Raw genomic sequence first — 169,020 nt, 5'->3', positions numbered from 1 at the left:
CAAGACAGGGGCGGGGAAGGCCACGCCGCCTCATGGACCAGAATATTTCGTGCTGCGTCCACCACGTCATCAATCATATAGCCAATTCCCGATTTATTAACCAACCGGACTGTTCATCGTTATCGCCGCCAATCACAGCGGAGCATGCATTGCAACTAAGCCGCATGAGGAACTTGTTAGGACTGCGAGTTGAAACTTTGCCAAGCTTGACAGTTATGCTATTTCTGGACTGGGGGATGTGGATTCGCATTGCCTATGGAGGTGGCTCTTGTACCCAGAGGCATCAGGCGTCGGCACAGAGAGTGAGGGGCCTTCCTCGAGCGATGGTCCTCGTGCCGGCGAAGGGCTTCTCGCCGACCTTTTGGCGAACACGACCGAACTTTTGTCGTTCTATGACCGCGACTTCCAACTGACGCACCACGCGGCTGTGCTCAAAGGCATGTATGGAGGCGCCGTGGCGCCCGGCGCTGCCATCTGGGAGATCTACCCGAGCTTCCTCGATTCGAGGTTTCGCGACGAATTTCTTCGGGTGTTCCAGGGCGGCACCCCGGCAAACATCGACCTGCCGGGATCACCGGGCAAAGCGCCCCGATCCGTTTTCGTCTTCGGCACTGCGAATGGCGTGGGAATCATCGAATCAAGGGGGCGCGGCGGGCGGAGCGCCGCGGAGGAGCAAGAGCATGTAACTCTGCTCCACCAGGCGACGCACGACGTGCTGACCGGGCTGCAGAACCGCCGGCGATTCGGCGACCGGCTGCAACTTGCACTGGCGGCCGCCGGCGGAGCAAAACCCAAGGCTGCCCTGCTGCAAATCGACCTCGACGATTTCAAAGCGGTCAACGACACGCTCGGCCATGGAGCGGGCGACACGCTTCTCCAGCTCGCGGCGGGTCGTATCCGCGACGCGCTGCAGGACGGCGAATCCGCGTACCGGTATGCCGGCGATGAATTCGCCGTCATCCAACTGGGAAAGGACCAGCCCGCGGAAGCCGAGCGCCTTGCGGGATCGCTGGTCGACGCGTTCAAGGAGCCGTTCGTCATCAACGGCATTTCCGTCTTCGTCGGCTCGAGTATCGGAATTGCTTTCGGGCCGGAGCACGGGACCGATGGCGAGCAGCTGATGAAAGCCGCCGACATTGCTCTTTACGCAGCCAAGACGGATGGCCGCGGCTGCGCTCGAACGTTCAACCGTTCGATGCTGCTCTTGCTCGAGCAGCGCGAGAATCTGAGGCGCAGGCTTCGAACCGCGCTGGAACGGGACGAACTTTATCTGGAGTATCAGCCGCTCATTCGGTCTCCCGCGTCGGTGACCGGTTTCGAAGCGCTGCTCCGGTGGCGGCACCCGGAGATCGGGATCATTCCACCCAGCGTGTTCATACCGATCGCCGAGGCCGACGGCCTGATGGACGAGATCGGACGATGGGTGCTCGAGGAAGCCTGTCGCCAGGCGTTGACGTGGCCCTCCTCGCTGACAGTCGCAGTGAACCTGTCGCCGGCCCAGTTCCTTAGCGGTTCGCTGACGGATACAGTCGCTCAGATCATCGATGCGGTTGGAATCCGAGCAGACCGGCTTGAACTCGAGATAACCGAGACGGTCCTCCTCGAGAAGACGATCGACAATATCGACACGTTAAATACCCTGAACGTCTTGGGAATACGAATATCGCTCGACGATTTTGGAACATACTATTCTTCGTTGAGCTACCTAAAGAACTTTCCTTTCGACACATTGAAGATAGATCAGTACTTCATTGCCGACCTGGATACCGATCTCAAAAGCCAAACAATCGTGCGATCGATCATAAATCTGGCGCACGGCCTGGGAATAAGCGTCACAGCCGAGGGAGTCGAGACGTCGGCACAGGCCCGGTGGCTGATCAAGGAGAATTGCGATAGCCTGCAAGGTAATTTCCTGGGACGGCCGCTCGGAGCCGAGGCAACCGGCAATTTCATCAGACGGTCCCCGTTGAGGGTGGTACGAACGATGGAGGAAGCAAATCGGGCGGTTTAGCGCCTTGCACCCTTTGTTAACCTTGAAGTGGAGATTTGTGGAAGCGATCGAGGCGGATACCGCGCAATTCATCGAGTCGGTGCAAGAGTGACTTAATCACGGCGCGCGGCGAAATTTTCGCCGCGGGGCTCAGTACTGATGGAACAAGGGGAGGATGCCGATGGAACCTGTTCATCATGAGCTGGCTGGCGAGCCGACTTTTGCGCCCATGATCCAGATCGAGATGGAAATCAAAACGTTCGTCTCCGCATGGAGACACTGCGATTATGTCTCGACATACATGGCCCGGATGATCAGTCAAAACAGGTCCGACTCGGTCCGGCATTCAAATCTCTTTTCCTCTGCCTTCAACGAATTGCTGGAAGTCGCGTTTCGTAGCCGCCATGGCGACGGCGAGCTGGCATGTAGGGTGTCCCGCCATGGCGCGACGGACAGGATCGAGTTGACATTCCCCTGTGTCCCGGAGGAGCGCCAATTCTACGAAGAAGCCATGTCGCAAGCCACGGGAACCGAGGCCAGGGAGCGCTACCTCAATTCCGTGTCCGGGGATCTTGCGCCCAGTCGGGAGATCGTGCTCCTGGAACTGGCTGTCGACTACAATGCGATACTCAGGGTCGAGGAAGCCGACGGGAATGCTATCAGGCTCGTCGTGGATCTTCCGCTCGAGGGCCTGCGACATTGAGCCCTTACGACCTTCTCCCACGCTTCAAGGCGCAATACGACGCCAACAACCAGGAGTTCTCCATATCGGGAGTGGTCCGGCCTCAGGCGATCGATGAGCTTGGGCCCAGCATAGCATTGCTTCGTGGCGCGATCGACCGCGTGCGCGGCGTTCTCTACGTCAATGTCAGACGTCTCACGCAGATGAATAACGCTGCATTTCATGCCTTTTCAAGGATCATCATTGACGCTTGCCGCGCTCGACCCGATCTCAAATTCGTGGTCATCACGTCAAGCGTCGTCGGATGGACCTCGCGAAAATTCGGTCGCTTGAGCGGAATCGAACCGAACATAACGATCGAGGAATATGACAGCGAATTCTATCCGGGACAGGGCTTCCTCGAGGAGGGCGGATTCGTACCTATCCTGCGCTCACAGACAAAGATGACCTGGCGCCACGAGCGCGCAATCTTGCCCCGACACGGCATGAGGCAGGGGATCGTCATGGCCGACATCTGTTGCGGGATCGGTGATTTCGCCGTGCTCGTGCAGAAGGAATTCCAGCCAGCGCGGATCGTCGCCCTCGACCACTCCAAATCGAGCCTGGATTATGCTCGACAGGTGATGCGGGAGTTCGATATCCGGGGCATCGAATATACCTATGGCGATGCGTCCGAGATGCTGCTCGACGAAGCGCAGTTCGACCTGGTGACCTGCCGGCATTCCCTTCAGATCTTCAATCGGCCTGAACTCATCCTCAAGGAGCTCTACCGCGTATGCAAGCCGGGCGGTCGGGTCTACATCACCAACGAGAAGAATTCGCATTGCCTCGGCGAGCCGCGCGCCGAAAGCATTCGCTGGACCTACAACGAGGTGGCGAAGCTGTTCGGGCATTTCGAGATGGACGTCGAGCTTGGGCCCAAGAGCCGGCGCTATCTCATGGAAGCCGGATTCGAAGACATCCGTGTCGAGACCTTCATGGTCACTAACCTGGACGGCGATCCGCAGGATTTCGCTGATATCATTGCGGCCTGGGCGGATGTCTATGCGGGCGAGATGGCGACCAGACGCGGCGACGGACCAGAGTTCGTCGCACGGTTCCGGCAGGGCTTCCAGGACCACATTTTCGCAGCGCTCCACCCCAAGGGTTACGCGGGTTGGCCGATCTGGGTCGCATCGGGGCGACGGCCGCAATGAAAGCCGACAATGAGCCCGCCCCGCGCTTCGGCCTGCGCTCCTTTCGGGCAAAATTCGTATTGGTCGTTGGCGGCGCCGTATTGTTCGACCTCCTGCTGAGCGGTGGCCTGGCGCTTTGGAACGTTCAGAAGCTGTCGCGCGATGCCACATCGGAAGTCGGTGAGGGCCTGACGACCGCAAACCAGGAATACATTCGATCCTATGCCGAATCGACGGCGTTGAGCGTCGACCTGCTGCTCGATCGGGTTCATGGGGACGTCAAGGCGCTGGCCGGCGTGCTGCAGGCCCAGATCGACGATCCGACGAGGCAGCAACAGGTTGGAGCGACGCTGTCGCATGAGGCGCCCGGCTCCGTGAAGGTCGTCTACGACGCGCGGGGCGATTGGGCGCAGAATCTGCCGGGCGCGCCTTCGGTGGTAAGCGTTTGGGGCTACCTGCTGGGTGCCGACCACACTCCGCTGCCGGGCGTTCAGAAGGAAATAGACGACAGCACCGTGATCGATCTCGTCGCGCCAACTCTCATGGCCAGCGGGTCGTCCAAACTGCAGATGTACTATATTGGTCCAAAAGAACGGCCGATCTTCAGGACAGTGCCGTATACGAACCAGGCACAGACCTTCGACCGGCTCTATCCAGGCCACAACAAGTCGGAATTCTGGGAGTTCTTTTTTCCGGGGATCTATGGGTCATGGCAGCAGTGGGCCAGGGATCCGGCGTCGCGTCCGGTCCCTGACGACATTACCCAGACTGCGCCTTACACCGATGCAATCACGGGAAAGCTGATCGTCAGCTTTTTCCAGCCGCTGTGGACGCGCGAGCGCTCCGGTATCGCCGGTACGGCGGGAGCAGACATCACTCTCGACCAGCTCGCGGAAGTCGTCGAAAGGGTGAAGATCGCCGAAACCGGGTTCGGCTTCCTCACGATGTCGACTGGCAACGTGGTGGCGATCAATCCGTCGGGCCAGGCGATCATCGGCCTGACTTCATCGAACGACGCGGGCACGCAGGGCGTCACCGGCCTGGAGAGGTCCTTGCGGGGAAGTGTGCAGCCGGCAATCGCGTCACTGCCTCTCGACCAGAACAATGACGGCGTCATTCAGCATATCATGCTCGACAACAAGGGCGAGCGCGTACCCTACATCGTCGTCCTCAAGAGATTGAAGCCGACCAATCTGTGGAGTTCGGGACCGATCAAGTCCGAAACGATGTCGGTCGGGATCGTCGTCCCCGAACGGGAGATCTATGCGTCCTTGTTCGCGGCGCAGGAGAGTATTTCGCGCGCAACCAATCGTATCCTGCTCTTTCAGATCGGTGCGATCATCGTTTCGCTTCTGATTGTTTTCGCGGCTGTGCTCGGAATTTCGAAGCGGATCACCGCCGGCCTCAGGGCGCTTGCCGGTGCCGCCCAGCGGCTCCAGACCAAGGACTATTCAGTCCGCGTGAGCATTCCGACGCGTGACGAAGTTGGAGCGGCGGGGATCGCTTTCAACCGGATGGCTGAGCAGATCAGCTTTCACACCGAAAACCTCGAGCAACTCGTCGACGAACGCACCAGGGAGCTCGGGGACGCCAATCAGGAGATTTCCGCACTCAACGAAAAGCTACGGGACGAGAACGTCCGCCTCGGCGCCGAGCTCGCGGTTGCCAGGCAGATCCAGATGATGGTCCTGCCGAAACCATTCGAACTCGAAGCGATTCCGGGACTGGAGATCGCAGCCTACATGCGGCCGGCCGACGAGGTCGGCGGTGACTACTACGACGTCCTGCAGAATGGGTCACGGGTCAAGATCGGCATCGGCGACGTGACCGGTCATGGTCTCGAAAGCGGCGTTTTGATGCTGATGGTCCAATCCGTTGCACGCGCGCTGCAGGAGACCAACGAGCGGAATCCGCACCAGTTCCTGGACCGGCTGAACAGAGCGATCTACAAGAACATCGAGCGGACGAAGACCGATAAGCATCTCTCGCTGGCCTTCCTCGACTTCGAGGATGAGCGCGTAACGCTATCCGGTCAGCATGAGGACGTGCTCATCGTGCGCGCTGACGGGGAAGTCGAACGCATCGATACGCTTGATCTGGGTCTGCCGGTTGGCCTTGAGAATGACATCTCGAAGTTCATCGACACGCGTGACATCCCGTTCGAGAGTGGCGACGTGATCGTGCTGCACACCGATGGTGTGACCGAGGCGGAGGATCAGGACAAAAGGCTGTTCGGGTTCGAGCGCCTCTGCCAGAGCGCACGAAAACGTCAGGGCGGGAGCGCCGAGGAAATCAAAACCGGGATCGTCGAGGATCTGATGGCCCATATCGGAATCCAGAAGATCCACGACGACATCACCCTCGTGATCATAAGGCACACCTAGGCAATGACAACGCTGTTCGGGACCCCTGACATTGCAATCGGGATGATGGAAAGCGTCAGTCGCGTGCGGCTGTTCGACGGACCTCTCGACTTGAGCTGGCGTCATTGTGCCACGACGTCGGACTTCATCGCCGATCTTTTCGCTTTGCGCTTTCAGGCGTCCCGCAATGACTACAGAGAAGTGCGGCACTCCATCGGATATCTGGTCAACGAGCTCATCGAAAATGCCGTCAAGTTCCGCGCGCCGGGTGAGATCGTGATCGAGACGTCGATGGATTCGGAGTGCTTCAAGATCAAGGTGTCGAATGACGTCGACGGTGAAAACGCGTCCGGGTTCCAAAGCCTCCTGGCGGACATCACGGTTGGCGACCCCAGGGACCTGCTGATACAGCGAATTGAAGCGAATGCCGCGAACCCCGACGTGTCAGGCTCCGGACTCGGATTGCTGACGTTGATGAGCGACTATGGCGCACGCCTGGCCTGGATATTCAGCCCGACCGACGAAAGCGATCGGATTTGCCTGGAGACATACGCCTCCATTCCGATCTCGCAAACGCACAACTAGAAGAAACGAACCAGGCCATGGAAATCAAGACAGACGACTACCGCGTGTGGATTGAAGGAAGCGATATTTTTTTCGACGGCGCCATGCGGCTCGCGAGTTCCGAGGCCGGTGCGCCCATCACGGCTTTGGCGACCAGCGTCCTTGCCTCGAATCCCGCTTCCATTACGCTCAATCTGAAGGACCTTCACTTTCTCAACTCTTCCGGCATCAACCTGCTGGCGAAATTCACCATCGAGGTGCGCAAACATCCCGATGTTCGGCTCGTCGTGCGTGGAACGCCCGACATACCCTGGCAATCGAAATCATTGCCGAACCTGAAGAAGCTGCATCCCGCCCTGGTGCTTTTGATGGACTAAGGTCGCCCGAAATCAGCCTACGACGCACCGAGTGAGATATGTACTCCATGACAAGTATTTGGATGCGAAGGTAACGACAATTCGGCCTGGTGCGCAGATGCTGGCAATTGCCCGGCGGGGGCTCGGCACAGGCGGCAGGCGTCCATGTTGGGGGGATGTCGGGCTGCCTGTGCCGATTAGCCGCCGCTGCGCGATCAAAGGTGGCGTCATTGAGTAAGCGTGCCAAGGTGACCGGCGGCCGGCTGGAGTTCATTCCGCCGCAGATCCCGACTCGTGTCGAGGAGCCGCCCCGAGACGAGGGATGGGTTCACGAGGTCAATCTCGATGGCTACCGCACGCAGATCATCATCGATAAAGGCAGCGTGCGCCTTTACAGCAAGAACGGCCGTGACTGGACCACCAAATATTGGCCCATCGCGCTGGCTGTCGAGCTGCCATGCCGGGCCGCCATTATCGACGGCGATGTCATTGTGCCAGACGAGCAGAGCGCTCACGATTACCCTTCGCTGGAAGCCGCGATCTGGAACGAACCGAACCGGCTCGCGTTCGTCGCGTTCGACATCCTCCATCTGGACGGTCGCAATCTAGTCTCCTTGCCCCTGCTGCAGCGCAAGCAGGCGCTATGGCAACTGGTTGAGCACGGCCTCGGCAAGATCCAGTACAGCGAGCATTTCGAGAGCAGTGCGCCAGCGATCTTTCGCGCCATCGAGAATGTGGGGCTCAAGAGCATCATCTCGAAGCGCGCCGACAGCAGCTACACGAGCGGACCATCGAACACATGGTTGAAGGCCAAATACTTCGAGGAAGCCGATTTCTGAGCATCGACGACGCTTCTGGCGCAACCGCGGCCTCAGCGCCGGCACCAGCAATGTCCTCGAGCAGGAGGTCGTGCGCGAGAAGCAAGCAGTTCAAACCTACGCCGCTTTCTGCTTGAATACTTTCGACATCCCGCTGGAGCACCACCCCATCTCAAACGATCCTTTCGCCCCCTTGCGGCAACGCTTCCTTGCCCGATGCGCCGATCAGCTCGGGCAGCTGAAGGTCATCGCATGTGAGGGCGGTCCTTTGCCCCGCGGGGCGGGCGGTCCGCTGGTCAGGATAGCGCACTCGCTGGCGGGTGCGGCGGGGACATTCGGCTTTCCGGATATCGGCGCGCGGGCGTCGGCGCTGGAAACGCTGCTAATCGAACAGCCGGATGAAGGAGCCGCCGCCCAAGCCGCGCTCGATGCGCTCATCGCGGAGATTGAGCAAACGCTGAAATGAAGCGGGCGTTATTTCTTCGCACCGGACAGGCCAGTCCTGGTCATTTCGCCCCAGCTCTGGTCGGCCCGCAAATATTGCCACCAGCCCTTCACGCGCCAGAAATTGTTGAGCTGGCGGTAGCCGAAATTCTCGATCACCGCCACCGCCGTCAGCACCGCCAGGTCCCTGGCGCGCGGAAAACGCTGCAGCTCGGCCTCTTCGAGGACCAGTGAGCACACGCTGACGCAGACGCCATAGGTGAAGATGAGCGAGGTGAAGGCCAGCAGATACTCGGTCGACAGGATGCCGAGCAGCCAGAATGCCGGGATCAGGATGTAGCCCAGCACCTCCGCTAGCGGCCCTAGCACATCGACAATCAATATGTGGCCGAAGCCCAGGAATCCGACGCGGCCATAGCGCGGGTTGAAGAGCATGGCGCGGTGGCGGAAGAAGCACTCGAGCGCGCCGCGCTGCCAGCGCGTGCGCTGCCGTGCGAGCACGCTCAGTGTTTCCGGCGCCTCGGTCCAGCACACCGGCTCCGGAATGAACTGGATGCGGTATTTGCGCCTCGCATCTCTCATGTGGCGGTGCAGCTTGATGACGAGGTCGAGGTCCTCGCCCATCGAGCCCATGGTGAAGCCGCCCACCGCCACCACCTCCGTGCGGCGGAACATGCCGAAGGCGCCGGACACCAGCATCAGCGTGTTGATGTGGCTCCAGGCCAGCCGGGCCATGAGAAAGGCCCTTAGATATTCGACGACCTGGAGCAACGGCAGAAAGCGGTTGGGCAGGTGGATCTCGCGCACCCTGCCGGCTTCGATCCTCGATCCGTTGGCGATGCGGATCGTACCGCCGACGGCGATGGTGCGCTCGGGGTCGTCGATGAAGGGCTGGGCGGCGCGCATCAGCGCGTCGGGCTCGAGGATGGAATCGCCGTCGATCACGCAGAAAAGCGGCGCGCGGCAGACATTGATGCCGGCATTCTGGGCATCGGCCTTGCCGCCGTTTTCCTTGTCGACCACAAACAGCCGCTCGGTCATTGGCGAGGAATAGAGGCCGCGGATCGGCTTGTGCGCCAGCGCCTCCTCATAAGGCCGATGGAATTTCACCAGCTTGAAGGCCCCGATCAGGCGCTGCAGCGTCTGGTCCTTTGAGCCGTCGTTGATGACGATCACCTCGAAATTTGGATACTCGAGCGCCAGCATCGAATGGACGCTCTCGACCACGTTCAATTCCTCATTATAGGCGGGTACGAGGAGCGCGATCGGCGGCGCGACATCGCCATAGCGGTGCCACAGCAGCGCCGAGCGCGCGACCGGCGGGCGCTTGGAAAGCGCGTAGGCGGCAATAATGAGTTGCAACAGATAGATCGTCGTCTGCGCCAGCCCCGCCCCGATGATGAACCAGGACAGGATGGAAGCGGCCAGAACGATCTCGTGGCTCCAGTCGGACATCATGCGGCCGGCCCCTCGGCAAGGATGAGCGAGGCGGTGCGCTGGCTGCGCGAGACCTCGCTCGCAGCGATGTCGCGCAGCAGCCGTTCTCCCGGCTGGCCAAACGAGCGCAGGGCGTTGGCGGCGGCATAGCGCACGGTCCACGCCTCATCGTCCATCAGCGCGGAGAGCGGCGCGGCGAGCCCGGCGAGCCCGAGGCGCCCGGCGGCATCGGCGGCGGCGGCGCGCACGTCCCAGTCGCCGTTGGCCATCGCGCTTGCCAGGATGGCAGGCGCCTCGGCGTGCCCGGTGAGGCCCAGCGCGCGCAGCGCCGCGGCGGCGACCTCGGGCGATTGATCACCGGTGGCGCGGGCGAAGAAATCGGCGAAATGGAACCCGGCGGCACGAGCCAGCGCGTCGATCGCGGCCGCCCGGATGAAGGGCACCGCGTCGGTGCGCGCGGCATGATCCCTGAGCTCCTCGAAGCGCGCCGGCGGAAAGCGCCTGAACAACTCGATCAGGCGCCGCGAGCGCTGTCCCACCACGCCGACCTTGCCCAGTGCGATATCGAGCGGCGGCAGGCTGCCGAGATCGCAGAGCGCGATGGCGGCGGCGATCCTCACCTCGCGCGAACGGTCACGGTCGAGCGCCGAAAGCAGGCTCGCCACCGCGTTTTCCGAACGCAGCGCCGCAAGCATCTCGGCCGCGTGGATGCGCTCGGCGCCGTTGCCTTTTTCCAGCTGGCTGCCGACAAGCGCCGGCAGGCCGCATTCGTTGAAGGCGGCAAGGACGTCGTCATACTCCTCGCCGCGAAGCAGCGAAATGAACTCGAAGCCGGCATTGATCGCCACGCCCGCCGGCACCGCGAGCACCACCACCTTCAAGGCCTCGCGGTCCCGGTTTTCGGTGAAGGCGATCAGTGCTGTGTGAAGCTGGCGCCGCTGATCGATCTGCACCCTGCCTCGGCGTTCCTGCAGCACCCGCCGGACGATCAGGAACAGCATGATCACCAGGGAAACGGCGCTGAGCAAAATGGAAAGATCCCAGACGTACCACATGATCAGAACCGCGCGGTCAGGCCGAGCCCGAATATGCTTCGGTCGAATGTCGGGCGTTGCTCATGTGCGATACTGGCGCGGACCGTCAGCGGATCGTTGACGTCCCAGGAGATGCCGCCGAAGACGGTGCGCGTCGGCACCAGCGTGCCGTCGGAGATTTCGGGGGCGTCCGCATAGCCGCCGAACAGGTTGAAGCGCTGCGTCACCGCAAGGTCGACCCTAAGCACATAGCCGTCCGCGCGCGTGCCGATATCGTCGGCCGCATGCACCCAGCGGGCGGAAAGCCCCAGGCGGCCGTCGAAGATATAGCCCTGCACCCAGGGCGAGACGCTGGTGACGTTTGTGTTGGTGAAATTGTCGTAGCGGGTGTCGATGTTGAGCGACAAAGGGCCGAACGCCTTCGCCGCCGCCATGACCTGCAAGGACGCGCCGGCGCCGATCGCATAGCGCGCCAGGAAATCGGCATCCGGCGTCGCCGCGGCGAGCGCATAGGCGGAGAAGGCAGGCGAGAAGGCCTCGTCGATGCGGCCCTCGATCTGAACGTCGGTACGGCCGAAGCGGGTTGCCACGCGGGTGCGGCCTGAAATTGTCGTGCGCGGCGACAGCCGATAAGCAAGGCCAGCCGAGCTGTCGGTCCAGTCGCTCAGCCCGTTGGTGAGATCGCTCACCTCGGTGCCAAGGTCGAGCCGCCATCTGCGCGGGGGCGGCACGGCCAGTCGTTGCTCGATGTCGGAAGAGCCGGGCTCGATGGCGAGCGCCTCTCTGTAGGCCTGGCGCGCTGCATCGTCGTCGCCTAGGGCGCGGCGCACATCGCCGATCCCCACCAGCGCCTCGGCATTGCGCGAATCGATCGCAAGCGCGCGCTGGAACGACTGTCCGGCCCGCGTGTAGTCGGCCTCGAGCAGGGCGACCTTGGCATCGAGGTCGAGCGCCTCCACATTGTCCGGCGACGAGGCCAACACGTCATCGACCAGCGCGCGGGCGCCCGGCACGTCGCCCTGCCAAATCGCCAGGCGGATCTTGCCGATCCGCGCGTCGAGAAGGCCGGGTTTTATGGCCAGCGCCCGGTCGAAGAAATGCCCGGCTTCGTCGAACCGCTGGCTGGAGCCCAGGATAAGGCCAAGGGCAACCAAGATGTCGGTGTTCTTCGGCGCCAGCCCAAGCGCGCGGCGATAGACCTTCTCCGCTTCGGGCAGCTTTCCCGCTGTTCGCAACCGTCGACCTTGCTCCATCAGGCCGGCGACGGGATCGGGCCGTGGTTTCGCCCTCGGCGCCGCCGCCGACGCCTTCCTCGCCTCACCGCCGGCGGCCTGCATGGCCTTGCGGATGTTCTCCACAAGCGCGGCGGCGTCGGTGTTGCCGGGCTGGGCGCGCGCCACCGATTCGGCGAGCGGCAGCGCGGCATCCAGATTGCCGGAACGGAACTCGATCTCGGCCAGGCCAAAGCTTGCATCTTGATAGGCCGGAGCAAGGGAAAGCGCCTTGGAAAAGGCGTCGTGCGCCGCCGCCAGATCGTTGCGGCCGAGTTCGGCGAAACCGAGCTGAACCAGGGCGTCGGCATTGTCGGGTTTGAGCGCGAGTGCGCGCCGAAGCAGATCCACCGCCTCGTCGAAATGCCGGGCCTGCCTGGCTTTCACGGCGGACGCGTAGAGCTCATCGACCGTCTGCGCAAGCACCGCACCAGGAGTGGCCGCGATTGCCAGGATCAGGCATGCGGCAAGCGCTGCGCGCCGGCTGCGCCTCATCAGCGTTTCCCAGTCTTGCGCGCGATCAGACGCGCCAGCCGGGCCAGCAGTTCCTCGGGGATGAATGGCTTTACCAGATAGTCGTCGGCTCCCTTCTCGAGGGCCGAGACGATGTCCCTTTCGGCCTTGCGGGCGGTCAGCATCACCACCGGCGTGTCCGACAGGACCGGGTCGCCCTTGAGGCGAGCCAACACCTCCAGGCCGTCGGCCTTGGGCATCATCGCATCGAGCACGATGATATCGGGTCCGTCCTGTTCCGCCTTCGCCAGTGCCTCGGCACCGTCCACTGCCGTGATGACCTCGTATCCCTTCGCCCTCAGCCTGAATTCCATCAGTTCAAGCAACAGGGGATCATCATCGCAGATCAGAACTCTTGCCTTCGCTCCATTCACCTGTCCGGCTCCGGTTCACGCCTCGTTGCCCCCCGGAGTGATCAACCCATGAACCGACATCCGCCAATGTGGTCCATGCCAACGCCGGTGCGGGTCTCCCGCGCCGGCCGATGCCGCGCAATCATAAATAAAACCGATTCGCGACTGCCGTATTTCGATACAATCAGTAGATGAATATTGGGGTGTGGTACAGGTGCCGTAAACGGCAAACGGAGGTTGCTGACAGGCTTGTTGCCGCTGCCTTCGACCCGGAGGCTATGCCTGCCCGGGTCGCTCCGGAAGCAGCTTCCTGACTTCGCCGGCGAGCGCCAGCGGATCGAAAGGCTTGGCAATGACCCCGACCGCTCCCATGGCGAGATAGCGCTCGACCTGATGCGTCTGGGTGCGCGCGGTGATAAAGGCCACGGGTATCGACGCCGTCAGCGGTGAAGCAGCCAGGCGCTTCAGCGTCTCCGGCCCGTCCATGTCCGGCATCATCACGTCGAGCAAGATGAGGTCGGGATGCCATGCGGCGGCATCGGTCAGCGCCGCGGCGCCCGAAGAGCAGGACCGCACCTCGAATTCCGGCTCGAGCTCCAGCGACATCTGAGCGATTTCGCGGATATCGTGGTCGTCATCCACATAGAGGATTCTTGCCGGCATGATCGTCACTCCTTGGCGCGGGCGGCGGGTCTGGTGCCATCGCGCGATGAGGCCAACATGGTTCTGACAAGCTTTGCCACATCGATCTCCGACGCCCTGGTCTTGGTCATCATCGCCTGCACCCGATCGCCGAGTTTCTGGTCCGGTTCCGCCGCCGAGAACACGATCACTCCGGTCTCCAGCGGCAGATCGGCGAGCAGGTCCAGTCCCGATCCGTCTGGAAGTGCTATGTCCAGGATGACCAGGTCGAAGCGACGCTTCGCAACCGCCCGCCGTGCCTCCTGCAGCGTTTTCGCCGAGATGATCGAGACGTCCGAGCCCAGTCCCGCCGACATCACGGCTAGCACACCCTCGTCGTCCTCGACATGGAGGATCTTCGGCCTCTGTTCATTCCTGCCGGCGACGATCTTGGCAAGAGCGGCGTGAAGCCGCCCCGAATCCACCGGCTTCTCCAGCCAGTCGACGATGCCGACGGCGGTGCCGTTCAGCGAGCGCCTGGCCTCATCGGCGACGGCGGAGATGACGATGACCGCAATGTCGGAATTCACCGGTGACGCCCTGATGTCATGGAAGAGCTTGATGCCCGATTCTTCCGCCAGCTTGATGTCGAGTGTCAGTGCCACATAATCGCGAGACTGCAGAAGCGCCTTCGCGGTGGCGATGTCCGGGGCGACGTCGCTGGAAAAGCCTTCCGCGTCCAGGAGTGCCGCAATCACCGCCGCGACGTCGGTCTCGTCTTCGCAGATCAGAACCCGTAGGCGGCCATCGGGCTCCCGTGGCGGGCGCGGTGGCGGATACGGCCTCGGTTGGAGCCTGCGGGCTTCGGCAAGGTCGACATGGAACGAGGTTCCTTTCTCTTCCTCGGTTTCGAAGGAAACGGCGCCGCCCAGCTTTTCCACGATGGTCTTGACGATGCTGAGGCCGAGGCCGGTGCCGCCTTTCTTGCGGGTGCTGGACGCGTCAGCCTGTTCGAACTTGCCGAATATACGGCTGCGAAACGCCTCGGGGATACCCGCCCCCTGATCGATCACCGAGATGCGCAACATGTCGCGATCACGACGCTGTAGCTTCACCATCACGGTGCCGTCGGCGTGCGAGAACTTGATCGCGTTCGACAGAAGGTTGGCCATCACCTGGTGCAGGCGGTCCGGATCGATGTTGGCTTCGGCGCGCGGGGCATCGTCGACCAGGACGATGCGTATCCGGCTCTCGGCCATGTAGTTGGAACTGGCGGCAATGGCCTGCTCCATGATCGGGCGCACAGGCATCTGCTTGATCTTGAAGGCGATGACGCCTGACTCGATCTTCTCCATATCGAGGATGTCGTTGATGAGAAGAACCAGTCTCTCGCTATTGGTGTGAGCGATATTGACGAGGTTGGCGGCCTTCGGCGGCAATTCGCCCGCCACGCCCGCCGCGATCAGGCCCAGCGAGCCTCGGATGGATGTCAATGGGGTGCGCAGCTCATGACTGACCGTCGAAATGAAATCGTTCTTGAGCTGAGCGTTTCGCTTCTGCTCGGTGATCTCGCGATTGTAGGTGATGACACCGGTGATCTTGCCGACCTCGTCGCGGAACGGCGCCTTGAGCGTGTAAAGCCAGCCCTGTCTGCCATCCGGAAACACCGCCGGCTGTTCGATGCGCAATGTCTGCCCGGCCTTCAGTGCGCCCATCTCGTCCTGCCTGAAGCGCTCGGCCACGTCCTTCGAATAGAAATCGAAATCGGTCTTGCCGATGAGCTCCTCGACTGAAGCGGCCCCCAGCATTTCGGCGGTGGCGGGATTGGCGGCGATGAAGCGGCCGTCCACATCCTTTATGTTCAGGCAGTCCGGCAGTTCACGAACCATGGCCCGATAGATCACGTTGGACATGGAGAGATCGCGCCGCCGCTGTTGCCGGTCGAGCAGGATGCCGATCACCATGGTACTAAGGAAGCGGAACAGGAGGGACGGGAACGTGCTTTGCTGGATCAGGCCTGTGACGACTTGCGGGGGTATGACCAGGAGCGTGATCAGCCCGGCGAGTGCAACTGACACGCCGAAGCCGAATATGTCGAGCATCGTGCGCGACCGGGCCGCGACAATGTGGTGCCATGCCAGGCCGACGACGGCGGTGATCAGGATACCCATGACGCCGACATTGGCCCCCTGCCCGCCAAGATAGAGGCGATAGGCAATGGAGCCGATCGTGGCAACGAACATTGCCGGCCATCCGCCGAAGAACGCCGCGGCGCCGATAAAGGCGGCGCGCAGATCGACCACGAAGCCAGAGACAGACAAGGCGGTCGCCATTGAAAAGACCGCCCCCACGCACATGACCGCGCCCAGAAGCAGCGACTGTATTCGCGGCGAGAGACGCCCGGTGAAATCGGCCACGAGGTCCCAGGCGACGACCAGGACGGAGACCAGAGCAAGATTGGCGAGGAGTGATTGCCAGATCTCGGTCATGACTTTCCGGCTCCTTTTTTCCGATGAATATCGGCTAATCCTATCCGATATCTAAAGAAGCTGCGCATCAGTCCGCAGGGCCGGCACGCCGAGCAGAGGCGACATGGCAGCCACATGGCAGGCGTCTTCGTACCGGGCGCTTATCGGGCATCAAGTTGAAGCTTGATCTTCGGCGCCGCGTACTGACTATGGCCCCGACGTGCCCGGCCGCGCCGCCGTGAGGGTTGATACGTCCAAGCCTGCCTACCGGCTCACGGACTACTACAGCTGGCACCTTTTTTCTGGAAGCCCCTGCTCCGCTCAATGCCGAGAGGGGCTCCTCTGGCCTGCCGCCGGTTTCGTGGACACCGAGATAAGGTGTTTAACGGAACTGGAGGGTGGGAATGCAAAGAAGGAAGTTCGGCCGCAAGTTCAAGCTTGAGGCGGTGAGATTGATCAAGGACCGGGGCGTTGCAGTGGCGCAGGCCGCCCGCGACCTCGATGTCCACGAGAATGTGCTGCGCAAATGGGTGCGCGAGCTGTCGACGGATCCGCAGCACGGCTTTCCTGCGGCCGGCATCGCAGGTTCGTCCGGCGGTTCAGGGTATGGATCGCGTCGTGCGGCTGGTGACCCGCAAGCCGATGCTTGGCGAACCTTTTGGCGAACCTACCCGTAAGCCATTGATAAATAACGATAATGGTGGGCCCGGAGGACATGGTAAGGACGTTGATTCTATTGCGTTTTTCGTGGGCCAAAATTAGAAAGTTTCCCGCATCGTTCCGTATTGTCTTGCGATTGATCCCGACATCAGATTTCGACACGCTAGCGCGAAACACTATCGGCTTGTGGCGACGTCATTCCTATCAAGCCATGCCATCGGCCTACCCCGCCGCCAAAGCCGTCACTTCTCGCCGGAACGGCAGCGCGTCGCCGATATCGAGTTCGTCCATCTCACGAGCGAAACGATGGCCGGCGTAGGTCGCCCAGGCAATCGGACCTGGCGCCTCGGCATCGCCTATGACCTTGATCGAGCGAATGCCATTGTCGGCCCATTCGTCGCGCCGCGCTTTCAGGTCGCGCCAGACCTGGTCGTCCTGTTGGCGCGACGTCACCAGCACGACGGCGTCGGCGGCAATGTCGCGTTCGGCATGGGTGTAGGCGCAGGCGGTGGCGACGCCTCCCGGCACGACGCGTGTCACGATCCGGTTTAGCACGATCTCGACGCCGAGCTCGGCCAGCCGGCGATGGATGGCGCCTTGCTCCAGCGTGTTGCGGGTCCAGTCGGACACATAGGCGGACGGCGTCACCAGCGTCACCTTCGCGCCCCGGCGCGCCATCAGCTCGGCCAGAACGCCACCCATGTAGTAGTGGTCGTCGTCGAACAGCACGACAGTGCCGGTCGGTACATTTCCGCCCATCAGGTCGTCCGGGGTATAGAGCGGCATGGCCGGGTCCACCGGCATCGGCATGACATGCGCACGCGCCACGCCGTCACGGCGCCATGTCGAGCCGGTGGCAATGGCGATGTTCTGAAACCCGAAGGCCAGGATATCCTCGGCGGACAACCGGCTTTCGAAATAGACGTCGACATTGGACATCTGGCTGAGCTGATACTGGCGATAGTCGCGTACGCGACCCCAGGCGGAGAGGCCAGGCAAGCGGCACTCGCGCGACACGCGGCCGCCGAGCTCGGTGCCTGCCTCGGCGATCGCCACCTGGTAGCCGCGCAGGCCGAGTGCGCGGGCGGCCTCAAGCCCGGCGGGACCGGCGCCGACGATCAGCACGCTGTCGCTGTCGCCCTTGGCCTGCATCCGCTCCGGATGCCAACCCTTGCGCCACTCCTCCATGAAGGTCGGGTTCTGCGTGCAGCGCGAGATCGACATGGTCATGTCGCCGGTGATGCAGATGTTGCAGCCGATGCATTCGCGAATGTCCTCGATCCGTCCCTCCTCCATCTTCTTCGGTAGGAAGGGATCGGCGATCGATGGACGGGCGCAGCCGATGAAATCGAGCGTGCCGGACTTGATCATCCTGACCATCACGTCCGGCGAGGTGAAGCGACCGACGCCGACGACCGGCCTCGACGTCAGCGTCTTGATGCCGGACACCAGGCTCTCCTGTGCCGCCTCCTCCTTGAACCGCGACGGCCCCGAACAATCCTCCCAGGCGCCATGCGCCAGGTCCCAGAGGTCGGGCAGCTCGGCATGCATCTCGATCATGTCGCGCACTTCGGAATTGGCGAAGCCAAATTCGCCGATCATCTCGTCCAGCGACAGCCGCAGCGTCAGGCCGCAAGTGTCGCCGATGGCGTCGCGGCCTTCTTCGATCAGCTCGCGCATCAGCCGTGAGCGGTTTTCCAACGGGCCGCCATATTCGTCGCTGCGCTGGTTGGTGGCGGTGGACAGGAAGTGCTGGATAATGCCGAAGCCATGCGCACCATAGAGACAGACTAGGTCGAAACCCGCCAGCTTCGCGCGTTTGAAGGCATTGCGGTGCCAGCGCCTGAGGTCACGTATATCCTGCTTGTCCATGGCGCGTGCCTGGACTGGATCGTTGGTGAAGGTGCGGATCGGCAAGGCCGACGGTCCGCGCGGCACTTCCTTGGTGTAGAGGTTCGGGCCGTTGATACCGGAATAGGCGAGCTGGATGCCGGCCAGCGCGCCATGCTGGTGCATGGCCTTGGCCATCTTCGCCAGCGCTGGGATGTCGGCGTCGTCCCAAAGCCTGAGCTCGATGAAGGGCGTGATCTCCGAGGTGTGGTGCATCTCGGTCTGCTCGGTGAAGATGACGCCCCAGCCGCCTTCCGACTTGATGCGCCGCATCTCGGCCGCGGCGGACGGATCACGATAGCCGCCACCATTGCAGTGCGGCACCTGGTAGAAGCGGTTCTTGGCGGTCACCGGACCGATCTTCACAGGCTCGAACAGAATGTCGTAGCGTGGATCACGCATGGTGCTTCCTTCCTGCCAGCGTCGCGTCGCGGCATGCGCGGTGATGGTTTCAAACCTGGCGCAAGCCGGTCTGCCCGGTGGGTAGACGCCGTGAACCTACTCATAAGTTGCGGCGCGTGCCGGAAAACTACAGATTTCTTCTGTGCCGATTAGGACGCGCCTAATCCGCCCCCCGCCGCCTGGATTAGCATCCGGAGAATCCCGGCTGAGCCAAATGCGACTTCAAGGCCGCGCCCACGCGATGCTAGATAGCGCACACGGCCAACGAGACGTGAGACGCATGGACAGCATCCAAATCCTTGAAAAGCTGATCGCATTCCCGACGGTGAGCCGGGACTCGAACCTCGACCTCATCGGCTACGTGACAGACCTGCTGGCGACGCGGGGCATTGCATGCCAGATCATCCGCAGCGCGGACGGCCACAAGGCCAACCTGTTCGCCACCATCGGGCCGGCCGACGCGCCCGGCGTCATGCTGTCCGGCCACACCGATGTCGTCCCGATCGACGGACAGGACTGGACGCTGCCGCCTTTCGAGATGAGCGCGCGGGATGGCAAGCTTTACGGCCGTGGCGCGGCCGACATGAAGGGTTTTGTCGCCTGCGCGCTTGCCGCCTGTCTCAAGGCCTCGAAAATGGGCCTGCAAACGCCCTTGCATCTGGCGCTTTCCTACGACGAGGAGATCGGCTGCATCGGCGTGCACAGCCTGATCGACATGCTGCGTTCGGCGCCGCATCGGCCATTGCTGTGCATCGTCGGCGAGCCGACCAACATGCAGGTCGCGACCGCCCACAAGGGCAAGCTTGCGGCGCGCGCCATCTGCAGGGGACGCGAAGGCCATTCGGCGCTCGCTCCCCTGGCGCTCAACGCCATTCATCTCGGCTGCGACTTCGTCTCCGCACTGCGCCGGGAACAGGACCGGCTGGCCAGCGATGGCGCGCGCGACGGTGACTATGACATTCCCTACACGACCGTCCACGTCGGCAAGATGCATGCCGGCGTTGCGCTCAACATCGTGCCGAACCTGTGCCAGCTCGACTTCGAGATCCGCAATGTCGCGGCCGACAACCCCGACCAAATCCTCGATGGGTTGCGCGCAGAGGCAGCGCGCATTGCCGCAGCCGCTTCAGCGATCGCGCCGGAGGCGGCCATCGACATCGATATCACCAACACCTATCCGGGTCTGGACACGCCGGCGAATTCGCAGGCTGTGGCTTTCGTCAAGTCATTGACCGGGGCCAACGACACCATCAAGGTTGCCTTCGGCACCGAAGGCGGATTGTTCAGCCGCGACCTCGGCACGCCGACCATCGTGTGCGGGCCGGGCTCGATGGCGCAAGGGCACAGACCGGACGAATTCGTCAGCGTCGAACAGATGCGCCGCTGCGACGACATGCTCGACAATTTGCTGCGGCGGCTTGCCGGACAACAGTTGAAAGTCGCCTGACAAAGGCCGCTGCTATTCCACGACCCGTCCGCTGCCGAACACGCCCTGTTCGACAACGAAGCGGCGGCAATGATCGATGAATGCCTGCACCGTCTGGGTGCGGTGCTCGGCGTTGGGCAACGCGACCCCCATGGTCAGAGGCCGCAAATCCCCTTCCAGGGGCACGAAGACCAGCGGCTTGCCGTCCGGCGCCAGGGTGTTGAGCGGCCGCATGTTGGCGATGCCGTAGCCGAAGCCATTGGCAACCATCGACCGCATCACCGCGATGTCGCCGGTGCGCTCGGCAATGTTCGGCCGGATGCCCCGCATTTGGAAGGCCGAGAGAAAATATTCGCGGCTGTATGGCAGGTCGAGCAGCACCATGGGCTCGTCGGCCAGTTCTTCCGTCGTGATCGAAGCTTTGCCGGCGAAGCGGTGCCCCTGCGGCAGCATGACATAGGCCGGCACCAGCATAAGCGGTTCGAACGTCGTGTCCTGCGACAGTTCGAGATCATAGGTCAGCGCCGCATCGATTTCACCTCGCTGCAACATTTCGAGCAACTGACCCTGGTTGCGTTCGAACTGCCGGAACCGCACCTCGGGATAGGCGCGCTCGAACTTCGCGCGCAGCGTCGGCATGACGATCTGCGCGAAGGTCAGCAGGCATCCGACTGCCAGCGGCCCACGCACCTTCTCGGCGATGTCGCCGGCGATATCGTGCAGAGCGTCGGCGTCGGCCAGCAACCTGGCGGCCTCCTTGAGGAAAACACGCCCGCCGGCCGTGAGCGACAGGCCATGCGAATGCTTGCGGACAAAAAGCTGGACGCCGAATTCGGCCTCGAGCTGCGCGATGGACGCCGAAATCGAAGGCGGCGAAACATTGACCTGCTCGGCCGCCTTGGTAATGGAGCCGGCTTCGCCGACGGCGACGAAATATTCCAATTGTCTCAGGGTGAAGCGTAGCGGCATGGGCTTCTATGTTGCCGGTTTGGGCGCTGCGATCAAGCGCCCGCTCCGCCTCAGTACTTGATCCATGTCGTTTTCAGCGCGGTGTACTTGTCCAGCGCGTGCAGCGACAGGTCGCGGCCAAAGCCCGATTGCTTGATGCCGCCGAACGGCGTCATCGGGCTCAGCGCATCGACCGTGTTGACGGAAACGGTGCCGGCGCGGAGCCGGCCGGCAACGCGGTGCGCGCGCGAAAGACTGTCGGTCCATAGTGACGCGGCCAGCCCGTACGGGCTGTCATTGGCAATGCGGATGGCCTCCTCCTCATCGTCGAAGGCAATGACCGACAGCACCGGTCCGAATATCTCATCCCTGGCAATCGGGTCGTCATGGGCAACATCATCGAAGATGGTGGGCTGTATAAAGCTGCCGCGACCGTTGACCGTGACCCGATCTCCGCCGGCAACCAGGCGCGCGGTCTTCTTGCCGGCCTCGACGAAGCGCATGACGTTGGCGGCGTGGCGGGCATCGACCATGGCGCCCATTTTCGAGGCAGGGTCGAGCGGATCGCCAGGCTGGGCGGCCGCCGCGCGCTTGGCCAGTTTCTCCACGAAGGCATCCTTGATGCCGCGTTGCACGAGCAGGCGCGAATTGGCCGAACAGACCTCGCCCTGGTTGAAGAAGATGCTGAAGGCCGCCATGTCGGCCGCCGCATCGAGGTCGCCGCAGTCGGCGAAGACAAGGTTCGGGCTCTTGCCGCCTGTTTCGAGCCAGACCTGCTTCATGTTCGACTGACCCGAATATTGCAGGAACATCTTGCCGACCGAGGTCGATCCGGTGAAGGCAAGGCAATCCACGTCCATGTGACGGCCAAGCGCCTGCCCGGCCGTCTCGCCAAGGCCGGGCACAACGTTGAGCACACCGGCGGGCAGCCCCGCCTCCATGGCGAGTTCCGCCAGCCTGAGCGCCGAGAAAGGCGACTGCTCCGCGGGCTTCAGCACCACCGAATTGCCCGCCGCCAGCGCGGGCGCGCACTTCCATGTGGCCATGTCGAGCGGGAAATTCCACGGCACCACGGCACCGACCACGCCGAGCGGCTCGCGCCGCACCAGCACCAGATCACTGCCGCCGGTCGGCGCCACTTCGTCATAGATCTTGTCGATGGCCTCGCCATACCACTGGAAGATAGCCGCGGAACCCGGGACATCGACAGTCGCGGCATCCGTGACGAGCTTGCCCATGTCAAGCGATTCCAGCAGGGCAAGCTCCTGCAGGTTTTCGCGCAGCAGCCGCGCCAGCCTAAGCAGCACCTCCTTACGGTGCGCCGGGCTCGCGCGTGACCAGGCACCAGCCTCGAAACTGCGGCGCGCCGCGGCAACGGCGAGATCGATATCTTCCTCGCCGCAGGACGCCACCTCGGCGAGCGTTTCGCCAGTGGCCGGATTGATGCTGGCGAAGGTGCGGCCCGAACGCGCGGCAACCGTCTTACCGTCGATGAACGCCCTGTCGCGAAACCGGATCGCGGATGCCTTGCCGATCCAGTCCTTGTGACTGAATTCGCTCATGTGGATGCCTCCCCCTGCGTGATGGCTACTCGTCGCCCGGCACGCCGTAGCTCGGCGCGTCGGACGGATTGATCGCGCGGGTCACATAGGCATCGAGCTGGGGCTTGTAGCGGTCCCACAAGGCCGCCAGTTCCTCGATCGGGCAGCCGTCGGTCCAGTCGCAGCGCAGGTCCGCGACGGGCCATGCGACCTCGCGCACCAGCTTCATTCCAGCCGAATGCACCGGACCCGCCTCGCCCCCTGCCTTCAGCGCGGCGCGCATGGTCGCGATCAGGCGGTCGCCGAGGTGCCCTTCCGAGGCCAGGAAAGCGTCGACCATGGCTTGCGGCACGCCATCATGGGCCAGCATGTTGCCGCCGCAGGCGACATTGTCCGCACGCGCTTCCGCCCAGATGCCAAGCGCCCTGGGTCCTGAATGAATGGCGGTGGTGCCGGCGGCATCGACAGCCAGCACCTGCCGGTAGTTGCTATAAGCGCCGGTGCGCTTCAGGATGGCGACCGCCTCGGCGGCAGAGGCGCCCCGCGCCAGCAGTTCGAGCCCTCTTGCGCCGAGCGTCGGATCGGTGACGTTCTGGCTGGCGACCGCGCCGACGCCCGCTTGCGCATAGGCGCAGCGCGCCGCCACCGCCGGTGAGGAAGACGACACCGCGACGCCGAACATGCCGGTGCGGCTGCACCGCGCGACAATGGAAAAGGTCATGAGATCAATCCGGGATGACGGCGGTGCCGTCGATCTCGACCAGCCAGTCCGGCCGCGCCAGGGCCGAGACGACGAGACCGGTCGAAACGGGATGCACGCCTTTGATATACTCGCCCATGGTGCGGTAGACCGCCTCGCGATGGCGCACGTCGGTGATGTAGACCACCACCTTGACCAGATGCTCCATGGTGCCGCCGCACTCTTCGATGAGCTGCCTGATGTTCTGCATCACCTTATGCGTCTGCTCGGCCGGATCGTGGCTGCCGATATTCTTGGCGGTGTCGAGATCCTGCGGGCACTGGCCGCGCAGATAGACCGTCCGGCCGCCCCGCGTGACGACCGCCTGGCACAGATCATTGTCGAGCTTCTGCTCGGGATAGGTGTCCTTGGTGTTGAACTTGCGGATTCTCGTATGCGCCATCCAGGTCTCCATTAGATCGGGCTCGTGGCTGTTGTCAGCGTCGGTCAGGCGTCCACCGTCTCGCGCTGCGCCGCAGCGTGATAGGCCAGATATTTGCGCTGCGTCGAAATTCGGTCGGCGACATGCTTGGCATCATGCCAGACGCCCCAGATGAAACTCGACCCTCTTCGCGACTGCCAAGGCAGGCCGAGAAAATAGATCCCAGGCTCGACCGAGACGCCGCGTTGGTGCCTTGGCCGGCCCCTCTCGTCAAAAGCATCGACCTTCAACCAGCTGTAGTCGACGGCAAAGCCTGTCGCCCAGATGATCGCCGCTATCCCGGCGCCCGCCAGATCGAGGTCACGAAGCGGGTTGGTCAAGCAGTCCGGATCCGGGTCGATCCGACGGGCCGCGGGCTCCTGCGGAAGGTCGAGGCCGTTGCGCGCGACATAGGCATCGGCCTCGTCCAGCAGCGACATCAGGTTGGCGTCACCGCGGGCAATGTTCTTCGCCAGATCGGGCGCGAAGGTCAGTATGCCGTCCTGATATGCTTTTGTCATGCCGACCAGGGTAAGCCCCTGCGCCGCCAGCCGACGGAAATCAATCGTTTCGCCGCCACGCGCGCCGCTCACCGCAATCGTGACATGCTCCGTGCCAGGCCCCGGGGTTTCGAGGTCCCATTTGCCGAGAACGCCAAGCCACCAGCAGAAATCACGCCCGCGATAGGCACGCGGCGGGCGGTCGTGCGGGCCGACCGAGAGGTAGACGCGCCGCCCCGAGCGCTGCAGCTCATCGGCGATCTGCACACCTGACGATCCTGCCCCGACCACCAGCACCGCGCCCTTTGGCAACTGCCCGGGATTGCGGTACGCGCTGGAATGAATCTGCAGAATGCCGGCATCGCCGGGGACAAGGGCGGGGATGACGGGGACCTGGAAAGGTCCGGTCGCCGCGACGATGCTGCTGGCTTCGATCACCCCGGCCGACGTCTCGACGCGAAACCCGGGTCGACCGACATTTCTTTGCGCGAGCTTGACCTCGACGCCGCAGCGGATCGGCGCATTGATCTGCCTTGCATAGGCGGCGAAATAGTCCGCAACCTCCTCCTTGGAGGGAAAGCCGTCAGGACCCGTCACGGGAAATTCCATGCCTGGGAAACGGTCATGCCAGGCCGGGCCATTGGCGACGAGCGAGTCCCATCGCTGCGAACGCCAGCGCTCGGCGATCCGGCCACGCTCAAGGACAAGATGCGGCACGCCGCATTTGCTCAGATGCTCCGACATAGCCACTCCCGCCTGGCCACCGCCGACGACAAGCGTGTCTACTTTTTCCACCGACATTTCTGCGTCCTTTCCCCCCAAGAGTTTCTGGTGCGAGGAGGTCAGATCGCTGGTGTACTGGAGGGACTGATTAGCGAAAATTACGATTTCACGTGGCAGTGGTTAGCTTGTCCCTAAATGCCGGGACACGGGCCGACGCGCGGCTACGACAGCATCGCCCTGGCCGCTTTTTCGCCGATCATCATGGACGGCGCATTGGTGTTGCCGCCGATCAGCGTCGGCATGATCGAGGCGTCCGCCACACGCAGATTGTCGAAGCCGCGCACCTTGAGACTGACGGGATCGACCACCGCCATGGTGTCGTTGCCCATCTTGGCCGTGCCGACCGGGTGATAGACGGTCAAGGCTTCGGCACGCAGATAGGCGAGGATCTCGTCGTCGGTGACGACATCGGGTCCGGGCAGGATTTCCGGTCCGCGGATGTCGGCGAAAACCGGCGAAGCAAGGATGGAACGCGCGACCTTTATACCTTCGACAAGGGTCAGGGCATCCTGCCCGTCGCTGAAGAAGCGGTGATCGATCAGCACGTTGCGGCGGGTGCCGTCACGCTCGAGCGTGATTTCACCGATGCTTCCGGGCCGCAGCACGCAGGTGTGCACGGCATAGCCGTGGCCATATTCGACAAGCCGGCCGCGATGGCTGCGATAGCCGGGGACAAAGTGGAATTGGACATCGGGAATATCGCCGGCATATTTCGTCTTGGCGAAGCCGCCGGCCTCGACGTAATTGGTCGTCAGCATGCCTTTGCGGCGGACGAAATACTGAAAAGGCGCCGCCAGCATCGCTGGCAGATTGGCGAGCGACAGGCCGAGCGTCCTGGCGCTGTTCGATCGCATCGTGATCATTCCGTCGACATGGTCGCGCAGGTTCTTGCCGACGCCCGGCACGTTCATGACCGGTTCCACCCCCGCCGCCTTCAGCTCGTCGGCTGGGCCGATGCCGGAAGCAAGCAGGATGCGCGGCGATCCGATCGCGCCTGCGCTGAGCACGATTTCGGCGCGGCACGTCAGCCTTTGGGCTGATCCGTCCCTGATCACATTGACGCCGGTGGCGCGTCCGCTTTCGATCGCCAGGTCAAGCACCTCGACGCCTGACAGGACCTGGAGGTTCGGGCGGCCGAGAACCGGCCGGACGAAGGCAGTGTAGGCTGAGAAGCGCTCCCCCCTGTTCTGGGTCACATTGTAGATGCCGAGACCGAGTTGGCCATCGGCGTTGAAGTCGCGGTTTTCGGGCAGGCCCACGCCCCGACCCGCCTCTACCCACAGCCTGGATACGGCGTTGGGGTCACGCGGATTGTCGACCAGCAGTTCGCCCTCGAAGCCATGATAGGCCGGGTTTTGCGACAGGAGATTGCGCTCGAGCTGCTTGAACACCGGCAGCACGTCGGCATAGGACCACCCCGCGCAGCCGAGTGCCGCCCACTCATCATAGTCCTGCGCGGCGCCTCTGATATAGACCATCGAATTGATCGAACTCGACCCGCCAAGAAGCTTGCCCCGGTTGACCGGTATGCGGCGGTTGTTGAGCAGCGGCTGCGGCACGCCCTTGTAGCCATAGTCGAAGTTCGGATTGCCGTAGAGCGAGAGAATGCCGGCCGGTACCCGCACCCTTGTGCGGTCGTCGCTACCGCCGGCTTCGATCAGGCAGACGCGGTTGGCGGGGCTAGCGCTCAGCCTGTTGGCCAGGACACAACCGGCCGAGCCCGCGCCGATGACGATGTAGTCGAATTCCGCGGTCGCGATGCTCATGCCATGCCTGCTAGTGCTCTTCGTCTTCGTCGTTTTTCAAGAGCTCGAGGATTTCCCGCTTCATGGCGATGAAGCTCGGCTCCATGACCAGATCCATGCTGCGTGGGCGCCGGAGGCCGACGCGGATTTCCTTCTTGATCTGGCCGGGCCGGCCCGACATGACGAGCACCCGGTCCGCCAGCAGGATCGCCTCGTCAATGTCATGCGTGACGAACAGAACCGTCTTCTTGGAATGGTCCCAGATCCTCAGCAAAAGCTTCTGCATTGAGTGGCGTGTCTGGCTGTCGAGCGCTCCGAAGGGTTCGTCCATCAGCAGCACCTGCGGATCGTTGGCGAGCGCACGTGCAATCGCCACGCGCTGCTTCATGCCGCCCGACAGCTGCGAGGGATAATGGTTGGCGAATTTTGCCAGGCCGACCTCATGGAGAAAATGTTCGACGATGGCCCTGCGCTCGGCCGCCGACATGCCCTTGCGCTTGGGACCGTATTCGACGTTCTGCGCCACCGTCAGCCAGGGGAACAGCGTGTAGGCCTGAAACACCATGCCGCGATCCGGACCTGGCTCGGTAACCGGCTTGCCGCCGACCGAGATCATGCCGCCGGTGCGCTCCTCGAGGCCAGCGATGAGATAGAGCAGGCTCGATTTGCCGCAGCCGGACGGACCGACGATCACGCAGAACTCATTGGGCACGACATGGAAGGAGATGCCGTCCAGCGCCAGCACCGCGTTGTCGCCCTTGCCGTAGCGCAGGACCACATTGTCGATGGCGATGTCGGAACTCTTCGGTTTCGTCGCGAGTGTCAGGGCGTCCATGTCGGCAAACTCCTCAATTGGCCCAGGGAGCGACGAGGCGGCGAATGCCCCGGAACAACTGGTCGGTGCAAAGACCAAGGATGCCGATCATGGCGATGGCCATGAAGATGACGTCGACCTGGAAGCCGCGCATCGCCTTGAGCGAGATGTATCCAAGCCCGCTGCGGGCGGCGACGAGTTCGGCAACGACGAGATAGGTCCAGGCCCAGCCCATGGTGACGCGCAGCACGTCGAGCACGTTCGGAAGCGTGGCCGGAAAGACGATGTGGAAGACCGTGTCGCCGCGTTTCGTGCCGAGCGTATAGGCAGCGTTGACGAGGTCGCGCTGAACGCCGCGGGCGCTGTCGGCGATCATCACCAGCTGCTGGAAGAAGATGCCGAAGATGATCACGGCCACGCGCTGCTCGATGCCGATGCCGATCCACAAGATGAAAAGCGGCACGAAGGACGTCACCGGCAGATAGCGGATAAAGTTGACGAGCGGGTCGAGCGCCGCCTGGACGATGCGGTAGGTGCCCATCGTCAAACCGAGCGGCACCGCCACGACGCTCGAAATGACGAAGCCGATCAGCACCACCTGGACGCTGGCGAGCACGTGCTCCCACAACGACCCGTCAAGCGCCATGCTGATGGTGGTGAACAGTACGGATTCCGGGCGCGGCAGGAACATTTCCTTGACCGCTCCGGAATAGGTCAAGGCAAACCAGCCGCCGATGACCGCGCCCCAGACCAGGACGCTGAGCGTGATGGAGAGAGGGCGCGACACGGCCTGAAAAGGCGTGGTGATGGCTTTCCAGGCGGATCGACCGGGCTGATTTTTTTCCACGCTCGTGGTCACGATATGGCTGATGGGAGACGTTGCATTCGGTGCCAGTGTCACAGGGAAACCTTTTGGGCTGGATGGACCGCAGGCGAGAGGCTCGGCCCGCGGTCCAGCGAGCTCACTTTACCAGGATAGGTTACTTCGCAGGGCCAGATCACTTCGCAAGGAAAGACGTATCGACGAGGTCGTCGTATTTGATGTCCATCTTGAGCTTGCCGAAGCCGCCCCAGATATCACCGCCGAGCTTGATCAGCTTGCCGGCTTCACCACCCTCGCCGCCGGCGAAGAATTGGGCATTGCGCTCCTTGCCATAGAAGTTCACGCCCGCGGCGGAGGAGGCGAAGTCCTTCGGCTCCTTCAGCCAGCCGCCGACGCCCTTGGCCATCACCTCGTAAGCCTTCTCGGGATTTTCCTTGATGAACTCGTTGGCCTTGTAGAGCCCCTTCACCAGCGCCTCGACATCGCCGGGGTTCTTCGTGATGTAATCGCAGTTCAGCGCCACCACATCGACGATCAGGCCGGGTGTCTTTGAGGAGTCGATCAGCACCTGTCCCTTGTTTTCCTTCTTGGCCAGCGTCAGATGCGGTTCCCAGGTGACGGCAACGGGAATGCGGTCGGCCATGAAGGCGGCGGCGGCATCATCCGCGGTCATGTTGGTGATCTTCACATCGGCCTGGCTGAGACCGGCCTGCTTGAGCAGGATGTTGAACCAGAACTGAGAGACCGAGCCTTCGTTCAGCCCGACTTCCATGCCTTTGAGATCAGCGACGCTCTTGACGTTGCTGGGCGCCAGGACGCCGTCGCCGCCATGGCTGTCGTCCAGGGCATAGACCGATTTGAAGCAGACGTCCTTGGAACGGTACTTCATGATTTCGTCGATGGTCGAGGCGCTGCCGTCGAGCTCGCCGGCGGCGACGGCCGCCATGTACATCGATGCTTCCTCGATGACTTCGAGCGAGACATCGAGGCCGCCTTCCTTGAAGTAGCCCATGTCGCGCGCAAGGAAGAGCGGGCCGTATCCGACCCAGGTCGTCATGCCCAGCTTCAAGCTGCCGGCTTCGGCGTGGAGGCTCACCGAAAGCGCGCTGAGGGCAATGCCGGCCGCAAGCGCGGCACGGCGAAACTTCGAGATTATTGTCGTCATTATGTTCCCCTGTCTTTTTCTGAGGGCAGGCGCTGTCCGCACCAAAACAACCCGCTTCGGACGCATCGCCGAAGGCTGCCACCTGACGTTCTTTTTGTTCTCTTTCAGCCGGCGGATGGAGCAAAGCACGCTGTGTGCGATGCACAAATAATGATTTTCGATAATTCTGCTTAGGCTGGGCCTAACCAAGCCGGCACTGCTGCGTCTGCGCCACCCACAGACTTTGGCGTGAGACGGGCTGACGATCCCGATGACCTCATCGTCGCTTTCAGAGAGGTCAACGACGGTCGCCTCCTGGAATTGGCGAAGCTAGCTATTGACCTGGCCTCTAGACCGCGACCTGCCCTCGCGCATTCAATGGCGACATCAATACCAACGCCTTCTTCCGTGTGCTCGCTGATGAAGGCCGGCACGCTTGTGGGATCGAGGCAGATCGCATCCAGCATTAGCTATTTTGCCAGACCGCGGCGATGGGCATTTTGGCTCGCTCACGAAGATCACCGCGGCACCAGCCGCGGACGGCTAGCAATGTCAGTGCGCCAATGGGGTCGAGGCCGGAAATCAGCACCGTATACCTGACGTCACACAAGAGTCAAAAACTTACCCAATAATGTGGGAAGAAGCCGTCGAGATCAGAAGACAAGGTTAAGCCTGACCGATGTCTTCAGAGTTTTGCTCATATCTTTCAAAGCCGCATCCAATTTATAACATCGGTTCGAACTAAGCTTGAAGATGCCTTGAATTTCGCACCATCGGATGCATTCATCAGAAACTACTAGATTCTGCGGAGATTCAGGAAGTCAGGTGGGAGTAGAGGCGCTTCGCGTTGCTTTGAACTGTGAGCGCTTCCCCCGCTACCGACGCGAAGCGGGGGAGTATCCGTCTCATGCCTGATCCGTCCAGGTCTTACGCCTTGGCGGCGTTCCGGGCCGCCTCGAATACATCGCTTGCGGACGTCGTACCCGCTACGTGCTCCGTACCCTGGACCCCGAGGGCCATCCATCCCGCGTTGACGGCCTCAAACATCGCTTCGGCCGGTCCTGTCTGGCCCTTCGGAATGCCGAACTGCTCGAATGCTGCTGGCCACTCGGCCCGTGGGACAGCAAAGGCTTTGACGTCGAGCTTCATGACTTCACCCATTTGCGCGGCGACCTCATCCGCGCTCACCATCGAACCGAGTTCGATGACCCGATGCCCCGACCACACCGGCCCGCTCAGAAGCCTTGCAACCTCAGCGCCGATGTCGTTGGTCGCGACCATGGTCGATTTCCGATTTGTCGGGTTGTAGTAGACGGGCAGCGAGCCGCCCTGGGCGACGTGCAAGCCGTAGAGGAAGTTTTCGTAAAACCCGCCGGCTCGTACATATGCGATCGGCAGTTTCAGGTCGCGAAAGCCCTGCTCCAGAAGCGACAGGGCCGTGATCATCCCCAGCCCGCTGGTCCTGTTCGCACCCATCGACGAGAGTGCGACCATCCGCGGCGGCGGTGCCTTGGTGAGCGCCTCGACATAATTCGCGATGACGCCCCTCGCTTCCCTGAAATCCGGCGAGGGGGCCCAGACGGCCGGCAGCATGATAAACGCGCCGTCGGCGCCCTCGAGCGCTCGCTCGATGGCGGTCGCATCGTTCCAGTCGCCGTCAACCAGTTCGACGCCCTGGTCCGCCCAGCTTGCCGCCTTGGCGCGGTCGCGGACCAGCGCGCGTACCTTCTTGCCTTGCGCCAGCAAATGCCTTGCGGCGGCACCGCCAACATTTCCTGTGATTCCCGTCACTAAAAGCATGCGTTTTCTCCTGATCTTGGGGGACAGAGGACTGCCCTTATTGGTTCAACGGATGAGCGGCAGAACGGCCCGGATACGGGGATGGCGCGCGTAGAGGCCGCCCCATGTCATCGCGCCCAGAAGCAGGGAGATGATTTCCGGCGCCGACCCCAACTCACCGATGCGGACATGGGCGCAGATGGCACCTCCCAAAAAGCCCGTCACCAGGATCGCGCCGAGCACGGTGGTAGCTGGGATGGCGTAAAGGATGGCGCAGGCGAGTATGATCGGACCCACGACATGGGTCAGGTCCATCGAGAACCCGGTTTCCTGCAACATGCCCGCGATCTGTGCCGGCGCGAAAAGCTGAATGGTGCCGTCTGCCGCCAGAGCGACAACGACAAACGCGTTCATGATCCGGCCGGCCCACAGGGCGCCATGCAGGGCCACAGTTTTAGGCATCTGACGCAGGTTCATAGTTTCGGACACTTGTCATTCTCCGATGGGAGGATCCCATATTCGAAGCTTACTGTGCCTCTTAGGCGTGATAAACACCGAGAAAACGAACCAACTGTTCTCTTTTTGGGACACAATACCGAGGCACGAAAATGCAGAATCTCGAACCCGTCCTCATTTTCATAACGGTAGCGGAAATGGGGAGCTTCACCCGCGCGGCGGATAGCCTGGGTATCCAAAAAGGGAGGGCCTCAACGGCAGTCCGGAAGCTGGAGGAAGATATCGGTGTCAGGCTCCTGCACCGGACGACGCGCAGCGTGCAATTGACGGAGGACGGACGCGCATTTCATGCCCGTGCCCGCGATCTGCTTGCTGAAGTCGATGACCTGCACTCGATGTTCGCAGGCGATCGCGTGGCACTTCGTGGGCGTTTGCGGGTCGATCTTCCGACCGAGGTGGCGCGCACAACGATCGTGCCGGCCTTGCCGGATTTCATGGCGACACATCCCGAGTTGGAGCTGGAGGTGTCGAGCACGGATCGACAGGTGGATCTGGTTCAAGAGGGGTTCGACTGCGTATTGCGGCTTGGCCCCATAAGGGACGAGACGCTGATTGCCCGCCCACTGGGCCTGTTGCGTATGGTCAACGCTGCCAGTCCCGCCTATCTCGCGCGCTTTGGCGTTCCTCGTTCGCTGGAAGATCTCCAGCGTCAGGAACATCGGACAATTCATTTTTCGACGACACTGGGCGCAAGGCCCCATGGATGGGAATATCCGGACGGCGACAGCTACGCGACGCTTCAGTTGCCAGGTGCGCTACACGTCAACAGCGCGCAGACCTACGAAGCCGCTGCCCTCGCCGGCCTTGGCCTGATACAAGCGCCGCTCTTGGGGATTGGTCGATACTTGGAGAGTGGCACGCTTGTGGAGATCCTACCCGATTTTCGTCGCCGGGCGCTCGCCGTGTCCCTCGTCGTGGCACATCGGAGCAATCTGTCGCGCCGGGTCCGCGCATTCATGAAATGGATCGAAGATGTGCTGGCGCCGTATATGGAGTAGCGAGACGAACATCTCCGTGCCGCCGTCGAAATCAACATTCTGAAGCTATGTCTGCCGGTCGGCGGTCCAACAGAATGCGGCACTGAAACCGGCGACCTTTGACGTCCGACATGAGATGTCCTCAAACTTTCCGCCTTCTGTCTCCCCAACGCCGTGCCCATGCACAGAACCATTCCGTATCAAGTTCGGAGGTATCCGGTTGCTCGCAACCCTATCCGGGGCCGCCGTCGATCTCCGTAGCGTAGCAAAACGGGCAATCGAAACGAATGGCCGTTTTCAGGCCCGGGAACGGCGAGGATGGGGCGCGAAGCGGTCATGCCGGACGTCACCTGCGAGAGTTTGCTTCGGGTCAGATCAAGTCGATACGCGCGACGAGCCTGAAGGTCCTCTTCTGGCCTTCCGAGCCTCGAACTCGCCAGTCCGCTTTTTCGGCCCAATAGCGGTCGCTTACAGGGGCACGTTCCGAAGGTCAGCACCTGACGCGAGCAGATCCTTGCTAGAGGTGAACGAGGTCAGTTTGAATCCTTACCGCAAAGGCAAACCTACGTTCTCAACGAGTTCGTCCAGTCCTTGCTCGTAAAATTGCAACACCCCCTCTTGACGGTCGGCGTCATCAGATTCAGTTTTCGTGACGCACGATAATCGCGAAAATACCATGGCCGACGACACGCCCAAACGGAAGCGAGGCCGCCGACTGAAGGGCAGCGCTCCGATGTCCCCAGCCGAGCGTCAGCGGCGCCGTCGCCAGCGGCTCATTGAAGCCGCACAGGTGGGGTTCCTGGTGCGCCTGTATTCCGAGCGGATGGCGGGACGGCTTGAAATGGCGGAGAAGCAAATCCGGGAGTTGACAATCGCGCTGCTGGAGAAGGATCGCCCAGCCTATCCTGGTCTGGTGACCAAGATCGAATTCTCGATTGAAGTCCTAAGGGAGAACCTGACGCTGCTCCAGGAGGCACTCCCACCAGACGGAAAACGCTCTTCGACTTGAATTTCGTACCGAGCCACGGCCATCGAATAGCTCAAATTGGCATTCTGGGTTTACATCGGTAGCCAAGCCCCTAGTTTTAGAGCTTCGCGCCGTGCACCCCGAGTGCGCGGATGATCGAGAACGGGACCGTGAGCTTAGGCCGGCCCCTCAAGAACTTCCGAAAGGATGACTGCTATGACACAGGCCAAGAATGGCGATACCGTGCGTATCAACTACAATGGACGCCTAGTCGACGGCACTCAATTCGATTCTTCCGGCAGCGAACCGCTGCAGTTCACACTGGGTGAAGGACAAGTGATCCCCGGTCTTGAAACCCATGTCGAGGGCATGGAGGTGGGTGCGAAAAGCACCGTCACCGTTCCAGCCGACGCCGCCTATGGCCCTCACCGCCCCGAAGTGGTCATGACCATCGACCGCGCCAAGGTGCCAGACAACATCAACGTTGATATCGGCACTCGATTGCAGGTCAGAACCCGCGACGGTCGCCCCATCCCGGTAACAGTCGTCGAAGTTGACGACGCCAGCGTCAAGCTCGACGGCAATCATCCATTGGCCGGAAAGGATTTGGTGTTCGACGTTGAACTGGTCGAGATCGTTCAGGCGGCGTAAGGCACGAATCCGGCGCAGAATTGGTCGGCTTCGCGGGCTTGCTGATTTGCGAGATGACGGGCCGGTGGTCATGGGGATTCCTGTGGACGTCGCCAAGGCGACTAACCAGACCCTGGCGCGTGCGTGGTCCGTTGCTCTCGATGATCATCCGGACGAACCGGATGGCATTCTCTATCTCTCCCGACTGAACGGGCACACCAATCTGGCTGTCGATGGCCGCGCGGTCGCACGCCTTCGAGCCGTGCGTATCATCAAGCTCATCGCCGCGTGAGGCGTTGCCTCCGCGGTGATTGCGGCCCCGGCCCGACACATCGGGCGCCTGTCGCGCGGGAGATGGTCTTCCGCCTCCAAGACAGGAGCCGGCAAGATATCCCTTTCGCGTCGGTGCCTCCCAGTGATGAAATGTCGCAATTGCCCGGTCAGATCCACGGAAAATTGCCGGCGCCCATTTGCTCGTGAGAAATTGTGTTGCATGACCGACTAGGCTAATGTGTTAGGTTCTTCATGGCAGAGCAAATCAAGAGCGCCTCGCGCGAGCGTATGACGATCCTTGGCGACGTCGATGCTGTCTCCTTCGTGCCGTGGATCCGGCGCCATGCCGCCAAGCTCGGGCTTGTGCAGACCATATCCAGCACCAGTACCGGCCGGATCGAACTCGACGTTGCCGGCCCAGTGGAATTGATCGATATGATGGAAATGGGATGTTCCCTCGGTCCCATCGATGTCTGGGTCGAGGCAATCCACCGCGCGCCGATCAAGGGAGAAACCGGCTAGCTTGAACCTCATGCAGGGACCGGCTCCTCGGCGCATTGGACCAGTCTTGCCTTTTTTTTAGTCATTATTGCCAGTGCGAAAACATTGTGCAAACGTGACAACGCCGGTAGGAGGTCGTCGGCCACGAATTTGCATTCAGAAGATGTCGATCCTGTTCGGAAAGTTGAAGCATGAAGTCACGTACGACCGGCTCTTGGACGCCAGTCGCCCTTTCCGCCGACTTGCCGGCGGGAACCGTAATTCCGGCAAGGACGCCGACCGGACCGATTGCCCTTTGGCGAAGCCGGTCCGGAGGCGTGTCGGCATTCGCGGATAGATGCCCGCATCGCGGCATGCGGTTGTCCCATGGATTCGTGCGCGGCGAGGCCCTTTCCTGCATCTATCATGGCTGGAGCTATGCCCAAGCCGGAAACTGTGTGCGCATCCCGGCCCATCCGGGCCTGACACCGCCGGAGGCGATCCGGGTCGCGACGCGGCAGGTCGAAGAAGGCGACGGGATCATCTGGATTGCCGCGGATCAATCGGCAACTCGTCCTCCGCGACTTGACGGTCTCGCTCCGCTGCGCTCCCTGACGGCATGTGCCGGGATTGCGGCGATAGAGGCGGCCGCTGGCACCGATGCCTCCCCCGGGGGCATTGTCGGATTTGCCAACAATTCACAGACGATCCGGATGCTGGTTGCCTCGCTGGAAGACGAACAGGCGCTGATTCATGTCCTTGTGGAGGGTGACGCCAGCCCACCGGAGCGGATCGCCGCGTCACGGGCAGCGGAGGCCCTACGGCGCATGGCCGAGCATATTCAGCGGAAAGGGATCGCATGATGATCCCAAACGCAATGGTCGACGAATGGTATCCGGTCGGCCTTTTCAGCCAACTGGATGTGAGTGGGCGCAAGACGGCCCTCATGGGCGAGCCGGTCGAGGTGGGACGCGACGCCGAGGGAACCGTCAGGGTTACATCCGCCGATGGCCGCATGCTGCCCGTCTGCGTGCGCTACGGCCATATATGGACGTCGCTCGGCGAACCGCGGAAGCCGCTCTTTGCGATTCCCGAGGCCGACCAACTCGGCCGCCGGCTTGTCGATGTCGGCGTGGTCCGGGTGCGCTGCTCGCCGCTGCGCGCGGTGGAAAACTTTCTGGACATCGCGCACTTTCCCTTTGTGCACACGGACATCCTTGGTGCCGAGCCGCATACGGAAGTTCAGAACTACAAGGTCGACATACGCGAGGACGAAGACGAGGTCTGGGCAACGCAAGTGAAATTCTACCAGCCGCAGGCCGCCAAATCGGCAAGCGGGGGCGTCACCACGGAATACATGTACCGCGTGCCGGCGCCAACCTGCTCCATCCTCTACAAGACCTGCCCGCCGCGTCCCGGTGAATGGGACGTGATCACCCTCTTCGTCCAGCCGCTCGCGGAAGACCTGTGCGACGTCTGGCCATGGATGGCGCTCTTCGACGATGAGACGTCGATGACCGACCTGATCCACTTCCAGCAGACCATCTTCGTGCAAGACAGGTCGATCCTCGAAAACCAGATCCCCCGGCTGCTGCCGCTTGACCCCGGCATGGAGATCCCGACCCGGGCCGATCTGACCTCGGTCGCCTACCGGCGCTGGCTGAAGCGCCACGGCTATACCTATGGCGCGCAACTGGTGGCGCAATGAAGCTTTACGACTACATTCTTTCGCCCAGTTGCTACAAGGTTCGCCTGATGGCGGCGCTGACGGATGTGCGGATCGACATCCGCGCGGTCGATTTCCATCCCGGCGCCGAGCATCGCGGTGCCGAACTCCTGGCGCTCAATCCCGCCGGTGCCATTCCAATTCTGCAGGATGGCGACCTGATCCTGACCGAATCTTCGGCCATGCTCGTCTACCTCGCCTCAAAGGTCGACCCGCGATGGCTTGGCGGCGGTACGGCCGAGGAAGCAGCGCGTGTCCAGCAATGGCTTTCCTTCTCGCATCGGCTGACGGCCAGCCTCGGAGGCGCGCGCCTCCACGAGATGCTTCTGCGTCCTGGCGATATCGCCAGCCTACAGGCACAGGGAACCGCAGCCTTGCGCGAATTGGAAGCGGGTCTCGTCGAACAGAGTATCCGTGGCATGCGGTTCCTCGCCTCGCAACGGGCGACGATTGCCGATATCGCCTGCTTTCCCTATGTGGCGCTGGCGCCGGACGGCGGCGTCTCGCTCGATCCCTACCCCACGATCCGGCTCTGGTCCCGTGCCGTACGCAGCATAGAAGGCTTCATCGAGATGCCCGGCATCCACCGGTTGCACGATTTGAAGCCGGAACCCCTCCCTGAAACCAGTGGGTTCTGACGTGGCAGGCTACCTTTTTGAGAATTGCGTGGCAGTCATCGTCGACACGGGCGACGGCCTTGGTGTCCGGCGCAACGTGGACGTGCTGACCGATGGCCCCGCGATCAGGGCGATCGGCGAAGGTCTCGGCAAAGGACCGCTGCCCGCCGGGACCATCACGCACGACGCCGCTGGCTGGTTCGTCTATCCTGGGCTCGTGAACACCCACCACCACTTCTTCCAGTGTTTCGTGCGCAACCGAGCGGATCTCGACTGGACGAAGTTGTCGGTGATGGAATGGCTCGACCGCATCTATCCGATCTTTTCGCGGCTGACCGAAGACTGCTTCTACCACGCCTCGGTCACCGCGATGGCCGAGATGATCAAGCACGGCTGCACCACGGCGTTCGATCACCAGTATTGTTTTCCACGCCATGCCGGCAAGCGGCTGATCGACCGCCAATTCGAGGCCGCCGACCTCCTGGGCATGCGCTTCCATGCGGGCCGCGGTGGCAACACTCTGCCGAAGTCGGAAGGCTCCACCATTCCCGACGCCATGCTGGAAACGACTGACGAGTTCATCGCCGATTGCGCCCGCCTTATCGACACCTATCACGACGCCGGCCCGTTCAGCATGCGCCAGCTTGTCGTCGCCCCTTGCCAGCCGGTCAACTGCTACCGCGAAACCTTTGTGGAATCGGTGGCGCTGGCACGAGATCGGGGCGTCCAGATGCACACGCATGTCGGCGAAGGCGAAAGCCGGGTGATCGAGGCCCGGTACGGCATGCGGACCGTCGACTACTGCGCGGAACTCGGCTTCGCGGGGCCGGACGCCTTCTATGCCCATTGCTGGGAACTGACCCACGACGAACTGCGCAAGATGGCTGCAAGCGGAGCCGGCGTCTCCCATTGCCCAGAACCGGTCTATCTGGTTGGCGCGGAAGTCACGGACATTCCGGCCATGTCGGCCTTCGGCCTCCGTGTGGGGCTCGGTTGCGACGGTGCCGCCTCGAACGACAATTCCAACTTGATGCACTGCATCCACTCCGCCTACATGCTGCAGTGCCTGGCGGCATCGACGCGTGCGCATCCTGTCCCGCCGCCGGCCGACTTCCTCGGCTATGCCACGACGGGCGGCGCGGCGCTCCTGGGCCGAGGTGACATCGGCCGGCTTGCGCCCGGCATGGCCGCCGATCTCTTCGCCATCGACACCCGGCGCATGGACTATGTCGGCACCCGGCACGATCCGCTGAGCCTGATCGCCAAGGTCGGCATCGGCATGCCGACGGACCTGACCATGATCAACGGCCGTGTCGTCTGGTCGAAAGGCGAGTTCACCGGGCTCGACGAGGGGCGGCTATTCGCCGACGCCGAGGCGGCACTTGCCTCGGTTCAAATCTAGAAACTTGAAAACAGGGGAACCTAAATGCTGAAAAATCTCAACCGCAGAATACTGATGAAGGCCGCCGCCGCCTCCGGCCTCGCCGCGGTGCTGGGCGGTCGCTCCGCGCTCGCCGCCGACGAACCCTTGGGCATCACGCTCGTGGTCCCCTCGCCGGTCGGCGACGTCGGCTGGGGCCGGGCGCTTGCCGACGGCCTGGAGCCGGTAAAGGCCGCTTATGGCGACAAGGTAAAAGTCACGATCATCGAAAACATCGCGGAAGGCCCGGATGCCGACCGCATCATGAACAAGACCGTTGCCGACGGGAACAAATTCCTGATCGCCGGCTCCTTCGGCTACCAGAACGGCGCCCTCCAGGCCGCCCACCGCAATCCCGGCGTCACCGTGCTGCACGCCTCCGGCTTTCAGGTGGCGCCGAACTTCTCGCCCTTCGCCGCCAAGTATTTCCAGGGTACCTATCTGATGGGAATGGCCGCTGCCGCGCTGTCCAAGACCGGCAAGCTCGGTTCGGTCTCTGCCTTCGCCATTCCAGAACTGATCACCTCCATCAACGCCTTCACGTTGGGCGCGCAGGCGGTGAAGCCTGATATCGAGGTCTCGGTCGTCTGGGTAAACTCTTGGTTCGATCCGGCCAAGGAACAGGAAGCCGCCAAGGCCTTGCTGGCGCAGAAATGCGACGTGATCTTCTCCAATGCACAGGACACGCCGTCGGTCATCGCGGTCTGCGAGGAGGCCGGCATCTACACCTTCAACCTCAATTCCTCGATGAAGAAATACGCTCCGAAAACCTATCTCGGTTGCGTCGCGACGGATTGGTCGCCTTTCTTCAAGGCCTCGGTCGACGCCCATCTCGCTGGCACGTTCAAGGGTGCCAACGCCTTCCTCGGCGTCGGCGACAAGGTCGTCGAGGTCGTCGACTGGAGCCCGGACGTGCCCGCCGACATGATGGCCAGGATCAAGGAGGTCGAGACCAAGATCGCTAATGGCGGTTTCTCGCCATTCACCGGACGGATCGCCAAAGCCGATGGCAGCGATGGCGTCCCCGCCGGCGCTACGCTCACGGATGCCGAGATTGTCGCGATGGACTGGCACGTCAAGGGCGTCACCACCCCTCTGCCGAAGTGATCCTATGACTGCTTCGCTCCTGTCGCTTCGCGGCATCTCCAAGAAATACGGCCAGATCCATGCCAATCAGGACATAGATCTGGACGTGGCTCCACGGTCGATTCACGCGATCCTCGGGGAAAACGGGGCGGGCAAATCGACGCTGATGAAGCTGATTTACGGCGTCGAACAGCCAGACGGCGGAACCGCCTTCTGGGACGGCGAACCCTTGCGCCTTGCCTCCCCCGCGGAGGCGCGGCGTAAGGGGATCAGCATGGTTTTCCAGCATTTTTCGCTCTTCGAAACCCTGACCGTTGTGGAGAACATTCGACTGGTCGTGCCAGGCCGGAAAGCCCGCCTGGCGGAGCGCACCCGCGCGCTCGGGGACGAGTTCGGCTTGGAGGTCGATCCACTCGCCCAAGTGCATGCGCTCTCCGTAGGCGAGCGGCAGCGGGTAGAGATCATCCGTTGCCTGATGACCAATCCGAAGCTGCTGATCCTCGACGAACCAACCTCTGTCCTGCCCCCGCAATCGGTGGGCAAGCTTTTCGAGACGTTGCGCCGGCTACGCGACGGCGGCGTCTCCGTCCTGTTTATCTCGCACAAACTGGACGAAATCCGTGCAGTCTGCGACCGGGCGACCATCCTGCGCGGCGGGCGCGTGACCGGAAACGTCGACCCGCGCGATCACGATACGCACGACCTTGCCTGCATGATGATCGGCCGCGACATGCCGGAGCCAGCGCCGGCACTTCCCATGCCCCGGGGGGAAAAGCGGCTCGAGATTATCGGCCTGGACTATCGGCCCCACGACCTCTTTGCCGTTGCGCTCTCAGATGTCGACCTCACGCTGCGTTCCGGCGAAATCCTCGGCATAGCCGGCATTTCGGGGAATGGGCAGAGCGAGCTCGCCGCGCTCGTCTCCGGCGAGACGCTGCTGCCGAAGGGACAGCGCGACCATATCCACATGATGGGCAAGGATGTGAGCGCGCTCGACGCGGCCTCGCGCAGAAAACTCGGATTTGCCTTCGTCCCTGAAGACCGGCTCGGTCGCGGCGCGGTACCCGAGATGTCGCTCGTCCGCAATAGCCTGCTGACGGCTCATCCGCTCGGGCTTTTGAGACGCGGTCTGGTCGACAAGGCGCGGGCGACGGCGTTCACCAATGACTGCATCCGGCAATATGATGTGCGCACGCCCGGCCCGGACGCGGAGGCCGGCGCGCTTTCGGGCGGCAATCTGCAGAAATTCATCGTCGGCCGCGAGATCATGCTGTCCCCGAAACTGCTGCTCGTGGCGCAGCCGACATGGGGCGTCGACATCGGTGCCGCATCCGCCATACGCAGGCGCCTCGTCACACTGCGCAACGGAGGCATGGCGATCCTCGTCATCTCCGAGGAACTGGAGGAACTCTTCGAACTCTGCGATTCCATCCAGGTGCTCCATCACGGCCGGCTGAGCCCGCCGCTGGTCACGAACGACACCAGGCCGGAGGACATCGGGCGATACATGATCGGAGCATCTGCAACCGCCGCCGGTCAGGTTCCCGCATGAACGCTTTTCCAGTGTCTATCCTCCCGGCCCTTGTGCGCCGAGAGCACGCCTCGCTCGCTGCTACGCTGCTTGCCCCTCCCGCCGCGCTCGCCGTGGCGATCCTTTTCAATCTTGGGCTCTACGTGCTGATCGGCCGGGACCCGGCAGCAGTCGTCTATGCGATGCTCCTCGAGCCGTTCCTGTCCTGGGCCTCATTCTCGGAAGTGCTGCTCAAAACAGGACCGCTGCTTCTCGTCGCGCAGGGGCTGGCGATTGGTTTTCGCGCAAAGGTGTTCAACATCGGGGCCGAAGGCCAGTTTATCCTCGGCGCCATCTTCGCCTCGGCCATTCCCGTATGGTTTCCGCTGGCAACGGGCCTTTGGATCTGGCCATCGATGCTGCTCCTCGGGGCCATAGGCGGCGCCCTCTGGGCGTCGATAACCGCCTTCTGGCGCGTCCGGCTCAACGCCAACGAGATTCTTGTCTCCCTGATGCTGAGCCTCGTTGCCGTACAGGTGCTCAACTACCTGCTGCTTGGCCCGTGGAAGGATCCCAATGGCTTCAACTTTCCTCAATCCGTGATGTTCCAGTACGATGCGATGGTGCCGATCCTGATCCCCGGCACCCGCGTCAACGTCTCGCTGCTTCTGGCATTTGCCTTGTCCATCGCGGCATGGGCATTCATACAGAAGAGCTTCACCGGCTACAAACTGCAGGTTGGCGGGCTCGCGCCGCGTGCTGCCGCCTATGCCGGTTTCGCCGAGGGACGGGCGATCTGGCTCTCTCTGCTCATCGGCGGCTTCGCCGCGGGACTGGCGGGCGCGGCCGAGGTGGCCGGCCCTATCGGTCAACTGCAGCGCTCGATCTCGACGGGTTATGGCTACGCGGCTATCATCGTCGCCTATCTCGGCGGTCTGCATCCCCTGGGCATCGTCTTTTCCGCGCTCATCATGGCGGCGCTCTATATCGGCGGCGACAACGCCATGGTGTCGGCCAATCTGCCGGTCGCCGCGGTGCGCGTCTTCCAAGGCAGCCTGCTCCTCGCCTATCTCATCGCCGCTGCCTTCGTGCGCTACCGTCTCGAATGGCGCCGTCCCGCCCACCGGAGCCCATCATGAACGCCGTCGAGTTCGTCCTTGCCGGCATGCTCGCGGCCGCAACGCCGTTTCTTCTCGCGTCGCTGGGCGAGCTGGTGGCCGAACGCACCGGGGTGCTCAATCTCGGTGTGGAAGGATTGATGGCATTCGGCGCGGTCCTCGCCTTCATCATCGTCTATCATGCCGGCGGGCATTTCCTGGGTTTCCTCGCCGCGGGCGCCGGCAGCGCGGCGTTGTCCCTCGTCTTTGCCATCGTCACGCTCGGGTTTCGTGCAAACCAGGTGGCGACTGGCCTCGCCATCGGCATCCTCGGCCAGGGCCTCTCGGCGCTGTTCGGCAAGACCTATGAAAGCCTTACTGTCCGGGGGCTTCCAAAGCTCGCCTTGCCCTGGCTTTCCGATATCCCGGTCGTCGGCGGGCTTTTCACGCAGGATGTCGTCGTCTGGCTTTCCCTTGCGGCGACCTTGGCCATCTGGGCGATGTTTGCCTATACGAAGGCCGGGCTCGTCATCCGGGCCGTCGGTGAAAACCCCAAGGCGGCGCACGCAATCGGCTATCCGGTCATCGCCGTCCGCATCGCCGGAGTCACGTTCGGCGGCGCGATGGCAGGCTTTGCCGGCGCCTACGCCGCAGTGGTTTATACGCCGCTTTGGGCAGATGGAATGATCGCCGGGCGCGGCTGGATTGCCATTGCCCTCGTCGTTTTCGGAACGTGGCTCACCGGTCGGATTTTCCTGGGTGCATGCCTCTTCGGCGCGGTGTCGCTTTTGGCTCTCGCCGCGCAGGCAACGGGACTGGACGTGCCGTCGCAACTGCTTTCAAGCTTGCCCTACCTGGTCACGATCATCGTACTCGGCATCATTTCATCAGACCGCCGCATGATGCAGCTCAACGGCATCGCCTCGCTCGGTGACCCCTTCGAGCATTAACAACAGCTAAATTTAGTTTCCATGCGAGTTGTGGCTCAGCTTTATCCCAAAGCGGGTCAATCAATGCATTTTAACCACGGCGCTATGAGCGCGGCCGCATTGGGGCCGACAGCTGAACGTCCGCTTTCGGGATGATGGGGCTGGAAAGCCGACCTTTTCTCCAACGTAGTGCCGACCGCGTTGGGCCAGAAGCAGTAGGTCACCTGTCAAGCAGGAATGGTTGGATATCGTGGACGAAAAGGACACCGAAATTCGGATTTGAAGGCGCGTCAAAGTCGACGCCTTGGTACTCCCTATCGACCGTTTTGTGACTTAGGATAGCGAAGGACGTCCGACGAGAGTGGGCAGAACTGTGGAGCGCGTCAACCGTAGAATGGCTGCCATTCTTGCAGCCGACGTCGTCGGCTATAGCCGACTTATGGGCAAGGATGAGGAGGCGACGCTTACGACGCTGAAGGCCCATCGCGAGATCATCGACGGGCTAATCGCCCCGCCACGGTGAAGGCCTGGACGCGCCGAAGGCGAACGAGGATGAAGGCGCTCGGCGCGCTTCAAGGTGATGACGGATCAGGAGAAGCGGTTCATGTGGGCGAACATGCTGGCGGATCTGCGTGCGGTGAAGGCGTCGATGGAGTTGGAGCCGGCGAAAATGATAGAGGGCAACTGAGAATCGGCGGCCTTGGCAAACGCGACGTTTTCGTATCCTCGCTTCTCTTCCTCCGACACCCCCGGCCATGGGCAACGAGCGTTATCGGCACGGGCGGGTTTGCCACGCTTTCTTGTTCGAACTGACCACGATTTGGAGGCGGCAGCTAGACGGTCTGCCGATCCTCGCACATCCTCTACGCCAGTTGTCCGACCCGCTGGGCGGCATTCCGGTCGTCGCGGCGGCTACCCCGCCGGCAAGCTTCGCAAGGGGCACCAACAACATGTGGCTGTTGCATGCCAAGACGCCGGTCTAGGACGAAAACTACCTCTTCTCGACGCGCGAGCCCGCCGAGGCGGTGTGGATGGATGCCCAACGCATTGGGGTCGCGAGCCACGTCGTCTATCTCTACAACGGGCTGATCGAGGAAAAGGGGCGCCCGAGCAGCTATTCGGCGCCCAGCGAGCAACGCCTCTGGGTCCGGCAAGTCACGCGCCCTTCCGTGAACCACTCATGAACTGGCGCGAGCAGATCGCGGGCCGCGCCCGTCTCGCCCCGATCCCGGCACGCTACGGCTATCTGAAAAAGCGCGAGGGCACGCAAAAGACGAAACTCGTCGCTACCAAGTGAGCAACACGCTGACGGTCCGAGTGCGTGACCTGTCCAAGGCCGGTGAACTCCTCGACAACGCGGGCTGAGGTCAGTACAAAATAGCCGTCGGATTAAGGTCCGATTCTGAAATAGGTCTCTTGCGCGCGCCCATGGCTACCGGAACCTCGAACAGCCGGCCCTCGGCGTATCGGGGCCAGATCGGGCGAAGCGTAGGTGCGAGGACGCGGACGACGGTTGGCGCATCGTCGCGGGACAAGCACACAACGAACAGGTCAACGGCCTTTGACCTGAGTTTGCCGAGAACGTCCTCCGGCCCGGCGTGCTCACGGCGATGGTCAAGCCGACCTGAGGGCGTCAAATGGCGGTTTCGTCGCAACGACGCGGCAGCAGCCCAAGCGACGAAATTCGGTGGGATGGCCTGCCTTGCGGCAGACATCGGCCGTGCGAAATTGGCGGAAAGCATGAACTGGCAGACCTCTCCCAGAGCACCCTCAATGGCCTGATGCAGATCCGGGCCAGCAGCGGAACCAAACCAGAATCCTTTGCCATCCTCGCCATATGCCAGCGCTGCGACAACCGGGATCTCAAGATCATTGGTTAGGTCAATCAAATGAAGCTTCCGATGAAGTGTCCGCAACCAGCTACGAAACAACCTCACCAACTCTTCCTGACTTTGCGGTATCGTGACTTCCGGCAATTTAAGGCGATTATACCACCATATGGATACCGCATCGCGTTCAACAAGCTCGAGAACCGCACGTAGCGTCGCCTCTTCTCTATTTAGGCCAGCGGCAAGCCCCGAACTGTCTGCCAAACAAAATCCGATATCGTAACAATTCGGGTATGAAAGCAGACAATACGCTGCCGGCGCATATCCTCGATTTCCTGTTGAGACATGCTCGATCTCCAACCATGATATCGCTCGCCCAGTGTCGAAAGGCCCGGGTATCCATTGGTCTCGATCAGCGCTGGAGTTCCAAACCTCCGCATGGGCCAACTGTCGGGGCGAATACTTCAAGAGATCCCGAGGATCTATTGCCGAACCTTGCATCTCATCGAAGGTGGCCACCACGACCTGTTCGCGACCGGTATATACGGCACTGCTGCGCTCGATGCCTTCCATCACCGTCCGACTGAAGGCCCCGTCTGCGGTCCGGGCGCGCCCAGAAACCAGGCGTCGGCGGCCGGTGTGGTCCGGTGCCAATACGGCGGCGGCGACGTGAAAGGGACATCCCGTGGGCAGCGGCAGTACTGCAGGCGGGCTGGCGAACGTGATCAAAGGGAACCTCGGCGCCTTTCGCGACCTCATGTGGAGCTTCGCCGGCGATGTCCCGGGCATGCCGACGCTGCATTCCAACTGGCTAATACGCCGATTTGTAGGTAGGATGACTTCTGCGGTGCAACATAACCAACAATTCGGGCTGACGTGCAAACGATAGTATCTGGCGAGGCCGCCTCGGGTGGAACTCTGGCCCAGCCCACGGCGTCCGATACGATCGTGGCCGAGACGCGGAAAGAACTCTTCATCCTTGCCGGTGACATGGTCGGATACAGCGAGTCCGTCTTCCGGAACCCCGAGACGGGCGTCCGTAATCTCGTCACGTCGCGCAACGCGTTTGTGAAGGCGCTCAAGGCAAATGGCGGACGGATAGTTTCAACTCCGGGTGACTTCGTCCTGGCAGCTTTCGAGTCTGCTTCGGATGCAGCGGTTGCTGGCATAGCAGCACAATCAGCGCTTCTCGAAAATAGGCTGCAAGATAGTCGCTGGCGGGTTGGAATTGCGTTCGGAGAGGTTTTTGAAATCGATGGCGACATCTATGGACATGCAGTCAACGTTGCGTCCCGCATTCAGGGAGTAGCAGCGCCCGGCCAGATACTTATGTCCGACGATGTCGTTCGGCGATTTCCTGATGGGTTTTCGGTGGTCACCGAAAGTATTGGCTCTAAGCGCCTGAAGAATATTAGCGATAGCGTTCACATATATTGTGTTGTAAGTTCTAAATCGGATGAGTATACCTCCGACTTTCTAAGGGACATCCAGCAATATAGAGAGAATATTGTAAAGCCGATTGTTGAAATTCAACCGTTTGAGCCGCAAGACGACTCGCAATCGGCGCGGTTCGTCGCGTCGTCTCTGCAAGATGAGATTCATCTTGTCTTGGCGCGGCTCACCAATTCGATCTCGGTTCGAGATGCGACCGCCGTGGCGCGAGGCAAGCCCCATTATGTCTTGCGATCGAGCATCAGCACGCGCGGCCAGCATCTCCGGATCATGCCTCGGCTGATTTCGGTGTCTGACGGTGCGACCATCTGGGCCGAGCGATATGACTACGATCTTCGCGACAGCTTCGATGCCCAGGACCAGATTGCCTCGGAAGTCGTATCTGCCTTGCAATTGGCGCTGACCGACGGGGAACAGGCGCAGATTTGGAAACGTGGAACACGCAGTGGTTTGGCGTGGGAGACCTTTCAGCGAGGTCATGACGAGGAGCGCCGATACACACGGGAGGGGCATCGGCGGGCGAAGGAGTTCTATTCCAGTGCACTGACCATGGATCCCACCTACCTGTGCGCCCTGGTGGCTTTCGGGTTCTGCTATCTCGACGAGGTGCGTCTGGGCTGGGCAGAGAACGACGAGGAAGCGATCCACGAGGCCGAACTTCTATACGAGCGTGCCTCGCGCATTGACGCCGGCCATTCGGACGTGCTGGCTCTGTTGGCATTCTTGCGATTGCTTCAACGGAAGCCTCAGGAGGCGCAGCGGGCCATGGATGATGCCGTCGCGGTCGCGGGTCACAGTCCAGAAATCGTAGGATACCAGGGCGCGCTCATGGATCTGCTCGGCAACTACCCTGCCGCCATTCGGGCCTACAATCGCGCGGCTTCGCTGAGCCACCATGTCTCGCCTTGGATATCGGCCAATCTTGCACTCTCCAATCTGGCGGTGGGGAGAGCCAAAGAGGCTGAACTGATTTGCCGCGAGGTCGTCGCATCGCATCCCGGTTACGTTCGAGCGTGGCTTGCTTTAACGGTCGCGTTGGTGCGTCAGGACAAGGTCAGTGAAGCGCTTCGGGCGGCGAGCCGTGTGCTGGACCTGGACCCGAAATTCACGGTGACGGAGTGGTCGCACGGCAGGCCATTTGCGGATGAAGCCCTGCTGGCCGCGTTCGCGAGAGACATGGAGAAGGCCGGCCTTCCCAGATAGAAGCCGGCCTCACAGGGTATCCGCGCTCTATCGACCGCAGCCGAAGAGGGCTGCCGCGCTCATTCCGGCAACGAAATCCTGATTGCGTGCAAGGTAGTCACTGAGTTGGTCACGCGTTGCAATGCCCGCCGGGGGCAGCGGCACGACTATCTTCACGACGGTCGGATCATCGATTATGGCCAGTGCTGGCCTGTCAAGAATGTCATTAAAGGCCGCAGTGAGTGAGTACTCGTCCATGGCTCCGATGGACCCGGAACTTTCCGGCAGTACTCGAAACCACTCCGCGATTATGGCCTGCGCGATTTCCGTCTGCTGCCGATTACGTTTTGCCCTCGCCCGTGCCATCAAATCCCCCTATCTGTAACCGGCAGACACCATGAGCCCGTCAAACGAGCGCCCCGCTGAAATATCCCCCAAGCCGCCGCTTGAGAAATCGGGCAAGGACGGTGAGACATTATTGCCACGCCCACCTTTTCAAATTACTCTATTGTGAATTGGCGACTTGGGCGATCGGCCCGGTTGGAGATTGGCATGCGCTGCTTACCGACTCTGTTCGTCGCATGCCTGATCCTTGCAAACGCGCCGCTTGCGAACGCAGGTGAGGAGTCATCTGGCGGGACCCCGCTGGAGCCTATTCCTGGCACCGTGATTTCCGAGATGCAGGCCAAGGCTGACAACACGTCAATCATATGGCTCAAAAGCGGAAAGGATTACACCGAGGCTGACGTCAACCAGATAGCGCGAACAATTCTCGGGGAAGCCTTCATCGATCAAAACGGAGGCGATAAGTATTTCTCCGATAACGTAGGCAATCTGTATTCGCTCAGCGCGCTCACACTTCCCATATCAGCCGCGACCGCCCGCGCTCGGGTGGCTGAAGAGAAAATCCTCGAAGTAGGCGAGATCAGCTCAAATTCGCTGATTTTCGGCATGGGCTCCGAGTGCGGGGACGAAGACGATCAAAAAGCCATCTCCACTACGGAGTCTCTCCCTAAGAACATCAAGCGGGTCAACCCCAGTCCTGTGGATGCGAGCGCGCTGACGAAAACCGTTTGGATTGTCGACAGCGGCATCGGCCCTGGGTCAGATATCGCCAACGAATTGCAGATCGTCGAGCAGCGACTTTGCACAGCGAGTTGCGTTTCCGAAACGGCCGCCGATCCAATCGGACACGGAACCATGGTGGCCGGGATAATCGGCGCAAAAAAAGGAAACAATCTAGAACTGATTGGAGTGGCTCCGGGGATCAAGATACGCGCGCTGCGAATATTTACCGCATCATATCCGGTCGACCTGTTAAGCAATGCGCTCACGGCCCTTCAGTATGTCAAGACATACGCCGCAGCACGCGATGTTGTGAACGTGAGCTTTGGAGCCTATTACAATCCGCTGTATATACCCGGGGCAACGTCTGGAACGACAGAGCCCAGTCCGGAATCGAAGGTTGAAGCCCTTCTGCGGGACCTTGCGCAAAACAAGCAGCTTTTTATTTCGGTTGCTGCCGGAAATACCGACGTCATTGGCGGTTCGGGATACGTGCAGACCATCTCTCCCGCTCGTGCTGGCGGATACCGGTTTCCTTCCACGGGCACTCCGACTGGAGCAGTGATCACCGTTTCTGCGGTGAGGAAGACGGACGTGTTCTGGAACTTTTCCGCTTATGGAAACGGCAACATCGACATGACTAGTGGCATCCAGATAGGACCGCCTGATTTCGCTGCGCCCGGCGTAAAGATCCGATCGCTATGGCCTGGCAACGTCGCGAACCCGAATGGCCAGACAAATGTTTGCTCGGGAACCTCATTTGCAGCCGCACACGTTTCGGGCTTGCTGGTGTACGGAATTCCAAAGCCCGACAAGAGCGCCCTTTTCGATCCGTCTGCGCTTATTCCTGGCAAGCTTCCGGGGAGCGACAAGCCGAGTGACTACAGCGTTGCCAGGCAAGATCCAATCGCTACGAAGCCCTAAGCTGTTGGTGACGGGACGCGTGTCGCCTCGGTCGCAGTGATGTGGACATAGCTGTTGCACAACGGGCAGAGTGCGGTCCGCACATTGTTTGGCGACATCGGATCATCCGAATTTTGCAGGCTCGACCGAACGCCGATGACGAATGAGCAGTCCTCGGCCCACGACACAGGTGCCTGGAGGGCAGCTCCAACGCGCAACCGGGGTCGCGAGCCGGCGAGTGCGGAAGCAACCGCCCCGAAATTGATAACCGATATGGCTCCGAGACCCCGAAGGAACCGTGAGAATAAGTCGCGCCGACTGAGCATTGCCGGTCTCCGCCCGATGAGCCCATGCTAGGCCCGCGCCACACGGTTGTCGAGGGTGTTCCACAGAGCGAGGTGACTCTCGAATGTCCCCTTCAGGGGCGCAGAACTGATTTTCCGAGGCCGAACTCAACGCGACACGTGGCGCAACCGCGACCTCCAGCCTGGTCGCCGTCAATGTCCGCTTTCAGGCGTCGGCAGAGCTCACTTCAACGGCCGACATTCGGCGCAAAGCTGCCATCAAAGTCGGAGAATATCGGTTGTGGAATTCCACTGCGAGAGATCCGCTTCTGGCCCAAAGCCGGCCTTCGCGACCGGATTGCGGGTGACCCCTTTGCGCCTCTAACCGGACTCTCGGAGCCGACTACCGAGCTGGTCTCGCACCACAGCGGGGCAGCGCGACGCCTCCAGGCTTGGCGATGCTCTCGCCACATGCTGCAACATGCCGCCGTCCCATAGATGTCACCGTTCTCGGCAACCTCAAATTGGCTTGAACTGGCTTTACCTACGCGCGACAGCGGGAGGCGCTCGTCCCGTTATCTTAAGTGACGCTTGCGCCATCCTAACCTCCGAGAACACTACTTCACCGGGCCACGTGTGATGGTCGTGAGTCCCGCGATCACGTCAAACGCCTTGATGCTCAACGTCGGATCACCTTTCATCTCCGCAATAATTGGCCCGTCCAAGAAGGCTTGCACTGTGGCGCCATCGTCGAAAAGATAGATCCCTCCGGCTTCGCTTTGGGCCTCGTTTATGATCCAGACCTTCCAGCGCAGGCCAGGTAGGTCCGCGATGGGTTGAGCATAGGGCAGGTTTTCTCGCTCATACTCGGCCCTCGGGCCGGTGAGCTTGTAGTTGATTTGCAGGATTTTGGCCGACATGACTTTCCTCCCTTATTTCCTCTGTAGTAGGCGTTGCGCGGCTACGAACGACCCTCCGCGCGTGACCCTGCAACCTCAGTGTGGTTTTCAAGAAAGCGGGACGATTCCCTCGAGCGCCGCATAGACCAAGGTTCGCAGCCAACGGTCCATGCTGCGTGCAAGGCCGGGGTCGCCGCTCAGGAAAAGGCCGCCCTTTTCTTTCTCACGCTCGATGCTGGAGCGGCCCTCCAGGATGGCCCCCAGCGAAACAACGCCGGTCTCGACGTAAAGGTCGACGTTTCGGCGGGGGTCGAGCGAGCATAGCTCGGGCAAGTCCGCGCCCGGCTCGACCACAAACCAGTAGTGGGGGCACTTCGGTGGGGGATCGTCGCGGAAATGGAAGCGGATGACGGCGCGCCGCCGCGGCAGTTCAGCGAGGTCGATCTTTCGCCGCACGAACCACATGAGGGTCGAAACATCCACGTCGGCGAGCGCGATCTCGGCCTCGATGTTGCATTGCGCCCATTCCGCCAGCGCGTTCATCGCCGGCTCGAGCTTGATCGACTTCTCGGTGCGGAAATAGGCGACGTTACCCGACGCCTCGTCCTCCACGCGCTCGACCAGGCCCAACGCTTCCATCTCCTTGAGCCGCCTCGACAAGAGGGCGGACGAGATGTTGCCTACCCCCTGCGAATGTCATTGAAGGGGGTCGAGCCGTTCCAGAGCTCGGTCAGGATTTGGATCGTCCAGCGCGGCTCCGGGAACTCGCAGGCGCGCGAGATCGGGCAGAGCAGTCCGTAAGGCCGTCGCGTCATCGCTGAGCGCTCCTTTGCCGCAAGTTAGGCCTTGCGGAGGACTAAGGCCAGTTCACAATCTGAAGCGGAGCGCTTCCGAAGCTGCCCTGGCGCCTTCCCGCCTTCTGCCGTCACGGTGATCGTCATTCGAGCAACCCGGCCAACGGAGGTTTACCATGACCAGGCGTAACGTGATGCAAACGACACTAGGCCAGACCGCACGGGGCTTGCCGGGCACTGCTCTTGATCGTCCGCTCGAACGCCTGCCGGCCCTTGTCCATGAGTGGCGGACCCGCCGCAACATAGAGCGCGGGCTTGGTCACCTGTCCGACTTCCATCTGCGCGACGTTGGCTTGACCAAAGCTGACGTCGAAGCGGCCTGCGCAGACAGCTTGGATCGATCCGCCTCTCGCGTGCTCAAGAGTGCAGCGCAGAACCGCACGGGCAATTGGTGAGAAAGGAAAGCTGCGTGCGAGGCGATCGTTCTAAATCCCCGTTGATCCAAAGACAGGAACCACTTGAAGGCGGCAAATGATCAGCCGAAGCCGGGCCGCCATCAATCTCTAAGCCCTAATTTCCAGAAAACTGGCGCGCCGCAAGGGATCCGAACTGATGCGTCCGCTTTCGGCCAGATGCTTTCATTCCACAGCATGAATCCGAACCGCGGTCCAAGGCGCTAAGCTGGCATTCGCAGTCGCAGAACATCCGTTTTGGAATTTCACTGCGATATGGCCGCTTCTAGCCGGCAGCGGAACGGCAGCATTTGGTCGGCCAATGCGCAAAAGCGGACCTTAGTAAGTCAAATCGCCTCCATGCACGCTAGCGACTAAGCCGGTCATCCAACGGCGCATTCTGCGTGCCTCAAAGTGGACCGTCGGATATCGCCTAGACGGACGTCCCTTTGCTGTTGATGCTTTGGGCCGTAACTTTACTATGGCGTTTCAGCATACCGAATGATGCTTTGATTTTGAACGCTTTCGATCAACTCGTCCGCACGGGACAGAAGTCGATGGAGCAAAGGTGATGAGTTAGCGTCGGCATATCCCAAAGTAAGATCGACTGTCGGAGGCACACCTTCGAGCGCCCTGGCAACGACGTTCGGCGTCAGCATATTCTGTGCATACAGCGGAACGAGCGTCACGCCTCCAGTGGACGCGACCAGTGACATCGCCGACGATATGTTCTCGCCTTCGTACTTAGGTTTCAGCGTGATTCCAGCGCTCGATGCGTAGGCCTCGATCACTGCTTGCAATACCGGAGACGTCCTCGCTGAGCTGACGTAAATTTCGCTGGCAAGGTCCTGCGGCCGGACCTTTTTGCGCGAAGCCAGGTGATGGCCCGCTGGCAGGATGGCGATCAGAGGCTCCTTCGTCAGCAATTTAAAGGTCAGGCCCAGGCTCTGTTTTTCGGGGCGAAGGAAGGCCATGTCCAGCTTCCCGCGCATCACCGCGAGGGCAAGTTCAGGGGAAGACAGGCTGCACAGCGTGACTTCCGTTTCCGGTACTTCTTCGCGGATGATGCGCAACAGATGAGGCAACCACGTGACCTCCAGCCCTACAAGAAATCCGATGGAAAGTACGGGCCTGTTCGGCTGCGCCGCCCGCTGAGCACTATCGACCGCGGCCTCGACCTGCAGAAGTGCGAGCCGGGCATGATCTAGGAAGACGCGTCCCGCAGGGGTAAGCACTACGCCGCGTGCCTGCCGCTCGAGCAACATCACGCCGATTTCGGCTTCCAAATCGCGAATCTGTCGGCTCAGCGAAGGCTGCGATGTGTTTAGCCGCCGATGGGCAGCAGTTAGCAGACTACCCTCCTCTGCGACGGCAACGAAATAGCGTAAATGTCGGAGTTCCATGGGTCACCGTTATACTTTTAAGGCATAGGTCGAACGTACAAAGTCTTTGTCGTCGGTGGAAGACAGCTCTAGGTCTCTTTTGATCAACCAGGAGACCGCAAAATGTCGACAATATCCAAGCTGACCATCGTGTTCTGCCACGGCATCTGGGCCGACGGTTCATGCTTCAACAAGGTGATTCCAGCGCTCCAGGCAGACGGTCACGAAGTCATCTCTGTTCAATATGGCCTGGATTCGTTCGAGGAGGACGTGGCGACTGTAAAGCGGACACTTAACCGCGTCGGCAATCCCGTCCTCCTTGTCGGGCATTCCTACGGTGGTGCTACCATTACCGCCGCCGGCGTTGACGATCGCGTCGTGGGGCTCGTGTTCATCGCGGCAGTTGCCCCGGATGCCGGCGAAACGGTGCAGAACCAGCTCGATAAGTACCCATCGGATATCTTCACGCGGGTCGAGGTCGCGGATGGACGCGCCTGGATGTTGCCGAATGGCCCTGAATTCTTCGCGGGCGACCTATCCGAGGCAGACCAGAAGCTCATATGGGCTACCCACTATGCGCCCGTGTTCGATCTGTTCCATCAGCAGAATCTCAGCGCCGATCGAATCGCATGGAAGTCAAAGCCGAGCTGGTATGTTCTAGCCACGAAAGACCATACCGTGCATCCCGACCTGCAGCGCTGGGTCTCGAAACGCATGGGCGCTGATGTCACCGAGGTGGTGAGTAGCCACGTGCCGATGCTTTCCCATCCTGCCGTCGTGATCGACGTGATCCGGAAGGCAGTGGCCGCAGTTTAGAACAACTGACAAAGGCCTAATCGGGAAGGGAGGAGACCGCGCGAGGCGGCCCTCTCCCTCTCTCTTTTGCCCACGCGAAGGAGCGCATGACGCTAGGCTCGTGGTCAAAGTTCCTATGATTGGATAGAATTTTAGGTGGGTCAGCTCGAGGCCGAGCGCCACTGCGCACAGGCGCAAAACGGACCCGCCTTTGCGCACGCCATTCTACGCCAGAGCCTCTCACCCTTTCAAACGCTTTACATCAACCGCGACATGGGCGCAGATCGAACCTGCAAGTTCAGAGAGAAAGAAATGTACAGCGTAGCGGAAGTAAGAAACGGAACGGCGCGGCAAGCGAAAATCGCCACCGAAGCTTTGCTTTGCCGCAGGTTGTATCCGGTCATTCCCACTCGATTGTTTAACCAGCTTATAACTCGTTGAAATTACTGTCAAATATTTTTCGGAATTGTGCAAAGTCCGACACCAGAACCGTCAAAAAAGTTACGGCGTTGATTCTAAAAGGAAAATCGCCGCAAAAAATATTTTGAGGTTTCACCAAATATCGAGAACAATCGGGCGATTTTTTTCACTTTGTGGCGCTCGACGACGCGCCTTACCCGCTTCAAAAAGTGCCGTCACTTCTCCAACCAACAGATTTTTTCGGTGCAAAATCAACATTCATGACCCGGGAGGACATCCCAGAGTCGGTGATTTCATTGACTTTTTCGCGGGCCAAAGTCAGAAATCTTCCCATGTCGTTCGTGTGTTTCGGCAGCCCAGAAAAATCCGTTTTCACGCTCGATCCAAATCTCGCCTGGGCGTTCCAACCATGTTTTCCGGAGGGCACATTGGCACTCTGATATTTCCAGTCTGCATCAATGGTGAGTGGATCGGACGGCGGCGAGCGAATCCGGGACGGCTTGCCAGTCCGGTCTGTCGGGCGCGAAACGCGCCCTCAGATAGTTCACGAGGTCGACCAGATCGGCATCGTCGAGGGCGCCGCCGAAGGCAGGCATCGCCATGACACCGAAATCGGTCGCGTCTGTCCTGAGCGGCGAGGCAGCCGGCGCAGACACGCCTTCCAGGATGGCATGGAGGAGATTGTCCGGCGCATCGGCATGAAGATTGGTGTTGAGAGCCAGCGACGTGATGGACGACGCTTCGGAATGACAGGTCTCGCAGGCACCTGCGAACATTCGCGCACCGCGAGGAAAGGCGGCCGCAGCTTTGGGGGCAGCAAGATTTGCAGCATCGATGACGCTTTGGATCGATCCGCTGGCCGCGAACGTTTCGCCGCCAACGTTGAAACTGGCGAGATAGACCGCCAGCGCCCTGATGTCAGCATCGGGAAGCGGTGCCAGCGAATCCACCACGTGAGCCATCGGTCCCGCCGCCGCGCCATGCTGGGCCGAGTGGCCGGTTCGCAGATAATCATAGAAAGCCTTTTCGCTCCAGGCGACCGGCGCGAAGGATTTTGCCGTCAGCGAATGTGCGTGCCAGCCGTCGGCGACGCCGCCGGCAAGATGCATCGCGCCCTTGATCTCTCCGCCGATGACATTGCGCGGCGAATGACAGGCACTGCAATGGCCAAGGCCTTCGACCAGTTCCGCGCCGCGGTTCCAGGCCGCGCTTCGGGCCGAATCGGACGGTGCCGGCGATGACGACAGGAAAAGCGCGTTCCACCCTGCCATCAATGGCCGTACACCGAAGGGAAAACGGAGCTGTGTTTGCGGTACTTTGGCCGTCACGGCGGGCTGTGCCATCAGGTAGGCGTAGAGCGCCTGGAGATCGGCCTCGCTTGCTTTGGCGAAAGATGTGTAGGGGTGCGCCGGATAGAGATGGTGTCCGTCGCGCGCAACACCCTGGCGCATCGCCCTGGCGAAAGCCGGGTAGGACCAGGTGCCGATGCCGGCCGCTTCATCGGGGGTGATGTTGGTGGCATAGACGATGCCGAAGGGGGTTTCGAGAGCCCTGCCTCCGGAAAAGGGCGTGCCGGTGACGCCGACATGGCAGACGTTGCAGGCGCCAGCCGCTGCGGCCAGCCGGCCACGCTCGATCGTGGCAGGCGAAAAGACATCGGATAGCGGACGCGCCACAGGGGCAATGGCCGCATTGAACGGGAAAATTCCTGCGCCAAGGGCGATCGTGCCGGAAAAAGCGCCGGCAAGTGGCCAGGCAAACCGCAGGCGCGAACGTTTGGCTCGGGCCGTTCGCCTGTTCCCGTTCGATGGCGACGAAGCCGGCAGCGGATTCAGGGCGGCGCGCACGCGCTCCGGCGTCAGCGGCAGTTCGCGAAAACGCATGCCGGTGGCGTCGAACACCGCGTTGGCGATCGCGGCCGCACTTGGTACGGAGGCGGACTCGCCGGCACCCAGCGGCGGCTCGTCGGGGCGCGGGATCATCAGCACGTCGATGTCCGGCACCTCTGGAAAGCCGATGATCGGATAGGCGCCCCATTCGAGGCTGGCGACCGCGGTGGAAGAAAAATTGACCTCCTCCTTCAGAACGCGGCTGGTCGACTGAATGACATTGCCATGAATCTGGTGGCGAACGCCGTCCGGGTTGATCACCGCGCCGGTATCCTGACCGCAGATGACTTTGGTCACCGCGATCTCGCCCGTCACCTTGTTCACGGCCACGTCGGCGACCCAGGCCGCCCAAGCGGCTGCCTTGCCCGGAAAAGGACCGTGGACATAGACGGCATAGGCAAAGCCGCGCCCGTACAAAATATCGCCCTCGCGGCCATGCGTGCCCGGCTTGGTATGCGGTTTCCACTTGGCGCGTTCGGCCACGGCCCGCACCAGATCGATTGCGCGCGGATCGGTTAGATAACGCAAGCGGTATTCGACTGGATCGACTTTGGCCGCCGTCGCTAGCTCGTCGATGAAGGATTCATGCGCAAAGCTGTTTGGCAGCGCCGAGACACCACGAAACCACGAGGCGCGGGCAAGTGTGGGCATATCGTGGACGGTGACGCGCAGATTGCCGAATGCATAGGGAGGCACCGCCGTGCGGTCGCCCATCAAGGCGACCTCCGCGACTGGTGAAACCTTGCCGGTCAGGATCAGCGGCAGGGTCGGCGCCAGATTGGACGGGTAACGCGTTTCAAAGTCATAGGCCGCCGGACCACCCTCCTCGTCCAGGCCGCCGCGCACATCGATGACCTGCGCGGCACCCTTTGGCTCCCATGCGTGTTCCTGCTCGCGAGTAAGCTGCACCCGCACCGGCCGGCCGACAGCCCGGGACAACAGGGCGGCGTCAGCCGTCACGTCGTCGGCGCAGTTGCGTCCGTAGCATCCGGCCGCTTCCAGTCGTTCGACAACGATCCGGTCTTCCGGCATGTCGAGAAGTTGTGCCAGGTCGGCGCGCATCGGAAACGGGTTCTGCGTGCCAGACCAGACCGTCAGGCCGTCGTGGCGCCAGTCGGCGACCGCACAGGACGGTCCGATCGACCCATGCATCTGGTAAGGCCAGACATAAGTGCGTTGCATCGGCTCGGCTGTCGCGCCGAGCGCGCGTTCGACATCTCCCCGATCGGCCAGCTTGCGGGCCGTCGACGGATTCCCGCGCAGCGCCGCCTGCGGTGCATTGAGGTCGGGCATGTCCGGTGCGGCGCGCCATCGCACCTCGAGACGTTGCATGGCCTCGACGGCCTGCTCTTCGCGTGAGGCAACCACGCCGACGAAATCGCCTACGGCCACCACGGCGACGAGGCCCGGCACATTGGCCACCGAGTTCTCATCGACGGAAATCAGGCTGGCACCGACGTGCGAACCGGAATCGAAGCCGGCATAGGGCGGTCGGACAACGCGCCCGTGCAGCATCTCAGGCAGACGCACGTCATGGACGTAGGTGAATGTGCCGGTGGCTTTAGCCGGTATGTCGGTGCGTGGCTGCGGCCGGCCGACGATGCGGTATTGCGAAGCATGTTTTTGAGGCGCGTGCGGATTGATGAACAGGCGCGTGTGGGCGCCGGCGATGAGATGACCAAAGCTGACCAGGCGGTTTGTTTCCGTATCTCCCGCGCGGACCACCCCTTCCTCGATGACCAGATCTTCCGCCTTCAAGGCGAAGCGGGTCGCTGCCAATTGCAGCAAATGAACGCGCGCCGTCGCAGCCGCCGCGCGCAGCGGCTTTGCGCTGATCTGGATGGTTTCGCTGGCGATGGTCGCTCCTTGATCCGGCGTGGCCGAGGTCGACCCAAGCACCATGCGGACGCGGTCGAATGGAACATCCAACTCCTCGGCCACGATCTGGGCCAGTGCAGTGCGAATTCCGGTGCCGAGATCGACATGGCCATTGAACGCCGTAACGTTGCCTTTAGCGTCGAGCGCAAGGAACAGTTCATCGTCCCTGCCCTCCAAAGGATTTGGGCGCAGAACCAGAAGCGTATCGGGATCTGCCAGATAGGCCGCGGCAGGCCGGTCGCGCGGGCCGGTCATGAAGCCGTCTCCTCTGCCTCAGCGACTGCGACATCGGATGGGGCCAGAGCCGCTTCGCGAACAGCAGCAAGGATTTCAAGATACGTGCCGCAGCGGCATAGATGGTGGCGCAGGGCAGTTCGAATAGCGGTCTCGTCCGGCTTGGGATTGCTTCTCAGCAACGCCACGGTGGCGATAATCATCCCGTTGATGCAGTAGCCGCACTGGGCGGCGTTGTTTGCAACAAACGCGGCTTGAACGGGATGAAGGTGCTCAGGCTTTCCTAGCCCTTCCAATGTCGTGATCGACCGGCCTGTGACCGCCCCGACCGGCACCGTACACGAGCGAACCGCGGTATCGCCGACGAGCACGGCACAGGCGCCACACTCGGCCAGGCCGCAACCGTATTTCGGGCCATTCAGGCCAAGGTCGTTTCTTAACACGTGGAGAAGCGGCGTCGACGGTGCGACGGAGACTTGCACATCCATGCCGTTGACGCTCAGCGCAATCAATGCCGCCATCCAGACTTGCTGAAGGCTGCAAGCACTATGGCGTACTTCAGTCGTTCGGATCCGTATCCTCTCCGAGGAGGCGAAGCGTGTGGAGAAGTGCCATTCGTTCGGCAGGATTCAGGGGCATTAAGGTCAGTTCGGTGACATCTCTCGCATGCGGCACGACTGCTTCCAGCAATTGCAGACCGGCGGTCGTGATGGAGACTATTACCTTGCGCGCATCCGCGCCGTCCTTCGAAAACGCAATCAAGTCGCGATTCTTCAACCTGTCGATGATCCCACGAATTGTGCCCTGGTCGACGCTTGTTGCCTTCACGAGTTCGCTTTGCGACTGAGGGCCGCTGTCCTTTAGCGCACACAGTGTCGAAAATTGAACTGCCGTCAGTTGCGGATCGCCAACATTCGCTTGGAAGATTGCGAGATGTCGCTGGTAGGCCCGCCGAAGCAGGTAGCCGACCTGGTCCGTGAAAACATAGCGATCCGCATTCTCGATCCGATCCGCTTCGTTTGGCTTGTGATCCGGCACCGCGCGTTCCGCTCCAAAGTCGTAGCACTCGACGCATGCATAAAACGCCCGCGTTGCGCAAGGCAAGACAGCTTCCGTTGCTGCTTTTATGTCCGATTTGCGGGCCGCATTGCGCGAGAGCCTTTCGGCAGCCGGATCTGCGGAAGCCAAGACGCGGTTGCCCGCGCTGCGTGCCTTTTGTAGGGCCGTAAGCCGCACGGGAGTCCTGTCGTACAGGCGCGATAAAAAAGTGCATACACTATAATATCTGTTTTGAAGACGGTGTCAAACCTCATATTTGCGCCGAACTTTTTACCACCGCCCTATTTTTCGATTGACATTTAGAGTGTATACTCTATAAAATGCAGGGACGATCGCGATTCTAAATTCACACGGAGGGTCAACGAGCCCATGCCAATCCAAACGCAAATTGCCGTCATCGGCGCCGGTCTCGGGGGCGCTGCCGCTGCCAGCCTACTTCAGCAAGCCGGCTTTCATGTCGACGTCTTCGAACAGGCTCCAGCTTTCGCACGCATCGGCGCCGGCATTCACATGGGTCCCAATGTCATGCGGGTGTTTCGTCAACTCGGAATGGAAGACGCTGTCGTTGACATGGGGTCGAAGCCCGATTTCTGGTTCAGCCGTGATGGGCGCTCCGGCGAGTATCTTTCCCGAATTCGGCTCGGCGCGTTCGCCGAAAAAGAGTATGGCGCTCCTTATGTGACCGTCCATCGCGGCGATCTGCACGCGCTCCAGGTATCGCTGTTGCGCCCGGAAAACCTGCACTTCGGCAAGCGGCTGGACGCGGTGACGGACAATGGCGCCGGCGTCGAACTCAGCTTCGCCGACGGCACTCGAGTCACAGCCGAGATCGTTATCGGCGCCGACGGCATCAATTCGAAGGTGCGCGAAGCACTGCTCGGCAAGGAAAAGCCTAACTACAGCGGCTGGGTCGCCCACAGGGCGGTGATTTCGTCCGACAAGCTAAGCCGCTACGGCCTCGACTTCGAAGATTGCGTGAAATGGTGGTTCGAGGACCGCCACATGATGGTCTACCACACCACGGCGGACCGCAGCGAATACTACTACGTCACCGGCGTCCCTCACCCGGCCTGGGACTTCGATGGGGCTTTCGTACCCTCCAGCCGCGAAGAGATGCGCGACACGTTTGCCGGCTGCCATCCGGTGGTGGACTCACTGATCGACGCGAGCGACGAGGTCACCAAATGGCCGCTGCTCTACCGCAAGCCGCTGCCGGTATGGAGCGAGGGCCGGCTGGTGCTGCTCGGCGACGCTTGCCATCCAATGAAACCGCATATGGCACAGGGCGCGGCCATGGCCATCGAGGATGCCGCCATGCTTGCGCGGTGCCTGGGCGAAACCGGGACCAGAGATCACGCAGCCGCCTTCGCCCTTTACGAAGCGAATCGCAGGGATCGCGCCTCGCGCGTGCAGGCGGTGTCCAATGCCAACACCTGGCTGCGCAGCCAGGAAGATCCGGCCTGGGTCTTCGGCTACGACGTCTATGGCGCCACGTTGAAGAGTGAGGTTGCCTGATGAGCGCCATGGCAACGTCAGGCGCGAACGTTTTCGCGAACGGCATCCGCCAGCACTACCGGCACCATCTCGGCGCGGGAGCGCCGCTGGTGCTGGTGCCGGGCATCACCAGCCCGGCCGTGACCTGGGACTTCGTCGCTGAAAGGCTTGCTTGCGAATTCGATGTCTACGTCCTCGATGTGCGTGGCCGCGGTCTGTCGCAATCCGGCCCAGGCCTCGATTACCAACTCGACTGCCTTGCCAATGACCTGACCGGCTTCATCGCCGCGCTCGGTCTTTCCGGCGTGACGGTGCTCGGCCATTCCATGGGCGCGCGCATCGCAATCCGCGCCGCGACGCGAAACCCGGCCGGTATGGCGCGGCTCCTGCTCGTCGACCCGCCCGTCTCGGGGCCGGACCGCCGCGCCTACCCGTCGAAGCTGTCCTGGTATGTGGATTCGATACGGCAGGCAGAAATGGGCATGGATGCCGAGGCGATGCGTGCGTTCTGTCCGACATGGAGCCACGAGCAGCGCGCGCTGCGCGCCGAGTGGCTGCACACTTGCTACGAACCCGCTATCGTTACCGCCTTCGAGGGCTTCCACACCGACGACATCCACCAGGATCTGCCCGGCCTTCCCGTCCCCGCTGGCCTCATGGTGGCGACGCGCGGCGGGGTCATCGAACCTGCCGACGAAGCGGAAATTCAGTCGCTCAACCCCGGCATCGGCATCGAGCGCGTGCCCGATGCCGGACACATGATCCCCTGGGACAATCTCGAAGGGTTTCTAGCCGCGGCTGACCACTTGCTCGGAACCGCTCTGGCAGCGAGGAAAACGGCATGACCACGAAACCGTTCCGGATCGGCCAGATCGTGCCGAGCTCCAATACGACCATGGAAACCGAGATCCCGGCGATGCTGCTGGCGCGCCAGGCCATCCGCCCCGAGCGCTTCACATTCCATTCGAGCCGCATGCGCATGAAGACGGTGAGCAAGGACGAGCTTGCCGCCATGGACGGCGAATCCGACCGCTGCGCGGCCGAGCTTTCAGATGCGAAGGTCGACGTGCTCGGCTATGCCTGCCTAGTCGCCATCATGGCGATGGGGCTCGGCTACCATAGGCAGTCAGAGGCGCGGTTGCGCGGTCGCACGCAGGAGAACGGCGCCGACATCCCGGTCGTCACCAGCGCTGGCGCCTTGATCGACGGCCTCAAGGTGATGAAGGCCAAGCGCATCGCCGTCGTGGCGCCCTATGTGCGGCCCCTGACCGAACTGGTGGTCAACTACATCCGCGAGGAAGGTTTCGACGTCGTCGACTGGCGCGCGCTGGAGATCCCCGACAACCTCGACGTGGCGCGACACGATCCGGAAAACCTGCCCGGCATCGTTGCCGGCATGAACCTCGAAGGTGTTGACGTGGTCGTGCTGTCGGCTTGCGTGCAGATGCCGTCGCTGCCCGTCATCGCCAAGGTCGAAGCCCTTACCGGAAAACCGGTATTGACGGCGGCGGTCGCCACCACCTACGGCCTGCTGAAGGCGCTCGGCCTGGAGCCAGTCGTTCCCGGCGCCGGCGCGCTGCTTTCCGGCGCGTACTGAGGGAGACGGCCATGACTCAGCCGACAATTTCCATAGAGGCTGAAACGCAGTCGGCAGCCGACAACTACGGCGGCGTCTGGGGCAGTCGCATCGGCTTCGGTCGCAAGCCGGCGCTGTTGGTGATCGATTTCATGAAGGCCTACACGACCCCTGGCGCGCCGCTCTTCGCACAGGGCGTGGTGGAGGCCGTAGCGCGCACGCCCGAACTGCTGGCGGCAGCGCGCCAAGCCGGCGTACCGGTGGTCCACACCAACATCCTCTACCGCGCGCCGAGCTGCGCCGACGGCGGGATCTGGGTGAAGAAGGCGCCGGTGATGGCAGCCTTGGTCCCCGGCAGTCCGCTGGCCGAATTCTGCGACGGCGTCGAACCGTTGCCGGATGAACTGGTCGTCACCAAGCAGTATGCCAGCGCCTTCTTCGGCACGAGCCTGGCGCCGATGCTGCATGCCGACGGCGTAGACACCGTCATACTCGCCGGATGCTCGACCAGCGGCTGCATCCGGGCAACCGCAGTGGACGCAGTCCAGCACGGATTCCGAACCATCGTGGTCAGGGATTGCGTTGGCGACCGGCACGCCGGGCCCCATGAAGCCAACCTGTTCGACATCGATGCCAAATATGGCGACGTCGTCGGCCTGAAAGAGGCGCTGGACGAAATCGGGCGCGCCGGCCAGCGAAGAGCGCCCAAGCAGAACGCATAACTGAATCCCATGGGCCGCGATGCCGCCCACATTGCAAAGGAGATCGCTGGATGGACCGCAACGTTCTGACTGAAATCTGCCTGCACCAGCTCACGCTCAGCGGCGTGCACGAAGGCGAGAAGGTTATCGTCCTGTCGCAAGGCAGCGAGCGCCTCGACTATGCCGATGCGTTCCTCGCCGCCGGCCAGCGCCTCGGCGCACGCATGTACCACATGCGCCTGCCCCCGCCGCTGCCCGGCAATGGCGCCTGGGCGGTCGGCGAGACCGGCCTGGCCGCCAATCCCGAGGCGGTCGAAGCGCTGAAGCAGGCCGACATGGTCGTCGACCTCATCTTTCTTTTGTTCAGCCCGGAGCAGATGGCGATCCAGGCGGCCGGTGCGCGCGTCTTGACAGCCGTCGAACCCGCGCCGCTGCTTGCCCGGCTGCTGCCGACCAAGGAACTGCGCGAGCGCGTCGAAATCGGCGAGGCGCTTTTGTCGAAGGCCAAGACCATGCGCATCACCTCCCGCCACGGCACCGACGTGATCTACAGGCTTGGCGTTTATCCGACGGTTGGAGAATACGGCTACACCGACCAGCCCGGACGCTGGGACCACTGGCCAGCGGCCTTCGTCTTCACCGGCGGCGCTGACGACGGTGTCGACGGCAAGATCGTGCTGGCGCCTGGCGACGTGCTTTTGCCATTCAACACCTATGTGCGCGAACCGGTCGTCTACACGATCGAAAAAGGCTTCGTTCAAGACATCCGCGGCGGGCTCGAAGCCGAGCTGATCAAATCCTACATGGGCGAGTTCAAGGACCCGCGCGGCATGGGCATGAGCCATGTCGGCTGGGGCCTCGACCACCGGGCGCAGTGGCACGGCCTGACACAGTTTCCCGGCGGCATGGGCATGGAGTTGCGCTCCTTCTACGGCAACGTGATGTTTTCGACAGGCCCCAACAACGAACTCGGCGGCCCCAATGACACCGCCTGCCACCTGGACATTCCGATGCGCGGTTGCAGTCTTTTCCTGGATGACGAACCGATCGTGGTGGACGGAGACATCGTCGTTAAGGAAATGCAGCAAAGCCAATAGAGGAAACTGCCGGCACTCACGGAGTGCACCAGCGTCGTTCAAACCAACTCTTTCAACATTGGTGGGACATGCAACAGACACGATGCAGTTTTCTGACAATTGGATATGATGAGGTCGAACGACCCACCATCGGACAGGAGCGCATCAGCGCAAGCCCGGACGCTCGTCAGTGAGACGAGGTCGAGCTCGACCAATCGTAGGCCCCATTCGTGGCATCACGCACCAACGCGACTGAGAGCCGTGTAGAGCGCTTGGTTATTAAGGGGTTCGAGTCCCTTTGGGCAAGGCAATAACAATATATATACCCGGCCTTGCTGTTTCTGCAGTCGCTCGCGACGGATGATATAGAAATTTCAATCGCGGACGTGGCAAAAGCAGGGGTCGAACTGGCGCGCTTTCAAGAGGTAGTCGCCGTCAAAGGTGTAACGTGCGATCTGGAATTTACAGATCTTGAGAAGGTGCCGGTCGGCGCTGAGCGGCTAGTTTATTCCGCACATATAACAGTGGGCGAAGCGACGTTCTGCGCCATCGTCGAACGACCCGTGATCAGCGAAGATGCTACAAGCCCACAAAGACGACTCGGACTTGGAAGCCCTCGCATTATCGAAAGCTATGCAGGGACAGGAGAGGTTGAGGTTCTCCAAAGGCAGTTGCAAGCTGATTTTGAACGGGAGATCAACCAAAGCAACCTTACGCTGGGCATTGCTGACATTCAGCCTGCCTTTGAGGGCAGCGAAATACGCATCTATGGGTCCCCGGGCTTCGACCGCGCTGACATTTAATTGCACCTGTTTCGGCTCGGTAGGTCGCTTGCCGACGGCCGCTACTACGGTGCGACTGTGAGCGCGGCAACCAACATGCAACTGGCAGATATCAACCCGGCAATGATCGCGAGCCAAGCCTATTGATCCAACGAATTGACAAAACCTTGGTGAAGTCGGCGAGGACCGCAGGCAGACTGAGGCACGGGTGGCCCACAATGTGCCCAGAACGTTTTGGGTTGAGTCGAATTTTCGTCAACAAAATCAAAGATCATGGTGGGCCCGGAGGATGTTTGGAAAAGAAGCATAATCAAGTGGTTAGGGATCAGTGGGATCGCGAAGCATTCAAATCTGTTCCAATGTTTTTCGATGTTTTTGTCCCACCTACAGCGCGACATTCATCCGATAAGCGCCTCACTTTAACGCGCGGTGAAGACCGTGACGGTGTTTCAGTCTCACATTGGAAGGTCGCGGTAGCGCCATTGACGACGCTCCGGGACGAGTAAGGATCGTCTCGATCGGGGCCGGAAGCGGACTCGCCGCTTCTGGGGGTTCAACTCGAAACAGCCGCCATCGGATCCTTCGGTCGCTCAAGCATTTGGACGCGGCCGACGCCGGCCATCCGTAAGGCGGTGGCCGCAGTTCAGCGTAGCTGACGAGCCCCCTACCCGCTGGATGGAGAGAGACTGCCGCGAGGCGGTCTCTCTGTCTCCGGCTGCCTGTCTATGAGTTACGACAGGCCACTAATTCGTCTGGGCGGCCACGCCGGCGATGAAGTCGGCGACTTCCTGAGGATGCGAGAGCATCACCGCGTGGCTGGAGTCGATCTCCACCACTTTTGCTTTCGCACGTGCCGCCATGGCGCGCTGCTGGCTGGGTGGGATCATATGATCTCCAGTTGTCACCATGAAATAGGTCGGCTTATCCTTCCAAGCGGGGGCAGTGATCTTTGCCTGCACGGCTCCCAGACCCCAGGGCACCTGCGCATCCGCCATGAAGCGAGTCTTCGTGGGATCGACCTCGGCAGCGAAGGCAGCTGGAAACTTCTCCGAATCTACGAGAAGGAAACCATCACTTGGCGGGAGCAGCGGCGCCTTATCCTCGCCAGGCGTGGGCACGGTTGCGATGTCGAAGACGGATTCTCCGGCCTGCGGTGCGAAGGCGGCGAGGTAGACCAGACTTTGGACCTTGGGCAGATCGCCAGCCTCGGTGATGACCGCGCCGCCATAGGAGTGGCCTACCAGCACGACCGGCTTCTTGGCCCTGGCGATAACCTGGCGGGTCGCTTCAACATCGCCCTCAAGGGTGACAGTCGGGTTCTGCACCGCCAGCACCTCGTAACCCTCCGCAGACAGGATGTCATAGACGGCCTGCCACCCGGAGGCATCGACGAAGGCACCGTGAACGAGCACGATTGAGACAGCCTTTTCGGCAGCCGAGGCTGCGAGCGCGGAAGCAGTTGCGATCATGGCTGCGAGCAATCCCGTAATTGCACGTTTCATTGTCCTGTTCTCCTAGCGTTTCAAGTGACCTCGACCGGGTCGAGAACGATCGGTGTCCGTTCTGCCAGATCGCCGATCTTGCGCGCATACTCCTTGAAGTGCGGCGTCTCGCGATGGGCCGTAAGCGCCGTGTCGTCCAAGTAGAGCTCGTCCAGTATGAAGCGGTCCGAATTGGCCCGGTCGTGCCAGATGTCCCACCGCAGATTGCCGGGCTCCCCCCGGCTGGATACCCGCGTGGCGGACAGTAACCGCCGGAGCTCCGCGGCCTTGCCTGGCCGAGCGGTAAGGATTCCCACGATCTTGACGCCGGTCGACATGATTCAGTTCTTTCTCCGAGAGAGTGGGTCGACGCCGAGGCCGACCCACAGGACCTCAGGCGGCGCGCTTGCCTTCGCGCTTGCGGTCGAGCGCAGCGATCAGCGCTGCCCCTATCGGATGATCCGAACGCGGGTTCTGGCCCGTGATCAGTTCGCGATCCTCGACCACATAGGGCTCGAAATCGACCGGAGTTGTGGTCACGTTGGCGCCTGCGAGCGTCAGCGCGTAAGGCATGTGGAAATAGATTTTCGCGTGCAAGATGTTGTCCTCGATCACCTTCTCTTCGGTCGAAGAGAATATTGTCATCTTGTAGCCCGCATACTGCCAGCCTTTGGCCCACTCTGCCGCCTTGTCCGGATCTTCGGCAATCAAAGCCGCGCGAAACTCGCGTGCGTAGGGCATCGCGGCGACCGCTGATATGGGCCCGTGGCAAAGCAGGGCCGTGGGCTTCGCCTTCTCATGGAAATGGCGCAGCACATCACCGACGTCCTGATCCTGCATGAGGTCGACGACCGGGGCCTGCCCACCCGGAGCGAATACGCCGGCGTAGTTGTCCAGCCCTTCTTCGATTACCGACCGGAGCATTCGCGGGGTCATTGATGGATGGTTGGCGTAGAAGGCCTTGGCGCGATCGTACGCCGCCTTGTCGCCGCCGAAATGCGCCGGCGCATCAGAAGCCCTGTCGATAACAGGTTTTTCGCCATTCGGCGTCGCGAGCACGACCTCATAGCCGGCATCGATGACGGCCATTGCCGGAACGACCGTCTCATTGAGGTACTGTCCCGTAGCGCCCCACCGGCCACCCTTGATCTCGATCCTGGTCGCATTGGACCCGAGAATAAGCACTTTTCCTTTGCTCACAGTGTCCTCCATTACGTGTCTTAGGTGGACTTGGCCTCCAGCGCTCGGTGGAGGGCACCGTTTCAGGTCGGTAGGTGGACGATAGGTTGGAAGGGCTAAGCCGGCGAGTGAATCGATGTGAAAAATTGCTGCGCTAGCTGCTTCGGCGTTCACATCGATTCACTCGCTTCACGGAGCGCCATGTATCATCCTGGAGGTAGTGCGCGAGCCAACCAGCCCATGCCCCTCCGACCAGGTCCGAGCAGTCTTGCCGATATCGAGTATGCCAGGATCGGCATCATTGGCTGCGGGCGGCTCGGGTCAGCCATCGCGCGCCTCGCAGTGGGGGCCGGTATGGTGGCGGTTGTCAGCAACAAACGAGGAAGGTCAACCCTTCAGGATTTTGCAAGGGAACTCGGGCACCTGGCCGTCGCCGCTAGCGTGACCGAGGCGGCGCAAGAGGAAATCGTCGTGCTCGCCGTACCATGGTCCCAGCTTCCCGTGGCGCTACTGGAAGTGCCCGATTGGGACGGCAGGATCGTGATCGATGCAACGAACCCCGACATGCCTACCGCCGCACTCCCCGATTTCCTGGCGAGGAACTCCAGCGAGATTGTATCCCGCCTCGTCCCCGGCGCACGGCTCGTAAAGGCCTTCAACACGCTGCCGCCTCAGTTGCTACTGATGCCCCCGGAGGCGGCGACGGGACGGCGTGTCATCTTCTTTTCTGGCGACCATGCGCGTGCCAAGGCGGTGATCGGCAGGATGATCGCGCATCTGGGCCTGGCCGGCATCGATCTCGGCCGACTCTCCGAAGGCGGCAGGTTACAGCAGTTTCCCTCGGGCGCTCTTGTCGGTCTCAATCTCATCAGTATCGCCCCGTCGGCTGTCTTCTAGCCGCGAGAGCAGCTGTGCGGCTTCGACAAGATCGACCGTCTCGAACCCCTCCGTAAATCTCGCCCGCAGCTCAGACAGCAACGCGTGCGCCGCGTCGATCCTGCCCTGTTCCGACCAGAGACGCGCCAGGCTGATGCCCGTGCGGAGCTGCCATGCAAGCGCCCCTTGCCGCCGCGCCCAGTCCAGCGAAAGCAGAAAAATCTCCTCGCCCGCATCGACTGCCCCTCGCGCGGCCAGGAACCCTCCTTTGATCCGCAGCAACTCTGGAAGATACCAGACGTCCCCCGACCGTTCGGCGAGTGCGAGCGCATCCTCGATCACCGTCGTCGCCTCGTCAGCCCGGCCCGCCGCGTGGAAGCCCTGCGCCAGGGCGGCCCGAAGCGACGCGTAGTGCGCGTGAAAGGCCGCTTTCGGGAGCTCAGTCAGAGCCATCTCCAATAAACGCGAACCAGCTTCAGGATCGCCGTCGCGGATCATGATCTCGCCTCGGTAGGCTCGAATCCAGACGCCGTAGCTGACCTGCCTCGCTACCGCGCCCTGCAGCAAGGCAAGCAGCCTATCGGCGGAAGGCCTGTCGCCCGCGAGCAGCGCTACCCGGCAACCCGACAATGCGGTCGCATGAAATATCGAAGGATCGTGGGCAAGGTTTTGTGCCAGTTGCGCACTGGTCTCGACTATCTTCATTGCCTGCTCGGGAAAACCCTGAAGCCAAAGCGTCAGAGACAGTGCCGAATAGGCCGTGACCCGTTGATCGAATTGGAAGCGGATCAGGTGCGAACGGTCGGACGGAGCCACATATGAGCGAAGGACCTGTTCCATCGTGTTGCGAGCGGCCTGCAGTTCTCCCTGAGCCCAGAGGACCGTTCCAATGATCCGATCGCCGACGATGGGATCGGCAACATCCGACGACAGCGTTGCGACCTCTCTGAACTGGCGCGCCGCCTCGAGGGCCTTGGCCTGGCTCTCGCCGGTGTGATGGCCAATCCAAATGCCCCATAGTGCGCGCAGTTGATAATCGATGTCGCCGATCCGCTCAGCGATCTGGAGCGTCGCTGACCAGGCTAGTTCCGATTCCGGTCCCGGTCCCTTGGTAAGGGTCGAGGCCGCCGCAAATGCTGCAAAGAGCTGCATCTCGCGCTTGCCTCCGCGAGCGACATCTGGACTCAGACTGAAAGGGCGCGTTCGACGCGAGTTCGGCATTCCTCAAGGAGCGTCAGGCGAGTCCACAACGGAACGGCGTTGGCAGTCAGCGCCACGCCGACATCACCGTCGCCATCAGGCGATAGAGCCCAATCAATGGCAACGTGGACGTTGTCGATGCAGCTGCTGTACTCGGCCATCCACTCGGCTAGCGGCTTGCTGAGAAACTCTGAATTCGCTCGATCAAGTAGCGCGGCGTAGTAGGAGGCATGGCGACGCGCCGCTGCGGGGCTCTCGCCTGCCTCGATCAGCTTCTCGCGAGCATAGCTTCGGGTCGATTCGAGCAACCTGTATTGAGTCGCCGGTCCAGTGGTGTCCGCCGCCACCAGCGACTTCGATACCAGCCCTGCAATGACGGCCGCTGTCGTGGACTCGGATTGGCCGCTGCCCGCCGCTACGGCAAGCGCGGGCTCCATCGAGACGGCTCCGACGAACACCGAGAGGCGCCTGAGGACGCTCTGCTCGCTTTCCGACAGCAGTTCATAGCTCCAATCAAAGGTTGCGCTCAAAGTCTGCTGACGCGGCAGAGCCGTTCGCCTGCCGCGGTTCAGCACGCGAAATCGTTCGTCCAACAGGGATGCAAGCTCGCGGGTGCCAAACGCGTCGACGCGGCCAGCGGCAAGCTCGATAGCAAGTGGGATTCCGTCGAGGCGACGACATATGTCGGCGGCAAATGGCACCGTCGAATCGTCGAGCTCGAAATCGCTTCGCGTCGCCTTCGCACGATCGAGAAAGAGTTGCATGGCCGGAAAGCTGAGCGCCTCGACCGTTGTGAGGCCTTGCAGCCGGGTTGGGAAGCCGAGCGATGGCAATCGTGCCACCGTCTCGCCGAGAGCCCGAAGGGGCTCGCGGCTTGTGGCGAGGACGCTGACTTGTGATGTGTTTTGGGTGATCCGTTCGGCCAGCTCAGCCGCCGCGTCGATAAGATGCTCACAATTATCGAGCACGACCAGCATATGTTTGTCCTGGAGGAACTCGAGGAGCTCGGGGGTCGCATCTTTGGAGCGCACCGGCTTGCCCAGCGCCGTGGCGAGCGCCGTAGGGGCGAGTCGTGGGTCAGCCAAGCGCGCGAGTTCGACGATAAATGCCCCGTCGGAGTAACGCGGCGCGACACATTCCGTGACAGCGAGTGCGACGGACGTCTTCCCCATGCCTCCTGGACCGACCACGGTGACCAAGCGCCGTTCGTAAAGAAGGGCGTCCAGCGAGGCCACGAAGTCGTCGCGGCCGAAGATGCGGATTCCGGTGACGACTATCCCGTCGCTTCGCGGTCGTGCGGCGGCGTCTGTTTGGCGCGGCGCCGGTTGCCCAGATGTTGCGACTGGCGCAACGAAGCGATAGCCACGACCAGGAATTGTGGCGATGTAGCGGTTATCGCCTTCATCTTCGCCGAGCGCTTTGCGCAGGGCAGCGACATGGACCCTGAGACTACTCTCCTCGATGGCCGTGTTGGGCCAAACGATGTCGAACAGCTCCCTCTTGCTGACTACTTCGCCAGCACGTTCGGCCATTGCGACGAGGATCCCCAAGGCGCGGCTACCAATCCGCACAGGTTGATCCCCGCGTACGAGTAGCTCCCGCGTAGGAACCAAGTGAAAGGGGCCGAATGACAGCGTTCTGCGATCTGAATCAGTGCCCACGGGACCGCCTCGCGCTTTCGACAGTCGTGCTGCAAGGTACAACCGCGACTGTCATTCCTCGCCGACACTTCAAATGAGCGTTTTTTGGCCTAGTGCGCAAGCCACTCGATCGGCAACGAGGTCCTGAGAAGGATCGAGCCCGCATGTCCCATGCTCAACGCCGACGCGACGCGCCGCCTCCTTGAAACAGAAACGCCGACGTCCGCGGTGTTCGAGCTCAATCTCGGCGGTGGCGGGCCGAAGTTCGAGATCGTGCATTTGCTGCGTCAACGCGACGTGCCGTTCGCATTTGTCACCAGAGACGCGCCGAAGTGATCCCCGCCGAGCTGGCGGATGTCGTGAGGCTGCAGAAGCCGATCCCATTGCGCGACATGGTAGAGGCCATGAGCCGCTCGCAGGCTCGAATGTCCCACTTGCGAAGTGGATCGGGCGCCGAGTGAGGCGTAATCGGCTTCGTGGCCCCGGTGACCGAGTTCAGAGACGTGTGCCGCGCCTGTCAATGTCTGCTAATGGCGCAAAAGGGCCGCCGCACCTAGTCGCGCGGGTGACTGCTTTCAGAATCTTGCGGCGGACTTCTCAACGACCGAACTGGCAACGCAAAGCGGTCGTCCAAGCCACGGCCGACCTCAGTCGTCTTCGGGTCGAATTCCGGCTCAGCAGAAGTCACAGATGCTGGTATCGACACCAGCTTAATTGCCGTCGCGGCATGCTCGATCGGTCGCGGCAACCATCCCATTCGCACGTCGTTACCGCCTTTTGCCGCACGCATCGCCCGAGGGTCTTTCCAGCCTCGAAATAGCTGGACTATACATGGCTGCACAAACCTGACTGACGAACGGAGGACAATCGAACTTAAGAGCAGGCATAACTCGCCCTTCCCCGCTCATGGATTGAGTCAATGCACCTGAGTCCTGGGACATAGCGAATCTAGATTGGCCCACTTCTAAGCGGAGTTGACCATAACTAATTGATATTAAACAATTTTGGTGGGCCCGGAGGGACTCGAACCCCCAACCAAGCGGTTATGAGCCGCCGGCTCTAACCATTGAGCTACAGGCCCCACGCGGGATGGATTAGTGTTTTTCGCTTTCCGGCACAAGGCTTTCCCGACGGGCTTTCGCGGATCGCCCAAATCACCCCATAATCGCGCTCTACGCGACCTGTGCGACTGGATCGCAGACCAAGGAGATTTTCATGACCAGACATCTTTTGCCCCTCGCGCTCGCCGCTGCAGTCGCTTTTCCGGCGATGGCTGGAGCCGCCGATTCGCCGACGCCCGCCCGCATCATTGTTTCGGGTGAAGGCGAAGCGACCATTCCTCCCGACCTGGCTTTGCTGTCGCTCAGCGTGATGCGCGAAGCCAAGACGGCGCGTGCCGCCCTCGATGCCAACAACGACGCCATGGCCGCCGTGATCGCTGCGATGAAGGCGGCGGGCATCAAGGATCGCGACCTGCAGACGGCGGGCATCCAGATCAACCCGCGCTACAACTACACCAACAAACCCGATGGGAGCCAGGAAGCCGAGTTCGTCGCCTACCAGGTGACCAACACGCTTTCGGTGCGCGTGCGCGACATCGACAAGACAGGCGAGATCCTCGACAAGGCTGTTTCGCTCGGCGTCAACCAGGGCGGCGGCATCGCCTTCACCAATGACGATCCGGCGGCCACCGTCACCGAAGCGCGCAAGAAAGCGGTGGCCGACGCCATGGCCAAGGCCAAGACGCTTGCCGCGGCGGCCGGCGTCAGCCTCGGCAAGGTGCTCGAGATCACGGATCAGAACATCAGGCCGGCACCGATGCCGATCAACGCCAAGGCTTTCGACGCCGCGGCAGGCGCCGCGCCGGTGCAGGCCGGCGAGAACGCCTATAACGTCCAGGTGACTGTCACCTTCGAACTGAACTAACCAGCGTCGACAATCCATGGCGGGGCTCTTCGCCCAGCCATGGATTGTCCGCCGGCGCGCATGAAAAACCCCGCGGGATCGTTCCCGCGGGGCTTTTTCGAGCCGCGCCCGCCCGATGGGACAGGGGCTCCGCTAGTCCAGGCTCATCTTCGAAGAAGATGATGCCTCCAGACCGACCTTCGCAGAAGGTCGTGTCTCCAGACTGACCCCCTAGGGGTCATGTCTCCAGGCTCATCTTCGAAGGAGAGGATGCCGCTCCGATTTGCAGCCTCAGCGATAGATAACCGGGCAACCGCGTTGGTTGGCGAACACGATGACGACGCGGTCGCCGTCCTGGCGGCCCATGACCTTGACCACGCGGCGGTTGACGTCGACGATGCGGGCTCGGTAGAGGCCCATGCGCTCCGCCTTGTCGAGGGCGCGATCCGGCGAACAGCCGCGGCGCCAGCCGTCGCGGCGCCAATCGTCACCGCGCCAGTCGTCACGGCGCTCATCGCGGCGATGCCGATAGCCGTCGTCGCCGGTGTAGACGCCGAAGCGCGGATCCTGGTTGTTGCCGAAGCCGAGATAGAGACTGTCGGCATGGGCAGGAATGGCCGTCAGCGCGCCGAGGCCGACCAGGGCCGAGAGCGCTGCCGTTTTCACCGTGTTGAACATGGTCTTCTCCTTGTTGCGGGCTTGTGCCCGTCCTCTTGAAAGCGATGATGGGAGAATGCGCCAGCCTGGCTGAACTGTTTACGAACCCGCCGTTCATCTGCGGTTCATGTGGCGGGAAAAGGAAATCGTCGCCAGGTTTCGGACAATGCGCGCCCAAAAATTCCTGCTCGTGTTCCTTGTCGGGAGCCGTATTGAGGCGGACCTCAAGGCTCGTCGTCGAGCATATAGTCAAAATAATCTTCGGGCTCGGCTAGATCGGTTTCGCTCGCCTTGACCCGGCCGCGCATCGAGATGCCGGCCTCATGCACGGTCTCCGCACTGCCCGACACCAGCCGGTGCCACCAATAGAGGTCGCGACCCTCGGCCACCAGCCGGTAGGCGCAGGTGCTTGGCAGCCAGCTGATGGTACGCACATTCTGCGGCGTCAGCCCGACGCAATCGGGGACGCGCGCCAGCCGGTTGGCGTAGTCTGAACAGCGGCAGGTCTGCGCGTCGAACAGCCGGCAGCCGACACTGGTCCAGTAGATCTCGCCGGTATCCTCGTCCTCAAGCTTCGACAGGCAGCATTTGCCGCAGCCATCGCACAGCGATTCCCACTCGGCCGGGCTCATCTGCTCCAGCGTCTTTGTTTTCCAGAACGGCGTTTTCATTTTGGGGATGTGGCCCCAGCCGCCGCCGAGGTCAAGCGCGACGACGGTTGAAATGCGGCCGCAACCCGCCCGAATGACATGAAGTTGCCTTCAAAAGGCCGGCCAATCGCCCTGTACGGTGTCTATCCCCGCCAAACCGGAACCAATCGGGCTAAGATCGGTTTCGGCAAGGATGGGACCCCACAAGGAGAGTTTTCGATGAAACGCCAACCATGGATTCTGGCAGGCACCGCACTTGGCCTGTTGATGGCATCTGCGCCGTTGGGCGCGTTCCCGCTTCAGGGAAGTGCCTCGTTCGGCCCCATGCAAGGTGGTGGAACGCCGCTGATCCTGGCACAGGACGCACCGACCGACGAGGCGCAGCCGGCCGACCAGGAGCAGCCGCGCAAGAAGAAGCGCGATCAGCAGGCCCGACAGGCGCCGGCCGAGCAGGCAGCCCCTGCCGCCGAACAGCCTGCTCCACCCGCCGAGGAGCAGCAGCCCCGCAAGAAGAAGCACGAACAGCAGCAGCAGACCGAGCAGGCGCCGGCCGAGCAGGCGGCACCCGCCGAAGAGCAACAGCCGCGCAGGAAGAAGCGCGATCAGCAGCAACAGGCCGAGCAGGCGCCGGCCGAACAGGCGGCACCCGTCGAAGAGCAGCAGCCGCGCAGGAAGAAGCGCGACCAGCAGCAGCAGACCGAGCAGGCGCCGGCCGAACAGGCGGCACCCGTCGAAGAGCAGCAGCCGCGCAGGAAGAAGCGCGACCAGCAGCAGCAGACCGAACAGGCGCCGGCTGAACAGGCGGCCCCCGCCGAAGAGCAGCAGCCGCGCAGGAAGAAGCGCGACCAGCAGCAGCAGACCGAACAGGCACCGGCCGAACAGGCGGCACCCGCCGAAGATCAGCAGCCGCGCAAGAAGAAGCGCGACCAACAGCAGACCGAGCAGGCGCCGGCCGAACAGGCTCCGGCTGGTGAGACACAGCCCGCCAACGACAACCAGCCAGTCAAGCCCGGCAGGAAACACAAGCAGGATCAGCAGAAGGAGGCGCCTGCTGCCCCTGCAGTGACGCCGGAAGCCGCCCCTGCGCCGAAAGAAGCTCCGGCCGGCGAAGCAGTGACGCCGAAGGTTGAACCCGCGCCTGCCGGCGAACAGCCGGTCCAGGGCGAGCAGCCCCAGGACAAGACAAAGAAGCACGGCAGGAAGCCGGCGGGCGAACAGCCCGCGAATGGCGAGCAGCCGGCGACAGGCGAACAGCCGCAGACCGGCAAGCAGCCCGCGACGGGCGAGCAACCGGCCAATGGCGTGAAGCCGGCAACCGGTGAACAGCCCGCCAATGGCAACACGGCCGCGCCTGCCCAGGGCGAAAACCCCGTGCAGGGCGAAGCGCCCGCCGACAAGAACGCTGCGCCCATCCTCGACAGCCAGAAGGATGCCCAGCGCAAGGGCGGCGGCCGCAAGCATGGCGACCAGAACGGCCAGCAGAATGGCGAACAGCAGAATGGTGGCCAGAACGCCCAGCAAGGCGGCGACCAGGGCCAGAAGCCGGCGGTCGCTCCTGTCGACCAGGGCCCGCCTCCAACCGACGACAAGTCAGCCCAGCAAGCGATCAAGCCTGAAACGCTCGTCCCGGTAACGGAAGAGAAGGGCAAGCGCCTCGACCGGGCCCCCGACGAGAACATCCGCGACCGCCGTCGTCCCAAGGGCGTCGACGTGCTCAAGGAGATCGGCGACCGCGTCATCATCCAGCTCGGCGGCCAGACGATCGTGCAGAGCAATGAGGGCTCGCGGATGAACCGCGGCGCCAAGGACGTCTATTACGAGGATCTGTCGCAGGGCCGTACACGCGAGACGGTCCAGCGCGACAATGGCGTCCAGATCGTCACCATCCGCAACCGTTACGGCGATGTCATCCAGCGTTCGCGCATCACGCCGGATGGGCGCGAATATGTGCTGAGCTATGTCGACGAGCGGGACTATCAGGATGAGGGCGACTGGCGCGATCCCGGCGACGACCTGCCACCGATGCGGCTGACCATCCCACGCCGTGATTACATCCTGGATTCGGAGGATGTCGAGAGTCCCGACGACTACTACACCTTCCTCGACCAGCCGCCGGTGGAGAGGGTCCAGCGTCTCTATTCGATCGACGAGGTCAAGCGTTCGGCCCGCGTGCGCGACATTGCACGCCGCGTCGACCTCGACACGCTGAACTTCGAATTCGGCTCCTCCTCGATCTCCGACACCGAGGTGCAAAAGCTCGAGGGCGTCGCTAGCGCCATGGAGAAACTGCTGAAGAAGAACCCGGCCGAGACCTTCCTGATCGAGGGCCACACCGACGCCGTCGGCACGCCGGAAGCGAACCTTGCTCTGTCGGACCGCCGCGCCGAAGCGGTTGCCGAAGCGCTGACCAATGCCTTTGGCATCCCGCCGGAGAACCTGACGACGCAAGGCTATGGCGAGCAGTATCTGAAGGTCAACACCTCGGCGCCCAACCGCGAGAACCGGCGTGTCGCCATCCGCCGCATCACCTCGCTGGTGGCACCGGTCGCCAGCAACAATTAGGTCATGATTTCAAAACCATGACCTGGCTTGCGGACTCAATGCGAAAAGCACCCATCCCCGGCTCGATCGGGGATGGGAAAGGCTCGGGTCCAGCCCCCGGGCTCAAGAAGATTTGTACCGGCATCGGAAGCCGCTCATTGAATCACAGGCTTGCTGACCCCAGATTCAGGGCTGGGCGTTCCCTGCCCCGTCCCGACTCCAGCGGGACGTATTGAGCCCCGCCGGCCCTCTCCGGCGGGGTTTTTTGCTTTGGATCCATCTTGCAAAGAGCGACGGCCTGGTCTGACCATCATCCACCTCGCCTTCGTCGTCTCGGCGCTGATGCTGGCCTATATCGATCGGCTTATGGGTCTGAGCAAAGGCAAGAAGGGCAAGGCAGGCTGACCCTCGTCACAGACTGGCCAAGGTGGCCCCGACTTCGTCATCCTAGGGCGGAGCAGCCGCGTAGCGGCGTCGCGAAGACCCTGGGATCCATTCCGTGCTCTCGGCCGTAGAGTGCGGCGGCGCAGAATTCTGCACCGTGGCGACACGCCAGAGTCCCGGCATGGATTCTGGGGTCTGCGCCGCGTCACTTCGCTCCTTGCTTCGCCCCAGAATGACGAAACTGTTGGAGCCTATCTCGAAGTGATGTGTCCTGCTTTGAAGAGCTAGTAGATGCTCTTGATCTTGCTGTCCGTGCGGGCAAACACCTCGTCCGGCACGAAAAAGTCGCCCGCCAACGATCCGGCCGCGCCGGGCGCATAGATCGAAAAGTCGCCGACGCCCTCGGCGCGCAGCACTTCTTCGTCGATGTAGAAATTGCCGGATGCCTCGCGCGACGGCCGCATGAAGATGGCGTGCGCGGCGTCGGCCATGATGTCGGGCGAACGGCTCATCGCCGCGACCGTCGCACCGCCGAGCAGGTTGCGCACCGCCGCCGTGTCGATGGTCGAGATCGGCCACAGCGAATTGACCGCGATGCCGTCCTTGGCGAACTCCGCGCTCATCCCCAACGTGCACATCGACATGCCGAACTTGGCCATGGTGTAGGCGACATGGTTCTTGAACCACTTGGCCTTCATATCGAGCGGCGGCGCCAGATTCAGGATGTGAGGATTATCGGCTAACTTCAGGTGTGGAATGCACATTTTGGAGACCAGGAAGGTGCCGCGCGTGTTGATCTGATGCATCAGGTCGTAGCGCTTCATGTCGGTCTCCAGCGTGCCGGTGAGTTGGATGGCGCTGGCATTGTTGACGCAGATATCGATGCCGCCGAATTTCTCCACCGTCTTTGCAACAGCCTCGGCCACCTGCGCCTCCTCGCGGATGTCGCACAGCACAGGCAGCGCCTTGCCGCCGGCCTGCTCGATCTCCTGCGCCGCGCTGTAGATCGTGCCCGGCAGCTTGGGATGCGATTCGGCGGTCTTGGCGGCGATCGTCACATTGGCGCCGTCGCGCGCCGCCCGCAGCGCAATCGCCAGCCCGATGCCGCGCGACCCGCCGGAGATGAACAGCGTCTTTCCCTTGAGCGACATTTATCCTCCGCTTCCCTGATATCTCTTCGTCCGCGCGATCCTTGCCCGTGCCGCTGCCGGATACAAGAGTTCGCGACGCAACGCCATGGTGACGCTGCGGAGGGTCTTATGCCGAGGTGGCCGCAAAACGGTGTGAAACTACAACAGGATTTAGCATATAATTCCATTGCGAATGGGAGATCATCAATGGCGTTGTCGATCAAGAATGCCGAAGTGGAGCAGTTGGCGCGCGAGCTTGCACGCAGCCGCGGCGTGTCGCTGACGGAAGCGATTCGGCAGAGCCTGGAGAATGCACTTGATCGAGAAAACGCGGCGTCCCGGCAGCACGAATCTGACCTGATCGTGAAGCTTAGGGAAATTTCAGAGCGAGCAAGTCGGGTACCAATGCGGGATCCCCCAATGACCGAGGATGAGATACTCGGTTACGACGAACTCGGAATTCCCACTAGATGATGATCTCATCCACAGGGTCGCGCTGCCCCTCATTGCCCTGCCGGGCATTTCTCCCCGTATAGTGACGGGGAGAAAGACGCTATCATCGCGGCCTTCGCCAATCATCAACGCAGCAAGAGGAGCGGCGAGGTCGCGGTAGCTTCCTTCTCCCCGTCACTATACGGGGAGAAGGTGCCGGCAGGCGGATGAGGGGCAGCGCTGACTTTGAATATGACCGCCATATCTGCCTGACGTCGGCCCCTAAACCAGCACCAGCCCCTGCCGCATCGCAATCGCAATGGCATCGGTGCGGTTGGCCGCCCCCAGCTTGATCAGGATCGCCGCGACGTGAAATTTCGCCGTGTGCACGGAAATGTTGAGCCGCCGCGCGATCACCTTGTTGGGCGCGCCTTCGGCGAGCAGCGCCAGCACTTCGGCCTCGCGCGGCGACAGCGCTGGCCGGGCGGCATGCTCGTCCAGGACGTCATCCTCGAACGGCTCGCTTTCGCCCGTATGGAAATCCTCACGGTGTCCGCTTCTGCCCTCGCCCGTGACGCGATAGCCGGCCGCCGCCAGCCGCGCCGCCGCGGCGATCAGCAGACCGTCGGCGCCCGCGGGCATGACCGCAAACACCTCACCGGCGGGCCGCCCGCCGCCGGTGCGTCCTGACAGCAGCACGCGCGGTGTGGAGGCCGGCACGGCATCTCCGCTGCTGTCATCGATGATGGCGACATCGGCCCTGCCGCCGCCGGCCGCCACCGGCAGCAGGTCGTCGCTGGCGGCAAGCGTGGCGGCCAGGCGCTCGGCGCGCGCGGCATCGCCAAGCGCAATCAGCACCACCAGTTGCCGCGAAGCGGCCCTGTTGCTCACGATCCGGTCGCCGGCGAGTGTTTCCATCAATCCTCTCAGCTCAGCGGCTTTTCGCCGATGGTCAATGTCACGTCGCGCTGTTCACCGCCACGCACCACGCCAAGCGTCACGGAAGCACCGGCGCTGTCAGGGCCGAGCCGACGGATCAGGTCGCGCGGGCCATGCACGGCCTCGCCGTTCCACGCCACGATGATGTCGCCCAGCGACAGGCCGGCGGCCTTGGCCGGACCGGCGTCGTCGAGGCTCATCACCATCGCGCCATGGGCGTCGCGGTCGCGCACCGGATGGAGGCCCGCGCCGAGATAGCCGCGCGCGACATGGCCCTTTTCACGCAATGTCGCCACTGCCCGCTCGATCGTCTCATAGGGCATGACCAGCGCACGCCCGCGCGGCCCGAACAACAGCATGCCGATCAGCGCGCCCTTGGCGTCCAGCACCGGGCCGCCCTCGAAGCGGCCGCCGGCGCCGACAGCCAGATGGATGCGCCTGTCGATCGTGCCGCCGCGCATCGAGCGCCAGGCCGGCCCGACTTCACCGACCGAGCCCGACACCGCCAGCGCCGAGCCCTGGCTGTTGCCGATGGCGATGGCAATGTTGCCCGGCCGAACGGCATCGGCCCTGGCAAGGATAGGCACGCCGGCCGCATCCGCGGGCTTCAACAGGGCAACGCCCGTCGACGGGTCGCGGCCGACCAGTTCGGCCTTCACCGTCCCGCCAGAGGCCAGCGTCAGCTCGATCTCCTCGCCGGCCTCGACAGCCTCCTCGGCGGTGACGAAATAGCCGTCGCTCCAGTGGAAGGCGCTTGCCGTGCGATGGTGGTGGGTGGCGAAGCTCGCCATTGCTGGCGCCGCCTTGGCGGCAAGGTCGGCAACGGCTTGCGAAAATGCATTCAAATTGAAATCACTCATGGATGTCTCCTGGGGTTCGTCATGTCCCAGATATCGCCCGACGGCGCCCCTGGAGGTACTCGCCTGACGGCTAGTTGGCGGTTTGACTGGCCATCTGGTCAGGTCGCGGCCGTTCCAGCCGCTCCGCACATATAGTCACGATCAAGCCTGAAAACACGGAGCCCATCCATGGCCCTCGCCATCGCCAATTTCCAATCTGACGAGACGCTGCTCGACGCCTATTCGATGACGGTGGCGGACGCGGTCGACCGCATCGGCCCGGCCGTCTGCCGCATCGAGCGCATTGGCGGCCAGGGAGGCCATGGCTCCGGCTTCGTCATCGCGCCGGACGGGCTGGTCGTCACCAATTTCCATGTCGTCGGAGATGCCAGGACGGTGCGCGTATCGATGCCCGACGGCGCCTCAAGCGAGGGTCGCGTGCTCGGCCGCGATCCCGACACCGATATCGCGCTGGTGCGCGCCGATGGCAGCTTCACTGACGTCGCGCCGCTCGGCGATTCCAAGCGGCTGCGGCGCGGCCAGATCGCCATCGCCATCGGCAATCCGCTCGGCTTCGAATGGACGGTCACCTCGGGTGTCGTCTCGGCGCTCGGCCGCTCGATGCGCGCTTCGACCGGCCGGCTGATCGACGATGTCATCCAGACCGATGCCGCGCTCAATCCCGGCAATTCCGGCGGGCCGCTGGTGTCGTCGGCCGGCGAGGTCATCGGCGTCAACACCGCCATGATCCACGGCGCGCAAGGCATTGCCTTCGCGGTCGCCTCCAACACCGCCAATTTCGTCATTTCGGAGATCATCCGCTTCGGCCGCGTGCGGCGCGCCTTCATCGGCGTCTCCGCCGACACCACCAATCTGCCGCGCCGCGCGGCGCTGTTGTCGCAAGTGTCGACCAGCACGGCCGTGCGGCTGCGCAGCGTCGAAAAGAACGGCCCGGCGGCCAAGGCAGGGCTGAAGGAAGGCGACATCATCGCCGCGATCGACGGCCGCCCGGTCACCGGCGTCGACGACCTCGTGCGCATGCTCGACGCCGAGCGCATCGGCCGCGAGACGCTGTGCACGGTGGTACGCCGCACCGGCGTCAGCCAGGTGGCGGTAACGCCTGTGGCAAGGGCGGGCTGAGGCTCAAACCCCCGCCGCGCCCTGCGCGTACTGCGCCAGGAACGCCTCGCTGGGCGGGATCGGCTTGATGACATCGATCAGCACGCCGTTGGGGTCCCTGGTGATGAAATGGCGCTGGCCGAAGGGCTCGTCGCGCAGCGTTCGCAGGATCGGCAGGCCGGCGGCGAGGATCCGCTCATAGACCGCATCGGGGTCGCGTACCTCGAAATTGATCAGCAGGCCGCAGGTGCGCCCCCGCCCCTCTTGCGGGATCGTCTCGTGGTCGCCCTGGACGATGCCGAGATTGACGCGTTTGCTGTCCACCGATTGCAGGTGCACATACCAGTCGCTTTCGAACAGCGGCCGGAAGCCGAAATGCTCGACATAGAAGGCCGCCGTCCCGGCGACGTCGCCGGTCATCAGCACCGGATAGTAGCTCGTGGTCTTCATCTTTCCTTCTCCGTGGACATAACATACAGTCTGCATGTAAATCGAATTAACATACAGGCTGCATGTATGCAACAGGAATCCACGCGCCGTTCCAATCGCGACCGCACCGAGGCGACGCGCGCCGATTTGATCGCGGCGGCGCGAAAACTGTTCACGGAAAAATCCTATGCCGAGACCGGCACGCCGGAGATCGTCACCGCGGCCGGCGTGACGCGCGGCGCGCTCTACCATCACTTCGCCGATAAACAGGCGCTGTTCGCCGCCGTGGTCGATCAGGAGGCACAGGCGGTGGCGCAGGAGATCGAGCGCGCGTCGCCATCCTCGCTCGAAGCCCGCGATGCGCTCATCGCTGGATCCGACGCCTATCTCGACGCCATGCGCGCGCCCGGCCGCACGCGGCTGCTGCTGCTTGATGGCCCCGCCGTGCTTGGCCGCGCCGCCATGGATGCGATCGACAACCGCCACGGCAACCGCTCGCTGCGCGAGGGCCTGGTCGCGGCGATGCGGGCCAACACGATGACGAGATTGCCGGTGGATGCACTAACCGCGCTGCTCGCCTCCGCCTTCGACCGCGCCGCGCTGGCCATCGAGGCCGGCGCTTCGGCGCAGGATTACCGCGCCGTGCTCATGGCGCTGATTGATGGATTGTCTCCGGCGCTTCCTCGTCAGGCACCTCGCCCGGCTCGAACTCGTTGAAGCAGCCGAGTTCGCTTTTGAACCGTTCGATCAGCCAGGCGGCGGCCGGCTTCGGGCTGCGATCGTTGCGGTGCATGGCAAACAATGGCGAACTGATTTCCTCGTAGGGTTCGAGATCAAGTTCCACCAGGCGGCCGGTGGCCAGGTCGTCGGCGATCAGCCAGCGCGGCAGCCCACCCCAGCCCAGCCCCTCGCGCATCAGCGTATGCTTGGTGCGCATGTCCGAAAGCCGCCAGGTGCGGTAGGCAAAGACGCCGTAGTCGCGCCCCTTGGTGCGTTCGGACTGATCGGTGACGACAAGTTGCGTGTGCTCGCGCACATCCTCGATCTTCACCGGCTTCGGCAGCAGCGCCAGGGGATGGTTGGGTGCCGCCGCCGGCACCATCGACATGAAGCCGATGCGCACGAGATGGACGTCGACCTTGCCCAGCAGGCCGCCAATGCCGAGATCCGCCTGTCCATTGACGACATGGTCGGGGATCAATCCAAGCGAGCCTATATGCAGGCGCAGCATCACGGTCGGAAACTGTGCCTCGAACGCCTTCAGCACCCGCACCAGCACGGGCGACGGCAACGTCGCATCGACCGACAGCGCCACTTCGGCCTCCAGCCCATGATGATGGCCATCGACGCGCGAACGCATACGCTGCAGCACGCCGATCATGCGCCTTGCATCCTCCAGCATCGCCCGGCCGATCTCGGTCAGTTGCGGCTCGCGCGTGCCCTCGCGTTCGAACAGCTTCAGCCCCAGCTGCGCCTCGAGATTGGCGATGCCATAACTGATGACGGATTGCGCCCGGTTGAGCTTGCGGCCGGCGGCCGAGAAACTCCCGCTATCGGCGACGGCAACGAATATCTGAAGCTGGTCGAGTGTCGGATTGGGCTGCATCGTTGTATCTATTTTGTGGATGGATCGTATATAAAATATACCAGTTTATCTGATGGATGGATATCCCATATCTAGCGGGACAATTCATTCCACTGGAGAGACCCGCCATGTCCATTCTTCTCGTTACCTCAAGCCCGCGCGGCGCTGCCTCGCACTCGACCCGCATCGCCACCGAATTCGCCGAAAAGCTCCTCGCCGCCGATCCGTCGAACACGCTTGTCGTGCGCGACCTCGTCGCCAACCCGCTGCCGCATATCGATGCCGACTATTCGACCGGCATCTACACGCCGGCCGAAGCGCGCACCCCGCGCCAGGCTGAAGTCGTCGGCGTCTCCGATGTCGTGCTCGACGAGTTGTTTGCCGCCGACACGGTGATCCTCGCCACCGGCTTCATCAACTTCAACATCTCCTCGACGCTGAAGTCCTGGGTCGACCACATCGCCCGCTCCGGCCGCAGCTTTGCCTATGGCGAGAACGGCCCCAAGGGGCTCGTCACCGGTAAGAAGGTCTATATCGTACTGGCTTCGGGCGGCATCTATTCGGAAGGTGCGGCCGTGCAGTTCGATCACGCCATTCCCTATCTGCGCGGCGTGCTCGGCTTCCTCGGCATGACCGACGTCGACGTCATCCGCATCGAAGGCGTCGGCATGGGCCCCGACGCGGTCACCGCGGCGCTCGCCAAGGCGACCGCCAAGGTCGACGCCGTGGTCGCCAGCCAGCAGGCCGCCGCTGCCGCGTAAGGCGCCTCGATCATCCACCCGAATTAAAAAAGGCAGGCACCTCGGTGCCTGCCTTTTTGCTTGGCAAGCGGCGCAACAGGTTGCGTATGGAAAATGGATGTATTGCGTTGGATAGATTGCCGCGCAACGCCATTGGTTATTCTGCTTGTCTGCGTTATCGGTCGCTGATGTTCCTTTCCGTCGCCACAACGCATCGTCCAGCCACAGATCTCGGCTTCTTGCTGCACAAGCATCCCGAACGTCTGCATGAGACTGACCTGTCCTTCGGCAAGGCTTGGCTGTTCTATCCGGAAGCGACCGATGAGCGTTGCGAGGCTGTGCTTCTGCTGGACGTCGACCCGATAGGGCTCGTGCGGGGCAAGGGTCAGGCGGAAGGCTTGCTGGACCAGTATGTAAACGATCGGCCGTATGCGGCATCGTCCTTCCTGTCGGTGGCATTGAACAAGGTGCTGCGGACCGCGATGACTGGCATATCAAAGGAGCGCCAGCAACTGGCCGACAGCGACCTGCCGCTCGAAGCCGTGGTGACCCCGCTGCCGATGCGCGGCGGTGAGGCTCTGGTTCGAGATCTGTTCGAACCTCTGGGATGGGCCGTCGACCTGACGCCGATCGAAAATATAGGATCTGGAACTGGCGAGCCACGATACGGTCGCCTGAGGCTGACTGGCACTGGCCGGCTAAGCAGCCTTCTCAACCACCTCTACGTCCTGATCCCGGTGATGGACGACGCCAAGCACTACTGGGTTGGCGAGGCCGAGATCGACAAGCTTCTGTCCAAGGGCGAAGGCTGGCTGGAGAACCATCCGGCCAAAGACCTGATCGTGCGTCGTTATCTGCGCAACCGGCGTGCGTTGGCTCGTATCGCGCTCGAGCGTCTGGCCCCCGAGACGGTCGGTGAGGCCCTGCCTCCCGAAGCTCGGGCTGCGCCCGAGGAGGCGCTGGAGGCGCCCATCCGGCTGAATGATCTGCGCATGGATGCTGTGGTGCAAGCCATTCGAGCAACCGGCGCGACCAGTGTTGCGGATCTGGGATGCGGCGAAGGCAAGCTGCTGTATCGGCTCGTGCGCGAGCGATGGGTCCACAGGCTGTTCGGACTCGACCCCGCAGTCCGCGAACTGGAATGGGCTGCCAAGCGCCTCAAGCTGAACGAGTTCGGCGGGCCGCCCGAAGGTCGTGTCACGCTGCTGCATGGATCGCTGACATATCGCGACAGCCGCTGGGCTGAAGCTGACGTCGCCGTGCTGGTCGAGGTCATCGAACATCTCGACGAAGACAGGCTGCCTCTGATTGAACGTGTGGTCTTCGGCGAGACAGCGCCCAAATCCGTGATAGTGACCACGCCGAACGCTGACTACAACGCTTTGTTCCCCAATCTGGCCCCTGGCGCCTTTCGCCATCCGGATCATCGTTTCGAATGGAGCCGGGTTCGGTTTGAAGCCTGGGCGGCTAAGATCGGCGAGACCTATGACTATGATGCTGCCTTCAGTGGCATCGGAGCCGTGGACCCCGTGCTTGGCGCGCCGACACAGATGGCGGTGTTCACCCGATGAGAGAGCCCGATAAGACCGACCTCACCATCCCTGACTTCGCTCTCGTCGTGCTGATCGGCTCGACCGGATCAGGCAAGTCGACCTTCGCCGCCAGGCACTTCCTGCCGACCGAAATCATCTCCTCGGATCGCTGCCGCGCACTCGTCTGCGACAACGAGACTGATCAGGACGTGTCGGCCGACGCCTTCGATCTAGTGCGCGAGATCGCCGGCAAACGGCTCAAGCATCGCAAGCTGGCGGTCATCGACGCCACCAATGTGCGAGCCGCGGACCGCAAGGCCTGGGTTGAACTGGCGCGAAAATGGCACGCTTTGCCGATCGCTCTGGTCATCGATCCAGGCGTCGATGTCTGCGTCGCGCGCAACGCGTTGCGGCCCGACCGGCCATTCGGCGCTGGCGTGGTCCAGCGCATGACGACCGAAATCCGCAAGGGCCTCGGCGGCCTGCAACGCGAAGGTTTCCGTCAGGTCTGGAAACTTACTAGCGAGGCCGGTATCGACGCGGCCAAGGTCTCGCGCCAGCCATTGTGGACCGACAAGCGCGGCGACCATGGTCCGTTCGACATCATAGGCGACATCCACGGCTGCGCCGATGAACTTCAGGCCCTGCTTGAGCAACTCGGTTACAGCGTCGCCTGGTCCGAGGATCATGGCGAACGAACCGTTACTGTGACGCCGCCGGAAGGTCGCAAGATCGTCTTTGTCGGCGACCTCGTCGATCGCGGTCCCAACGTGCCCGACGCCTTGCGCATCGCCATGAGCATGGTCGCGGCCGGAATCGCCTATTGTGTCCAGGGCAATCACGAACGCAAGCTCAGCCGCTGGTTGGAGGGCCGCAAGGTTACGATCGCCCACGGGCTGCAACAAACCATCGACCAGTTGGACGCTCAGGATCGCGGCCTGCGAGAGGCTTTGCCGGCCTTCCTCGACAGCCTGCGCAGCCACGTCTGGTTGGACGAGGGCCGCCTCGCCGTTGCCCATGCCGGTCTTAAGGAAGACATGATCGGGCGCGGCTCCGGCGCTGTGCGTGAGTTCGCCCTCTATGGCGAAACCACGGGCGAAATAGACGAATTCGGCCTCCCCGTCCGGGCCGACTGGGCAGCGGCCTATCGCGGCAAGACGAGCTTGGTCTATGGACATACGCCAGTGCTGTCGGCCGAATGGGTCAACAACACCCTCTGTATCGACACCGGGTGCGTGTTCGGCGGCAAACTGACGGCATTGCGCTGGCCGGAACGCGAACTGGTCGACGTCCCGGCAACCCAGATCTGGTCCGAACCAGTGCGTCCGCTCGGTGGATCCGGCCTCGGCAAATCGGCACAGGCCGATGCCGACGGCGTGCTCGACTATGAGGATGTCTCCGGGCGCCGCTGGATCGAGACCGAACTAAGGGGCCGGGTCGTCGTGGCCGAGGAGAACGCGTCGGCTGCACTCGAGGTGATGAGCCGCTTTGCGCTATCGCCGCAGTGGCTGGTATATCTGCCGCCCACGATGTCGCCATCCGAGACCTGCAGCCAAGGCGGCTGGCTGGAGCGTCCGGAGGAAGCCTTCGCTCACTTCCGTGAGCGTGGCGTCGCCCAAACAGTGTGCCAGGAGAAGCACATGGGTTCGCGGGCAGTCATCGCGCTGTGCAGAAACGCGCTGACGGCGCGCGGCCGGTTCGGGGTCCCGGGCGACGAGACCGGCGCGATCTGGACCAGGACCGGGCGATCCTTTTTCAACGACAGCGGCATGACGGAGGCTATGCTTGCCCGCCTGCGCGCCAGCGTCGACGCTGCCGGTCTGTGGAAGGAATTGAACAGCGACTGGCTGCTGCTGGATGCTGAGATCATGCCGTGGTCGGCCAAGGCAAGCAGCCTTATCGAAAGCCAGTATGCCCCGGTGGCGACGTCTGCGGCCGCAGGCCTCCAGGCCAGCCGTGAGGCGCTTGCCCGAGCGATGGCGCGTGAAGTCGATGCGGCCGCGCTTGACGCGCGCCTTGAGGACCGGGCCGCGCGCGCGGCCAGATACGCCACCGCCTGGGCGCCTTACGTCTGGCCGGTCTCGGGCATAGAGGACCTGAAGGTTGCGCCGTTCCACCTGCTCGCCAGTGAGGGGCGTGTCTGGTTCGACCAGGATCATTTCTGGCACATGACGCTTGCAGATCGCCTGGCTGCCGGCGATGGCGCGGTAACGCGAACACAATGGCGGGTGGTCGATCTGGCCGACGCCGCCGCATGTGCGGAGGCTGTCGTCTGGTGGGAGACGCTGACCGGCTCAGGTGGCGAAGGCATGGTGGTGAAGCCGCGCGACTTCGTCAGTCGGAACAAGAATGGGATTATCCAGCCGGCGCTGAAAGTGCGCGGCCCGGAGTATCTGCGCATGATCTATGGTCCCGAATACGACGCGCCGGACAATCTCGTGCGCCTGCGGGAACGAGGCTTAAGCGGCAAGCGTAGCCTGGCGCTCCGGGAGTTCGCGCTCGGGCACGAGGCGCTCAAGCGCTTTGTCGCCAGGCAGCCGTTGCGGCGTGTTCACGAGTGTGTTTTCGGCGTCCTGGCGCTGGAGAGCGAGCCAATCGATCCAAGGCTGTAATCTGGACTACCCGATGAAATGCCTCAGCAGCCCCGCCGCAGCGACGCCGATCAGCACGGTCGGGAGCATGGAAAGCCGCGTCGCCGCGATGAAGGTGATGGCCAGCGCCAGAAGGTCGGCGGGATTGCGCGACACGAAGGCCGGCGCGATGACCGAGATCAGCACGCAACCGGGCGCCGCCTCCATCACCGCGGTCGCACGCGCGCTGAGCACGCGGTTGCGCAGCATCACATAGCCGCCGATCCGCGTGAGATAGGTGACGCCGGCCATCAGCACGATGGTGACAAGGGTTGTGATGTCGATCATGCGTCACCTGCCATCAGCCAGGCAGCAAGCAGCCCCGACACAGCTCCCGCCGCGACATACCAGGCGCCGGGAATGAAGAGATAGACAAGGGCCGCGACGACCAGGCTGACCAGCCAGGGCCGTGCCGCCGCCACGCTTTTCCACATGCCGCGCATCAGCACCAGGAAGACAGCCGGAAACGCCATGTCGAAACCATAGGTCTCGACATGACCGAGCATCGGGCCGAGCAAGGCGCCGAGCGTGGTGAAGGAAGCCCAGGTCAGGTACATCGCCAATGCCGCGCCCATATAGTAGCGCGGGCTGAAGGCCGGCGTGATATCAGCCGCGGCACGCTGTTTGGCGTCGGCCAAGCCCAGCGCCCAGCTTTCGTCGCACAGTAGGAAAAGTGCTGGAAACGCCTTGCGCCGCGGCAGATCGCGCAGGAATGGCGCAAGGGCAGCTCCCATCAGCAGATGGCGGCTGTTGACCAGGAAGGTGATGGCGACGATGAGCAGGATATGCGGCGGCGACGTCCACAACTGGATCGCCGCGAATTCCGAGCCGCCGGCGAAGTTCAGCCCCGTCATCATGGACAGTTCGAGCGCGTTCAAACCTTTCTGGGCCGCCTGGGCGCCAAGCACCAGCGCATAGGGGATGGTGCCCAACAGCACCGGCGCGCAGGACGCCACGCCCCGGCGGAACTCGGATCGCGAGCCGTCGCCCGCCGCTTCGACTGCCTGTGAAATGCTTATGCTCCGCCGCCGGCCGGCCTCGCGGCCAGCGCTTCCCTCGGTTTTGAACTCTCATGATACCGGCGGCAAACATACCCACACTTCTCGGCAATTTGGTTGCGAAGATTGTTGCATTCTCTCCATTTTTGGCACTGATTGTCACAAATATCCGATAAAATGGAATCCAGAGCCATGACGCTCGACGACATCGACAAGCGCATCCTGCGGGCACTGCAACGTAACGGCCGCATGGCCAACAACGATTTGGCCAACGAGGTCGGCCTGTCACCCTCGCCTTGCCTGCGGCGCGTCAAGCTCCTGGAGGAGGCCGGCGTCATCGACCGCTATGTCGCCGTGCTCAACCCGGCCAGCATCGGCAAGGGCCTCACCTTCTTCACCCGCATCTGGCTGAAGACGCAGGACGAGGACACGGTCCAGCACTTCGCCAGCGAAGTGGCCAAGCTGCCCCAGGTCATGGAGTGCTACCTGATGCTCGGCGACTGCGATGCCCTGGTGCGCGTGGTGGCGGCCGACGTCAACGACTATCGCCGCTTCCAGTCGGAGCATCTGAGCCGCATCAAGGGCGTCCAGAACGTCAAGACCGACGTGCCGAGCTGGACGATCAAGTACACGTCGGAACTGCCGATCTGACCGGTGCCACAGAGCGGCCCGGATGCCTGGTGCAGCGTTTCGGACTGGATAAAAAATGCAACCGGATTGTAGGATCGGTTTCGGTGCCATCGTCCTTCGGACGCAAGCAGCGCTGGGCGCTGCCCTCTGGCATGGGAGATTTGCATGAACCTTTCCTATCGTTGGGTCATCGTCGCCGCTGGTGCGCTGATGTCCTGTGTCGCCATCGGGACGATGTTTTCGCTGGCGATTTTCCTCGAACCGATGGCGATCGACACGCAGTGGTCGCGCGCCGGCATTTCGAGCGCCATGACGCTCAACTTCCTGGTCATGGGCCTTGGCGGCTTCGCCTGGGGCGCGCTGTCCGACCGCTTCGGCGCCCGCATCGTCGTGGCGATCGGTGCCGTGCTGCTCGGCCTGGCACTTGTGGTGGCGAGCCGCGCCGGCTCGCTGCTGACCTTCCAGATCAGCTATGGTGTCCTCGTCGGGCTTGCCGCCAGCGCCTTCTTCGCGCCGATGATCGCGCTGACCACGGCCTGGTTCGACACCAACCGCGGCCTTGCGGTTTCACTGGTCTCGGCCGGCATGGGCGTCGCCCCGATGACGATCTCGCCTTTCGCCCGCTGGCTGATCTCGGCCTATGAATGGCGCACCGCCATGTTCGACATCGGCATCATGGCCTGGGTGCTGCTGCTGCCGGCGGTGCTTCTGGTGCGCCAGCCGCCAAAGCCCGCTGTGGCGGATGTCGGTTCCGCGCCTGTTGCCGAAGGGGCTGGCATGAGCGTGGGCCAAGCGCTGCGCTCGCCGCAATTCATCGTGCTCGGGCTGACCTTTTTCGCCTGTTGTGCCGCCCATTCCGGGCCGATCTTCCATATGGTCAGCTACGCCATGCTGTGCGGCGTCGCCCCCATGGCGGCGGTGACGATCTACAGCGTCGAGGGCCTCGCCGGCTTGGGCGGCCGGCTTCTCTACGGCGTGCTGGCCGACCGGCTCGGCGTCAAGCCGGTGCTGATCGCGGGTCTGGTGATCCAGGCGATCGTCATTGCCGGCTATCTCTCGGTCAGCCAGCTCGACCAGTTCTATGTGCTGGCCGTCATCTTCGGCGCCACCTATGGCGGCGTCATGCCGCTCTATGCCGTGCTGGCGCGCGAATATTTCGGCCAGCGCATCCTCGGTACCGTGTTCGGCGCCGCCACCATGCTGTCCAGCCTCGGCATGGCGCTCGGCCCGCTCGCCGGCGGCATGGTCTTCGATGCCTATGCCAGCTACCACTGGCTGTTCATCGGCTCGGCCCTTATCGGCCTGGGCGCCGCCGGCATAGCGATCGCCTTCCCGCCGCTGCCGCGCAGGCAGTTGCAGATGGCCTGAAGCGGAGACGGGCGCTGGTGATAACCCATCGGCGCCCGCCTTCGTCGAAGCCCGGGTTCCTTGCCGTGTGGGAAGCGCGCGGCGTGCAGCGCCGCGCCGAGCGTAACAAAACCCGGGCCGTGGCGGCATTCGAGCAAGCAGCCACGCGCTTCGCCGCACTTGGCAGGCCGATCGACGAGGTGCGCTGTCGGCCACGGATGGCCGATCTGGGCAAGCGCCACCCACCAGCACGAGCCAGGCTTAAACGAATAATCCCAGTTGCTTACCCGGGATCATTCATTCGCGAAAAATGGCTTTGCATCACGGTGCGAAACTTCTGCATCGTCCTTTCGGTCGTCTGCGCATCGGCGGCCGCGAAGCCCATGACAAGGCCGTTCTGCTGCGTGCCGTGGCGGTACTGGATCGACAGGGCCGACACGTTGATGCCTTGCTGGAGCGCCGCCTCGGCAACTGTCCTGTCGCTGCATCTGTCGCGGAAAATGCCGACGACCTGGATGCCGGATTCGGTCGCATGGAAATCCAGCCATTCCCCGAGGTGCCGTTGAGCGCTTTCCAGGAAGAACTGCCGTCTCTCCGCGTAGAGCCGCCGCATGCGCCTGAGATGGCGGGTGAAATGCCCCTCATTCATGAAGTCCGCCAGCGCGGCCTGGGTCAGCAAGGGGGCGAACTGGCCGCTCACGCTCAGCGCCGAGACGATCGTATGGTCGATCGCCTTGGGCGCCACCATGAAGCCCAGCCGCATGGCCGGGAAAAGGATCTTGGCGAAAGTGCCGACATAGACCACGCGGTTCGACGCGCCGATGCCCTGCAGTGCCGGAATGGGCTGGCCCTGGAACCGGTATTCGCCGTCATAGTCGTCCTCGATGATCCACGAACGCCAGGTCTCGGCCATGTGCAGCAGATTGAGCCGCTGTTCCATCGGCATGGTTATGCCGAGCGGGTGATGGCAGGAGGGCGTCACGAAGATCATGCGGGGCACGACATCGGGCGGACCGAGATCCCAGCCCGCATTGCTGACGCGCAGCGGCGCCAGGTTCGCGCCGGCCGAGACGAATGCCGAGCCGGCGCCGTAATAGCCAGGCTCCTCCATCCACACCGTGTCGCCGTCATCGATCAGCAGCCGGGCCAGGAGATCGAACGCCGACTGCGCGCCATTGGTCACGACGATCTGCTCGGCGGTGCACTTCACCCCGCGCGAGGCGGTGAGATAGCGCGCTATGGCCTCGCAAAGCGGCGGATAGCCTTTGACGTGATAGGTGCCGAAAAGATCGATATGGGCGAATTTTGCGCGACGGCTGAGCAGTTTCGACCAGGTGTTGAACGGAAAATTGTCCGGGTCCGGCATGCCGGGATGGAAGGCAAGCATACCCGGCCGGCCATGATGATAGGGTTGGGCAAGCATGGTCTGGCCGCGCCGCGATAGCGGATTGGCGTCCTCGACCGACATTTGTTCGGCAACTGCCGAACGCGACGGCAGATCCATCACCACCGAGGGTCGGCGCGGACGTATCGCCAGATAACCCTCCAGCGCCAGCTGGTCGCAAGCGGCAATCACCGTGTTGCGTCCGACATTCAGATCCCGCGCCATGACCCGTGTCGAGGGCAGTGCGTGCCCGCTCGGCAGCACGCGCCGTTCGATCAGGCCGCGCAACTGGACATAGAGCTGCCGGTGCAGATTGGCGGGACTGTCGCGATCCAGGGCGATGCCGTCGACGGGAAAGCTGGTCTTCATCTGGTTCCCAAAAATCAATGGAATCTGGTTCTAACAATGGAACCAAAGGAAGCCTACCCTCAAGAAAAAAGCGTTCGGGTTCAGATGGGGCTGGCCGATGCAGTGCATAAGGGTGGGAGTGATCGGGGCGGGCGGCGTCGCCCAGGTCGAGCACATTCCGAACCTGCTCAAGCTGCACCGGCAGTTCAAGATCCTTGGCGTCTACGATCCGTCGCGAAAAGTCCGCGCTTTCGTCGCAGAGGAATTCGGCCTCGAAACATTTTCCGATCTCGACGCGCTGCTCGCCATGCCGCTTGACGCCGTGGTCATCGCTTCGCCGGATGCGCTGCACCGCGAACAGAGCCTCGCCGCCTTTGCCAGGGGCCTGCATGTCTTCTGCGAAAAGCCGCTTTGCTATGGCGCGCAGGACATCGACGAACTGATTGCCGCCAGGGATCGCGCCGGAAAGGTGCTCCAGGTCGGCTACATGAAGCGTTTCGACCCGAGCTACGAGGCGGCGCTGAACTTGCTGCCCGGTACGGCGCGGACGCTTCGCTACATTTCGGTCGAGGTCAACGATCCCGACGCCTGGCCCTTCATCCGGCACGCCTCCACTTGCCGAGGTGACGACGTCGCGGCGGAACTGATTGCCTCGACCGAAGCCAGGCAGCGCGAGCAGGTCGACCGCGCGGTGCCCGGGATCGACGATCCCGAGGCCTTTCGGGGCTTTGTCGGCGCCTATTCTTCGTCGATCGTCCATGATGTGAACGCCGTCCACGGCTTGCTCGATGCGCTCGGCGTCGCCGACGGTGAAATTGTCGGCGCCTCGTTCTTCGCCAAAGGCGAAGGCGGCCAGGGCGCGGTGCGGCTGCTCGATGGCCAGGCCCTGTGGACCATGGTCCATGTCGCCACGCCGGGGCTGCCCGACTACCGCGAGCGCATCACGCTCCATTTCGATGATGCCTCCCTCGAGCTGGAATTTCCCTCGCCCTATCTCAACCACCAGCCGACGCGGCTGACCATCCGCGGCGCCGACGGCCACACGCTTTCCAGCCGCGACATCCGCAGCGGCTATGAAGAGGCTTTCGTCGAGGAGTTGAAGGGCTTCTGGTCGGCGATCGTCGAAGGCTCAACCGTGCGCAACACTGCCGAGCAGGCGCGCCGCGACATGACGCTGCTGGCTGGGCTGACCCGCCACCACCTTGCCCAATCGAAGCAATCAGGAGCTCGCCCGTGACGGTTCGCATCGGCATCAATCCGATCACCTGGACCAATGACGACGTGCCGGAACTCGGCGGCGATACGCCGCTTGAAGTCTGCCTCAGCGAAACCAGGCAGGCCGGCTACGCCGGCACCGAACTCGGCGGCAAGTTTCCGCGCCGGTCGGCCGAGCTCAGGCCGATCATGGACCGCTATGGCCTCGCGGTGATTTCCGGCTGGTATGATGGCCGCTGCGACGAGAAGGATATTGGCGCCGAGATGGATGCGATCACGCCGCATCTCCAGCTCTTGAAGGATATGGGCTCGACCCATGTCGTCTATGCCGACACCTCGCGCGGGCGCCACAACGCCATCTGGGGACCGATCTCTCAACGCCCGGCCCTGAGCCCGGAAGAATGGCCGGCCTATGGCCGCAAGCTCACGGCACTCGCCGAAAGAATGGCGGAGTTCGGCGTGCGCATGGCCTTTCATCACCATATGGGGACCATCGTCGAGACCGATGCCGAGGTTGGCCTGCTGATGCGGCATACCGGCGAAGCGGTCGGCCTGCTTTACGACACCGGCCATTCGATATTTTCGGGCGGCGACCCGCTCGCCTTGATCAAGGCGCAGGTCAAACGCGTCGTGCATGTGCACTGCAAGGACGCCCGCAAGACTGTGCTCGAGCGTGCCCGCGCCGAGGACATGAGTTTCATGGGCGCGGTCATGGACGGGATCTTCACCGTGCCCGGCGACGGCTTCATCGACTATCCCGCCATTCTGCGCGTGCTGGCCGACAATGGTTACAGCGGCTGGCTGGTCGTCGAGGCCGAGCAGGACCCCAACAAGGCCAATCCGCTGACCTATGCGACGATGGGATTCAAGAACCTGTCGCGCATGGCGAAAGAGGTTGGATTTACCGTCATGGAGTGATCGAGGCCACTATTCGGCCTCCAGGAAACCAGTGCTGAGGAATGAAACTGGAATGAAGGGGCAACTGGACTGCCGACCGTAATTGCGGCGGCGGAAAACAAACAGGAGGTTGTTATGTTTTCGCTTGCGAAATTAATAAAGCCCGCGCTCGGCCTGCTGGCCGGCTTCACGATGATGGCGGCGGCCACGACCCTTGCGGCCGCCGACGAAACGCGGGTGGTGTTCGTCACCCACGGCCAGAGCGGCGACCCCTACTGGTCGGTCGTCAAGAACGGCATGGACGATGCCGCCAAGACGCTCGGCGTCAAGGCCGAATATCTGGCGCCCGAAACCTTCGACATGGCTAAGATGGGGCAGATGATCGACGCCATCGCGGCCTCGAAGCCCGACGGCATGGTTGTTTCGATCCCCGATGCGGCCGCCCTTACAACTCCGGTCAAGAACGCCGTCGCCGCCGGCATCCCGGTGATCGTCATCGATTCCGGCGGCTCGAAACTCACCCATGACCTTGGCGGCCTGCTGTTCATGGGGCAGGATGAATTCCAGGCGGGCGTCATGGCCGGCGAGCGCATCAAGGCGCTCGGCCTCACCAAGGCGGTCTGCGCCAACCACGAGGTCGGCAATTCGAGCCTCGACGACCGCTGCGCCGGCTTCGCCAAGGGTCTGGGCGTCGACGTGCCGGTGATGAACGGCGTCATCGACCCGACCGAAATGAAGAACCGCGTGATCGCCTACATGACCGCTCATGCCGATACACAGTTCATCCTCGCCGTCGGTGCCAGCGGTGCCGAACCGACGCTGGCCGCGCTTGATGAATTGGGCCTCTCGGGCAAGGTGAAGACCGGCACATTCGACCTCTCGCCCACGATCCTGCAGGCCGTCGTCGGCGGCAAGATGGAATGGGGCATCGACGCCCAGCAATACGCCATGGGCTACATCCCGGTCGCGATGTTCGATCTCTGGAAGAAGTACAAGATCATGCCGATCGCCGACTATCCGACCGGCCCAGGCTTCGTCACCAAGGATACTGCCGCCTCGGTCATCGAGCTGTCGAAACAAGGCAAGCGCTAACACAGGCGGCCGGGGCCACGCCCCGGCCGCTACACTCTTGAGGGCAAGCAGCCATGGTTTCAGAGATTCGCGACGAGCGGGTCCGGTCCGTCTCACGCCTCAGCCGCCTGCTAAGCAGGCCGGAGCTTGGCGCGGCCGCCGGCACCGTGCTGGTCTTCGTGTTCTTCGCCATCACGGCGGGAAGCACGGGGCTTTTCAGCGCCAAGGGCATCGTCAACTTCCTCGAAGTCTCGGCCCAGCTTGGCATTCTCGCCGCACCCGTGGCCCTGCTGATGATTGCCGGCGAGTTCGATCTGTCGGTCGGCTCGATGATCGGCTTTGCCGGCATCCTCATCGCCATCCCTGCCGTGTTCTGGGGATGGCCGATCTGGCTTTCGCTGCTGTTCACCTTTGCCGTCTGCGGCGGCATTGGCGCGCTGAACGGGCTCGCCGTCGTCAGGACCGGCCTGCCTTCCTTCATCGTGACGCTCGGCAGCCTGTTCATGCTGCGCGGCCTGACGCTCGGCCTCACGCGCGGCATTTCAGGGCGGACCCAGGTGTCGGGCGTGCACGAGCTGGCGCAGAACGATCCCCTCAACAGCCTGTTCTCTGGCCAGGTGTTCACCGGCCTGATTGCCTGGCTTTCCGACCTTGGCCTGATCGGCAAGCGGGCCGACGGAATGCCGTCGATATCAGGCATTCCGGTGTCGATCGTGTGGTGGATCGCGCTGACACTGGCCTGCACCTGGCTCTTGACGCGCAGCCGTTTCGGCAACTGGATTTTTGCAGCCGGCGGCGAAGCCAATGCCGCGCGCAATCTCGGCGTGCCGGTGGCGCGCACCAAGATCACGCTGTTCGTCATGACTGCGCTCGCGGCCGCCCTGTTCGCGGCGGTCCAGGTGCTGGTCACCGGCTCCGCCGACACGCTGCGCGGCACGCAGAAGGAATTCGAGGCCATCATCGCCGTCGTCATCGGCGGCACGCTGCTGACCGGCGGCTATGGATCGGCCATCGGCGCCATGTTCGGCGCCCTGATCTTCGGCGTGGTGCAGATGGGTATCTTCTACACCGGCATCGACACCGACTGGTTCAAGCTGTTCATGGGCGCCATGATGGTCATCGCGGTGCTGTTCAACAGCTATGTGCGCAACCGCGCCATGAGGAGCCGGTGATGGCCGAGCCCTATGTCGAACTGAAGTCGGTCAGCAAGTATTTCGGCTCGGTCGTGGCGCTGAAGGACGTGTCCTTCGATGTCTGCCCCGGCGAGGTGCATTGCCTGCTCGGCGACAATGGCGCCGGCAAGTCGACGCTGATCAAGACCCTGTCCGGCGTCTACTCGCCGGACGAGGGCGAAATCCGCGTCCAGGGCAAGCCCACAAGGTTCGCCTCGCCCGCCGATACGCGCGACAGCGGCATCGCGACCGTCTACCAGGATCTGGCGCTGGTGCCGCTGATGAGCGTGGCGCGCAACTTCTTCCTCGGGCGCGAGCCGATGCGCAAGTTCGGCCCGATCAGCCAGTTCGACGCCGAATTCGCCAACCGCACCGCCTACGACGAAATGTCGGCGATGGGCATCCAGCTGCGCGATCCCGAACAGCCGGTCGGCACGCTGTCGGGCGGCGAACGGCAATGCCTGGCCATAGCGCGCGCCGTCTATTTCGGCGCCAAGGTGCTGATCCTCGACGAGCCCACCTCGGCGTTGGGTGTCCACCAGGCATCCGTGGTGCTGAAGCTCATCGTGCAGTCCAAGGCGCGCGGCATCGGCGTCATCTTCATTTCCCATAACGTCCACCACGCCTATGTCGTCGGCGACCGCTTCACGCTGTTGAAGCGCGGCAGAAGCACCGGCACCTACGCCAAGGGCGAAATCACCCGCGACCAGCTGCTCAACCTGATGGCCGGCGGCAAGGAACTGGTGGACCTGGAACAGGAACTGACGAAGTCGGCCAGGAGCGGCCAGGCTTAGGCGCCGCGCTGATCGGATGCCTGTGGCTGACCAGTCTGGCCGGTACGCATCGGTATCGCGCAGCCGCGAATCTGTGCTAAGCCGCCGCCCAATCAACAAGAGGACGACAGCTGTGAGCGAACCGACCGTGGCCGAGGCGACCGAGAATATCTATGCATCGCTTCGGGCGGACAATGCCGACATCGACGCACATATCGCGACGCTCAAGGCCGCGCTGGCGCGCGAGGGGATGAAACAGGCGGTGTTCGATCCGACCAAGTTGGCGCAAAACAACCGCTCGGGCCGCAAGCTGATGCAGGCCTATTTTCGCCAGCGCGGCGTCAGTGTGAGTTTTTCGGATTAAGAGCCCCGAACGGAGCATTCGCCTCTCTCGCCTACCCCCGTGTAAGCTTGCTATTGTGCAGTCCGGCGATGACGCGTGCGCCGATTTTACTCCTCAGCTCGCCGCCGACTCTATCGCCCGCGAACCAGCGATCGCTGAGGCGAAGTCGCGATATGGGCGCAGTGGGCGGCCCAGAAGCGCAGTCAGGCGCTCGACGTCGCCGGCCTCGGGCCGCATCCCGTCGGTGAAGAAGCGCTCGCCCATCAAGCGCATGTCGTAGGCCATCCAGGCGGGCAAGAACTGCTTGAGATTTTGCTCAAAGCCCTCTGTATTGTCGCCGCCGTAGTGGATCGGGCGGGCAAGCACGTCTGACCAGATTGCGGCGATATCCGTCCCAGTCAGTGTCTGCGGACCGACGAGGTTGATCCGGTCGAGCGCAAGCGGCTCTGCGGACTGTTCGCGGCGCAGCAGCTCAAGGGCGGCGATCTCAGCGATATCACGCACGTCGATCATGGCAAGACCCTTGGCGCCGATCGGCATTGGGTAGGTGCCGTAGCCGGTGATAACGTCTTCGATCATCAGATCGTTCTGGATGAAGTAGGCCGGGCGCAAGATCGTAGCCTTGAAGTTCATCTGCTCGATCATTCGCTCAACGCCGAACTTGCCCGCGAAGTGCGGCACGTTCACATAGACGTCAGCGTGGATCACCGACAGATAGACGATGCGCTCGATGCCGGCCGATCGGGCGACGTTCAGTGCGATCAAAGCTTGGGTGAATTCGTCCGGCACCACGGCGTTCAAGAGGAAAAGAGTGGAAACGCCAGACATGGCTTTGCGCAGCGAATCGACATCGAGAAAGTCGCCTTGCACGACGGATACGCCTGCCGGGAAGCTGGCTTTCGACGGATCGCGGACGAGAGCACGGACATCGGCGCCGCGCTTGACGAGGTGTTCGACGACTTGGCGGCCAATATTGCCTGTGGCGCCGGTAACGAGAATGGTCATGAAATTTCTCCTGTTGGGTTGCTTGACACCTCCAATATGTGTGGCTCACTGAGAGCCCAATAGACGGAAACTCTAGACGCACCGTCTCACTGGTGGAACACCAATGGATCTTCTTGCGCTCGCCGATTTCAATCTCGTCGCCCGCCATGGTGGCTTCGGCAAAGCGGCAAGGGCCACCGGCCGGCCCAAGGCAACGCTGTCCCGGCGCGTTGGAGAGTTGGAAAGCAGTCTTGATCTGCGCCTGTTTGAACGGGGTGCGCGCAACCTGAAGCTCACTGAAGAAGGACGGGCGCTCTTCGAGCGGACGGGGGCGTTGCTTGCCGAACTGGACGAGACGGCTTCGGCGATTGCCTCGGGCGCTCAGAGACCCAAGGGGAGATTGCGGATCAGCGCACCTTTACATTTTTCGCAGACGGCAATGGGGAGGATCGCCGCGGGATTTGCCCTCAAGTATCCGGAGGTGAAGCTCGAGGTGACGACTGAGGACCGGCCTGTCGACATGATCGAGGAAGGCTACGACCTGGTAATCCGGGTCAATCCAGATCCCGACGAAAGCCTGGTCGGACGGGCGTTTCTCCGCGATCGTCTGGTTGTTGTGGCGAACCCCGACCTTCCTCGCACGACCGGTGAGCATGCCGCTCCTGGCGTTGCGCGCGGAGCAGGCGAACTGCAAACATGGCACGTGAAGACACCCGGTGGCCGGTCAACGATTACAATCGAGCCGGTCCTCGTTTTGTCAACGCTCATCATGGTCCGGGATGCCGTGCGAGCCGGCGTCGGTGCAGGACGTCTTCCCATTTCGTTGGTGAGCCACGACTTGGCTGACGGGACACTGGTGAATTGGGGGGATATTGACGGTCCCGAAATCTCGATTTGGACGCTCTACCCATCGCGCCGGCTGCTCAGCGCGCGAGTGTCGGCGTTCTTGGACTTTCTAAAACAGGCTTTCCCAAATGGGACGCCGGACGAACTGGCCGCCTACATTGGCAAGTGATGGCCGAAGCCGCTTTCGGGCGCCGACAGTCCTATGCAAAAAAACAACGGAAGCTGGAAGCGTCCCCCAATACCTTCGCTCACCGCTGCTGCGCGTTACATCCGCGCCCTGGCCGAAGAGGGATCATAGGGCGAATCCGCGATGACCTCAGCGGTCTTCCATTCCCCCAGAATGGCGACGTCGAGCTTCGTGCCGGGCGTGCCGAGACGCTCGGGCAGCAGCGCCAGCGCCACATCGTGGCCGAGCGTGTAGCCATAGCCGCCCGATGTGATGCGGCCGACCAGTTCGCCGCCGATGTACAGCCCTTCACTGGCAAGCGTGCTGGCGCCGTCGGTTTCTATTCTGAGCGTCACCGACCGGCGCTGGTCGCTCCTCGCCTTGTATTTCACGACCGCGTCGCGGCCGACGAAATCGCCCTTGTCGAGGCGGATGAAGCGCTCGAGCCCGCTCTCCAGCGCGTTGAGTTCGGGATTCATGTCGCGATACATGGCGCGGTAGGATTTCTCCAGCCGCAGCGATTCCAGCGCATGCAGCCCGACGAGCCGCATGCCGTGCTTCTCGCCCTCTCTCAGGATCGCGTCGAGCAATTGCCGCTGGTAGGCCATCGGATGGTAGAGTTCCCAGCCGAGTTCACCCTCGTAGTTGACGCGCAGCAGCCGCACGTCGCTGGCAAGCGCCACGCTGCCGGTCTTCACGCCGAACCAGGGAAAGCCCGCATTCGACAGGTCGATCTCGGTGAGTGGTTGCAGCACGTCTCGCGCCTTCGGCCCGACGACCGTGAAGCAACCGCGATCGTTGGTGACGTTCTTCAGACTGACGCTGCCGTCGGCGGGAAGCAGCCTTGAGAGATCGTCGAAATTCCAGCGTTCCGCGCGCGGCGTCGAAATCAGGTAGAAACTGTCGTCGCCAAGGCGCGCCACCATATATTCGGCCTGCACGCCGCCGGCAGCGGTAAGGTGATGCGCCAGCACCGCCCGGCCGGTCGCCGGCAGGCGGTTGGCGAGGATCGTGTCGAGCCAGGCGGCCACGCCTGGCCCCCATACTTCGAACTTGGTCATCGGCGTCATCTCGACCAGGCCGACGGCGTTGCGCACCGCCTGCACCTCCCCGCCGACGAAGACGCCCTTTTCAGTCCAGCGCCAGCTGTACTGGTCCTTGGCCTCGACGCCCTTGGGCGCGAACCAGTTCGGCATTTCCCAGCCGTTGAGCACGCCCCAGACCGCACCCAGTTCGGTCAGCCGCGCATAGGACGGCGCGGTCTTCTGCGGGCGGGCGGCGGGCATGTCCTGTCCCGGATATTTCTGCTCGGCATGCGTGCCCCAGGCCTCGCGGACCTTCTCGCGCGTCCAGGCCTTGTTGGCATAGTCGCCGAAGCGGCGCGGATCGAGATCGGAAGTGTCGAGGCTGTTGCCGCCCTCGACGATCCGCTCCGACAGGTAATAGCCGATCGTGCCGCCCCACAATATGCCGCCCGGCACGCCCTCGGCCAGCCACACATTGGGCAGGCCCCAGGCCGGTCCCATCAGCGGAAGCTCGTCCGCCGTCATCTGGAAGGGACCGCGGACATTGGCCTTGATCCCGGCACGTCCCAGCGCCGGCACGAGCTGCGTTGCCTGCTCCCAGTTCCACGACACCGCCTCGAAATCCTCTTCGACGAGGTCGGCGCCGAACCAGGCGGGAACGCCGTCCTCTGCGAACAGCTTGAGGTGTTCGGTGCGCTCGTAGGGCCCGAACATGAAGCCGTCGCCTTCCTCGCGCAGATAGCCTTCAAAACCCTCGTCGCGCAGGATCGGCATTTCGGCACGTCCCTGCTTTTTGCGCTCGACGATCTCCGGCACGGGCTCGGTGATCCAGTACTGGTGCAGGATCGGGATGGCGGGGATGTCGAGGCCGAGCAGCGCGCCGGTCTGGCGCGCGTAATTGCCGGTGGCGCAGACCACATGTTCGCAAATGATGTCGCCCTTGTTGGTGGTGACCCGCCATTCGCCGCCGGCGGTCCGCTGAAAGCCGGTGACCTCCGTGTTCAGGTGGATCCTGGCACCCAGATCCCGCGCGCCCTTGGCCATGGCATGGGTCACGTCGGCCGGCGCGATATGGCCGTCGTCGGGATGATAGAGCGCGCCAAGCATATGCTTGTTGTCGAGAAGCGGGCAGAGCGCCCTCGCCTCCGCCGGCGACAGCAAATGCGCCCGCATGCCCTGAACGTCGGCCACGCTCATATAGCTCTTGTATTCGTCGAGCCGGTCCCTGGAATTGGCGATCCGCAACTGGCCGCATTTGTGCCAGCCGACCGGCTGTCCGGTCTCGGCCTCTAGCCCTTCATAGATCTCGATGGTCTTGTTGATCATCCGGCCGATATTGATGTTGCGGGCATAGGACGGGACGAGGCCCGCCGCATGCCAGGTCGAGCCGGCCGTCAGCTGCGTGCGTTCCAGCAGCGCGACGTCGGTCCAGCCGCGCTTGGCCAGGCCGTAGAGGATGCCCGCGCCGACGCACCCGCCGCCAACAATCACCACCCGCGCATGTGTCTGCATCGACCCACCAAATCCCAGTCATTTCCAATGTGTAGGGTCGAAGCTACAGACGGCGAAAGACCCTGTAACGTCTTCAAAAACTAGGGGTGATGATAAGCTGGATTTATGCAGGCTCCACGTGGCCGAGCCCTAGCCGAAAATCCGCTCGCCCTGTTCATCGACCAGTTGGATGCCCTTCTTGATCGAGATGTCGACGGCGTCGTCGAGGCCGGCGAAGCGGTCGGCGCGGATGAATTTGTGCTCCTTCACCACGCCGTCGATCTCCTTGGAGACGATACCGCAGGTCTGGTACTGGCCATCGTTCTTGTAGGGTGTAGCGCTGATCAGGAAACCCTTGTGCTCGACCTGCTTGGCGGGTGCGGCACTCTTGGCCTCGGCCGCTTCACCGCCGCCACCGCCGAAAAGACGTTTCAGAAAAGACATGGCTCAAATCTCCTTGTTCGCCCTGCGATCGCGGCCTGCCTGTCCGCGATTCACGACGCTGTTGTCCCAGCATGCGCGAATGTGCCGCCGCGTTCCAGCCCCCTCTCACTGTTCCGCCGCTGTCCTGACGACCGGTTCTGCGTTGCGGGAGGCGCATGGGAATTCAATCACGATCGGCAATATACCGCTGCGTGCCATGAATGTCCTTGAATATGGGTGGCGATATTTCGTACCAGTAAGCCGTTCATGACCAGCGAGTTGCGACCCCGTTGCTACACCGGCTTCGGCAAGTATCTTCTGAACCGCCAACCGACCCGCTCACGCTGTGTCGCAGCGGCATACCGCATAATCGGGTTTGACGTCGGCTTGAAGGACAACCGTATGATTGAACGTCTTGCCACCGGAAGCGCATTGCTTGGTGTACCGCTTGCGACGATTCAAGACGGCACCTTGCGCTACACCTACAAGGGCGTGCCCACCTACAAAAATCCATTCGATCTGGCGCTGTACCAAATGCTGCTTTGGCAGCAGAAGCCCAGGACATTGATCGAGATCGGCTCCAAATGGGGCGGCAGCGCGCTCTGGTTTGCCGATATCATACGCAGCTTCGGCGTCGACTGCGTCATTCACTCGATCGACATCACGCCGCCCTCGATCAGCGTGCCGGGCGTGACGTTTCATCGTGGCGACGGTCGCGACCTGGCGGCAACCTTACCGGCGGATCTGATCGAGAGCCTCCCCAGACCGATGTTCGTCATCGAGGATGCGGACCATCATTGCGAGACGACGCTCGCCGTGCTGCGCTTCTTCGATCGTTGGCTGGTTGCGGGAGAGTATATTGCCGTCGAGGACGGTATTGTCGACGATCTTTATGGTCCAGAATTTGTCGCCACGCTGATGGGCGGCCCACGCCGTGCGGTCGAGCTGTTCTTGCGCGATCGGGGGCAGGACTATGAAATCGATACCAGCCTTTGCGACCACTTCGGCACCAATGTGACCTGGAACGTCAACGGCTATCTCCGTCGCGTTCGCTAGAGCAATTGCAGAAAAGTGTGAAGCGGTTTTCCTGGGAAAAGCGCTTAGCGCTTGCCCTTGGGAATTGCGTAAAAGGAAAATACTCTCACTCCTTGCGCCACCAGGATCCGGTCCAGTCGACCTCCTGCATCGGTGCCGTGATGCCGTGTTGATCGCGAAAATCGATCACCGCGCGCTGGCATGGATCGAGAGCGCGATCGTCGATGATGACAACACCGCCCTGGAACAATTTGGGGTAAAGGGAATTCAGCGCCACAATGGTCGACTCGTAAAGATCGCCGTCGAGCCGCAGCAGCGCGAACGGCCCGGCCGACAGCGACGGCAGGGTGTCGCTGAACATCCCTTCTACGAACACGACCTGCTCGTCGAGCAGCCCATAGCGTGAGAAATTGTCCTTGACCGTCTCCAGCGAGACGGCCAGTTCCTTGAACACGTTAAGGTTCCACCCGGTATCCCAGGGATAGAGCTCTTCGTTTGGCGCCGGCAGGCCGGCGAACGAGTCCACGACATAGACCTTGCGGTCGTGGATCTGGTTCGCGGCAAGAACGCCGCGCATCAGGATGCAGCAGCCACCGCGCCAGACGCCCGTTTCGATGAAGTCGCCAACGATGCCGTCGTCCAGCACCTGCTGTGATAGATTGCGCAAGCTCTCGAGACGCGCCTGGCCGACCATCGTGTGAGCCTGCGTTGGCCAATCCTTGCCGATCGCGCGGGTTTTCGGGTTGAACGGCTCGACCACCATCGGCTGAACCTCCGGGTTGATCGCGGGATCCTGGTAAATCGTGTTGAGCAATATCCTGATCAGGAGATCAAGATACAATTCCCGCGCTGCTGGAGTTGAATCGTTGACTGTCGTCATCATCCGGCCCTTCATTGCTCCGATCTGCCACGTTCGCGAATCCGCGCGACGCGTCAACCCTCAACGTCAAGCCAATTGCTCAGGACGATGTCCTGCGCGAGCGTTTGGAATGCAGCCGATCCGGAACGAGTGCGCAGGCGAAGACCGTCTGTTGCAAGGTGGTGGCTCAAAGGTCTGGTCAAAGCGCCGGCCTTCAGCTTGGCTTGCCGAAGGCCTGCAAGCCATCAACGTCTCGATTCACGACGCTGTTGTCCCAGCATGCGCGAATGTGCCGCCGCGTTCCAGCCCCCTGATGAAGACGGCGACCAGCAGCTCGATCTGCCGGTCGATCTCGTCGGCCTGCCGGCGAACGGACCTGCCGGCGTAGCCGCTGGTGACGATGCCATGCACGCTTGACCACAATGTGCGCGCGGCGATCCGGCGGGTGTCGTCGTCGAGGTCGAAATCGCCGCCGGCGAGCACGCCGGCAATGATCTCGAACAGCTGGTCGAGCCGCGCCTCATAGGCATCCGGCTCGGTCAGCGTCGGACGCCGCCTGTTGAAGGCGAGCAGCGCCGGCCAGCTGCCGGGATGCGCTTCGACAAAACGCACATAGGCGCCGGCCAGTGCCAGCAGGCGCTGGCGCACGTCGGTGATGCCGCGCTGGGAAAGATCGGCCATCGCCGCCGCCCCTGCCGCGCCCAGCCGGTCGAGCAGCCGCATGTTGACGGCACGATGCACCCCGTCGAGGTCGGAAAACAGATTGTAGACCGAGCCGACCGAAATGCCCGCCTGCTCGGCGATGGTCCTGGCCTTCAGATTGTCCATGCCGCCCTCGTTGAGCAGCACCTCGGCAATCGCCAGCACCCGCTCGCCTGTTTCTTCCCTGTCCAGCGCCATGCTTGTCCTCATGGATGCCGTGCCCTCGGCCCGGCTGTTCGAACCACGATCGTCCCTCCGTCTACCACATCCGGGATTTCGTGAACAGTGTTCAAAAACAGGTCTGAACAATGTTCATCTCCTGGTACGAGCGCCTGTCGGCCGAGATGACCGCCAAGATCGAAGTCGGCAAGGAATGATCCGCATTCGCGCTGACGCAAAAAAGCCCGGGTCGACCCGGGCTCTTTTCATGCATTTATTGCATCTGGATCAGCGGTGCGTCAGAGCTTCCAGCGCTTCCGCCGCGGCTTCGAGAATGGCGATCGCCTCGGCCTGCTTTTCGGCCGGCGCATCGACGATGTCGCCCAGGGCAGCGCGCAGGCGGTGGCGGATGGCGCGGAATTCGTCGCGCGTTTCGGAACGCTCGCCACGCCCGCCCCGGCCACCGCGGCGGTCCTCGCCATCATCGTTCCAGCCAAACCAGTCGCGCGCCTTGGCCATCTTGCGGCCGAAGCGCTCGAGGTGGTCGAGCACGCCGTCGATCATCTCGCGATTGTCGGCAAGATGCGCCTGCCCGGCCTCGGTGATGGAAAACACCTTCTTGTTGCCTTCGCTCGACGAGACGGCATAGCCGGCCTCTTCCAGGAAGGTCAGCGTCGGGTAGACCACGCCCGGGCTCGGGCTGTAGATGCCGCTTGTGCGCTCTTCCAGCGCCTTGATGATGTCGTAGCCATGGCGCGGCGCCTCGGCCAGCAGCGAAAGCGTGATCAGCTTGAGGTCGCCGTCGGCCAGCATGCGGCCGGCGCGGAACATGTCGCCCGGGCCACCGCGTCCGCCGCCGCGACCGCCATGGCCGAACGGACCAAAGCCGCCGCCTCTGCCACCGAATCTGCCGGCCATGTGCATGAACATGCGTTCGCCGAAATGACTGTGTCTGTGCATGATTGCTCCTTGAGTTCTATCTTACGATATATCTTAAATAGGCGCCCGACCTGCTGGAGTCAAGATATATCTTACGATGTATCGGAATGCGGCGCCAGCCTGATCGGCTTCCGGTCCGGGGGTTGTCTTGCGGACGACGGAGTTGGACGCGTTCGGCTACCAGCGGCCCTTGCGCCGGTTCCAGGCGTAGAGCAGGTCGGCGAACCGGTCATAGGCAAGTCGTGTCAACGGCAAGGCAACCGGATTGCCGAAAAGCGCGGCCAGCCAGCCCTCGCCGGGTGTCGCTTGCCATATGGCAATCGCGACATCGGCGCCGACCAGCAGCCGGCCGGCCGCGTCGGTGGCGTGCAGCCGGCGGCGGATGTCTTCCAGCGAGGCGCCAAAACGGCCAAGCGCCGCCGGCTCCAGATTGATGTCGCGAAACTCGATCCTCCCCGCCTGGACCGCTTCGATCAGCCGCCGCTTTTGCCGGCTGATGCCCGCATCGCAGACAGGGCATCGCGTGTTGTACCAGACGGTCAGTTCAGGCTTGGGTGTTTGCTTGAGCATGATGTTGGCATGCTCAGCCGTGGCTATGCCGATGATGCAGGTCCGGATAATGCGGATGCCGGTGGCGCATCGGCGCGTGCCGGTGCCAGTGCGAATGCGGCTCGCTCACCGGCCCGTCATGATCGTGCTGGTGGTGCTCGTCATGCACATGGCTGTGCTCATGTTCCAGCGCCTCATGGTCGTGCTCGTGCTCATGGCGTTCCGACAGATGCAGCCACAGGCCGACACCCATCAGAAGCCCCGCGATCACCAGTTTGAGAGTGACGGCATCGCCCAGCATGACGATGGCCACAAGCGCACCGATGAACGGAGCGAGCGAATAATAGGCGCCTGTGCGCGCCGTCCCGAGATGGCGCAGCGCCAGGATGAACATCGCCAGGCTGACGCCGATACCGAGGAAGCCGACCGCGGCCGTGGCCGCGACAATGGATATCGTGGGAAACGACGCCCCGGCGGCAAGCGCCAATCCGACATTGGCCGCACCCGCCACCAGGCCTTTCAGCATGGCGATCACCACGGGGTCGGTGGCTGAAATCCTGCGCGTGAAATTGTTGTCCAGCCCCCAGGCCACGCAAGCCCCCGCGACCAGCAGGGCGCCCGGGTTGAAAGCAACGCCGCCGCCGTCCCATGACAACAGCACCGCGCCCGCCAGAATGGCGAAGGCGCCAAAAAGCAGGCGCCGGTCGACATTCTCGCGATAGACGAGCCAGGCGATCGCCATGGTCGCCAACCCTTCCAGGTTGAGCAGCAGCGCTGAACTGGATGCCGTGTTGAGGCTGAGGCCGAACATCAACAGCACCGGCGCGAGGATGCCACCCATGCCGATTGCCAGCGCCAGCCAGGGGATATCCCGGGCGGCCAGTTGCGCTTCGCCAGCCGCCGCCTGCCTGCCGCGAAGCAAGCGATAGAGAGCGAGGCCGAGACCGGCGCCAAGATAGAGCAGGCCGGCCAGCATGAAGGGGTTCACGGCGTCGAGCAGCAGCTTGGAAAGCGGCGGCGTCGCGCCGAACAGAGCGGCCGAGCCAAGGGCGAGCGGCACGCCGGGCCAAAGATGCGAATGTGTTTCGGACATCATCTCACCCTATGACAGCCGCGCATGGCCTCGGTGCATCCGTTGTCGCGAAACAGCGCCCACTCTTATCAAGGCAAGGCTGCCAGCCAGTATCGAGACTTTCTTCATCGCGATCCTCTGGCCGCAGTTTATCACGGCAAAGCGTCCTGTCCTGCGGCAAAGCGCCGTCAGGCCGGGTATCTTGTCGTCGCCTTCGAACCCTGCCGCCTGCTATCCAAGCGACGAGATGATCTCGCGGTAGGCGAATTCGGGGAAGGCTTTCAGCGTCCGCGTCCGGATGTTGCCGGCGGCCGCCAGCATCAGCGAGAAACGCGCCAGGACCGCATCGTCGGGTGCTTCCACCACCGCCACCATGTCGTATTCACCCATCGTCAGGTAGAACGCCTTGAACGAGCCGCCCATGTCGCCCAATTGTTTCCTGGCGGCATCAAGCCGTTTCGGCGAATCCCGCACATTCTTCGCGCCCTGCTCCGTCCAGTTCATCAGCACGATGTAGCTTGTCACGGCACACCTCCCTCCGGGGCCACGGAGCACGGCGTCTTCGCCGGGGCGGGCATCCGGGTTGTCGCCCAGAAAATGCATCCGACCTGGAAATTATCCTCCCGATGGATGCGAGCCGCAAGAGCGCGTGTCACAAACGAAAAAGGGCGCCAGGGGGCGCCCTTTTGTTCTTGTTGTCGGTATGTCTCAGCTGTCGAGGAAGCTGCGCAGCTTGCGCGACCTGCTCGGATGCTTGAGCTTGCGCAATGCCTTGGCTTCGATCTGGCGAATACGCTCGCGGGTGACCGAGAACTGCTGGCCGACTTCTTCCAGCGTGTGGTCTGTGTTCATGCCGATGCCGAAGCGCATGCGCAGAACGCGCTCCTCGCGCGGCGTCAGCGAGGCCAGAACGCGCGTGGTGGTCTCGCGCAGATTGGCCTGGATCGCGGCGTCGATCGGCAGGATTGCCATCTTGTCCTCGATGAAGTCGCCCAGATGCGAATCCTCCTCGTCGCCGACCGGCGTTTCGAGCGAGATGGGCTCCTTGGCGATCTTCAACACCTTGCGCACTTTTTCGAGCGGCATGGCGAGCTTTTCGGCCAGTTCCTCCGGCGTCGGCTCGCGGCCGATCTCGTGCAGCATCTGGCGCGAGGTGCGCACGATCTTGTTGATCGTCTCGATCATGTGCACCGGAATGCGGATGGTGCGCGCCTGGTCGGCGATCGAACGCGTGATCGCCTGCCGGATCCACCACGTCGCGTAGGTGGAGAACTTGTAGCCCCGGCGGTATTCGAACTTATCGACCGCCTTCATCAGGCCGATATTGCCTTCCTGGATCAGGTCGAGGAACTGCAGGCCGCGATTGGTGTATTTCTTGGCGATCGAGATGACGAGGCGCAGATTGGCCTCGACCATTTCCTTCTTGGCGATCGCGGCTTCGCGCTCGCCCTTCTGCACCTGGTTGACGATCTTGCGGAATTCCAGGATCGAGATCGCCGTTTCAGTGGCCAGATGCTGGATCTCGGCACGCAGGTCCTTGATCGCATCCTTCTCGTTCTTGGTGAATTCCTTCCAGCCACGCGAGGTCAGGTTGCCGATCGCGCGCGTCCAGTTGGGGTCGAGTTCGGAACCCTGATATTCCTTCAGGAACTCCTCGCGGCGCACGCCATAGCTTTCGGCGAGGCGCAACAGCTTGCCCTCGTTCTGCACCAGGCGTTTGTTGATGTCGTAGAGCTGCTCGACCAGCGCCTCGATGCGCGCCGTGTTGAGCGACAGCGACTTCACCGCCTTGATCAACTGGTCCTTCAGCTCCTTCAGCCGGCGGTCCTGGCTGGGCGACAGCGTGCCGGCGGCGGCCAGACGGTTCTCGACCTGCTGGTCCTGCAGCTTGCGCAGCTTCTTGTAGGTGTCGGCGATGACGTCGAGCGTCTCCATCACCTGCGGACGCAGTTCGGCTTCCATCGCCGCCAGCGACAGGCTCGCTTCGTCCTCGTCTTCCTCGTCATCGTCCCCGATGCCGCGCGTATCGGTGCCGACATTGGTGATGTCGTCTTCCTCGTCGCGTCCGCGCCGCGGCTTTTCCTCGGCCTTGGGCGCTTCCTCGATGCGCTCGACCACCGGCGCCTGCTTGGCCTCCGGGCCGGCATAGGTGGCTTCGAGATCGATGATCTCGCGCAGCAGGATCTTGGATTCGTTGAGCTCGTCGCGCCAGATGATGATGGCCTGGAAGGTCAGCGGGCTTTCGCACAGGCCCGCGATCATCGTCTCGCGGCCGGCCTCGATGCGCTTGGCAATGGCGATTTCGCCCTCGCGCGACAGCAGCTCGACCGAGCCCATCTCGCGCAGATACATGCGCACCGGATCGTCGGTGCGGTCGGTCGGCTCTTTCTTGGTTGTGGTGGCGGCGACCGCCGTGCCGGTCTGTTCGGCCAGCTCGTTGGCGTCTTCCTCGGCGTCCGCCGCGGTGTCGCCGGCCTCGGCCTCTTCGCCCTGCTCGTCATCCTCGACGACGTTGATGCCCATGTCGGACAGCATCGCCATCGTGTCCTCGATCTGCTCGGAGGTCACTTCCTCGGAAGGCAGCACCGAATTCAGCTCGTCCATCGTGACATAGCCGCGCTTCTTGGCGGCCTTGATCATCTTCTTGACAGCATCATCGGAAAGGTCGAGCAGAGGGCCATCTGTGGCGCCTTCGCGTTCGGTCTCGACCTCTTCCTTTTCCTTAGTCGCCATAATTTTTATCTTCTCCTAGCGGCCGGGCATCGGGGCCGCGTAAGCTGTCGGACCAGTCAAATCGGATAGGCTCGTTTTGAAACGCGCTTCACCGGGCCACTAACTTCATTGATCGTTAAGTCCAGATTAACCCTGATATCTGTGGCAGGCTGCCTGCCTGTCCAGTGACCAGTACCTCACATCGCTCATTTCCCGTCGGCGCGGGTGCGGGTTAACGTTTCGAATCGTCCTGATTCCGCCATTCTGTCTGAAGGTCAAGCGCCTCTGGCATGATTCGCATGAAAAAAGCGAATCAATTACCCGACTTAGCGCGCCTTGCTCCGCTGGGAAGCCCGGCCACGCTCTCATCCCTGCACTCAGCTGCACTTAGGCTCGCCCAGCCCTGCCCGACGAAACGCCAAATCCTTCGATCAGCGCTTCCGTCGCCTGCACATCCTGAAATTGCGCCTGAATTTCGATCAGATGGCGGAAGTTTTCGTCCGAGGGATCCGCTTCGAGCGCCGCTTCCGCCTGTTTCAGCTCCTTATGTAAGGTGCGCGCGCTGCGCTGCAAGTGCAGTGCCTGGTTCAGAGCGTCACGGGCGTCGTCAAGTGCTGCCGTCTCCAGCGCCGGCCATTGCCGCGCCCGCCGGATCAGGCCAACCGCGCGCTCCCAGATCTCGGCGCAGCCGGCACGCTCGATCGTCGCCACCACGGCGTGGCGGTCATTGGCCATGTCGTGCGCCATTGCGTCAAGGATGGCGGCGTGCAGCCGCTGCAGATCGGAATTGGCAAGGTCGAGAAATTCGACATGGGCGAAATTCTCGTCGATCAGCGCCGGATGGTTGACCAGCGCCACGATGATCGTCGCCTCGCGCACAGACATCCCTTCGCTGCCGCGCTTGACCAGCGCCGACTGGCCGAGGCTTTCGGTGATCGCCATGCGACCGCCGCCAGGCTTGGCGAACTGGCCGCCGGGTGCGACTGCCTTGCCCTGCCCCGGTTTCCAGTCCTGGCGTCCTTGCCGCGCATCGCGCTGCGAGCCGAAGAAGCTCTTTTCCCGCTCGCGCATTTCCTGCTGGTAGTGAAAGCGCGTGCTTTCGTCGCGGATGCGGCTGGTCAACTCCCGCAGCGTCTTTCCCAGTTCCGCCCGCCGCTCCGGCGTGTCGAAGACACCGCCAGCTGTCTCGCGCATCCACAAAAGGTCGACCAGCGGCCGCGCATCGGCAAGCACTGCGCGGAACGCGTCCGGCCCTTCGGCCTTGACGAGGTCGTCGGGATCCTTGCCTTCCGGCAGCAGCGCAAAACGCGCCGAGCGCCCGGCCTGCACCGACGGTAACGCCAGATCCGCCGCACGCCATGCCGCCTTCAACCCGGCCTTGTCGCCGTCGAAGCACAGCATCGGTTCGGGCGCCATGCGCCACAGCAATTCAAGCTGGTTTTCGGTAAGCGCGGTGCCAAGCGGCGCCACGGCATTCTCGAAGCCGGCCTGCGCCAGCGCGATGACATCCATATAGCCTTCGACCGCAATGACCGTGCCGCCCTTGGCCAGCGCCTTTCGCGCCCGGGCGAAATTGTAGAGCACATTGCCCTTGTGGAAGAGCTCGGTGTCGGGCGAGTTCATGTATTTGGCCAGCGCATCGGGCGCCAGCGCCCGGCCGCCAAAGGCGATGATCTTGCCGCGCGAATCCGGTATCGGGAACATGATGCGGTCGCGGAACCAGTCATAGGAGACCGGAATGTCGTCGCCATGGCGCACCAGCCCGCAGGCTTCGATATCGGCCTTCGGCACGCCTTTTGCCGCGAGATGCTCCTTCAGCGCGTTGCGGCTGTCCGGCGCGTAGCCCAGCCGGAACGACTGCTGCGTCGCCGGCGTCAGCCCGCGGTCCCTGAGATAGGCTCGGGCCTTTGCCCCCTCAGGCCCCTGCAGCCGCTCCTGGAAGAAGGCGGTCGCCATCTCCATGACGTCGGTCAGGCTGGCGCGTTCCTGCTCGCGCCGCTCTTCCTGGGCGTCGCGCACCGGCATCGGCACGCCGGCCATGTCGGCGATCTTTTCGACCGCTTCGGGGAAACTCATTCCGTCGAGTTCGGTCAGGAATTTGAAATGATCGCCCGAGACCGAGCAGCCGAAACAATGATAGCGGCCCTTCTTGTCCTCGCAGTGGAAGGACGGGCTCTTCTCGCCATGGAACGGGCAGCAGGCCCAAAAGTCGCCACGCGACGCGTTGGTCTTCCTGCGATCCCACGCGACGCGCTGGCCGATAACCGATGAAATCGGCACGCGGTCGCGGATCTCGTCGAGAAAGGCGGGCGGAAAGCGCATTGAGGGAACTCGTTTCCCCACCATATAATCATGCCAGCGAAATCCGACGACCCCCAATACCGGCCATACCCGGTTTCCACAGGGTAAAAGGAAGGGCGGCCGTTACAGGCCGCCCTTCCTTCTCAGCCCGGTTGCGGCGCTTACTGCGCGGCGAGCGCGCCGAAGATGACGCCCGAGAGGATGCCGACCAGCACATAGTCGTTGCCGACGCGGATCCATTCCTGGCCGCGGCCGGGACGATGCAGGCCGTAGCGGCCATAGTCGCGGATCGGCCGGTGCTGCCTCCAGCCGGAATATTTCTGGCCATTACGCCAGTGGCTTCGCTTCACGACGACCTTCTTCTTGAAGACGCGCTTCCTCACATCATTGTGGTGGCCCGGCTTCTGCCAGTCGACCTTGGTGTAATTCGACTGCGGCACGACCGGCGCGTTCATCGGCGCGGCCTGGCCGGCAAGTGAGGTGGCGGCCAGCATCGAGACGGCGACGACAGAAAGAACAATGCGCTTCATGAGAAATCTCCTTGGTTGTGGATGCCCGAGGAATAGCGGCCGGCGGATGAACTGAAACTGAATGCCGGCATTACAATTGTGTAATGAAATCTTCTGCTTATTGCCGATACTTGAACATCATCGCAAAGATGAGTGTCGGCCACTCGGCAAAGGCAGCCGTTCCAGACCGGCCAAAGCCCGGCTGTGCAGCCATTCGCGCACCCATCCATTTCCCGACACGGCCTGTCGCGCAGCGACGGCCTCTTGAAATCGACAAAGTTTTATTACCCGGCTAAAATATTCCGGCTATTATTCACAGTGTCATGACCATGATTCGAACCCTTGCTTTTCCGCCTGTTGGCCGCGCCGTCCGCACTGCGTGCCCTGTCCGCATGCAGGCGCCGAAATGAGCGGTTCCGTCGTCCTTTTGCATCTGGCCGGCGCCGTGGCGCTGATGCTGTTTGCCACCCGCATGGTGAAGACCGGCGTCGAGCGCGCCTATGGCGATGTGCTGCGCCACAGGCTGCGCGCCACCATGCGCAATCCGATCATGGCGGTGCTGGCCGGCACCGGCCTCGCCATCGCCCTGCAGAGTTCGACCGCCGTGACGCTTTTGGTCGGCTCCTTCGCCGGTTCCGGTATCGTCTCGGGCGCCGCCGGCCAATTGGCCGTGCGCGGCGCCGAGATCGGCTCGGCGCTCGTGGTCAAGCTGCTGACCTTCGACCTCACGCTGCTGGTGCCGCTCTGCCTGATCACCGGCACGGTGATGTTCATGGCGACCGAGCGGCGCGACTGGCGCCAGACCGGCCGCATCCTGGTCGGCATCGGCCTCTTGATCCTGTCGCTGGAAATGATCGGCCAGGCGTCGGAGCCGCTGCGCAACAGCCAGCTGATGCCGGTCATCATCAACTACTTCTCCAGCGATTCCATCACCGCCTATCTCCTGGCAGCGCTGATCACCTGGCTGTTCCAGTCTAGCATCGCCGCGGTGCTTTTGATGGCGACGCTGGCCGGCCGCGGCCTGATCAGCCCGGAACTCGGCGTCGTCCTCATCCTCGGCGTCAATCTCGGCTCCTCCATCATCGCGCCGATGCTGACCCGCTCGGCCGGACCCGCCGTGCGCGTCGTGCCGATCGGCAATCTGCTGATGCGCGGGCTCGGCTCGCTGGTCATTTTGGTCCTTTTCATGATCGTCCGGCCGCATGTCGGCTTCCTCGGCACCACGGCGGCTGACCAGATCGTCAACGCCCACATCCTGTTCAACGTCATCATCCTGCTGGCAGGCCTGCCGCTGGCCGGCTTCGTCTACCGCGCCTCGGAGAAGATCGTCGCGCTCGGCACCAAGGCAGCGCCGGCTGCCTCGCTCGACGTCATCGAACTGTCCGCGCTCAACGAAAGCGCGCTCGATGTGCCGAGCCAGGCGCTGGCCAATGCCACGCGCGAGGTGGTGCGGGTCTGCGAGACGGTCGAGATCATGCTGAAGCGCATCATTGAGCTCTATGAGAGTGCCGACGCCGACAAGATAAAGGCGCTGGCCGCCCTCGACGACCGTGTCGACCGCAAGCATGCGGCGATCAAACTCTACCTCGCCAAGGTCACCAAGAACCCGCTGACCGAGGACGAGGCGCTGCGCTGCCAGGAACTGATCGGCGCCTGTGTCAAGCTCGAGCAGGTCGGCGACATCATCGTGCGCAACATGCTGGTGCATGTGAAGAAGAAGGTCGATCGCGGGCTGGAATTCACCGACGAGGGATGGAGCGAATTGTGCGCCTTCCACGGCTCGGTGCTGGCCAATGCAAGGCTTGCCTTCAACGTGCTGGTCTCGCGCGACCCCGAAACAGCGCGCCAGCTGGTGCTGGAGAAGGACCAGTTGCGCGACCGCGAGAAGGAAACCAGCGCCAGCCATTTCCTGCGGCTGCGCGAAGGCACCGCCAAAAGCGTCGAGACAAGCTCGATCCATCTCGACACCATCCGCGACCTCAAGCAGATCAATTCACTGCTGGCCTCGATGGCCTATCCGGTGCTCGAAGAGCGCGGCCTTCTCACAGGATCCCGACTGAAGGCCAGCTAGCGAGAAGGGATTTGCCACGGCGGCGTCAACTTGGGAACAAGCTTGCGTCGTTCCGGCTCGAACGGCAAAATTAGTCTTTGCTCACCCTGCCTCCCGTCGGCTAAGCATCCGATGCCCCCGGGAGGAAATCGATGGATACCCATTCGCGCAGTTTCGCCAAGGCGCTTTCATGGCGCATGACCGGCACCATCGACACGATCATCATCTCGCTTGTGGTGACTGGCAGCGTGAAGCTGGCGGCCGCCATCGGCGTGACGGAGGTCTTCACCAAGTCGCTGCTCTATTATTTTCATGAGCGCGCATGGCTGAAGATCCCTTACGGCCGCAGGACCCCAGTCTAGGAGCTTGCCCACTGCCGGTATGCGCTGCGTGACCGATCGCGCCGGCGGCAAGGGGAGCAGTCAAGAAAAGCTAAAGTCGCGACAAAAATTTCTGGATTGCCCGCGCCTCCTATCCGTGGTTTGACGCCGTTCCAGCCAAGGCTTTCCCATGTCGCTTCCGCTCATTGCCCTGTTCATTGCCGCTTTTGCCTTCGGCACTACCGAATTCGTCATTGCCGGCGTGCTGCCGCAGGTGGCGGAAGGGCTCGGCGTTTCGGTTCCCTCCGCCGGCTACCTCGTCTCCGGCTATGCCTGCGGCATCGCCATTGGCGGTCCGCTGCTGGCGCTCGCCACCAAATCCCTGCCGCGCAAGACCTTGCTGCTCGGCCTCGCCATCGTCTTCACCATCGGCCAGGCGGCCTGTGCACTGGCGCCCGACTTTACCTCGATGCTGCTGCTGCGCATCGCCGTTGCCGTCGCGCACGGCGCCTATTTCGGCGTCGCCATGGTGGTCGCCGTCGGCCTGGTTCCCGAGGACAAGCGCGGCATGGCAGTGGCGGTCATCCTGTCCGGCCTCACCGTCTCCAACGTCATCGGCGTGCCGGCAGGCACCGCCATCGGCAACATCTGGGGCTGGCGCGCGACCTTCTGGGTGATGTGTGCGCTCGGCGTGGCGGCAACGCTGGCGATGACTGCCCTTCTGCCGCGCACCGCCGGATATCAGGCCAAACCGGCCGGGCTGGCGCGTGAGGTCCGCGTGCTGGCGCGCCAGCAGGTCTGGACCTCGCTGATCCTGATGCTCATGCTGATGCTCGGCCAGTTCTGCCTGTTCACCTACATCACGCCGACCTTGCTGGAGGTCACCGGGCTCGACGAAGACCTGGTGCCCTGGGTGCTGCTGCTCAACGGCGTCGGCGCCACGCTTGGCGTTTTCCTCGGCGGCAAGCTGTCCGACTGGAAGCTGATGCCGTCGCTGATCACCATGCTGGCCCTGCAGGCGGTGACGCTGGCAGTCATCTATGCCGTCAGCCCCTATCCCCTGCCGATGATCGTGGCGATCGTCATCTGGGGTGGCCTCAACTTCGCCATCGGCACGCCGATCCAGACCCGCATCCTGGCGTGGACGGCCGATGCGTCCAATCTCGCCTCATCGCTGATCCCGTCCGGCTTCAATGTCGGCATCGCGCTGGCAGCGTCATTGGGCGCCGCCATGCTCAATGCCGGCTATGGCTATCGCAGCTTGCCGGTGGTCGGCGCTTTCGCCATGCTGGTCGCCGTGGTGGTGGCTGTCACCTCCCAGGTCTGGGAAGCGCGCAGCAATGCCACGCCGCCGCTGACGGTACCGGCGGAGTAGACCACGATCCGCATCGCCTCCTGCTGTGACGGCAAGACGGTCGGCGACTGCTATGTCATCCGCGCGCTGTCAGACCACGCGCTGTGTGCGGACGAGCATGTCTGATACTGAGATCCGGTCCGACGCGGGCCTCGGCCTGGGCGCGTGCCGTTCGTGAGACCAGGAGCAGACATGACGAGCACTGTCAGCGATTTCGGCTTGAGCTGCGGCAGCTTGCCGGCCGGCGCGCGCAATGCGATCACCGATGTGCCCGGTGTGCGCGTCGGCCACTGCACGCTGCGCAACGGCGACACCAACACCGGCGTGACCGCGATCCTGCCGCATGGCGGAAATCTGTTTCGCAAGAAGGTGACGGCGGCAAGCCATGTCATCAACGGCTTCGGCAAGACCACCGGCCTGGCGCAGGTGCAGGAGCTTGGCGCCATCGAAACGCCTGTTCTCTTGACCAACACGCTCTCGGTCGGAACCTGCGCAACGGCGCTGATCCGCGACGCCATCCGCCAGAACCCGGATATCGGCCGCACCACCGGAACCGTCAATCCGGTGGTCGGCGAATGCAATGACGGTCCGCTGAACGACATCCAGGCCCTGGCGATATCAGAGGAACACGCCCTCGCCGCGCTGGCCGACGCGCATGCGGGCGAGGTCGAGCAAGGCAATGTCGGCGCCGGAACGGGAATGACTTGCTTCGGCTTCAAGGGCGGCATCGGCTCGGCGTCCAGAAGAATCGCGCTCGGCGGCGGCCATCATCTCGGCGTTCTCGTTCTGTCGAATTTCGGCAGACCCGGAGACCTCGTTCTGCCCGATGGGCGCCGGCCGGACCCAGGACAACCGGCCGCGGATGAGCGCGGCTCGGTCATGATCGTGCTGGCAACCGATGTGCCGCTCGAACACCGCCAGCTTGAAAGAGTGGCGCGCCGCGCCGGGGCCGGCATCGCCAGGCTCGGCTCCTTCTGGGGCCATGGCAGTGGTGACATCGCCATCGCCTTCAGCACCGGCAATCTGGTCGACCACGATGAAAGCCGCGATCTGGTGCCGCTGCTCGCGCTCAATGAGGCGCGCATCGACATCCTTTTTCGCGCGGCGGCGGAAGCCACGCACGAGGCGGTGTTGAACTCCATGCTGTCGGCCGTGGCCTTCACCGGCAGGGCCGGCAAGCATCGCGCATCGCTGGCCGACTGGCTGCGCGATCAACAACGTTGATGCATGTCGCCCAAAAGTGACCTCGGTTTTGGGAACGCGACTTGCATAAAAAGACAGACCCGAAGCGCGCCATGCATCCGTTTCGATGTGACGCGCTTTAAGGCGACCTACAGCTCGATCCGGAACCGCAAACTCTCCGCCCCGCCATAGGCGGCGTCCTCGAAGAAGCGTGCGACCAGCCTGCCGCCATTGGCCAGGATCACCTTGTGCGAAGCCGGATTGCCCGGCTTGGCGGTGATCTCGACATAGGGCAGGCCGACCGCCCTCGCCTCGTCCAGCATCATCCGCAAGGCTTCGGTGGCGTAGCCGCGCCGCCGCTTCCACGGCACCACCGCATAGCCGATATGGCCAAGCACATGCGATGGCAGTTCCGCCGTGCCCTTTTGCCAGCGAAAGCCGATCGAGCCCGATGCCTCGCCATCCCAGATCCAGCGGCGGAAGCCCGGCAGGCGCGGCACTTGCGTGCCGTCGGGCAAGGTGATCGGGCCGCCCCTGGCCTCGGGATCATCGAGGCTGGCCAGGAAAGCCTCCGGCTCCTGCTCTATCTCCGCCAACTGCTCGCGCGTCGCCTCCTGGAGCCGGACATTGTCCGGCGACCAGCCGCGCTCGAGCGCCGCCTTGTAGGACGGCAGATGCTCAAGCGCCGGTTTGACGATCTCGATCATGATCCATGCTCTCCAGGTAAGGCAGAGATAGCCCTGGCCATCGGAGCGCTCAAGCCGCCTGAAAGCGGATCTCACCCTTGTCCAGAGACATCGGCCGCAAGCCTTGGACCAGCGTCCCGGTCTATGGGCGGTGCGCGCGCCGGCCCCGGTTCTTCGTGCGGACTTGCAGGCTCGCTAAACAAGATGTGTTTCGCCGATTGCCGCGAGACATTTTATGATTGGTTGCGGATATAACACCGCAGGGATTCGCATGGCTTCGGCAGGAGAATTGAACCGGTGCGGTTGAGATTTTTTCCCCTGGGTGTAGTCGTCACCCTCAGCCTTCTTGTCATCGTCATTGCGCTGACCGCGACGGGCCGGTCCATTGCCGCGCCCTCGGCCGTCCCGGCCTGGCTGCAGGCCCATGTCGGCGACAGCGACGGCCAGATCTCAACCGTGGTGCTGGAGCGGGCGCGGGGGCTCTACCTGAAAAAGGTGGCGCAAGGCGTGGTCAGGAACCCCTGTTACTTCGCCATGGATGCGACACGTCCCGGCGACATGGGCAACGGCGTGCTAGGGCGCCGGTACTACGTCATTTGCGAGGCCAGCCAGTCGTTTCACGCCATCTCGTCGGGTCACGGCGGCGGCCGGAATCTGAAAGGCACGGTCGATTTTTCAAACGGCAGGCGGTGCTCCAAGAACTTCGGCAATGCCATGGATTCCGAACTGACCGCCGGCGGCGCCTACATGACCAGCGAGGCAAAGACCTCCTTCAAGGGTTTTTATCGGACCGGCGCGAAACGGGACGTGGCTTTCCAGCGCACCTTCATCCAGTTCGACGGCGAAGGCGAAGCCGCCAATGCCAGGCAGCGGGTGATCGGCGGCCATGCGGCGCAGGTGCTGCGCGGCATGTGCATGCGCAAAGGCCCCAACAGCTCCTACGCCGACCATGACGGCCTGGTGCCGTTCGGCAAGCTGGTGGACTATGCCGGCGGCCGCAGCAATGGCTGCACCAGCTGGTCGCCAACGGATGCGCAGCAGATCATCGCGATGGTGAAGGACAATCCGACGACGCTCTACATCTATCCGGAATCGCGTGATATCGCCGCCGTCGCGCAGGCGGCAAAAAGCCATTCGCCATCGGGCGAAGCACCCTATTGGAACGCCTCCTGCCTGAAGGAAATCGGCGCGCCGAAATTCTGGCCGCGAAAAACCCTCGAGCCGATCATCGCCCAATACAAGCAGGACCACCCGGCACCGCCACCGCAGCCGGTGCCGATGTGCAAGGAGCCGTGAGGTCCGCTCCACGTCGCGAGACAGCAGACCTCACCGGGGTAGACTCTCGGTCAGCGCAGAAAACCGAGCACGGCCTCCATGAACTCCGCCGGATACTCCACATTCGACAGGTGAACCGCCGGCAGCACGACCAGCTTCGCGCCGGGCACGGCCGCCGCGATCAGTTCGCTGTGGCTGGCGGCCGTCACCGTGTCGTGCTCGCCGGCGATCACCAGCGTCGGCCGGTTGATCAGCGACACCGTGCGGCGAAGATCGGCATCGCGAACGGCGGCGAACAGGCCAGCCAGGCCTTGCCGGTCGATAGCGAGCAGCATGGTGCGGAATTCCTCGATGACGGGTTCATTGGCCGTCACCATCCGCGCGGGGAACCAGTTGTTGAGGAAGACTTCGGCGGTTTCCGACATGTCCGGCGCCTGCCGGACAATGGCAATCCGCTCGTCGAAATAGCTTGCCGGCGCCAGATGGGACGAGGTGTTGCTCAGGATCAGCCTGTCGATCCGCTCCGGTGCATGGATACCGAGCCACTGCCCGACGAAGCCGCCCAGCGACAGTCCGAGGAAATGCACACGTCCAAGCCCGAGTGCATCGAGCAGTTCGACCACGTCGCGGCCAAGCCGGTCGAGCGAATACGCACCGACTGGGGCGCTTGACCCGCCATGGCCGCGAAAATCGTAGCGCAGGAGACGGAAATGTTTTGAAAGCCCGCCGGCCTGCCCGTCCCACATGTGCAGCGTGGTGGCGATGGAGTTCGACAGCACCAGCACCGGCTTTGCGGCATCGCCATCGAGACGATAGGCGATGCGCGCGCCGTCGCCGACAGTCACGAAATTCAGCTCATTCATGATGAAAAGTCCTTCTGGAACGATGAATGAGGCGGAGCGTAGTCGCGTCGAGCATTTGTGGATATTACAAAGATATGACAAACTCTGTAGTCAGAGCTGACATGGCCGAATTCACCTTGCACGACCTGCAATGCTTCGATGCGGTGATCCGCACCGGCGGCTTTCAGCCGGCGGCGAGCTTGCTGCATCGCTCGCACCCGGCGGTGTTCGCCGCCATTGCCAAGCTCGAACGGCAGCTCGACCTCGTTCTCCTGGATCGCAGCGGCTATCGCGTGCGCCCGACCGAGGTAGGGCTGTCGTTCCACCGCCGGGCGCAATCGCTGCTGCGCGAACTGGAAGGCCTGCGCGTCCACGCCGCCCAGCTCTCGATGGGCGAAGAAAGCGAAATCCATGTCGTGATCGGCGACCTCTGCCCGAGGCCGCAGGTGCTGGGCATGCTCGGACGGTTCTTCGCCCAATGCCCGGGCACGCGCCTGCATCTGCATTTCGAAGCCGTCGGCGGCCCTTGGGAGCGGCTTTTCGATGACGAGGCTGACCTGATCCTGCACTGGATCGACAAGGGCGACGCGCGGGTGGAATGGATCGATTTGTGCAAGGTGCCGTTCATTCCCGTGGCGGCGCCGGGCTTTTTGCCCGAGCGCCTCAGGCAGCCGATCACGCTGGACCAGATGCGGGCGCTCACCCAATGCGTCATGCGCGACACCGCCCGCCATTCGCCACGGCGGGACTACTTCATGGTCGAAGGCGCGCCGCAATGCCTGGTGCCCGACCAGGGCATGAAGAAGGAGATCATCCTGCAGGGCCTTGGCTGGGGCCACCTGCCCTGCTTCCTGATCGAGGAAGAATTGCACGATGGACGCCTGCGCTCCATTGCCAGCGGCCATATGCCGGGCCGCACCGACGAGCTGGTGGTGGCGCGCCGCCGCGACCGGCCGCACGGGCCGATCGCCAACCGGTTGTGGGATCACATCCAGCAGGAGGCGCCGGCATTGCGACGCGCGCTGGAGCCGCCAAAAACAGCGTCTTAAGGCAAGTCCAGACCTGGCGGTTGCCCTTAAACGCCCTACTGCAGCAGGCCCTTGACGATGCCGCTGGCCTTGCCGAAATCCATCTGGCCGGCATATTTCTGCTTCAGCGCGGCGATCACCTTGCCCATGTCCTTCTGGCTGGCGGCACCCGTCGCGGCGATCGCGTCGCGGGCTGCCGCCGTGACCGCCGCGTCGTCGAGCTGTGTCGGCAGGAAGCCGCGAATGATCTCCATCTCACCGCGCTCCTGCGCCGCCAGTTCCGGTCGCCTGCCTTCCTCGAAGGCTTTCGCCGATTCCTCGCGCTGCTTCACCATCTTGGCCAGTATCTGCAGGATCTCCTCGTCGCTGGCGGGATCCTTGCCCGACCCGCGATTGGCGATGTCGCGATCATGAATGGCGGCCTGGATCAGCCGCAATGTCGGCAGCCGGTGCTTGTCCTGCGCCTTCATCGCGCTCTTCAGGGATTCGGCGATTTTTGCGCGCATCATGCTTTCTCCTTCGATCGGCGCGGACAATAGCGCCGGGGCCAAGCCAACGCAAACCCTGATATTGCGAGGCAAGCCTATGATATTGCTTGATGAAATAAATCGGAGCCGCATTTCGCATGATCATTGACCGCCCTGCCCCCTTCCCCTATGTACTGGGCCTTGCATGAACTGAAGCTTGAGTGCGTGGAGGCTGCGAATTCGCCGCTCCGCGCCGTCTGCTGCGCGGATGGCCCGCCGGGCCTTTGCAACGCGCAGCCTGATAGGAGTGCCGCCATGGCCGAGATGACGCCCGCGTCGACCGCCCCTTGGGCCACCGAAAAGCCGACCGCCCTTCTGGTGCTGGCCGACGGCACCGTCATCGAGGGTCGCGGCCTCGGCGCCACCGGCTCGGCTGTCGCCGAAGTCTGCTTCAACACCGCGCTCACCGGCTACCAGGAAATCCTCACCGATCCGTCCTATGCCGGCCAGATCGTCACTTTCACCTTCCCGCATATCGGCAATATCGGCACCAATGGCGAGGACATCGAGGACCTCAACCCGGCGGCCCGCGCCGGCGCAGTCGGGGCCGTGTTCAAGGCCGATGTCACCAACCCGTCCAACTACCGCGCCGCCGGCCACCTCGACCAGTGGCTGAAGAAGCGCGGCATCGTCGCGCTCTCGGGCATCGACACCCGCGCGCTCACCGCGCTGATCCGCGAAAAAGGCATGCCCAACGCCGTCATCGCGCATGCGCCCGACGGCGTGTTCGACCTCGACGATCTGAAGCGGCGCGCCGCCGCATGGTCTGGTCTGATCGGCCTCGACCTCGCCAAGGAAGTCACCTCGGGCCAGTCCTCGGTCTGGCGCGAGACGCCCTGGGTGTGGAATGAGGGTTTTGGCGAACAGGCGGCGCCGTCGCTGCACGTCGTGGCCATCGACTACGGCGTCAAGCGCAACATATTGCGCCTGCTTGCCGGCCTCGGCGCCAAGGTGACGGTCGTTCCGGCCAGCACCGGCTCGGAAGAAATCCTCGCCATGCAGCCGGACGGCATCTTCCTTTCCAACGGCCCCGGCGACCCGGAAGCCACCGGCGACTATGCCGTGCCGGTCATCCAGGACCTGCTGAAGACCGACATTCCGGTGTTCGGCATCTGCCTCGGCCACCAGATGCTGGCACTGGCGCTCGGCGGCAGGACCGCCAAGATGCACCAGGGTCATCACGGCGCCAACCATCCGGTCAAGGACCACACCACCGGCAAGGTCGAGATCGTCTCGATGAACCACGGCTTTGCCGTCGACGCGGACTCGCTGCCCGCGGGCGTCGAGGAAACCCATGTCTCGCTGTTCGACGGCTCGAACTGCGGCATCACGCTCACCGGCCGTCCGGTGTTCTCGGTCCAGCATCATCCGGAAGCCTCGCCCGGCCCGCAGGATTCGCACTATCTGTTCCGCCGCTTCGTCAACCTGATCCGCGAAAAGCGCGGCGAGGAATTGCTGGCCGAGCGGGCTTAGCCGGAAGCGACGCGACCCGCCGCGACAGCGACGGCCGTCCCCTGGTCAGCGCGATCCGGCTGTCGTGGCTCATACCTGCGCCGCATCTTCCGCGACGCTAGTCGCGGCGTTCCTCAGCCGCGAGGGTCTCGCGACTTTCGTGACGAAGACGATGAGCGCCAGCATCAGGAAGCATGCGCCAACCAGATAGGGTGCGCCACCGAAGGTCACCGGTGCGCTTGGCCCGGTGAACCAGGAAAAGATCGCCGTGTAGAGCAGCGGCGTGATGATCGAGGTGATCGAGAAGAGCGAGGTCATCGCGCCCTGGAGTTCGCCTTGCGCCGAAGGCGGCACCTTGGCGGCGGCGAGGCTCCTCAGCGGCGGATCGGCAAGTGCCTCCAGGCAACCGGCGACGATCACCGCATAGATCATCCAGCCCTGCGTCGCGAAGGCGTAGCCGAAGGCGCTGAGCGCCGTGAATGTCAGGCCGATGACCGCCGTCTTCCACTCGCCGAGCCTGGGGATGACGCGCGGCAGCACCGTGCCCATGACGATCGCGCCGCACAGGCCGAAAGCGCCGAGTGAGAAGCCGATCTGCTGCTCGCCCCAGCCATAGCGGTAGCTGGAGACGAACGACCAGACCGCCGGATACATCATGTGGCCGAGCGTCATCAGGAAGAAGACGAGCCCGATCCAGCCGATGCCCTCATACCTGCGCATCTGCAGCAGCGTGCCGACCCGGTTGGCGCGTTTCCACTCGAACCGGCGGCGATGCTTCTCGTCGAGCGTTTCGGGCAGGAAGACCATCGCGATCAGGAAGTTGACGAAGGCGAGCCCGGCGGCGAAAAAGAACGGCACGCGCGGCCCGAACGTGCCGAGCAGCCCGCCCAACACTGGGCCGATGACGAAGCCGACGCCGAAGGCGATGCCGAGAAGGCCGAAATTCTTCGCCCGGTTCTCGTCGTTCGAGATATCGGCGATGAAGGCCGAGGTCGTCGAATAGCTGGCGCCTGAAATGCCGGCCAGCACACGGCCGATGAACAGCATCGGAAAGGACCAGGCTACCGCGCAGATCAGATTGTCGATCGAGAAGGTCAGCACCGAGGCAAGCAGGATCGGCCGCCGCCCGAACCGGTCGCTCAACCCACCCATGATCGGCGCGAAGAAGAACTGCATGGCCGCATAGACGAAGAACAGCCAGCCGCCTTCGATCGCCGCGCCGCTGATGCTGACACCGGACAATTCCTGCAAATAGGCCGGCAGCACCGGCATGATGATACCGAAGCCGATAATATCCAGCAGCAGCGTGGTGAAAACCAGCGCGAGGCCCCGCCTGGCGGTTTTGGGGTCGATCATGATGGGTCAGGCTCCTTTGGTCGCCCGGGGCGCAGGCGGACGCACCTTATAGGCGAGCCCGCAAAAAGGAACAATGCGGGAACAGCCAGGAATCGTTGATCCTGACTCTCCCTGACTGCGACTTCGTCGTCAGGCCGGCCAGGAAACGCTAGCCGAGACCGCTTCAAAATTCGCTCCGGCTAGATGGCCGCAGGAGTAGAATTTCCAGATGGCCTCGTCAGATCGGGCCGCTCAGCGTGTTGCAGTCCGAAAGCTTGCCGCTCTTGTAGCCGCGCGCCAGCCAGGTCTGGCGCTGCTGCGAGGTGCCGTGGTTGAAGCTTTCCGGCACGACATAGCCCTGCATCTTCTTCTGCAGCGTGTCGTCGCCGATCTGCTTGGCGGCGTTGAGCGCGCTTTCGATGTCGCCCTGCTCCAATATGCCCTTCTGCGCGGTGTAATGCGCCCACACGCCGGCGAAGCAGTCGGCCTGCAGTTCGATGCGCACCGACAGCTGGTTGGCATCGGCCTCGCTCATGCCTTGCCGCATCTGGTTGAACTTGGACATGATGCCGGTGAGGTTCTGCACGTGGTGACCGACCTCATGCGCGACGACATAGGCCCGCGCGAACTCGCCCGAGGCGCCGAATTGCTGGTCGAGTTGCTGGAAGAAGGTCATGTCTAGATAGACCTTGTGGTCGCCCGGACAATAGAACGGTCCGGCCGCCGCCGAGGCAAAGCCGCAGGCCGAGCGAACCTGGTCGGAAAACAGCACCAGCTTGGGATCCTCATAGGTCAGGCCCTGCGACTTGAAGATACCGGTCCAGGTGTCCTCGGTTTCGGCAAGCACTGTCGCGACGAATTGCTTCATCTCGTCATTGGCGGGTGCCGTGCCCTGGCCGCCGCTATTGTCTGATATCTGGCCACCGCCACCCGGCAGCAGGCCGCCATCGCCACCGCCCAGGATCGCCGAGGGATCGAAGCCGAAATACCATCCCGCGATCACCACCAGGATGACGAGGAGGATGCTGCCGCCGCCACCGGTCCGGCCGCCGATAGGAATTTGGAACCCGCCACCGCCGCCGATCCCGCCGCCGCCGCCATCGCTGCGGTCGTCCTCGATATTGTCACTCTGACGACGGCCTCTCCAGAGCATGGCAACTCCCCGTGATAGACTTCCTCGTTGCTCCGGCAAGGCCGGCTCAACCCAACAAACAAGTATCCCAATGGTTGCGCCAAGTCACAGTGTTTTTCGATGGCCAAGGCGATGCCGGCATGACCGCTTCACCACTCTGGCCGGAACCTTTGAAGGCTTGTAGCATCGGCCGTGACGGAGGATGCGAGGGGCGGTTGCGAACGATCGGTCAAATGCTGTTGGTTTTGGTGCTGAGCTGCCTGGGCTTGCGGGGCGCCAGCGCGGTGACGCTCGACTCCGGCGTCGCCGTCACCGATCCGGCCACCTTGCAGGCGTTGGAGCGCGGCGGCCTGTCGATCAGCCGGCTGCTCGGCCCCGCGCTCGGCCTCACCCGCGACGTCGACAATCACGGCCTGTTTTCCGTGCCGGGGCTGGCCACGGTGCGCGACACCGTCAAGCAGGAGATATCGGACGAGCCGAAGACCAGCCCCGACCCCTATGTCGCTGCCATGGCCAAATCGAACGACACCAGCCAGAAATTCAATCCCAGATACATCGACGACGACGGCTCGACGCTGGATCTGACCGGCGTCGTCAACCGCATGGATCGCGGCTATCTCGGCCACACCGAATGCGGCGAGATCAGGCTGATCTACCGCTTCCACTATTCGGTCGCCGAAAAGCCGGCCAGGGGCAAGGTGGCGCAGCGCATCTCCTCGCGCCTGCCGCTGACCATGAGCCTGGTCTTCAACGCCAAGCCGAGGCGTGCGCAGGCGCGTGCCTCGAAGGATTTGCCAAGTGCCACCGACGTATCCTGCGCCGAAGTCGCCCAGCGCTGGCTCGCCGCCGGCCAGAAAGACCTGCCGCCCGGGCAACTGGCCGCATGGCTGCGTTCCGACGAGGGCCCGCTGTCCGGCGCCATGCTCAATTCCTCGCAGATCATGCGGCTCGAGCTAAACATGCAGGTACTGCGCCTGTCGGCCTCGACGCGGCGCGATTTCGGCGGCCATGCCGAATATCTCCTGAAGATCTTCAAATGGGATCCGGCGACCTCGGGCTTCTACGAAGCGAGGATGGAGAACCAGATCGACCGCGCCACGGTGCTGGCCGACGTCAAGTCCTTCGCCAAATGGCTGCTCACGGACCGCAACATCTACGATCTCGACCATGGCCGGCTCGTCATCGACGAAAAATTCCTGGCCAAGAGCGCCGTTTCCGTCGCGCCTGGAGGCTTGAGCCGCTCGCAGAACAACATCGCCTATGGGCTGGTCGACGACGCCGATATCGACAAGGCGCTGAAGGATTACGTCGCCAGGGGCAACACGCTCGCCACCATCAAATCGGTCGCCGGCTTTAATTTGCGGCTGAACGAAATGAGCTGCACGGGCTGTCATCAGACGCATGGCATTGCCGGCTTCCATTACACCGGCGCCGACCCAGCCAGCGAACCGCGCCGCAACGCCGTCTTCGTGCCGGGCTCGGCTGTCTTCTTCGCCGACCTGCCGCGCCGCCGCGCCATCGTCGAACAATTCGCCGCCGGCGGCCATCCTGATTTCACGCGCGGCTTCGCCGCCCGCCCGGACCAGAAATATGCCGAAGCGCTGAAGGGCACCGATCTCTACAATGGCTGGGGCTCGATCTGCTATCGCGGTGACGACGCGAGCTTCAAGGACTGGACCTGCGGTGCCGGCCTGCGCTGCGCCGGCGTCCACGAAAGCGCCATCCATCCGGGCTTCGGCACCTGCGTCAGCGAGAAGGGTACCGCGGTCGGCGATCCCGTCGAGTTCGGCGAGATCAAGATGTCGACCTGGGGCAACGACCAGTATTGCCGCCTGTCGCCGGCCACCGCCAAGGCCTGCGCCATCGACCCCGCGCGCGACAAGAAACCACTGGTCAAACTCGCCGGCTATGGTGCGGCGCGCCAGCGCTACGACAATCCCGAGCAGAAGACCGGCGGTTTTCCCGGCGGCATGCTGCGCAAGGCAAGCTGCGACAAGCTTCCCGACGAGGCGACCTGCGGCCGGCTGGCCAAGACCGGCTTCAACGACTGCATCGCGTCCGGCAAGGACCACAAATTCTGCACCGGGGAATTCACCAAGACCGCCGGCCTGCGCGCCTGCGACAAAGCGCATCCCTGCCGCGAGGACTATATCTGCACCGCCGGCTATGACGATTTACCCCAGGCCAAGCCTGGCGAAGGCACCTGCATCCCGCCCTATTTCATCTTCCAGTTCCGCGTCGACGGCCACCCCAGAAGCTGGGTGCAGGATGTCAGCGAGTGAGAACGGTTTGCCGCAGGCAAATTGAAAGGTCCACTGGACCTTTCAAGGGCTCGAACGCCCGGAACCATAGCGGAGGGCAACCGGCCGCTGAACAGGCAGCTTCCGCCTGCCGCTGACGCCCGGCGCGGCCTCAGCTTTTCTGCTTGGCGCCGGCGCTCTTGCCGTCGGAGCTTTTCGAGCGCTCCTCGAAACGCGCCGCACCCTTCTTCAGGGGATGGCCGGTCTCGGCCTCGGTCTTGCGCTCGTCCTTCGCCGCGGCCTGCTTCAATCCCTTGGCGGCCTGCTTGCCCTTCGCGGTCGGTGCCTGTTCGACGCCCATTGCTTCCTCCCTTGGCGCGATATCGCGCTATGCGAGGGGCAACGTGCGCAAGGGGCTGCGGTTCCACCTCCCCAGGAACGATCGGGCGCCTCAGCGCGGCGCCGTCATCGCCTTGCGGAATGCTTCCAGCGTCTCGGCGCTGACATGGTGCTCGATGCCCTCGGCATCGATGCGCGCGGTCTCGGCGCTGACGCCGAGCGAACGCAGGAAGGCCTCCACCGTCTGATGGCGGATGCGGCTTTCCTCCGCCACCTTGCGGCCAGCCTCGGTCAGGAACACGCCGCGATAGGGTTTTCTCGACACCAGCCCGTCGGCGCACAGGCGCGTCAGCATCTTGGCCACCGTCGGCTGCGCGACGCCGAGCCGCGCGGCGATGTCGACCTGGCGCGCCTCGTTGCCGTCCTCGATCAGATCGGCGATCAGCTCGACATAGTCCTCGACCAGGGCGCTGCGTCGCGCTTGGCGCTGCTGCCGGAACCCTTCCGAATGGACATCGGCGTCGGGCAATGGCTCACGCGGGACGGGTTTGCTCTTCGGCGCCAATGCGCGCTCCTCCTCGGGAGTTTAGCCGTTCCTGCTTTATAGCACGGGCTCTGATTCTTCAGGCCGTTTATTTGCATTCCCCCACAGGCGCAACCGGCGTTTCCGATTGCGGTTTCGCAAACCCGAGCGAGCGTGGGGCAAAAAGCACAAACAATGAAATATAGCCTATTGCATAATGTTGAGCCATGGCATAGCTTATGGATATTCCCCGGAAGTCTCGGAAAGCCTTTTCATGTCAGACGCAGAAGCCACAGCCCCTCGGTCCTCATGGAGGTTCGCCGGACGGGACGAGGACGATCAGCCCAGCCTGCGCGAAGTCAATTCCACCATTGCCGTGCCGAGTTCGGGCGTCTGGTTCCGCCGGCTGTTCGCCTTCATGGGGCCGGGCTACATGGTTTCGGTCGGCTATATGGACCCCGGCAACTGGGCGACCGACCTCGCCGGCGGCGCCCAGTTCGGCTACACGCTGCTGTTCGTCATCATGCTGTCCAACCTGATGGCGATCCTGTTGCAGGCGTTGGCCGCGCGGCTTGGCATCGCCACCGGCCGCGACCTCGCCCAGGCCTGCCGCGCCTATTATCCCCGCCCCGTCAATTTCGTGCTGTGGATCGCCTGCGAACTCGCCATCATCGCCTGTGACCTCGCCGAAGTCATCGGCACGGCGATCGCCTTGAAGCTTCTGTTCGGCATTCCGCTGATCGGCGGTGCCATACTCACCGCGCTCGACGCCTTCCTCGTGCTCATGCTGATGAACAAGGGGTTCCGCTATCTCGAAGCCTTCGTCATCGCGCTTTTGATCATCATCTTCAGCTGCTTTGCCATCCAGATCTTCGTTGCCGCGCCGCCGGCCGGCACGATCCTGCACTCGATGTTCGTGCCATCCTCGGAGATCGTCACCAATCCGGCGATGCTCTACATCGCCATCGGCATCATCGGCGCCACCGTCATGCCGCACAATCTCTATCTGCACTCCTCGATCGTGCAGACCCGTGCCTATGAGCGCACAGAAAAAGGCAAGCGCGACGCCATCAAATGGGCGACGACGGACTCCACCATCGCGCTGATGCTGGCTCTGTTCGTCAACGCCGCCATCCTGATCGTCTCGGCCGTCGCCTTCCACAACACCGGCCACCAGGATGTGGCTGAGATCGACCAGGCTTTCGAGCTTCTGTCACCGCTGCTCGGCCTCGGCATCGCCTCGATCCTGTTCGCCGTGGCGCTGCTCGCTTCCGGCCTGAATTCGACGGTGACGGCGACGCTTGCCGGCCAGATCGTCATGGAAGGGTTCCTGCGCCTGCGCATCCCCAGCTGGGCGCGCCGGCTTCTGACGCGCGGCCTCGCCATCGTTCCCGTGGTGGTCGTCACCGCGCTCTATGGCGAGAAGGGCACCGGCCAACTGCTGGTGTTCAGCCAGGTGATCCTGTCGATGCAGCTGCCCTTCGCGGTGGTGCCGCTGGTGCAGTTCGTCTCCGACAAGAAGAAGATGGGCAACCTCGCCATTCCACGCGGCGTGGCCGCGCTGGCCTGGGTGGTCGCGGCGATCATCCTCGTGCTCAACTTCAAGCTGCTCTACGACACGATGTTCGGGGTCGGCTAGAATTCCGCCAGACAGCGCGACAAACCGCCAAATCGCGCTATCTTTCCCGATGCCATGAGCAACATCGAAGACATCAGGAAATTCTACGCCCGGCTGATGGCGGCCAATGCCGCCTCATCGGATCCACGCCTGGAAGAGGTCTTCGCCGAGGTTCCGCGCGAAGCCTTTCTTGGCCCGGGACCGTGGACGATCGTCGCCGGCAGCGGCAAGGTCACGACGCCGAGCGCCGACCCGGCGCATGTCTACCAGAACGTGCTGGTGGCGCTCGATGCCGACAAGGGCATCAACAATGGCGAGCCTTTCCTGCACGCCATGTGGATCGGAAGGCTGGCGCCGAAACCCGGCGAGGCCGTCACCCATATCGGCGCCGGCACCGGCTATTACTCCGCCGTGCTGGCCAGGCTGGTTTCACCTGGCGGCACCGTCACCGCCTTAGAGCTCGACGGCAGGCTGGCCGAGCTGGCGCGCAAAAATCTTGAGCCCTACCGCAATGCGACAGTCGTCCAGGGCGACGCCGTGACCACGCCCTTGCCGCCATCCGACATCATCTATGTCAACGCCGGCGTCGTTGCCCCGCCGGTCGGATGGCTGAAGGCGTTGCGCCCCGGCGGCCGCATGATCTTCCCCTGGCGCCCGTCCGAACGCGTCCCGCTGGCGGTGATGGTGACCCGCACCGAAAAGGGCTTTGCCTGCGATCCCTTCATGCGCTCCTGGTTCATCCCGTGCTTCGGTGCCTCGGTTGCCGATCTTGCGGCGAAGATCCCGACACGCGAGCAAGCCGCGCGCAGCCGCTCGATCTGGCTGACGAGCGATAAGCCGCCGGACCGCACCGCCACTGCCATCTTCGGCGACGTCTGGTTCTCGTCGAAAGACGTCCGCGCCAAACCCGGCAACTGACGCATCGATGCGCGGATTTGGCCAGAATTTCGTATGCCCTGTCGGGATAGGTGCGGGCTAGCCGTCCTTGGGCCATAATCCGGCCGCGAGGGCGTGGATGGAACAAGGGAGAGACCCATGAGAAGGATCATCGCCGCCACCTTCGTCAGCCTCGACGGCGTCATGCAGGCACCCGGCGGGCCGGAAGAGGATCCGGTCGGCGGCTTCAAATTCGGCGGCTGGACCTTCCATTATTTTGACGAGGTGGGCGGCGCGGCAATGGATGAATTGTTCTCCAAGCCCTTCGCCCTGCTGCTCGGCCGCAGAACCTACGACATCTTCGCAGCGTACTGGCCGTATCAGAAAGATCCGATCGCCGATGCCTTCAACCCCGCGACCAAATATGTGGCGACACATCGGCCCGACACCCTCACCTGGCAGAACACGCAATGGCTTGGGGAAGATATCGTCGCGGCGTTGCGCCGCCTCAAGCAAGAGGATGGACCCGACCTGCTCATCCAGGGATCGGCCGACCTCATCCAGACCTTGCTCGCCAACGGGCTGATCGACGAGATCCGGCTGATGATCTTCCCGCTGTTGCTGGGCAAGGGCAAGCGGCTGTTCGGCGAAGACGCGATGCCGGCCGCCTTCAAGCTTGTGAAGTCGCAGACGTCCAGCACCGGCGTCATCATCGCGAGCTACGAACGCGCGGGCGAAATCGAGGTCGGCTCCTTTGTCACGGGCGAACCGTCCGACGCCGAGCTCGAGCGGCGCAGGAACTGGAAGTAGCGGACGGCCTTGGCACCTTTCCTCTCCCTCCGGAGGGGGGAGAGGTGGCGCTGCGAAGCAGCGACGGAGTGGGGGAAGCCATCGCCAAACGTACCGCCGTAAGACAGGCAGAACCAGGCGGGCAAGAAGACTGGAGGTCTGCGGTAATCAAGCGGAAAAAGATCGACCCCCACTCCGTCGAGCTTCGCTCGACACCTCTCCCCCGATCGACGGGGGAGAGGAACCCAAGTTCTGCTTGGTCTCAAGCCGCCTGTGGCCGTCGCGCCAACCCATCGCGTATGTGCCGCGCGAACTCCTGTGCCGCAGGCCCGACGCCATGCCGCGGCAGATGCAGATTGATGGCAAAATTCGGCAGTGGCGGCAGCCCGACATCGAACGGCAAGATGTCGAGATCGGCCGGCACGGTGGAGGCCAGCCAGGTGGTGACGGCAAGATCGGAGCGCACCGTCGCCGTCGTCGCGTCGATATTGCCGTTTTCGAACACGGTGCGCCATTCCAGCCCATGCTCGTTGAGGGCTGACAGCACCACCGGGCGGAAGGCGCAGGTGTCGGCGACGATCGACACCGGCAGCGGCCGCTTGGCGCTGGCGGTGCCGCCTCGGGCGCCGACCCAGACCAGCCGGTCGATGGCCAGGCACTCGCCCGATGTCGGGCCGACGCGTTCCTCGATCACCGCGAGGTCGATGGTTCCGGCCGCAAGCGCTGACGCCAGTTCCGGCGATGACGCGCAGACCAGCGAGATCTCGACCTGCGGATAGGTCTCGGCATAGGCCTTCAGCACCGGCGCCAGCAAGGTGCCGACGAGGTCGTAGGGCACGCCTAGCCGCACCTGGCCGGCGACGGCCGAGCCCGCCATCTCGGCCCAGATCTCGTCGTTGAGGCCGAGCAGGCGCTTGGCCTTGCCGAACAGCCGCTCGCCGGACCGCGTCAGGCGCAGGCCGCGCCGGTCGCGCTCGAACAGGCTGCAGCCAAGCGTGTCCTCCAGCCTTTTGACCTGCTGGCTGACGGCGCCCTGGGTCAGGTGCAGCACATTGGCGGCCGCCGTCATGCTGGCCTTGTCGGCGACGGTGACGAAGGTGCGCATCAGCGCCGTATCGAGATTGCGGATCATAATTGCATTATAAATGCTAATGCTAATCATAGCAAACATTGCATTTGCTGATGCACGCACCCAGCCTACGATGGAGCCTCCGATAAAGGACGCCCCATGCTCCAGCCGATCCTGCCGCTCATCCTGTTTGCCTTCGTGGCCACCGGCACGCCTGGGATTGCCACGACCTTGTCCACCGCCTCGGGCGCGCAGTTCGGTTTTCGCCGTTCGGTTCCGCTGATGATCGGCAGCGCCGCTGGCCTCGCTACCGTGACGGGGGCGGCCGCCGCCGGCCTCGCGGGCCTGCTGCTTGCGGTGCCGTCGCTGCAACTGGCGATGAAGGTGATCGGCTCGCTCTATCTCCTGTGGCTGGCGATCAAGATCGGCCGTGCCGGGCCACCCAATCTCGACGTGACCATGGCCAAGCCCAACAGCTTCCTTGGCGGCGCCGGCATCCAATGGATGAACCCCAAGGGTTGGGCGATGGGGCTGGGCGCGGCGGCCTCGTTCGCCGCGCTGGCCGATGGGCCGGGACAACTCGCCTTGCTGCTCGGCTCAACCTTCGGCCTCACCGCCGCCATCTCGCTCTCCGCCTGGTGCGTGGCCGGCATGGTGCTGGCCCGGCTGCTCAAGACCGAATGGCAGTGGCGAGCGCTCAACATCGTGCTGGCACTGGTGCTGGCAGCGTCGATCATTCCGATGTGGCGGGCGGCGTAGCTGAGGCCTTGCAGAGCCTGGGTTCCTCGCCCCCGCCAGAGGCGGGGGAGAGGTGGCTCGGCGAAGCCGAGACGGAGAGGGGGAATGGCGAATCCTGTCCGTGAATGGGGCTTCCAGAATCCTTTCCACCGCTGGCGCAGGCCCCCTCTCCGACCGCTTCGCGGCCACCTCTCCCCCACTCCCGTGGGGCGAGGAACTCAAATCCTGAAACCCTCAACCCGCGTAACGCGCCGCCGGCTTGTCGGCGTGCAGGCTGCCGTAGAAGGCTTGGCGGGCGCCGAGGAATGTGTCCAGCTTGGCGACATCGGCAAGTGCCGGCACGGTGACGGCTTCGCCCCTGGCCAGGCCGACAAGCGCGGCATCGACCATATCGTCGGCGGACATGATGATTTCCTTCGGAAGCTGGTCGATATCGCTGCCGGCGAGTTCCCAGAAATCGGTCCGGGTCGCGCCCGGCAGCACAACCTGCACCTTTACATTGGTGCCCGCGACCTCGCGGTGCAGAGCCTCGGTGAAGTTGACGACATAGGCCTTGGTACCGCTGTAGATGCCGCCGAACGAGGTTTCAAAGGCGAGCACCGAGGCGATGTTGACGATGGCACCGCGGTTGCGTGCCAGAAGACCCGGCAGCACGGCACGGGTCAGGCGGGTCAAGGCGATGACATTGACCTTGATCATGCGCTCGGCCGCGTCGGCGTCGGCCGTAGCCACCACCTGCTGGCCGCCAAGGCCGGCATTGTTGACCAGCAGCGTCACGCTGTCGTCGGCCGATATCGCCTGCTCGACGCGGCGCACATCTTCGTCGTCGGAGAGATCGGCGCTGATCACGCTGACCTTGCGGTCGTAGGCGTAGCGCAGCTTTTCGGCCAGTTCCTCGAGCCGGTCGGCGCGCCGCGCCACCAGCACCAGATCATAGCCCTGCCCGGCCAGCCGGTCCGCATAGACCGCGCCGATGCCGGACGAGGCGCCGGTGACGACCGCCGTGCCCTTGTTTGCCTGTCCACTCATTGTCCTGTTCCTTCCATCTCTGTTCGCTTCGACCTGGCCGCCGGCGCCGCAGGCATTCGCCCCGGCTCGCAGGCGAGCCGCCTGATTGATTTAGTGGCATATACCACTTTCTACGAAGTAGGCATATGCCACTATCTTGTCAATGAGTGCGTTCGGGATTATTTGTCTGGCAGCGGCCGGACAGAATTTTCACCGGCGCCGAGGAACCACCATGCCGAAAGACACCCTGCCCGGGCTGACAGCCTGCAACTACGCCATGCTGCGGCGCGCGACGCGCAAGCTCGGCCAGTTCTATGACGACGTGCAGGCGCCGTCAGGCCTCAAGGCCACGCAGCAGGGCCTGCTATACCAGATCCATATCGGCAACGAGCCGGCGATGGGCGCCATTGCCGCTGCCCTGGTCATGGACCTGTCGGCGCTCGGCCACACGCTGAAGCCGCTGATCCGCGACGGTTATGTCGAGACCTTCGCCGACCCGGACGACCGCCGCATAAAGCGGGTGCGGCTGACCCGGCAAGGGCGCATCAAGCTCGATGAGGCGATGAAGCTGTGGCAGCTCGCCCAGCAGCGCTTCGAGGATGTGGTGGGCAAGGAGAAGGCGGAACGCCTGCTCGCGCTGCTGGATGACATCAGCGCGCTGGATTTCGTTTTGCCGCCGGCTGCCTAAGCAATTCCAGGAAAAGTGTGAAACGGTTTTCCGTCCGGAATTGTGTCAAAATGGATTGGCAGCCGGCGGCCTTCGAAGCGATTATTCGGCCGGCATCGCGACCGGCCGTGCCGCCCAGCGGCCGGCCAGCACGATGCCAAGCCCGATCAGCGGGAAGGCAGCCGCGACCAGGCCGAGATCGGCCGGCGCGCCGTAGCGCAGCACGCCACCGCCGACCACCGCGCCCAGCGCCACGCCGAGATAGAGCGCCGAGCCGTTGAGCGACAGCACGATCGGGGCGGCATCGGGCGCCAGCTTGATGATGCGGCTGGCCTGCGCCGGCGGGAACGCCCAGCCGACAATGCCCCACGGCACCATCATCGCCATCAGCGCCGGACCGGCAATGTGCTGCGGCAGGAAGGCCGGCACGACCGACAGCATCACCAGCATGGCGGCACTCAGCGTCAACGACCAGCCGACGGTCCGGGTGGCGCCGAACCGGTCTGCCGCCTGGCCGCCGGCAATGTTGCCGATGACGGCGCCGACGCCGAAGGCAAGCAGCATGCCGGGCAGCGCGAGCTGGCTGAGCCCGGCGCCCTGGATGGCGAGCGGCGCGACATAGGCAAAGACGGTGAAGGCGCCGGTCAGCGCCAGCAATGTCGTCACCAGGATCGGCATCACGCCCGGCCGCATGGCGGCCGCCAGCCGGCGCTTCAGCGGCAGCCTGGTGCCGACGATGCCGCGCGGCAGCCTGTACCAGAGGATGGCGCCGGCAAGCGCCCCGAGCCCGGCAATCGCATAGAAGGTGCCGCGCCAGCCGGCGATCGTCGCGACCAGCGCGCCGAGCGGCGCACCGACGGCGACGGCCACCGTGGTGCCGCCGACGACCACGGCGATGGCGCGTGCCCGGTGATGGTCATCGACCAGCGCCACCGCCGTGCCTTGCGCCGTCGCGGCGAACAGGCCCGACGACAGCGCCATGATGATGCGCGCGATCAACAGCACTTCGAATGAGGAACTCAAGGCGGCGGCGATGTTGCCGATGACGAAGAACACCAGCGTCCAAAGGATGACGCGACGCCGGTCCCATTCGCCGGTCAGCGTCGCCAGGATCGGCGTGCCGATCGCATAGGCGAGCGCGAAGGCGGTGATCAGCGTGCCGGCGAGTGGAATGGAAATGCCGGCATCCCTGGCGATGTCTGGCAGAAGGCTGGAGATGACGAAGCCCTCGGTCGAGATCGTGAACGATCCGAGCGCAAGCCAGAAGAGCCGCTTGTCCATGGCGCGTGTCCTTAGTTCAAAAGTTATTGAACAATTGGACATAACAGGGCATGATGTCAATGAAGCCATGGCAAAATAGCTGAACCATCCTGACAGCCCTGTGTCAGCACAATCGTTCGGTACGGACAAAAATGGAGAAACAGCGTGCACGGGCCGGCGAGGACGGATGCGTTGAAATCGACCCGAACTGCGCTTAGGTTCCAGCCATGACGTTACCTCATCCCAATACGGACCAGATCAGCCTCCCGATCGTGCTTGGCGTGCTCGGCGATCCGACGCGGCTCGCCATCGTGCGCTATCTCGCCAGCAAGGAAGGCGTGGCGCTGAACTGCAGCCGGTTCCTCGATCTCGGCTCGAAGACCAATCTCAGCTACCACCTTGCCAAGCTGCGCGAGGCCGGCGTCACCCGCGCCGAAGTGGTCGGCACCAACCGCATGATCACGCTGCGCCGCGCCGATCTCGACGCCCGCTTCCCCGGCCTGCTCGACAGCGTCATCGCCGCCGCCGTCGACGACCCCGCTCTGCCGGCGGTCGGCGGCCACGATATCGAGATGCCGGCCTAGATTTGCAGGTTCAAAGGTAAGGTGCTGTCGCCCTAGCGCTGCCAAAAACCGATATGCGGGGCGAGAAGCTCCTCCTCCATCTCGGGGATGGGGCCGTGGACCTCGACCGGCTTCTGCCCGGAGCCGAGGACCGTGCGCGAGGAGAGGTTCATCGTCGGATTCTCGGCATGGTCGCCAGTCAGCGCGAGAAGCTTGGTCTCCTCGAAGCCGTAGACCAGCCGGCCGATATTTGCCCAATAGAGCGTTCCCGTGCACATCGCACAGGGCTCGCCGGTCGAGACCAGTGTGCAGGACCACAGGAAATCCGGCGGATAGGCGTCCGCGGCACGCCGGCTGAGTTCGGTTTCGGCGTGGCGCACGGTGTTGATGTTGCCTTGCCGCATCAGGATGCGGTCATCGGGGCCGACGAGCACACAGCCGAAAGGATGGTGCCCATGCGCGGCGGCGTCGCGCGCGACCTCATTGGCAGCGCGCAGGTGGGCGAACATCTGGTCGCGGGTCATCGCTTGGTGCCTTCCGAACCTGTCTCAGCGGATATCATGAACTCTGGGACGGCGTGGATGGTAGCAGATGGAATGCTGCCTCGCGATAGCCATGGGCGGGCTGCGCGGTGGTTCCGGCTGCCCCAAAGGTGGGGACTTGATTAGGAAGGCGGTGGCTTGATAACGAAGATGGGCCGGCGTCCCGATGGGCCGCACCAAGGGAGCCCGTCGCATGCGCATAGCCGTCCTCGCCGATATCCATGGCAACGTCCTTGCGCTTGACGCGGTGCTGGAGGATTTGGCGCGTCGCGGCGGCGCTGAGCTCACCGTCAATCTCGGCGACAGCGTTTCAGGACCGCTCTGGCCGCGCGAGACGTTTGAGCGCCTGGAAGCGCTGAACCTGCCGACGGTGCGCGGCAACCATGACCGCCGCGTCGCGGTCGATCCGGCCGACGAGACCATGTGGGCGTCCGACATCTATGCGCAGGAGCGGCTGACTGAGGCGCAGCGCCAGGTGCTGTTCGCGCAGCCGCTGACGCTGGAGATCGCGCCGGGCATCGTCGCCTTCCATGCCCGTCCCGACCATGACGAGAAATACCTGCTCGACGCAATCGTCGATGGCCAGCTGGTGCGCGCGCCGCTGGCGTCGATCAGGCGGCGGCTCAAGGCGCTCGACCGGGCCTGCCGCATCGCGCTGTGCGGCCACAGCCACCGCCCGGAACTGATCCGCATCCCCGACGGTCCCGTCATCTTCAATCCGGGCAGCATCGGCTGCCCCGCCTATGATGATTCCACCCCGCCGGCGCATGTTTCCGAACAAGGCTCGCCGCATGCGCGCTACGGCATCGTCACCTTGGGTGGCGAAGGCCGGCCCGACCGTTTCGAGACGATCGCCGTCGACTACGACCACGCGGCGGCGGCACGACAGGCCGAACAGGCGGGACGCCCAGAATGGGCCAACGCGCTGAGGACCGGCTTCATGCCAGGCTGAAGCTTGCTTCATGCCGGACTGAAGCTTGCTTCATGCCCAGGGCTGAGCGAAGCTCATGCCCCGGGGAATGCCTTGCGTTCATGCCGGTAGCCTCATCCGACCTGCTCAAACGCCTTCGCGGCCAAGGCGCAAAACATCTCGCTTGTAGACACGGCGGCGCAGCGTCGCTTATAAAACCGGCTTCGCGTGCGGCAGCGTTTTGGGTTCTGGCGGTGCCTTTGGGAATGCAATTGATCGCCGACAGCCAAGTGACGAGGCGCCGAATTACGCTGCGGACAACGCTCTTGGCGCTGATGGCCGCTCCGCTACTGATGGCGGCGTGGTCCGCCATTGCCCCGGCCCATGCCGAAGAGACGCCCTTCATCTCCGTCGTCACCGGTCTCGCGCCTGACGACCTGCTCAACGTCCGCGCCAAACCGTCGGCGACCGGCAAGACCGAGGCGCGTCTGGCCGCCGGCGCCAGCGTCAGGAACCTCGGCTGCAACGACATTGACGGGCACCCCTGGTGCAAGGTCGAGACAGACAACCCCAAAGCCAGCGGCTGGGCCCCGGCGCGCTACCTCGTTCCCGTCAACCCGGCAACGGTGCCCGTCGGCCAGGCGGCCGATGAAGGCGCGGCGCCCGATGCGCCGCCGCCGGCGGTACAGCCCGACCTGACGGCGCGGCTCGGCGGCGCGGCCCATCCCGACACGCCGGAAGCCCCGGTCAAGTCCGCCGCCGAGATCGCCATGCAGGATGCCTACGGCCTGGCGCTGGCGGCGAATGAAACCCCGCCGACCGGAGAAATCCCCGCCGTCGCCCAGGATGCAGCCGCGGACAGCGGCTCGCCGGCCGGATCGCTTCCCGTTCCCACACCGCGTCCTGATGGCGCCGCGCCCGCCGTCGACACGCAGACCGTCGCCGAACTGCCGCCGCAGCCGACCTCCCTTGCCCAGGGCGGCGGCGTCGAAATCCCCTGCGCCCGCTATGTCGGCCAGCCGATGCAGCGCTGCGCGGCCGCCATCGTGCACAAGGGCGCGGACAAGGCCGATATCACAGTGACCTGGCCCGACGGCGGCACGCGCCTCATCTCCTTCTATGCCGGCCTGCCGGCCGGTTCGGACACCAAGGGCGATTTCCGCTTCACCCGCGAGGGCAGCCTGAGCATGATCCGCATCGGCGTCTCCGAACGCTTCGAGATCACCGACACGGTAGCGTTTGGACGCTAGGGATTGGGCAGTAGGGATTAGGCACTAGGCAGTAGGGGCGTACGTCCAAGGCGCTTGAAAAGCCCTACTGCCTACTGCCCAATCCCTACTGCCTATTTCCTACTGCCTAATCCAGCATTTTCGGGGTTACATCCGCCAAAACTCTTCCCTATAAGGCCCACCTAGCCTGATACCAGAATCGCGAGCACAACCGGCCGGGTCTTCCCGTCCCGGTTTTTTGTGCAAGCCGCCCGCCGAACGGACCTATGACATGCCAAGACGCACCGACATCAAGTCGATCCTGATCATCGGGGCCGGCCCCATCGTCATAGGTCAGGCCTGCGAGTTCGACTATTCCGGCACCCAGGCATGCAAGGCGCTTAAGGAGGAAGGCTTCCGCGTCATCCTGGTCAATTCCAACCCGGCCACGATCATGACCGACCCGGAACTGGCCGACGCCACCTATATCGAGCCGATCACGCCGGAGGTGGTCGCCAAGATCATCGCCAAGGAGCGGCCGGACGCGCTGCTGCCGACCATGGGCGGCCAGACCGCGCTCAACACCGCTTTGTCGCTGCGCCGCATGGGCGTGCTCGACCGTTACAATGTCGAGATGATCGGCGCCGACGCCACGGCCATCGACAAGGCCGAGGACCGCGCGCTGTTCCGCGAGGCGATGAGCAAGATCGGCCTGGAAACGCCGAAGTCGATGCTGGCCAACGCCACCGACGTCAAGAACGCCGACCGCAAGACGCACGAGGCGGAGCGCGCCGCGCTCAAGGCCGAGAAGCCGGACAATCTCGACGCCGAACTCGACGCGCTGGAAACCCGCTGGAACCTCGGCGAAGGCGACCGCAAGCAGCGCTACATCAGCCACGCCATGGCGATCGCCGCCCAGGCGCTCGACCATGTCGGCCTGCCCGCCATCATCCGCCCCTCCTTCACCATGGGCGGCACCGGCGGCGGCATCGCCTACAACAGGGCCGAATTCTACGACATCGTCCAGTCCGGCCTCGACGCGTCGCCGACCACCGAAGTGCTGATCGAGGAAAGCGTGCTCGGCTGGAAGGAGTACGAGATGGAGGTCGTCCGCGACAAGGCGGACAATTGCATCATCGTCTGCTCGATCGAGAACATCGATCCGATGGGCGTCCACACCGGCGACTCGATTACCGTCGCCCCTGCCCTGACCTTGACCGACAAAGAATACCAGATGATGCGCAACGCCTCGATCGCGGTGCTGCGCGAGATCGGCGTCGAGACCGGCGGTTCCAACGTGCAGTTCGCCGTCAATCCGGCCGATGGCCGCCTCGTCGTCATCGAGATGAACCCGCGCGTCTCGCGCTCGTCGGCCCTGGCGTCGAAGGCGACCGGCTTCCCGATCGCCAAGATCGCCGCCAAGCTTGCCGTCGGCTACACGCTGGACGAGCTGGAGAACGACATCACCGGCGGCGCCACGCCTGCTTCGTTCGAGCCGTCGATCGATTATGTCGTGACGAAGATCCCGCGCTTTGCCTTCGAGAAATTCCCCGGCGCCGAGCCGGTGCTGACGACAGCCATGAAGTCGGTCGGCGAAGTCATGGCCATTGGCCGCACCTTCCAGGAATCGCTGCAGAAGGCGCTGCGTGGCCTGGAAACCGGCCTGACCGGCCTCGACGAGATCGAGATCCCCGGCCTCGGCCATGGGGCGACGGCTGCCAACCACGCCGACGACCGCAACGCCATCCGTGCCGCGCTCGGCACGCCGACGCCCGACCGGCTGCGCATGGTGGCGCAGGCGATCCGCATGGGCACCTCGCTGGAAGACGTGCACGCAATGTGCAAGATCGACCCGTGGTTCCTCGAACAGATCGCAGGCATCCTCGCCATGGAAGCCCGCATCCGCGAGCACGGCTTGCCAGCCGACGCCGTCAATCTGCGCATGCTGAAGGCCATGGGGTTCTCCGATGCCCGCCTGGCGTCGCTGACCAGGACCGACGCCGAAGTGGTGGCGAAGATCCGCGACAAGCTCGACGTTCATCCCGTCTACAAGCGCATCGACACCTGTGCGGCCGAATTCGCCTCGCCCACCGCCTACATGTACTCGACCTATGAAGTGCCGTTCGCCGGCGCGCTCGCCAACGAGGCGCAGGTCTCGTCGCGCAAGAAGGTCGTCATCCTCGGCGGCGGACCGAACCGCATCGGCCAGGGCATAGAGTTCGACTATTGCTGCTGCCATGCGGCCTTCGCGCTGCGCGATGCCGGCTATGAAGCGATCATGATCAACTGCAACCCGGAGACGGTCTCGACCGACTACGACACGTCGGACCGGCTCTATTTCGATCCGCTGACAGCGGAGGACGTGCTGGAGATCCTGCGCGCCGAGCAGGCCTCGGGCGAACTGGTCGGCGTCATCGTCCAGTTCGGCGGCCAGACGCCGCTGAAGCTGGCCGACGCGTTGGAGAAGGCCGGCATTCCGATCCTTGGCACCTCGCCCGACATGATCGATCTGGCCGAGGACCGCGACCGCTTCCAGAAGCTGCTGCACAAGCTCAACCTCAGCCAGCCGAAGAACGGCATCGCCTATTCGGTCGAGCAGGCCCGCCTCGTCGCCGGCGAGCTCGGCTTCCCCTTGGTGGTGCGCCCGTCCTATGTGCTTGGCGGCCGCGCCATGCAGATCATCCATGACGAGAGCATGCTGCAATCCTACCTGCTCGACACCGTGCCCGGCCTGGTGCCGGAGGACATCAAGCAGAAATACCCCAACGACAAGACCGGCCAGATCAACACGCTGCTGGGCAAGAACCCGCTTTTGTTCGACACCTATCTCTCGGGCGCCATCGAGGTCGATGTCGATTGCCTCTGCGATGGCAAGGCGACCTTCGTCTCCGGCATCCTCGAACACATCGAGGAGGCCGGCATCCATTCGGGCGACAGTGCCTGCTCGCTCCCCGTTCACTCGCTGCCCTCGGAGCTGGTCGACGAGCTGGAGCGCCAGACGGCCGCACTTGCCCGCGCGCTCAATGTCGGCGGGCTGATGAACGTGCAGTACGCGATCAAGGACGGCACGGTCTATGTGCTGGAGGTCAACCCGCGCGCGTCGCGCACGGTGCCCTTCGTCGCCAAGACCATCGGGCGTCCCATTGCGAAAATTGCAGCCCGCATCATGGCCGGCGAGACGCTTGAAGACGCCTTCGCCCATTACGGCGCCATGCCCGACCCCAGAAACCCCGGCCACATCGCGGTCAAGGAAGCCGTCTTCCCCTTCGCCCGCTTCCCCGGCGTCGACATATTGCTCGGCCCGGAAATGCGCTCGACCGGCGAGGTCATGGGCCTCGACCGCGACTTCGCGCTGGCCTTCGCCAAGAGCCAGCTCGGTGCCGGCGTCGACCTGCCGCGTTCGGGCACGCTGTTCGTCTCGGTGCGCGACGAGGACAAGAAAGGCATCTTGCCGGCGGTCAAACGTCTGACCGGCCTCGGCTTCAAGGTGCTGGCGACGTCAGGCACGCAACGCTTCCTCGCCGAAAACGGCGTCGACGCCGAGAAAATCAACAAGGTGCTGGAAGGCCGTCCCCATATCGAGGACGCCATCCGCAACCGCCAGGTGCAGATCGTCTTCAACACGACGGACGGCCAGAAGGCGGTGTCGGACTCCAAGTCGCTGCGCAGGGCGACGCTGATGCAGAAGGTGCCGTATTACACGACACTGTCGGGTGCGGCGGCTGTTGCGGAGGCGATCGCGGCGCTGAAGGCGGGGAGCCTGGAGGTCAGGCCGCTGCAGGAGTATTTTGCTTAGGAGATTAGCTCCCTTCTCCCCGTTCAACGGGGAGAAGGTGCCGGCAGGCGGATGAGGGGCAGTGCTACTCAAGCCCGTTTCGAGCGGGAATTGCCAGTTCACGTAAGGTCTTTAAGACGTCATCGGAATGCGACTTTTGCAACACTCTCATCCGCTCGATGAGGGAAAGAACCGGGGTTCCTCCCATACGATTTTGGACGAAACGAAGTTGGCTATCGGAGCGGCCGTAAACGAACTTATCTGCGGCGCCGACAACAGCAGCGTTTGTGGCACTAACCAGCTTGTCTTCCCCAACGCTCTTAATTTTTTCCATCAACGTTCGATCGCTGACCGCAACAAACAGTCTTCGCGGCCCAATAGGTACGACAAGATGGGAATCTGTGCGGCCCAAGACGTTTGTATGGATCACCGGTCGATCCGAAGTGAGGAATTCGTTTCCCGCCCTATCCACTGTCAAAACAGACCATTCCATGGCGGCCAAACCAGATAGCAAGCGTTGGTTCGACATCAAACTTTTCGCATGGTTGATTACACGAGGTGCAGCGCTCGCCAGCAATTCTTCAGTCATTTGTTCGAAGGTTCGAACCTCGTTTTCGGGCTTGAGCGCCTGAAAGATGTTCTCAAAACCTGGGGCAATCGTCGAAAAAAGCTCCATTATGGTTTGATGCAGTGTTTTAATATCTGAAGGCATTCGCGACAAAAGCGTGGCAATGAACCCCGCCCAGGCGAGCCGTTGCGTCGTTGAGAACTCTCCGCCGTCAAGCATAGTCTTAAGCGCATCAGCAGCCCTGCTGTCGATTGGAGATAGAAACTCGCGCTCCATCTCGTGCGCGACTTCGTCGGGCAGACCTTGAATGGCGTAAAGCCTCGATATGTAACCAGTGCCCTCGGGGTGAACTCGCTTAGGCTTCACCTCATCGCCGAAAGGCTTACTAAATTCAATCAGCCGACCATCAGTTTGGGCCCAGCGCTTCAAGTAGAAAACTGGCAGAAAATGATGCTTGATTGGTTGACCTGTTCGCATTCACTTTAGCTATAAAAATAAGAGTGGACCATTCGCAAAACAACGGGATAGATGGCAGTCGAACTTTTCTCAATATAGTTATCTCTCGGAGAATTTCGAATCGTTCATTCAAAATAGCAGCGCATCTGCAGTCGCTACTCGTCACCCCACCGCCACACACTCAATCTCGATATCAAACTCCATCGGCCAGGACGCCACCGGCACAAATGTCCGAGATGGCGCGTTTTCCGGGAAATACTGCGCATAGACCCGGTTGATGGCGCCGTAGAAGCCGGAATTGACGGCGTAGATGCGCACCATCACCACATTGTCCAGCGAGGTGCCGGCCGCTTCCAGGCAATGTTTCAGCGCCTTCAGCGACGCCTCGGTCTGCACCTCGATGTCGCCCTTGACCAGCTTGCCGGTCAAAAGATCGAGCGGTGGCGTGCCGGAGACGAAGACCAGCCCGGCAGCCTTGGTCACCAGCGACAACGGCACGCCGAGCGCGCGCACCGCTGCCGACAGCACTGGCACTTCGACGATTTCCTTGGTCATGACGATCTCCGTGTGGTTACGGCGAGCCTATCTCGCTCCATGCTGAACGCCAGCGCTCGATGTTGTCGTCCGAAGTCGCCGACAATGGAGACCACCCGCCACCATGAAGCGGCGTTTTGCAGACCCCAAATTTCAGGAAATAACCAGCATGGATGCCGGTTCGCGAAGGAAAATTCACGCCACCGCCACACACTCAATCTCAATATCAAACTCCATCGGCCAAGACGCCACCGGCACGAAACTCCGCGCCGGCGGGTTCGTCGAGAAGTACCGCGCATAGACCCGGTTGATGGCGTTGTAGAAGCCGGAATTGACGGCGTAGATGCGCACCATCACCACATTGTCGAGCGAGGTGCCGGCCGCTTCCAGGCAGTGTTTCAGCGCCTTCAGCGACGCCTCGGTCTGGGTTTCGATGTCGCCGCGCACCATCTCGCCGGTCACCATATCCACCGGCGGCGTCGCCGAGATGAAGACGAAACCATTGGCCTTCACCGCCGTCGAGCAGGGCAGGCCGAGTGCGCGCACCTTGTCCGACATAACAGGCACTTCGATGACTTGTTTCTTCATGGTGGTTCCCCCTGGGTTGGCAAGGAGCTTATCCCGGCACTGGCGGAACGCCAGTCTTTCCCTTCTCCCCTTGTGGGGTGAGCAGCCCGGTTCGCGAAGCGAATTCATCGTGCCAGTGGCACGATGAAAGGCCGGCGAACGCCGGGACGCTGCGAAGCAGCGGGGACCCGGCAGGTGGATCGGCCACCGCCCGGCCCTTCGCAGGCTCAGGGCGTTCGAAGCTCGAAAAGCCAAGCAATTGGCTTTTCGTCCGCTACGCGGACCGCTTCTCACCCCACAAGGGGAGAAGGAAAGTCCCGCGTCGCCGCCCTCACCCCTGCCCCGGATACGGCGTGCCATCCTTGTGCAAAAACCGGCCATCCGAGCTCGGGCTCATCATGTCGATGTCGGAGCAGGTGATGACATCGTCGCGATTGCGCGAGCCGACCTCGATGTAGCGCGCCGTGGCCGACGAGCGGTTGATCATATGATGGCCGTTGCCGCTGTTCTTGGCGAAGGCAGCACTATCGCCCGCCTTGAGCAGCGTCTCGCCGCCATCCTCGACCAGCGTCAGCTCGCCTTCCAGCACATAGACGAACTCGTCCTCATGGCTGTGCCAATGGCGCTGGCTCGACCAGCCGCCGGGCGGCAGCGTCATCAGGTTGACGCCGAAATCGCTGAGTCCGCCAGCGTCACCCAGGCGCCGGCGCGTGCGCTCGGCGCAAGGGGCGTCGAAGGGCGCGGGATAGCCGGAGCCTTTGCGGACGGGTACGGCGGAGAGGTCGATCCTGGGCATGGGTGGCTCCATGGTGGTGGGCGAAGTTTATACGACCGCTCACCACCAAACCATCGAAGTCAGCGCTGCCCCTCATCTGCCTGCCGGCATCTTCTCCCCGTAAACGGGGCGAAGGGGCTGTCGCAACGCCGGCTCTTCTCCGGCAGCGAACAGGATTAGCGAAGCCCGGCGCAGGCGTCTTTCTCCCCGTTTACGGGGAGAAATGCCCGGCAGGGCAATGAGGGGCAGCGCAAACGTCAAATGGATGGTGCCGCAGTGGCCGCCTCGCTCCCCTAATGCACCGCCGCCAAATCCTTCAAATGCATCTCGTGCATCTTCAGCGTTTCGAGCGTCTTCTTGGCGAATTCCTTCAGCGCCGGGTCGTCGCCGGACTGCGCATAGGTCGAAACCATCGCCACGGCCTGCTTGTGCGCCTGCGTCTGCAAGGTGATGTATTTGGCCTGGAAGGCGTCGCCGTCGAGCGCCTTGAGCTGGTCGAGCATCGCCTGGTCGTTCGGCAGCAGCGGCGGGCCTTCGGGGGTGACGGACGCCGTGGTCTGGCTCTTTTCAAGCGCCGCCTTGAAATCTTCGCCGGCCTTGGTGTGGTCCTTGACCATCAGCCCGGCGAAATCCTTCACATCCGCCGCGACGCCTTTTTTCTCGGCCAGCTTGCCGCTTTCGATCTCGAAGCGGTCGGCGCTGGCCAGGGTCCTGGCGAAGGTTTCGGTGTCGACCTTGTTCTCGGAGACCGGCGGCACGTCGCCGGACGGCTGTTGGGAAAAGGCTGAAGGCGTTCCGGCCAGAAGGGCCAGCATGGCGGCGGCGAGATGCGGTTTCATCGAAGCGCTCCGTGAGAGGTGTCCTCGAAGGCCCAACGCGGCAGAGGCGGTGAGGTTGCCGACGCGCCGCTTCTCCCTTCCGGGAAGGGATGAAAGCGGCCTCGCGATTGCGGCGTGACCGCTCCTCTACGGGCGGCGAGGCCCCAGCATGAAGGCCGTCATCGTTGCGCTCACGCACGCCACCGCCAACAACGCGACGACGCCCGACGCGCCGGTCCCGCGGCGAATTGAAACAAGGTTTTCTGAAATGGGAGCATTGTGAACCAGCCCGTACAGATCGGACCTGCTGCCATGCCGAACGGAATAGGCGCGGGTCAACTCCGCACCGAGCAGAAAGATCTGTGATGAATAGTAGACCCAGAGCAGTATGACGAGCAGCCCTCCGGCCGCGCCATATGAGGAAGCGATTGCACTTGTGCCGATATACCAACCGATAAGCGACTTCCCCAATGTGAACAGAGCGGCGGTCACGACAGCACCGATCCAGACATCCCGCCATTGCAAGGCACGGTCCGGCAGGACCTTGTAGATCGCGGCGAACATCACGGTGATCAGGGAAAAGGATATCAGGGTGTTGATCGCGCTCAGAACAAATTCGCCGAACGGCAATCGAGCGCTGATCACGCCGCCCAAAGCCGAGATCGCCGCGCTCGCCACCAAGGAGACCAGCAACATAAAGCCGAGGGCGGCGACAAGGCCAAGACTTGCCGCTCGGGCGCGCAGGAGCCGCGACAGCGAACTCCCTTTCGCTTCAACCTTCCATATTGCATTCAGCGCCTGCTGCATCTCGCCAAACACCGCGGAGGCGGTGACGAGCAAAGTGGCGGTGCCGATGATGGCCGCCAAGGTCCCCGATGATTTGCTGGATGCCCCTTCGAGCGCGGTTTGAAGGAGCGCCGCACTTTCTGAACCCATCAGCCCCGAGATCTGAGCAGACAAAGCCAGCTGCGCTGCGTCATGCCCAAACGCAATGCCTGCTATCGCGATGACAATTATCAGAACCGGGGCCAGCGACGTGGCGGCATAAAAGGCCATCGCCGCGCCATGGCTAAGGGCATTGTCGTTGACAAAGCCAACCACGCTTTCCCGCACCAGGTCCCACAGGCTGCTAACTGTCGGTCGCATTTCGAATCCGTGAAGGGCGTCGAAACCGTCTCCTATCAATGCAGCGGGCCTTCCGATGTTCCGGCCGAAGCAGGCACGAGCCCTGCCTGGCTCCTCGAGCAGGTGGCATAGCGACCACTTGCCGAAAAGCCATTCCAGGGTGAAGCGCGGAGACTGAGCCGAAACGTCGTGATGTCAGTGACAACACCCCGCCCCATACTGCAGCTGCTCATGCCAATCCGGCCGGCCTTGCGGGGTAAAATCCATCAGGTTCCACAGGATCTCGCAGGTGCCGATGGCGCGCGGGTCCTGGCCGGGCTCCGGCGGCGCGAAGCCGAGCTCGGACGACCAGAAATGCCTGATGCCGTCGCCGTCGCGGTGGAACACCGACAGCAGCGGGATCTGCGCGCCGCCGGCGTCCTCAGCATTGTAGTCGCGCTTGAAGCTGTTGGCGGCCGACGACACCAGCCGCATGTTCTTCCAGCCGCGATCGCGGCCGAGCGTGACCAGGTTTTCCAATGCGGTCTTGGCCACCACGGCAAAGTTGAAGCCGGCGGCTTCGAGGTGGCCGACGGCGCCGTCCCACTGGTCGAGCAGCGCCGTGCAGGACGGGCACGGCTGGTCCGGCCGGGCGAGCCTGGCCGTGCCGCCCGATGTCGCCACGTCGCGTGTTTCCTGGGGATGGCGCGGAAACATCATCTGGTAGAGAATGAGCGTATCCTTGCCCGGCGCGAACAGCTCCGACAGTTTTGTCTTCGCCGGCCTGCCGTCGGCATCGGGCGCATCGAAGACATAGTCCTGGCGGATCAGCCCGCCTGGCGGCAGCGCCCGCCGCGCCTCGGCCACGGCTTCCATGGCGCGGCGCAGCTCGATTTCCTTCTTCAGCAGCTTTTCGCGGGCGGTGCGGTATCTGGCGGATTCGTTGGGAAAGGTGATCATGATCGGCTCCCTTAAGTCGGCGCCGGCGTCCCGGCGCTGTTGCTCTGCGACCCAAGGACGTTTGGCGACGATCGGTCCCGACATTTTTTGCACGCCGCCCGGCGACGGGAGGGGCATATCTTCCCGATGGGATGGACGAACGCTACTGCGCCGTCGGCACCGGGCAGTTCAACTCGCCTTCAGGGCAGTTGAGATAGGTCTGGAAATCCTTCAGCCGATCGTTGGTGAGCGCCGTCCGGCAATTGGCGACGACCATCGGATAGACGGTACCCGCCTGGTCGATCGGACCACCCCGGAACTTGCATTCGGCGTCGCGGAAGGCGACCCAGCCGCGCTGCGCGTCGACCAGCAACTTCTTCGATGCCGCATCGTCCTTCAGCCGGCCCTCGATCTGCTTGTAGGCGTCGTTGAGCTTCTTGTCTGCCGCGTCGAAATCCTTGCCGGCGCATTGATTCATGGTCGTCTGGTCCTGCGCGTTGGCGCAGTCGGCGGCGGCCCGCGCCGGGACGGCAAGCAGCGGAGCGGCAAGGAGCAGAGTAGCAAGGCTGGAAAGCAGAAACCGCATCGCGTTTCCTCCTGTTTCAACAAGCCCCACGCAGGCGGACCTTAGCAACCGAAGGAGTGGAGGCAAGACACGGCCTGCCGTCTTGGTGGACAGTTCCTTTCCAGATCTGCCGCGGGGAAACCGTGTCACCCCTTGACCCCGCCGGCGGTGAGGCCGGAGACGATCTTGCGCTGGAAGATCAGCACCAGCACCACCAGCGGCACGGTGACGATCACCGATGCGGCCATGATGTTGCCCCAGGGGATCTCGAACTGCGAGTTGCCGGAAAGCAGCGCGATCGCCACCGGCACGGTCCGCTGCGCATTGTTGGAGGTGAAGGTCAGGGCAAACAGGAACTCGTTCCAAGCACCGATAAAGGCCAGGAGCCCAGTGGTGGCCAGCGCCGGCCACATCAGCGGCAGGAAGATCCGCGTGATGATGATCCATGGCGTGGCGCCGTCCAGGATCGCCGCCTCCTCGACCTCGACCGGCAGGTCGCGGACGAAGGCGGTGAGCACCCAGACGGTGAACGGCAAGGTGAAGATCATGTAGGAGAAGATCAGCGCGAACAGCGAATTGTAGAGACCGAACATGCGCACCAGTTCGAACAGCCCGGCCAGCACCGCCACCTGCGGGAACATCGAGACCGACAGGATGGCGAGCAGCAGCGCCGAGCGGCCGCGGAAGCGGATGCGCGCCAGCGCGTAAGCGGCGGTGACGCCGAGCAGCAGCGAGAACAGGACGACCGCGCTCGAGACGACCAGCGAATTCACCAGGTTGCGCACGAAGCTGCCTTCGGTCAGCACGTTGCGGTAGTTGGCGAGGCTTGGCGTTTTCGGCCAGAGGTCGGCCTGGAACAGCTCGGTTCCCGATTTCAGGCTGGTGACGACGGCGTAGTAGAACGGGAACACCGCGACGAAGGCGATCACCGCGACCAGCAGGTAGAAGGCCGTTCGCTTCAGCATCCGCATCTCAGCGGCCTCCGTCCAGGCTGATCCGGCCGATCCGGATATAGGCGATGGAAAGCAGGGCCAGGATCAGGAAAAGCAAGGTCGACGCGGCGGAGCCATAGGCGAACTTGTCGAACTCGAACAGGTTCTCGCGGGCGAACACCGACATCGACTTGGTGTGCACATTGTTGGGCGTCAGCACGTAGATCAGGTCGAAGATGCGCAGCGCGTCGAGCGCGCGGAAGATCACGGCCACCAGCACCGCCGGGCGGATCAGCGGCAGGGTCACCCGCCAGAAGATCTGCCACGGATTGGCGCCGTCGAGCTTGGCGACCTCGATTATCTCGCCCGGCAGCATCTGCAGTGCCGCAAGGATCAGCAGCGCCATGAACGGTGTCGTCTTCCAGATGTCGACGATGAGGACGGCCACCATTGCCGTGTCGGCGCTGGCCGTCCAGGCGATCTTGCCGCTGATCAGGCCAAGGTTGACCAGCACGACATTGATGATGCCGAACTGGTCGTTGAGCATCCATTGCCACATCTTGGCCGAAACGATCGTCGGGATCGCCCACGGGATGAGGATCGCCGCCCTGACGATGCCGCGGCCGGCGAACTGGGCGTTGAGCACCAGGGCGACGATCGTGCCGAGGATCGTCTCGCAGGTCACCGAAATCACCGCGAAACGCACCGTGTTCCAGACGGCGCGCCACCAGACCGGGTCGACCAGCAGCCCGTCATGGATCACCCGGCCGCTCGGCAGGCGCAGCACCGAGAAATAATTGTCGAAGCCGACAAACCGGCGGGCATCGAGATCCGCCAGCGAGGCGTCGGTGAAGCTGAAATAGACGGTGCGGGCGAGCGGCCAGCCGGCAACGGCGGCAAGCACCAGGAGCATCGGCGCCACGAACAGCCATGCCGAGCGCACGCGCTGCGCCATCAGTCGCGATCGCTTCACAGGCGTGACGCTCACCAGCCCTTGCCTTTCAGCTTGGTCAGTCTCGCTTCGAGGTCGGCCAGATTGTCGGCGGCGCTGCCTTCGCCGGACAAGGTGTTATGCACCGCCGTCCAGAACTGGCTCGATGCTTCGTTGTATTTGATCTTGACGGTGGCGGAGGGACGCGGCACCGCGTTGAGGAATATCTGTTTCCAACGCGGCACGATCGGCTGTTGCCTGGCGATGTCGGCATCGTCGTAGAGCGCCTGGATGGTCGGCAGGTTGGATGTCTTGAGCGTCCGGAATTTCTGCATTTCTGGCGAGGCGATGAATTTGGCCAGCTCGATCGCCGCGTCGGTGTGCTTGGAATATTTGGAGACCGCGAGGTTCCAGCCACCCAGCGTCGCGACCGGCCGGGCGCCCTCACCTGTGCCGGCCGGCAAAGGCGCCACGTCGAACTTGCCCTTGATCGGCGAGGCTTCGCTGTTGCCAAGCGCATAGGCATACGGCCAGTTTCGCATGAACACGGCGTTGCCGGTCTGCCAGACGCCGCGCGATTCCTCTTCCTGATAGGCAAGCACGCCGGGCGGCGAGATGGTTCCAACCCACCCCTTGGCCATGTCGAGCGCGGCCGCCGCTTGCGGGTTATTGATGGAGACGGTGCCATCCGGCCCGATGATCTGGCCGCCGCCATTCGACATCACCCATTCGAGCGCGTTGCAGGTCAGCCCCTCATAGGCATTGCCCTGGAAGACGAAGCCCCAGATGTCCTTGTTGCCGGCCGCGCGTTCCTTGTCCATGACCAGCTTGGCTGTGTCGGCCAGCTCCTTCCAGGTGCCCGGCACCTTGGCGCCGTATTTGTCGAGGAGATCCTTGCGATAGTAGAGCGCCGGCGCATCGGTGAAGATCGACAAGGCGACGAGCTTGCCATTGACGGTCTGCGACTGGATGATCGACGGGAAATGGGCGCCGACGACATCCTTGGCCGCCGCGGTCAGGTCGACGAGCTGGCTGGCGAGCTGCGGCGCCCAGATGACGTCGGTCTGGTAGACGTCGATATCGCTGTTGCCGGCTGCAAGCCACAGTCTGTACAGGCCGAACTGGTCGGTCGTCGACGGCGGCAGGACGACGATGGAAACCTTGTTGCCGCTCTCTTTCTCGTAGCGGTCGAGTATCTCGCGAAGCACCTTGATGCCGTTGCCGGTGTCTCCCGACACGATCGAGAGGTCGACGGCATGCACCGGAGCGGCCGAAAGCACAACACCTACCGCAAGCGCCAGAAATGCGTGGAAAAGCTTCACGGTGGCGGGTCTCCCTTTGGAGCCGGCAACGGAAACCTCCGCGTGTCAACAGCTCGTCAGATTCCCACCCAGTCCCTGAATGCGGAACGACGCTTTGGGTTCCCAAAACCGGAGCGGAGCGTCCTTGACGAGGTGAGCATCGGAAGTGAAGGGGTTCGACGCTCGCAGGCCGGCATCACCTGAACATCAACGCACCCTAGCCTTCCCAGGCTACGGGCATCATCCCCAGCCGCTCGTAGAGCCGCACCGCGGCGGCATTCTCGACCGTGTTGGTCTTGAGGTCGACATGGGCCGCGCCGCGACCGCGAAAGGTGGCGAAGGCTTGCCACATCAGCGCCTCGCCGATGCCCTTGCCGCGCGCCTCGGGATGAACGGCGAGATCCTTGACGAAAGCCCTTGTCCAGCACAGCGCCGCTGCCGCCAGCCGGCCCTTGGCGTCGATGACGAGGAAGCACAGCGCCGGGTCGAATTCGGGATCGGCCGATATGCGCGGCCACCATTCGTCGAACGGGCCGTCGGCGCCGTCGTCGAACACCTCGCTCAGCAGTGCATGCAAAGGCGGCGCGTCGCCTGGCTCGAAGCAACGCATGGCAAAACCATCCGGCCAGTGCGGTGCAACGAGCGTCTCGTCGAGAAGCTTGCGCAGCCGGATGTCGTTGAGGGCCGGCGGGCGCGGTTCACGCATCGCGCTCAGGCGTCGGGCTGCGGACGCCGCCTGCGGTCGACACCGAGGCCGGTCGCCTCGAGCAGGCCCCTGCGCTTGGCGTCGAAATAATAGCCGGTCTGGTAGAGCCAGTCCGCCTTCTTGGCGTTGCCGCCCGCCACCAGCCAGGCGCCGCGCAGATACTTCACCGCGTATTTCAGATTGGTTTCGGCGTCGAACAGGCCCTTGGCCGGGCCGTCATAGCCCATGCCACGCGCCGTCGCGTGCTTGATCTGCATCAGCCCCCAATGGCCATTGTTGTAGGCCTTGGGATTGAAGGTGCTCTCGCGGTTGACGACATGGCGCACCAGATCGACCGGCACCTGGTAGAGCGCGGCGTATTTGACGATCAGCCGGTCGACGTCGCCGCGCACGCCCGTATGCTCCTCCTGCGCCGGATCAACCGGCGCGGAGGGAAACTGCACCAGGGAAGCCGGGTTCTGCGGCACGACATAGGCAACCTGCTGCACCCCAGGCAGTTTTTGGCCGCTGCCGGCGACCGCCGGCACGATGAGCCCGGCGGTGGTGTAGGTCTGAGCCGCCTTGACGGGCTGGCCCGCCTTGGCCGGCGGCGGCGCCTGCCAGGCGTTGGCGGTCATGACAGCGGTTACGGCAGGTGCGGCCGGCGTCGATCCGGCAAAGGCGGCGGTCGCCGCGGCCGGCTGGGCGGCTGGATCAAGCGCCGGCGGGGTCGCTGCGCCAGGCGTCAATTCGGCGGTCTGGACGGGGGCGATACCGGAGGATTGCGGCAGCACGGAAACCGTCTCCGGCAGCGGTATGGTGAAGCCGGCATCGCTGCCGGCAACGGTCGCGGTTTCGGTCAGGGACGGCGCGGCTTTCATCTGCGAAGTCGAGGTGCAGCCACTCATGCCGGCTGCCGCCACGATCACGCCGATCGCGATAAGGGTTTGTTTTGCTGGCAAGCCGTGCTCGGGTCCGGTTCGTCGGGATGTTAAGAAATCCCTTACACCAGCGATTCCAGGGTAGCAATCGGGGCCATCTGGTGGTTTTCGGGTGGCGAGACGCGGGCGGTGATGCCATATTGTTCCTGATATGTACCGGCGGGAATCCCGGATTTCGCCGTTTTGCGGAAAGGAGCGCATCATGGAAACGACACCGTCGATCACAGCCGGCCACGCAGTGTTAGAAACAGTGATCGGTTTCATGGGCATCGCCTGGAGCAAAAAGGGCCTGATCCGGCTCTGCCTGCCCGAACGCAGCCGTGAATCAGTGGAGCGGCGGCTGATGCGCCATGGCGGCGTTTCCGCCTCGACGGCCCAGCCGCCATGGGTGGTCGAGCTCATTGCCTCGATCAAGGCATACGCCGCCGGCGAGGACGTCGATTTCTCCGATGTCCCGGTCGATCTCGACGGCGTCGACGATTTCCGCCTGGCCATCTACGACGCGGCACGCAAGCTCAGCTATGGCGAGACAACCACTTATGGCGAACTCGCCAAGCGCGCCGGCCATGCCGGCCTGCCGCGCGAAACCGGTGCCGCCCTTGGCGCCAACCCCGTGCCGCTGGTGATCCCCTGCCACCGCATCCTGGCGGCAGGCGGCAAGATTGGCGGCTTCTCGGCGCCGGGCGGCTCCGTCACCAAGGAAAAGATGCTGGCCATGGAAGGCGTGCGCGTCGGCCCGCCCCCACCGGCGCAGGTATCCTTCGGGTTCTGAACCGCCGGCGCGGACGCTGCCCCTAATTGGCGCTGCCCCTAATTGTTGTGGAAAAATCGCCGGCGGAAATGCCGGTCATTGTCCGGCCGCTTGCAGTTGTAGACCGGGCAGGACTTGGTGTCAGCGCTCGGCACATAGGCGCGCGTCCTCACCTCGCCCATTGTGCAGAATTGCTGGCTCTGCACATAGCGGTCATAGAGCGGCAGCCCCGGCACCCGCTTCGACTGATAGCGCAGGATGACCGCGCCTTGCCTGGCGATCGTCGACTGCACCTTGCCGCAGCTCATATGCGTCGGGTCATAGCGCGAGATGGCCTGCGCCTCGGCGGCCACCAGCGTCAGACAGGCGGCAAGCACTATGGTTTTCATGGTCTCCTCCCCTGATCCGCCGCCCACGGACAGCGCGATCTGCCACGACGGTTTCACCAGATTGGGGCGGCGGTTGGGCAGTTCTCAATCACGGCTTTCTCACGCAGTCTTGTTTTTGGAACGAAAGCAGCCTATATCAGCCCCATTGATATTTCGGCCGATCGATCCGGGCCTCGCGATCTTCGCGTTTGCTGACGTCTATCTCCAAAATCTCGATGCACACCGGCTGGACTTCGGTCCGGTCAAACCAAAGCAAATGCAAGGACTATTTTTATGGCAACTGGAACGGTCAAGTGGTTCAACGCCACCAAGGGCTTCGGCTTCATCCAGCCTGACGCGGGCGGCGCGGACGTTTTCGTCCACATCTCCGCTGTCGAGCGCGCTGGACTGTCGACCCTGGTCGAAGGCCAGAAGATCAACTTCGAGATCGAGCAGGACCGCCGCACTGGCAAGTCGTCCGCTGGATCTCTGAGCAAGGCAGCCTGATTTTGCGAATGGCGCGCGCCGGGCGAGAGCCCGGGGCGCGCGGCAAGTCACGGATGTACTGACGGTCGCGCGAGAAGCGCGCCCGGAGCGGAAAGACCCGACAAGCTGGAACAGCAGATAGCTGCCAGCCCGGACCGGACGCTCCCGATCAGGCTACCAAGCATGGGAAGGCGGGATTTATCCCGCCTTTTTTGTTTGTCTGGGGTTCAGCGAGCGTCCTTCTCCCCGTTTACGGGGAGAAGATGGCGGCAGCCAGATGAGGGGCGGCGCCAGCGGTCCTTCATAAATGCGCTTGGGTCGGCGAGAGGCAGTTTTTGGAACGTCAGCGCTGCCCCTCATCGCCCTGCCGGGCACTTCTCCCCGTAAACGGGGAGAAGGACGCTCTAATACCCAACCCACTCGATCGGCACGTGCCCCGGATCCGCCTCGACACGGCCAAGCCAGGCCATGACAGCCGGATAGGCGTCGAGCTGGAATCCGCCCTGCTCGGCCGTGTGCGTGTAGGCGTAGAGCGCGATGTCGGCGACGCTGAAGGCGTTTCCGGCGAAGAAAGCGTTGTTCTCCAGATATCTATTCATCACGCCGAGCGCCTTGTGGCCGCGCTCCAGCGTCATCGCCAACCGCTCGGGCGTCGCATCCCTGGCGCGTTCGGGGAAGGTCAGCAGCGCCTTGCGCACGGCGATATAGGGCTCGTGGCTGTATTGCTCGAAGAACAGCCATTGATAGGCGAGCCCACGCTCATACTTGTCCGCCGGCAGGAAGCGCGTGCCTTCGCCGAGATAGAGCAGGATGGCGTTGGATTCGGCCAGCCGGCGGCCGTCGTCGAGTTCGAGCAGCGGCACCATGGCGTTCGGGTTCTTGGCGACGAAATCGGCTTTTCGCGTGTCGCCAGTATGCGAACTCACCTCGATCGTGGTGAAGGCCAGGCCAAGCTTGGCCATCAGCAGGCGCGGCTTGTAGCAATTGCCGCTGTCGATCATGCTGTAGAGTATCATGGACGGTTCCCGGATCTGCCTTGACCAGGCGATTATCGCAGCCGCCGTGCCTTCAACCAATGATTTGTTTTGGCGCGACCATCAGCGGCGCTGATGAGAGCATCCTTCTCCCCGTTTACGGGGAGAAGTGCCCGGCAGGGCGATGAGGGGCGGCGCTGACGTTTCAAGAGGAATGATCATACAGCCGATAACAACGAAGGCTGGCGCCGCCCCTCATCTGGCTGCCGCCATCTTCTCCCCGTAGAGCGGGGAGAAGGGCGCTGTGACACCGCTTTCGCCAGTCGCCGAAGTCGCTTAGCCGAACAGCGGCACGACATTGTTCTCCCTGCCCAGCAGAGCATCGACTGATAGCGGCTCTTCGTTGAAGATGGTGCCGGCCAGCGCCGGACGGGCGAGGAGATAACCCTGCAGCAGGTCGACGCCGCCGTCGAGCGCGACGCGCAGGTGGACGGGCTGCTCGATGCCTTCGACCAGCACCCTGGCGCCACGGTCATGCAGGCTGGAGACCAGCGGGCGGAAGAAGCGTTCGGCGGCGGCATGGCGGCAGAACTGCGCGAACCAGCCGCCATCGATCTTGACGATGTCGGGCTGAAGCAGGCTCACCCGCTCCTCGGTCGAATGGCCGGTGCCGAAATCGTCGATGGCGATGCGGATGCCGTCGCGCCGCATCTCCCGCACCAGCCGCGCCAGAAGCGCGTCGTCCGCCGCCTGTTCGGTGATCTCGCAGACCAGCATGCTAGGGGCGAGGCCGAGCTCGCCCAGATGCCGGCTCATCAGCCGGATCTCGGCCAGCGCCCGCCCGGAATGGTCGTTGACCATCGGATTGTAGTTGAAGAACAGATCGAGCCCGTCGACGCCGATATTGTGGAAGTTCCTGAGATGCAGCACCCGGCACATGGTCTCGACAAACAGCCGGTCCGCCGGGGCAACGCTTTCGAAGAACGCCCGCGCCGACCCTGCCCTGCCGGCGCGGTGCGGCTCGATCAGGCCCTCGACCGCCACCGCGTGCAGCGATCGCCCAAGCGGCGCGAAGATCGGCTGGTAGGCACTGCGCAGGCGGAACTCGCCGTGGACGCCGTATTCGATGCCTATCTCGTCGACGAAGATCGCCTTGCCGACATTGCGCCGCCGCTCGATCCTCATGGCGCGACCCTGCGCCCGAAGGCTTTTGCCGGCCGCGCTGCACGTGGGGCGACGGCGGTGGACGCATCGCTTGCGGCCGCAACCGGGTCCGGAGTTTTTCCGAAAACACGGAAACTCGTCGGCGCCAGTTCCGGCCGCGCAAGCACGAAACCCTGGACCATGGAAGCGCCGGATTTCTCGGCGAGTTCCAGCTGCCACCTTTCCTCGATGCCCTCGAACACCGTGCGGATGCCTTGTTCCTCGAAGCTTTTGACCATCGTCGTCAACAGCGCGAAGCCGGCGCCGGACTCCATCAGCTGCGTGATCCAGGTGGCGTCGAACTTGACGATGTCGGGCCGCAATTCCTTGATGCGGTTGATATCGGAATCGTCAGCGCCATAGTCATCGACGGCGATGCGAAACCCGTTGCCCCGCAACGCCGCGACGAAGCTGTGCAGGACCTCCTGCGAAGCCGACCTCTGCTCGGTCACTTCGCACACGACGCGGCCCGGATCGATGCCGGCCTCGTGCAGCACCAGCCGCATTTCGCGCAGGGCATTGTCGGCAATCGACCGCTCGGTGAACACCGACGGGTCGAAATTGATGAAGATCGACGCCTCCTGCGGCAGGCAGGCGCCGGCATTGAGCAGATGCAACGTCCTGGTCAGCGCTTCGACATGCAGGCGGTCGGCGGCCGGACAGGTCGAGAAGAAGGCCATCGGCGATTGCGGCTCGCCGTCGCGAAACGGCCGGATCAGCCCTTCGAAGGCGGCAATCGACAGCTTGCCCTGGTTGAAGGCGAAGATCGGCTGGAAGGCGCTCTGCAGCGTGTAGATGCCCCAGAGACCTGACGAGGTGCCGTCATCATGACGGATGATATGGGCAAGCCCGACGCTGCGTGACAAGGGTCCCTCGCTCCGCGAAATGGCGGAATGGATTGCGATCCTGCCACTCAAGCCCTTACCGCCCGTTAATGAATTTTTTGTTGCCGCTCACAGGTGGCAATCACGGCTCCTTGAGGTCTGGATCAGCCGACAAAGCTTGCACAGAGCGGAATCATGCGACATGAGAAGCGCCGCGGCCGCTCCTGGCCGCGCCGATCTTCTCAAGGAGAGATATCTGGTCATGGCCTTTCTTGCCGACACCCTTTCCCGCGTAAAGCCTTCCGCCACCATCGCGGTGACGCAGAAAGCGCGCGAGCTGAAAAATGCCGGCCGTGACATTATCGGCCTCGGCGCCGGCGAACCGGATTTCGACACGCCCGACAACATCAAGAATGCGGCGATCGAAGCCATCCGCCGTGGCGAGACCAAGTACCCGCCGGTTTCGGGCATCGTGCCGCTGCGCGAGGCAATCGCAAAAAAATTCAAGCGCGAGAACAATCTCGACTACAAGCCCGAGCAGACCATTGTCGGCACCGGCGGCAAGCAGATCCTGTTCAACGCCTTCATGGCGACATTGAACCCCGGCGACGAGGTCATCATCCCCCGCCCCTACTGGGTCAGCTACCCCGAAATGGTGGCGATCTGCGGCGGCACGTCGGTGTTCGCCGACACCTCGATCGAGAATGGTTTCAAGCTGACGCCCGAAGTGCTGGAAAAGGCGATCACCCCGAAGACCAAATGGCTGCTGATGAACTCGCCGTCCAACCCGTCGGGCGCGGCCTACACGCAAGCCGAACTGCGCGCGCTGGCCGACGTGCTGTTGAAGCATCCGCATGTCTGGACGCTGACCGACGACATGTACGAGCACCTGACCTATGGCGACTTCGTCTTCAAGACCATCGCCGAGGTCGAGCCGAAGCTCTATGAGCGCACGCTGACCATGAACGGCGTGTCGAAAGCCTATGCCATGACTGGCTGGCGCATCGGCTATGCCGCCGGTCCGGTCCAACTGATCAAGGCGATGGACATGATCCAGGGCCAGCAGACCTCGGGCGCCTGCACCATCGCGCAATGGGCTTCCGTCGAGGCGCTCAACGGCCCGCAGGACTTCATCGCCAGGAACAAGGCGATCTTCCAAGGGCGGCGCGACCTCGTCGTCTCGATGCTCAACCAGGCGCGCGGCATCACGTGCCCGTCGCCGGAAGGCGCCTTCTATGTCTATCCTTCCTGCGCCCAGCTGATCGGCAAGAAGACCAAGGTCGGCAAGGTGATCGACACCGACGAGGCCTTCTGCTCGGAACTGCTCGAGGCGGAAGGCGTGGCGGTGGTGTTCGGCTCGGCCTTCGGCCTCGGCCCCAACTTCCGCATCTCCTATGCGACCTCGGATGCACTGCTGGAGGAAGCCTGCACGCGCATCCAGCGCTTCACGGCATCGCTGACCTGATCGGATCGATCTGACGACAAAAGAAACCCGGCGCCATCATCGCCGGGTTGTTGTTGGCGGCCAGGCACCTTACGCCTGCTGCTTTGCTTGCCTGGCCGAACGCGCCTCGGCCGGCGCCAGGACCATGATCAGCAGAGCGGCGGTGAGGAACGCGGCGATCGCCGCCGTCAGCATTGCGGCGTGGAAGCCGCCGGCATAGGCGGTGGCGAACAGCCGATGCACGCCATCCTCGCCGATTGCCGCGTCGGTCGCGAAATCATGCCGTGATATGGCGGCACGCGCCACCGCTTCGGCATTGCCGACACCGGCGTCACCGAGATATCCGGTCAAGAGGCTCGTCGCCCGCATGCTCATCAGCGCGCCTAGCAGCGCGATGCCGATGGCCAGCCCGCCCTGGCGGGTGGCGTTGATGACGGCCGACACCATGCCGGAGCGCTCGCGCGGCGCGTAGGACATGGCGGCGGCACTGCCGGTCGGTATCGCCAGCGAGTTGCCGAGACCGTTGATGATGAACAGGGCGCAGAGCAGCGCGTATGGCGTCGACGGCCCGGCCCAGCACATGCCGAGCATCGAAAGCCCGATCAGCACGTAGCCCGCCGTCATCAAGAGCGAATGCCCATAGCGGGCACTCAGCCGGCCGATCCAGGGCGACACGACGATCTGGATAAGAAAGGCCGGCGCCATGCGCAGGCCGGTCTGCGTCGGCGACCAGCCCTGCACCTGTTGCAGGAACATCGAGAAGAAGAACACGCAGCTGTAGGAGGTGAAGCCGAGCGCGAACGAGGCGACGTTGGCGACGGCAAAGCGCACGTCGCGGAACAGGCCAAGCGGCAGCATGGGCCGTGGCGTGCGCGCCTCGAAGCCAAGGAAGACCACCAGGCCGACTACGCCGGCAAGGATGGCCGTGATGGTCCAGGCGTCGCCCCAGCCGCTCTCGCCGGCCGAGATCAGGCCGAAGGTCAGCGCGCCGAGCCACAGGATCGAAAGCGCCAGGCCGACAAGGTCGAGATGGGCATGTTCGGGATGCGCCGTCTCCTCGATCGACACAGCGCCCAGCGCGATGGTGAAAAGGCCGAGCGGCAAATTGATCAGGAAGATGCTCTGCCAGCCGACCGTCTGCACCAGAATGCCGCCAAGCACCGGGCCGACGACCAGAGAAACCGCGGCGAACGAGGCCCAGCCGCCGATGACGCCGGCCCGCTGGCGCGGATCGGCGAAGGCCTGCGTCAGGATCGACAACGCGCCTGGAATGAGCAGCGAGCCGGCGATGCCTTGCACCACCCGGCCGGCGAGCAGCGCCGGCAAATTGGGCGCGACGGCACAGATCAGCGAACCGGCAACGAAGATGCCGACGCCGGCCAGCCATGAGCGCTTGCGGCCATAGCGGTCGCCGATCAGCCCCGACGACAGCATGAAGGCCGACAGGCACAGCGTGTAGGCATCGACCACCCATTGCATGCCGCCGAAATCGGTGTGCAGCGCCTGCTGGATGGTCGGCAGCGCGACATTGACGATGCTGACGTCGAGCAAAGCGACAAACGTGCCGAGATAGACGGCGGCGACGAGCGGCAGGCGATTCTTCGGCATGGTCCATCCCAACATGAAACGTGCAGAGCTCGCTGCAAACCTTTCCGCTCTGTTCCTCAGGATGGTGCGGCCCGAATAGGCCTGCCGTCCGCGGATGGCCAGGACTCAGCTGCCATATTGCTCGCCGGAAACCGCTTCCAGCCAATCGGCATGGACGCCGTCGCGCGCTTCCTGCATGGCGATATGCGTCATCGCCGTCTTCGGCCCGGCGCCATGCCAGTGCTTTTCGTCGGGCGCGAACCAGATCACGTCGCCTGCCCTGATCTCCTGGACCGGCCCGCCCCATGTCTGGGCAAGCCCGGCGCCCGAGGTAACGTAGAGCGTCTGACCGAGCGGATGTGTGTGCCAGTGGGTGCGCGCCCCCGGTTCGAAGCTGACCAGTGTCGCCCTCAGTCGCGCCGGCGCCTCCGCCTCGATGATCGGCGTCTGCAGAACCCGGCCGGTGAAGTATTTTTCCGGCGCTATGATGGTCGACACGCTGCCGCAAGCAATGATCTTCATCGTCTGATCCTGAAACTGGTGGTGAAGCGACCGGCCGCAAACGCCGCTGCTCGTCGAGGCAAACGCATTGTCGGCCGATATCGCCCGAGGCGCAACCGGCTGTTTCGGCTGCCTGGCGGAAGAAGCGGTTTTCTCTCCTTAACCATGAACCTTTCACCATCGTGGCGGAAGGCGTGGAGACGCAGGAAGAGTTCGCGCTGGCCAAGGCCGCCGGCTGCAACCGTTTCCAGGGCTACTTCTTTGGCAGGCCGGCGCCGCGCGACAACGCGCCCTTTCGCGCCATCGATGCCGAACCCCTGGCGCTGAGCGCCTGAGACCACCACACGGCAGCGGATTTCTATTTTCCTTGCCCTGCCGGCAAACAAGTGGGACGATGCTTCAGGGCAGGTGGCAACAGGAAAAGAACCCCGCCCGCGACGGTCGAACAGGCCGGCCGCCGCTCAGGACCGACTGACCACGCCTGAACCATGCAAGCAGTCGGTCCCTAGGGAAACGCCTGAGTGGAGGTCAGCCATGGGTACTCGCGCCGGAGGACGACGCACGGGACCGAAATGCATTGCCATAGTCGGTCCCTTTGCAAGCGGTAAGACGACACTTCTCGAAGCTATATTGGCCCGCACGGGCGCCATCCCCCGACAAAATCCCGTTTCATCAGGCAGCACCGTCTCGGATCATTCGCCGGAGGCGCGCGCCCACGCCATGAGCGTCGAGGCGACGATCGCCACCACCGAATTCATGGGCGAGCAGATCACCTTCGTCGATTGTCCCGGCTCGATCGAATTCTCCTTCGAGGCCGAGCCGGTGCTGGCCGCCTGCGACCTCGCGGTGGTCGTTGCCGAGGCCGACGAAAAGAAGATCCCTGCCCTGCAGCTCATCATCCGCAAGCTCGACGATCTCGGCGTGCCGCGGATCCTGTTCCTCAACAAGGTCGACAAGGCGATTTCAGGCGTACGCGACACGCTGAAGATGCTGCAGCCGGCAAGCTCGGTGCCGCTGTTGCTGCGCCAGATTCCGCTGCGCAAGGACGGCGTCGTCATCGGCTCGATCGATCTGGCGCTGGAACGCGCCTACATCTACCGCGAATATGCCGAAAGCGAGGTGGCTCAGATACCGGGCGACGACAAGGCGCGCGAATTGGAGGCGCGCTTCTCCATGCTCGAGACCCTGGCCGACCACGACGACCAGCTGATGGAACAGTTGCTCGAGGAGATCGAACCGCCGAAGGACGCGATCTTCGACGACCTCGCCGCCGACCTGCGCGAAGGCGTGGTGACGCCGGTGCTGATCGGCACCGCCGAAAAGGGCAATGGGGTGCTGCGCCTCTTGAAGGCGATCCGCCACGACGCACCCGACATCGAGGCGACCCGCAAGCGGCTTGGTGCCTCGGACGGCGGGGCCACCGTGGTCCAGGTGATGAAGACCATCCACACGCCGCATGGCGGCAAGCTGTCGGTGTCGCGCATCCTGTCCGGCCAGGTCGCCGACGGCTCCGAGCTGTGGCTGCCCGGCGGCGACACCGCCAAGGTTTCCGGCATCTACAAGATGCTCGGCAAGGATCAGTTCAAGCTCACCGCCGCCAAGGCCGGCGACACGGTGGCGCTGGGCAAGCTGGACGAGGTCAAGACCGGCCAGACGCTGACCTCGGCCAAGGGCGGCACCAAACAGCTGTTCACGTTCGAGCCGCCGCAGCCGGTCTTCGCCTTCGCGCTGCGGCCGAAGGAACGCAAGGACGAGGTCAAGATGTCGGCCGCCATCCAGCGGCTGGCCGAGGAAGATCCCTCGCTCAGCCTGCGCCACAACCAGGACTCGGCCGAGACGGTGCTGTCGGGCCATGGCGAAATGCATCTGCGCGTCGTGCGCGAGCGGCTGGAGGGCAAGAACCAGATCCCCGTCGAAGGCCACGCGCCCGCGGTGCCCTACCGCGAGACGATCCGCAAATCGGCGCAGCAGCGCGGCCGCCACAAGAAGCAGTCGGGCGGCCATGGCCAGTTCGGCGATGTGGTGATCGAGATCAAGCCGCTGCCGCGCGGCTCAGGCTTCCAGTTCACCGACACCATCACCGGCGGCGTCGTGCCGAAGACCTACATCCAGTCGGTGGAGACAGGCATACGCGACTACTTGAAGAACGGCCCGCTCGGCTTCCCCGTCGTCGACGTCGCCGTCAACCTGTCGGACGGCTCCTACCATGCGGTGGATTCCTCCGACATGGCCTTCCAGATGGCAGCGAAGCTCGCGATGAAGGAAGGCATGGCCGCCTGCTCGCCGGTGCTGCTCGAGCCGGTGATGAAGGTCGAGATCGTCACGCCGTCCGACGCGACGTCGAAGATCATCGCGCTGATCCCGCAGCGGCGCGGCCAGATCCTCGGCTATGACGCGCGGCCGGGATGGCCGGGATGGGACGTCGTCGAGGCGACAATGCCGCAGGCCGAGATCGGCGACCTGATCATCGAACTGCGCTCGGCGACCGCGGGCGTCGCCAGCTATCGCGCCGTCTTCGACCATATGGCCGAACTCACCGGCC

The 169,020-nt window shown here is 63.1% G+C and carries 162 protein-coding genes, 1 tRNA gene and 3 pseudogenes (1 of these 166 cut by a window edge); 79 read left to right on the top strand and 87 right to left on the bottom strand.

Features of this window, described 5'->3' with window-relative positions:
- Positions 1 to 361: 361 nt before the first annotated feature.
- From CK228_RS22095 to CK228_RS22060, 8 genes are all read left to right on the top strand, one after another.
- On the top strand, positions 362 to 2,011 hold the full coding sequence (locus CK228_RS22095; protein WP_095775872.1) for a bifunctional diguanylate cyclase/phosphodiesterase: 1,650 nt from the start codon (positions 362 to 364) through the stop codon (positions 2,009 to 2,011).
- Between the two features lie 160 nt (positions 2,012 to 2,171).
- On the top strand, positions 2,172 to 2,693 hold the full coding sequence (locus CK228_RS22090) for a ubiquinone biosynthesis methyltransferase UbiE (RefSeq protein WP_095775921.1): 522 nt from the start codon (positions 2,172 to 2,174) through the stop codon (positions 2,691 to 2,693).
- Positions 2,690 to 3,868, top strand: coding sequence for a class I SAM-dependent methyltransferase (locus CK228_RS22085; RefSeq protein WP_095789203.1), 1,179 nt, complete (start codon positions 2,690 to 2,692; stop codon positions 3,866 to 3,868). Before CK228_RS22090 ends, CK228_RS22085 begins: the two co-directional genes overlap by 4 nt.
- On the top strand, positions 3,865 to 6,231 hold the full coding sequence (locus tag CK228_RS22080) for a SpoIIE family protein phosphatase (protein WP_095789221.1): 2,367 nt from the start codon (positions 3,865 to 3,867) through the stop codon (positions 6,229 to 6,231). The genes CK228_RS22085 and CK228_RS22080 overlap by 4 nt, the downstream gene beginning before the upstream one ends.
- Positions 6,232 to 6,234: 3 nt before the next feature.
- Complete coding sequence (locus CK228_RS22075) at positions 6,235 to 6,795, top strand: ATP-binding protein (protein WP_179296002.1); 561 nt, start codon at positions 6,235 to 6,237, stop codon at positions 6,793 to 6,795.
- 17 nt (positions 6,796 to 6,812) lie between these two features.
- The gene (locus CK228_RS22070; RefSeq protein ID WP_095775874.1) at positions 6,813 to 7,151 is read left to right on the top strand and encodes a hypothetical protein; all 339 of its coding nucleotides are present in this window, start codon (positions 6,813 to 6,815) and stop codon (positions 7,149 to 7,151) included.
- A 200-nt stretch (positions 7,152 to 7,351) separates the two neighbouring features.
- A complete protein-coding gene (locus CK228_RS22065; protein WP_245318376.1) occupies positions 7,352 to 7,969 on the top strand; it encodes a DNA ligase in 618 nt (205 codons plus the stop codon).
- Positions 7,970 to 8,039: 70 nt separating this feature from the next.
- Positions 8,040 to 8,414 (top strand): Hpt domain-containing protein, encoded by a 375-nt coding sequence (locus tag CK228_RS22060; protein ID WP_095789202.1) that lies wholly within the window; start codon positions 8,040 to 8,042, stop codon positions 8,412 to 8,414.
- 8 nt (positions 8,415 to 8,422) lie between these two features.
- Here CK228_RS22060 and CK228_RS22055 read toward each other — a convergent pair whose 3' ends face one another.
- The 6 genes from CK228_RS22055 to CK228_RS22030 all read right to left on the bottom strand — a co-directional run bounded on the left by CK228_RS22055 (position 8,423) and on the right by CK228_RS22030 (position 16,110).
- A complete protein-coding gene (locus CK228_RS22055) occupies positions 8,423 to 9,850 on the bottom strand; it encodes a glycosyltransferase family 2 protein (RefSeq protein ID WP_179296001.1) in 1,428 nt (475 codons plus the stop codon).
- Positions 9,847 to 10,884, bottom strand: a complete 1,038-nt coding sequence (locus CK228_RS22050) for a HEAT repeat domain-containing protein (protein ID WP_095775877.1) — start codon at positions 10,882 to 10,884, stop codon at positions 9,847 to 9,849. Before CK228_RS22050 ends, CK228_RS22055 begins: the two co-directional genes overlap by 4 nt.
- Positions 10,885 to 10,886: 2 nt before the next feature.
- Positions 10,887 to 12,629, bottom strand: coding sequence for a YaiO family outer membrane beta-barrel protein (locus tag CK228_RS22045; protein WP_095789201.1), 1,743 nt, complete (start codon positions 12,627 to 12,629; stop codon positions 10,887 to 10,889).
- On the bottom strand, positions 12,629 to 13,021 hold the full coding sequence (locus tag CK228_RS22040) for a response regulator (RefSeq protein ID WP_095775879.1): 393 nt from the start codon (positions 13,019 to 13,021) through the stop codon (positions 12,629 to 12,631). Before CK228_RS22040 ends, CK228_RS22045 begins: the two co-directional genes overlap by 1 nt.
- A 255-nt stretch (positions 13,022 to 13,276) precedes the next feature.
- Positions 13,277 to 13,663 carry a response regulator gene (locus CK228_RS22035; RefSeq protein WP_095775925.1) on the bottom strand — a complete coding sequence of 129 codons (387 nt, stop codon included), beginning with the start codon at positions 13,661 to 13,663 and terminating at the stop codon, positions 13,277 to 13,279.
- 5 nt (positions 13,664 to 13,668) lie between these two features.
- Positions 13,669 to 16,110, bottom strand: a complete 2,442-nt coding sequence (locus tag CK228_RS22030; RefSeq protein ID WP_095789200.1) for a response regulator — start codon at positions 16,108 to 16,110, stop codon at positions 13,669 to 13,671.
- A gap of 383 nt (positions 16,111 to 16,493) precedes the next feature.
- On the opposite strand from CK228_RS22030, the pseudogene CK228_RS22025 reads away from it, so the two are divergent.
- Positions 16,494 to 16,725, top strand: a pseudogene (locus CK228_RS22025) (transposase); the annotation flags it as partial.
- Positions 16,726 to 16,971: 246 nt separating this feature from the next.
- On the opposite strand, the gene CK228_RS22020 reads toward CK228_RS22025, so the two are convergent.
- Entirely contained in the window at positions 16,972 to 19,041 is a 2,070-nt protein-coding gene (locus CK228_RS22020; RefSeq protein WP_095789199.1) for an NAD(P)-binding protein, read from the bottom strand.
- Positions 19,042 to 19,321: 280 nt separating this feature from the next.
- On the opposite strand from CK228_RS22020, the gene argE reads away from it, so the two are divergent.
- Positions 19,322 to 20,488: an acetylornithine deacetylase gene (gene argE / locus CK228_RS22015; protein WP_095789198.1), complete on the top strand. Its 1,167-nt coding sequence runs from the start codon at positions 19,322 to 19,324 to the stop codon at positions 20,486 to 20,488.
- Between the two features lie 12 nt (positions 20,489 to 20,500).
- Here the strand turns inward: argE and CK228_RS22010 are convergent, their stop codons facing one another.
- The 11 genes from CK228_RS22010 to CK228_RS21960 all read right to left on the bottom strand — a co-directional run bounded on the left by CK228_RS22010 (position 20,501) and on the right by CK228_RS21960 (position 32,193).
- Entirely contained in the window at positions 20,501 to 21,436 is a 936-nt protein-coding gene (locus tag CK228_RS22010) for a LysR family transcriptional regulator (protein WP_095775883.1), read from the bottom strand.
- Positions 21,437 to 21,486: 50 nt separating this feature from the next.
- Positions 21,487 to 22,977, bottom strand: a complete 1,491-nt coding sequence (locus CK228_RS22005; protein ID WP_095789197.1) for an aldehyde dehydrogenase — start codon at positions 22,975 to 22,977, stop codon at positions 21,487 to 21,489.
- A 25-nt stretch (positions 22,978 to 23,002) separates the two neighbouring features.
- On the bottom strand, positions 23,003 to 23,677 hold the full coding sequence (locus tag CK228_RS22000; RefSeq protein ID WP_095789196.1) for a DUF1028 domain-containing protein: 675 nt from the start codon (positions 23,675 to 23,677) through the stop codon (positions 23,003 to 23,005).
- A gap of 4 nt (positions 23,678 to 23,681) precedes the next feature.
- A complete protein-coding gene (locus CK228_RS21995) occupies positions 23,682 to 24,098 on the bottom strand; it encodes a RidA family protein (RefSeq protein WP_095775926.1) in 417 nt (138 codons plus the stop codon).
- A gap of 44 nt (positions 24,099 to 24,142) precedes the next feature.
- Positions 24,143 to 25,417 carry an NAD(P)/FAD-dependent oxidoreductase gene (locus CK228_RS21990; protein WP_095789195.1) on the bottom strand — a complete coding sequence of 425 codons (1,275 nt, stop codon included), beginning with the start codon at positions 25,415 to 25,417 and terminating at the stop codon, positions 24,143 to 24,145.
- Positions 25,418 to 25,560: 143 nt separating this feature from the next.
- Positions 25,561 to 27,165 (bottom strand): GMC family oxidoreductase N-terminal domain-containing protein, encoded by a 1,605-nt coding sequence (locus CK228_RS21985; RefSeq protein WP_095775887.1) that lies wholly within the window; start codon positions 27,163 to 27,165, stop codon positions 25,561 to 25,563.
- 10 nt (positions 27,166 to 27,175) lie between these two features.
- Positions 27,176 to 27,979, bottom strand: coding sequence for an ABC transporter ATP-binding protein (locus CK228_RS21980; protein WP_095775888.1), 804 nt, complete (start codon positions 27,977 to 27,979; stop codon positions 27,176 to 27,178).
- Positions 27,980 to 27,992: 13 nt separating this feature from the next.
- A complete protein-coding gene (locus tag CK228_RS21975; RefSeq protein WP_245318373.1) occupies positions 27,993 to 28,805 on the bottom strand; it encodes an ABC transporter permease in 813 nt (270 codons plus the stop codon).
- A 151-nt stretch (positions 28,806 to 28,956) separates the two neighbouring features.
- Complete coding sequence (locus CK228_RS21970) at positions 28,957 to 29,946, bottom strand: ABC transporter substrate-binding protein (protein WP_095775890.1); 990 nt, start codon at positions 29,944 to 29,946, stop codon at positions 28,957 to 28,959.
- A 906-nt stretch (positions 29,947 to 30,852) separates the two neighbouring features.
- A complete protein-coding gene (locus CK228_RS21965; RefSeq protein WP_245438088.1) occupies positions 30,853 to 31,671 on the bottom strand; it encodes an NmrA family NAD(P)-binding protein in 819 nt (272 codons plus the stop codon).
- A gap of 99 nt (positions 31,672 to 31,770) precedes the next feature.
- Positions 31,771 to 32,193, bottom strand: a complete 423-nt coding sequence (locus tag CK228_RS21960) for a DoxX family protein (RefSeq protein WP_095789193.1) — start codon at positions 32,191 to 32,193, stop codon at positions 31,771 to 31,773.
- A 119-nt stretch (positions 32,194 to 32,312) separates the two neighbouring features.
- Between CK228_RS21960 and CK228_RS21955 the strand changes: the two genes are divergently transcribed.
- The 14 genes from CK228_RS21955 (at position 32,313) to CK228_RS35840 (ending at position 44,455) form a co-directional block, all read left to right on the top strand.
- Positions 32,313 to 33,218, top strand: coding sequence for a LysR family transcriptional regulator (locus CK228_RS21955; RefSeq protein ID WP_095789192.1), 906 nt, complete (start codon positions 32,313 to 32,315; stop codon positions 33,216 to 33,218).
- 655 nt (positions 33,219 to 33,873) lie between these two features.
- The gene (locus CK228_RS21950; protein WP_095789191.1) at positions 33,874 to 34,206 is read left to right on the top strand and encodes a hypothetical protein; all 333 of its coding nucleotides are present in this window, start codon (positions 33,874 to 33,876) and stop codon (positions 34,204 to 34,206) included.
- 174 nt (positions 34,207 to 34,380) lie between these two features.
- A complete protein-coding gene (locus tag CK228_RS21945; protein ID WP_095789190.1) occupies positions 34,381 to 34,815 on the top strand; it encodes a peptidylprolyl isomerase in 435 nt (144 codons plus the stop codon).
- Positions 34,816 to 34,897: 82 nt separating this feature from the next.
- Positions 34,898 to 35,086, top strand: a complete 189-nt coding sequence (locus tag CK228_RS21940; protein ID WP_245438087.1) for an RES domain-containing protein — start codon at positions 34,898 to 34,900, stop codon at positions 35,084 to 35,086.
- A 233-nt stretch (positions 35,087 to 35,319) separates the two neighbouring features.
- Positions 35,320 to 35,589, top strand: coding sequence for an acylphosphatase (locus tag CK228_RS21935; protein WP_095775897.1), 270 nt, complete (start codon positions 35,320 to 35,322; stop codon positions 35,587 to 35,589).
- A 170-nt stretch (positions 35,590 to 35,759) separates the two neighbouring features.
- Positions 35,760 to 36,410 (top strand): Rieske (2Fe-2S) protein, encoded by a 651-nt coding sequence (locus tag CK228_RS21930; RefSeq protein ID WP_095789188.1) that lies wholly within the window; start codon positions 35,760 to 35,762, stop codon positions 36,408 to 36,410.
- On the top strand, positions 36,410 to 37,255 hold the full coding sequence (locus CK228_RS21925) for an aromatic ring-hydroxylating dioxygenase subunit alpha (RefSeq protein WP_095775927.1): 846 nt from the start codon (positions 36,410 to 36,412) through the stop codon (positions 37,253 to 37,255). The genes CK228_RS21930 and CK228_RS21925 overlap by 1 nt, the downstream gene beginning before the upstream one ends.
- Positions 37,252 to 37,911 (top strand): glutathione S-transferase family protein, encoded by a 660-nt coding sequence (locus tag CK228_RS21920; RefSeq protein ID WP_095789187.1) that lies wholly within the window; start codon positions 37,252 to 37,254, stop codon positions 37,909 to 37,911. The genes CK228_RS21925 and CK228_RS21920 overlap by 4 nt, the downstream gene beginning before the upstream one ends.
- A gap of 1 nt (position 37,912) precedes the next feature.
- The gene (locus tag CK228_RS21915; protein ID WP_095789186.1) at positions 37,913 to 39,292 is read left to right on the top strand and encodes an amidohydrolase; all 1,380 of its coding nucleotides are present in this window, start codon (positions 37,913 to 37,915) and stop codon (positions 39,290 to 39,292) included.
- Positions 39,293 to 39,319: 27 nt separating this feature from the next.
- A complete protein-coding gene (locus CK228_RS21910) occupies positions 39,320 to 40,417 on the top strand; it encodes a BMP family ABC transporter substrate-binding protein (protein WP_179296006.1) in 1,098 nt (365 codons plus the stop codon).
- A gap of 4 nt (positions 40,418 to 40,421) precedes the next feature.
- Positions 40,422 to 41,948, top strand: a complete 1,527-nt coding sequence (locus tag CK228_RS21905) for an ABC transporter ATP-binding protein (RefSeq protein ID WP_095789184.1) — start codon at positions 40,422 to 40,424, stop codon at positions 41,946 to 41,948.
- Positions 41,945 to 43,045: an ABC transporter permease gene (locus CK228_RS21900; RefSeq protein WP_095775903.1), complete on the top strand. Its 1,101-nt coding sequence runs from the start codon at positions 41,945 to 41,947 to the stop codon at positions 43,043 to 43,045. Before CK228_RS21905 ends, CK228_RS21900 begins: the two co-directional genes overlap by 4 nt.
- Positions 43,042 to 43,953 (top strand): ABC transporter permease, encoded by a 912-nt coding sequence (locus CK228_RS21895; protein WP_095789218.1) that lies wholly within the window; start codon positions 43,042 to 43,044, stop codon positions 43,951 to 43,953. The genes CK228_RS21900 and CK228_RS21895 overlap by 4 nt, the downstream gene beginning before the upstream one ends.
- Positions 43,954 to 44,326: 373 nt before the next feature.
- Positions 44,327 to 44,455, top strand: a complete 129-nt coding sequence (locus tag CK228_RS35840) for a hypothetical protein (protein ID WP_348628982.1) — start codon at positions 44,327 to 44,329, stop codon at positions 44,453 to 44,455.
- An 844-nt stretch (positions 44,456 to 45,299) separates the two neighbouring features.
- Here the strand turns inward: CK228_RS35840 and CK228_RS21885 are convergent.
- The gene (locus CK228_RS21885) at positions 45,300 to 46,520 is read right to left on the bottom strand and encodes a YcaO-like family protein (RefSeq protein ID WP_280951036.1); all 1,221 of its coding nucleotides are present in this window, start codon (positions 46,518 to 46,520) and stop codon (positions 45,300 to 45,302) included.
- 189 nt (positions 46,521 to 46,709) lie between these two features.
- Here CK228_RS21885 and CK228_RS21880 point away from each other — a divergent pair, with 189 nt between their 5' ends.
- Positions 46,710 to 48,416: an adenylate/guanylate cyclase domain-containing protein gene (locus CK228_RS21880; protein ID WP_143750614.1), complete on the top strand. Its 1,707-nt coding sequence runs from the start codon at positions 46,710 to 46,712 to the stop codon at positions 48,414 to 48,416.
- Positions 48,417 to 48,443: 27 nt separating this feature from the next.
- On the opposite strand, the gene CK228_RS21875 is transcribed toward CK228_RS21880, so the two are convergent.
- Complete coding sequence (locus CK228_RS21875; RefSeq protein ID WP_095775907.1) at positions 48,444 to 48,761, bottom strand: hypothetical protein; 318 nt, start codon at positions 48,759 to 48,761, stop codon at positions 48,444 to 48,446.
- Positions 48,762 to 48,947: 186 nt separating this feature from the next.
- Between CK228_RS21875 and CK228_RS21870 the strand changes: the two genes are divergently transcribed.
- Entirely contained in the window at positions 48,948 to 50,384 is a 1,437-nt protein-coding gene (locus tag CK228_RS21870; protein WP_095789180.1) for a S8 family serine peptidase, read from the top strand.
- An 880-nt stretch (positions 50,385 to 51,264) separates the two neighbouring features.
- Here the strand turns inward: CK228_RS21870 and CK228_RS21865 are convergent.
- The 3 genes from CK228_RS21865 to CK228_RS36340 all read right to left on the bottom strand — a co-directional run bounded on the left by CK228_RS21865 (position 51,265) and on the right by CK228_RS36340 (position 52,361).
- Positions 51,265 to 51,567 (bottom strand): YdhR family protein, encoded by a 303-nt coding sequence (locus CK228_RS21865; protein ID WP_095775909.1) that lies wholly within the window; start codon positions 51,565 to 51,567, stop codon positions 51,265 to 51,267.
- Positions 51,568 to 51,654: 87 nt separating this feature from the next.
- A complete protein-coding gene (locus CK228_RS21860) occupies positions 51,655 to 52,176 on the bottom strand; it encodes a hypothetical protein (RefSeq protein WP_245318375.1) in 522 nt (173 codons plus the stop codon).
- Between the two features lie 50 nt (positions 52,177 to 52,226).
- On the bottom strand, positions 52,227 to 52,361 hold the full coding sequence (locus CK228_RS36340) for a hypothetical protein (RefSeq protein WP_280951035.1): 135 nt from the start codon (positions 52,359 to 52,361) through the stop codon (positions 52,227 to 52,229).
- A gap of 155 nt (positions 52,362 to 52,516) precedes the next feature.
- On the opposite strand from CK228_RS36340, the gene CK228_RS34835 reads away from it, so the two are divergent.
- On the top strand, positions 52,517 to 52,795 hold the full coding sequence (locus CK228_RS34835; protein ID WP_143750613.1) for a hypothetical protein: 279 nt from the start codon (positions 52,517 to 52,519) through the stop codon (positions 52,793 to 52,795).
- A gap of 476 nt (positions 52,796 to 53,271) precedes the next feature.
- Here the strand turns inward: CK228_RS34835 and CK228_RS21855 are convergent, their stop codons facing one another.
- A complete protein-coding gene (locus CK228_RS21855) occupies positions 53,272 to 54,195 on the bottom strand; it encodes a LysR family transcriptional regulator (protein ID WP_095789179.1) in 924 nt (307 codons plus the stop codon).
- Positions 54,196 to 54,297: 102 nt separating this feature from the next.
- Between CK228_RS21855 and CK228_RS21850 the strand changes: the two genes are divergently transcribed.
- Positions 54,298 to 54,990, top strand: coding sequence for an alpha/beta hydrolase (locus CK228_RS21850; RefSeq protein ID WP_095775912.1), 693 nt, complete (start codon positions 54,298 to 54,300; stop codon positions 54,988 to 54,990).
- Between the two features lie 135 nt (positions 54,991 to 55,125).
- Positions 55,126 to 55,410 carry a hypothetical protein gene (locus CK228_RS34830; RefSeq protein WP_143750612.1) on the top strand — a complete coding sequence of 95 codons (285 nt, stop codon included), beginning with the start codon at positions 55,126 to 55,128 and terminating at the stop codon, positions 55,408 to 55,410.
- A 181-nt stretch (positions 55,411 to 55,591) separates the two neighbouring features.
- On the opposite strand, the gene CK228_RS35360 is transcribed toward CK228_RS34830, so the two are convergent.
- The 4 genes from CK228_RS35360 to CK228_RS21835 all read right to left on the bottom strand — a co-directional run bounded on the left by CK228_RS35360 (position 55,592) and on the right by CK228_RS21835 (position 60,428).
- Positions 55,592 to 55,765, bottom strand: a complete 174-nt coding sequence (locus CK228_RS35360; RefSeq protein ID WP_179295998.1) for a hypothetical protein — start codon at positions 55,763 to 55,765, stop codon at positions 55,592 to 55,594.
- 79 nt (positions 55,766 to 55,844) lie between these two features.
- Positions 55,845 to 59,411 carry a molybdopterin cofactor-binding domain-containing protein gene (locus CK228_RS21845; protein ID WP_095789178.1) on the bottom strand — a complete coding sequence of 1,189 codons (3,567 nt, stop codon included), beginning with the start codon at positions 59,409 to 59,411 and terminating at the stop codon, positions 55,845 to 55,847.
- Entirely contained in the window at positions 59,408 to 59,911 is a 504-nt protein-coding gene (locus tag CK228_RS21840; RefSeq protein WP_095789177.1) for a (2Fe-2S)-binding protein, read from the bottom strand. Before CK228_RS21840 ends, CK228_RS21845 begins: the two co-directional genes overlap by 4 nt.
- A 37-nt stretch (positions 59,912 to 59,948) precedes the next feature.
- On the bottom strand, positions 59,949 to 60,428 hold the full coding sequence (locus CK228_RS21835) for a MarR family winged helix-turn-helix transcriptional regulator (RefSeq protein WP_095775915.1): 480 nt from the start codon (positions 60,426 to 60,428) through the stop codon (positions 59,949 to 59,951).
- A 390-nt stretch (positions 60,429 to 60,818) separates the two neighbouring features.
- On the opposite strand from CK228_RS21835, the gene CK228_RS21830 reads away from it, so the two are divergent.
- From CK228_RS21830 to CK228_RS21810, 5 genes are read left to right on the top strand one after another with little or no spacing between them, the layout of a single operon-like run.
- A complete protein-coding gene (locus CK228_RS21830) occupies positions 60,819 to 61,964 on the top strand; it encodes an FAD-dependent monooxygenase (protein WP_095789176.1) in 1,146 nt (381 codons plus the stop codon).
- Positions 61,964 to 62,788, top strand: a complete 825-nt coding sequence (locus CK228_RS21825) for an alpha/beta hydrolase (RefSeq protein WP_095789175.1) — start codon at positions 61,964 to 61,966, stop codon at positions 62,786 to 62,788. The genes CK228_RS21830 and CK228_RS21825 overlap by 1 nt, the downstream gene beginning before the upstream one ends.
- Complete coding sequence (locus CK228_RS21820) at positions 62,785 to 63,540, top strand: Asp/Glu racemase (protein WP_095789174.1); 756 nt, start codon at positions 62,785 to 62,787, stop codon at positions 63,538 to 63,540. Before CK228_RS21825 ends, CK228_RS21820 begins: the two co-directional genes overlap by 4 nt.
- Positions 63,541 to 63,551: 11 nt before the next feature.
- Positions 63,552 to 64,241, top strand: a complete 690-nt coding sequence (locus tag CK228_RS21815) for an N-carbamoylsarcosine amidohydrolase (protein WP_095775919.1) — start codon at positions 63,552 to 63,554, stop codon at positions 64,239 to 64,241.
- Between the two features lie 50 nt (positions 64,242 to 64,291).
- Positions 64,292 to 65,317: a leucyl aminopeptidase gene (locus CK228_RS21810; protein ID WP_095775920.1), complete on the top strand. Its 1,026-nt coding sequence runs from the start codon at positions 64,292 to 64,294 to the stop codon at positions 65,315 to 65,317.
- Positions 65,318 to 65,415: 98 nt separating this feature from the next.
- Here CK228_RS21810 and CK228_RS35835 read toward each other — a convergent pair.
- A pseudogene (locus CK228_RS35835) lies at positions 65,416 to 65,517 on the bottom strand (shikimate dehydrogenase); the annotation flags it as partial.
- A 111-nt stretch (positions 65,518 to 65,628) separates the two neighbouring features.
- On the opposite strand from CK228_RS35835, the gene CK228_RS21800 reads away from it, so the two are divergent.
- Complete coding sequence (locus CK228_RS21800; RefSeq protein ID WP_095789173.1) at positions 65,629 to 66,099, top strand: hypothetical protein; 471 nt, start codon at positions 65,629 to 65,631, stop codon at positions 66,097 to 66,099.
- A 722-nt stretch (positions 66,100 to 66,821) separates the two neighbouring features.
- Here CK228_RS21800 and CK228_RS21795 read toward each other — a convergent pair.
- The 3 genes from CK228_RS21795 to CK228_RS21785 are packed head-to-tail and all read right to left on the bottom strand — an operon-like array spanning position 66,822 to position 68,771.
- Positions 66,822 to 67,580, bottom strand: a complete 759-nt coding sequence (locus CK228_RS21795) for an alpha/beta hydrolase (protein WP_095789172.1) — start codon at positions 67,578 to 67,580, stop codon at positions 66,822 to 66,824.
- A 20-nt stretch (positions 67,581 to 67,600) separates the two neighbouring features.
- The gene (locus CK228_RS21790; RefSeq protein ID WP_095789171.1) at positions 67,601 to 67,897 is read right to left on the bottom strand and encodes a putative quinol monooxygenase; all 297 of its coding nucleotides are present in this window, start codon (positions 67,895 to 67,897) and stop codon (positions 67,601 to 67,603) included.
- A gap of 55 nt (positions 67,898 to 67,952) precedes the next feature.
- Entirely contained in the window at positions 67,953 to 68,771 is an 819-nt protein-coding gene (locus tag CK228_RS21785; protein WP_280951037.1) for a DJ-1/PfpI family protein, read from the bottom strand.
- A 207-nt stretch (positions 68,772 to 68,978) separates the two neighbouring features.
- Between CK228_RS21785 and CK228_RS21780 the strand changes: the two genes are divergently transcribed.
- A complete protein-coding gene (locus CK228_RS21780; RefSeq protein WP_095789170.1) occupies positions 68,979 to 69,635 on the top strand; it encodes an NAD(P)-binding domain-containing protein in 657 nt (218 codons plus the stop codon).
- Here the strand turns inward: CK228_RS21780 and CK228_RS21775 are convergent.
- Together CK228_RS21775 and CK228_RS21770 are read right to left on the bottom strand one after the other, a co-directional pair.
- Positions 69,564 to 70,766, bottom strand: coding sequence for a hypothetical protein (locus CK228_RS21775; protein WP_095789169.1), 1,203 nt, complete (start codon positions 70,764 to 70,766; stop codon positions 69,564 to 69,566). The genes CK228_RS21780 and CK228_RS21775 overlap by 72 nt on opposite strands.
- 32 nt (positions 70,767 to 70,798) lie before the next feature.
- A complete protein-coding gene (locus CK228_RS21770; RefSeq protein WP_280951034.1) occupies positions 70,799 to 72,385 on the bottom strand; it encodes a winged helix-turn-helix domain-containing protein in 1,587 nt (528 codons plus the stop codon).
- Positions 72,386 to 72,625: 240 nt separating this feature from the next.
- On the opposite strand from CK228_RS21770, the gene CK228_RS35355 reads away from it, so the two are divergent.
- Positions 72,626 to 72,790 carry a hypothetical protein gene (locus CK228_RS35355; protein WP_179295996.1) on the top strand — a complete coding sequence of 55 codons (165 nt, stop codon included), beginning with the start codon at positions 72,626 to 72,628 and terminating at the stop codon, positions 72,788 to 72,790.
- 669 nt (positions 72,791 to 73,459) lie between these two features.
- Here the strand turns inward: CK228_RS35355 and CK228_RS21765 are convergent.
- Positions 73,460 to 73,535 (bottom strand) — tRNA-Ile (locus CK228_RS21765).
- A 134-nt stretch (positions 73,536 to 73,669) separates the two neighbouring features.
- On the opposite strand from CK228_RS21765, the gene CK228_RS21760 reads away from it, so the two are divergent.
- Positions 73,670 to 74,380, top strand: a complete 711-nt coding sequence (locus CK228_RS21760; RefSeq protein WP_095789167.1) for an SIMPL domain-containing protein — start codon at positions 73,670 to 73,672, stop codon at positions 74,378 to 74,380.
- 270 nt (positions 74,381 to 74,650) lie between these two features.
- Here the strand turns inward: CK228_RS21760 and CK228_RS21755 are convergent, their stop codons facing one another.
- Both CK228_RS21755 and CK228_RS21750 read right to left on the bottom strand, forming a co-directional pair.
- Positions 74,651 to 75,037, bottom strand: coding sequence for a hypothetical protein (locus CK228_RS21755; RefSeq protein ID WP_095789166.1), 387 nt, complete (start codon positions 75,035 to 75,037; stop codon positions 74,651 to 74,653).
- Between the two features lie 203 nt (positions 75,038 to 75,240).
- Complete coding sequence (locus tag CK228_RS21750) at positions 75,241 to 75,687, bottom strand: YcgN family cysteine cluster protein (protein ID WP_095773677.1); 447 nt, start codon at positions 75,685 to 75,687, stop codon at positions 75,241 to 75,243.
- Between the two features lie 198 nt (positions 75,688 to 75,885).
- Here CK228_RS21750 and CK228_RS21745 point away from each other — a divergent pair, with 198 nt between their 5' ends.
- Together CK228_RS21745 and CK228_RS36335 are read left to right on the top strand one after the other, a co-directional pair.
- Positions 75,886 to 78,228, top strand: coding sequence for an OmpA family protein (locus CK228_RS21745; RefSeq protein ID WP_095789165.1), 2,343 nt, complete (start codon positions 75,886 to 75,888; stop codon positions 78,226 to 78,228).
- A gap of 249 nt (positions 78,229 to 78,477) precedes the next feature.
- Positions 78,478 to 78,612, top strand: coding sequence for a hypothetical protein (locus CK228_RS36335; RefSeq protein ID WP_280951033.1), 135 nt, complete (start codon positions 78,478 to 78,480; stop codon positions 78,610 to 78,612).
- 263 nt (positions 78,613 to 78,875) lie between these two features.
- Here CK228_RS36335 and CK228_RS21735 read toward each other — a convergent pair whose 3' ends face one another.
- Positions 78,876 to 79,742 carry an NAD(P)-dependent oxidoreductase gene (locus CK228_RS21735; protein ID WP_095789164.1) on the bottom strand — a complete coding sequence of 289 codons (867 nt, stop codon included), beginning with the start codon at positions 79,740 to 79,742 and terminating at the stop codon, positions 78,876 to 78,878.
- A gap of 186 nt (positions 79,743 to 79,928) precedes the next feature.
- On the opposite strand from CK228_RS21735, the gene CK228_RS21730 reads away from it, so the two are divergent.
- The gene (locus tag CK228_RS21730) at positions 79,929 to 80,195 is read left to right on the top strand and encodes a type II toxin-antitoxin system VapB family antitoxin (protein WP_095789163.1); all 267 of its coding nucleotides are present in this window, start codon (positions 79,929 to 79,931) and stop codon (positions 80,193 to 80,195) included.
- 240 nt (positions 80,196 to 80,435) lie between these two features.
- Here CK228_RS21730 and CK228_RS21725 read toward each other — a convergent pair whose 3' ends face one another.
- Entirely contained in the window at positions 80,436 to 81,071 is a 636-nt protein-coding gene (locus CK228_RS21725; RefSeq protein WP_095789162.1) for a LuxR C-terminal-related transcriptional regulator, read from the bottom strand.
- 8 nt (positions 81,072 to 81,079) lie between these two features.
- Complete coding sequence (locus CK228_RS21720) at positions 81,080 to 81,952, bottom strand: S1C family serine protease (RefSeq protein ID WP_095773672.1); 873 nt, start codon at positions 81,950 to 81,952, stop codon at positions 81,080 to 81,082.
- Between the two features lie 168 nt (positions 81,953 to 82,120).
- On the opposite strand from CK228_RS21720, the gene CK228_RS21715 reads away from it, so the two are divergent.
- Positions 82,121 to 83,071, top strand: a complete 951-nt coding sequence (locus tag CK228_RS21715) for a trypsin-like peptidase domain-containing protein (RefSeq protein WP_095773671.1) — start codon at positions 82,121 to 82,123, stop codon at positions 83,069 to 83,071.
- A gap of 3 nt (positions 83,072 to 83,074) precedes the next feature.
- Here the strand turns inward: CK228_RS21715 and CK228_RS21710 are convergent, their stop codons facing one another.
- Positions 83,075 to 83,500 carry a VOC family protein gene (locus tag CK228_RS21710; RefSeq protein WP_095789161.1) on the bottom strand — a complete coding sequence of 142 codons (426 nt, stop codon included), beginning with the start codon at positions 83,498 to 83,500 and terminating at the stop codon, positions 83,075 to 83,077.
- A 66-nt stretch (positions 83,501 to 83,566) separates the two neighbouring features.
- On the opposite strand from CK228_RS21710, the gene CK228_RS21705 reads away from it, so the two are divergent.
- Positions 83,567 to 84,196 carry a TetR/AcrR family transcriptional regulator gene (locus tag CK228_RS21705; protein WP_095773668.1) on the top strand — a complete coding sequence of 210 codons (630 nt, stop codon included), beginning with the start codon at positions 83,567 to 83,569 and terminating at the stop codon, positions 84,194 to 84,196.
- Here CK228_RS21705 and CK228_RS21700 read toward each other — a convergent pair.
- The gene (locus CK228_RS21700) at positions 84,126 to 85,085 is read right to left on the bottom strand and encodes a LysR family transcriptional regulator (protein WP_095773667.1); all 960 of its coding nucleotides are present in this window, start codon (positions 85,083 to 85,085) and stop codon (positions 84,126 to 84,128) included. The two genes, CK228_RS21705 and CK228_RS21700, sit on opposite strands and share 71 nt — an antisense overlap.
- A gap of 107 nt (positions 85,086 to 85,192) precedes the next feature.
- On the opposite strand from CK228_RS21700, the gene CK228_RS21695 reads away from it, so the two are divergent.
- Genes CK228_RS21695 through CK228_RS21685 form a run of 3 tightly spaced genes read left to right on the top strand, consistent with a single transcriptional unit; the run spans position 85,193 to position 89,948 of the window.
- Positions 85,193 to 85,825 (top strand): FMN-dependent NADH-azoreductase, encoded by a 633-nt coding sequence (locus CK228_RS21695; RefSeq protein ID WP_095773666.1) that lies wholly within the window; start codon positions 85,193 to 85,195, stop codon positions 85,823 to 85,825.
- 44 nt (positions 85,826 to 85,869) lie between these two features.
- Positions 85,870 to 87,375 (top strand): 3' terminal RNA ribose 2'-O-methyltransferase Hen1, encoded by a 1,506-nt coding sequence (locus CK228_RS21690; RefSeq protein WP_245438085.1) that lies wholly within the window; start codon positions 85,870 to 85,872, stop codon positions 87,373 to 87,375.
- On the top strand, positions 87,372 to 89,948 hold the full coding sequence (locus CK228_RS21685; protein WP_095789159.1) for a polynucleotide kinase-phosphatase: 2,577 nt from the start codon (positions 87,372 to 87,374) through the stop codon (positions 89,946 to 89,948). The genes CK228_RS21690 and CK228_RS21685 overlap by 4 nt, the downstream gene beginning before the upstream one ends.
- A 6-nt stretch (positions 89,949 to 89,954) precedes the next feature.
- On the opposite strand, the gene CK228_RS21680 is transcribed toward CK228_RS21685, so the two are convergent.
- Together CK228_RS21680 and CK228_RS21675 are read right to left on the bottom strand one after the other, a co-directional pair.
- The gene (locus tag CK228_RS21680; RefSeq protein ID WP_095789158.1) at positions 89,955 to 90,254 is read right to left on the bottom strand and encodes an AzlD family protein; all 300 of its coding nucleotides are present in this window, start codon (positions 90,252 to 90,254) and stop codon (positions 89,955 to 89,957) included.
- The gene (locus tag CK228_RS21675) at positions 90,251 to 90,985 is read right to left on the bottom strand and encodes an AzlC family ABC transporter permease (RefSeq protein ID WP_095789157.1); all 735 of its coding nucleotides are present in this window, start codon (positions 90,983 to 90,985) and stop codon (positions 90,251 to 90,253) included. The genes CK228_RS21680 and CK228_RS21675 overlap by 4 nt, the downstream gene beginning before the upstream one ends.
- Positions 90,986 to 91,156: 171 nt before the next feature.
- Between CK228_RS21675 and CK228_RS21670 the strand changes: the two genes are divergently transcribed.
- Positions 91,157 to 91,615, top strand: coding sequence for an Lrp/AsnC family transcriptional regulator (locus CK228_RS21670; RefSeq protein ID WP_095773733.1), 459 nt, complete (start codon positions 91,157 to 91,159; stop codon positions 91,613 to 91,615).
- A 144-nt stretch (positions 91,616 to 91,759) separates the two neighbouring features.
- Complete coding sequence (locus CK228_RS21665) at positions 91,760 to 92,962, top strand: MFS transporter (RefSeq protein ID WP_095789156.1); 1,203 nt, start codon at positions 91,760 to 91,762, stop codon at positions 92,960 to 92,962.
- Positions 92,963 to 93,224: 262 nt separating this feature from the next.
- Here CK228_RS21665 and CK228_RS21660 read toward each other — a convergent pair whose 3' ends face one another.
- Complete coding sequence (locus CK228_RS21660) at positions 93,225 to 94,694, bottom strand: PLP-dependent aminotransferase family protein (RefSeq protein ID WP_095789155.1); 1,470 nt, start codon at positions 94,692 to 94,694, stop codon at positions 93,225 to 93,227.
- A 97-nt stretch (positions 94,695 to 94,791) separates the two neighbouring features.
- Between CK228_RS21660 and CK228_RS21655 the strand changes: the two genes are divergently transcribed.
- From CK228_RS21655 to CK228_RS21630, 6 genes are all read left to right on the top strand, one after another.
- A complete protein-coding gene (locus CK228_RS21655) occupies positions 94,792 to 95,910 on the top strand; it encodes a Gfo/Idh/MocA family oxidoreductase (protein ID WP_095773661.1) in 1,119 nt (372 codons plus the stop codon).
- Complete coding sequence (gene iolE / locus CK228_RS21650; protein WP_095773660.1) at positions 95,907 to 96,806, top strand: myo-inosose-2 dehydratase; 900 nt, start codon at positions 95,907 to 95,909, stop codon at positions 96,804 to 96,806. Before CK228_RS21655 ends, iolE begins: the two co-directional genes overlap by 4 nt.
- Before the next feature lie 114 nt (positions 96,807 to 96,920).
- Entirely contained in the window at positions 96,921 to 97,877 is a 957-nt protein-coding gene (locus tag CK228_RS21645) for a sugar ABC transporter substrate-binding protein (protein ID WP_095773659.1), read from the top strand.
- A 53-nt stretch (positions 97,878 to 97,930) separates the two neighbouring features.
- Entirely contained in the window at positions 97,931 to 99,028 is a 1,098-nt protein-coding gene (locus tag CK228_RS21640; protein WP_095789154.1) for an ABC transporter permease, read from the top strand.
- Positions 99,028 to 99,822 (top strand): ATP-binding cassette domain-containing protein, encoded by a 795-nt coding sequence (locus CK228_RS21635; RefSeq protein ID WP_095773657.1) that lies wholly within the window; start codon positions 99,028 to 99,030, stop codon positions 99,820 to 99,822. The genes CK228_RS21640 and CK228_RS21635 overlap by 1 nt, the downstream gene beginning before the upstream one ends.
- A 112-nt stretch (positions 99,823 to 99,934) precedes the next feature.
- Positions 99,935 to 100,165 carry a hypothetical protein gene (locus CK228_RS21630; protein ID WP_095773656.1) on the top strand — a complete coding sequence of 77 codons (231 nt, stop codon included), beginning with the start codon at positions 99,935 to 99,937 and terminating at the stop codon, positions 100,163 to 100,165.
- A gap of 93 nt (positions 100,166 to 100,258) precedes the next feature.
- Here CK228_RS21630 and CK228_RS21625 read toward each other — a convergent pair whose 3' ends face one another.
- A complete protein-coding gene (locus CK228_RS21625; protein ID WP_095789153.1) occupies positions 100,259 to 101,149 on the bottom strand; it encodes an NmrA/HSCARG family protein in 891 nt (296 codons plus the stop codon).
- A 103-nt stretch (positions 101,150 to 101,252) separates the two neighbouring features.
- Between CK228_RS21625 and CK228_RS21620 the strand changes: the two genes are divergently transcribed.
- Complete coding sequence (locus CK228_RS21620) at positions 101,253 to 102,143, top strand: LysR family transcriptional regulator (RefSeq protein WP_095789152.1); 891 nt, start codon at positions 101,253 to 101,255, stop codon at positions 102,141 to 102,143.
- A gap of 95 nt (positions 102,144 to 102,238) precedes the next feature.
- Here CK228_RS21620 and CK228_RS21615 read toward each other — a convergent pair whose 3' ends face one another.
- Positions 102,239 to 104,677 carry an FAD-dependent oxidoreductase gene (locus tag CK228_RS21615; RefSeq protein ID WP_095789151.1) on the bottom strand — a complete coding sequence of 813 codons (2,439 nt, stop codon included), beginning with the start codon at positions 104,675 to 104,677 and terminating at the stop codon, positions 102,239 to 102,241.
- A 129-nt stretch (positions 104,678 to 104,806) separates the two neighbouring features.
- Positions 104,807 to 105,100: an HlyU family transcriptional regulator gene (locus CK228_RS21610; protein WP_095773652.1), complete on the bottom strand. Its 294-nt coding sequence runs from the start codon at positions 105,098 to 105,100 to the stop codon at positions 104,807 to 104,809.
- A 246-nt stretch (positions 105,101 to 105,346) separates the two neighbouring features.
- On the opposite strand from CK228_RS21610, the gene CK228_RS21605 reads away from it, so the two are divergent.
- Positions 105,347 to 106,135: a CmcI family methyltransferase gene (locus tag CK228_RS21605; protein WP_245438084.1), complete on the top strand. Its 789-nt coding sequence runs from the start codon at positions 105,347 to 105,349 to the stop codon at positions 106,133 to 106,135.
- An 85-nt stretch (positions 106,136 to 106,220) separates the two neighbouring features.
- On the opposite strand, the gene CK228_RS21600 is transcribed toward CK228_RS21605, so the two are convergent.
- The 9 genes from CK228_RS21600 to CK228_RS21560 form a co-directional block, all read right to left on the bottom strand.
- Positions 106,221 to 106,997, bottom strand: coding sequence for a TylF/MycF/NovP-related O-methyltransferase (locus tag CK228_RS21600; RefSeq protein ID WP_095789215.1), 777 nt, complete (start codon positions 106,995 to 106,997; stop codon positions 106,221 to 106,223).
- A 234-nt stretch (positions 106,998 to 107,231) separates the two neighbouring features.
- Positions 107,232 to 107,873, bottom strand: a complete 642-nt coding sequence (locus tag CK228_RS21595) for a TetR/AcrR family transcriptional regulator (protein WP_095789150.1) — start codon at positions 107,871 to 107,873, stop codon at positions 107,232 to 107,234.
- Between the two features lie 249 nt (positions 107,874 to 108,122).
- Positions 108,123 to 108,794 carry a PadR family transcriptional regulator gene (locus CK228_RS21590; RefSeq protein ID WP_095789149.1) on the bottom strand — a complete coding sequence of 224 codons (672 nt, stop codon included), beginning with the start codon at positions 108,792 to 108,794 and terminating at the stop codon, positions 108,123 to 108,125.
- A 156-nt stretch (positions 108,795 to 108,950) separates the two neighbouring features.
- The gene (locus tag CK228_RS21585; RefSeq protein ID WP_095773648.1) at positions 108,951 to 109,343 is read right to left on the bottom strand and encodes a DCC1-like thiol-disulfide oxidoreductase family protein; all 393 of its coding nucleotides are present in this window, start codon (positions 109,341 to 109,343) and stop codon (positions 108,951 to 108,953) included.
- A 13-nt stretch (positions 109,344 to 109,356) separates the two neighbouring features.
- The gene (locus CK228_RS21580) at positions 109,357 to 110,415 is read right to left on the bottom strand and encodes a DMT family transporter (protein WP_095789214.1); all 1,059 of its coding nucleotides are present in this window, start codon (positions 110,413 to 110,415) and stop codon (positions 109,357 to 109,359) included.
- Between the two features lie 210 nt (positions 110,416 to 110,625).
- Complete coding sequence (locus CK228_RS21575) at positions 110,626 to 110,919, bottom strand: GYD domain-containing protein (protein WP_027047268.1); 294 nt, start codon at positions 110,917 to 110,919, stop codon at positions 110,626 to 110,628.
- 183 nt (positions 110,920 to 111,102) lie between these two features.
- Positions 111,103 to 113,127, bottom strand: coding sequence for an RNA polymerase sigma factor RpoD (gene rpoD / locus CK228_RS21570; RefSeq protein ID WP_095773647.1), 2,025 nt, complete (start codon positions 113,125 to 113,127; stop codon positions 111,103 to 111,105).
- Between the two features lie 366 nt (positions 113,128 to 113,493).
- On the bottom strand, positions 113,494 to 115,428 hold the full coding sequence (dnaG, locus tag CK228_RS21565; protein WP_095789148.1) for a DNA primase: 1,935 nt from the start codon (positions 115,426 to 115,428) through the stop codon (positions 113,494 to 113,496).
- A 140-nt stretch (positions 115,429 to 115,568) separates the two neighbouring features.
- Complete coding sequence (locus CK228_RS21560) at positions 115,569 to 115,937, bottom strand: RcnB family protein (RefSeq protein WP_095789147.1); 369 nt, start codon at positions 115,935 to 115,937, stop codon at positions 115,569 to 115,571.
- Positions 115,938 to 116,322: 385 nt separating this feature from the next.
- Between CK228_RS21560 and CK228_RS21555 the strand changes: the two genes are divergently transcribed.
- From CK228_RS21555 to CK228_RS21535, 5 genes and pseudogenes are all read left to right on the top strand, one after another.
- Positions 116,323 to 117,987 carry a Na/Pi cotransporter family protein gene (locus CK228_RS21555; RefSeq protein ID WP_095773644.1) on the top strand — a complete coding sequence of 555 codons (1,665 nt, stop codon included), beginning with the start codon at positions 116,323 to 116,325 and terminating at the stop codon, positions 117,985 to 117,987.
- Positions 117,988 to 118,118: 131 nt separating this feature from the next.
- Positions 118,119 to 118,328 carry a DUF2061 domain-containing protein gene (locus tag CK228_RS21550; RefSeq protein ID WP_095773643.1) on the top strand — a complete coding sequence of 70 codons (210 nt, stop codon included), beginning with the start codon at positions 118,119 to 118,121 and terminating at the stop codon, positions 118,326 to 118,328.
- 148 nt (positions 118,329 to 118,476) lie between these two features.
- Positions 118,477 to 119,661 (top strand): MFS transporter, encoded by a 1,185-nt coding sequence (locus CK228_RS21545; protein WP_095789146.1) that lies wholly within the window; start codon positions 118,477 to 118,479, stop codon positions 119,659 to 119,661.
- A 9-nt stretch (positions 119,662 to 119,670) separates the two neighbouring features.
- Positions 119,671 to 119,766: pseudogene (locus CK228_RS35830) on the top strand (MerR family transcriptional regulator); the annotation flags it as partial.
- A gap of 66 nt (positions 119,767 to 119,832) precedes the next feature.
- Complete coding sequence (locus CK228_RS21535; RefSeq protein ID WP_095773641.1) at positions 119,833 to 120,864, top strand: P1 family peptidase; 1,032 nt, start codon at positions 119,833 to 119,835, stop codon at positions 120,862 to 120,864.
- Between the two features lie 107 nt (positions 120,865 to 120,971).
- On the opposite strand, the gene CK228_RS21530 is transcribed toward CK228_RS21535, so the two are convergent.
- A complete protein-coding gene (locus tag CK228_RS21530; protein ID WP_095789145.1) occupies positions 120,972 to 121,529 on the bottom strand; it encodes a GNAT family N-acetyltransferase in 558 nt (185 codons plus the stop codon).
- Positions 121,530 to 121,805: 276 nt separating this feature from the next.
- Here CK228_RS21530 and CK228_RS21525 point away from each other — a divergent pair, with 276 nt between their 5' ends.
- Positions 121,806 to 122,804: a hypothetical protein gene (locus tag CK228_RS21525; RefSeq protein WP_095789144.1), complete on the top strand. Its 999-nt coding sequence runs from the start codon at positions 121,806 to 121,808 to the stop codon at positions 122,802 to 122,804.
- Between the two features lie 50 nt (positions 122,805 to 122,854).
- Here the strand turns inward: CK228_RS21525 and CK228_RS21520 are convergent, their stop codons facing one another.
- Entirely contained in the window at positions 122,855 to 123,646 is a 792-nt protein-coding gene (locus CK228_RS21520; RefSeq protein ID WP_095789143.1) for an alpha/beta fold hydrolase, read from the bottom strand.
- A gap of 101 nt (positions 123,647 to 123,747) precedes the next feature.
- Between CK228_RS21520 and CK228_RS21515 the strand changes: the two genes are divergently transcribed.
- Complete coding sequence (locus CK228_RS21515; RefSeq protein WP_095789142.1) at positions 123,748 to 124,674, top strand: LysR family transcriptional regulator; 927 nt, start codon at positions 123,748 to 123,750, stop codon at positions 124,672 to 124,674.
- 35 nt (positions 124,675 to 124,709) lie between these two features.
- Here the strand turns inward: CK228_RS21515 and CK228_RS21510 are convergent, their stop codons facing one another.
- The gene (locus CK228_RS21510; RefSeq protein ID WP_179295995.1) at positions 124,710 to 125,162 is read right to left on the bottom strand and encodes a GatB/YqeY domain-containing protein; all 453 of its coding nucleotides are present in this window, start codon (positions 125,160 to 125,162) and stop codon (positions 124,710 to 124,712) included.
- A gap of 273 nt (positions 125,163 to 125,435) precedes the next feature.
- Here CK228_RS21510 and carA point away from each other — a divergent pair, with 273 nt between their 5' ends.
- On the top strand, positions 125,436 to 126,653 hold the full coding sequence (gene carA, locus CK228_RS21505) for a glutamine-hydrolyzing carbamoyl-phosphate synthase small subunit (protein ID WP_095789213.1): 1,218 nt from the start codon (positions 125,436 to 125,438) through the stop codon (positions 126,651 to 126,653).
- A gap of 69 nt (positions 126,654 to 126,722) precedes the next feature.
- Here the strand turns inward: carA and CK228_RS21500 are convergent, their stop codons facing one another.
- Together CK228_RS21500 and CK228_RS21495 are read right to left on the bottom strand one after the other, a co-directional pair.
- Complete coding sequence (locus tag CK228_RS21500; RefSeq protein ID WP_095789141.1) at positions 126,723 to 127,988, bottom strand: TCR/Tet family MFS transporter; 1,266 nt, start codon at positions 127,986 to 127,988, stop codon at positions 126,723 to 126,725.
- 217 nt (positions 127,989 to 128,205) lie between these two features.
- Positions 128,206 to 129,120: a neutral zinc metallopeptidase gene (locus CK228_RS21495; protein ID WP_095789140.1), complete on the bottom strand. Its 915-nt coding sequence runs from the start codon at positions 129,118 to 129,120 to the stop codon at positions 128,206 to 128,208.
- A gap of 212 nt (positions 129,121 to 129,332) precedes the next feature.
- Between CK228_RS21495 and CK228_RS21490 the strand changes: the two genes are divergently transcribed.
- Positions 129,333 to 131,381, top strand: a complete 2,049-nt coding sequence (locus tag CK228_RS21490) for a hypothetical protein (protein WP_095789139.1) — start codon at positions 129,333 to 129,335, stop codon at positions 131,379 to 131,381.
- 130 nt (positions 131,382 to 131,511) lie between these two features.
- Here CK228_RS21490 and CK228_RS21485 read toward each other — a convergent pair whose 3' ends face one another.
- Positions 131,512 to 131,700, bottom strand: a complete 189-nt coding sequence (locus CK228_RS21485; protein ID WP_019860505.1) for a hypothetical protein — start codon at positions 131,698 to 131,700, stop codon at positions 131,512 to 131,514.
- Between the two features lie 90 nt (positions 131,701 to 131,790).
- Positions 131,791 to 132,243, bottom strand: coding sequence for a manganese-binding transcriptional regulator MntR (gene mntR / locus CK228_RS21480; RefSeq protein ID WP_095789138.1), 453 nt, complete (start codon positions 132,241 to 132,243; stop codon positions 131,791 to 131,793).
- A 232-nt stretch (positions 132,244 to 132,475) separates the two neighbouring features.
- Here mntR and CK228_RS21475 point away from each other — a divergent pair, with 232 nt between their 5' ends.
- The 3 genes from CK228_RS21475 to CK228_RS21465 all read left to right on the top strand — a co-directional run bounded on the left by CK228_RS21475 (position 132,476) and on the right by CK228_RS21465 (position 135,505).
- Positions 132,476 to 133,840: an Nramp family divalent metal transporter gene (locus CK228_RS21475; RefSeq protein WP_095789137.1), complete on the top strand. Its 1,365-nt coding sequence runs from the start codon at positions 132,476 to 132,478 to the stop codon at positions 133,838 to 133,840.
- A 54-nt stretch (positions 133,841 to 133,894) separates the two neighbouring features.
- On the top strand, positions 133,895 to 134,737 hold the full coding sequence (locus tag CK228_RS21470; RefSeq protein ID WP_179295994.1) for a protein-L-isoaspartate O-methyltransferase: 843 nt from the start codon (positions 133,895 to 133,897) through the stop codon (positions 134,735 to 134,737).
- A 117-nt stretch (positions 134,738 to 134,854) separates the two neighbouring features.
- A complete protein-coding gene (locus CK228_RS21465) occupies positions 134,855 to 135,505 on the top strand; it encodes a dihydrofolate reductase family protein (RefSeq protein ID WP_095789136.1) in 651 nt (216 codons plus the stop codon).
- A gap of 241 nt (positions 135,506 to 135,746) precedes the next feature.
- On the opposite strand, the gene CK228_RS21460 is transcribed toward CK228_RS21465, so the two are convergent.
- Positions 135,747 to 136,616, bottom strand: coding sequence for a LysR substrate-binding domain-containing protein (locus tag CK228_RS21460; protein ID WP_095773629.1), 870 nt, complete (start codon positions 136,614 to 136,616; stop codon positions 135,747 to 135,749).
- A 96-nt stretch (positions 136,617 to 136,712) separates the two neighbouring features.
- Between CK228_RS21460 and CK228_RS21455 the strand changes: the two genes are divergently transcribed.
- Entirely contained in the window at positions 136,713 to 137,312 is a 600-nt protein-coding gene (locus CK228_RS21455; protein WP_095789135.1) for a LysE family translocator, read from the top strand.
- A gap of 213 nt (positions 137,313 to 137,525) precedes the next feature.
- Here CK228_RS21455 and CK228_RS21450 read toward each other — a convergent pair whose 3' ends face one another.
- Entirely contained in the window at positions 137,526 to 138,320 is a 795-nt protein-coding gene (locus tag CK228_RS21450) for an SDR family oxidoreductase (protein ID WP_095789134.1), read from the bottom strand.
- Between the two features lie 211 nt (positions 138,321 to 138,531).
- Between CK228_RS21450 and CK228_RS21445 the strand changes: the two genes are divergently transcribed.
- Entirely contained in the window at positions 138,532 to 138,987 is a 456-nt protein-coding gene (locus CK228_RS21445) for a MarR family winged helix-turn-helix transcriptional regulator (RefSeq protein WP_095789133.1), read from the top strand.
- An 81-nt stretch (positions 138,988 to 139,068) separates the two neighbouring features.
- Here CK228_RS21445 and CK228_RS21440 read toward each other — a convergent pair whose 3' ends face one another.
- The gene (locus tag CK228_RS21440; RefSeq protein ID WP_095789132.1) at positions 139,069 to 140,247 is read right to left on the bottom strand and encodes an MFS transporter; all 1,179 of its coding nucleotides are present in this window, start codon (positions 140,245 to 140,247) and stop codon (positions 139,069 to 139,071) included.
- Between the two features lie 206 nt (positions 140,248 to 140,453).
- Between CK228_RS21440 and CK228_RS21435 the strand changes: the two genes are divergently transcribed.
- Positions 140,454 to 140,810, top strand: coding sequence for a helix-turn-helix transcriptional regulator (locus tag CK228_RS21435; RefSeq protein ID WP_095773624.1), 357 nt, complete (start codon positions 140,454 to 140,456; stop codon positions 140,808 to 140,810).
- 32 nt (positions 140,811 to 140,842) lie between these two features.
- Here the strand turns inward: CK228_RS21435 and CK228_RS21430 are convergent, their stop codons facing one another.
- The gene (locus CK228_RS21430; RefSeq protein WP_095789131.1) at positions 140,843 to 141,313 is read right to left on the bottom strand and encodes a nucleoside deaminase; all 471 of its coding nucleotides are present in this window, start codon (positions 141,311 to 141,313) and stop codon (positions 140,843 to 140,845) included.
- A gap of 211 nt (positions 141,314 to 141,524) precedes the next feature.
- Here CK228_RS21430 and CK228_RS21425 point away from each other — a divergent pair, with 211 nt between their 5' ends.
- From CK228_RS21425 to carB, 3 genes are all read left to right on the top strand, one after another.
- Positions 141,525 to 142,283 carry a metallophosphoesterase family protein gene (locus CK228_RS21425; protein ID WP_095789212.1) on the top strand — a complete coding sequence of 253 codons (759 nt, stop codon included), beginning with the start codon at positions 141,525 to 141,527 and terminating at the stop codon, positions 142,281 to 142,283.
- A 212-nt stretch (positions 142,284 to 142,495) separates the two neighbouring features.
- Positions 142,496 to 143,491, top strand: a complete 996-nt coding sequence (locus tag CK228_RS21420) for an SH3 domain-containing protein (protein WP_095789130.1) — start codon at positions 142,496 to 142,498, stop codon at positions 143,489 to 143,491.
- 250 nt (positions 143,492 to 143,741) lie between these two features.
- Positions 143,742 to 147,245, top strand: coding sequence for a carbamoyl-phosphate synthase large subunit (carB, locus tag CK228_RS21415; protein WP_095789211.1), 3,504 nt, complete (start codon positions 143,742 to 143,744; stop codon positions 147,243 to 147,245).
- Positions 147,246 to 147,309: 64 nt separating this feature from the next.
- Here carB and CK228_RS21410 read toward each other — a convergent pair whose 3' ends face one another.
- From CK228_RS21410 to CK228_RS21350, 13 genes are all read right to left on the bottom strand, one after another.
- Positions 147,310 to 148,269, bottom strand: a complete 960-nt coding sequence (locus CK228_RS21410) for a DUF4238 domain-containing protein (RefSeq protein WP_095789129.1) — start codon at positions 148,267 to 148,269, stop codon at positions 147,310 to 147,312.
- 141 nt (positions 148,270 to 148,410) lie between these two features.
- Positions 148,411 to 148,803 (bottom strand): RidA family protein, encoded by a 393-nt coding sequence (locus CK228_RS21405; protein WP_095789128.1) that lies wholly within the window; start codon positions 148,801 to 148,803, stop codon positions 148,411 to 148,413.
- A gap of 174 nt (positions 148,804 to 148,977) precedes the next feature.
- Positions 148,978 to 149,370, bottom strand: coding sequence for a RidA family protein (locus CK228_RS21400; protein ID WP_095789127.1), 393 nt, complete (start codon positions 149,368 to 149,370; stop codon positions 148,978 to 148,980).
- Positions 149,371 to 149,680: 310 nt separating this feature from the next.
- Complete coding sequence (locus CK228_RS21395; protein WP_095789126.1) at positions 149,681 to 150,145, bottom strand: cupin domain-containing protein; 465 nt, start codon at positions 150,143 to 150,145, stop codon at positions 149,681 to 149,683.
- A 272-nt stretch (positions 150,146 to 150,417) separates the two neighbouring features.
- Complete coding sequence (locus CK228_RS21390; protein WP_095789125.1) at positions 150,418 to 150,963, bottom strand: DUF4142 domain-containing protein; 546 nt, start codon at positions 150,961 to 150,963, stop codon at positions 150,418 to 150,420.
- 126 nt (positions 150,964 to 151,089) lie between these two features.
- Positions 151,090 to 152,088, bottom strand: a complete 999-nt coding sequence (locus CK228_RS21385; protein WP_095789124.1) for a YihY/virulence factor BrkB family protein — start codon at positions 152,086 to 152,088, stop codon at positions 151,090 to 151,092.
- A gap of 174 nt (positions 152,089 to 152,262) precedes the next feature.
- The gene (locus tag CK228_RS21380) at positions 152,263 to 153,006 is read right to left on the bottom strand and encodes a DUF899 family protein (protein WP_095789210.1); all 744 of its coding nucleotides are present in this window, start codon (positions 153,004 to 153,006) and stop codon (positions 152,263 to 152,265) included.
- Between the two features lie 142 nt (positions 153,007 to 153,148).
- Positions 153,149 to 153,571, bottom strand: a complete 423-nt coding sequence (locus tag CK228_RS21375; RefSeq protein ID WP_095789123.1) for a lysozyme inhibitor LprI family protein — start codon at positions 153,569 to 153,571, stop codon at positions 153,149 to 153,151.
- A 125-nt stretch (positions 153,572 to 153,696) separates the two neighbouring features.
- Entirely contained in the window at positions 153,697 to 154,521 is an 825-nt protein-coding gene (locus CK228_RS21370) for a carbohydrate ABC transporter permease (protein ID WP_095789122.1), read from the bottom strand.
- A gap of 1 nt (position 154,522) precedes the next feature.
- Complete coding sequence (locus tag CK228_RS21365; protein WP_095773613.1) at positions 154,523 to 155,437, bottom strand: sugar ABC transporter permease; 915 nt, start codon at positions 155,435 to 155,437, stop codon at positions 154,523 to 154,525.
- Positions 155,438 to 155,466: 29 nt separating this feature from the next.
- Positions 155,467 to 156,735 carry an ABC transporter substrate-binding protein gene (locus tag CK228_RS21360; RefSeq protein WP_095789121.1) on the bottom strand — a complete coding sequence of 423 codons (1,269 nt, stop codon included), beginning with the start codon at positions 156,733 to 156,735 and terminating at the stop codon, positions 155,467 to 155,469.
- A gap of 196 nt (positions 156,736 to 156,931) precedes the next feature.
- The gene (locus CK228_RS21355; RefSeq protein ID WP_095789120.1) at positions 156,932 to 157,420 is read right to left on the bottom strand and encodes a GNAT family N-acetyltransferase; all 489 of its coding nucleotides are present in this window, start codon (positions 157,418 to 157,420) and stop codon (positions 156,932 to 156,934) included.
- 5 nt (positions 157,421 to 157,425) lie between these two features.
- On the bottom strand, positions 157,426 to 158,361 hold the full coding sequence (locus CK228_RS21350) for a lytic transglycosylase domain-containing protein (protein ID WP_095789119.1): 936 nt from the start codon (positions 158,359 to 158,361) through the stop codon (positions 157,426 to 157,428).
- Positions 158,362 to 158,542: 181 nt separating this feature from the next.
- Between CK228_RS21350 and CK228_RS21345 the strand changes: the two genes are divergently transcribed.
- Complete coding sequence (locus tag CK228_RS21345) at positions 158,543 to 159,112, top strand: methylated-DNA--[protein]-cysteine S-methyltransferase (protein WP_095789118.1); 570 nt, start codon at positions 158,543 to 158,545, stop codon at positions 159,110 to 159,112.
- A 38-nt stretch (positions 159,113 to 159,150) separates the two neighbouring features.
- Here CK228_RS21345 and CK228_RS21340 read toward each other — a convergent pair whose 3' ends face one another.
- Positions 159,151 to 159,480 (bottom strand): hypothetical protein, encoded by a 330-nt coding sequence (locus CK228_RS21340; protein WP_064989843.1) that lies wholly within the window; start codon positions 159,478 to 159,480, stop codon positions 159,151 to 159,153.
- A gap of 273 nt (positions 159,481 to 159,753) precedes the next feature.
- Here CK228_RS21340 and CK228_RS21335 point away from each other — a divergent pair, with 273 nt between their 5' ends.
- Complete coding sequence (locus CK228_RS21335; protein ID WP_010910991.1) at positions 159,754 to 159,966, top strand: cold-shock protein; 213 nt, start codon at positions 159,754 to 159,756, stop codon at positions 159,964 to 159,966.
- 383 nt (positions 159,967 to 160,349) lie between these two features.
- Here the strand turns inward: CK228_RS21335 and CK228_RS21330 are convergent, their stop codons facing one another.
- The 3 genes from CK228_RS21330 to CK228_RS21320 all read right to left on the bottom strand — a co-directional run bounded on the left by CK228_RS21330 (position 160,350) and on the right by CK228_RS21320 (position 162,988).
- The gene (locus tag CK228_RS21330; protein WP_095773608.1) at positions 160,350 to 160,961 is read right to left on the bottom strand and encodes a glutathione S-transferase family protein; all 612 of its coding nucleotides are present in this window, start codon (positions 160,959 to 160,961) and stop codon (positions 160,350 to 160,352) included.
- Between the two features lie 294 nt (positions 160,962 to 161,255).
- Positions 161,256 to 162,104, bottom strand: coding sequence for an EAL domain-containing protein (locus CK228_RS21325; RefSeq protein WP_095773607.1), 849 nt, complete (start codon positions 162,102 to 162,104; stop codon positions 161,256 to 161,258).
- A complete protein-coding gene (locus tag CK228_RS21320; RefSeq protein WP_095789117.1) occupies positions 162,101 to 162,988 on the bottom strand; it encodes an EAL domain-containing protein in 888 nt (295 codons plus the stop codon). The genes CK228_RS21325 and CK228_RS21320 overlap by 4 nt, the downstream gene beginning before the upstream one ends.
- Positions 162,989 to 163,208: 220 nt before the next feature.
- Between CK228_RS21320 and CK228_RS21315 the strand changes: the two genes are divergently transcribed.
- Positions 163,209 to 164,411, top strand: coding sequence for a pyridoxal phosphate-dependent aminotransferase (locus tag CK228_RS21315; RefSeq protein WP_095789209.1), 1,203 nt, complete (start codon positions 163,209 to 163,211; stop codon positions 164,409 to 164,411).
- Between the two features lie 69 nt (positions 164,412 to 164,480).
- Here the strand turns inward: CK228_RS21315 and CK228_RS21310 are convergent, their stop codons facing one another.
- Positions 164,481 to 165,998: an MFS transporter gene (locus CK228_RS21310; RefSeq protein WP_095789116.1), complete on the bottom strand. Its 1,518-nt coding sequence runs from the start codon at positions 165,996 to 165,998 to the stop codon at positions 164,481 to 164,483.
- 105 nt (positions 165,999 to 166,103) lie between these two features.
- Positions 166,104 to 166,499 carry a cupin domain-containing protein gene (locus CK228_RS21305; protein WP_095789115.1) on the bottom strand — a complete coding sequence of 132 codons (396 nt, stop codon included), beginning with the start codon at positions 166,497 to 166,499 and terminating at the stop codon, positions 166,104 to 166,106.
- Between the two features lie 161 nt (positions 166,500 to 166,660).
- On the opposite strand from CK228_RS21305, the gene CK228_RS35825 reads away from it, so the two are divergent.
- Positions 166,661 to 166,813 carry an EAL domain-containing protein gene (locus CK228_RS35825; protein ID WP_280951031.1) on the top strand — a complete coding sequence of 51 codons (153 nt, stop codon included), beginning with the start codon at positions 166,661 to 166,663 and terminating at the stop codon, positions 166,811 to 166,813.
- A 199-nt stretch (positions 166,814 to 167,012) separates the two neighbouring features.
- Positions 167,013 to 169,020 carry the 5' portion of an elongation factor G gene (locus tag CK228_RS21295; protein ID WP_095773602.1) on the top strand. Its footprint extends 44 nt past the window's final position, so only the first 2,008 of its 2,052 coding nucleotides appear in the window; it begins with the start codon at positions 167,013 to 167,015; the stop codon falls past the right edge of the window.

The sequence above is a fragment of the Mesorhizobium sp. WSM4312 genome (assembly GCF_002294875.1).
Taxonomy (GTDB): domain Bacteria; phylum Pseudomonadota; class Alphaproteobacteria; order Rhizobiales; family Rhizobiaceae; genus Mesorhizobium.
This window is presented reverse-complemented; position numbering and strand designations above follow the sequence as displayed.

Coding starts and splice junctions, on each gene's coding strand:
- CK228_RS22090 (WP_095775921.1), top strand. CDS start 2,172: ATGGAACCTGTTCATCATGAGCTGGCTGGCGAGCCGACTTTTGCGCCC.
- CK228_RS22080 (WP_095789221.1), top strand. CDS start 3,865: ATGAAAGCCGACAATGAGCCCGCCCCGCGCTTCGGCCTGCGCTCCTTT.
- CK228_RS22075 (WP_179296002.1), top strand. CDS start 6,235: ATGACAACGCTGTTCGGGACCCCTGACATTGCAATCGGGATGATGGAA.
- CK228_RS22070 (WP_095775874.1), top strand. CDS start 6,813: ATGGAAATCAAGACAGACGACTACCGCGTGTGGATTGAAGGAAGCGAT.
- CK228_RS22055 (WP_179296001.1), bottom strand. CDS start 9,850: ATGATGTCCGACTGGAGCCACGAGATCGTTCTGGCCGCTTCCATCCTG.
- CK228_RS22050 (WP_095775877.1), bottom strand. CDS start 10,884: ATGTGGTACGTCTGGGATCTTTCCATTTTGCTCAGCGCCGTTTCCCTG.
- CK228_RS22045 (WP_095789201.1), bottom strand. CDS start 12,629: ATGAGGCGCAGCCGGCGCGCAGCGCTTGCCGCATGCCTGATCCTGGCA.
- CK228_RS22035 (WP_095775925.1), bottom strand. CDS start 13,663: ATGCCGGCAAGAATCCTCTATGTGGATGACGACCACGATATCCGCGAA.
- CK228_RS22030 (WP_095789200.1), bottom strand. CDS start 16,110: ATGACCGAGATCTGGCAATCACTCCTCGCCAATCTTGCTCTGGTCTCC.
- CK228_RS22020 (WP_095789199.1), bottom strand. CDS start 19,041: ATGCGTGATCCACGCTACGACATTCTGTTCGAGCCTGTGAAGATCGGT.
- argE (WP_095789198.1), top strand. CDS start 19,322: ATGGACAGCATCCAAATCCTTGAAAAGCTGATCGCATTCCCGACGGTG.
- CK228_RS22010 (WP_095775883.1), bottom strand. CDS start 21,436: ATGCCGCTACGCTTCACCCTGAGACAATTGGAATATTTCGTCGCCGTC.
- CK228_RS22005 (WP_095789197.1), bottom strand. CDS start 22,977: ATGAGCGAATTCAGTCACAAGGACTGGATCGGCAAGGCATCCGCGATC.
- CK228_RS22000 (WP_095789196.1), bottom strand. CDS start 23,677: ATGACCTTTTCCATTGTCGCGCGGTGCAGCCGCACCGGCATGTTCGGC.
- CK228_RS21995 (WP_095775926.1), bottom strand. CDS start 24,098: ATGGCGCATACGAGAATCCGCAAGTTCAACACCAAGGACACCTATCCC.
- CK228_RS21990 (WP_095789195.1), bottom strand. CDS start 25,417: ATGTCGGTGGAAAAAGTAGACACGCTTGTCGTCGGCGGTGGCCAGGCG.
- CK228_RS21985 (WP_095775887.1), bottom strand. CDS start 27,165: ATGAGCATCGCGACCGCGGAATTCGACTACATCGTCATCGGCGCGGGC.
- CK228_RS21980 (WP_095775888.1), bottom strand. CDS start 27,979: ATGGACGCCCTGACACTCGCGACGAAACCGAAGAGTTCCGACATCGCC.
- CK228_RS21970 (WP_095775890.1), bottom strand. CDS start 29,946: ATGACGACAATAATCTCGAAGTTTCGCCGTGCCGCGCTTGCGGCCGGC.
- CK228_RS21955 (WP_095789192.1), top strand. CDS start 32,313: ATGCAGAATCTCGAACCCGTCCTCATTTTCATAACGGTAGCGGAAATG.
- CK228_RS21950 (WP_095789191.1), top strand. CDS start 33,874: ATGGCCGACGACACGCCCAAACGGAAGCGAGGCCGCCGACTGAAGGGC.
- CK228_RS21945 (WP_095789190.1), top strand. CDS start 34,381: ATGACACAGGCCAAGAATGGCGATACCGTGCGTATCAACTACAATGGA.
- CK228_RS21935 (WP_095775897.1), top strand. CDS start 35,320: ATGGCAGAGCAAATCAAGAGCGCCTCGCGCGAGCGTATGACGATCCTT.
- CK228_RS21930 (WP_095789188.1), top strand. CDS start 35,760: ATGAAGTCACGTACGACCGGCTCTTGGACGCCAGTCGCCCTTTCCGCC.
- CK228_RS21925 (WP_095775927.1), top strand. CDS start 36,410: ATGATCCCAAACGCAATGGTCGACGAATGGTATCCGGTCGGCCTTTTC.
- CK228_RS21920 (WP_095789187.1), top strand. CDS start 37,252: ATGAAGCTTTACGACTACATTCTTTCGCCCAGTTGCTACAAGGTTCGC.
- CK228_RS21905 (WP_095789184.1), top strand. CDS start 40,422: ATGACTGCTTCGCTCCTGTCGCTTCGCGGCATCTCCAAGAAATACGGC.
- CK228_RS21900 (WP_095775903.1), top strand. CDS start 41,945: ATGAACGCTTTTCCAGTGTCTATCCTCCCGGCCCTTGTGCGCCGAGAG.
- CK228_RS21895 (WP_095789218.1), top strand. CDS start 43,042: ATGAACGCCGTCGAGTTCGTCCTTGCCGGCATGCTCGCGGCCGCAACG.
- CK228_RS35840 (WP_348628982.1), top strand. CDS start 44,327: ATGGCTGCCATTCTTGCAGCCGACGTCGTCGGCTATAGCCGACTTATG.
- CK228_RS21885 (WP_280951036.1), bottom strand. CDS start 46,520: ATGAGGTCGCGAAAGGCGCCGAGGTTCCCTTTGATCACGTTCGCCAGC.
- CK228_RS21875 (WP_095775907.1), bottom strand. CDS start 48,761: ATGGCACGGGCGAGGGCAAAACGTAATCGGCAGCAGACGGAAATCGCG.
- CK228_RS21870 (WP_095789180.1), top strand. CDS start 48,948: ATGCGCTGCTTACCGACTCTGTTCGTCGCATGCCTGATCCTTGCAAAC.
- CK228_RS21865 (WP_095775909.1), bottom strand. CDS start 51,567: ATGTCGGCCAAAATCCTGCAAATCAACTACAAGCTCACCGGCCCGAGG.
- CK228_RS36340 (WP_280951035.1), bottom strand. CDS start 52,361: ATGACGCGACGGCCTTACGGACTGCTCTGCCCGATCTCGCGCGCCTGC.
- CK228_RS34835 (WP_143750613.1), top strand. CDS start 52,517: ATGACCAGGCGTAACGTGATGCAAACGACACTAGGCCAGACCGCACGG.
- CK228_RS21855 (WP_095789179.1), bottom strand. CDS start 54,195: ATGGAACTCCGACATTTACGCTATTTCGTTGCCGTCGCAGAGGAGGGT.
- CK228_RS21850 (WP_095775912.1), top strand. CDS start 54,298: ATGTCGACAATATCCAAGCTGACCATCGTGTTCTGCCACGGCATCTGG.
- CK228_RS21845 (WP_095789178.1), bottom strand. CDS start 59,411: ATGACCGGCCCGCGCGACCGGCCTGCCGCGGCCTATCTGGCAGATCCC.
- CK228_RS21840 (WP_095789177.1), bottom strand. CDS start 59,911: ATGGCGGCATTGATTGCGCTGAGCGTCAACGGCATGGATGTGCAAGTC.
- CK228_RS21830 (WP_095789176.1), top strand. CDS start 60,819: ATGCCAATCCAAACGCAAATTGCCGTCATCGGCGCCGGTCTCGGGGGC.
- CK228_RS21825 (WP_095789175.1), top strand. CDS start 61,964: ATGAGCGCCATGGCAACGTCAGGCGCGAACGTTTTCGCGAACGGCATC.
- CK228_RS21820 (WP_095789174.1), top strand. CDS start 62,785: ATGACCACGAAACCGTTCCGGATCGGCCAGATCGTGCCGAGCTCCAAT.
- CK228_RS21815 (WP_095775919.1), top strand. CDS start 63,552: ATGACTCAGCCGACAATTTCCATAGAGGCTGAAACGCAGTCGGCAGCC.
- CK228_RS21810 (WP_095775920.1), top strand. CDS start 64,292: ATGGACCGCAACGTTCTGACTGAAATCTGCCTGCACCAGCTCACGCTC.
- CK228_RS21795 (WP_095789172.1), bottom strand. CDS start 67,580: ATGAAACGTGCAATTACGGGATTGCTCGCAGCCATGATCGCAACTGCT.
- CK228_RS21790 (WP_095789171.1), bottom strand. CDS start 67,897: ATGTCGACCGGCGTCAAGATCGTGGGAATCCTTACCGCTCGGCCAGGC.
- CK228_RS21785 (WP_280951037.1), bottom strand. CDS start 68,771: ATGGAGGACACTGTGAGCAAAGGAAAAGTGCTTATTCTCGGGTCCAAT.
- CK228_RS21780 (WP_095789170.1), top strand. CDS start 68,979: ATGCCCCTCCGACCAGGTCCGAGCAGTCTTGCCGATATCGAGTATGCC.
- CK228_RS21775 (WP_095789169.1), bottom strand. CDS start 70,766: ATGCAGCTCTTTGCAGCATTTGCGGCGGCCTCGACCCTTACCAAGGGA.
- CK228_RS35355 (WP_179295996.1), top strand. CDS start 72,626: ATGCTCAACGCCGACGCGACGCGCCGCCTCCTTGAAACAGAAACGCCG.
- CK228_RS21760 (WP_095789167.1), top strand. CDS start 73,670: ATGACCAGACATCTTTTGCCCCTCGCGCTCGCCGCTGCAGTCGCTTTT.
- CK228_RS21755 (WP_095789166.1), bottom strand. CDS start 75,037: ATGTTCAACACGGTGAAAACGGCAGCGCTCTCGGCCCTGGTCGGCCTC.
- CK228_RS21750 (WP_095773677.1), bottom strand. CDS start 75,687: ATGAAAACGCCGTTCTGGAAAACAAAGACGCTGGAGCAGATGAGCCCG.
- CK228_RS21745 (WP_095789165.1), top strand. CDS start 75,886: ATGAAACGCCAACCATGGATTCTGGCAGGCACCGCACTTGGCCTGTTG.
- CK228_RS21735 (WP_095789164.1), bottom strand. CDS start 79,742: ATGTCGCTCAAGGGAAAGACGCTGTTCATCTCCGGCGGGTCGCGCGGC.
- CK228_RS21730 (WP_095789163.1), top strand. CDS start 79,929: ATGGCGTTGTCGATCAAGAATGCCGAAGTGGAGCAGTTGGCGCGCGAG.
- CK228_RS21725 (WP_095789162.1), bottom strand. CDS start 81,071: ATGGAAACACTCGCCGGCGACCGGATCGTGAGCAACAGGGCCGCTTCG.
- CK228_RS21720 (WP_095773672.1), bottom strand. CDS start 81,952: ATGAGTGATTTCAATTTGAATGCATTTTCGCAAGCCGTTGCCGACCTT.
- CK228_RS21715 (WP_095773671.1), top strand. CDS start 82,121: ATGGCCCTCGCCATCGCCAATTTCCAATCTGACGAGACGCTGCTCGAC.
- CK228_RS21710 (WP_095789161.1), bottom strand. CDS start 83,500: ATGAAGACCACGAGCTACTATCCGGTGCTGATGACCGGCGACGTCGCC.
- CK228_RS21705 (WP_095773668.1), top strand. CDS start 83,567: ATGCAACAGGAATCCACGCGCCGTTCCAATCGCGACCGCACCGAGGCG.
- CK228_RS21700 (WP_095773667.1), bottom strand. CDS start 85,085: ATGCAGCCCAATCCGACACTCGACCAGCTTCAGATATTCGTTGCCGTC.
- CK228_RS21695 (WP_095773666.1), top strand. CDS start 85,193: ATGTCCATTCTTCTCGTTACCTCAAGCCCGCGCGGCGCTGCCTCGCAC.
- CK228_RS21685 (WP_095789159.1), top strand. CDS start 87,372: ATGAGAGAGCCCGATAAGACCGACCTCACCATCCCTGACTTCGCTCTC.
- CK228_RS21680 (WP_095789158.1), bottom strand. CDS start 90,254: ATGATCGACATCACAACCCTTGTCACCATCGTGCTGATGGCCGGCGTC.
- CK228_RS21670 (WP_095773733.1), top strand. CDS start 91,157: ATGACGCTCGACGACATCGACAAGCGCATCCTGCGGGCACTGCAACGT.
- CK228_RS21665 (WP_095789156.1), top strand. CDS start 91,760: ATGAACCTTTCCTATCGTTGGGTCATCGTCGCCGCTGGTGCGCTGATG.
- CK228_RS21660 (WP_095789155.1), bottom strand. CDS start 94,694: ATGAAGACCAGCTTTCCCGTCGACGGCATCGCCCTGGATCGCGACAGT.
- CK228_RS21655 (WP_095773661.1), top strand. CDS start 94,792: ATGCAGTGCATAAGGGTGGGAGTGATCGGGGCGGGCGGCGTCGCCCAG.
- CK228_RS21645 (WP_095773659.1), top strand. CDS start 96,921: ATGTTTTCGCTTGCGAAATTAATAAAGCCCGCGCTCGGCCTGCTGGCC.
- CK228_RS21640 (WP_095789154.1), top strand. CDS start 97,931: ATGGTTTCAGAGATTCGCGACGAGCGGGTCCGGTCCGTCTCACGCCTC.
- CK228_RS21635 (WP_095773657.1), top strand. CDS start 99,028: ATGGCCGAGCCCTATGTCGAACTGAAGTCGGTCAGCAAGTATTTCGGC.
- CK228_RS21625 (WP_095789153.1), bottom strand. CDS start 101,149: ATGACCATTCTCGTTACCGGCGCCACAGGCAATATTGGCCGCCAAGTC.
- CK228_RS21620 (WP_095789152.1), top strand. CDS start 101,253: ATGGATCTTCTTGCGCTCGCCGATTTCAATCTCGTCGCCCGCCATGGT.
- CK228_RS21615 (WP_095789151.1), bottom strand. CDS start 104,677: ATGCAGACACATGCGCGGGTGGTGATTGTTGGCGGCGGGTGCGTCGGC.
- CK228_RS21610 (WP_095773652.1), bottom strand. CDS start 105,100: ATGTCTTTTCTGAAACGTCTTTTCGGCGGTGGCGGCGGTGAAGCGGCC.
- CK228_RS21605 (WP_245438084.1), top strand. CDS start 105,347: ATGACCAGCGAGTTGCGACCCCGTTGCTACACCGGCTTCGGCAAGTAT.
- CK228_RS21600 (WP_095789215.1), bottom strand. CDS start 106,997: ATGATGACGACAGTCAACGATTCAACTCCAGCAGCGCGGGAATTGTAT.
- CK228_RS21595 (WP_095789150.1), bottom strand. CDS start 107,873: ATGGCGCTGGACAGGGAAGAAACAGGCGAGCGGGTGCTGGCGATTGCC.
- CK228_RS21590 (WP_095789149.1), bottom strand. CDS start 108,794: ATGCACAGACACAGTCATTTCGGCGAACGCATGTTCATGCACATGGCC.
- CK228_RS21585 (WP_095773648.1), bottom strand. CDS start 109,343: ATGCTCAAGCAAACACCCAAGCCTGAACTGACCGTCTGGTACAACACG.
- CK228_RS21580 (WP_095789214.1), bottom strand. CDS start 110,415: ATGTCCGAAACACATTCGCATCTTTGGCCCGGCGTGCCGCTCGCCCTT.
- rpoD (WP_095773647.1), bottom strand. CDS start 113,127: ATGGCGACTAAGGAAAAGGAAGAGGTCGAGACCGAACGCGAAGGCGCC.
- dnaG (WP_095789148.1), bottom strand. CDS start 115,428: ATGCGCTTTCCGCCCGCCTTTCTCGACGAGATCCGCGACCGCGTGCCG.
- CK228_RS21560 (WP_095789147.1), bottom strand. CDS start 115,937: ATGAAGCGCATTGTTCTTTCTGTCGTCGCCGTCTCGATGCTGGCCGCC.
- CK228_RS21555 (WP_095773644.1), top strand. CDS start 116,323: ATGAGCGGTTCCGTCGTCCTTTTGCATCTGGCCGGCGCCGTGGCGCTG.
- CK228_RS21550 (WP_095773643.1), top strand. CDS start 118,119: ATGGATACCCATTCGCGCAGTTTCGCCAAGGCGCTTTCATGGCGCATG.
- CK228_RS21545 (WP_095789146.1), top strand. CDS start 118,477: ATGTCGCTTCCGCTCATTGCCCTGTTCATTGCCGCTTTTGCCTTCGGC.
- CK228_RS21535 (WP_095773641.1), top strand. CDS start 119,833: ATGACGAGCACTGTCAGCGATTTCGGCTTGAGCTGCGGCAGCTTGCCG.
- CK228_RS21530 (WP_095789145.1), bottom strand. CDS start 121,529: ATGATCGAGATCGTCAAACCGGCGCTTGAGCATCTGCCGTCCTACAAG.
- CK228_RS21520 (WP_095789143.1), bottom strand. CDS start 123,646: ATGAATGAGCTGAATTTCGTGACTGTCGGCGACGGCGCGCGCATCGCC.
- CK228_RS21515 (WP_095789142.1), top strand. CDS start 123,748: ATGGCCGAATTCACCTTGCACGACCTGCAATGCTTCGATGCGGTGATC.
- CK228_RS21510 (WP_179295995.1), bottom strand. CDS start 125,162: ATGATGCGCGCAAAAATCGCCGAATCCCTGAAGAGCGCGATGAAGGCG.
- carA (WP_095789213.1), top strand. CDS start 125,436: ATGGCCGAGATGACGCCCGCGTCGACCGCCCCTTGGGCCACCGAAAAG.
- CK228_RS21500 (WP_095789141.1), bottom strand. CDS start 127,988: ATGATCGACCCCAAAACCGCCAGGCGGGGCCTCGCGCTGGTTTTCACC.
- CK228_RS21495 (WP_095789140.1), bottom strand. CDS start 129,120: ATGCTCTGGAGAGGCCGTCGTCAGAGTGACAATATCGAGGACGACCGC.
- CK228_RS21490 (WP_095789139.1), top strand. CDS start 129,333: ATGCTGTTGGTTTTGGTGCTGAGCTGCCTGGGCTTGCGGGGCGCCAGC.
- CK228_RS21485 (WP_019860505.1), bottom strand. CDS start 131,700: ATGGGCGTCGAACAGGCACCGACCGCGAAGGGCAAGCAGGCCGCCAAG.
- CK228_RS21475 (WP_095789137.1), top strand. CDS start 132,476: ATGTCAGACGCAGAAGCCACAGCCCCTCGGTCCTCATGGAGGTTCGCC.
- CK228_RS21470 (WP_179295994.1), top strand. CDS start 133,895: ATGAGCAACATCGAAGACATCAGGAAATTCTACGCCCGGCTGATGGCG.
- CK228_RS21465 (WP_095789136.1), top strand. CDS start 134,855: ATGAGAAGGATCATCGCCGCCACCTTCGTCAGCCTCGACGGCGTCATG.
- CK228_RS21460 (WP_095773629.1), bottom strand. CDS start 136,616: ATGATCCGCAATCTCGATACGGCGCTGATGCGCACCTTCGTCACCGTC.
- CK228_RS21455 (WP_095789135.1), top strand. CDS start 136,713: ATGCTCCAGCCGATCCTGCCGCTCATCCTGTTTGCCTTCGTGGCCACC.
- CK228_RS21450 (WP_095789134.1), bottom strand. CDS start 138,320: ATGAGTGGACAGGCAAACAAGGGCACGGCGGTCGTCACCGGCGCCTCG.
- CK228_RS21445 (WP_095789133.1), top strand. CDS start 138,532: ATGCCGAAAGACACCCTGCCCGGGCTGACAGCCTGCAACTACGCCATG.
- CK228_RS21440 (WP_095789132.1), bottom strand. CDS start 140,247: ATGGACAAGCGGCTCTTCTGGCTTGCGCTCGGATCGTTCACGATCTCG.
- CK228_RS21435 (WP_095773624.1), top strand. CDS start 140,454: ATGACGTTACCTCATCCCAATACGGACCAGATCAGCCTCCCGATCGTG.
- CK228_RS21430 (WP_095789131.1), bottom strand. CDS start 141,313: ATGACCCGCGACCAGATGTTCGCCCACCTGCGCGCTGCCAATGAGGTC.
- CK228_RS21425 (WP_095789212.1), top strand. CDS start 141,525: ATGCGCATAGCCGTCCTCGCCGATATCCATGGCAACGTCCTTGCGCTT.
- carB (WP_095789211.1), top strand. CDS start 143,742: ATGCCAAGACGCACCGACATCAAGTCGATCCTGATCATCGGGGCCGGC.
- CK228_RS21410 (WP_095789129.1), bottom strand. CDS start 148,269: ATGCGAACAGGTCAACCAATCAAGCATCATTTTCTGCCAGTTTTCTAC.
- CK228_RS21405 (WP_095789128.1), bottom strand. CDS start 148,803: ATGACCAAGGAAATCGTCGAAGTGCCAGTGCTGTCGGCAGCGGTGCGC.
- CK228_RS21400 (WP_095789127.1), bottom strand. CDS start 149,370: ATGAAGAAACAAGTCATCGAAGTGCCTGTTATGTCGGACAAGGTGCGC.
- CK228_RS21395 (WP_095789126.1), bottom strand. CDS start 150,145: ATGCCCAGGATCGACCTCTCCGCCGTACCCGTCCGCAAAGGCTCCGGC.
- CK228_RS21390 (WP_095789125.1), bottom strand. CDS start 150,963: ATGAAACCGCATCTCGCCGCCGCCATGCTGGCCCTTCTGGCCGGAACG.
- CK228_RS21385 (WP_095789124.1), bottom strand. CDS start 152,088: ATGCGACCGACAGTTAGCAGCCTGTGGGACCTGGTGCGGGAAAGCGTG.
- CK228_RS21380 (WP_095789210.1), bottom strand. CDS start 153,006: ATGATCACCTTTCCCAACGAATCCGCCAGATACCGCACCGCCCGCGAA.
- CK228_RS21375 (WP_095789123.1), bottom strand. CDS start 153,571: ATGCGGTTTCTGCTTTCCAGCCTTGCTACTCTGCTCCTTGCCGCTCCG.
- CK228_RS21370 (WP_095789122.1), bottom strand. CDS start 154,521: ATGCGGATGCTGAAGCGAACGGCCTTCTACCTGCTGGTCGCGGTGATC.
- CK228_RS21365 (WP_095773613.1), bottom strand. CDS start 155,437: ATGGCGCAGCGCGTGCGCTCGGCATGGCTGTTCGTGGCGCCGATGCTC.
- CK228_RS21355 (WP_095789120.1), bottom strand. CDS start 157,420: ATGCGTGAACCGCGCCCGCCGGCCCTCAACGACATCCGGCTGCGCAAG.
- CK228_RS21345 (WP_095789118.1), top strand. CDS start 158,543: ATGGAAACGACACCGTCGATCACAGCCGGCCACGCAGTGTTAGAAACA.
- CK228_RS21340 (WP_064989843.1), bottom strand. CDS start 159,480: ATGAAAACCATAGTGCTTGCCGCCTGTCTGACGCTGGTGGCCGCCGAG.
- CK228_RS21335 (WP_010910991.1), top strand. CDS start 159,754: ATGGCAACTGGAACGGTCAAGTGGTTCAACGCCACCAAGGGCTTCGGC.
- CK228_RS21330 (WP_095773608.1), bottom strand. CDS start 160,961: ATGATACTCTACAGCATGATCGACAGCGGCAATTGCTACAAGCCGCGC.
- CK228_RS21325 (WP_095773607.1), bottom strand. CDS start 162,104: ATGAGGATCGAGCGGCGGCGCAATGTCGGCAAGGCGATCTTCGTCGAC.
- CK228_RS21315 (WP_095789209.1), top strand. CDS start 163,209: ATGGCCTTTCTTGCCGACACCCTTTCCCGCGTAAAGCCTTCCGCCACC.
- CK228_RS21310 (WP_095789116.1), bottom strand. CDS start 165,998: ATGCCGAAGAATCGCCTGCCGCTCGTCGCCGCCGTCTATCTCGGCACG.
- CK228_RS21305 (WP_095789115.1), bottom strand. CDS start 166,499: ATGAAGATCATTGCTTGCGGCAGCGTGTCGACCATCATAGCGCCGGAA.